Source organism: Photobacterium sp. (assembly GCF_033720175.1).
Taxonomy (GTDB): domain Bacteria; phylum Pseudomonadota; class Gammaproteobacteria; order Enterobacterales; family Vibrionaceae; genus Photobacterium.
The window spans coordinates 1-174,733 of the sequence record NZ_JAWWDA010000009.1; the positions used below are offsets into that span (position 1 = coordinate 1).

Sequence of the window (174,733 nt, forward strand, 5' to 3'; positions counted from 1 at the left end):
AGAGTTTTGAAGCCTTCAGAAGCGATTGCACGGAAGTGTACGAATACGTCTGCGCCGCCGTTGTCTTGAGTGATGAAACCGAAACCTTTCTCTTCGTTAAACCACTTAACGATACCAGTTGTCTTAGACATGATGTCTCCAAAAATTTTTCAATAAAATAATTCGCAATAATGCGGTTATAGCCAGAACAAGAATTATTTACGTGAACGAAACTTATGAGTGGAAATCTTCATAACAACATACTCGGTAAAGCGGTGCAGCGAAGGTTTTCTAAAACATAATTTTGCATATTATAAATAGGTCTGAATTACAGCCGACACGGATAATATCATGTGTCAGTGATTTGTGTATGTTTATTTCCAGTTTTTTGAGCAAAAGTGGGCTTTACCAGCAGACTGCTGATTTCCTATACAATTATTCCCCTCTGGTATTCATTAGACCGAGTCAACGCCCTCTGTCTGATATAGCCGTGGCTTAAGAAAACATGACAGTACCTTGAAAAGGTTCTCAGCCATCACATTAATGGACTCTATGTGAAGCACTAACGTTGGCCATTATTTACAGTGAGAGCTTGTTAAAGCATTTATCTATATGGGGTTCACAAATGAAATGCCTGATGCAAGCCTGGCAGCATAATGAAAGCGATATTAAAGCCTGGCTGATATGCCAAACCCACGATGTTGAGCAAGCAGAAGATCTTATGCAAGAGACCTTCCTTAAAGCGATGAAGCATCAGGAAAGATTCTGCTCTTTAGACAATGCTCGATCCTGGTTATTTAAAATGGTCCGCAACACACTGATAGACCATATAAGAACTTACCATCCGGTTGATGAACTCACTGCTGATGTCAACATTAACGAACAAGAAGAAGCCCCAATCACCGGTCTTTTGTCGTGTTTACCTCGGGTGCTCTCAGAGCTAGATGATGAAGACAGGGATGTCATTGAGTGTTGTGATTTAAACGGAATGACTCAGGCTGATTATGCCCAGTTGAAAGACATCTCAACAGCAGGTGCAAAATCTCGTATTCAGCGCGCACGACAAAAACTCAAACAACATCTGACCTGTGCCTGCCAGGTAAAACTCACGGGGCAAAAAGTATATAGCTATGTTCCACGCCGAAAATCATGAAAAACACCTGAAGATAATTGCATCCTTTTCAGCCTTGCTTCGTGTTAGTTACCATAATACATAGCGAGAAAAGCTTCATGTTATCAATATTTACGCAGCTCGCCTCTTGGCTCAGCTACTCAGTTTTGCAGCTTGAACCGGGGTCCAGGCTGGCAGAAGGGGTTCATTTCTTCATTGAAGACACGTCTAAAATTTATGCGCTATTGTTCGGGCTGATCTATTTCATAGCCCTGGCCCGCGCCTCTCTCAACGTCGAGCGTGTTCGCGATTACCTGCAAGGTAAGAACCGTTTTCTGGGTTATATTCTTGGCGCCGTTTTTGGCTCCGTCACCCCTTTTTGTTCGTGCAGTTCCATCCCGCTGTTTATGGGGTTTGTGTCTGCTCGTATCCCATTGGGGGTAACAATGGCCTTCTTACTGACCTCTCCGCTCATCAATGAAGTTGCTATTGTTTTGTTGGGTAGCCTGCTTGGTTTCAAGTTCATGCTTGCTTACATCTCTGTTGGCCTGCTGCTTGGCGTTACCGGGGGGATCCTCATCGACGCCTTGAAAGCCGAACGCTGGCTGCAGCCCTTTCTTGCCAATCAATATTCCGCTGGAGCCGAGACAGTGTATCAAGATGCTACCGAGCACAAAACATTAACGCTGAAAGACCGCCATCAATTTGCGAAACAAGAAACCATGATGATCATTAGCCGAATATGGCAATGGGTAATTATTGGCGTTGGTATTGGTGCCTTTATACATGGCTTTATCCCGCAAGTTTGGATCAGCGAAAATTTGGGTGCGGGTCAATGGTGGTCTGTACCTGTGGCATCGCTGATCGCTATTCCTATGTACACCAATGCCACTGCGATTATTCCCATCATGGAAACGTTATTAACCAAAGGCGTGCCGCTCGGCACCACCCTGGCATTCTGCATGAGTGCTGTTGCAGCCAGCCTGCCGGAATTCATGATGCTGAAACAGGTGATGACTTACCGCCTTCTCTTTGTCATTTTCAGTTATCTCTTTTTTGCTTTCACGGTAGTGGGATGGCTGTTCAACTACGTTGTATTTTAAGGAGTCAACGATGAAACACATACTGGTCTATGGTTCAGGTTGTAAAAATTGTGCAATAACAGCGGATACTTTCACTCAGGCCGCAGCAGATCTGGGGGTGGAAATCGAACTTGAAAAAGTAACAAATCTGGAATTGATCATGAAGGCTGGCGTCATGAGTACACCTGCAGTCGCGATTGATGGTCAGTTATGTCATTCCGGTTCCGTACCTGGCTATAACAAGGTGATGCGCTTACTTGAGTCAGACACACAAAAATAAGAAAGATCTAGGTACCCTTGATGTGCGAAAGAAGAAACACATAAAAAGTACTGCTTCCAATAGCGATTGTGACAGCAAGTCGCCACGCAAGGTTCAGTTACATGAACTCATTTGATTACGGAACTAAATACAATAACAAGTTCATCAACAATGTTTAGCCCTGTGCAACTTCGCATGGGGCTAAGCTGTTGGCTAGAGAGCGGTTTTGCCGTTAAAATGATTTCTCTTTTTTAACCTCTCAAGGGATTGCTATATGGACGGTAGACAGCGCGACATCACACTCAGATTTTTAGCCGAGCCCGGTGATGTCAACTTTGGCGGCAAGGTTCATGGTGGCGCAGTAATGAAATGGATCGATTTGGCCGCCTATGCCTGCTCGGCAGGTTGGAGTGCAAAATATTGCATTACCGCCTACGCCGGAGGGATCCGTTTTGTCGCACCAATCCATGTGGGGAATCTGGTTGAAGTCAGTGCCAAGGTCATTTATACCGGCAGATCTTCAATGCACATTGCTATTGATGTGCAGGCAAGCGATCCGAAACAACTGGAAAGACGCTTAACCACACATTGCATTGTCATTATGGTTGCCGTTGATGAAGACGGGAAACCCACGCCAATTCCTGAATGGATTCCGCAAACAGCCGAAGATAAGAAATTGCGAGATTCCGCGATTAAGTTGATGAATATGCGTCAAGAAATTGGTGAAGAGATGGAGGCACACGTAGAGTATCTGAAATGATGCCATCGTTCCAAGGGCTGTCACTCTGACAGCTTTTTCTTAGCCTTATTTTGACCAGACCCACTTAAATTAGTGCAATCCCCCCCATTTAATACCGTAACTACAAACTTATTTTTCACTCCAACGTGACGCTGATCACCAACTTCAACGTATTTAATTTCAATTTACATTCATAATACGAACAACTTAATAGGCCGCGTTACTTATTACCAACAGTCAGGATACTAATAATGAAAGAAGTTGCATTCCGTTGGATCGATAAATATCTTGTCGATGTGAAAATACAGGAAAACTTTTTAATTCTCTTTTTTGCCCCGCTTTTTGCCATCATCGTTGTGAGCATGACATTAATGGATGCCTCACAGAACCAGCAAAACCGATTGCTGCAACAAGAGATGGAAACCGTTGCTACTCTGATTGCACAATCGGATCTTAACCAAGGTGACGTCAGCCGTATTCTGACAAACAGTAATATTCAGGTTGGTACCAACGGTGTTGCAACCACTCAGGTTACAAACGCTGGCTACAGCCTGACAACCAAAGAGCAACCGAACCTGCTTTCTGAGATGACGATTACCCATACCGCTATTATTGCTGCCGCCTGCCTGTTTATTATTCTTTGCTTACACTACATTATGACGTTTATGGGCGGCGCTCTGTTTAACATTTACGAAGCCGTTAAGCGTCTCGCCGATGGCGATCTGGCAGCACGTATCAACTATGCCCCTGCCCGTAATGAATTTAATCTGATCGCACAAACTGTAGATCGCGTTTCCGAACGTGAGCATCAGTTTGTCAAAGCGACTCAGGAAGCAATTGCGTTAATTCAGCAAATCAGCTCTGAGCTTCGCCAGCGCAGCAGTGAAAACGAAGGCTTAACCAATCAGCAGCAAGAACGCATTGACTCTCTGGCCAGTGCCACAGAGCAGATGGCCAGCTCTGTTCGTGAAGTTGCCAGCCATGCACAGGACACGTCAACCCAGACCAGCGAAGCCACACAAGTCACGGCGCAGGGCTTAGCACAAGTCACCCAAACCCTTACAGCCATTAATCAACTGGGCACTGAGATCAATTCAGCCGCGGAAGCCGTGGCCGAACTCGATAGCAACGCAGCTCAAATTGATGACGTGGTCACCACGATTAACGCTATTTCAGAACAAACCAACCTACTGGCACTCAATGCAGCAATCGAAGCGGCACGCGCTGGTGAACAGGGCCGTGGTTTTGCGGTTGTGGCCGATGAAGTTCGCACTCTGGCTGGCCGTACACAAAATGCCACCGTTGAAATCCAAAAAATGATTGAAGCGCTGCAAAACAACAGTCAGAGTCTGATGAAAGTGATGCACCAGACGGTGAATAATGCTGAATCCAGTGAACATATGATGAGCTCCGTCAGTCAGGATATTGGTCTTATTTCAGAAAAGAACCAGTATATTGCTGATCGCAGTATCGAAATCGCCGCAGCGGCAGAAGAACAAGGTGCGGTAGCTGATAATATTGCTTCAGACGTTGAGCAGGTACGCATGCAGTCACGTAAAGTTGCTGATATGGTGACTCAGTCTTCCAGTGAAATCCAGCGCCTCAACCAGCAAGCCGATGAACTGGAAAGCTTGATGAAAGATCTGATCGTCTAACTCTCTGCCCCGCACACCTCTTCTTGATAAAGCACTTATTGGGGCAGTATCTTGTCCCAATAAGTCTCTCTATGTTCACATTCCAGCTTCCTGCATAAATAGACATGTTAGAAAAGCACAGAGAAAAAAGGCCAAGCATGGGTGCTTAGCCTATGTTATGTCACCTTCGTAGACTCAGATTTACTTAAAACACAAATTTGTTGAAGGCGGATTCAAGAATACGATCTGCAATGTATTTGTGAGTTGCGGTAGTCGGATGAGTCACACCCCAAAATACGTGCGAATCAGAGCCATAGTACGCACATTCGTTTGTTAGGCGGTGGCTATATAGATAATCCAGGGCTGAGCTACGGTTGATGTCTAAGCAAGGCTCTGAAGCATTTTGAAAGCCGTGTTGCTGAGGATTGCTTGTCATTTGTTTGAACAATGAATACGCATCATACAGTTCCACGTTGATGCCTTTGTTTTGATAGTACTCGGCTTGTTCGCGGATGTATTGATTAAACTCTTCAATCTTCTGTCTGACCACTAACACTTCCTCTTGTGTAGAGTACTTAAACTGAGGCGCTTTGGTTGCATCAGGCAGAGTCAGCAATAAGATGTTTTTCGCCCCCGCATCAGTCAGGCGGATCATCGCGGCGCTGTAGTCGGCTTTTACCTCCGGCACTTCACGCTCATAATTCATGAAGTCGTTCAATCCGAATTCAAGCGTAAACAAGGTATTTTCTGGGTGATAGTTTTTGGCCATCTTCATATAGGTCAGATAAGAGGTTACCTGATCGTATACACCTGTCAGTGCGACATACTGGTTTGTCCCCGCAGCGCCACCCACTGCCCAGTTGTAAAGCGGGATGTTCTTATTTTTAGCCAAGTATTCCGTCCAGACGAAACCGTTAGAAAAGTGCCCTAAGAACCAAGAGTTACTGTTCGGAAAAATCCATTGAGAACCGTTAAACATGTTACCGGTATCCGACAGGCTGTCACCAAACACGACCATTTTATTGATCGCAGCTGGTTGAAATGCATTGTCGTTCGTCCAGATTGAATGGTTGTATGAGAAACGCTTATCAGACGCAAAGTAAGTTATATCTGCAGTTTCATGCGTTACATCCAACGTTTCATCACATCGCTTTTTGATCTTTTCCTGAGGCTCACTGGTATAAAACATGTTTTTGAAGGATACGGAAGAATACCAATAGCCCGGAATACTGTAATAACTGCCATCTTCATTCAATGCCCATTCCCATTCCGTCGCCGAATCATCGTGGGTGGCGGCTGGGCGGTACCAGCACCTGACATAAGTGTATGTTTCTGCAGACTGAACACTGCTGACTTGTGCTGCAGTAATTGCCTCTGGCGTTATTGGTGCGCTATCTGATGCTTGAGAAGCCAATGGAAATAGCAGAGAGAGCAGTAAAATGGATTTTTTCATTATTATCTACTTATTGTTAGTTATTGTGTATTTACTCTAAATTAGAACACTCCAACATTTTCCATTCACCTTTTTTATCCAATTTACTGAACAATTCTCACAATAAATGTACTGAATTTTAGGCTTAACGATGCTGCTAGCGCGCAAAATTGAATTCTCAGGAGACATAAAAGCGTTGATAGCATGACAATGTGCGCATTTTCACTCGCAAATGCATAGCTATCTGGGCATTTTATTGAGGGATCACTTAACATGCTCGCTCAGATATCGACCCTTTGGTTGATCTGCGGCCAGCTTCTAACAAGGGGATAGAGCATGAGAAAAATAGTAAATTCTGTTATTGGCATGAGCTTGGTGATGGCATCAAGCTCAATCTGTTATGCATCAAATGTTGACCAAACAGATCCCATCTCAGACTTGATTCAGACAACGACACCTTACTTCCAGGAAGAATGTCATTTATACGGCTCTGAAGGAATCATTTCACCCAGTTGTAATTATTATATCTTCAATTTCAGTGGTATAAGTTCCGAGGAGCGGAGATCTTTTACATCGAGTCTTTTGGGCCTAGGGGTGGATAGTGAGTATGTATTGGTTACCAAACCAAACGAGCTCAAGAAAAGAGAGATCTACCTTCTTGATACACTTGATCTTGAATATATTGCTTCAAATCTTGTAACTGATTTGAGTAAGTTAAACCGAACCCGCCGATCCGTCTCTCAAGACAACGGCAGTGTGATGGAGTTCATCATACATAGACGCTTCAATGTCGAAAGGCAGGGCAAGGGCAATGTAACGTTAAAATATAAAGTCAGGTATTACAGCAAATCACCTTTCTATGCCCGATCCGGTGATAAAGACAAATTCGTGGAAATTGTGCTCGCCGAGGGCTCAGGTGTTGATATGGGGATGTCAGACAGCTGGTCCGATATTTATCGCCGTTGGTATCATAATAGTCACACAAGCTACGTATACAATGAGTACCTTGATGAAATAGATGTCGGCATTAAGGTAAATGATAACGCTAAATTGTCATCCGGACAGATCTATCTAAATGATCTGTATCCGAGAATGCAAGATCAGGTTGAATCGAAAATAGAAAAGGAAACGAGTACCAGTATAAAAGTAGGACTGGGTTTTTCACCTAAGATTCCGATCAAGGACATTGAGTACAAGTTTACCGACAAATACAGCATTACTAATAAAAAAGAATTTGGCCTGGTCGCTAAAACAAACAAGGACGGCTACAACATCAAATACGTGAACAATAAATATGGTTCATCGGTAGATCCAGAGCATGGTTTCTGCAATTTGGGAACCGCTGATGGCTGGTGCTGGGATTATGATGAGCGCCGGGGCAATCCTTGGAATTTTGATAAATTGAGAGCAAATAATCCGCTGGCGGTTAGTGGTCTGCGGCCGGATTTTGTGGCAAAAATTGCAGCAAAAGAAGGAACGACCGGCTCATCAGAAATAGTGGTTAAGACAACGGTAAATAGCCTTGCCTTGTTTGGTCATAATAACTGGGTAATTGGTCGTCGCTATGCATCAGGTAGCCAACTATGGACAGACAACACAAGTGCTGATCCGGATTGGAAAACATACCGGGATTTTGAGAAGCTGGTTTATTCAGATCAGTTTGCGGTGACGGTTGATTGGAATAGTCCATGGTTTTTAGGTGCCGACGCTGTAACAATCAAATCCACGTTATTGAGTCAAGAATCGCCTCAATGCCTGACCGTCGTAGATGGTTCTGCGTTACAGTTTAAAAACTGTGTCGAGGGAGCCAAGTCACAATCGTTCATCTATGATCAGGAAAAAAGATATAGAAGTGTGGCTAATATTAACCAGTGCTTAGAAACATCCGAAGGCAAGTTAACATTAAGTACTAACTGCTCTGATGATTTTGCCAGAAATACTCAAATTTGGTACTGGCAAGAGCCGAACGGTTTTGCCAATGATGTTCTTTACACAGTGAATAGTGACAGGACTATCAATGCTATTGACGCATCGACTGAGATCCCTGGCATTGTTACGCTAGATGATACGGATGAAATGCCAGAAAACGTACTATATACCAGCCGCTTTACGGATTTTAGTACCATAAGACCATAAGCTCTGATCTCTGTGAAATCTACACTATCACAGTGAAAAACGTCTCTATTGAAAGAATTAACCTCCTCGGTCAAACAAAAAATGCTTCTCGTGGCACTGTTATCTAGTGAATAACAGAGATCGAGAAGCATTTATATCTGCAAGGATCTATGGTGCGAAGTTAATCAGACCGACGCCATAGCACCTTTACCTACACCTTCATACGCGACAACTTCCAGTGACTCGTCATGTAATGACTTATTTACCTCTTTTGCGATGTAATGAGCCAGAAGCTCAACCGTGGTGTCGGTATCAATGACTTCCGTTTCTGATTTGGCAATAGCCAATTCAAACTCGCCTTGCTCAGTGGTATAGCGGAAACCGAAATGGTTATCGTCTGATAAACCTGCTGCGTAGTCGCTCAGGTTCAACTCAGAGACAGCCACCTGATCTTCTGCGGTTGCCAAATAAATGTCTTGCCAACGCTGTGCCCACTGCTGTTCCAGCGCATCGCTTCGTTCGCCGTTAACAAAGAGTTCAACCGGAGAACGGTGACCGTGAGCAATTCGCTGACAGTTACCATCATGCTTTTTCAGGCCATGCGTATAGTGATAAAACGCACCATCAATTTTCTCATGGCGCAGGGTGAGCTCCAGCCCTTGCACATTGGCAGGTAGCTTACCGATTAAGACCTGGTGAAGATGTCTGGTAACCGATCCAATCGTCACTTTCTTGTCATCGATCAGGCAATAAGCCTGTTCCGGGCAATGTAAGTGAATACTTTTATCACCACGCAACAAGTCTACGGTCGCATAGCCATCCTTGCTCTGACTCATTTTCACATTCACATTTTTCGTCGGCACAATTAGGCGATGATCAACATACTGATCCACCAGTTGTTTGATTTGCTTCTTGACTCGGCTAAAATCGAGCACCATGCTCATTTCATTCAGCTCACCCGACATCACCACATCGAGAATCCAACTTTCACCCACCATGCCGCGCTCCTCGCACAGGTATGAGGCATCGATAACGGTAAGATCTCTGACAAATAGCTTCAAACTGAAGTCCTTTCTGATAATGGTTGTCGTTTAACTAAGCCGGGCATTATACCCACCTGAAGTGCGTAGTAAACCGGAGCCAGAAATATCACCCCCGTTACTCCCTCAACCAGGCTAATCCTTTCATCGGCTCTTCAAAATACTTTACCTCACCGGAAATAAACCAACTGCCGGCATGAGACATCATATCCAGCCACCTTTTATTGCCGTAGACAGCAATTTTGCTGAACTTCTTACCATGCTTAAGAGTCAGCTTTAATTCATCCCAGGCAGCCTGCAGTTCCCAGCCTTCAAATTCAGCGCCATCAAAAAATATATTCACCGTCGGCTCGCTGATCCCTTCAAGTACCTGATCCATTTCTGGTGTGATCTTTTCGTAATCAGCATGCGTTAGCTTCCCTTTCGCTTTAAGCTCCATAAGGAAATTATCATCGTCGCGTTCAACCACCATAGTTAAACCGTGTGAATCCGCCATATAGCCTCCTAAGCAATGCACTAGGCACATCAGATACTCATCATGTTCATACCAGTATCAAACAACACTTTAAAGTACAGTGTAGTAGCTGATGTCCTCCTCAGGGGGGAGGCAGCATATTCCGTACGACCCTGGCTCTTAATCCGTCGTCTCTTCAGCTCTTAGCGCTGCAGGCAGCGTTATTTGAAAACAAGTTCCCTTACCGACTTCAGAGTCTAGCTTAATGTGGCCGTTTAATGTTTTCAGCATCACTTTCACCAATGCTAAACCAAGCCCATATCCTGACTTGCTTCGGCTTTGGTCAACTCGATACAAGCGCCTGAAGATGAGTTCATGGTGTTCCTTGGCAATACCAATACCCGTGTCAGAGACTTTGATAACGACCTGACCACCTTTATCGTTGCCGCATTCCAACAAGATCTGATCGCCGGCATGGCTATATTTAAAACTGTTGTCAATCAGGTTAACCAGGATCTGAGTTAAGCGATTGGGCTCGGTGATAAGATGGCATGAATGCAACCCGGTCATTGATACTGGAATACAGGTTTCTTCTGATAGCTCTTCGTACCAAGATCCAATATTTTCAATAAAGGCTTTTAGCTCAATAGGCTGGGGCTGTAACTGATGTTTCCCGATAATCTCGTCGTTTATTTTCATCAGGGTATTGAGCATTTTACTGGCATGCTGTGCTGACTCGGCGCAGTCTGAAAGCGCCGCCTGCATCTGCTGTTTCAGCTCATCACCCTGAGCCTGACTGAGCAATGATTTTTCGGTAGATAATACAATTCTGGATAAAGGGGTTCTTAAATCATGTGCAATGGCATCTAACGTATTTCCCATGCTGGAAATAGTCGCCTTTAACCGTCCGAGTACTTGATTTACGCTTTGGTTGAGGACGCCTAGCTCCCCTTTCGTACTTTCAAGGTCATGGTCGATAAAGTTAGACATTGCATCTAGTGACCAGGTACTGGCCTGATCGATACCTTTCGCTAAGCTATGTAAAGGTGCTAACGTCGATCTAATCAATCGCCAGACAATTAATGAAATTACACTGCATAATGCAGCCAGGGCAATCGCTATCCATACCCATTGCTGATACAACAAATTCAGCCTTGGCTTCAGATTTAGCACCAGCCAGAAATGCTGCTGCTGACCAGGCAGGCTCACCGCATAATAAGCAGGTTCTGTTAATAATTCATACCAGTCGCGCTGTGACAATTGATACTGCGATAGATTAACGCCAGTCAGTGATAGCATTGCTCCACTGACCAATTTGTAGCTTCCATCATCCGTATTACTCACAACACTGATCGCATTTTCAATCAAACGGTACGGGTTATTGACCACAACATGCTGCATTTTATCATCAGATTCAAACTTCAAAATGCGCTGATATTCCGCCCCGAGCGAACGCATCAGTTTTTTTTCTTCTTTATCGAGCTGATAAGCCAGTATCATACCGATGCCAAGCAAGATTATGGCAAAACATAAACTTATCGTCGCCAGAAAACGTCTAAACAACCTGCGTTGCGCATACCTTGTCGACTGTTCAGCGTTCATTTTTAAGGACATAGCCGACCCCGCGAATCGTATGAATTAACGGATGATCGAACTCCCTATCAATCTGGGCACGCAAACGGCAAACCAGGACATCCACGACATTGGTCTGCGGATCAAATTGATAACCCCATATTGTTTCCAGAATCACTGTTTTGGAAAAGACTCTCTCAGGCTGTTGCATAAACAGTTGCATTAGCATGAATTCCCTCTGTTTTAGGGGAATTTCCTTTCCACTACGAAATAGTTTTCGGCTCAGTAGATCAAGAGTTAACTCTCTGTATTTCAACTGATTAGAATTATGACAACTAACCTGACGCCGTAACAAAATCTGACACCGAGCGGCAAGTTCAGCAAATGCGAATGGCTTAACCAAATAATCGTCCGCCCCTGATTGCAGTCCCTGCACTTTTTCTTCCACAGAATGACGAGCACTTAAGATAATAATCGGTACCTGGTGTCCCTCGCCGCGGATATTCCGCAGCACTTCCATACCATCCCAAGTCGGTAGCATTAAATCGAGTACTATCAGATCAAACGATTCCATTGTTGCTAACTGATAGCCCTGCTTGCCGTCAGCGCAACAGGTTACTTGATATTGCAGCTCTTCAAAACCTTGCTTCAAAAAACCACTGATATGGAGATCATCCTCGATCACTAAGATATGCATAAGGTTCTCTCCCACACCTCGATGTAATACCAATCTAATTATTCTATCATTTTGCCAACATTTGATTTGATTACAAAGTTGTAATGTTGAAGCAAGATTCTGGCAATTATGAGCCATTATATTAGTGGCTAACGCAAACACATAATCCTCATGATTAAGGAACTATCTATGAACATAAAATCAAAGCTATTTCTCGCAGCCGTTGTGCTCTCAAGCTCTTCTCCGCTTTTTGCTGCAGAGAAAACCGTCAACCTCACACAGTTATCTTCGGCCAGCGCCTTTGAACTCGCCCAAAACGCTGTCTCTCAATGTGCCAAAGACGGTTACAATGTCACGGCAACCGTGGTTGATCTTTCCGGACGTGTTCAGGCTCAGCTGCGCCATAATAATGCAGGACCACATACTTTAGACAGTTCACGCAAAAAAGCCTTCACAGCAGTTAGCATGAAACAACCCACGGCAAATTTAATGAAAACAATTGCTGATAAACCAATCTTAGTGCCTCTAAAAGATATGGATGACAACTTACTCTTCTTGGCTGGCGGGATCCCGTTAAAATCGAAAGATCAGGTGGTTGGCGCAATTGGTGTGGGTGGAGCACCGGGTGGTCATTTAGATGTGGCTTGCGCAGAAGCGGCGATTAAGGCTGTCATGTAATACAGCCAGTTCCCCCCGGCAGCACTTGTTTAGCCATTACATTAAGCTAGCCCGGCTTTTGCCGGGCCAGTACATCAGATAAACGTAAGATAAGTTCCTGTAAATTAAAAGCACTGAGATCGCTCAGTGCTTTTATATACTGGGTGCATTGACGGCTTACAAAGCCGCTAAAAAACCATTCTTTACAATACAATCCCGGCAAAAATGAAACCGAAGATGATACTGAATACCATGCTTAATAAGCCTGGGATCATAAAGCTGTGGTTGAAGATATATTTACCAATATTGGTGGTTCCCGTGCGGTCAAAGTCGATAGATGCGATGATCGGGCCGTAGTTAGGTATAAAGAAATAACCGTTAACCGCAACGAAAGTCGCAATAATGACTTCAGGTGGTAAACCCAGTGCAATCGCCACCGGTACCAGCACTGCTGTTGTAGCCCCTTGGCTGTTCACCATCACAGACAGACCAAACAATGCAAATGCAAAGGTCCATGGCGCGACTTCTACCAAACCGGCGACCGCTTCTTTCACCATTGCGCCATGCCCGCCAATGAACGTATCGCCCAACCATGCGATACCGAAAATCGCCACGATTGCGCGCATACCGGCATGAAACACAGAGCCTTGCGTAATCGCGTAACCATCAGGTTTGCAGATCAGAATGATCAGTGCCGCAATAGACAGCATCACAATTTCAATGGTGTGTGCCATACCCATCGCCTGGCCATCAAAGCTCGGACGCAATGACGGGAAAGCCCCCATAACAACAACCGAAATCGCACCAAACAGGAACAGAGATACAGCTTTCTTTGCTTCAGGCTTGATCTCAATTTCCGCTACCTTCACCTCTTGTTCCATTTCCTGACGGAAAGCAGGATCTTCCAGACGGCGAAGGTATTCAGGGTCTTCATTCAGCTCTTTACCCAGCTTGTTAACAATCACACATGCAGCCGTCAAGCCGAGGAAAGTGGCCGGAATAGTAACCATCAGCACATCGGCGAGGGTAATACCCTGAGGCTCAAGAAATGCGACTAGCGCCACAACTGCGGCAGCAATCGGGCTGGCCACAATCGCAAACTGAGAGGCGATAACGGCCATGCCCATCGGGCGCTCAGGGCGAATACCGCTACGACGGCTCACCTCAGCAATAACCGGCAATACAGAATAAGCAACGTGACCGGTACCTGCCATCATGGTAAACACATATGTCACAATCGGCGCAATAAAAGTAATTTGACGAGGATTTTTACGCAAAATATTTGACGCAATTTTGATCAGAAAATCAAGACCTCCGGCAGCCTGCATGGAAGCGGCAGCGGCAACGACAGCCATGATCATTAACATGACATCAATCGGCGGACTGGTTGGTTGCAGACCAAACACAAAACTCAATACCGCCAGACCAACACCACCCATCACACCCAGACCGATCCCCCCGATACGGGCACCAATCAAAATACAGATAAGTACAATAAGAAATTCAATTACAAACACATCAATCTCCTTGATGACAACGTTTAAAACAGCATGAAAACTCAAGTTGCACATGGTATTAGTTTTATATCAATAACAATCAAACATTCATCACACAAACTGCTAATAGCATTGTTAATAGAGAGGTTATTTCTGGTTTGTTGATTTTGATGTTAACAATTAAACCGTAAATTGTATGTTATTGTTTAAAAAGATGTTTAATGGATTGATGGCGGTACAACTTATCGCTGACACGATGCTGTTTATTGAACATAGCGGACATGAACAGCTTAGAAATAGCAACATTAACCAACGCCCTTATTCGTGGTAATCCCGCAACACAGCGTCACGAGAAAGCCCAGATAATGATTGGAATTGGTATAACCATCCAGTTCTGTTAGCGTTAGCTATCCAATATCAAGAACGGACTCATATGAAGCTCTCACAACTCAATGCCTTTAAAGCCGTCATTGAATGCCAAACCGTTACAGCGGCAGCCGAACGATTAAATTTAAGCCAGCCAGCCGTGAGTCGTTTATTATCAGGTCTGGAACAGAGGCTGGGGTTCGATCTGTTTCTTCGCAAAGCAAATCGCCTGGTATTAAGTGATGAAGGGCAAGCTTTTTACCTCGAAGTGGCCAAAGTGTTCGACGCCGTCACCGGATTGGATCATGCCGCAGATTCCATTCGCTCACATCGTTTTGGCAGCCTGAACATTGCGGTAATGCCCTTACTGTCAAATGCCTTTCTTCCCCGGATCCTGGCCACGTTTTTAAAAGACTCATCCCGGATGAAGGTAGGCTTTAAGACCTACCGCTCAGAAGATGTTATACGCCGGGTTCAGAGCCAGACCATCGATATCGGCTTTGCTTTTGTCGATGAATATCTTGCCGGCGTCAAAGCACAGAAAGTGGAATGTGAATGCGTCTGCTTGTTACCGGCACAGTCACCGCTGGCCAAAAGAAGCGTGATTGATATCTATGATATTGCCGGCCAGTTATTGATTCGGCATGAGAAAGACGTCACCCAGCGGCGCATTGATACCTTACTTCGGCGCTATGGACTGACCACCATTGAACACATTGAAGTCTCATTTGCCAGTACAGCTGCCGCATTGGTTCGGGAAGGGGTGGGCATTGCGATCACCGATCCGTTTACCGCCCATATGGCCAGCGAGCATAAAGATGTTGTCATGCGCCCGCTGGTATTCTCATTACCATTTGACTTCGACATATTGTATCCCGCCCTTAAGCCTGTTCACCGCCATGCCGAACAGTTCATCGAGCTGTTTCTGTTGCTCGCCGATGAGATGGATATTCAGCTGAAAATTGGTCCGATGCGTGATCTCGTTGAAGACGATATGGGCGCAAGTCACAGATAACCGGTAAGTAACCCTCGATAAAAAATAAAATAAAGACTATTAATAACAATAAATTAAAATGAAGCCTGTCGCCAACTATAACTTTTTTGCATTCTACCTTAGCCGTTCTGCATTGGGCAAAACCGCCCTCTATTCCTTAGTCTGGTTTCACCAGGAAACATAACAAAGGAAGAGCGATGAACGCTAAAGTATCCATCATAGGCTCCGGCAATGCGGGGTTAACCGCGGCGTACCATTTTTCGCTTCATGGCGCACAGGTATGCCTGTTTGGTGCCAAAAGCTTTGACCAGCCACTTAGCGATATCGAGCAACGCGGCGGCATTGCGGCTTTAGCCGAATTTAACGATGTGCCCCTGACCTATTCAGGCTTTCAGGCCATTGACAAAATAAGCCGGGATCTGGCGGAGACGGTTGCCTATTCTGATCTGCTGATTTTACCCGTCCCCTCGTTTGCCCAAGAGCCTTTATTTATCGAGATGCTGCCCCACCTGCGCGACGGGCAAGTCATCATGCTGATGCCGGGTAACTACGGCTCACTGGTACTCAATCGCATTAAAGCCGAACAAGGTTATGCTGAACTCGATATTACATTTGTCGATGCCATTTCGATTCCATGGGCAACCCGTATTGTCGGCCCGGCAGAAATTGCCATATTAGGCATGAAAGAGTTCCTGCCGGTTTCAGCCTTGCCGGCCAGTCAAACCCGCGAGGCCATTGCCCGACTCCAGGCTGTGATGCCTTTACCGCTTCGCGGCTTGGCAAACGTGATCAGTGCCGGTATGGAGAATATTAATTTTGGTGGCCATCCACTACTAACTACCCTCAACATGGGATTGCTTGAAAACTTTGACGGCCAGTTTAATTACTACAAAGACTGCTGCTCGGTTTCAACCGCCAAAGCAGCAGCGGTGATGGAGCATGAACGCCAGTCAGTCGGTAAAGCGCTGGGGCTGGAACTGCTCCCTGAGCTTGAGGCCATGAATGCGCTCTATGCAATGCAATGCGAGACCGTTTATGACGTTAACCGCACCTCAGAAACTCACGGTAAGTTAAACAGTGCCCCGAATTCCGCCAGTAACCGCTACATCACAGAAGATGCCGCGTATCTGCTGGTACCTTGCTATGAGTTGGGCAAACTCGCCGGGGTCGAAACACCATTAGTCACATCCTGCCTGCACATCGATAACGCTTACAACGATACTGATTACTTCAAGGAAGGCCGAACACTGGAAAAAATGGGACTTGCTGGTATGTCCGTTAAAGCAATCATGGACTTCGTAGCATAAAAAAGAAGGTGGAATACCACCCAAATTGTGGGGCGATTTGCCCCACTCAATGAGGATATCCTAATGACGAAAATTAAATTTCCCTCTGCCTACACAATTTTAATGATATTGACCGTTTTAATGGCAGCAATAACGTGGGTGATACCCGCGGGTCAATACCAAATGGAGAAAAACGAAACCCTGGGGCGCATGGTGCCTCAGGTGGGATCGTATCAAACCGTTGAAGCTAACCCACAAGGGATAGTCGAAGTGTTAATGGCGCCCATTCAAGGTTTCTACGATCCATCAAGCTACGCAGCTCGCGCCGTTGATGTCGCTTTATTTGTCCTGGTCATTGGTGGCTTTCTTGCAGTCGTCACTCGCACAGGTGCCATTGATGCTGGTATTGCTGGCACGATGAAACGTTTAGGCGGGCGCGAAAAATGGATGATCCCAATCCTGATGGGATTATTTGCAATGGGCGGCACAGTCTATGGCATGGCAGAAGAAACCATTCCTTTCTATGCCCTGCTAATTCCGGTAATGATTGCGGCCGGATATGACAGTATTGTAGGTGTCGCTATCATCATGGTGGGTGCGGGTATTGGCTGCTTAGGTTCGACCATTAATCCGTTTGCAACGGTTATTGCGTCTAATGCAGCTGAAATCAACTTTATGGAAGGTATCATCTTACGCGCAATTATTCTCGCGTTAGGTTGGATTGTCTGTGTTGTTTATGTCATGCGTTATGCCGATAAGGTGAAGCACGACCCGTCAGCATCGATTGTCGCGCATCAGAAAGATGACAATGAACGTCATTTCCTTCACAGCAAAGAACAGCAAGCGCCAGAGCTAACCGGCACCCGAAAAGCGGTATTAGCAATTTTCGGCCTGACCTTTGCGGTGATGATGTGGGGCGTTTCGGTGGCTGGCTGGTGGATGGCAGAACTATCAGCACTGTTCATCGGATCCAGTATCATTGTTGGTTTTGTCGGCCGGTTATCTGAGGTCGAAATCACCGATAGCTTTGTTGACGGCGCGCGAGATTTATTAGGCGTGGCATTAATCATCGCCATCGCCCGCGGCCTAGTGGTTGTAATGGATAACGGCAATATTACCCACACTATTCTCAACTATGCAGAAGGCCTATTAGGCGGGCTACATGAAATCGCCTTCATCAATGCCATCTATTGGATTGAAGCCGTGCTTTGTTTAGTGGTCCCTTCATCTTCTGGTCTGGCCGTACTTTCTATGCCAGTGCTTGCGCCATTAGCTGACTTTGCCGGTGTCGGTCGTGAGTTAGTTGTCACCGCATTCCAGTCAGCCTCTGGCTTGCCAAACCTTGTGACCCCAACGTCGGGTGTTGTCATGGGGGGGTTAGCCATTGGCCGCGTAGCCTATTCATCATGGCTCAAGTTTATCGGCCCTTTAATTGGCATTCTTAGTGTCATGGTAATGGCTCTGCTAAGTTTAGGGGTTGTATTAGGCTAAATTAGCCTTGTCTCCAGGAGGGCTCCGGCCCTCTTTTTTCTCCAATCTGTTTTCATTGCATTATCTCCCCCGTCACTTCTGAACCTCGCCCCCATCCTCGACGCTCTCCTTACAAATAAAACCACATCAGTTGGCGGTGGCTTCGCCCTGTAGTGATCCTTCAAGTGATAATAATCTTATTTCGATAGTGTTAAGTGATTGAAATTCAAGCGATTGGGAAAAATCAATTTTGGACCAAATCCAACCTGAAGCTTGTAATATGTTAGGATTAGTAGCATATTGATAACTAAGATTTAATGTTATTATTAATATAATTGATCGCAGATAATTAAAATATTCATGCAGGAGCGATACTTTGAAATTACAGCAACTACGATATTTAAAGTCAGTTAAGGATAATAATCTTAATATCTCTGCCGCCTCTAAAATGCTTTTCACTACTCAGCCTGGCATCAGCAAGCAAATCGCCTTGCTAGAAAATGAATTAGGGGTGCGTATCTTTGAACGTCGTGGTAAGAATTTGCATGGTATCACTCCTGTAGGCAAAAAAATATTTACAGAGCTTGATAAAATGCTCGCTTTAGAAGAGAAAATCAAAGCCATTTCCCGCGAGTATTTAGACCCGAGCATAGGTTCTTTGAATATTTACACAACACATACTATCGCACGCTATTTACTGCCTAAAACTGTCTCCTATTTTATCAATAAATATCCGAAAATATCTTTCCATTTGCACCCTACTCTGCCGCCACAAACCAAAGGAAAGATTAGTAAAGGATATTCCGATTTCTCTATTGTGGCGCACGATGTGAGTAATGATAATGACTTAATCATTCTCCCGGCCTATCTCTGGACGCTCTCTCTAGTGGTTCCCAAAGGACACCCTTTAGACAATGGCGAAAAGCCGACGTTAGAGCAGCTTTGCCAGTATCCTATACTCAGCTATGAAATGGGGGCTACAGGGCGGGCAACACAGGAAGAAGCCTTCTCGGCACAGGATCTGAACCCGAATTATTTTATGACGGTAATGGATGCCGATGTGATCAAGCGTTATGTCGAATTAGGTTTTGGTATTGGCATCATTTCCTCGCTGGCTGCGCAAGATGTAGAACATACGGACTTAACCTGTATTAGTCTGGATCATGTTTTTGAGCCGAGTAAAGCATGGATTTGTTTTAGCAAAGATATACTGTTGCAGAATTACATGTATGATTTTATTTCTTCTTTCTCCCCTCACTTAACCAAGCAAGTTATGGAAAAGGTACTGAGTCAAACGACTCGTTCGAAGGTTGAAGATATGTGTACCGATTTTAAACTGCCGGTCTATTAATAAGTTTGAAATAAAACGTCAGAGAAAGAAGCCATTGCGCATTAAAGGTGCAGTGGCTTTTTTCTTACTGGTTATCATTTAAATTATATTGTTGACCTAATAAAGTTTGAATATAAATACGTACTTAGCTTAAATTCACTATTAGGTCATTTCCTTGATGATGAACCGAATATCCCCATGCAACTTCTGATTTCACTTCCGGCTATCATTTAATATCAAGTATGTACTTTAGCCAGGCTGAGATATCCTGGATTTGCTCCAGACAGACGTTGTGTTCCATCGGGTAAGTACGCCAGTTAGGCTTAAACCCTTTATTCTCTAACGCTTTTAGAGCCTCCTGCCCCATTGTTGACAGAACGACAGGATCAAAACGGCCATGCATGATTTCAATCGGTAATGCGCGGTTACATTCCGCAAATTCAATGCTGTCTGCGGTCGGGAAATAGGTCGAAAGTGCCAGTAGTCCGGCTAATTTTTTCGGAAAGCTTAAGGCAGTCTGGTAAGCAACAGCGCCCCCCTGTGAAAAACCGACGATAACAATACGCTCACTGGAAATACCGCGCTCAATCTCTCGTTCAATCAGTGCCGCGACCTGACTGGCAGAATGTAGCAGCTGATCTGTATTAAGTTTTCGGCCAGCCCCCATTTCCAGAATGTCGTACCATGCCGGCATTACGATCCCCCCATTGATGGTCACCGGGGTCGATGGCGAATGAGGAAAGATAAACCGTACCGGCGCATTCTGGGGAAGCTTTAAATCAGGAAGAATGGCTTCGAAATCATGGCCATTGGATCCTAGGCCATGTAACCAGATAATCGTCGCGGTGGCTTCAACATTGGGTTCTACTTCAACACAAGAGAGGTAAGTCATGATCTGCTTTTCTAATAATCTGAGATATCCCCCACCATACACCGAAACAAAGCGAAATGGGTATAGCCCGACTAATAGATGGCCGCAATCTCGTAGCTTTTAATTTGACCGCCAACGTTTATGTCGATTTCATCATCAACAAAACGTCCTAACAGGGCCTGTCCAAGCGGTGCCGAGGGGGTAATAATGATGATTTCTTTGTCGCAGAATGTCAGCTTTAGCCCGCCGGCTGCCGGACCTAAAAACAGATATTTTTCAGAACCGGAACCGTCAATAAGGTAAACCAGGCTGCCTAGCCCAACCGCTTCTTGATCGGAGCAATTCGCCAGTTCCAGCTTTTCAAAGGCGGCTAAATCTGCCTCGCATTCGGCAACACGCTGAGCCTGTCCCTGGGCCAGGTATGCGGCTTCCAGAGCCAATGTATCATATTTATTCTCAGCGACATTCTCATCATCGGTCGCGGTATTATAGGCCCTCATGGCGGCATCCACCGCTCCCTGGTGGATAGCCTCAAGTGCTGCTAATATTTGCTTGAGCAACAAGGATTTATTCATATTTACAGATCTTCAACAAAACGGAGGGACATCATGGCGACATCCTACCCCAAAATAACGGGTTGCAGACAGCCAATTTCCCCGATAACGGCAAATATCCCCAAGCGACCTTAGTATTCGGCTTGGATATCATGCATCGAGAAATAAATCCCGCATCAAATCTTGCGCATGGGGATCAAATTTAAATTGCTCAAAATCAGAGACGCCCCGCTCTCTAAGCAAGGATTCATCAATCAGTGTCTGGCCACTCAGTTGTAAATTTTCAGTGTTGATAATCTCCAACGCGGCTTGTGCCATAATGCGTGGCGTTCTCGAACGCTTCAGTAGCTCTTTATCAAGGGCAAACTCAATCGCAGCTGTGGCAATGGTAGTTTGCGGCCACAATGTGGATGCCGAAATACCGTCGCCCCTGAGCTCTTCGGCCAACCCCAAAGTTAACAGAGTCATACCATATTTTGTCAACGTATAAGGGATATAAGGCTTTAACCAATGAGAGGAGAGATTAATTGGAGGTGACAAGGTAATAATATGGCCGTTCTGGCTCTTTTTAAGATAAGGAATTGCCGCCTTTGAGCAGACCAATGTCCCGCGAACATTGATCGAATGTAACAGATCAAAGCGCTTTACCTCCATATCTTGCAACCGGCTCAACGAAATAGCACTGGCATTATTGACCAATACATCAATACCACCAAACGTTTCGGCAGCATGTTGCATTGCAACCTGTACGGCATCTTCATCACGAATATCCAACTTTATCGCCAATGCCTTACCGCCGGCAGCTTCAACTTCTTGAGCAACACTGTGGATAGTACCCGGAAGCTTAGGGTGCGGCTGATCTGACTTTGCCGCAATAACGACATTCGCCCCATGCTCTGCACAAATCAGCGCAATTTCTCGACCAATACCGCGGCTTGAGCCGGTAATAAAAACCGTTTTTCCTGTTAGGAGTGCCATCATTATTCTGCGTCCATTCCATGACAAACCTAAAGTATAGACGCTTTTTTATCCCTGGGACTCTTACTTTTTTCAGCTTCTTACTTGCCCAAAACCGGACATTCTAGGTCACACAATGAGCCCTTTTTTAATGATTCCTAAATCAATCAGCAGTACTTATCCGGGTTGTTCATTCCGAGAGAATCACCGAACACATTAACGGGATAATCATCTTCGTCAGATGCACCTTCTTGTTTCAACTTTGGTTCAAGTGTTAGCGCCTTGAGATAATCCAGCAGTGCATCTACTTGACCACTCCTGACAATATGTTCTGGCGTCTCCATTGCCATCGCGGGGATTTGTTCGTGTTTATACCAATATTCGGCATATGCTCTGCTGCACAAGCCTTCGGTGACAATGTATGACAGGACTCTTTCTCGATTTTCTGCGCTATTCATACATATCCCTTTTTGGGGTGGCTGATAAGGTAATATTAGGTGCTGTTGGGTGTATCAGCCCCCTTTCGCTGAATGATTAAAGACAAATATTCTCGAGCCACAGGGGAATTCCATTCAGCCCATCTTACATCGCCGCTTTCACCGCACGAGACAGCCTCTGCACAGTCTTCTCAGGATCCGCTGATTCTCGGTTAAAAAAGTTACTGACAACATCGAAGATTGCTCGCTGAGCATAGCTGGTTGTCGACAGGCCCTGTGACATACTCGGCACCAGATCACCGCTTTTTGCCGTGGCTTTAAACGCCGCCATCGAGTCCAGTGCACACTGGTCGAATTTTTTCATGTTCATATCTAAGCGAACCGGAATCGACCCTTTATTAAGATTGAAGATCTCCTGAAATTCCTTGGTCATAATGGTTTTTGCGAGATCTTTCTGAGCTTGCTTATCTTCTTTTGCCCCACTTAGCTTGAAGAAGGCAAAGCTATCAATATTGAAGGTGAACTGATCTGCCGTTCCCGGCGCCGGGGCACAGATATAATCTATACCCGGTACTTTGCCTGCGTCAGCAAATTCACCTTTTGCCCAGTCGCCCATGATCTGCATTGCCGCTTCGCCATTAATGACCATAGCGGTCGCCGTGTTCCATTGGCGTCCACGGGCATTCGTATCGATATAATCATGCATTTTTTTGAACTGCGTGAAGGCTTCAACCATCTTCTTGCCCGATAGCACATCCATATCCAGATCGACAAAGGCCCTGTTGTAATCTTCAGAGCCGAGCACCGCTAATGCGACCGCTTCGAAAAGCGTCACGTCCTGCCATGGCTGTCCGCCATGAGCCAAAGGAATAAAACCCGCGGCTTTTATTTTATCGGCGGCAATAAAGAACTCACCAAGGGTTGTCGGCACTTGGGCGCCGGATTTTCTGAACACGTCCGGATTTGCCCACAACCAGTTAACACGGTGAACATTTACGGGTACCGCAACATACTCACCATTATACTTCATCACGTTCGCAACAACTTCCGGTACGACCTCACCCCATTCCTCGGCGGTAGCAACATCATTCAAATTGGTCAGAAACCCTAACCGACCCCACTCCTGAATATCATGCCCTTTGATCTGAGCTGCTGATGGCGGATTACCTGATACCGCACGTGTTTTTAACACCCTCATCGCACTTTCACCGCCACCACCAGCAACCGCAAAATCTTTCCAGCTGTTGCCTTGTTGCTCCATCATGCTTTTCAGCACCGCAACTGATCTGGCTTCGCCACCGGATGTCCACCAGTGCAGTACTTCCACTTCCCCTGCATGGGCGGTGGTTGCCGTTGCGGCGAAAGTCAGTGCGAATGTTATTGCACGCAGCGTTCGGGTTATTTTCATCATCTCGTTCTTCTGTATTTCAGCGCCGCGTCAGACATTTTCAACCAGGCGCGGAATAAAGACTTTAACTTCTAAGCCACCATGTTTTGAATTATGGATCGTAAGATCGCCGCCATGGGCATGAAGAATATTACGGGCGATCCCCATCCCTAAACCATGACCTTCATCATCCGTTGCTACACGGAAATAGGGTTCAAATACCGCTTCCATTGATTCTTCCGGGATCCCTCTCCCCTGATCCTTAATGATTAATACTAGTGCATCATGCTCATCTGCCACGATAAGCTCGACCTTCTCACCGTATTTCACGCCATTATCAATCAGGTTGGTCAGACAGCGCTTGAGTGCTAAAGGTTTACCCATTAACGGTGCAATCGGCGTGTCAGGAATAGTCACCTTCTTCTGGCCGTTATTATGGCTCTCGGCGATACTGTGCAGCATTTCAGAGAGATCAACCTGCACTAAATTCTCATGCAGATCGGTATCGCGAACCGTTTGCAGCGCCCCTTTGACCATCATCTCCAACTCATCCAGATCCCGGTTGAATTTCTCGATTTTCGCTTCATCGTCTATCAGCTCTGCGCGTAACCTGAGGCGAGTAATGGGGGTTTTCAAATCATGGGAAATAGCCGAGAACAAGTGCTCTCTGTCATCTATATAGCGGCGTAATCGCATCTGCATTCGGTTAAAAGCCTGCGTTGCCGTCACTAACTCGCTGGCCCCCTCTTCTTTCAACGGAGGCTGGTAGATATCCAGGCTTAGCGCATTTGCGGCATTGGCTAATCGCTTGAGAGGCTTGGTCTGGCGGCGAACCATAAAGTAAGTAAAGACCAGCAGCAAAGCGGTAATAAACGCGAGAAAAATCACCTGTTGCCTGGTAATAATCTCGTCATCCAGCATGACATATGGCGCGGGAAGCAGGGCGGCAATATACAACCATTCGTTGGTTGCCAGTTCCAGCTGAACAACCAGAATCGGTGGGTTCAGCGGCTCCAAACTCAGCGTATGATCCGCCCAGGAAGGCGGTAAATCACTGAGCAGAATGTCATTCTTTAACACGTGCAGGGTTTCAGGGCGAGAGAATTCGACCTTGATGACATTAAGCCGGGGTAACTTTTCATTCAGTACGTTTTGAATGGCATCCACCGCCGTATTTTTCAGTTTCGATGCCGGAATAGGGTCAATCAGGATCTCTTCTTCATTGAAAGAAACAAAAAAACGGGTTCCCCCCATATTACGCAGCTGATCGAGAACAATATGCCGGTATTGCAAGGGTAACGACTGGAAAAAATTCACCGTGGAAGCGAACATGGTCGCCATACTGGCAGAAGTCGATTCGAGCCCTTCCAGATCCCGCTGCTTCGATTGGCCGTACCAAATTAAGGTCGCGATCATCTGTGCCAGAAACACCGCAAGTAGCGTCAGCCACAAGGTGCGCGCCACCAGCGATTTAGGCCATAATTTTTTCAAGTTCATTCAATCATTACCCAAACCAGGCTAGTTTTCGTAGGTCACATCTGCGGTAAAAATATAACCATTACCACGCATCGTTTTGATCAGCCTCGGCTGTTTTCCTTTATCACCCAAACGCTGGCGTAAACGGCTCAGCTGTACATCAATCCCACGTTCCAGAGGCAAAGCTTCACGGCCACGAGTCACACAGGAAATAGTATCTCGGTCCAAGATTTCATTAGGACGGGTTAGAAATAGCATTAACAACGAAAAGTCACTACCAGACAGCTCGTAATCTTCATTTTTTTCCAAATCATACAAACGGTGAGACAGGGTTTCTAACCGCCAGTGAGAAAAACGAATCACTTTCGGCACGGCAGCAGGCTGTTGAATTTCTGTCGGACGCACCCTGCGCATCAGCGCTTTAATTCGCGCCATTAGTTGTCTCGGGCTAAATGGCTTGGCGATATAATCATCAGCGCCCAGCTCTAATCCAATGATCTGATCCATCTCATCTGAGACGGCTGTGAGCATAATGATCGGGACATCAGAGGTTTTACGGATATGCTGGCACAGGGTAAAACCATCATCACCGGGCATCATCACATCCAGCAGGATAAGATCAGGATACCCCATCAACAGCCGACGCTTCATTTCCTCGCCTTCAGCGGCTGTGGTAACGTCAAAACCCGCTTTTGTCAAATATTCATCTAAGAGTTCACGAATCTCCTGATCATCATCAACTACGAGGACCTTTTTGTTCGCAATCATCCGGTCTTCCTTTAATACTGGCCATTAAAAACCAGCCTATTTATACTATCAGCACAGTGTTAATCAATGTTTCATTAAATTCACTGTCATCTGGTTGAAAGTTTGAAGCCTGCAGGGTTTTGTGGACATTTTCATGCACCGCAAGACACGTATTATTCACCGCTGCTCATAACCAACAGGCCAATAATATTAATCACAGTACAATTATCGCGGCAATTCAGACTATTATCCCTATTGGGATCACAACGGTAAAGGGTTACCTTCTGCAAACGGGTCTAATGGCTTAGTTAGTATTGATATCTTTGACTATAGTCAGTTCTGCCTATGCCTTTTGCGACGAGAAGCCGGAACGGAGTGCTGGATTACGATCATTGACCTCGGTGAGATGATTAAATTTAGAACGGTGAAAACAGCAAGAATACAACCTCAAAGGAAGATCTGATTCTCGCCTGAAGTGGTTCGGTATAAAAAAGCAGGCATATAGTGGCATGCCTGCTGTCTATTCAATAAGACCTTGTTACCAGTGTTCGACCTCAATGATTTCAGCACGGATAAAATACGCTGAAGCTTCAGGGACAGAGAGTTTCACTGGCTTGCCTTCCTGCTGGGTTTTCGGGCGAAAATAAGTCTCCGGCACGCGCTTGATAGATGACCAGATCGGCACATCTTCACTGGCCAGCTCCCTACCGTTTTCACTCATCAGCTTAACCTTCAGGACTACCGAAACCACCGCTCCGGTCCCCTGATTCGTTAGCATGGTTGGAATGATCAGCCTGCCGTTTTCATACCGTGCTGATTGCAATAACACATCAATACCGCTTGTACTGAGCTGCTGGATGTTTTTGCTCGCACCCAGTTCAACCCGAACTCCTTTTTGCGCGGTTGCCACCGGTATCGCCACCGAGCTGGCGGCAGCTACTGGAATAGCCATAACCGCAGGCTTGGCACTATCGGTACTGACCTTAACATCAGCCTGGGTCTTCGCGACAGCTGTGGGGCTCTCAATAACCGGCGCTGCGTATTGCCAGGTAAAATCATCATGCAGCACAACTTGCCGGCCATCTTGCAGAGTGACGATTTGAGCGGCAGCCCAAGCGTTGCCCGTCGTTGCCAATGCCACCAATACCCCACATAACCGGGCCATTGTTTTCATCTTTCATCCTTATGACTATCTGCCTCCACCCCACTTCAAAAGACTCGTTTCAACGAGCTGGGCTGGCAGGCAACTAAGGTCCCCAGTTAAGTTGCAGCCGTTTATTTTTCTGCTGCAATAACCGAGATCTCAACCAGTAATACGTCGCGCGCCATACTTGCTTCAACGCAAGCACGAGCAGGCGCATGACCTTCCGGCACCCAGTTGTCCCAAACTTCATTCATTTCAGCAAAATCTTTCATATCTTTGATGTAGATTGTTGCTGACAGCATATGCTCTTTATCACTGCCTGCCTGCTCAAGAAGATCTTCAACTTTTTCCAGCATGGTTGCTGTCTGCTCTTTGATCCCCTGAGTTGCGTCTTTACATACCTGGCCACACAAATAAATAGTGCCGTTATGCTTAACAACACGGCTCATGCGTTGCTTGGTTTCCAGACGTTCAATCATTATTATCAGCCTTCTTTATAATTAATAAACCATGCTCTCACCACCATAAATCGGTATCAAAGGGCATAAAACACATAGTGTAACGGTATTATTAAATAGCTAACACAATAAAAAATAGTTACTTTAGACAAAATTTATCCCGCCCCATCGCTTTTTCAGGCACCACGGGGAAAAGAGCGCAGTTAGTCATTTTTATGCTCAGGGGAACTGGTCTTAGAACTGGTTCCGGCCATCCCGGCGGTTAGGCTAAACCGCATCGCTTCTTCAATTTTCATATCAAGAGGACGTACTGCGCTGCGGGGGATTAGCACTGCGTAGCCACCTATCATATAGCTTAAGGGCAGATAGACTAAGACACTGTCCTCATCGCGAAAAGACTTCGGCATTCGCTCTGGGAGCGGCTGGGTAACAAAACCGATTACCTGCATCCCGGTTTCCCCCAAAGTCACGGCAACAACCTGTTCAAATTCCTTGCGGGTAGTAGGTGAGAAATAGTCAAAAAAGTCGCGAATAGCTGGATATAAGGTTCTGGCTACCGGCATATGGTAAAAAACCTGTTCGCTTTTGGCGAACATGCGCTGCACCAGGTAGGCATTCATCATCAATCCCGCGATAAAAAAGACCAGCAGCCCGGCAGCCAGCCCCATGCCAGGCCAATACCATTCGCCAGGGAGGAGTGCTTGAATTAGCCCTCCTAATAGCGACTCTACCGATACCGCAAACCAGTAAAGGAGGTAGAGAGTGAGTACGACAGGCAATATGGTCACAAGCCCGGTAATAATATTTTTGCTGATAAAACCAAACATTGTGACGTTCTCCATGCAAGGGGGCTGATATAAAGCATAGGCTCCCTTCGACGGGTCGACACTTTCAATGTGCTGGTAGCACTCAAATTCAGGTAATTATTGCTAAAGACTCAAATCTGAACCGTTGCCGGTATTTCATGCCTCACTCCCACCACCAAAAAAACACTTAGAACACATAATATAAAGTCACAAAAAACCACCTCCAACCCAGCAAGACACCCTGCACAACCTGTCACAACTTGAGTTTTAATGACATATTTGTTAACATTTCGCCCGCTTTATATTTAGTGGTCTAATTATCTTCATGTGTAGAGATTATTAGGCTTTTACTTTTTCATAATGAAAGGATCAAAAACGAAACGTTCTGGCATCTTTTGTGGCACGTTTCAGCATCATTTATGGATAGCATATTAAAGAAATACAGTATCGAAACAACTGACTATCAGGTCGGTCAAGACAACATTCAAAAGTGGGGTTTTGATATTCATAACTCCGTATTCGGAATCAGTGCAGGTCTTATTTTCTTATTCCTTTCAACCCTGCTAATCGTCGACCCCAATACCGCAAAAGAAGCACTAAACAACCTTAAGAACGGCATCATTGAAAATTTTGACGTCTTCTTCATGTGGTCAACCAACTTTTTCGTGCTCTTCACCTTGGTATTGATGCTTTCACCATTTGGCAAGATCCGTATTGGCGGCAAAGATTGCGCGCCAGAGCACTCTACTCCTTCATGGCTGGCGATGCTTTTTGCTGCAGGTATGGGGATCGGCCTTCTATTTTGGGGCGTGGCTGAACCTACGGCTTACTTTACTGACTGGTGGGGCACGCCTTTTAACGTGGAGCCGTACTCGGCAGAAGCGAAGTCACTCGCCATGGGGGCGACTATCTTCCACTGGGGTATCCACGGCTGGTCTATCTATGCGATTGTCGCACTCGCGCTGGCCTTTTTTGCTTTTAACAAGGGGCTGCCGCTGTCGATGCGCTCTGTGTTCTACCCGATCTTTGGCGACAGAGCCTGGGGCTGGCTTGGTCATGTCGTCGATATTATGGCGGTACTGGCAACTCTGTTTGGTTTGGCAACGTCTCTTGGGTTGGGGGCACAGCAGGCCACCAGCGGAATCAACCACGTATTTGGTACCGATGGCGGCATTGGTATGCAGCTTGTCGTCATTGCGTTCGTGACTTTTATTGCCATTTTATCTGTTGTTCGTGGTATCGATGGCGGTGTTAAGGTACTGAGTAACATCAATATGTTGTTTGCATTAGCGCTGCTGGTGTTTGTTACTTACGTCAGCTTTGATATTGTGGTGAATTCGATTCCAGAAACATTCATGGCTTACGTAGAAAATATCATTGGCCTGAGTAACCCGCATGGCCGTGAAGATACGACATGGATGCACGGCTGGACGGTCTTCTACTGGGCATGGTGGATTTCATGGTCACCATTTGTAGGTATGTTTATTGCCCGCATATCTAAAGGCCGTACCGTGCGCGAATTCCTGTTTGCAGTGACTTTTATTCCGACGCTAATGACCATCATTTGGATGTCGGTTTTCGGCGGTATCGCTCTCGATCAGGTGGCCAATAAGATCGGCGAACTGGGGGCTAATGGTTTGAATGATATTTCACTGACTTTGTTCCACGTATACGACGCCTTACCATTTGGTTCTGCAATTTCTGTCCTTTCTATTGTATTGATACTGATCTTCTTCATCACCTCATCTGATTCAGGCTCACTGGTGATCGACAGTATCACTGCTGGTGGTAAGGTGGATGCGCCGATTCCACAACGAATTTTCTGGGCAACGGTAGAAGGTGCCATCGCAGCTGTCATGCTTTGGATTGGTGGTAAAGAGGCACTTCAGGCATTACAGTCTGGCGTAGTGGCGACAGCTCTGCCCTTTACCTTTGTCCTGCTACTGATGTGCGTCAGTCTGGTTAAGGGCTTAAATACCGAACGTATTTTATACCGATAATGATCAACCGATCCCCCTTCGCTATGTTGATCGTTTGAGCTGGCTCGAATGGGATCATAAAGCGTTCTAATCAGTCTCAACCATTGGGTTGAGGCTGATTTTTTATTCCGCATCAGATTGATTTTGACAATATCCGTGACTGGGTTTGAAAGCCAATGGAGCCGTAGAACTCTTGCGCTTGGTCATTAAATTCCATCACTTCCAGCCGGACTTCATCAACACCTTCGCTGATTGACCACAGTTCGACGGCTTCCATCAATTTTTTACCTATACCCTGACCTTGAAAACCCTCTGACACGACGACCGTTTTTACCCGGCACACTTTCTTTTTTTGTATGAAGCTGACTGTCGTGTTTTCAGTGATCAATGCAAGAATAAAACCGACAACCTTATTGTCAATTTCAGCCACAATGAACACGGCACCTTCGGCATTAAAGTTGTCGCGCCAGTATGACCTGTCTCTGTGGACGCTTTTGGGGGCAGCAAATACCTGTGGTGCGCCATGGTAATGCTGTGTATTGATCTGCTGTGATAGCAGGCAGATTTCGTCTAAATCCTTTTCTGTGGCTAATCGTAAATTCATGATTTTGTTTTCTAATACTTCTGTAGAATATGCTAAAGCCGGCGCCAGCATTCACTGGGCCTGGAAGAGACATTTGTCTCATTGGTATATTCTATTGATTTTATAAACACTTATTTGCATAGCAGATCAAAAAATTAAAATTTTCGAAGCATTGAATGCAATATTGGTCATTGGCTATTGCCCACAGAGCTCGATTATCCGGCGGGTAACTTCCGGTACCGCTGTGGCGACCTTGCCGCTGATAGCTTGATTAAACGCTGTTACATCAGCCACTTCTATCGCAAAAACTGTCATTTTAGGCGGCGTTTCCATCACCGTATTCAATAACTGCCAGATTTGCGGCAACGCCATCATGTGACTGCTGATATGCATTTCTCTGTCGGTGCCAGTCATTGACTGTAAATCGTCCCCGTCAAAGCAGTAAAGCTTGCCCGGATGTCCAAATGACTGGCTCTCAAGCGCATCAACCACAATGGTATGGGTGCAATTGAAAAACAGGGGCAACGCCCGCTGTCCAGAGTTAGCAGCGTAAAATAGCTGAATTCGGGGCTCGTCTGCTGGTCTGGCGGCCAGCTCTGTCTGTAACTGTTCAAATACGGCATAACCCACACCATCGTCACTACAAAGCTGGTTACCAAAGCAAATGATATTGATCATCTTATACCGCGCATGTAATACCCCTCAATCCTGTGGCCGGTGAGCATAACTGAATTTGCTTTGCCTCAGACTCTGTTGACTTTGAGTTGCAGGAAATGAGTCGAGCAGGAAATACAGGGGTCATAGTTGCGGATCACCTGCTCACAGAACAGCTTCAGCTCTTCATCACTGTGTTCAAGTCCGTATACCTGTACCGAGTGTTTCAGATCCTGCTCAATCCGGGCCTGGTTCTGACTTGTTGGCGGTATGATGGTGCAGTTTATTATCCTGCCTTTTTCATCGAGCTTATAACGATGGTAAATCAGGCCCCTGGGCGCTTCGGTTGCATGGCAGCAATCCCCGGCCCTTGGCGTGACGGTCACGCTCGGCTCATCGGGCAAACAGAGACTCTCTAAGAGGCGGCAGATTTCGTTGATGGCGTAGTGAAGTTCCAGTGCCCGGATCACAATACTGTCAAACATATTCAGGCTCGCCCCGTCCAGACCCACCTGTACCGCCAACTGCCGGGTTTCATCGTCTAACTGAGCAAAATTGTTATTAAACCGTGCCAGCGGCCCCACCAGATAATCCTGTCCATGCAACATCGAATAAAGTGCCGTCGAATGAGGCTCCTGATGCTCTTTGAAAAAATCCTGATAATCTTCGACATCAATGAGCAGATCCGAAGCGCTGGCAATCCTGCCCCCATTAATGGGGTAACAACTCTCTGACTTTAAGCTCACATAATCGAAACCGTATGAATAATCGGGACGCTTCAGCGAAGCGCAAAAAATAACCAGATCATGCGCCAGCCGACGGGTATCTTCCGCCTTGGCTTTAAGTGCATTGAGTTCATCATGAGCAAGCAAGCGTTCAAAGCCGCCCACTTTCAACCCGATAGGATGAACACTGCGGCCACCGAGCAGCGCCATAACACCGTTGCCGAGAGCCTGGATCCTGACTCCGCGCTTAAAGACATCGGGATGATGCTTTGCCATCTCAAGCGCATTGTCAAAACCGAGGAAATCCGGCAAGGCGAGAAAGTGAATATGCAGGGCATGGCTTTGAATCCACTCCCCCAGATTCATCACCCGCCTTAGCTGGGCGATAGGTTCAGGGATCTCTACCTGAAATAATTTCTCAAAGGCCAAAATAGACGTCAACTGATAGGCCATGGGGCAGATCCCGCAAATACGAGCGCTCAATTCTGGGGCGTCGATATAATTTTTTCCGATCAGGAATTGTTCAAATAAACGCGGCGGCTCAAAGATCTTCAAATGCAACTGGTCTATCTGATCATCACCGGCATCAAATTCCAGTGACGCTTCCCCCTCGATGCGGGTAATAAAAGGCACCTTGATTCTGATTTTCCGCCGGGTCATATCCGCTCCTTATTATTTTTTGCTGTCCGGTGCCCAGTGCTCGATCTCTTTACGATATTCAGGGGAATGGCAATGAATTTGCGCAAAACGGTTTACCACCTCCCAATCAACCAGCCCAATCCCCTTCAGCCGGTTGGCAAGGCTGCGGCAATTGGGCTGCTCTGAAGGTCCATAACAGCTGTAGCACGCTTTGCCGTAAGCAGGACATAGCGCCCCGCATCCGTTACGTGTGGTGGGACCGAGACAGGGCGCCTGCTTGGTAACCAGCACACAGATGATCTGTTGTCGCTTGCACTGCATGCAGAGCTTTTCTTTCTCCGCTTTGGCTTGTGTGCCGAGCAGCAGCTGAACTAAAAAACGATTAACCTGCGCCGCTGAAACCGGACAGCCCCACAATTCGTAATCGACTTTGACTGCGCTGGCGACAGGTTCAGAATTATCCAGAGTTTCAATAAAATCAGGCCGGGCATAGACCTGCAATTTCATTGAAGGCGTTTTACCGTATAATTGCGAAAAGTTGCGCAGGGCCTGCACCCCGCCAGAAGTCGCACAGGCGCCGATCGTGACCACAAGCTTGCTGTGGGTTCGGATCGCTTTTACCCGCTCCAGATCATGGGGCGTCGATATGCTGCCTTCGACAAAAGCGATGTCGACCGGACACTCCGGGTTATAAATCCCCCCTTCAACGAAATGAAGGATCTCGGCCCGCTCGAGCAAACTTAACAGCCCCTCACCCTGATTAAGAAAGGCCAGCTGGCAGCCGGAGCAGGAAGTCAGTTTATGAATGGCAACCGTCAACTTTGACATATCAAAATCCGTTCAGTCCAAACCAGGGCTTGATGGCCGGGAAATGAAATACCGGCCCGTCCTTACAGACAAAATACGGACCAATCTGACAGTGGCCACAAAATCCCTGACCACATTGAAAGTTACGTTCCATGCTCAAATAGTAAGCATCATCGGCGACGCCGAGTTCGGCAAGTTGTTTGATTGCCGCCTTCATCATAATTTCAGGGCCACACATCATGACGACGCAGTTGTCGATATCAAAATCCGCATTGTTAAGCAGTTCGGTAACCATACCCAGCTGCCAGTGCTGTTGGCGTTTTTTTTCCTCGCTGGCAGCCAGTAGCACCTGGCAATTATGATGATCCCGCCAGGTGTCATATTGTTGTTTCCACAACAAATCCTGGCGATGTTTAACCCCTTGCAGGATCACGATCTTACGATAATTCTGACGATGTGTGATCGCATGGTTTATCGCCGCAACGGCAGGAGCACACCCTAGTCCGGCGGTAATAAACACCAGATCTTTGGCGATGGCTTCCGTCAGCGGCCAGCCATTGCCGAAGGGGCCCCGAAGGCCAATTTGCTGCCCGACCTTAATCGCCGTGAGTGCTTGTGTCACTCGCCCGACGGCACGAACGGTATGCAGCAGCACACCTTCCTTCCACCCCATAATTGAAATGGCCACCTCGCCGACGCCAAACAGATACAGCATATTGAACTGGCCATAATGGCACTCAAACGGGGCATCCGTCTCAATCTTCAGTGACAACGTCACAATTCCGGGGATTTCTTCTGTTAAGCTTATCAGGGTGGCCGGGATGGGCATCGCTTTGGTCATCGGTGTCCTCCGTTATGCGTCTTTTCTCCGGTCCCGTTGACTTCATTAACCAATAACTGCGCTTCTTCGACCAAATCAATGGCAACCGGGCACCAGGTAACACAGCGGCCGCAGCCGACACACCCCGAACGCCCGTATTGCTGTTGCCAGGTCACCAGTTTGTGGATCAGCCACTGCTTATAGCGTGAAGCAATTGTCGGGCGAATCGTTTTACCAAAAATATGACTATGCTCCTCGCTGAAACAGGAATCCCATAGCCTGACTTGCGAAGCACCCGCCAGACTGATGTCGCTTTCTGACTCTTGCTTACTGCAAAAACACGTAGGACAAACCAAGGTACAGTTACCACAAGCCAAACAGCGTTCTGCCACCGCCTGCCAACGACCGCTATCCAGAGCCTTAACCAAACCGGCCAGCTGGGATTTTCGCGGCATCTTTTTTTTCTGGGCCTCCGCCGCTGATTTCACTTGCTGTTTCGCTTTGCTCTGCTGAGCCGGGGTGGCGGATGTCAGCGGAAGTTGCGCCATCACTTGCTGGCCTTTTTCACTGCCGCCATCAAGCAAAAAACCTTCATCTAGCTCATCGAGCACAATGTCATAATAAAAGCTGGCCTCGGGACCGTCTCCGGTCGAAACACAAAAGCACTGATTGCCGCTCCGGCTGCAATTGACTGCCACGATCAGCATCTGTTTTCGTTGCGCCTGGTAGAATTCGTCCTGATAAGGACCTTGCAAAAAGTGTTTGTCCTGGAGGGCCAGTGCTGCCAAATCACAGGCCCTTAGACCAATAAAAGCGAGCTTTTCGACTTTACCGGTAGCTGGGTTAAAAACCAGATTGTGATCATCGACATCACATGTCCATAGTGTCTCGCGAGGCTTGAAAAGAAATGGCTTTAACGCCTGAGGGCCGGTATTCCAGTCAAAATAACGCAGTGAAGAACTTGCTGTCAGCTGATAGCTGCCGGGAGATTGCTCATCAATCAGGCCTGCGACAAGTTGACGGGGAGCAGTGACGTAATCAAAGACGATTGCACCATCTTTGACCACCGGCCCGATAACCTTGTAATCAAGCGCATACAACACATCAAACAGGGCGTGAAAATCATCCCTGCCTAATATTTTTTTATGCGGTTTCGAGATATTTTTCAATCACTAATCCACGGCGTTATTTCTTATCAGTATAGAACATGGGGAGTTGGCCGGACGGCTAAATTGGATTAGGTTGTACTTTACCGACACATTTTGCGGGAATAACTTTCGCAAAGAATTTGACTCATTCTGACTACGCTCGCTTATCTTGTGCAAGAGCATGGCTCATAAACCCTGCATGCCCAGACCAATAAATGCGTCAACGACAGAGGATTATACGGATTTATGTTCAGTCGCCCTGAAGCATTGGGAGATAAGCTTGTTTGTGTCATTGCTTAAGTTGATATTTATCGAATGTAATTTAATTATGGAAAACATCGGAGGGGCAAAGGCACGACCAGGGCTTTTGCTTACTGCGAATTCAAATTAAAAAAGCCAGCAGAAAATTGCCAGCTTCATGAATCTGGTCAGTGGTATGTGCTTAAACTAATTTCATCTCTTGGACGATATCTGAAGCAATCTCTGGTTTCGGGCTGGTTGGCTTTGCGTGAAGATCTGATTTCAGTTGTCCTTTGCGGTTACGTAGGCCTGCCTCCAGTTTTTTCAATGCTGCTGAAATGGCAGGGTACATTACCTCGTTAGTCGATTTTGCTGAAACCCGTACGCCTTCATAGTTGGTAAAAATTTCCACTTCATGCTGTCCGTGCTCTTTTGTGATGATGATGTCACTGCTGATCAGTTGCGGAAAGTGAGCGGATACTTTCTCAAATTTACTTTCAATTTCATTTCGTGAGGCGCCATTAATTGATATGTGATGTGTTTGAATGTTAACTTTCATATAACTCTGCTTCTCCAATCACTGTGTCATTTAAACGTAGCAAACGCAGGGTAAATTTGCACATGTGTTATCGGGAGTGTTGCAAATAATCAAGATAAGGCAGATCTAGCCAGTCATTGGCTTAAAATTACGAGTAAACCACCTCAAAATTGAATAAACAACTCATAAAGACGGATCTCTCCCGCACAAGGGGTTTCACGTTCATCATGACATAACCAAAAATCAAATTGTCCCTTGTTTAACATCCGCAATGATTCAAATCCCTGGATAGTTGACCAGGCGCGTTTTCGTATTTTGAAACCGCCGGTGGCTACAACGAGCTTCTTGATGGGGCGAGATCGGATTCGATACCATTATTGAGATACTTCACTTGCCGCTGCTCGACACCCGCTTGCAGTCGTCCCTCCTTCTTCAAACGGGTAATCGCATTGGCGCATAAGGAATGCTTGTCGGTATTTAACGTTTGAGGCTGATTATCTACGTCGTAATATCTCAGGCAACGCCTAAGAAACTGATAAGCGGCTTCATTACGCTTGTGAGATAAATAGAAATCCAGCGTCTCGCCTTGCTTATTGATGGTGAAGATCACCTAGAGTGCTCAGATCTACTTTTTCGATATTCACTTGGCGTCATTCCCGTAATTCTTGAAAACTCGCGGTTAAAGTTGGACTTGGTCTGAAAGCCGGAGTTCATGAAGATCTGGGTAATGGTGTCTTGTGACGTAATCAAAGAGTATTTGGCGTGCTCAATGCGATACTCATTGATAAGCTTAGAAATGTTCTGTTCATGGACTTGATTGACTGCGATTGAAATCTGTTTCGCCGGTATACCTAACTTACGTGTCAGTTTGGAAAGAGTCAGCTCTGGGTCGAGGTAAAGTGAGTCTTGGCGAATTCTAGCATCTAACATAGAAGTGATTTCTTGAGCGCGCTCCTTCGTCATGATTGAGGGACTGGTTGACTCCTCACGATTGCTGCTCATTTTGTGTGGTTGTGGCTCCTCGGAAACAGGAGTATTGATACCTGCCACGACTACAGCTATCGATAACACGGGTAAAAGAATTAAATGTGCCGCAGTGAGGATATAGAGTGACAGTTCACCTTGGTTGAACGTGAAATCCAAAGACATGAATGTATCCACAAACGCTGAAAAGATCAGCATCCATCCGGCAATACTCTCTGCTTTCTTAACCCCTTCCCAATTCCCTAGCGAGACATTAATCAGCGCAGTTTCTTTGGACGAAAAGCGGATAAGTGCAATTCCGTAGCCGACGTAAACTAAGGTAAGGACTTCATCTAGTGGGGCTGCCAGCCAAGGTTGGGTGACAGAGCTACCAGCGATAAATAGTGGCGCAATAAAATGTTTAATTGGCAAGAAGCCTTGACCGCGACTTGCATGTGCAAACGTATACCACGCAGCGATAGGTATGGTGGAAGCCAGAATAGGTTGTGCGATGCTGAAAGCTTCGAGCTCAAATGTCCAGCGTAAACCGACCATTGCCGTAGTCGCAGCACATAGCCCTAAAAACAGGCTAGCGACTTTAGCTTGCTGTGCGAATCGGACATAAAGTGTTATCGCCAGTAAGCCGAGCAACATAGAGACGACGAACGGAACGGGAATCGCAAGCATAGCAGGTCCTAGATTAAGAAAATGGTACTTTATTGAGTCGCATTAAGGATAACTCGATGAAATATAATTAAAACTTAAATATAGATAAATACCCGTTTAGGGACGACCTAAAACCCGTTTGGGGACGTTTACTCCCTTTATTCGTAGCAAAATGTCATCACTAATCAATTACGGAGGTGACATTTATGCAGTTCTATTTTCTTGCTTGGAAACGAAGCTTAGACTTTTCGGGCCGCTCGTCCCGCGAAGAATTTTGGATCTTTATATTGGTGCATACATTGGTGACTATCGGATGTATTGCGGCAGATATCGCTATGGACATGACGACTTGGTTTGACACAATTTATGGCGTTATAAGTTTCATTCCGATGCTTTCCGCTATTGTTCGTCGACTGCACGATATCGACAAGTCTGGCTATTGGGGACTGGTCTTTTTTATTCCGGTAGTAGGACCGTTTTGGTTGATGTATTTGTTGGTGCAATCGACCAATACTCACAGAGGTGGGAGGCTTTAGCATGAAAAAGGTCATACTTCTGAATATGTTTTTGTCTACTTTTATCTCAGTGTTCAGTTATGCCTCAACTGTATCGCCTTCTGGGGCATTTGGGATTCTAACTGTAGATAATATGACGCAAGGACAGCTCTTTTGGCTTAAAGGTCGAGTCGGAGAAGCGAGCTATACCTTTACTCGTCAAGACGAGAAAACATGTATTGTTAAGGTGCCTGTTGCCGTGGGCAGCATTTCTGAGCCAGATTTAAGCATCAGTGAAACGAAAGGTCTAACTATCATCGTTATGAGCCAGCGGCTCAATGATGCGCTTATGCAAGGGGAACGGATAAATAGTAAAGACTGGAATTTCACAACACAAGAAGATGACGATAACATCGACGGAGTGATTGCTAGTGGAATGAGCCTTAAAGAGGACTTCGTCCTAAACTCCAAAAGAAGATGGATTTCTTGGTTTATGGGGAGCAAACAAAGCCAAGCTTGCCTCTAAGGGGCTAATGTAATAAACCATCCTACCCATAACGACCCGTCAGGCTATGACTATTGTGACAATTAATAAGTAATTAATTAATGACAAGCGGGAGGTAGGGTGATGATCATTAACTTACTGGGTATTAATATTACTAATATATATTTCAACTGCATGGTGTTGATTATAATGGTCGACACATGTCCGCATGGCTAGGTTTGGTACCCAGACAGCATTCTAGCGGAGACAAGCAAACGTTGTTGGGTATCAGCAAGCGAGGTGAATCTATCTTCGAACATTACTCATTCACGGTGTCAGATCTGCCCTATCTAAGTGTAAAAACTTAGATAACGAATATATGACTGCAACTTAGATCTAGAGCAACATCATTAAAAATTAACGTGCAAATAGGAATGGTTCATATATGTTGCAAATAATCTGATGAGGTAGATCTAGTCAGTCATTAACTTAAAATCACTTCCAAAGTGACGCCTATCGTCGGTATTGCTATAGTTGCGGTGATTATTATTGCCTTTGTGCCACAAATTTCACTTTGGCTACCAAGCCTTTTCTACTAGTTTAAGCTTGGCACTGAAGGCGCTGGCAGTTGGCTGATTCAGCGCTTTTTTTATGGTGTTAATTCAAAATTGCCCACGTAGCGGCAGGGAATATTAATGAGTCAATTTTTGGCGATGTTTAATCAATACAATTATCTAAAGTCTGACCGGGCGAAAGGGGTCATGGCGTCAATCTTATGCTCGTTGATGTTTGCTTTAATTCCTGCTTACGTTCAATTACAACCTCATATGCCACAAAGCTTAATCGCCGGTGGAGAAAGCCACTGGCTTGCGGTTCAACGAGTAATTTGGAGCACGTTACTGTTTGTTGTTTTATTGCTGGCGACAAAGCGAATGCATCTACTCAGGAAAGCATTGAGCGACTGGAAAATGTGGCCCAAATACTGCCTGTCTGCCTTACTCGTTGCCCCTCAGTATTGGCTTTTCGTTTGGGCTCCAGCCAATGGCGAAACGCTCAATCTCGCGCTGGGTTATTTCACAATGCCCATTGTCTTAGTGTTAATCGGGCGTTTTTTCTATCGAGAAAGCTTGTCGCATTTACAGAAAGTTGCATGTTATTTTGCATCAGCTGGAACCCTTTACGCCTATGTATTAACCTCTGGTATCTCTTGGGTGGTATTGGTTGTGGCTCTCGGCTATCCGCTCTACTTTATGCATCGAAAAAACATTCCATTGGCAACAGATGTTGGCTTGGCAGTCGACCATATCATCTTGATGCCGTTTGCCTTTATCGCCATGTTCTATCTCTATCCAGCGGAGTATTTCTTACAGCTATCGGTGAGTACTTACATCTATTACATCGTTTTAGCCGTCGTCGCCATTACCCCAATGCAGCTCTATCTTTATGCCTACTCTAAGTTGACGGTTTCCCTGTTTGGCTTACTGGGCTACGTTGAACCCACGTTTATCTTTATTGTTGGTTTACTGATTGGCGATTCCATTGCCACCAATGAAATGCCGACCTACTTGTTTATTATTCTAGCCTTAATTTTGTTGGTACTTGATGGATATAAACGATACCGGACTTCAATTCCCCGAGCCTAGCCCAGCTCTGCGGCTGTTGATGCGACATTTTCTGTCAATAACTCGGGCTTCTGACATATTTATTGGTCACTTGCAGCGGGCTGTGATGTTTAATGGGTCTTCTTCACAGTACATCAATCGTTATTTCGCCAAAGCTATATAGCTTACCTCCGAACTCGTTAATAAAGACTTCGGCATCGGCTTGGTTGCCAAAACTCGCCAGGGTTTTACCCATCGACCCCTTTTGCTCTGAGCCGATCACATACCAGGCCTCTCGGGCATCAATGAAATACTCGTCTTCCGGACGTTGCCAGGGCGTTTTGCTCATATCATGAACATAGATTTCCTTGATCTGACGGATATTTTCCGGTTGCAGGACAAAACTGAATAAATCCCGGGTAGAGCAAAACTTACTGACCGAATTCGATGATTTGTTATAGGTCTCGCCTTTGGGGCCCGGATAGTTGCTGATGATCATGCCGCACAAGTGACATTCATCGGCCTGCTCTATGGCGACGGCCTGACGTACCATGGCTTTTTCTGACGATTCCTGCTCGCTGCAGGCAACACCTAATACCAGCAACAGGGCAACACTGAGGGTTCTTAGTGGGTGTAAACGACGCATATATCATTCCCTTACTAAAAAGTTACAAACTGAGTGAATATTTTTATTATTAAAGCTTGTTGTTTCTACAGTTTCTTATTTTTGAATACGAAAGAGGCTACCGCTAACGGTGCCACAATCCAGCTTCCCATCATCAGCAACAAGGTCGCTGGTGAGCGGCTTTCGTCGATGGCCACAGCCAGCACGCCACTAACATCACCGGTATCTAACGCCGCCAGATTAATCAAACGGAACAAATCGGCCGGATTGAACATCATCAGCTGTACCAGATGCTGCTGCGTCAATCCTTCTTCCACCCCGACCAGAATGGCCAGCAACGCCAAATCAAAAACCAGAACAAAGAAGAACCAGATCATCAATGCAATACCTGCCGCTTTGGACTTCTCTGACACTGACAAGCTGATCACGTAGGCAATCGCGATAAAACAGAGCCCCAGCAGGGTAGCGGTGAGGATAAACAGGCTGAATGCCGGTATGACATTAACGAAATCGGACTGTATCGCCAGCAAGAAAGCGGCACTGCCAAAGCCGAGGCAGGTGGCAAGGGTAATGATCGCGCCTTGTCCTAAAAATTTACCAAATAACAGCTGATTATGACTCAGCGGATAGGTTAGCAGCAGCAGCAAAGTGCCGGATTCCTGCTCTCCGACAAAGCTGTCATAACTTAATAGCAGCGCAATCAACGGGATAAGAAATACCGCGAGACTGGACAGGCTGGCAATCGTCGACGATAAAGATGCCACCCCCAGTTGCCCTGAAGCAACAGAGCCGTAATAGCTCAGCCCCAAAGACAGCACCGCAAAAATAAGGGTAATGGAAATCAGCCAGCGGTTTCTGAGCCCATCCTGAAACTCTTTTATCGCAACAGCAAAAACTGGGTTCATAATCTTAATGCCTCCGATTTATCGAATGCTTCTGGTTTATTTAGCACTTCTGATTTAGTTAATGTTTCTGGTGCATTCGAGAACGGGGCACTCTCATCATTGAGGTAATACTGGTAGAGCTGATCCAGGTTAGCAGATTCAATATGAAGATCACTGATATGGTCGTAACTGAGCAGTTTACGCACCACAGCCAGTTTATCGGTTTCCGGCACCAGTAACTGGTTGTCATTAACCCGCAATGCACTGAGGGCCGGATCACTTCGCAGTTCGCCATTGAGGCCCCTGGTATGAATCGCCACAGGCAAACGGGCCTGTTCGCGTAATTGGGCCAGGGTCCCTATTGCCCGCGACGTTCCCCCCGACAAAATCATCGCCCTGTCGATATGCTGCTCCACGCCCGGCAGAATATGGGAGCACAGTATAATACTGGCACCGTTACTCTTAAGGCGATCAACCGTCTGGTAAAATTCTTTGGTCGCAATGGGATCAAGGCCCACGGTAGGTTCATCAAGCAGCAATAATTTGGGGTCACCCAAAAAAGCCTGGGCTAGACCCAGTCGTTGCCGCATACCTTTTGAATAGGTCTTCACTTTGCGGTGCATGGCTGCCGTCAGTCCGACTTGTTCCAGTAATCCAATTACCTGGCTTTTGTTCACCGATTTTAATCGGGAGAAATAAGTCAGTACTTCCAACCCGGTAAGGTGATCGTAAAAACTGACATTCTCCGGCAAATAGCCGATTTTTCGGCGGCTGTGCCAGGCTTGCTTTGACTGTGGATCAACGCCAAAGATCGTTACATTCCCGTAACTGGCTTCGATAACCCCGAGGATTAATTTCATCATCGTCGTTTTACCGGCTCCATTATGGCCAAACAAGCCAAGCACTTCACCGGCAGCCAGCTGCAAAGTGATATTATTCAGCGCTTCAACCTGCTGATAGTGTTTGCTGGTATTGTGCAACGAAACAACTGGAGAGGTCGCTGTTTCTGAGAAGATCATCGTCATGCTGTTACCCCGCAGCCTGGTTTATCAGTAGCCGCTTTTCAGATAATTTATTTTCCGGCTCTGACGGCAGTGTCATGAGTGGAAAGCTGTCTTTTACCCCTGCAGGTTTAAGTACCGGAAATTGTTTTTGTATCCAACGCAACGTCAGGATTGCCGGACTATCGAGTAATACTTTGGCCTCCGGATATTGCCATACTAATTTATCTATTCCGTCATTGGGCTCAAATGGGGTATCGCCTCTGCCATCGTTGTTCAGATCCCAGCCAAGATAATTACTCCAAAAATTCCCGATGCCGTCATGGCTCCACTCCTGCTCCCGGTTAGAGACATATTTCACCTGCACCGGGTTATTAATAAAACTATTACCGAATACTTTAATATTTTCTGAACCGGCCGTGAGATGAATACCAATTTCAGCAGTATCAATACTGTTATAACTGATGGTGTTGTACCCCGAGTTATAGACAAACAACCCCTTACCGTCTCGCCCCATGACTTTGTTTTCTGGCTTGGTCCAGACATTTTTAATCCGGTTATGGCTGATATCGGAATAGGTAATAAAGTTCATCAAAAAACCGTAGTCTTCACTGTCTCGGCTTTCATTACCGGATACCGTCAGTTTTCGCGAACTCATCAGTGCATATCCCGCCCGCGTGTTATAAGCCAGATTGTTAAGCACCTGATTACTGTGGGAATACATATAATGGATACCATATCGCAGATCGTGCATGGTATTGTTTTTCAAAATATTGTTCTGGCTGGCGATAATATACAAGCCATCTCGGGTCTTGCTGATCGTATTACCGGTAACTTCAACGTCCTCGACTTTTGACAACTGAATACCATTGCCTCTGTCGGCCGAACGCAACGTGGGATTGCCTTCGACCTGATTACCCTCCACTTTGATATGCTTCCCGCCTTGTAACCAGAGACCAAACCCGTCACCCTGCAGTTTATTATTACGAATGGTCAGATTATTAGCTTGCCGGTCGGAGTAGATTCCGGCGTTTTGCGCGGTTAAATCACTGCCCCAATTAATGATGGTCAGATCCTCAATCAGGATATCTGAGCTTGTCAGCTGCAGGGCATGCCCCTTCCCTCCCGCATTGATTATGGCCTCTCCATTGTCCGTCAAGGTGATGGCATTGCGCAGGACAAAGTTGCCCTTATATTCACCGGTCGCGAGCAATACAACATCGCCATCCGATGTCGCATCCAGTACCATTTGCAAGTTGTCGGCAGCCGTCACCCGGTAGGTTTTGGCAAAGACTACAGGCTGCAGACAAAACATAATGAGTAATGTAATTAATGGTTTAATCATCGATTGTTTTTAACTTCCCTGCTACGACTTAAAAAATGAAGGCACAAAGATGATGATACAAAGGGCCAACCATGATGATTTTTTCGTTATGACAAATAGGCGACACAATGGCCAGACAAAATAGGGAAAGGGACAAAGTGCCAGACTGGCTGGCACTTTGTCGGTCAGGTTACCGACTCAGGCTATATCGAAGCAGAACATCAAGCCTCAACCAGCATACGACCCCGCATTTCCATGTGTAACGCATGACAGAACCAGTTACAGTAGTACCACTGAACCCCTGGCTTATTGGCAATAAAGGTAATGGATGATGTCTGCTGAGGACCAATTTCCATCTGCACGCCATGGTTGGTCATACAGAAACCGTGGGTAACATCTTCGACCATATCCAAGTTGGTAACGACCATGGTGACTTCATCGCCTAACTTCACTTTAAACTCAGTCATGCCGAAATTAGGTGCAACCGAGGTCATGTAAACACGCACCTTGTTGCCCTCACGGATCACTTTATTTTGGGTCATTACGTCGACACCGTCTTCTTTCGCCATTGCCAGTGTTTCGGCAAACATCGGATCATCACGTGTCCAGAGTTTCTGCGGCTTCACTTTGCTGCGGTGAACAATGATACAGTCATGGGGTTCTGCATAGGTTGGCCCATCATGGACCAGCTTCATTTCATCACCGGAAATATCAATCAGCTGATCATTTTCAGGGCGTAGCGGCCCGACTGGCAAGAAACGGTCTTTAGAGAACTTACAGAGAGAGACCAGCCATTTACCATCGGCATCACGGGTTTCCCCCTGAGAGGTATGGTTATGACCGGGTTGGTAATGCACATCCAGCTTCTGGCGGATGTAGTTGACCTTTTCGCCATTGTAGGCCTTGATGGCATCTTCTACGTTCCACTTCGCAATCTGGCTATCAAGGAACAACGTCGTATAGGCATTGCCTTTGTTATCAAAGGCGGTATGCAAAGGACCTAAACCCAGCTCAGGCTCTGCAACGATAGTGTCACGTGGCTTTATTTTATCGCTGAACAGATCGTCAAGCTTGTCGATTGCGATAACCGAAACGGTTGGCGATAGCTTACCATTAGCCACAAAATACTTACCGTCTGACGATGTATTCATCCCGTGAGGGGATTTTGGAACAGGGATATAACGAGTGAGTTCAGAACCTTTACGGCCATCAAGAACAGGAACATCATTACCATTGTACGTTTTGAATTCACCCGCTTTCAGCGCCGCTTCACAACGCGCAAGACTGAAAACAACGACGTGGTCTCGTTCAGCCGTGATCATTTCGCCCAGCGTCATCCCCATTTCAGAGTTATAGCAGGTTGAAGCGAAATATTTACCGTCGTAGTCGGCATCGGTATTATCCAGGTTGCCATCAACCATGACCTGAAATGCCACTTCCATCTTCTCGGCATCAATCACGTTAAACAACGAACGGTAGGTGCTGACATCTTCCAATGACGACTTGCCGTCATTGTTCATCGGAATTTCAAATTCCCCGTTACAGATCACATATTTGGTCTCAGGTACTTTTTGTACCCGTAATCCGTGGATAGCCTGGACATTCGGAATGGTGATCATTTTGTCGGTTTTCATGACATTACAACGAATACGAGCAACCCGGCTGTTGGCTTTGTCATTAATAAAAACATATTTACCGTTGTATCGGCCGTCCGTCATACTCATATGAGGGTGGTGTGAGTCTCCCACCAAAATATCTGCACTGTCACCTTTGACCCGCTTACTTTCGTTGGTCAGGCCCCATCCTGTTGCACTATCGGTATTAAACACAGGAATACGCATTAATTCACGCATCGATGGCAACCCCATGATGCGCACTTCGCCGGAATGACCACCACTCCAGAAACCATAATATTCATCTAAATCGCCCGGATGGACAAACGGGCTGTTACCCGCTTCTGCTGCCCGGGCTTGCGCCATTGAGGCAAACATTGCGGCTGACATCGGGGCGACTGCCGCGCCAATACCGATAGCGGCGGTTTTACCGAAAAATTTACGCCTTTCTACATTGGGTAATCCGTCTTCGTTATGTTGTTCTAACTGATCATTGTTCTTATTATCACTCATGGTTGGCTCTCCATACCGTTATTATTTACGCGACCACGATATTTATACTAGTAGGGTTATTTACAGAGACTGCTTTATATTTCCGCTTATTTTCCTTGTTATTCAGTAGTTACTCGGTACTTATTCAGTAATGACCACTGGAATTTCCAGCTCAGTATTCTTACGTTTCTTTCGCGCCAGTTTCTTCAGTGGCGGACATTTTTCTTCGTTGTAATAGGTAACTTGGCAGTCCAGACAGTAATGGCATTCACGCATGTTGATCACACCATCGGGCTGGATTGCCTGGATCTCACACTCTTTCGCACATGTCTTACAGGGTGAGCCGCAGTCAGGGCGACGTTTTAACCAACTAAATAAACGTGCGTTGCTGGTGACCGACAGTGCCGCGCCTAATGGACACAAGTAGCGACAGAAGGTTTTCCGGTTAAACAGATTCAGTACGATCAGGAAGACGGCCCAGGCAATAAACGGCCATTCACGATCAAACTTCAACAGGAAGGTGGTTTTAAACGGTTCGATTTCGGCAAACTGCTCAGCCATTGCTAACGAATCGAGAGAGATCCCGAACAAACCTAATAAGATGAGGTATTTGATTGCCCACAAACGTTCATGCACGGCATACGGCAATTCATATTGAGGCATTTTGAAATATCGGGCAACTTGATTGACCAGCTCTTGCAAGGCACCAAACGGGCACAGCCAGCCACAATAAACTGCACGTCCCCAGAGGATCATCGTAACCGCTGCTGCACACCACAAGATAAAAATAATCGGATCGAGCAAGAAAAGATCCCAGGAAAAGTCACTCATCAGGGCCTGTAAAAAGGTGAAGACATTCACCACCGATAACTGCCCGCCCCATGACCAGCCGATAAACACCACTGTCACTGCCAGGAAGCCATGACGCAAGTTGTGCATAAAGGTGGGGTGACGAACCAGTACATCCTGGAAAAACAGAATTAACAGCAAGACACCCAGTAAAACCAAGAGTATAACCACCTCAAGCTGGCGCTCTTTCCATACCTGCTGGGTCAAGGACAACTCCGGCTCGGGCACAATCGCCGGCGGCGTATCGACATATTTTTCCAACATATCGTAGCTGCCTTTGAAGCTGGTGAACAGACTATCGACCGGGCCAGTCTGGCGTCGCACCAACAGTTCTAACTGCCAGCTCGCTCCCGGATCGAATTCATGGTGCGCCTGAATCCGGAACACCGACATTTCTTTGAACTTCGGAGCCCCTTCAATATACAGATCCGTAATACGGTTGTGGTCGAGATCACGAAATGAAATTGCATTCTCATCTTGATGGATCTGGATACGATCGAAGATCCCGCCCCGCACATACCCCGATCCCTTAAACGAGTAGCCATTACCCAAAACAGCCACCAGGTGCTCACCCGGCTTCAGTGATTTCACTAGCCATTCATAGTCGGCATCGCCGAACAGATTTCGCCCGATAGTAGGTACATCCGCAAGCGCAAAATAGATTTCAGCAAACATATTCTGCTTTTCTTCAGCAGGCGCATTATCAATATACTCAGCCTCTGTGCCGACAAAGGCTTTATCGATTTTTTCATTGGTTAGGTAGAGTTTGCGTATCGAACCGTCACCCGTTAACTGGCGCCAGTCAGCTTTTGTAAATTCGTCTTGATGGATGGTCGATGGCGGCTGGATAACGGCTTGCGGCTTGTTAATAATTCCCAGTGACTGAGCCACTTTTTTTGCCGCTTTGGTTATTGCGACATTCATCACCATGACTGTCACGGTGGCACCTGACAGACCATCAACAGCAACATACCCCTGACTCTTGTTACCGCCAACTTTGATTCGGTCTTTCACCGATAGTCCGTTGTACTGATCAGCAAACGCCCACAGCTTCGGCTCCGGGATACCCGCCAGGATAATCGGTTCATGGTGCTCCAGTACTTTGGCGGTGAGGTAGTTTCCTTGTGGATCAATGGCGACCAGCATATTGACCGGTTCGCCCGAATAGGCGGGAATTTTAGCGATATCATTAGTTTCAAAGGCATAACCTATGATGTCCTGATCTTTATAAATGCTCCAGACGGGGAGCTCCCCCTGCTTATCGGCAATTTTTGTTGCGTCAGGAAATGTTTCTTTGATAAGAGGAATAGGATCCTTTGGCGGACTGACAAACAGCGCACTTGCCTGTGAGATCCCCCCGACAGACAGCGAAACAAACAAGCACACACGAAAAATCATCGCTCTGAAAATGCTGAATTTTTCCACCAATGAACTCCCAAGTAAGGCTTTTACCTAAGTTACCACACCTAATAGTACATATTAAATACATCTTTAGGCGTACTTATGATTGAGATCAATTAGTTTACATATTATTACATTTACTTAATTGAACCGTGATATATGTAACGGTAATGTTATTTGCCTTTGCTTTCATCAGCAGCCATTCTTTGTCTCACTTTTTCAGCCAACTAAAAAACTTTATCGAGATGGTGACACCCCAAACACTTGTACCGTTTCGCCCCCGTCACGTGTGTTATTTATTTCAAGTTCCAGTAACGTCGCATTTCAAGATAGAGAAAAGAAGCCGTCCAGGTGATCAATACCAAACCCGTTAATGATTCAACGCCGGTTAAATACCTCAGATCTCCGGATGGTTCTATATCACCAAAACCTAAGGTCGTGAATGTCGTGAATGAAAAATAGACACAATCCAATAAACTGCCATTGAAATTACCTTCTAAACTTCCCCACTCTTCAGAATGATGCATATAATAATACGCCCATGCAAAGACCCATACCTCAACCGTATGAGCGATCAAAGCACCGAAGACCCCAAAGACAATTCTGAACCGATGCAAAATCTTCATTTTTGGTATAAGTGTCGTAAGATGATACAAAAATTCGTAATGGATCATCACGGCAATCGCAACGACTGCACTATTAACTAAAGATACCGTTATCACATCAAACCTGCTTATGGTTAGATTCTGTCTCTTCCATTATATGCACTGAGTATTAGATAGGTTCAAAACGCTATCAAAAAGGGGCGGGGGCCGCATCCACTCATGGACCACCCTATATATTGATATTGATATTGATATTACTTTTTGTACGATAAACCGTTATGGTAAAACCTAAACCAGATATCCAATAGTCCTGAACCAATAACCGAGCAAGGAAGCTAAGGTGTTTGAGAAAGTCGTCAGTATTCTGTTCCCTGTTTTTGCGATTGTGCTCGTCGGCTATGTGATAAGCAAACGGCTGAAACCCGATTTTAAGCCGATCAACCGCATCAACATGGATGTGTTTGTGCCTGCACTTATCTTCTCGTCGTTAGTGACCATGAAGCTTGACACCTCACAGGTTTCCTTGCTGACCGCCGCTGTTTGTGCGGTGGTTTTGCCCGGGCTGTTGATGATCGCCCTATGTAAAGTCAATAAGATCACCTTTAAAGCCTGGGCGCCGCCGCAGATGTTTCGTAACAGTGGCAATCTCGCTATTCCACTGTTCAGCTATACCTTTGGTGAAACCGCCATGGCCTCAGCCGTGTTGCTGTTTGTGGTCTCGACTATCTTACATATCACCGTCGGCATGGCACTGTTAAGCAACAAAGAATCGCTGTCGATTAAGCAGCTCTTTAAAAACCCGTTGTTGCTGGCAACGCTGGCCGCTCTCTCATTTAACTTACTGGACATTCCGGTCTGGAAACCACTTTACGAGGCCACCCATTTGTTAGGCCAGGCTTCGATCCCGGTAATGTTACTGTCGTTAGGCTCGCAGATGATCAACCTGCGCCTGACAGGCTTACGCACCGGGTTAATGGCCACCTTGTTCAGCCTCGGCACAGGAGCTTTCAGTTTCGCCATGATTTATGTTTTCATTCCGTTGCCTCATCAACAGCTGCAAATGATGGTGCTGTTCACCATGCTACCGCCGGCAGTAATGAACTATCTGTTTTCTGAGCGATTTAATGTCGAGCCGACCAATGTGGCATCAATGGTGTTATTCGGTAATTTTTTCGCCATTATCACCCTGCCGGTTTTATTATGGGGGGCACTGGCAATTTGAATTTAACGGCTAAGAGCGATTGATTGTAATATCAGAAACATAACCGTGCTCGGCGCTGACCAGCGCATGTTTCAGCATTGCAGCCGCTTCCTCTGCGGTCATAAAACCGGAGGTATCAAGATCTTTGCCACTGGTTTGCCAGAAATCAGTCGCCATTCCACCGGGATACACCGCGATCAGCTTCATCGGGCTGCCTTTCAGCTCCAGACGAACAGATTCGATCAACCCCCGCACGGCCCATTTGGCAGCACAGTACGTTGACTCCCCGGCTTTGGCGACCTGCGCCGCCGTTGACATCACCACAACGACATTGACCTTGTCATGACGGTAGCGCTTCACCAACTCACGCAAAAATAAGATCGCCGATGTCACGTTGTTGTGGATCAGTTCGCCAATCAACTCAGGCTGCTGAGCTTCAATAGGACCAAAATAACCGCTGCCAGCGCAGTGGATCACGGTATCCGGTGCGTGCTCCAGCGAATCGAACAAAGCTGAAATAGCCTGCGGATCACACAGGTCAGCCGGTTTTATCTGAACTGCGCCAGAAATCGTTTTCGCCACCTGTGATAGACGTTGCTCACTGCGTCCGGTAAGTAACAGTGCTTGTCCCTCGTTACCATACAAATTTGCCAGCGCGGCACCCAAGCCACTACTGGCACCAGTAATTACAATCATACGTTCCCCTTCATGAAAAAGAATAAGTGCGGAAGTCCGCCTTCAATAGATGGTATTTTATCCCCGTTTGGTATTGTATTTAAATTGCATCTTAATATTCAAAAGCCCTTTCAATATGCAGAGTTAATTGACTTTTAATTGATCAATCCATTTGCATATGCGGTCATAATGGGACCCTCGCCAATAAATTTTTTCACACCCCTCGCACTCCATAAAGCCATCAGAAAATAGCAGGATATCATCAGGTATACGACCTTTGAGCCGCCAGCTTTCAACCGGGTGCAGTTGCTCATTGCAATTTGAGCAGCGGGTAAATGGTCTGAAACGGTTCTCCAGCTGTAAGCGGGTAATCACTTCCCTTAACTGTCTTTTAGGATCATCACTGCGGACCCAGTATCCGTGAGTGACCGCCCTGTATTTAAAAATACCCTTGTCACGGGTCAAAATAATGCGCTTCTCATCCAGAGACCGTTTAACAATTTCGCTGTCGCTGAAATCTTTACGGTACAAGGTATCAAATCCGAGTAACCGCAGCTTTATTGCTAATTTTCCCAAATTAACATCCACGACAAATTTTGTTTCCCGTGGTGGCGGTGAACGAAGGTGAACAAGAGGAATGATACTTACAGATTCAAATTCCGGATAAACAGAGACATACTCTCCGCCCTGCATCTGATACTCGAAACCCACCGACTCGCCATTGACCAATATCACATCGATTTCTGTGTGAGGCACCCCAATCGCTTCAATCGTGTCTTTAACTGATGGATTTCCTGAGAACGCATATGAAAACGTTCTTTTGCGCTGTTTTTGGAGTAAGAAATCATTGAGCTCTTGATAAAAACGAAAGCATGCACTGCGCATGATGGGAGCGTGTTGTTGAGCCTGTGGATCGATTATTTGCATTAGTATTTCTGTGCTGTGATAGACATCTTGAGAGTTATCAGTATTATCTCTCATCAAAATAGCCAACATCATCAGATTTAGCCAGTTCGCTTAAAAGTCGCTATTTAGCATAACAGTAGTGCAAATAATGAAAGTGGCTGACAGATTAGAATACAATTAAGAGACTACGCTTACTTACGTAGGCTCACTTTTGAAGAAGAGACTCGTCCGTGATAAGAGAAAACACATTTGCGCCATCCAATGTATGGACAAAGCCTTTCGTTTCAGAAGTCGCAGAAATTTTAAATTTGTTGCGTGAGTACGGTTACGACTCAGCGACCTTGGTAAAAATTACCGCAATACCAGAGCGTAAGTTCCGCGATTGGAGTGCAAGGTATAAAAAAGAGCCGTTTGAAATCTCGACGATCCCGTATGCTTGCTGGTGCTTCTTAGCGGCTTTAGTCGGCAGACCGAATATTCAGAATCAGGGTCGACCGTTACCGGCTGATATCCGTAAAATTCTGGGCACATTCAATGCCAGTGCTTTTCGCCCTGCCAATAAATTTGTGACGCCTTCCGCCGATCAACTGCGAGAAATTGTCGGTGACAATGCATTTACGGGATTAACAATCAGTGACTTATCAGCATCATTTGATTGGAACAGCACCCATTTCAACGATAATTTAGAAAAAAGTAACATTCCCTTTTTAAATTGGTGTCTTATTTTGATGCTGCTTGGTTTGGATGTTCAGAAAATGATCCTGACTGATCTCGACGGTGAACTAACGATAAATTAAGCGTTTACAGCTCTTTTGGAGAAAGGCGCGATGTGAAAAGCCAGGTTGATGATTTTTAACATTACTTAAATCATCAACCTCGTTGATTCTACTCTACAAGTTATCGTTTCGTTCGGCGATACACTCATATTCTCCCATCTCAAACTCTCGGCAAATCAGCGGTCGATTTTCGTAAATCGAACACATCAATGTATCGCGGTCTACGGCTGCGCACCAGCCATCATCAAGGCGAGCCATGACTCTTCCGCCCCACGCGTCTGTCTCAATATAGCGCTCAGGCACGCCGGTCTCAGTAATGAGCATAACTTCTAACCGGCAACAGCACGCCTTGCAGTTGGCACAGGTTATCTCAGCTTCAGGCAGGGTGGTAATTTCGATTGTCATAAATTACTACTGTAACGTCATTTTGTCGCTAGCATAGCGTAATCAGACCGTTTGTGCGCGATCTCATGATGAAGACGACGTTGACCGACCGCGGCCCCTTACGCCCCTCACCTGAGATCTGACCGGCAAAGCCATTGGCGCGAAGCTGGTTGTTCATGGTACAAAGAGACACTTGTTAGTCTACTTAATCAAGGAAGAAGAGATGAAAGACGAAACGTTATCAATCCATCACGGCTATCAAACCGATCCCACCACCAAATCGGTCGCCACCCCAATTTACCAGACCGTCGCGTATGAGTTTGATAGCGCGCAGCACGGCGCCGATTTATTTAACCTGGAAGTGCCGGGCAATATCTACACCCGTATCATGAACCCGACCAACGATGTACTCGAACAGCGCATGGCGGCACTGGAAGGCGGCATTGCCGGATTGGTAGTGAGTGCAGGCAGCGCGGCAATTAACTATGCCATACTGACGCTGGCTGAAGCCGGCGACAACATTGTTTCGACCCCGCAACTGTATGGCGGTACGTATACGCTGTTTGCCCATATGCTGCCAAAACAGGGCATTGAGGTTCGCTTTGCCAAAGACGATAAACCTGAAAGTCTGGCCGAGCTGATTGATGAAAACACCAAGGCAGTTTATTGCGAAACAATCGGGAACCCGGCGGGTAATATTGTTGATATCGAAACGATAGCCAATCTCGCCCATGCGCAGGGCGTACCTGTGGTGGTTGATAATACCGTGGCAACACCGGTGCTATGCAAGCCCATCGAGTTCGGCGCTGATATTGTGGTGCACTCGCTGACTAAATACGTCGGTGGCCATGGCACCACGCTGGGTGGTGTTGTGATCGATTCCGGTAAATTCCCCTGGGCGCAACATAAAGATCGCTTTCCGGTGTTTAACCAGCCAGAGCCGTCTTATCATGGCGTGGTTTATACCGAAGCCTTCGGTGATGCGGCGTTCATTGGTCGTTGCCGTACCGTACCATTGCGTAATACCGGCGCGGCGTTGTCGCCGATGAATGCGTTCTTATTGCTGCAAGGATTAGAAACTCTGTCTTTACGGATGGAAAGACACACAGAAAACGCGCTTAAAGTCGCAGAATACCTGCAACAGCACGACAAGGTAAGCTGGGTAAACTATGCCGGCCTGAAAGATTCAGTCCATTATGAACTCGCACAGAAATACATGGGCGGCAAGCCTTCTGCGATCCTTTCTTTTGGCCTGAAAGAGGGGTATGACGCGGGGGTTCGCTTCTATGATGCACTGCAACTGTTTAAACGCCTGGTGAACATTGGTGATGCGAAGTCACTGGCTTGCCATCCGGCCTCGACGACTCACCGTCAGATGAATTCGCAAGAGCAGCAAGAAGCCGGTGTCAGCCCTGAAATGATCCGCCTGTCTGTCGGTATCGAGCATATCGACGATATTCTGGCTGATCTTGAGCAAGCGTTAAACGCTTAATTGAACTTGGCTTAATCGGGTTTAGCTAAAATCGATTTGGAGGAGGTCTCTTGGCCTTCTTCCTATCACACCACCGAACAAGCGTTGGCGCATACAGAAAAATATAAGTGATGCTAGACTTCACCACATACTCCGAACAACCAACGATCAAGATACTTACCGAGTCCGATATATTGACTTTAAATCAATTCAAGCCTGATGTGACTTGGATATTATTAATTCGACATTGGCCACCATTATCATTGGTATAAACAGTAACTGTTTTTCCGGACAGTGATAACGCTAATGCACTCGAATATACTCGGTTTCTTTCTTCTGGTGAGCCCTGAAAGTATAACCACCCATATTGACCTCCATCACAGTTGTCGGGAGAAATATTCCCTGTCAACCTAATCGCAGGATCAGTCGCCGATGCAAGAAGCGATGTCATTTTTCCTGTCACCCAGCTTGGACCTGCAAAAGATCCCCCTGAGAACAACAGACAACAAATAATTAAACTTACTCTTTTAATATCCAACTTGCATATCTCCAATTAATAAATTTAAAACCTATAATAAGGAACATACTTAATAAAACATCATGAATCATTAAAACAAACAATCACCTCCCTAACCTAAAGTTAATAATACGTTAGAACCAAATTACTTCCGGCAATTATTAAATTATTGTCAGATTAAAAGTTTATCCATTCTATTCTTCTACCTGCAGCTGTAATAACACCATAATTTACAACCACTCTTAGCTTTCTACCCGCGGTATAAGCTGTTAATGCCATCGATAAAACCCCTTGGTATGCTTCATCATTATTTCCAAGATACGCAAACGTAAAACCTTCACATTGTGGTTTCTTTCCTTCCCCCATAATTATTAGCAGCTTATTGCCATGAAAACTTCCGTCACTACGGTCACCTTGTACATATAAATTCTTGACTGAGAGTGACCGCAATCATTCGTTCCAGCAAAAGAAGTTGAAGCAAATAAAGTGAGTAATAAAGTCACAAATATTTTATTTTTAATTTTTACCCATAATTAAATAACACCATGCGAATACGATGCTTATTATCACGACAGCCTAAATTATCACCATAAATACGTTACTGAATATGAATCCCGCTGGCAAGACATGTACCACTAGAACGAATCGTATAATCAATCCGTATAACTTTGAAGCCTGCTGTTTTGGCAGTTAATACTTGTGAAAATTGAGCTTTACCGCTTTCTGTCGAAAGATCCATATACATAATCCCCCACTTACACTGTGAAATCCCCTCATTAGTATAAAAACCAGCTGATGTTGTTCCTTCTGAAAAAACTCTTTTAACCGTTTTAGGCGTAGTAATTTGCTCAGCCGCTAAAGGTGCAGAAAACAAAAATACAATAGGAAGCATAACTTTCATATTTAACATTTATAACTCTCTAGATATTGTTGGTGAAAAAACTTAGATTCAATCACTTCATTGCTTGAATTGACAAAAAGTTGAATGAAGCTGAAAAATTGACTAATAAATCAATTGATCTTGGATTCAAATAGTAAGTGCCACACCCACAGAAAGAAAAACAGTGAGTTGTGACTATCATTACTTTTTACTCCCACCAAGAAGTGAAAAACTATGAACTATCAACAACTCACTGAGAATGAAAGGTATATGCTCTCTGCGCTCAGAAAGCAAGGCTTGAACACACCTGAAATAGCAATTACACTGGCCGTGACAAAAGCACCATCTATCGCGAAGTACAAAAAAATCCAGGGCAAACCGGCAAAGTACCTATTACCACAGCCTGCTCTCGCCCACTCCAGGGCTGTGACCCGACGAAGTCGTTCAAGGCTCAACAAGCAATTTAGCGCCTTAAGCTTTGTCCTCGTTGACGCACTACTTCCACTTGAATGGAACCCGGAGCAAACTTTTGAATATATAAATTAAAAACAAATACCTACGATTTATCATGAAACCATTTATCAGTATACCTGGACCGATAAACTTCAGGGCGGACACCTGTGGAAGAAACTTAGGCAATCATCGAAAATACGCCGAAAATGCTATAAGTCAAAAGACAGCCGAGGACGCCTTACCGCTAAACGTAATATCTCAGCGCGCCCTGAACAAGCCAATTTGAGACTAGAAGTTGGGCACTGGGAAATTGATACTGTCCACTGTCTCGTCACGCTCGTTGAACGCCTGTCAGGCTATACTCTTATTGGTCAACTTGATGACAGAACAACTCAACCTCTCAATAGACGGGTGATTAAGTTAATAAAGAAAGCTGAACTGCCTTTCAAAACAATTTCGGCTGACAATGGCACTGAATTTTATCAGTACCAACATATTGAAAGAGCAACTAACTGATTGTTTTACTTTGCTAATCCATACCATTCGTGGGAACGAGATATTAATAAAAACACCAGTGGATGAATACGCCAACACCTAATAAAAGGCACCTCAATGGCTTCCTTAATACAGGCTAAATGTAATGCCATTGCCAAGAAATTAAATACTCCTCCAAGAAAGCGATTAGGCTTTAAAACACCAGAGGAATTATTTTTATTATTATCGCTAAATGTTGCACTTCAAACTGATATCAAGATTTCTATTTAGACACACCAATAAAGGTTACACCATCACACGAGTCACTTAAGTAATTATGTAGTCTAACTTTTTTTCCTGATGCTAGCGCCGTTGCAGCCATACTGAACGCAAATTTATATCCTTCAGGGTTATTTCCAAAATTCGCTTCCTTGAAGCGAACCCATTTACCAGCACACGGTCCGCTAGAGCTTGTACTCATAAACACAGCAAAAAGCCTTTCATTACCAATGAGGTTAACGAGTTCATCAATTTCTCCTCTAGCAACTTCTCCTGCATAACTAGTAGAGGAAAGTAATAATCCAATTACTAAAAACATAACTCTAAGCTTCATTTATTTCTCCAAATTTATATCGTCTACAATAAAGTGTGCCACGTTGAACCAACCATACAAAAATAAGGTTCAGTTCTTGCCTTTTGTCACTATTTGACTCACTTGGGAATAGTGAAGAGAAAAATAGTCACCTATTTCTTTTAGTGTGTAACCACCGCTTTCAAAGGCCGCTACTATTGCGTCATTTCTGTTAGCTGTTATTTGCTTATATTCTTCTAATGGTAAAGGTTTTGGTCACCTTCTCTAGAAAAAATGGCCTAAGTGAAACTTAGACCATCATTAGCAAAAGACAAGACCTGACCCCGTTGACTTGGTTCGAGACGAAGCTAGGCCAGAATCAATGACTCTGCCCCTCTTGATTAATGGTTCCTGAAGGGCACCGCCTGCTTGAAATACCTGTAAAGAGGCAGAAACAGCAATATTTACAGGCTATAACATCAAACCAGCTGAATATGAGGTAGTCGCAGGATTAATAATGAAAGACAGTGTTGACGCCTTTTAAATGCGCCTGTCCTTGTTATTTAATTGGCGGATATTAACAAGTCAAGAATTATAAGCTTCAAATTTCCATCGTTAATTCAACACACTGAAGTAATCGAATGTTGGATAAATATTCTGGTGTAAATAGCATTTATCACTAATTGCTAATGACACCTTCTTTCCTGCAAAATAAGCTGCTGTAATTAGAGATAATGAAGCCTTACCATTTGCATCATTTGCATCATTAAATCGAACAGAGTTATTTTGGCATTCTACAGGCCCGACGGCTGGCCCCTTAATTGTAACATAGCATGTATTATCAACTTTATGACACCCTATGGTTTCTATTTCTCTTACACCTGATGGTGTACTGGCCGTGGCAAATGCTGATGTGATTAATAGCACAATAGAGATATATTTTTTCATTATTTTTTCTTCTTAAAATTTCATCAATAAATTAGTAAAAGTTAGCTGGGAAGGTACATCCTATCATCGCATTTTAAAATCGATATTATATATTTAAGGCAGCAGTGACTTCAACCACCCTAGATATATCATTACTTATATACCTTCTGGTTACACTATATTTCACCTCCTATACGTCATAATCATTAAAGGAACATAATTAATTAAATAATATATTATTAATCACTGGTATTAACCATGGGAACTCATAGGGTTCTGGTTTTATAAAACCAGTATATAGCAGCCGATTAGGTGACCCACTCCCTACTTCAGTTAGTCTGTTTTTAGTAGAAGAATCAATCAAAACCTGTTTAATAGCACATGCTGACGTATTAGGGTATTTTTCCAAATATAGAGCTGCAGCACGTACTACATGATGCGCTGCCATCGAAGTTCCTTGCAAGTAATGGTATTACTCCGCGATTCTGTGTGGAATATGGTTTTGTTGCCTAAATCAAAAAATCAGATAGCTCTCTGCAATTAATTAAAACGTTAGCAGGCTGCCTGTGTAACCGACATACCCAGCATCGTTAACTTATTCATTGCTCGAATTGCAGCATACACTGATCCACTTATGCATTATAATCTTGTAATGTTAGTGAGGAATTAATCAACGTTTTTAAACGGAACATCGCCGTTTCTGACAATGACCGTCTATGATATCCAATCACTTTTTCCCAATGCTCGTTACTACCGTGAATATCCTGATTGGCGACACCACGATTACGAGGATATCCATGCTCCCAGTTAAATGCGATGCTTTTTTCTTAGCTATCGCTTCATAACATCGACGATGTATCGTAGCACCATCACCTGATATTGCTCTGATTTTTCGTTGAGTCTGTTGTTGTAATTGAGGAAGTACTTATCCATCAGTGACATTTGATAGCGACAATTCAGCAGCAATAATTTGCTGTGAATCCGCATCAACGGCGAGGTGCAGTTTACGCCAAACACGGCGCTTTTCCTTCCATGCTTTTTCATTTTCCATTCACCTTCACCTTCACCTTCACCTTCACCTTCACCTTCACCAAAAACTTTCAGGCCAGTGGAATCAATAGCAAGATAACGAATTTCACCACGAATAGGCATTTTGATACTGATGTTGACGATCTTCGCTCGTTTACTAATGAATGTATGACCAGGAGAGCGGAGTGTCAGCTTAAAGATACTCTTAAGCATCAGTGCAGTTGTAATCGCAGTATCTGAGTACTGATACCTTCGCCCACGTCGCTCTCTATGTTGAGTACAAAGCCAAGAAGCTATTGCTTCTTCATCAATCCAAAAAGTAATCGAACCACGATTAATAAGCGCTTGGTTGTACTGCTTCCAATTAGAGGTTAGGTATTTAACTTTGGCCATTATGCTTACTCATTCGGTTATGAGTAAGATCTGATCCGTCAGTTTGTAAATGGTTCAAAATGATTTAGGCAACAAAGCCATGTAGCGACCAACTTCAATCAAAAAGTGATAGTGATTGGTCATTAAACAGTAGCTATGCACTACCCAAATAAATAGGCTGGCGCGCATTACCGCGGGAAGTCACATGATACAACGCCCCCGCATACTCAATACGTAATGCTCTGCTCATGAACTTCCCTCCAGAAAAAATGGCCTAAGTGAAACTCAGTCCATCATTGGCAAAAGACAAGACCTGACCCCATTTACTCTGTTCACAGAGAGAATCGCTGGGTACTGGGCTCTCAACTAAGTTACTGAACAGAGCCATCCCTTAACCTGAGTTCAACCAAGATAAAGACATTAAGCTGTTAAATCAATAGGTCAGAATCAATGACTCTGCCCCCTTTGATTACCTTTAATTAATTCACCCTACCCATATCAATCTTTATCCACTCTATAGATTTATTTAACCATAAATTTGGTTTTGCAAGGTTTGATGCCTCATTAACCATAACTTCTAAAATAGTTTCATTAATCACTTCATGTTTTATATTATAATCCGAGCCTAATTGTAATAACTGATAAACCATCTCCCAATTTGTACTATAAAATGCACTAAAAATAGGTGTTGAGCCTTTAAACCCTGCCGGTCCAGTTCGATTTATAAAGTTCAAATTGGCTTTAAAATCGCTCAATATCTTTACTGCCTCATAGTTATTAACGTATATTGCATCAAAAATTGGAGTTTCACCTGTGTCTGGTGACACTAAATTTGGATTCCCACCATTTTTTAGTAATGTTTCAAGAAACCAACTATCCGAGAGCTCAGCAGAACGGTGAATAACAGAACCTCCACTTGAGAATACAACATTAGGATCTGCACCTTTACTTAGAAGGTGTGCAAATCCTTTTTTATTATTTAATGCCCAAAATAAAACTGTCGCATCAGCTGTCCCTTTTTGGTTAACGTTAACTCCTGATGAAATTATTCCATCAATTTCGTCAGTATTTCCACGAGCAGCGGCTTCAGCAAGAACTCTTAACTTCTTATCTGAAAACATCTTATCTACATTCAGAAAATACACATTGTTATTTCTGTTCTTTTGATTAAATTGAGTCTCAGCTTTATCAAGATCATTTGCAGTTGTAAAACTTGATGCAGAAGCTACATAAAAAATAAATACCGTTAAAAACACACAATTAACAAATCGCAAGCTATATCCCTCAACATGAAATTGATACGCTACCACAAACACCACTCATAACATGAATTCCAGCAGAGCCAAGAGAAACCGTTTCTCCCCTTGTACTAGCAGGAGTTATTGCATTAAGTCCCTGTATAACATCAAAAGTACTATTATAATTCGTAACACTCCAGCCTAACCTTTCATAACCAGCTATCGTATTTTCGTGCACTCCCGCAGCATTAAATACTCGAGCACCAGCTCCTGTCACCATAGCAGATGCAGTAGCTAAGCCGCCACCGAGTGAATGGCCTGTGAAAGTAATATTACCACTGGCCATCCTATATTGCTGTTTTGCTATAGAAATAGCTTGCCTGTATTGTGCTGTAGAGAGTCCAAATGCTTGCAATCCATCTGTAGCTAAATCTCCCATGTCTTGAACCTGCGTCCCTGCAAAAGCTACTATAGTATGACCCATAGCGTTCATAAACACCCCATATTGAAGCCCTGATCTTAAAGCGGTTACTGAACCTGTATAACCATCGACACCAGTATAGTTTACATCATAAACACCAGCAGAAAGCTTCATATATGTCGACGTGATATGCTTGATTTGTTGAAAGCCGACATAAGATAAACCAACTGTATAGCGACTCATACTACGCCAATTCGAATAATCTAATTCATCCTCAGATAATTGATATCCTGTAAGCCACCCAAACAAATTATTTGCTAAGATTGTAAAATCTTTTACAAAACTGCCTTCAATTAATGTACGTCCATCATTTCGACTACGCCCATTTCGAGCTCGATTATCACCTCTCCTTGTGTCTTTCTCACCTCCCAAATCAACACTCGTTCTTCCTAAACCATCTCCAGCCCCTGCTCCTTCTACATGTACAAACCCTGTCGGATCTGTAAACTTCAGCGGGTTGTTTGTCACATAACTATACCGATTAAAGCTATTGGTCATATACGGCGACTGAATAATCGGATCGGCGCTAAGGAACCTTCCTAGATCTTGATCATAAACCCGGCCGTTCATGTGAATAAGGCCGACTTCTTTCAGGTGCTCATGCCCAGTGTAACCACGGTTGGTCAGGGTAAACTGCTGCAAGCTGCTCGCATTATTTTTGTCACGCCACAGAAGCTTACGCTGCTTGCCCCACGGGTCGAAGCTGCGGCGCTCTACGATCAGGCCGTAGCCGTCGGTGATTAAATCGACCGATTCCAGCGCATCATAATGCAGGTAGCGGATCTGACGGTCTTTGATTTTTTTGGCACTGTCGTGCTGCTCGATATTGAGCGCTATCAGCTTGCCGTCGGCATAAATAAACTGCTTATGCTCAATTTCGCCGCTGTTGATATCTTTTACCTGCTCATAGAGCTTGTCGAAGTACAGGGTCTCCTTGCCAGAGCTGTCTTTGCGGTAATAACGGCTATGGTTGGCGTCATAGGCAAACTCTACCGTATGGCCGTTTCGGGTGATCTTGGTCGGTTTATTAAAGCTGCTCCATTCCAGCGAGCGTTCAACCACCTTCTTCGTTGTCCCCGTTTCTCCTTTCAGCAGGTTACCGACTTTATCATAGGTAAAGGTAATACCGTTGGCTTTGGAAACCATATGCGGGCCGGGGCCGGTGTATTCGTAGCTACCGATATCGGTTTTGCTTTTCAGGTTACCCAGCGCGTCGTAGTCATAATCGAACCGGCGATTAAAGTCCGGGTTGTTCTGGCCATGACGGTTAGCCCGATCGAGCATTGGAACGGATGCTGCTAGTCTATCCAGCGCATCGTATTCAAAGCTTTCACTGATCCCTAATTCCAGATCATCACGCCGTGTGACGTTGTTGTGCGCATCGTAGTTATATCGCAAGTAACGGATGTTCTGGCCGGCCTTCATGTTCAGGTGGTTACGCTGGCTGACCACAGAGCTGGCGAGATGAGTCGCGATGGCATTAGGCCGTCCCGTTTGCTGATTATGGATATAGCTGTTAACCAGCCCGTTGCCAAGCGTTTCAGCCAGGGTATGATCATAGGCATCGGTACTTTGACGCTGCCAGTAGTAGACATAACGCTGATCGCCAGCAGCCTTACCCAATTCTGTTTGCGTCAGTACGGTTTGCAGGTGATCGACCTGGCTTACCTGCTGACCATTGGCGCAGCTATTACGCTGTGTCAGGTTATCTCCCGCCAACCGGTTGGCATCATCACAGTAAAGCCCGGCAAGATCACCCACCTGCTCGGCCAGCGAGGTGAGCTGATCAGCCAGCTGGTAGTAATACTGATAGCGGGTTGCTGCAATCTGTGCTGCCAGCGTCAGGTCTTCTGAGGTATAGATAAGCGCCTGTTGGGTGGTGCTGTCTACCGATGCGGTATATACATCATCCCTGTTGATTAAGTCCAGGGTACCGTTTCGGTCATAATCTCTCAGCAGCCATTCTTCGCCCTTGGTAAAACCACGGCTGTTAAATTCCTGAGCACTGACTTTGTGCACGGTAGAATCAAACACCATGCGGCCGGGAGCCGCTCCTGTGTGATGGCTTGAAATCTTGAAGTATTGTTTTAAGTCAATATCTAAAGGTATGGTCACATCATCATGCAACAGCACCCAGGTTGCCGCCTGCAGATAACACTCACCATTCGCCGCGCAGTATTTTTTGTAACGGTTGGCATCTTTCAGTAACTGAATCGACTGACTATCGAGATTATGCAGGTCGAGTTCTCGGCTTGCGTAATCTCCGGCCTTTTGCTCAAAGAAAGATTCCTTAACCGCATACTCTTCAGCCTTGTTCAAATAAGACTGGGCCTGTGCCAGCGCGTCATCGATCAGTTTTTGGATATCATCCCTAAAGCTCGGGCTGTTCAGTACATTATCTGCAAAGTCTTTCGGACTGCGTACGGCAGCATGATAACCGTATGGGTTATAGAGATGTTCAAGCTTCAGGCCGTTCGGGCGAACTTCGCTGGCAACCCTTTCCAGCCCGTCGTAGGTGTATCGTGTCGCCAGTCTTTGCCCTTTGGCTGTAATAACAATCTCATCAACCTGGCCCTTACTATTGTAACGGAAGTCACGCTTGTTGCCGTTGCCAGCAAAATAAGACAGCAAACCCTCGACCTTGGTGTCATAAACCCAGGTTGAGGTCTGGTTACTCTGCTTCTCTGCAATCTTACGGCCCAAGTTGTCGTAGTTAATACGGGTAGTAACACCGTTGGCATCTGTCTTTTCCGTCAGCTCGCCAAAGACGTTGTAGTCGTAGCTCCATCCCCCCATATTTGGGTCGTCAAGGTAGGTTCTGTAACCGAGGTTGTCATAGCGAATACGAATGATATTTCCGGCAGAATCTTTGGTTTCCTTCAGCTTGCCGTCTGGGTAGTTAATGTAGGTTTGCGACGCTCCCATTGGCTCTGTCGTTGCCGTAATGTGACCCAGTACGTTGTAGGTGATGGTTTTCTTTTCGCCTTTGGCATCAAACAATGTTGTGGTCAGGCCGTTGTAACGGGTAACAAACGTTGCAGCCTTACCCGTTGCGGCAGGCTCGGTTTTTGATATTTCACGATCCCGTTCATCGTAGGAAAAAGTTACGGTTGGCACCGGGTTTACCCGGGTGTCAGGGCGTTTGAAGCTCGGACGCGTGACGGCAACTTTACGGCCATCACTGTCCCACTGGCTATCGCGGTATACCCAACGGCCGTCAAAAGCCTGATGCATCGCGCGGATTTCCCGCCCGGCATAATCGTAGTGATTAACGGTTTGGTAAACACCTCCGGCACCGTTAGCCGTTTTTGTGATCACACAGCTAACTGTTTTACTTGTACTTTCAGGGCAGGCGCTGCCTAGTCGGTAAACATAAGCCGTATTGTCTTTGCTACCCGGAGGGTTCTCATTAAGCACGCGGCCAAAACCGTCATAGTTCAATAAGGTGGTTCGTCCCTTAACCGGACTGACGATTTCTTTCACCAGGCCGAAACGCGCATCGTAACTGTTGTAACGGGTCTGATGTCCTTTTGCGTTGGTGGTATATAAAGGGAACAAGTCTGCGGCGTCGTACTGAGTGGTAGTAGTACGGGCAGCGACCCCAGTACCGGATACCTGCTCTGTGAGAAGATTACCGTAACGGTCATAGGTATATGATGTGGAAATCTGCTTACTGGTGTTGCCGTAGGTAGTGTCACCCTGCTCATATTGCTCGGGCTTAACAACCTGCGAATCAATCAAACCGTTCGACGTGTAGCCGAAAGTAGTGACAGTGACACGATTAAACCCTTTACTGTTGTCCTTAATTTTCTGGGTTGTTTTGAAAGGTGCACTCACCTTCCAGTAGTTATCGCCAGATTCAGTGATTAACTGAGTAACCGTTTTGCTGACACTGGTCAAATCAAGTTTACCGTCACCATTGTGGTCCATCACCACATAGTTACCACACGAAGTGCTATTGGCTGATTTAAACACCGCTTCAGTAACCGGAACAAAATCGGCTTTGGTTATGACCGACACACCGTTGGAATTGGTGGTGCTGTGAATAACGAGTTTGTAATATTCGTTATAGCGTTTGGTGATCAACGGAATGCTGATATCACCGTGGATCAGCACAAACTGATCCGTTGGCTTGATGTATTTAGTCCCATTGGATGAACACATCAACTGGAAGCTATCGTACTTGTTCAGCACCGAGGCACTGACTGAACCGGTAACATCAATAACGGTGCTGGTTTTGTTAGTACCTGTACTTAAATATTCACTGACAGAGTTTGTAGTAAAATCACCGGCACCCGCTATTCCACTGGTTATCTTTTCTTCCTTGGTTAATACATTACCAAAGGCATCATAGGTTAGCGATGTGACAGTTTTCTTTTCAATACGATTCTTATCATCGTATAAAATCTCTGTTTTACCATCCAGGAACAGCGAGTAATATTTCGCCCCTACGCCGCTGAATTGTTTTTTGCTGTATCGATAGTTTTTCTTTACATACAGCTTTTTATTTCGGTAAGTGAGTCGCTCGCTGACTTTTCCTGCCAGCAACGGATCGACTTGCTCAAATGTCGTTACGGTCTTCTCGGTATTTGTGCCGGAACGGGTACGGTCAATTCTTTCAAAGCCAAGAAAACCCTCTCCCTTCCAGTGTGATTTTGCACCATAATATTCAAACTCGGTTTTCACTTCCGAGTAGCCTTGCGGCTTGGCAACATACTTAGATACAACGTATTTGGTCGGCGTTGAGTTGGCGATGGGGTAATCGTAGTATTTCTTCTGCTGGTGTACATCGCTAGTTAGTGGCGCGTAGGTAATATCATAGCTTAAGCCATGCTCATAGATTGTTTTGATTTTATCCTGCGCAAAAGCCTTGGACCGTTTAATGTCGCCCTCAGACAGATTATCAGGCCAGCCATCTGAGTTTACATCTATAATTTCCACACTTGTCGTTTTATTACCAAGTAAAGAGTAGACGCTATCAATACTACTGTTAAATACTCCGCCCTTGTTGATATAGACTTTGTTGTAATAGACGATATCATTAAATCCGTCGCTATTAGTATCAACGATTTCAACGCCAAAAGGTTTAAAAGAATAATGATAACGAGTGCACGTAGACGAACCACTATTACCAGCACCGCATGTGGTTGATTGAGTTGTTATCTTTTCATTATAATCAACATTAAAATCTGAAATATTTGCTACGAATGAATGGCCGTTAAAATAATAGACCTTAAGTTTACCTTGTTTATTAGCAGGTCTAGAAAAACCCGAATATGATTTATTATTACTACCAGTCAATAAGTCTTGATAACCGTCATTGTTAAAATCTGCAACCTTTAATAGTTGGTATTCTCCCTTATAAACATTTTGAACCACCCTTCCACTTTTATAATAATCAAGTCTGCCATTAGCAATTTTCAGATATTCATTTGTTTGACCATCACCATTAATATCAATGTAACTGCAATTGTCACATAGTGGCTCAAGGGTATATTTACCATCACCGTTTTTATCGGTTGGATATTTGTCTTTTTTCGCCCAACCATATCCATTCACATTTGCGGTATAAAACTCAGAATAACGACCATTACCATTCGGGTACGCTAAAAACGATGCTGATGCGGAGCCCGAACAAAAGGCCCGAAATATAGGCTTATCATTAGCATGCCAGTCTGCAATAGCGAAATCGTGGCAGTCTGCACCCTTTGCGTTGCTATAGACATGATTCCAGCCACTTGCTTTAGTTTTGTAATCACTATTTTGTACAACTGATTTTTTATCTTTTCTCAGCGTGAATATTTCCAGATTGCCGTCACGTTCGAGATCGTAGAATTTGGCATTTTTAATACTCTGATCGAAAATCTTTTTATTAGCTGAAAAACTTGGGCTTGCTTGTGACTGCCAAGCAAATTTTACCGGTTTACTGCATACGCCATTGGCACATTGTTGTATATGTTTTAGCAAGGTTCGGCTGGTACCAGTTGAATAGTAGTATGCTAGCTTGTAACTAGCAACCTCATCACCCTTTGCTGTGTTGCTGACGATAGACTTAATACGGTGATTTTTATTGATCTTACTACCAGCAAGGTAGCTAAACTGAGTGTCATTTCTATTTTCATAGTTAAATTTAACGGTACCACCAGAATACGTTATTAGATCAATTCTGTGGGATCCATTATTTGAGTCTTCTATATAACCAAAGTTAATCGTATTTTTTCTGGTTATGTCGAATATCTTATTAAGCGACCACTTATAAACATCTTTTTTTCCCGGCAGCGCCGCACGTGAATCACCGCTTACTCCATATTCATACACCTGGCCATCTTTTGACCAGGCTTTAAAGTATTGAGGGCCGCTGCCTTGCCTGCCAAATGAAACAATCTTGCGGTAGTCATTGGTACGAGTACGATATTCCGTCGCATTTTCACCAGGTTTGCCTGTAATCGCAATAAGACGTTTGCCATCGATGCAATATTGATCATTGCTATCAAGGTTTACTCCGCCCCAATTACCATCAATTGCTAAATTTTTTCCGCAACGATAAATGGATGACAAACCGTGCAGCTGCCACCCTACTCCGAGGATCCCATTAGGATTATCACTTGAATAAGCCAGTTGCAGCGATGGTGCATGGCCAGCTCGCCCCGGAGCTACCTGGATCGGCAGCTGGTAATCAACCTGACCACCATTTACATCAAATTGGCCTTTCAGATAAGTAGTAGATGCACTGACTGAAACGGGTAGAAAGACTGCTAAGGATAAAATTGATAATATACATCTTAAGTATTTTTTCTTTATTACTTCCACTGTTTAACTCCCCACCTTTCCATCTCGTTTAATCGTCTCGATACGCTCTCTGAGTTGATCAATCTTTACTTTCACTCCGGCTTTTGCTGAAGTTTCTTCATCTGGCTTCAGAAGGTCGTCTGGAAAAAATTCTTCGCCTTCATGAACAGGCGGTTGATAAGATTTCACCAATACCTGTTGTAACTGTTTAACTGGCGCTGGGTACTCATAGTTATCACTGATTTTTTCTTGCGGAACTTGCGCTTGTTCAGTGGTTTCTGTTATTTCTTTACTCGCTTTTTTATTTGTTGAATCTTTGTGCCAAAGCAAGTAATTCGATAATGTGATAATTAATACTGCTATGGCAGCATAAATAATGTATTTATATTTCATTAGCCAATTCCGTTTATTTTTTATTTTCAGTTCATTTCTACTTGGTATATAAGAAAGATAAGTGCAACAATTAAATGAAGACGTAATTACACCCAAGTTTATGTCACTAATTTATGGGTTGTTATTGCAACGCTGAACGATGTGCTGAGTTAAATCTGGTAAGTTTAAATGTGGAAGCAGAAATATACGCACCTGATTCTACAGTTTGACGTCAAAAAAGATAATGACAGTAAGTCGTCAAATCAATAGGACAGAATCAATGATTCTGCCCCCTTTTATTGCCTTTGATTAGTTGTTATTTATTACTGCTGATATGCTTAATTCTTGAAATCCCTTGAACACACCCATCTAAATGAAGGTTAAGCGGTTGCGATGAGATATGAGCAGATAGAATAAGTGAATATATTTCCTTGAAATAAGGATGTTTATCATCGAGTATATAGTAATCGGCACGACCACACCCACCCAAATCAGACATGCCCTCTTGTTTAACTAAGACACCTATATGGCCTTCATACCATAGGATGGTTTTAATTTTACCGCTACTTCCCCCTGACGCAGCCATTGCTACGTTAAAGAATGATGTAATAACACATAAGAAACAAACTATTAAAACACTTTTCATTTTACTACCTATTATAATTTAAGAAGTCAGTAACACCAGCGACAGGCTAATTAATTATTAATTTGTGCGAGAAGGTTCATTATCAAACTGAACATTGGCGAAAAGGCACTTTTAATTTCTAATTTTATGAGATATAAATTAATCCGAACCTAAAAGACATTCTTTAGACAAACCTAAATCAAATAATGATTCTTCGTTTTCTTACCCAATAAATTAGTCGATTGAACCAATGTAAACAGGAGCTGGAGAACTTCCATATGTATTTAACGTTGAGCACGAACCAGTGCCATCATAGTAGAAAATCGCTTTTTTATTATTATTCTGAACATTTTGAAGCATACTTGTCCACATCGCACATGTAACTGTATCTACTCCCTTCCAACCATCATTCAAATTACATATATTTGTGTAATCATTTCTTCCATTATGAAGAATGTTGATTGAACCATCCTTATAAACGAGCACTCGATTCACATCTACTGTACAGTTGAATGCCGCATATGAATGAGTCGACATTAATAAACTCAAAACAACAAATAATTTTCTCATAAATCCTCCAAAGTTAACTAGTATATTTACAGTGCATAGAGTGGAGCATTACTCACCCTCTTAACAGATAAATGCATCAGAGCTATTGTCATCATTTCAGGCCAATAAATTCAATATCTCCTACTATGAACAGATCATAATCCACATCATTCTGTACGATTTTCTGACGTTTTTCCTGCCCTATATCGACCTGGTCAGCGGCACTAATCGCCAACACCCACGAGGAAAATGTGCGAATTTTTTACGACACTTTGAAAAATACGCGCGTCGTTTTTTGAATCGGTTGATTGACATTGTTATATTTAGAGCCAGATATGTGTGATTAATGGACGGGCTCCAATGCAAGACAAGGCCAATTTTACTGGTTTGTCTGCCATTCGAGCAGAAAGAGCAACAGACAGGATCCCACGTCCTTTCTCAGTTGTTAGATCTACAGTGTTGTAAGGCGATTTACATTCCGCAGGTATAAATCTGTCTGGCACTCCCTCATCAATTATTATAAGTGCCTTGCCACTAGTTTCGATACCTTCAACCACGATGCCTGAAATTTTTTTGGCCGTTGGCATCCAGTGACCAGGTTGTGCTGTCACGTGAAAAGAACAGAATGCAAACAATATAAAATAGTACTTTTTTAACACATTCACTCTCTAGATATAAATATACGAGTCATAAGTGACACGAATTTGCACCGCAATTCAATTATAAAAAACCGTCAGAAAAAGCTAAGTACCGAACAGTTGACAACTTTGTATTGCCATCAGTAGCTATAAAACATGCTGTAATTACCAAAATACAATGCTACCGCCGAACAGAATAAGTATCTGCCGTATTATCCGGCCATAATACGACATTGGTTGTACATGATTTTAAGATTTTTTATTTTTGTTATTAATTTTGGAAACACCTGACTTTTTTTTGAAATATTAACTGAAATTTCAACTTGTTTCGTTTTTCGCTTATTATAATAAACGACTTTATCATGACACCTATATATTACTATAAATCATTAATGACACAGATAGATCTCACATATCGAATTTTACTCAATTGCACTTGCCCTACAGAAATTCAGCATTGTCATATCATTTTTTTGATATGACCCGCAAAATTGAATTGATAACTCTAAGTTAATTCATTGATATTTATTCCGGTGAAGAACAACACCACCAAGGACGGACAGAAAGATTATGCCGAAAAAATCGCCGTTATCTGCTTCAGCGGTGGTTTTTACCACACTGCGCGCTGTTTAATACATCGGTTGTGGTGCTTATATTCATTTCAATGTGATCTGCAGGAGGCGTTGATTTTTCTCTCCAGCGATCAGCGACAAAACCAAATGGATAACATATTGCTATCAACCACACCATTCGTTAAAAAAACAGCACGCCTATTGATTTATTGTGCGTTCCGTTTCATTTCCTTTGTTCATTAAGCAACTGAAATGACAAATAAATTACATCCCGTCAAAAGCAGTATATTGATTTAATGTGATTTTGGCTTTGTTACCTAAATCATTTTGAACGATTTACAAACTGACGGATCAGATCTTACTCATAACCGAATGAGTAAGTATAATGGCCAAAGTTAAATACAGAACCTCTAATTGGAAGCAGTACAATCAAACGCTTGTTAATCGTGGTTCGATTACTTTTTGGATTGATGAAGAAGCAATAGCCTCTTGGCTTTGTACTCAACATAGAGAGCGACGTGAGCGAAGGTATCAGTACTCAGATACTGCGATACAACTGCACTGATGCTTAAGAGTATCTTTAAGCTGACACTCCGCTCATCTGAAGGCTTTCTTAACTCTATATTTTTACTGATGAAGTTACCCCTTCGCTCTCCTGGTTTTCGCCCCGCTTAAAGCGAGAAATAATCCTATTTATATACAAATAATTTATCGCTCAATCATATAAAGAAGGCTCACCTTCCGGACGGGTTTTAAAGCGCCGATGTAACCACATATATTGTTCAGGAGCCTGCATAATCGACCGTTCAACCGCTTTATTAATATAAGCCGCGGCGGCATCAGAGTCATTGTGCGGAAAAGCATCTAACGGCGGAAAGATCTTCAATGTATATTGACCCGAATCGGTATTACGCACCATCGAAAATGGCACGGCAGCACAACCTGAGGCATCGACGAGCAGACTGGTTCCTGTTGTTGTACAGGCTTTTTCTACGGCAAATAAAGGGGCAAATGTCGAATTGCGACGACGACCATAATCATGATCCGGCGCATACCAGACCAGTTCACCGGTGCGCAGTGCCCGCAGCATACCTCTAACGTCTTTACGATCAATCATTGCAGAGTTGGAGCGTATACGTCCTTTATACTGGAAGTAGTCAAAACATGGGTTATTGTTAGGTCGATAGACGCCAACACCCGGTGTTTTCATCCCGAAGGCACGGGCACCCAACTCAAGGTTCATTGAGTGAATTGCAATTAGCAGCACCCCTTTACCTTCGTCTTGCAGCTTTTTAATGTGTTGGATACCTTCAATGTCGACATGACGTTCAACACGGAGATCCGGCCAGAACCACGCCATTCCGGTCTCGAACAACGCCAGACCGGTATTATCAATATTCTTTTTAATCAGTACCTCACGATCTTGCTCTGACATCTCAGGAAAACACAACGCCAGATTACGCCTGATCGTGTTTCGTCTTTTCTTCATGAACCGAATCGCTAGCCGGCCAATGCCTTGCCCCATACGAAACTGAATAAAATATGGCAGCCAACTAATAAGATACATTACCGCAACCAGCACCAAGGTTGGCCAGTAGCGCGGGTGTAAAAACGATTTAGTAAACGCCGGGGGGGTAAATTTACTCATAGTATGAAAAATTAATTCCTTACTCGTTATTATTAAAAAATGAGTGGCTTAAACCAACATTCAAATCTTCGTCATTATACGAACTGAGTGATTTTATATTCTACAGCTGAATCAAAGCTGAAGCTATATATGGTAGGGGAGTATAAGTGCAGAGAAAAATTGAGAGATAATGCCCGGTTAACACAAGCCGTTAATCCGGGCTCTATACCCCAGTTAGGGTAAAGACGCTATATCCAGACGTCACCGTCATCGTAAGATCATATTCCAGCCTGGTTTCGACCGTGATCTGAGTGCCGACGCCAGTAAGTTGCCGGACGCCTTTTTCCGTATCCCAGAGGCCCCTGAATCAACATACTGATAGCCGCGCAGAGCCGACTCATCGCAACCAGCAATGATCATTTCGTGTGCGGTTGCTGATCAATGACTGCCCCCAGCGCCCAAGATAATATCTTCCGGGCCATTTTTCATTGATTGACATTAATAACAAATATCTGGCGCGGGTATTACTTGACACCCATTTTAGTTTTATATTTGCTGACCGCCTGATTGAAAAAATCACGATCATCATCGTCTGCAATATTATTACTCTGTTCAATAAACGCCTCATACCCCGCCTTGGCGTTTTTAACTTTCCATACGGTATAAGCGGCTTGCTTATCAAGTTCTATGCGGTTTTTTTCAGCTTGAGATAACAGTGTCAGGTTATACATAACCTACCTCGACAACGAGAACAATGGCGTAAATCTTATAAGATTTTACGACTAAGACCAACGAGAATATCCCCAAAGTTACCTCAAGAGGCAGAATTCAGAGTGATACCAGCCAGCTCACTTCAGGGGAAAGGTACGAAGGAATGACGGCGCCTTTCGAGTACCTTTGAGTAACTAAATCAGCCGCTACAATTGCTAAAATCCTAACTGAATTTTAAAAATAATAAAGAACGCGACTACAATCCCCATAATCAGCATTACACTTACTACCGGGCTCAAGGTTGATACACTGGGATGTTTCACCGCATCCAACAGTTTAGGTTCGTTATCGTCATCCTCATCGGTCAACTTCGCTAAATCTTTAACATGCCCCATCACTGTATCAATCGCTTCTTCCGCAGAATCGATGACCTGAGCCTCAAACCAACGCTCAGAATCAACCAATTGCCCCGCGTCCACATTCTGTGTAAGACCAAAATGGCCGGATCGGCTATCAATGACAGTCACCACCAACTGCTGCTCTTTTCCACATAACACCCAGCATGGAAGGTAATCTCCGTTTAACTTAACTTTGCTCGGATACGGATAAGCATTGTCACTCACCGCATACTGAAGATCAGCGTTGCTGATCGTGAGCGAATGTACCACCTGCAGGCAACTTTCCAGCCAGTAGGCGAAATTTTTGCGGTATGCCGTCTGACGCAGCGGTGCCATTCGCGCCGCACCACGGATAATGTAGTCAACCAGTACGCCATTAACCGGCTGCTTGTCGGGCCACTTCTCAACTTGATCGGCCGAAATTTTAAACCGATGAAATACCGTGGCATCCTCGGCGACAAAATTGACATCCAAACAACCTTTCAAGTTTTGTTCCGGCAATACATCCCGGTATTCGATCCGCCAAGAGGGGGACAGCTTGCGCAGAACTTCCGAATAGACCTGCTCAACCACCGCCAGGTAGTGTTCATAGTTAGTCATGATGTACTCACCCTGTCGCCCAGAATTTTGATCCAATTCCGACTGTGATTAATATTTAGACTGTTTTTTACTTATACGCCCATTCTGTGACTTTTTTCGTGCGCAACCTTTGATTATTCCAGCTAACCGGATACAAGCTTCTGCCGTTTACTGACGGAAACCTCTCTTTTTTCAGATACGGAAAACTCAACGTTCTATCCCGTTTATGTGTATTGCAAAAATGAAATCCATTACAAGATCACGCTTTTGTGAACATCATTTCATACTGTTTACATCGCACAAACATCAACATAAAACCCTATACTTTCAACAACTAAAGTAAGTCGACCATTGTTTGGATTACTTTTCAATCAAAGCCCGATAACTCCCGGGCAAACGATTCCCATCACATTTTCAACATATTTGGTAATCAACACGTTTTTTTTTCTTATTTAGAAACTAAAATGTGATCATGATCGCTAGATGAAGGCCGCCAATTCCATAAACTTCTTCACATCGAACGGCAATAACACAAAGGCACCTTATCTATTTTTGTCTGAAGCGCGAGTGACTTGTGAAGAGTAATTGATTTACAACACACTGTACTTCCAAAAAAGACAGAAAGAGCAAGCCGAAATCAAGCCGTCACACATTGAATATGCAAGACAATCGAGGGTAAACACATGAACGAAATTCTGCTGGCTATTTTTGCAGGCTTAATTGTTGGCTTATTTTTTAGTGCGATTAAGCTGCCACTGCCTGCGCCACCAGTATTACCCGGCATAATGGGCATCGTGGGTGTTTACCTTGGCGGTATGGCATACCAAACAATTGTTGAGCGTTTTTTCTCTTAAATACTTAAACCCTTTTAATAACAAATTCCTAGGAGTGAGCCATGGCTACCCCACATATCAATGCTGAACTTGGTGATTTTGCTGAAACAGTCCTAATGCCAGGTGACCCGTTACGCGCAAAGTTTATTGCTGAAAACTTCCTGGAAGATGTAAAGCAAGTGTGTGACGTACGCAGCATGCTTGGTTTCACCGGTACTTACAAAGGTAAGCGTGTTTCTGTTATGGGCCACGGTATGGGCATCCCTTCATGCTCTATCTATGTACATGAGCTGATCAAAGATTTCGGTGTTAAAAATGTTATCCGTGTTGGTAGCTGTGGCACCGTAAGTGATGACGTGAAACTGATGGATGTCATCATCGGTATGGGTGCATCTACCGATTCTAAAGTTAATCGTATCCGTTTCAACGATCATGATTTCGCAGCGATTGCTGATTTCCACCTGCTGGAAACTGCAGTGGGCCAGGCGCGTGCGCAAAAAGTGCCGGTTCGTGTCGGTAACGTGTTCTCTGCAGATCTATTCTACAGTCCTGAAACTGACTTGTTCGAAAAAATGGAAAAGCTTGGCATTCTGGGTATCGATATGGAAGCTGCTGGTATCTACGGTGTGGCTGCTGAGCTTGGTGCCAAGGCACTGACTATCCTGACCGTATCGGACCACATCACCCGAGGTGAGAAGCTAAGTTCAGAAGACCGGCAGAAGTCTTTCAACGAGATGATGAACGTCGCACTGGAAACCGCGATCAGCATCTAATTCCGTTGAAGTAAAAAAGTATTTAGCGGTCAGGGTTTTCCCCGATTCTCTGGCCGCTACCTCTGTCTCAGACAGAGTTAAGACCTATGCCATTATTCTAGTTGATATCATAGTTATTATGTCATCAGTTCTAATGGTATAGCTCTTAACGGCAACGTTTTTAACGTTACGTAATGAGTAATGTAGAAAAAGGGAATATTAGTGTCCACAGGGAGGCTGTTCTTGAACATAATCGCAGCTCAACATTTTGTAATATGTGGCGTCTTGCATAATTTGAATTGAGAAAAACATTGTCATATATTGATGCTTTTTTCAGGCGATCTATGTGAAATATCAGCTGACTTGTGGGCGGCTAATGCTGTACTGAATAAGAGGGTTACCTTTTATTCAGTCCCCTTCTCCTGGCTTATGCACAAGGATTAGGTAAGGCAACCATGATGAAAAAACTTCACCCAGTATCCTCTGCAACCCTGTTGCCACCCGCTTACGGGCATTTGCAGTTTAATCACTGTAAAACTGTCAGCTGCCGCAATTTTGGTTCAATGGATGAACACGACTACGTTGTGCAACACTCTAATCCGAACAGACCAACAATGATCTGCCGTGAATGTGGAGCGTTTCCCCCGGTTATCAATAACCACGATGTCGTAGCTGAAGTTTCTCGCCTTAAACTCGCACAAAGCAGTGGCCTTCCTGCTTGTACTAATCCTGACTGCAGAAATCTCGGCCTGCCGGTACTGACCCACCGCCATCTTTATCATGCTTTTGGCTACAGCGGCGATCGCCAGCGATACCGTTGCAAATGCTGCCAGGCCACTTTTGTCGACCGCTGGTCAGGCTTTAATGGCAAGCATATGGTGCAGCAAAAACTATTAGCCATGTTATTTACTGGCTACTCGGTACGTGACATTTGCCGTCGCCTGGGAATGAACCCGAAAACCTTTTACGATCAGCTATCGCACATTGCCAGCCGCTGCCGCCGTCAGTTGTCGATGTTTGATGCCCGCTTATTTAAACATGCGCAGGCGTTATCGCTCGCGTCAGATTTAAAGCCATTGCAGCCTAACAGTGACAACGGTGTTTTATGGATTGCCACCGGTGAAGCCACATCAGGTTATATCGTTGGCCAGCATGTTAATTACCACTCCGCCGATGTCGATAACCCCAGCAAAGATCACGACCCTTTCCAGAACAATACCCGTTTTATGGCTGCACCCAACGCGCAATTGGTTGAGGTACCGTTGCCAGCGCCACAAGGTATTCTGGCTCGCGTTGATGCAACTTACCGTAAGGTACTGGCCCGTCCTAATATGGAAGATCCGCTCAGTCACCTGCCGCGTATTAACTATCCGGCCAAGGGGTGCTTAGTGCGCCCACAGTACACGGTTTACGCACACTATCTGCATTTGTCACAAATGCTTGAATATAACGAGTCTCTGTCACTGTTTATGCCTCAGGAAACGTTATTGCGTTCGGCATGTATCTCTGTTTTCCTTAACCGTATTAAAGATAAAAGTATTCATCCGCTTTATGTCATCGAAGATAAAGGCTGGCAACATGGTCAGGCTGCGGGGCGTATTGATATTGTTTTGATGAGCTGGTGGCGTGATCGTTGGGCCTTCACCCGCCATGATGATATCGGCAAAGGTATCTGTCATATAGGCGGTGAGAAAGACAATGAAAAGAAGTGGCTGGAAATCGCGTCTCATCGGGCTATCAGTGAATACCAAACCCGCTTCCACGACCAGTTTTCACAACTAGTTGATGAACCCCGTCGTAAATTGCGCCCCGCAGGGCTATTACCTCTGCTGGATATTTACCGTGCATGGCATAACTTGTGCCGCCAGGATCGGTCGGGCCTGACACCAGCACAGCAAGTCGGGTTAACCGCTGCACCGCTTACCTTAGAGCAGCTATTGAGCTAATCAGGAACATGTTCTGTCAGCAATACCCACCCCACCTTATAATGAGGGCACAAGCGAATCGGGTGCTTGCCCTCATCATGACCTTCATCAAGCAACGTATTTCAGTCCACCAAAACTTTGTCGCTGAGATCAACTTTCTTTACTATTGCAAAGTCTCGGATTGATATTATTGTTATATTTGTTTTTAAGATGTAAAAGAAATAGCGGGCTTTTCGCGACCAACAAGGATGTTAGGGATGGTAATGCGATTATTCCCAAATAAAATCAAACCCATTTTACTGGCCAGTATGCTTTCAGTAGGGATTATTCCTGCGTTTCTCTATAGCTGGATAAGCAGCGATAAATGGTCGACGGTGGCACTTGAACAAATATCCCTGGGTATCTACCACCGTACAGAAATTGCAGCGCAAAACATTGATGATATTTTTGCCAAACGCCTGCTGAGCCTGAAAACACTGGCTAACTCCCCCGTTTTTGAATTAGACCCATCGACCACCCTTGGCGCATCAGCTAATGACAAAAGTTTTATCAGCCATTATCTGGCCGAGCTGAGCGCCGTTGATCAAGCCTTTAATACGATTCACCTGGTTGAAAAACAGGGCAGTCAATTTAAGATCACTGAATCATCCCGTACCGATCAACCAACTCATCTGACAAACGAACTCAAAAAATTTGGCTTAAATGACTTCGCCGACATTATAGGCAAGATAGACTCAACGCCGGATAAGACGTATATCGCAGTGCCAAAAAATGCCACCTCAGTCCCCTGCCTGCTGTTTATCACCGAAATCAGCAACAACTATTCATCTCATTCCCGCCCCACTAAAACACGCTTCTTATTAGTCGAATACCGTCTGAGTGAGATTAATGAACGACTGAACTACTTAGCCGAGCATATTAGTAATGCCGACTATATCTTCCTGATAAATCAGCAAGGTAACGCCATATTATCAGGCAAGTACCAAGGGCGGGACCTGCAGGCTTTCAATGATTTCAAACAGAACTATGATCAAGGGAAATTTCAGACCCACAGTGAACAGGGAGGAGTGACTCACTACACTAACCGCTATAGTGATGAACTCATTACCACCATTTCCAAATTGGACACCCTTGATAATAACCACCAACCCCTGTGGTCGTTAGTCACCATAACGCCGCAGCATACTGCAACGAAAGTAATCGATGACCTGCATCGCTACTTTTTACTGGCGCTATTTTTTACCGCCTGTATGGTGATTGTATTATCGATTACTCTAACCAAGCGTATCACGGTGCCATTAGCTAAACTGTCGCGCTTTGCGGCCCAGTTTAAACTGGGGAGCTATTTCCGTAATGAAACATTTACCGGCCCTCATGAGTTTCAGGTACTTCATGCAGCCTTGAATCAGGGGGCGGATAAAATATCTTCCGATACCCAGCGTCTGAACCAGGCACTGCACAAGGCCGAAGATGCAGACAGAGCCAAGTCCGCCTTTCTGGCTAACTTATCCCATGAAATCCGTACTCCGATGAATGGCATGCTGGGGCTTTCCCAGCTATTGCTGAAAACCGATCTGACAACAGAGCAAAAACATCATTTGTACATATTGCTTGATTCGGGCAAACACATGATGTCGCTGCTGAATGATATTCTGGATTTCTCTAAAATCGAACAAGGCCAGCTAAAGCTTGATAAAACGCACTTTTGTTTTACTGATTTGCTCGGCACAATCGAAAGCGCTTACTACACGCTTGCCAAAGAGAAAGGGATCGGCTTCTACATTGATTGTGACTTTGAACCATCAAGCTGGTTCTATGCTGACAAAGCCCGCATCCGCCAGATATTATTCAATCTCATCAGCAACGCGATTAAATTTACCTTAAAAGGGGAAGTACGTGTCACCCTGAAGCAACAGGCTGGCTCTCAACCCAATGAAAAAGTGCTCACCATCATTATTCAGGATACCGGTATTGGCATCGCACAAGACCGTATTCCAATGATCTTTGAGCCGTTTGTTCAGGCTGAGGTATCAACCTGCCGACGCTTTGGCGGTACAGGTTTAGGCTTAAGTATTGTTAAGCAACTCTCTGATCTAATGGGCGGCGATATTCAGCTTGAGAGCCAGCCCGGAAAAGGTTCAACCTTTACCGTGACCTTAACGGTCAATCCTGGTCACTATGAACAAGAAGAGCAATCTGAAATCGAGTTTGATCAACGTACCTTTATTGATCTCAAAGTGCTCATTGTTGAAGATAATCACCTCAATGTCTTGATCATCGATTCCTTCCTGAGGCAGCACGGTTTTCAAACTCAAGTAGTCGAAAACGGCGAAGAGGCCTTAAGAATACTCGATGCTGAATATTTCGATATCATTCTGATGGACAACCACATGCCGGTCATGGATGGAATTGAAGCTACCAAGCGTATCCGGGCATTGATATCACCGATAAACCAGATCCCGATTTTTGCCTGTACGGCCGATGTATTTGAAGAAGCGCAGAAGAGCATGATAGATGCCGGGGCTGACTGCGTGATCGCAAAGCCTCTGGACGAGCGTAAACTACTTGATGCGCTGCAACGATTTAAAGGCAAAATTACGACCATGGCTGCCCTGCGCAGATCTACGCCTGAATCACTCCCCGAAGTGAATAGCGACATTGCAACATCAGGCTGGGAAAGTCTGACGCCAGAAAGCTTGTCATCTATCAGTATGGCTATCGACGGCCTCAACGATAGCAAGATTGAACAGATTGAAACATCATCACCGGCAAGCGATGTTCAGCTGCACCCCGATCAGTTTCAACAAGTTAACCTCAATGAACTGCTGGAAATGATGGACCACGATCAAGGTCTTGTATTGCAGTTTCTGAGCATGTTTTTCGAAGAGCACTGCAACGATGTCGCAAAGTTTAAGCAAGCACTGAACAAGCAAGACTTTGATGCCGCAACATTGATCAGCCACACCCTAAAAGGGGTATCTGCTAGCATTTGTGCTGTTCAGCTAAGTAAAGCCGCTCAGATAGTCGAAAAACGCGTCAAAGCCAACGAAGTACCGACCGACATCGAAATGACGGCATTAACTTCAGCTTTAGCACTGCTAATCCAGGAAATCCAGCAGCACATTACCGTTACCAGCCAGTAAAGCACAGAGCAAATGATCAACCAAAAGATCATCTGCTCACTTGTGATATATCATATAAAAACAGACCATCGACAAATACAGTAATAGTTTGAGCTTAAAATATATCAAACATCAAAAAATGAGATCTAAACACGATTTAGCATCGCTAACAATTGACAATTTACAGTAAAAAGACAATTATCATCACATCAATTGCTCCCGGCCAACCCATCCGCTCACTCTATGTGTTTATGGTTTGCGCTATTTAAGTTAAGAGCACGTAAATATACTTTTTCTAGCTTCAATTTAAGCTAGCATTGAAACAATGTCCTATCACGTTAAGGGTCGAAAGATATGAGCACAAAACTGGAACAACTGCGCGCGCTAACTACTGTTGTTGCTGACACTGGCGACATCGAAGCAATCAGCAAATATCAGCCTGAAGATGCAACGACCAACCCGTCGTTGATCCTGAAAGCAGCCCAGATTGCTGAATACGCTCCTCTTATCGACGCATCAATTGCTTATGCCAAAGCACAGAGCAATGACAAAGCACAGCAAGTTCAAGATACTTGCGACATGCTTGCCGTTAACATCGGTAAAGAAATTCTGAAAGTCGTACCGGGTCGTATCTCTACAGAAGTTGACGCGCGTCTTTCTTACGACACTGAAGGCAGCATCAAAAAAGCTCGCCAGCTAATTAAAATGTATAACGATGCTGGCATCACTAATGATCGCATTCTGATCAAACTGGCCTCTACCTGGGAAGGCATTCGTGCTGCTGAAGTCCTAGAAAAAGAAGGCATCAACTGTAACCTTACCCTGCTGTTCTCTTTCGCCCAGGCGCGTGCATGTGCAGAAGCTGGCGTATTCCTGATTTCTCCTTTCGTTGGTCGTATCATGGACTGGTACAAAGCGAAAGAAGGCCGTGACTTCGAAGCATCTGAAGATCCAGGCGTAGTATCCGTTACAGGCATCTACAAATACTATAAAGAACATGGCTACAATACAGTCGTAATGGGCGCAAGCTTCCGTAACACTGGCGAAATTCTAGAGCTGGCGGGTTGTGACCGTCTGACTATCAGCCCAGACCTCCTGCAAGCACTAAACGATGCTGAAGGCGAAGTGGTACAGAAACTATCTGCTGACGTTGAGATCAAAGAACGTCCAGCCGCTATGACTCACGCTGAGTTCCTATGGGAACACAACCAAGATCCGATGGCGGTTGAGAAACTGGCTGACGGTATCCGCAACTTCGCGGTTGACCAAGGCAAGCTTGAAGCAATGATTGCTGAGCGCCTGTAAGACTTAATATAATTTCAGAAAGCGGCCTTTAGCCGCTTTCTTACTTTTTTGAATCGATTTAATTTTTGGTGACATAAGTATGGAACGTAAAGTCCTCGCAAACGCAATCCGTGCCCTGAGCATGGACGGTGTACAACAAGCAAATTCTGGCCACCCTGGCGCGCCTATGGGTATGGCTGATATTGCTGAAGTACTGTGGCGCAGCCACATGAACCACAACCCGCAAAACCCAGAGTGGGCAGACCGCGACCGTTTTATCCTATCAAACGGCCATGGTTCAATGCTGATCTACTCTTTGCTTCACCTGACAGGTTACGAGCTGTCTATCGATGATCTGAAAAACTTCCGTCAGCTGCACTCGAAAACACCGGGTCACCCGGAATACGGTTATGCGCCGGGTATCGAAACCACGACAGGCCCGCTAGGCCAAGGTATTACTAACGCGGTAGGTATGGCGATGGCTGAAAAAGCCCTTGCTGCACAGTTCAACCGCGACGGCCACGACATCGTTGATCACTTCACCTACTCGTTCCTAGGTGACGGCTGTATGATGGAAGGGATCTCTCACGAAGCATGTTCACTGGCGGGTACGCTAGGTCTTGGTAAGCTGGTTGCTTTCTGGGATGACAACGGTATCTCTATCGACGGTGAGGTTGAAGGTTGGTTCTCTGACGATACACCTAAGCGTTTCGAAGCATACGGCTGGCACGTAATCCCAGCCGTTGACGGTCACGATGCTGACGCAATCAACGCAGCTATCGAAGCCGCTAAAGCAGAAACAGGTAGACCAACACTTATCTGCTGCAAAACTATCATTGGTTTTGGTTCGCCAAACAAAGCAGGCTCTCACGACTGTCACGGCGCACCACTAGGTGCAGAAGAAATCGCCGCTGCTCGTGAATTCCTTGGCTGGAATCACGGTCCTTTCGAAATCCCGGCAGACGTAGCCGCTGAGTGGAACGCGAAAGAAGCTGGCGCAGCAAAAGAAGCTGCATGGGATGAGAAGTTTGCCGCATACGCAGCTGCACACCCTGAACTGGCAGCAGAATTCAAGCGCCGTACCGCTGGCGACCTTCCTGCACAGTGGGAAGAAAAAGCCAATGCTATCATTGCCGATCTTCAGGCAAACCCGGCAAACATCGCATCACGTAAAGCATCTCAAAACGCACTAGAAGCGTTTGGTGCAATGCTTCCTGAATTCATGGGCGGCTCGGCTGACCTTGCGCCGTCTAACCTGACCATGTGGTCTGGCTCTAAGTCACTAACGGCTGAAGACTTCTCGGGTAACTACATCCACTACGGTGTACGTGAATTCGGTATGACAGCGATCATGAACGGTATTGCCTTGCACGGTGGCTTCGTACCATACGGCGCAACATTCCTGATGTTTATGGAATACGCACGCAACGCAATGCGCATGGCGGCACTGATGAAAGTGCAGAACATCCAGGTTTACACCCACGACTCAATCGGTCTGGGTGAAGATGGTCCGACGCACCAGCCTGTAGAGCAAGTTTCTTCTCTACGTCTGACACCAAACATGAGCACATGGCGTCCATGTGACCAGGTTGAATCGGCAGTTGCTTGGAAATACGCTATCGAGCGCAAAGACGGCCCGACATCACTGATCTTCTCGCGTCAGAACCTTGCACAGCAAGCGCGTACTGAAGCACAAGTTGCTGATATCGCGAAGGGTGGCTACATTCTTAAAGATTGTGAAGGCAAGCCAGAGCTTATCTTTATCGCAACCGGCTCTGAAGTTGAGCTAGCTACAGAAGCATATGCACAGCTAACGGCGGAAGGCCGCAAGGTTCGCGTGGTTTCTATGCCAGCTACAGACCTGTTCGATAAGCAAGATGCCGCTTACCGTGAAGCGGTACTGCCAGCTGACGTAACAGCACGTGTTGCCGTTGAAGCGGGTATTGCTGACTTCTGGTACAAGTACGTTGGTTTCGGCGGCCGTATCATCGGTATGACAACATTCGGTGAGTCTGCTCCTGCAGGCGAGCTATTTAAGATGTTCGGCTTCACGGTTGAAAACGTGGTTAACACTGCAAAAGAATTGCTGAACTAAGCAACTGTTTCACAAAATAATAAGAGAAGAGCACTCTGGCTCTTCTCTTAGCCATTATTGCCAGACTGGGTCATACACAGTTTGGCTTTTTTGATCCTGCAGCTCTCCCCCCCTCCCCTCAACGCCATAACCAGAAGAAATCAACCATCATTAATAGAATCGTTACAAAAACAATGACAAGCGTGCGTTTCGTCACTTTAATAATGTATAAGCAATCTCATAATATTTACTGTATAACTCCAGTAACTCTGAAAAATCAGAGTCGCTCAGTTGACGTCTGGGTGAAAATTGGCTGATATGCCTCTGGAAGCAAATGAATTTTGTCGTATTCCTGCTGTCATATGGAAGTAAATCAAATACTCACTTAATGAGAAAGAAGGTAATATAAATGACATGGAAATTATCAGATCTTCTCCCTGTTCTGACCGAACATGAAGGTTGGCAAGTAGAAGCAAGTGAACAGGCCCTCGTTATCCGCAACGAAGATAATATTGAGGCGTTTCTGGCAGTGTCTGGTGAGCAGATCCTAGTTGAAGTACTGCTTTTCCCTCAGCAACAAGTTAAAGACATTACTGAGCTCAACAACGACATATTACGTACTCATAAGATGTTCCCGCTCTCAACAATTGGTATCAATGAGATTCAGGGACACAGTTACTATGTTGCTTTTGGTTCATTGTCTTCTCAATCCAAAGCTGAAAGTGTCGTCATTGAAGTGGCAACATTATTCCGTAACGTTGAAGCCTTTATCGAACTATACCAAGACCACCTCGCGGAGATTGTATAATGAGCGTCTGGAAAAAATTATTTACCGCCATTAAAGGTGGGGCCAATGAAGCGGCCGAAAACATTGCTGATGGTCAGGCGCTGCGTATTCTTGATCAGGAAATCCGTGATGCCAAACAAGAACTTCGCCGCTCTGATGAAGCATTAGTCAGCATTGTCGCTAAGCGTAAAATGTCACAGCAGAAAGTGGATGCCTTCACCAACGGCATTAATGAGTATGAAGGCCATGCACGTGGCGCCATGGACAATGGTCAGCAAGATCTTGCTCTGGAATGTGCCCAGAAAGTTGCGAACCTGCGCACCGAACAACAGGCTGAGCAAATATACTTAGATCAGTTTGTAAAATCAGAACAAAGTATGCGTACCAATATTGCGCAAGCGAAAGACAAACTACGCCAGCTGGAGCAACAGGTTGACGTTGTTAAGGCTAATGAAGCGGTACAGAGAGCGCAATCAGCGGTATCGGCTACCAACGTCGGCGCCAATGCAAAAATGCACACCGCCGTTGAGTCGCTAGAGCGCATAAAACAGCGTCAGACCGAGAAATCAGCGCAACTTGAAGCTGCAGCTGAAATGGCTGAAGAGCAATCTGGTAGTAGCCTGGATAAGAAACTTGCCGAAGCAGGTATCACCTCGGGTGGAAAATCCTCTGCAGAAGACGAATTAGCCCGTATCTTAGGCAAATAGCAGAATTCGAAAAAATGGAGGTATACATGTCGTTATGGTTGCTAATTCGTCGGTGGGCTCTGCTTCAATTTCGCCAGCTGAATGGACGCAACCTGTTGCTATCGCTGCTTGGATATATAGCGATAAGCTGGGTATTACTGACCATTGCGAGTGAGCATGTACTCACTCGCACTTTTACCGATTTCATTTATTATCTGTTCGTCACAGCATCAACTGTCGGCTACGGAGACATGTCACCGACGACGACAGCAGGTAAGTGGGTCGCCGCCTTATTTGTGATACCGGGCGGATTGGGGCTTTTCGCCATTTGCGTCGGCCGTATCGCTTCCGTATTCATTAACTACTGGAAAAGCGGTCTATTGGGAAAACGGAGTCTTAAAGTGAACAACCATATCCTGGTGTTAGGCTGGAATGAACAGCGCACCCTGCATCTGATCAAGATGTTACAACACGAAGAGAAAGATCAACGCCCTATCGTGCTGTGTGTTCGTCCTGAAATTGAAAACCCCCTGCCGGGAGAAGTCGAATTTGTCCGGGTCACCAGTTTTACCGATAACGATGGCATGGCAAGAGCCAGCGTCGCCAGTGCCAGCTGCATCATTATCGACAACACGGAAGACGATATAACGCTGTCAGCCGCTTTGTATTGCGCCAACAAAAATCCAGATGCACATCTGCTCGCCTATTTCAATGACGATACGCTAAGTCAGCTGTTAAAACAGCATTGCCCGAATGCAGAATGTATTCCATCCGTCGCCGTCGAAATGCTGGCTAAAGCCGCAATCGATCCCGGTTCCAGTGGGCTACACCATGAACTGCTCAGTACCCATCGGGGGATGACTCAATATTCTGTTACCTACCCAGAGCACTGCTCTGCCACCAGCATCGATGCATTGTTCTCCCGTTTCAAGCAACAATATGAAGCTACGCTGATTGCAATTGATACCGGCGCAGGGATCGAACTCAATCCGATACTTAACAGTGAAGTTCCCCCCGGTGCTAAGCTTTTTTATATTGCGGACGAGCGCATTAAGACGTTTACGTGGTAGACATACGCAGTTCTAATCCTTAATTCTCATCGATATCTGATCAGGAATCACAATGTTTGATTGGCTTAAGAAGAAAACAACACCTGAAAAACCCATTCAACAGGCGCCTGAAATACTGGGTTTGAGGCTTGGTGGGGCATTTGAATTAGATGATCTTAAACTACGTCTGATCGAACCCGACCTTGTTATTGAAGGGGCTTCGCGCACTCAGCTCATTAAGGCCGTTGGCGAAGTTCAGCTTGATGAGCAAACTCGCCTGCTCCGCTATTACACCGATGACGATGGTTTTATTCAGGTACTGACTCATGGCCAGACTGAAGCCGATGTCAGCGAAGTAAAACTTTATTATTTCTACGACACGAAGCCAATTGATACCGAATCTGAGTGGAAGCACTTACTTCACAATCAGATTGTGCAGCCCACCTGGGAGCTGGAAGGCCATACTTTTGAAAAAGTCTGGGATAACAGCCGTCCGGTCGCGATGACAGAAAAAACCTGGTTGGAAAATGGTTCTATTAGCGAAACCGATCAATTCGTCATGATTTACGAACGAGAGATCGGGAACGATATCTTCGAATGCCTGCTCGTCGCCGGCGAAGAAAAAATCATTCATAACCGTCCCGAACGCAGTCTGGCTACCAGTACTGGCATCAACCTTGCACCGACAGATTTTAAGCTGATTGGCTAGTTTGTAATACTTTATTAATTAATTAGGAACTCACATGGATGTTTTAGCGAACTCTCTAGCAGGCCTTGGTGCCTTTTTGCTGTATTTCTCACTGTCTCTGGTTTTCTTATTGCTGTTTAAATTCGTCTACGTGCGCTTTACCCCCCACGACGAATGGAAACTGGTGAAAGACGAGAAAAATATCTCCGCAGCCATCGCCCTGTCTGGATCCATCATTGGCTACTCTCTGGCTGTTGCTAGCGCCGCCAGTAACTCAGTCAACTTAATCGACTTTGCCGTTTGGGGTGTCGTGGCACTTATTGCTCAACTTATCGCTTTCATCATCATTCGCTTTGGTTTTATGCCAAAGATTGTAGAGCGCATTGAAGCCGGGGAAGTCCCCGCGGGTATCGTGATGGCAGCCACTTCTGTTTCAGTTGGCCTGCTAAATGCCGCTTGTATGACCTACTAGGAGCCACCGCGATGAAACGAAGTAAGCAGGTTGTACTGGCAAGCATGCGTAAAAATTGGCGTACGTTCTCTGTTACGCCGATCACCGTTGCGTTTGCAGGTGCTGTTCTCTCAGGATGCAGTGACAATAGTAGTGAAGCTTCTATTTATCAGGGCTTAGATGACTGTATTGATGATAACCCAAATTACAGCAGTGAATGTCAAGCCGCCTACCAGAATGCATTACAAGAAGCAGAGCGCACGGCACCGAAATACTCGACGCAGAATGATTGTATCGCCGAATTCGGGGCTAATGCCTGTGTAGAATCGCGCAACAATAACTGGTTTATGCCGGCGATGGCTGGCTTTATGTTTGGTCGGATGCTGGACAATAACCGGGGTTACTATTCCCAGCCTATGTTCCGCTCTAATTATCCGGGTAGTATTTTCTATGACCGCTGGACGACAGCTGACGGTTACGATTACGGTAAAAGCAGCTATAAGAAAACCAAGGTTCGGGTATCTAAAGATCAAATGAAGCCCAAGCCAACGGTAAACCGTACTATTTCTCGGGGGGGATTTGGGTCAACCGTGTCGGCAAAATCGAGCTGGAGCAAATCGTCCAGCGGCAGTAAAAGCTGGGGGGGATAATTTTCAGCGTTACAACTCACGAGATATAAAGCCAGCATTGAAGCTGGCTTTATGCTTTCAAGATTACCGCAATTGTATTGCACCCTAGTGCTTACTCACCCATATTTGAAAAGGCCTTTCATTCCTCTCAGCTCACTTCTACTGACTTATATCGTCTGAGTTGTTAAGGGCTATATCGACTGCCTCCATTACAGAGTCAACACATAGAAATTGTCTGGCAAGCAAGTTTTCATCGCCCTGCTGGTACTTGCCTGTTTTCACCAGGCAAGCTTGTAGCCCGGCATTCAGAGCGCCTTCAACGTCACCGAAAATATCATCACCCACCATCAATATTTCGTCAGCAGCAGCCGTTGTCGTCGCCACTATCTGGTTAAAAAATTCAGCGGACGGCTTACCGACAATAAGTGCTTCGGTGGTGGCAGCGTATTCAATGGCGTGGATAAAAGGGCCGGCATCCAGATGCAGCTGACCACCGAGCTTGAAATACCGGTTACGGCCAATGCCGATCAGCGTTGCGCCGTTTTGGCAGAGCTGAAACGCATGATCCAGTGTCTCATAGCAAAAACCATCTTCAGCATCGCCAATAACCACCGCATTCGGACGGCTTTGCTCAAGATCGGCAAATTCAGACCGGATATTTTTGTGGATCAGACAGTAGGGACGCCAGTTGCGTTGCTGTAGCAGTGCCTTGACGGCGGCGGGAGCGGTGTAGATCTGTCGCAGATCGATGTCAAATCCCAGGGCAATGAGATCGTCATAGATCTGGATGCAGGTCTTACGGGAGGTGTTGGTGACAAAACGGACCTCAAGATCACTGGCTTGGGCGCGCTTTATTGCTTCTACGGCACCGGGTACTGCTTGGGTGCCAACATACAATACCCCGCTGAGATCAAAAAACAGTGCTTTGTACATCCTGATTCCCCCATCGTTTTTGTTGAGTATAGAGTGTGGGGAGATGGAATGGCGCTCGGCAGCCACAAGTTCGTAATCTTCTCAGTCTCCTTTTGGGAGTCTCTCGTTTCAACACTAGGGAAAGAACTGTGTCGTTATTACAGCATAACAGCGAACAACACAATCGACAGGCCGCTATCTTGCGGCCTCTTGAGTATTTGACGATCAGCCGATAACAGCAACACCAAACAGGGTCTGATGACCACGAAGCACCAGGCCAAAGAGGATCAACCCGACCACCACTGCGATGACGTCAAACCACGCCTTTGGTTTGCCCTTTGGCACCAGACTACTTCTCGGCTTAGCCAGAAAGATATCAATCAGGGCATAGATAAAGAAACCGCTAAATAGCAGGGTGGAAGCCAGATCACCATTGGCCAGAAAATGAACGAAGGCCCAAATGCAGGTGGCGATTAACATCGGGTGTTTTAGCTTAGCGCGTATATGGGTATCTAAATAGGCAGCAGTTAATAAAATAAAAACAACAGGCATCAGAGCGTGGGCAAGCGGCCGGGAAAAAGACAGCGGCACCCACAGCTGATCTTTGGGAGCCAGAGCAAAGCCATGAAAGATCAGCAGTAAAGCAATCACCGAAATAGCGGAAAATAACGCCAAGTAGGGCATTCTTCCCAACCGGTCAATCAGTAGCTGCCTAGGACCTGTCATCGTGGGCAAAAGATGGATGGCGATAAACAGAAGCAGTCCCAGTAATAAAAATGCCATTATTCTTTCCTTATAAATTATATTGTTAAATATTCATCCACCGTTCTCCCAACTGAACTAAGGGGAGTCGTATGGTGCTTCTGAGTGGGAATACACAGCTTCCTGTCCATATAATATTGTTTGTAGATCAATGAATGTATTAATGCTAATTATTCTTGTTAAATCGCAAACAATCCCAGTACATACAGTATATTCAGGATGAAACCTGTCAGGATGGCCGCAGCGACCGGAGCTGCGATTTTGAGTACAGGCCGGCCCATCGCCTCATTGAAATAATAAAGGATAGCGAAGATGGTGAATCCGGTTGTGGAGCCCATTTTCATTACTGCCAGTACGCCGCCAATCAATAATGCAAACTCCATTAAAGTATTCATTGAGTTACGGATGTTGTCTGAGGAATTGCGGATGGACGGAAACTGCTCGAGGAAGCCGCTGATCTTCCGCAACAGCAGGACTTCAACACAAATAATAACGCCACCCAATGCCGCTGCAACGGGGACACTCGGAGCAAGGTAGCCGGCAACAAACACAAAAGACATTCCGACCACACCGTAAATCCCTGTCGTAAGCGCCGTGGTCGCGATCAGCGGGAGAAATGCGAGACCACGCATAAACTCCGACAGTGCTACCCGCTCCATCGCGGCGTCATAAGCAATAGGATCTGTCTGTTTGTACACTTCGCCCAGTGAGTAAATGGATACTTCCGAGCCGGCAAAAATACCGGCGTTCGCCACTGCAGCAATCAGAGCACCGGCAACGGCAAGGAGAGGCAGGTTTTTGACGATTGCCCTTTTACGCTCGTCAAACAGGCTGTGCATACCTGACATATCGGGCGGTGAAATACCCTTTTTCCTATCAGTCAGATCTTTGCGGATAGCACTCGCCACTAACATGACCATACCAATCAAGATCTGGATCGGTTCAGGGTATATCGCGGTGAATTTGATGACCAGTAGGCGGGAAATGATAACAACAGCGGCTGCCGCCACCCCGGCTCGCCAGCCAAACTGATAGAAAATCGCGAGCAACGGGAACAGAGCAAACGCCGACATCACCGGCGTACCCAGCTCGGCCAAGGCACCCAAGACATCAATCGGCAACCCGGCCAATACGCTATTGACTACCGTGAGCGATGTGACCACCAAGATCCCCCACAAGCCACCAGCCACTCCGGCAAGTACCCGGTTACCGATCATCACGCCCAGAACATCTGTCGGTAAAAAGAGTAACCAAGGGTTAAGTAAGCCGGTCGAAAGGGTGAATGTAATTCCCACCGACACAACAAAACCAATAGACAAGCCAAATGCGGTAGAGCCCGCATCACGCCTTGTCATATTACCATCCGCAACTTGAGGTAGCATGGGGCGGATCCCGTCGTGGAATACTGCTGCACTCATGTTGGCGATAACGGCAGTCATGGCACAGAGCAGTGCGACTAAACCTATGTGCATAACATCCATGTTATGTCCTTACTTCTTGGAGAGGATAGAAATGAGCATGGGAATCGCGTGTTCAATATGCTCAATGGAAAGTCCGAAAGCCACCTTGCCCTCATCGACAAAGCGCTCGATTTCGTCTTGTTTAGCCTGAATAGATGGCTTGGCTATGGTGCAGCTCTGCGGGTAACCAATGATAGCGATTGCCATCGACAATGCTGCACCTGCTCCTGTGTTACAGCAACCGATGTAATAATCCAGCAGGCCCGATTTCACCTGCATGGCTGCATCCATGTCGTTCAGGATATGACAATTAAAAACACCGGGTGCGACAGCATCAATTTGCTCTTTTATCTGTTCACGCTGCAGACCCGCAATACCGATTCGTTTCATATCCTAACCTCTTGATTTAGCCAAATAGCTTACTTGGATTGTGTTTTAGCATGGTGTCTATCCCTTGCTGACTAATGCCACGCTCGCGTAGCGTGGGAACAAATTCATCCATCAGATAGCAAAAGCCAAGGCCGCCATTTTCTTTCAAGTGAGAACGACGAGTGATGTCCATGGAAAGCATGACCCGCTCTAAATAACCGCGCTCAGACAACACTTCCAGCATGTCTAACCGTTTGGTATCTGGGTAATAGCTGTTTTTTCCGATCGTGTCGAACTGCACGTAACAGCCCTGATCGATGAGCCAGACAATGTCATCAAGGTTGTCTTTCAGATCGCAGTGACCAATCGTCACGTTATTCATGTTGACGCCATATTGCTTTAGCCACATTACCTGCTGGCGGCCCATTGAACTCATCGACTGGTGAGTGGAAATTGGGCAGCCGGTTTTCAGGTGGGCATAGGCGGCGGCTTCAAAGACTTTTTTCTCTATATCGGTAAACGTGTTCTCACTGCTGCCGATTTCACCGATCAAGCTGGCTTTCATGCCGCTTCCGGCAATACCGTTTTCGATTTCATCCACCATCTCGCGGCCGATCTCCCGTGCCGACTTGGTGTATAGCTCGGGAGGGAAAAAGCCTTCAATGTAATAGCCGGTAGAGAGCAAGATATTCATTCCGGTATCATTTGCTAAATCTTCAATAAAACGAGGGTTACGCCCCATAAAGCGATTAGTCACTTCAACGATATTAAATACACCGCGTGACTTGAGTTGCAACAGCTCTTTTTTGATCAGATCGTACTGATCCAGCCTGCAGTCGCTATCGCCTTTTTGCGGTGATAAATCAATATGCAAATGTTCGTGAACATAGGTGTAACCGCTGTCGTCAATCATGTTGATCTCTCTTTACACCACTGTATATTTCGCTAATAGCTCGGCGTTATCTCGCCTGCCACGACTTTTTTCTGGTGAGTGATCAGCGCATCCCTGTCAATTAGGTTTCTCAAGAGTGTTTTAATGTACACAGCCTCATTTCGGACCAGTAGTACCGCCTCAGAGGCCATTTCACACTCGGGGAGATGGCTAAGTGACTTTTCTTCCAGACCGAACTTATCCATGTCTATGGCTTCCGTCAGCCAAATTACTGCATCTATATCCCTACTGGCCAAATGGGCCAAACTATCACCGTAATTAATTTCAATAATTTCAATATCTTGGTCTGGGAAAGCCTGCTTGGTCAGGATCTGCTGATCTGGAGAATCCGGATCAACACCAATACGACGGATGGCACCATATTCACCCTTACGGTAAATCATCCGGTGATCATTCGAATAGGAGTTCTTTCCCAAATTAACGGCAACCGTCAAACCGTCGCTGTAATTCTGCGCTGCAAGCTTCGACATAATCGCGATATCATGCACGCCGGAACTTAACAATTTTGCTCTGACCCCGGCACCTCGCATGTGAGCGAAGTACAACGGTAAACGGCCCATCTGGACTTTTAATCCACTGGCCAGTCCCTCGTAATGCTTGGTGTAAGGCAGCGGCATGGCACATACAACGTTACCCAGCCCTGCCAGACGAACTATCTCTTCGCTGTCTAAGCGAGAAATATAAGTACCATTACGACCTTGTCTCGAAAGCGCTATCACACCATCAGCTTCAATTTTTTTCAGCGCTTTTTGAACTAAGCCAACCGACAGCCCGAACTCTTCTGCTAACGAATCAATAGTACGTAAACGAGCACCTTCTTTTAGAGACATCAGATATCGGGCGATATTAATGACTGCGGTACCTTCTTTTTTTATATATATTTTAGGCATGCCTAAACCTTCATCTTTCTGAAAGTTTTAATAATACGCCTATCGCAGATTGAATCCATTAGCGCCGAACACAAATGAGACACCTATCAATAAGATAGCATCATGTAGCTTGCGAATAAAAAAGTAGTCATACCAGCTTACTTATCAATTTACCACGAAGAAGTGATAACCATTTCATTTAATGAGACCGATACTTTAATGGCGGATGTAACTGATAATCCACATATTAAAGTTACCGTGTACTGAAAAATATCTCTCCTTCATTTAAGGCAGCTTAGCTTGTGACTGCGCTAATACCAAAAGCATTGAAAAAAGGCCGCCAAAGAAAAGTGACGAACTTCATATCTCTTCATCTCTGCTTGCACCAGGCGCATTGATAATTCTAATTGCGTCGCAAATAAATGTCTTTTTTGTCATCAAAAAAATGAATATTTAAAAGATGTGAGTTTGCACAATATATTTCATCCAAATGAATACTATTATCGGGATCTAAATTTTCGGGGTGAAATAAGTTTAAAGGGTAAAAATATGAAGATTTTTCTATGCTGTGCTGCTGGGATGTCAACCAGCATGCTTGTAAAAAAAATGCGTGAATCTGCTGATAAACAGAACATTGATTGCTCTATTAATGCTTATTCAGTGTCTGAATTTGAAGCATCACTGGCAGAAAACGATGTTTGTTTGGTAGCACCGCAAGTTAAGTTCCAATTTGAAGAATTCAAGAAACGCGCTGAAGAAAACGGTAAAGCTTGTGGCCTTATCGACATGATGACCTACGGCATGATGAAAGGTGATGTAGTTCTTGACCAAGCAGTTAATCTTTATAAATCTATGAATAACAAGTGATTAGGAGTTAATTCATGTCTGTACTAAATGGAATTATGGGCTTCGTTGAAAATGTCGTCGCACCTGTTGCGGCGAAAGTTTCAACCCAGCGGCATATTAATGCAATAAAAGATGGTTTCGTGGCAACAATGCCGTTTTTGATTGTGGGTTCTTTGCTTTTGGTATTAGCTTTCCCGCCGCCGGGAGATAACTTTTTCCTCAATGGCTGGCACTCCCTTATGGAGATGATTGGTCGAGATAATATACTGACACCGTTCCAAGTCAGTATGGGTATATTTGCTCTATATGCCGCATTTGGTATCGGCTTTAGTTTGGCAGAATCGTATGGGCTGCGCGCGCAAAACTCTGGTTTACTCTCATTATTCACCTTCCTTTTGGCGGCAGCTCCCCTGCAATCCGTTGAGGGTGTGGGTGGCGTGATACCAGCGGCTTACCTAGGTGGTACTGGTGCATTCACCGCAATCATGGCTGGTTTGTTTGTGCCCGAGCTACAGCGCTTCTTGCGTGATAAAAAGATCAGTCTTAAGCTTCCTGAAGCGGTGCCTGAAAAAATCGCCGCATCATTTGACCTGCTAATTCCAATCGTCATTCTCTCAGTGTTGATCCCAAGTCTTAATGCAGTGCTTGGTAGTTACGACCTGACGATTCCATCTGCGGTTATGGAGTTATTCAAACCATTAGTCTCAGCATCAGACTCGTTCTTGGCATGTCTACTTGCCGTTGTTATGATTCAGCTACTTTGGTTCGCCGGTATTCACGGTTCAGCCGTTGTGGTTAGTGGTATCTTGGGTCCAATCTTACTGGTCAACCTTGGTATGAACCAAGATGCGCTTGCCGCTGGTCTTGAGATACCGAAGATTTTCGTTAACCCGTTACTTGATTTCTTTGTCTTTGTTGGTGGTGCCGGTGGTACTTGGGGCCTCGTTGTACTAATGATGCGCTCAAAGGCGACACACCTGAACGTAATCGGAAAGATGTCAATCATTCCTGGCAGCTTCAATATCAACGAGCCGGTTATTTTTGGTACGCCTATTGTAATGAACCCGAACTATTTCATCCCTTGGATGCTTTCGCCAATGATTAATACCTGTATTGTGTGGCTGGCCTTTAAGACTGAGATTGTATCTAAAATTGTTGCACTTCCACCATGGACTATGCCTGCGCCTATCGGTGCGGTTATCGCGACAAACTCCGGTACAGCGGCGATTTTGGTTGGGGTTTGTGTACTTGTGAGCATGGTTGTTTTCTATCCGTTCTTCAAAGTGCATGAAAAGCAATTGCTTCTCGAAGAGAAGGCAAATGCTGAAGAAGAACAACAACCAACAGCTGAACCAGTAAAGGCTTAATCATGACTTTCGAAATTAATACTCAAGAAGATATTACTGAAGAGTTTCTGATGACATTACTTTGCAAAGCAGGTGAAGCACGTTCAGCTGTGATGCAAGCGATGGGAGAGGCCCGAGGCGGTAACTTTGAGCGTTCTGAGGCGATGCTGGTCGCAGCGGAAGAAGCGCTTACCGAAGTACATAAGACGCAAACAGGCTTAATTGGTTTCGATGAAGGTGAAGGTAAGGTCACAATGACTCTTATCCTTACTCACATTCAAGACCACATTATGACTGCAATGCTATGCCGCGATATGGCGAATGAGATCATTGCTATTCACCGTCGGCTAGAAAACGTATAAGGCAACTGAAATGAAAAAGCGTATTTTTGATTTAACGAGTCATGATGTAAACAGCATGACTCGCACCGAAATTGTTGAGTGTATCAAGCTCTCTGAAGGTCGCACCATGATGGTTGAGAACGTTGTATCTGTGGCTCCCCCCCTAGATCTCGTCTCAGGTGCTGAAATTGCGGCCGCATTCGGTGCTGATATGATCACCCTTAACTGCCTGGATATCTTTCACCCTCGAGCAGAAGTGTCCGGGGCCGGTAGCCATGGCGTTAAGGACCATTTCACTATTGAAGAATTACGTGATTTAACCGGCCGCCTAATCGGGTGTAACCTAGAGCCGGTACCGGCCGGGTTTACCGATATTGCGGTCGGCCGTTCAGTGACTCGTGAAACGGTAGAGCAAGCTGTTGAGTTAGGCATGAACTACATTATGTTAACGGGTAACCCGGGAATGAATGTGTCACAAGAAACCATTCTAGATGCAATTCGCTTATGTCGCGAAGTGTCGCAGAACATCGTCATCATCGCAGGCAAAATGCACGGTGGTGGAGTTGGTAACGACTATAACTTAGACATTGTTAGCGATTTTGCTGAGGCTGGTGCTGACATCATGATGTTCCCTGCGCCTTATACAACACCTAGTGTTTCACCTGAAATAGCCCATCAGATGATGGATGCTGTTCACAATGCTGGAATGCTTGGTCTATTAGCAATTGGTACATCTCAAGAAGGTGCATCAGAAAGCTATATAGAACAAGTCGCGATGGCATCGAAAGGAGCGGGAGCTGACATTATTCATATCGGTGATGGTGGATATGGTGGTATCGCTGTGCCAGAAAATATCATCCGTATGGGCATGACAATTCGCGGCCGGCGCCATCAATTCAAACGCATGGCCAACCGGCGATAACGCTGGATAAATAACTCAAACTAACTATTAAGGAGGTCTGTTTAACAGGCCTCCTTTTTTATGTACTCGTTGCTCATCAAATGGTGGGCGGCTTCTGTAGAGGCTATAAATATCCGCCATCAATGACAGAAAAGTTAATCATCGTTAGGCGACCCGTTTTCATGACTCATGCTTAATCTAAAATTTCTTTTACCCGACCGACGTCACCGCTTTCTAACCTAACCTTAATACCATGGGGATGTGTTGATGACTTGGTTAGAATATCTTTCACGACTCCCTTGGTGAGACTTCCTGTACGTTGATCTTTTTTCAATACAATTTGAACCTCTAATCCTGCTTGTATATCTGAGCGGTTGGTACCATTCATAAGTTTGTCTCTGCTTAATCGAGTTATTTAATATCTGCTAGTTGTAATATCTCTCACTTGCAATACTTTAGCTAGCTTTATACCAAACCACTTCAAAATCCTGAGTTAAAAAAGAACCTCTCCTCTATTCATCGCTACCTCGAGCTTAACTTCGGTGCAATACTGAATCACTCGATATTTAACGGGTTCGCAAATACTACCAGTAGGCAGATGGAGTTCGAGTTGAGAACAACTTATAAATATTAATATGATGCTGAAACAAAAAAATCCTCAACCTTTCGGCTGAGGACTTCTATTCAGAGGCAGCATCTCTGCTGCCATTTTTGTCAATTATAGATTAGCTGCAAGCTTTAACAAGCGCCCATGGACCACCCGCATCAGGCTGGTTATTATCCGTCCACCATTTAGCCTGATAGATATTACCCTGATAGCTCACCTGATCGCCGCCATTATAGACAGTACCTTTAACCCATGGTGCAGGGCATGTTGACAACTGCCCAGCTTCAAAGCTGACCACCAGTACAGATGACGCACTGACTGCCGTGAAGGTATAGCTGTTAGCGACTGGCTGTGTAACACCGTCTACCACAATAGATTTCACTTTAAATCCACTGTCGGCAATGAAGTTGACAGTAAAATCTGTTCCGCCTTTGGCTTGTAGCAGACCGTTTGCATCTGGTGTCGGAGAAATAATACCACCAGCACCGTTGACCGTGGCACTGATTTCAAACATCACAGAGATATCAGTGGTAACTTCAGTGAAATCACCGCTAAAACCTGCAAAGTTTGATGCACTCAGGGTTTTAACATCAGTATTTTTCAGTACGATTCTTTTCTTATCACCCTTTGCATACGGTTCGGTCAACGTGAGCACCGTGTCAGCCCCTTCTTGGGTCAATTTGACTGCAGAAAATGGTACTGGCTGATTGCTTGGTACTGTCAAAACAGTCTTGGCCGTGTCGAAAGTATTTACGACCAATTCCATGTTCCAACCCCAGTTAATGTGGTTGAGTGGAACAATGTAGCCGAGACGATCATAGCCACCCGTGACGTTAGTAAACATCTCTGCATTAATGTCGGCAAGAGTCAGGCCAACTAATTCGTAAGACGCATATATGCCGCCATCTTCTGCTTGTGGGCCAATGATGATTGATGTTGCTGTCTCGTAGGCCTTGAGGTGTTTGAATCCGATACCGGCACTGCCTTCGATTTTATCAACGGCCGGGTCAAAGTCCTGCACCACTTGCTTTCCGGTATTCCATGCCAGAACATAAGTATCCGACTTAGCGATAACGGCTGCTGGATTTGCAGTAACTGCCGCGGCTGATAAACCTTTTAGCACCACACTCTGCCCGGAAAATTGCAGCTCGGTATCACCTGCCATGTCTGAAATTGTCAGTGATGCCAGCGGATCAGCAGCCTGCCATCCTCGAAGTACAATCAGATCATCACCGACAGTAAAGTCAGCAACCGTTGTGACAGAGCCTGTTTCTTCATTCAGTAGAATCTGGTCTTTGCCGCCGCCGGTGATCACAGTGTCACTGCCCCACCCTGCGGTCAACACTTCATTATATGTGGAACCATGCGTTGTGCTGTTTCCAGGGACATCGAACAAGGTGTCGTAGCCGCCGAACTTGTGCACGTATTTGGTAATGCAGGTACCCAGTTCATCACAGGTAATTTGGTCTTTGGTTAACAAAGCGGCAGTTCCCCACGCCCCACGAAGGTGGGAGGCTGCCAGAAGCCCTGACATAGTCGCTTGCACTTGGATTGGCTGGCCGTTTTCGTCTTTATCAGGCCAACTTTTTGCCAGCGCCTGCGCCCATGTCATGTTGGCATCAGCAAGCAGCTTGCTCATCACTTTGTAGTTAAAATGCATCGCATCACGTATTACCAGCTCCTGCTTAGCCTGCGAACGCAAGTCATCAAGCGAATTCACACCGTTTTTACCAACAAAGGTTCCTTCCCATAAGTTGGTATCCGTGACATAGACTTGATTGCCACCAGATCCCTCGATTTCAGCTAGCGCTTCTGTTTTACAGCCGATCCAGGTCGAATCAGGAACGAACATGTAGAAGCTGTCATAGTTTTTGCCTTCGATGGTAACTTCTTTCGGACTATAGTAACCCGCATCGATCAGCACGGCCTCACCGAGTTGATACCCGATAAATCCCCATGCATTCATTGAGTTGTATTGCATAGAACGGAACATGGCGCTGTCGTTGGGAGTCAGCGGGTTATAAATGGTGTCAATCCCCAGCTTAGTGAAAAAGCCGTTGATGGTTGTTGGCTCCGAGATCATCGTTCCGGTAGAACAATCTCGCACCAGGCGACCAGGCTTAGTTACTTTGGAGTAGGTGTAGACTGGGTTATCTAAATTATCCAGGTAGAAGCCAGCGAGCGCCGGATTAATACCAGACTCAAAGTCACGCAGCGAATCAAGAAAAGCTTGCATCCCGCCCTCTGCGGCAAACGCGGGGGAAGACAACCCTAAAATGACGGCAGCTGATACTGCTTTAATATGTGTTTTCAATGTTCTATCCTTGTCATTGGTGTTGCATTAAATTAGGGCCTAGAGACCCAGGTGTTATTCCCAATAAAAATCATTAGGAACTAAATTTTTAGCTTGGCAAAGACGTTGCAGCCGATAGCATTTATGTGGCTAATAAACGTTCTCTGACATTTTCCTGTTATAGACTTCTATTTAATAAGAGATAAGAACGAGCTACCGCTCACGGGCAACTCCGCACCAAAAAATGCCGTGACACTGGCTCCCACATCGGCAAGTGTGGTTCTTGTCCCCAGTTCAACGCCGTGAGTCTGGTTGTGGTATACCAGTAAGGGCACCTGTTCCCGGGTATGCCGGGTATGACCGATGAATGGGTCATTGCCGTGATCAGCCATTACCACTAATACATCATCGCTTCCCATAAGCCCGATGACCCGCTCTAATCCCTTGTCTGATTTCTCAAGTATTTTCCAGTACTGACGCGGGTCCTGCAGATGTCCGGATAAATCTGTCTCTTGGATATTGGCGCAGAAAAAGCCTGTTGTACGTTGCTGTAAATCCTGATGCAGTAGCTCAAACACCTTCTCAGTGTCGACCACAGAAAGGTAAGAGGTTCCGGCTTCATTCTGGACAATATCGGCAACCTTGCCGTACAAGTAAGTGTGGATACCCACTTCGCTCAGTTTTTGCGGAACCTGTGTCGCGGCATCTACGCCATAGCCCAAATGGACCACCTGAAATCCGTTGTCATAAGTACCGGAATCTGGCGCGTTAACGCCGATGTATGTAACTTCCCCGTTGGGATCAGCCTTGGTTTCGATGGCATCAACGATTTGCTGCATTGAATTCACAAAACCACCGAAGGCAATATTGCGGCCGACACCATTGGCCGAGCGCACCACCTGACCAATCTGCCTGACCTGATCGAAACTGATCTGAGAGAAGTTTGCTGTCAGGTTGTACACCTGGCCTAAATCGGCTTCGAGGTTATCACCCACCACGACGCAATCATTTATTATCAGCGCCTGCAAACCATTTTTTACCAACCGCTTAACCTGATAGTTTTTCGCCAATAATGCCTGTTCGATAGCATCAATCGACTGCTGAAACGGCATGACAACAGGCGGTTTGGGAAGGGTGCCCATGATTTCCTGGTGCCCCATAAAAGTGTCTCCACCTTCATGAGCAAGCCAGGCATGGCCCCAGTTCGCATCAGGATTTGCCTTCATGACCGATTTAGTCGCGCCCACAACATTGACCAGCCCCAGTTTTTCAAGCGTCGGTAACATTTTAAGCGGAAAGTGATTGAGCAATTTCTCGGCCGTATTTGCACCGGTATCCTGAGGACGCACCTCGGTAACATCCGGCATTTCGCCGACACCGAAACCATCTAAAACCACCACGATAAATCTAGCCACACGACACCTCATTACCTAAAGAGTTATAAATACCCACTAATCGCGGGGTACCCTGCGAGATTCCGGAAATCAATGCAACATCACTGCGGGTAACGAAAATCTGAGTACGAAACGCCATGACTACCGGTGAGCCAATAGCAAATTTCCCTTCTAGCTTCAGGTGATAATCGATACTTGAATCGTCGTCATTGCTAACGGCCACCATCACCTCCTGCTCGGGTTGGTCTTCTTGAGATTGCCAAACCAATGCCGAAGTAAGATTTCCCCGGCGGTAATAACCACCACCGTAGCAGTAACTATTCTCTTCGTAGTGATGTGAAACCTCACTAAGATAGAGCATCGCAATCTTTTCAGGCTGGCTGCCATCATGATTGGCAGGTGTCGTACCGGTCAGTGCATGCCCGGGTTCACCGTGCGTCCCCCCGAACTCCGCCAGCATGGGAAGCGTCTCACAGCTTGTCGACGATGGGCCGTTTAATTGTTCAACGTCATATCCCAATGATTCAGCCTTATTCGCCGCTAACCTCAAAGTGATCAGATTTACCGTGGGCTGAGTGGTGTTAGTTTCAGTGTTGTATAAGAAGCAAGGGAAATGCGTTAAACCAACGAGCTTGAGGTTTGGTAAAGCGGTTATCGCTGCCAGAACCTGTTCCAGCAGTTCGAAAGGAAAACCTGATTCTTGATTTACATATAAGTGATCATCCAACCGGTAAAACTTAAGCAAAATTCCTTGTGTTCTGTTTGCATTGACTGCCGCTGCAGATATTTCCCGCGCCTTTTCCAGCGAGTAGACGGTGATCACCTCAGGCCTGATATCTGCAACCATTTCAGGAACCATATTGCTTGGCGGCTGCACGAGATGTCCGGTATGGGCCACCTTGATTCCGGCGAGGGCAAGTTGTCGAGCTTCCTTAAAATCTACGCAGACGATACCTTGATACTGGCACTCTTCCACCAAGATCCTGGCAAGCTCTGGGTTGCGCCCGATCTGCTTGGTCATGGCATAAAGCTTAATACCCAACTCGTCCGCTCTGGCCTTGATGAGGTTAGCATTAGCCGTGAACTGATCAACGTCAATGACATAGGTATCAGGTAGTAGCAAGCCTTGATTTAAATAGTCGGTAGCCGTATCTATAAGTGCCTGGTTCTGCTTTTTTAAGGCATTCAGAAACATAAAGAAAACCTTCTTAAGAGGATAAGAGTCCGCCCGTTGTTGCTTAGGGGGGAGGTGAGCGAACTCTTATTTTGGATTAAATTGCAAAGATCCCCAGTACATACAGTACGTTGAGAATGAAACCTGTCAGGATAGCCGCAACTGCAGGCGCTGCTATTTTGAGTATTGGTCGGCCCATAACTTCGTTGAGGTAGTAGAGGATGGCGAAGATGGTGAATCCGGTTGTAGAACCCATTTTCATCACAGCCAGTACGCCACCGATCAACAATGCAAACTCCATTAAGGTATTCATTGAATTACGGATGTTATCTGAAGAGTTACGGATAGAAGGGAATTGCTCCAGGAAGCCACCGATCCCCCGCAACAGGAAGACTTCAACACAAATAATAACGCCACCCAATGCCGCTGCAACGGGAACACTTGGAGCAAGGTAGCCAGCAACGAAGACAAAGGTCATTCCGACGACACCGTAAACCCCTGTCGTAAGCGCCGTGGTCGCAATCAGCGGGACAAAGCCAAGACCGCGCATAAACTCAGACAGTGCTACCTGCTTCATCGCCGCATCTTGAGCAACCGGATCAGTCAGCTTGTATGCTTCGGCCAGTGAGTAGATCGACACTTCCGAGCCTGCAAAAATACCTGCGTTCGCCACTGCGGCAATCAGGGCACCGGTAACGGCAAGGAAAGGCAGGTTTTTGACGATGCGCTTGGTACGCTCATCAAACAGGCTGTGCATACCTGACATATCGGGGGGTGATATCCCGTTTTTCCTGTCAGCCAGATCTTTGCGGATTGCGGTAGCGACCAACATGACCATACCAATGAAAATCTGGATGGATTCAGGATATATCGCCGTATATTTCATGACCAACAAGCGGGAAATAATAATGACGACTGCTGCCACAGCCCCGGCGCGCCAGCCAAATTGATAAAAAATGGCAAGCAACGGGAACAGAGCAAACGCCGACATTACCGGTGTACCCAGCTCGGCCAGTGCACCTAAGGCATCGACCGGCAATCCGGTTAATACGGTATTGACTGCCGTAAGCGATGTGACCACCAATATCCCCCACAAACCACCGGCCAGTCCGGCCAGTACCCGGCTGCCGATCATCACGCCCAGAATATCTGTCGGTAAAAAGAGTAACCAAGGGTTGAGTAAACCGGTCGAAAGGGTGAATGAAATTCCCACCGAGGCAACAAAGCCGATAGACAAGCCGAATGCAACAGAACCCGCATCTCGCCTTGTCATGTTACCCTCAACAAGCTGAGGAAGAATGGGGCGGATACCATCGTGGAATACTGCTGCGCTCATGTTGGCAATTATTGCTGTCATGGCACAGAGCGATGCAACTAACGCTAAATGTGCAACATCCATGTTATGTCCTTACTTCTTAGATAGGATAGAAATGAGCATGGGAATGGCGTGTTCGACATGCTCAATGGAAAGTCCGAAAGCCACCTTACCCTCATCGACAAAGCGCTCGATCTCGTCTGACTTGGCCTGAATGGATGGCTTAGCTATGGTGCAGCTCTGCGGATAACCAATGATGGCGATAGCCATTGATAGTGCCGCGCCTGCCCCCGTGTTACAGCAACCGATGTAATAATCCAGCTGGCCGGATTTCACTTGCATCGCTGCATCCATGTCGTTCAGGATGTGACAGTTAAAAACACCGGGGGCGGCGGCGTCAATTTGCTCTTTTATCTGCTCACGCTGCAGACCCGCAATACCGATTCGTTTCATACGCTAACCTCTTTATTTAGCCAAATAGCTGACTGGGATTGTGTTTTAGCATGGTGTCTATTTCTTGCTGGCTAATGCCCCGCTCGCGTAACATCGGGATGAATGCATCCACCAGATAGCAAAATCCAAGACCGCCATTTTCTTTAAGGTGGGACCGCCGGGTTATGTCCATGGAAAGCATGACCCGCTCTAAATAACCGCGTTCAGACAGCACTTGCAACATGTCTAACCGTCTGGTGTCTGGGTAATAGTCATTTTTTCCGATCGTGTCGAACTGCACGTAACAGCCCTGATCGATGAGCCAGACAATGTCATCAAGGTTGTCTTTCAGATCGCAGTGACCAATCGTCACGTTATTCATGTTGACGCCATATTGCTTTAGCCACATAACCTGCTGGCGGCCCATTGAACTCATCGACTGGTGAGTGGAGATTGGGCGCCCGGTCTCCAGATGGGCATAGGCGGCGGCTTCAAAGACTTTTTTCTCTATATCGGTAAACGTGTTTTCACTGCTGCCGATTTCACCGATCAAGCTGGCTTTCATGCCGCTTCCGGCAATACCGTTTTCGATTTCACCCACCATCTCGCTGCTGATCTCCCGCGCCGACCGAGAGTGCAATTCGGGTGGGAAAAAACCATCAATGTAGTAGCCGGTAGAGAGCAGAATATTCATTCCGGTATCAACCGCTAAATCTTCAATAAAATGATGATTTCTGCCCATAAAACGATTAGTCACTTCTACGATATTAAATACACCGCGTAACTTGAGTTGCAACAGCTCTTCTTTGATCAGATCGTACTGATCTAGCCTGCAATCGATGTCACCTTTTTGCGGTGATAAATCAATATGCAGATGTTCGTGAACATAGGTGTAACCGCTGTCGTCAATCATATTGGCCTCTTTTCCCGTTACGGTTTATTTCGCACAGTAGAGCGAGAACAGGTTGCAAAGAAAGAATGAGTTTTCCGTATCCGGGGCCAGCTCTATCCCAAAGCCGTCAAGGATTGCGCTGTTCGTCGCCTCGATCAGCGGGAAGTCATCATCACCGGTAATTTCTGCAAGAAGCTCCTCGTCCAGCCCGTGTTCGATTGGTTCGCCGGAAAGAATACGATCCGTCGCCCGAGCGAGGTGGGTCATGGCTAGCTGTAATTGCTCTGCTGATGTGTCCAGCTGCCATTCAGAAACCAGCAACTCGACGGCTTTTACCGTTCCGTCATGAGCAACTTGGGATATCACCCCAGCCTCCTTAAGTAACGCTAACCTTTGCTGCATTCTTCCTCCGCATCTTTGCTAATAGCTCGGCGTTATCTCGCCTGCCACGACTTTTTTCTGGTGAGTGTTCAGAGCATCCTTGTCGATCAGATTTCTCAAGAGCGCTTTAATATGCAGTGCCTCATTCCGAACCAGTAGTACCGCTTCAGAGGCCATTTCACAGTGGGAGATATGGTTTAGTGACTTTTCAGCAAGTCCGAATTTATCCATATCGATGGCTTCCGTCAGCCAAATCACCGCATCTATTTCCCCACAGGCTAAATGGGCCAGACTGTCACCGTAATTGATTTCGACAATTTCAATGTCTTGATCCTGCAAAGCCTGCCTGGTCAGGATCTGCTGGTCAGGTGAATCCGGATCGACACCGACACGCCGGATGGCATCATATTCACCCTTACGGTAAATCACCCTGTGATCATGTGAATAGGAATTTTCTCCCAAATCAACGGCAATGGTTAAACCGTCGCAGTAATTCTGTGCAGCAAGCTTCGACATAATGGCAATGTCATGCACGCCGGAGCTTAACAATTTCGCTCTGACCCCGGCACCTCGCATGTGGGCGAAATACAACGGCAAACCGCCTATCTGAGTCTTTAATCCGCTGGCTAATCCCTCGGTATGCTTGGTATAAGGTAACGGCATAGCACATACGACATTACCAAGCCCCGCCAGGCGAACAATTTTTTCACTGTCCAAATGAGAGATATAAGTACCATTTCGGCCTTGTCTCGAAAGCGCTATCACGCCTTCCGCTTCAATTTTTTTCAGGGCTTTTTGGACTAAGCCAACCGACAGTTCAAATTCTTCAGCCAACGAGTCAATAGTACGTAAACGAGCACCTTCTTTTTGAGACATCAGATATCGGGCAATATTAATGACTGCGGCCCCTTCTTTTTTGATGTACTTCTCGGTCACACTTAAATCTTCATTTTTTTGAATGTTTAAATAATACGCCTATCGTTAACTAAGTAAATTAGTGTTGGGCATAAATGAGATATAGGTCAAAAAAGAAATTTCACGAAGCTTACTAACATCAGGTTAGCTTGTTAGAAGGTCCAGTTTACGGCACAAACGTATCCATTCTTTTGCCTTGCTAGCCACTTCGCATACAGGACTCGCTGTCATTTAAGGATGCTCAGCCTGTTCTCATTGCCTTGAACACCTTCACTACCTTACCCATAATCAAGTTCCATTGTTGTTTTGTTAACCGAATACCAACCATACGCTCACACCCATCATGAGGCTTCCCGCAATCCTATTCATCAGCATGACATTGCCTCTTTGTTGGAGCAGGCCGCGCAGGGTGCGACCGCCAGTGGCGTAAAGCAGCATACAGATCAATTCAAAACACAAGATCACACTAATCAGAATGGTGGCCTGCGGACGCAGCGGCAGACTCGCATCGATAAACGGAGGCAGCAGTGAAATCATAAACGCCCACGCTTTCGGATTGGCAATAGCGGTAACAAATCCCTGAGTGATCAACGCAATCGGCGTAACGTTGACCTGATTATCCAAGTCGGCCGGAATAGCCATTTTTCCGCGTGAACGCCACATCTGAATCCCCAGGAAAAGCAAGTAGGCTCCGCCTAGGTATTTCAACGCCAGAAAGATGTTAGGACGGGCCAGCAAAATCGTTGCGACGCCGATCAATGCTGATATGGAAACTAAGGCAACACCAACTAGCTCACCCGCCATCATCCACAAGCTCCGACGAACGCCAATAGTCATACCCAAGGTCATCGCCAGGGTCATACAAAGTCCCGGCGTGGCTGACACCGCAAAGAAGGTCGGTATAAATATGATTAAAACAGAAGGATCCATAGCACTCTCAATGTTAAATAGACAAATAATTTATATTCCCTGAAAGCCATGACCAGAGCAATAATTAGCTGCCGGCTATCAATAGACTAAGCCATTGTGACTGGGATATTCCAACGACCGACGATCAAGCACAGACATCTTGATACAGCTGATCGGCCAATTGTTGTAACACTTCGCCTTGCGGATGGGTATAAGCAAATGTTCTCAGGCCATATATTCCCATCACAAAATAGCGTGCTAAATCAGCGCTTTCTCTCTGCGTCGTCAGTTCACCAGTTGATTTTGCTTGCTCAAACTTATCGGTTAAGGCTTGCTGCCAATTCGCTAAGCTTTCAGAGATCATGTCTTGAACTTCCGCATCTTGCTCGCCCACTTCATTGAGTGCTTTCGTGAGAAGACAAGCTTGGGCAGCGTCGCAGCTCTGGCACTTTTTAACGATACTATTCAGGTAGTTTTTCAGCTCGACTAATACCGGTTGTGAGCCTGAAAAAAAACCTTGAAATTCAGTATTCCTATCTTGTCTATATTGTTCTAAAGCTGCCAGTAACAGGCCACGTTTATTGTCAAAAGCACAATAGATTGAGCCCGGATGTAATCCCGTCGCCTTAGTCAAATCCTGCATACTGGTTTTGCCGTAACCTTTATGCATAAAAGCGATCATGGCAGATCGCAGTACTTTTTCTCGATCAAACTCTGCATTTCTCATCGCTTTTTCCACACTTTTAGCCTTATCTGATTTGATTGTACTTAAAATTGAATGTGTGTTCAAAATAACACTTGAATGATCGCTCAAGAAAAGGCATCTTGAATGAACATTCAAGAAAGAGAGGTCGCTATGACTGATAACCTATTCCAACCTTATGCTTTAAATAGCACTATTAGCCTAAATAATCGGATCTTAATGGCGCCACTAACCCGGTGCATGGCCGACGGCGAGCTAGTACCAACACAAGCTATGGCTGAATATTATGGTCGTCGAGCCGAAGCAGGTTTAATTATTTCAGAAGCGGTGATTATTCGCCCCGATGGTCAAGGTTATCCAAACATCCCCGGTCTATTTACGGCAGCTCAAATCAATGGCTGGCGCAAAGTAACGGATACCGTGCATCACAACGGCGGTAAGATTTTTGCCCAGTTGTGGCATACCGGCCGTGTTGCCCACCCTCACTTTTTTGGTGACGGTGAAGTCATGGCACCTTCCGCTGTCGCTGTTGAAGGCAGTGTACCGAGAATGCGCGAATTGACATATCAAGTGCCTAAAGCTGTCACCCATGATGATATTGCGCAACTTGTGCAGGATTATGCTCAGGCTGCCAGCAATGCTATCGATGCGGGATTTGATGGTGTCGAGATCCATGGCGCAAATGGCTATCTTATCGATCAGTTCTTGCACCATGACAGCAACCGACGCACCGATAAATACGGCGGCAACGCTGAAAATATGTCTCGATTTTCCTTAGCTGTGGTTGATGCTGTTGCTGAGCGTATCGGAAATGAAAGAACGGCACTTCGGTTAAGTCCTGGCGCCTATTTTAATATGGCTGGCGATAACCGTGACCGTGACGTATTTGATTATCTGTTGGCAGAGCTTGAACGCCGAGACTTAGCATTCCTGCATATCGGTATTTTTGACGACAGCATGGAGTTTGATTATCTCGGTGGCCGAGCATCAAGTTACGTGCGGGCTAATTACCGTAAAACGTTAGTGGGCGTCGGAAGCTATACGGCTGAAGCCGCTAGCACCGCAATTGCCGATGATAAGTTTGATTTGATTGCGATAGGTCGCCCTTTCATCGCAAACCCGGATTATGTCGCCAGAGTACGTGAAGGTATTGAATTGGTGAACTATTCAGATGAAATGCTGACCAGTTTGATCTAGCAGAACCAAAGGGTAAAAAGATGGTCGTCTGATCACGACGGTTTCATAGTATTACCACAACCTGGCTAGATTATTTTATGTCTTAAAAACAGCCGTTGAACTAACCCGGTATGGGTAAATGCCCGGTCTTAACCAGAATAACCGTTTCTTGGGTTACGAAAGGATCATGTTCACTCATATGCGGGCTTCGTATCCAGGTATTCGCGGGATAGCGGCCATGTTCATCTTGAAATTCGCCCGATAAAACCAAGATTTCTTCGCCTCCAAAGTGTCGGTGTGGTTGAAACGTCTCGTTGGCCGGCCACTTAACCAGCGCGACATGTTCGTGCTCAAATTCGTGGAGCGGCATGACTTGCAGTCCACCGATCCCAGGCAACCAGGGCATTGTGGAGGTATCAATGCGTACCTGTTTATTGTCACCGACTCTAAATTGATTGAGTTTTACAAAGATGATGCAGCCTAGTTTGCTAAAAGGCGTATGATGGCTTCCTGGCGGATTACGGATATAGGTGCCTTTTTTATAATCGCCCGTTTCATCAGAAAATACGCCATCCAAGACAAAGATTTCTTCACCCTTTGGATGCTTGTGGACGCTAAAACTGGCTCCTTTACCATATTGCACAATGCTCGTTACATGACCGGCCTCCTCATCGGTACGAGCAAGTGGTTTACGAAGCACCCCCGCAGAAGGGCTGGAAACCCAGTCTATCTGATTCGTATCAATAACAACGCGTTTGCTGAAATCTAAATTAAGCATAATTAAAGCCTGTTTGATTAAAATTCACCGTACCATTACAACCCGACATGCAACAGAGCTTCGCAAACAGGCCGTATCGGAAAGTATCTACCCTGTTATAGCGTAAGATATAATCAATTGAAATTACTCATCAGGCCATTAAAACGGCAGCCACTCAGTTTCGCATTACTTATTTGAAATAATACAATATTATCATCCTCACACAATGCTCAATCTTTTACCCTAACAGGCGTAAAAAATGTCATATTTCCTCTTTGATAGCAGCACGATAAGGACAGAAAACCATGCTCAGAATTGATTGTAAGGAACGCAAACATTGGCGTGAGGTTGCGGCAGAATTTGGATTCGGCTTTCATTCCATGTACGACGATCCTTACTGGGATGAAACGGCCTATTATCAATTCACTTTAGAGCAAATCGAGCGGGATCTCGAAGATCCGACCGAAGAAATCCACCAGATGTGTCTGGATGTGGTCGATACGGTTGTACGCGATGAATACTGGCTACAGAAATTTCAGATCCCGGAAATGATGTGGCAAAACGTACTTGATTCCTGGCAGCGCAAAGAACCATCACTCTATTCCCGGTTAGATTTTGCCTACGACGGCACAGGCCACGCCAAACTGTATGAAAACAATGCTGATACACCGACGTCTTTGTATGAAACTGGCTTCTGGCAATGGCTGTGGCTAGAAGATCAGGTTAAAAGCGGCACGCTCAGACGTGATGCCGATCAATTTAACCTGTTGCAAGAACTGCTGATCAACCGCTTTAAGGAACTGTCAAACGTACAACCGGGACAGACATTGCACTTTTCCTGTTGCAAAGACACCGAAGAAGACCGTGGTACCGTGCAATATCTGGAAGATTGCGCCAAAGAGGCCGGGCTCTCGACCGCCTTTGTCCATGTTGAAGATATCGGCCTGAATGGTAAAAATGAGTTTACCGACATCAAAGATCGTCCGATCCGCTGGATGTTCAAGCTCTACCCGTGGGAGTTTATGTTCCGTGAGGAGTACGCAAACAACCTGACAGACGCCAAAGTGAACTGGCTTGAACCAATGTGGAAATCAATCCTGAGCAACAAAGCCCTGTTACCATTGCTGTGGCAAAAGTTCGAAGGCCACCCCAACCTTCTACCTACCTACTTCCCCGATGATCGGAAGCTCAGCAACCTGAAGGACTATGTCATCAAGCCGATTTTTGCCCGTGAAGGAGCCAATATAGAGATCGTTCAAAACGGGCGGCAGACACTGAGAACCGAGGGACCTTATGGCGACGAAGGGGTCATTTATCAGGCCTATCACCCACTGCCTAAATTCGGCGATTACTACACCCTGATCGGCAGTTGGCTGGTCGATGATAAACCGGGCGGCATTTCCATTCGTGAAGATATATCCAAAGTGACACAGGACATGTCACGCTATCTGCCGCATATTATTTTATAAGCTCTCTACAGGCCACGCTGCCACTCCTGACGCAACGATATCGCATCAGGGTGGCTGATCGCCAGATTCACCAGCTGCAATAACGTCTCTTTATCTCGACCGAGGATCCCTTTCAACACGAGGTAATTCGACGCATGATCGGAGCGGAAAAGAGATTGTTGTCAGCTACGACTACGAGTTTGAAAGCCTGGGTATTTTCTACAACACAACAGGTGAAACGATCACTGAAATCGACTTTTACGGTCAGACCCCATACGGGAAGCTACCACGGGTAGAAACAGTTAAGGCTGCCGCGTACTGGATCATCTGGGCTAACTTCTTCCCAGAAACGGATATCAACCGCGTTTAATCATTTTTCTTTCACCCTCAAAGCAGTGGCCGATTCCGGCCACTGCTTTTTTTATCAAAAATCTTCTTTCACCTACAAACCCATTCGCACCAATTCACGCTTAAACTTATACAGAGATCCATTTATAGGTTAATTTTATGCGCATATTGGCTCTGTTTGTCACCAGCATTCTGCTGTTTTCCTGCTCTAGCCTTCCGGAACCTGTTCCGGAATCGATTCCAGAACAAGCCCAGTACTATCCGGCACCGTTGCAGGAGTGCGTCGTTAAATTGACTGATTTCAAGCGAACGGTACAACAGCAAGGCGTGCAAGATGCACAGCTTCTATGGCTTCCCCAATACCCACATCTGGCTTTTGACCGCTTTAGCCTATCTATGCTCCCCGAATTGAACTCATCACAGGATAAAAAGCAGTGGCTTCGCTATGTCGCCGGACAGGCCGCCATTCAACGCCAAGTGGAATACCAGAATTTAACAAATAAGAAAGCGATAGCATTTGCATACCAGGAAAACTGTGCCCGGCTGCTTGTAGATGCATCTCTCTACAATATGAACTTCTGGTTCGGACTGCAGCAATCGCCACCGGTTATTCCTTCTGACTACCAAACCTGGCAACGGGTTGTCGGCCTGTACCCCATTAGCAAGCTATTTGCAGGCCCCTCTATCCAGTCTGAGAAGATGCGGATACTCGGTGGGTTCCACCAGCCATTGCACGACTATAGCATCGCGTATGCTGTGGCTGACAAACCGAAACTGACTCAGCAAGAAATACAAATCTGGTTCAAACAGGCAAGGGAGAAATCCAACCTGGACTGGCCTTTACTGACAGATAATCAAATGGCCAGTTTATCGGATTTTCATACACCGGAATTTCTCATTGAGTCGGCCTCGCTAGACGATAAGCCGGGGCAGGTAGAGTACCAAAAAAGTGGCCAGCCACGTGTAGATACAAACAAACCGATTCTCTATGTTGGTCAGAGTTTCACCCGGTTTCATGGCAATATTTTACTTCAATTAAATTACAGCCTCTGGTTTGCAAACCGAACAGCCAAATCAGCTTGGGATCCCTATGCCGGACGATTCGATGGCATTTTATTCCGGCTCACTTTAGACCATCAGGGGCAGCCTTACATTCTCGACAGTATTCATCACTGCGGCTGCTACCATATGGTTTTTGCCCTGGATCCGCAGTTGAAGTTTGCGGCCAGAAAAACTGACATTGAAGCGCCCATCACACTACAGGTGAGTCCGAAAAGAAATGCAAATACCCTGAACATCACGTTATCCCATGGGGACCATATGATTAAAGGGGTGCGCTGGATTCAGAACAACTCTCGGGTTCGCCACTTAGCTCCGCTCAATTATCAGCGGTTGCGTAGCTTACCGACTCAGACCGAACAGAACAGAAACCTGTTTGACGAACAAGGTATGTTGATGGCCAGTAAACGGTTAGAACGTCTTTATTTGTGGCCATTTGGTGTGAAGTCACCTGGCACGACACGTCAAATCGGTCACCATGCCGTTGCTTTTATTGGCGAAAGGCATTTTGATGACGCTTCTATGTTAGTGGCTCTGTTCCTGAACCCTTATAACAATCTTAGTCATCCCATAAAAAACAGCCATGAGCCGGAAAATAGCAATCACCGGCTCTCGATATCTCCGATTATCAGCTTCCAGTAACAATACTCAGTGAGTCTTTAAATTCATCCACAGCACGAAATCTAAGTCGTGCATCTTCGCATTTATTTCTATACTGACAATATACTTTTTTGTAAGGCCTTGTTGTATATATCCGGCTAGCACCCGGTTGCTATATCAATCTCATTCAGACTTCAGAAAGCTTGCATGCGCTATAAACTCCATCTCAAATGCATACCCAAAATTTATACGGCAGCGCATAAAACAACCATATCGGTGGCCTCATCATATACAAACAAAAGATGAGTACATCGCTATCTAATCAAACGGGATGAAGTGACATCGGGATGACAACCAGCACAGTAAATACAGTAGTCACAGCCAGTTTACTCGCCGCTTTGGTAACAACTGCTGCAGATGCGGATACCAGCTTTGACGATTATGGTCCGCTGAAAACCTATGCTCAGTCCCCCCTGCAGTCAAATAGCCTAACCCCTCTTTTACGGTCCGGGTTCAGTAACAGACCGGGGGCCGTCGAGCTATATGCAACTGGCACTATGGCCAGTATTTGGGCTGAGACTGAAGATTACACTGCCGACTATTATCAGAATGCCCTGACAGTCGGCGGCCAATGGCAGGTGGACGAAAGGTGGACGATCGATCTCGATTACACCTGGCATTTTGCCGCAAATAACCATCTGGATAACTTAACCACGATATTCCATGACACGTTTGGTCTCAGCCAAAACGGCAGAGAGAATGTTGACGATCATTCGTTTGACATTTCAGATCCGGAACATGGCATTGAAATTCATGATTTCAGAGGAGAAACCCTCAGTAACGCCATCACGTTATATAGCGGCTATCAGCTAATTGAGACTGATCGTCACGGTCTGTCGGTGGGGGGCGCACTGTATTATAACTACGTATCCAGCGGACCATTTAAAAACAACAGCTTTGAGCAATCACTGCAAGCTAACTATGGTTACCGCACCGGCAGGCATCGCATTTATACAACATTGGGGGTGTCACACCGCCGTGGTGACAAAGCTCTCGCTGATCTTCCCTATAAGAAATACGCCTTTATGGCGTCAGTAGGCTATCAGTTTGTCCTAACCGAGCGTCACCGAATTTTACTGGAATACCACCTTTATGAAGGCGCCAGCGAGACGAGTTCAGATCTGTCGCAGCCCTCAAATGAAGTGCTGCTAGGCTACCGCTATCACCTCAATAACGGTGCGGTGGAAGTTTCTATGATTGAAAATGTCTTTAATATGGATAACAGTGCAGATATCGCCTTTACTTTAGGCTACCGTCATCGTTTTTAGATAATGCCAATCGGGATAATTTACAATGTAAAGTGACCTTGAAGATTTGCCAGTGACCATGGATTAAGCCGTTGCCAGATTCTGCTGGCGTACTTTGATTTTCATCTGCGCCAGAGCCACACCGCCCAGTACCATCACACCGCCGACATAGTGGTAAGACGCTAACTGCTCATTTAAGATCACACTGGCAATCGCAGCCGTCATCACCGGCATTAAGTTCATAAACATCGCCGTACGATCTGCACCTAAACGCTGAATACCCTGTAACCAGCACCAAGGTGCAATGACTGAAGCAGGGATCGCAGCATACATAATTAGCGGCAAAGCCTCAGACGTGATAGCAATACGTTCGCTGCTGAACAGCATTGGCGTTAACATCATTACCGCAAAAACACCTTGCACATACACCGACTGCCAGTTAGTTAATGGCATCTGCCAGCGTTTAAGCAACACACAATACAGCGCATATACAAATGCAGCAATCAACAGCAGACCATCCCCCTGAGTAATACCCTGTGCTGCCAATATGTGGACATCACCATGGCTCAACATCAGCACTAACCCGCCTAGAGACATTACCGCTCCCACAATGGCAAGGGGAGATAAGCGCTGCCCTAACAGGGGCACGCTCAGGAACATACTGATCAACGGAACCAGCGAAATAATTAACGCCATATTGGTCGCTGTCGTTGTCACGGCGGCAAAATAGCCCAACGACTGGTTCAGTACCATGCCAAGCAAAGCCAGAAATACCAGCTTAGACAAGTGAGGCTGAATGGTTTTTCTGTGGCACCAGACGGATTTTGCAACAAAAGGAGTGAGCACCAACATGGCAAAAAACCAGCGATAGAATGAGATCGCACCCGGATCAATCACGCTAGACGAAAGTTTGTTGACGATGGCATTCCCTGCCCAGATAGAAACGGTTAATAAGGGAAATAAGTAGAACATTGTTTTCCTTGTAGCTGAATTGATAGGAATCGGCTGTTTGTCTTTTAAGTATTCTGGCAGGTCATTTAAGATATAAATATCTCTAATCAGACATAGTGGCTCTATTGTCAGACATTTGGTTTTTTATTCACTTAAGCAAAACAATTTATCGCCTGACGGAAGAGGAACAATGCAATCAATATATTGATTTATAAGAAATAAATCCAAACCCTAAAATTATAACCATAATCTTTCCTGCCAAGAAACAGTGTAAAGTCATTAAGGAATGAACATCTTTTGTGATTGATTTATCGTCGAACAAAATGTAGCGTGGTCTGACCAGATTGCAATTGAAAAAGGAATTTCCAATGCGTAAGAATCTCAAAACCTATCACCGTTTAATAAAGTTACCTTTCGGTCATAAATTATTTTCCCTGATAGTCTGTCGTGTTGCTCCTTACTTTTCTTCCATTAACCCCCTTATCACCGAACTGAAGCCCGGTTATGCCGAAGTCAGCATTAAGAAGCGACGCAGGGTCTATAACCACATCAACACCGTTCATGCTATCGCTATGTGCAATATGGCAGAGCTGGCAGCAGGTATGATGACAGACGTGTCAGTGCCGGAAAAAAGCAAATGGTTACCAACCGGCATGACGGTACGATACTTAAAAAAAGCAAAAACCGATTTAGTCGCCGTCGCAACTGGAGATAATATTGAATGGGGCACCGAGGGGGATAAGATAGTCCCGGTCGAAGTCACCGATACCGAAGGCAATGTGGTGTTTTCGGCCGAAATCACCATAAATGTACGGCTGAGCTGATTGATACCATGCGGAAAAAAGCCGCATGTGCGGCCATTTCCCCGACAGGGATCGTTATTCCAGTTCCATCAATTATCTAACCATTCCGATAATTCATGAATTTGGTCTTATTTAGAGTCGTCCTTAGCATCACAAAATAACGTCGTGGCCAAGCGAGCCAGATTATATGCATCGACATAACCCGAATGCTGTCGCCCTTCCCACTCGATCCCGGCCATTCCCATCGCCGCTCTCTGCCCACAACGCTTCTTGGTAACATGGCGTTGCAGCCTGAATATGGTTGCCAGATTAAGATATTCGTTAAACGGTACTTTTAAGCCTTTCGCTTTGCATTCTGCTCGTAAAATCAGATCATCGCGGCCCCAGGCTGCATAGATTTTATGGCGACCACCGAATTTCTGCTCAATCGATTTCAGAATAGTTGCCAGCGGCTTACCGTTTTTCTCAATGACTTCCGGCCTGATGCCTGTCAGCTCGGTGCAAAACGGGGAAACCTCATCATGCTCAGGCTTGACATAATGCTGGGCGCGGCGAATGATCTCACCGGTATCCAAATCAAGCTCTGCCAATCCTATTTCTATTATTTCGCCGGTATTCGGTTCCCGGCCATCATTCCAACAACACATTTCGAGGTCAAAACAGACTATTCGATTAAAATTCATCACCTTTCCGGGCACGACGCAAAAACAGCGTGGCATCATAGCATTTAGGGCTCTGTTCGCCAAAGCGGGAAAGGTGGAAAAGCATTCTCAGGCTACTGATAACGAGGTAACTCGCTGTTCCGAAGGGAGCTGCAACCATGATTCGGCAAAATGAACATAAACCTCTTCTTCATCACACAGCTATGCAGAGAAATGCCCTTTTAGCATCGGAGGTCATACAAAAGGTCAATCAAGGAGGCTCGAGCATATTGAGACCTTTGCATTGACTTGAAGAATACAAAAGCCCCACTCTCCTTACCTTGGCTGGATTGCCCGTATCGCTGCGATAACGGGCTGTCGCATTGCAGAGCTTACCCAGCTACGAAAAGCAGATGTAAAATAAACAGAAGCTGGAAACTGGTACATTTCAATCCATGAGGACTACGACGGTAACTCGGTAAAAAATTCAAACTCTATACGTGATGTTCCGCTTGTGGACGGCGCGTTCGGATTCGACCTGAAGGCATTTATCTCCGAGGTAGTTGAGACGCTTGACGATGGTATGGATCATTTGTTCCGAACCAAAGGGAAAGCAAGGAACACGATCAGTAACTGGTTTAGCCTGGCTATGAAGCACTTTAAGGGCAAACTGACTAACTCAATATCTTTCCATTCGTTCAGACACTCACTCAGTACCTTGTGCCTTAACAGAGGTATGCCTGAAGCGTTTACCTAGCTTGTTCTGGGTCATGATGGGGGGACGATTACTTATGGGTTATATGGAGCTGCGGGGGTTAGCATCGATGTACTGCATGATGAGATGGTCAATAAAGTGTTCGCAACCTAATTATCATATGTACTAATGGGCACTAAAGACGCGATGCAATCTGACAGTCAGTTAAGTATAAGTAAGGTGTTTTCAGTGATAACGCTGCGCTTTGCGTCGACAATCTGATTACTCTCCTTTTCTATAATTACTTTCTATACTTAGGAAACTCTAATGGATTTTTGATATAGGGAAATTGGGGATGAAAAAGTCTCAAAAGATACTGGCTTCAATTCTGATTATGCTAATAAGCATGGTACAGATTCCTATGGTGCAGGCGGCAATAATCACCACCGATGAAGCAATTCAGGTTCAGCAGAATGATATAAATCGGGAATATATACTCTCTATGCTACAAAAGGATGAACTGCAACAACATCTGGCTGATTATGGATTGGATGCACAATTAGCCGCAGAAAGAGTCAGCCATATGAGTGATGCAGAGATAGCATTGCTCAATGAAAGATTAAATGAAATGCCTGCCGGAGAGGGGGTTGTAGGTACAATAGTACTGATCTTTATAGTCTTTATCATCACAGATGCTTTAGGTGCTACAGACATTTTTCCTTTTGTTAAGCCAATCAATCGATGAAGTTATCAGTTCTACTGACTTATCGTTATGCCAATGTATGGGTGATTGTCGTAACCTTTTTGCTCTCCGGATGCAGTTACCAAGGATTATCGCGCGAGCAAATCGATAAAGAACCACCACTTCCTATGAGTGTTGATCTGGATGGAACACCTTTCTTCCCACAGGAACGTTATCAGTGTGGACCCGCTGCACTTGCGACAGTATTGAATGAATCGGGTATTGACACAAATCCCGAGGAACTCACACCCTACGTATACCTTCCCGGGCGGAAGGGTAGCTTACGTGTTGATATTGTTGCGACAGCCCGTCGTTTCAAGCGTCTACCCTATGAATTAGAAGGTAGCCTAACTGCGGTCTTTACTGAATTAGCGAGTGGGAGGCCTGTTCTGGTGATGCAGAACCTAGGATTTAGCTGGTTTCCACAGTGGCACTATGCGGTGATTATTGGCTATGACCTGAACCAAAATACAGTCACCCTTCGTTCGGGGAAGGAACGTCGCCATGTTATCCCTATTTATACATTTGATAAAACCTGGGAGCGAGCGGGACGTTGGGCATTAATTACAGCAAAGCCCGATCAGATCCCCATAACGGCAGAAGCCACCAGCTATGCTCGTGTTGTACATGATATTGGAAAACTGTATCCAGACGTGGCTATCTCCGCCTATCAAAAGGCGGTTAATCAGTGGCAACATGAACCGCTTTTATGGCTTGCATTGGGAAATATGTTTTACCAGCAGAAGGAGTTTCAAAAATCGGTAAACATGTTCAGTGAAGGGCTGGCATACCATCCATATAATGTTCAGCTTTGGAATAACTATGCCTATGGACTTAGTGCTCAGGGGTGCCAAGCAGCGTCACTGGCTGCGATTAACTGTGCAGTTCAGATAAAACCGAGGAACCTTGATCTCAAACAAAGCCTCTTGGAATTGCGTGAAACCAAGGTTAGCGCACTTCAACACTGTGAGGTTTTGTCTTGCCCAGAAATAAACACCGCCAATCAGACTGACAGCTAAGACTTAGTTTGAACCTTTACGATCGTCTGACTATGATTTAGCGGATAACAATCAGAGGCCACCTACTAACCGATGTTGTCCATATATGCATCTCTTTTTATTGAGAGGCTTGGAATCAGGTTATGTGAAGAGAAGCGGGGGATTTACGTCTGGGGCAGTTCCCTCCCCTGTTCAACAGCCTATAAAGAATCCATACCCTTTTTGATCGTTCCACTCAACAATTTTACCATTCATACTCAAAATTACCTTTTATGGACTAGCCCTGTTAAGGTGTGAAGCACGCAATACCGAAGTTTCTGCATTGCGCCTTAAACACCGGAAACACCGCATACTAAAAATGCCACGCGTGCTGAATCACTCTTAAACAGTTTGTTAGCTTTTAATACCGCCCCATTCCATGGAACATTCCACCAAACAAGGCCATTAAAAGACCAAAAATAATACTCAGGATTATAAAGGCGGGGATCGAAGCAATTGCCAATTTAACCATAAAAATAACCATCGACATAAAGGGCATTTTTACATCTACAACAGTAACCTCTTGTTTATCATTTTCTACAGGCATAACCATTTCCTTGTAGTTAGTAATACGCAATTAGTTTAGAACAATTGGCAATGTAATTCTTTGAAGTGTCTATTGTTTATCTTGAAAGCTAACATTTCATTCAATGAACTCGGTTCGTAAATCTCCTGTTTATAAGTAAATATACGAATAAAATATGCGATCTGAATCCCTGTAGCTCACCATTTCTTTTTGTAGGGAGCTAGATTGATGATAATGCGAAAACGCCACGCTACCACCCTTAAACAAAAGTCCACCACTGTCTTTTAAAGTAGGCAATTCTATCACTGCATGCATGGTTTTTGGGGGGGCTCAATATTATGTGAACGTAGGTGTAATAAGTAGAATAAATCCAAGTTTACGACTCTGAAGTAAGAGGACGCGTTCTGTCAGAGACACGATCCATGCCTATGAACCCTACAAATTGAAATGACCGATAAGTTTCTAGGGTTTGTAGGGTGTTCAAGTAGGAGGCGAGATTGATGCTCACAAGCAACGCGCGCAACTGAAGTGCCTTCTCGAATCGATCAGCAGCCTTGCTGGCTAAACCATGCTCAAGATACGAAAGGCTTTGCGTGGTGAGTTCGGAGCGATATTCTTCTGGAATTTACAGTAGCGCTATCTGGGTATTCGCCTTCTTCTGATGTGTGCCGATGGCCTTGAAGATACGATCCGTCTGCCATATGCATAACACTACCTGGGATGTTCAGAAAGTTCATCTATACGATAAGCGTTGGCAGAAATGATGAGATTGCGATGTGAAGCGGCGGATCCCGCCGAACTTATATGTAGCATCATAAAAAGTCAGCTCACGGAACAGGGTGCAAACCTGATACATTGACAAAGCCTCTGGCGATAAGACGGTGTCTCGATAGAATGCCGAGCACCCTTAAAATGCTTGTACCACCTCTGAACAGATAGTTTCCACCTTGGTACTTGATGGCTTCAGGTTTTATATTTAATACCATCTCCGCATATTGATATTAGATTGGCGTTGATGAGTTGATTCAGATGATTTTAAAGAGCCACCTCGTTACCCTTTATGTCCATCTTAGATGCAAAGTGATTTCTCAGACTAGTGACTTTTTCGGGACATTTTTCCTTTGACCGAGATTTTAGGCTGTTAATCAGCTTTTTGTTTCATTTGAAACACAAGCTAGCTTGTTTACAGATGCGACCATTGGACGTTATGTGAGCAATAGGTGGAATGAAGCCGTTATCGTTAGATATTATGTCAAAATCGGTCTGCACGCTGTATCAACTCGTGTTCAGTTGTTCACAACAGAGTGAACATTGACTTTAGGTTCGCTGATCAAAAACGGCCCAGAGCTGATGCCCTGGGCCGTTTCTAATGCAATCATAACCCCGCAGGGTAAGAATCGATTAAGCGTGCAGCAGCGCCATAGATTCTTTGGCAATAACCCACTCTTCGTTGGTTGGGATTACCATCGCAACGGGCGTGTTTGGCTTGGTGATGATGCCACGGTTACCAAAACGTGCCGCGGCGTTTGCTTCTTCGTCTTCACGGTAACCGAAAATCTTCAGGTTCTCTAAGATCTTGCTACGGATCGGCTGCGAGTTTTCACCGATACCGGCAGTAAAGATGATGCCGTCCAGCTTATCCAGAGCCACCATGTAAGAACCGATGTATTTAGCAACACGGTAAGTGAAGATATCAAATGCCAGAGTGGCGCCTTCGTGGCCATTTTCCATCGCTTCGATAATGCCGCGGCAATCGCTGGTCAGGCCAGACACTCCCAACAGGCCCGACTTAGAGTTAAGCTCTTTGAAAACGTCTTCCGGAGACCAGCCTTTTTTCAGCATAAACTCGATGATGCTTGGATCAAGATCACCACAACGCGTACCCATCATAAGGCCAGATAACGGCGTAAAGCCCATGCTGGTATCAACACTTTTCCCGTTCTTAATCGCACAAACAGAGGCACCGTTGCCTAGGTGAACAGAGATAAAGCTGCTCTCATCGATAGGCTTATTGATCATCTTGGCAGCTTCACGGCTGACGTAGTAGTGGCTTGTGCCGTGGAAACCATAGCGGCGGATACCGTATTCTTTATAAAGCTTCTGAGATATCGCCCCCATGTAAGCCTTCGCAGGCATCGTCTGGTGGAAAGCAGTATCGAATACCGCGTATTGTGCCAATGTCGGGAACGCCTTCATCGCCACACGCATGCCTATCGCATGGGCAGGGTTATGCAGTGGAGCCAGATCGCTCAGGTTCTCAATTTCCTGCACAACAGATTCGTCAATTTTAACCGTTTTGGTAAACTTCTCACCACCGTGCACAACGCGGTGGCCAACAGCGACAATATCCTGCTTAATGCCTAAATCTTCAAGCAGGCCTACAATACGGTTTATGGCCTGCTGGTGGTGATTACCAGAATCATCAAGTTTGTATTGCTGTTTTTCGCCGTTGATCTTCCAGCTAACGTTAGCTTCAGGTAGGCCAAAGCACTCACCAAGACCACTCAGTGTTGCCTCACCGCTCACAGTATCGATTAGTGCAAATTTAAGTGAAGAACTACCAGAATTGATTACAAGAACTAGAGAATTGCTCATGGTTATCTCATCAGAATATTAAGGGCAAAAGTAAGGACAAAATGTTTGTCCTGTTACACGTCATTTTACATCAGCCGAGGAAAATGTGTGGAGCAGCATTTTCTCAGCATTATTTATCCTGACCATACTACTCAATTTTTTTTGAAAGTCTCAACTTTTGTTTCCAAAAAGCATGCTTTTCTAAAAAATTACTACTTCAGATCAACTTTCAGGTATAGATAACGATTACATACGTACAAAATCCAACCATAAACTTAAAATTAGTTTGGCTTTTTTCTTATTCGCAGTCTGTCACCCAACATGGGGATAACGGACGATGCCATAAACAACAAATAAATGTCTGGCATTGCGCCTAATAGGGGACGGCTTGCCCTTCTGACTGAAACCACTGCCGCAGAAAAGTCATCAAACACCGAATTCTTGGATTGACATGCACATCGCGGTGACAAACCAGCCACCATTCAACTGGTTCGATATTCGTCTTAAAAAATAGCTGTACCAGTTCAGGGTACTGCTTAGCAATATCGACAAATGTAACAGTGACGCCGGCTTTAGCCCGCACTAAGCTAAGCTGCATCTGATAACTGTCGGTACGCAAAATAAAATTCATTTTATCCAGGGTTACTCCCGTATTTTCAGCACCGTTGATATACCGCTTATTATTATCAAATCCGATGATACGGTGAGGTTGACTATGTAACACCTTCAGCGACTCTGGCGTACCAAACTCAGTCAGGTAGTCTTGGTGCGCGAAAAAACCTAGTGCTTTATCCGCTAGATGGGTGACAACCAGATCCGGCTGTTCGGGTTTATTCTGGCAAATTGAAATGTCCGCATCGCGCTTATTCAGGTTCACCTTGTCGTTCGAGACTAAAATTTCGACTTCTATGGATGGATATTCCCGTTGGAACGCTGAAATCGCTTCGGGTAGAAAGTAATAGCCCATCAATTCACTCACCGCGAGCCGGACATGTCCACCAAGATCCGCAGCGTTCGCATTCACCTGACGCGCAAATCGCTCAGCACCAGAGGCCGTATCCCTCGCCGATTCCAATAGCCGGATCCCCACCTCTGTAACTTTCAAGCCACTGGTAGAACGCTCAAAAAGATTGAGCCCGGTTTTCTCTTCCAGTGCCTGAATATGTCGACTAACCGTCGGTTGGGACATCCCCAATATTTGTGCCGCTGCTGACATACTGCCTTGTTCAGCAACAGCAAGAAATATCCGAATACTATCCCATTCCATACTATTCATATCCGTATACCTGCCATACCTCCGTGTCTCTTTACTATATCGTTAATACGGGACATTCTGATAAAAGAAACAATGATATAAGTCGCATGAATGGATTAGACGAATGAGAAAAGCCTTGGTGTTCGGAGTCTGTCAGGAAATGGGTTCTAACCTTTGCCACGCTTTGGTACAACATGGCTGGGAAGTGGTTGGCATAGTAAAAAATAGTGACGATAATGCCCCCATTATCGGTAATCTCACATTAGTTGAGTTAGAAGCTAACGATCTCGATTTTCTTTATCAGCTTGCTCCGGACGTTGATACGATTTTTTTTCACCAAGAAGAAACTAATAGTAACAATCGCGACCTCACCTTTAAGTTAGAACAGATCATAACGTTAGCCGAGCTATTTCATTTGCAGCTAATCATTACGACCAATAAATATCACATTAAACAAAAATCATCACCTGCTCTTACTTTTTGCGATAACAAACACCCGGTCAGGGTGGGTTTATCACCCAGGTTCACCAACCGGTTGCGCCAGGCCGAAAAAGCTGGGGCAAAGATTTTAGTATTATGTTTCGGTCACACTTTAAGTTTCAGCCATAACACCTGTTATCTAGGGATGTTAATCAAAGAAACCGAACACAAGCTTATAATTCAATCACCTAGTTCGGAAATGTTGGCACACTACTGGACCTACCTGCCAGATCTGGCCGCAAACCTGGTGCAGTTGGTTACCCTCCGGCAGCTAGATTTTTCCGCTTTTAATGTCATCTACTACCCAGGCCATAAAGCGAGTATGAATGATATTGCCCGCTGTCTGGCATTGAGCACGGGAAAAACCGTCGCCATAACCCCTTTATATTGGTCTGTGATGAAACTGATTGCGCTATTTTCTCCACTGTTCCGGGGCTTTTTAAGAATTCGAAGTCTTTGGCAGCAAGGCGTGAATCTTCCGATCAATGCAATTGGAGGGATATCAACCAGCAAGTTCATTCACACCCCACTGGAACTGGCGCTCCAGCGTTGCTGGAACAATAAATAAATTATCGTTATAACGGCCTGGCGATAGTTAGGAAGGGCCTCGTAAATCGACGGAATAATAGAGCGGTGTCGGTCTGGGTCTTATCTGATGGTCAAGCCGTCGCCCCTTTTCCAATGATAACGCAGATACAAGCAAGGCCGCCATCGGCGACCTCTTTCCGTGTCAGTGACGTAAGCCGCTAGTCTTTAAAAATCGAAATTTACGCCTGCAAACAGACCATCCGTCTTAGCATCTAAATCAGTGCTCAAGTCATCAAATCCGACTAAATCAAGTTGATGAACTCGGTATCCCGCTTGCAGTTCAAGATCAAAAGCATAAAGGCCAATCTCATACTGAATACCGACTGACGCATCAATCATATGGTTGTCGCTATAAGCGATACCATTACCTTTTGCAAACACAAACAACGGCGTTCCAGGAATACCGACTTCAGCCCCTGCGTATAAATGCGGAACAAATCCACTGAATTTCTCAAGTGAAATGCCAATGATTTTACCATCAGAAAATTCAGAGATGCCAACACCTGCATCCAGTGATACTAAATCATTGTCCAAAAACTCATAATACAGCGTGTAATCACGCTTAGTGTAGGCATAGTCATCGTTATCAACTTCAGACTGACCTATTTTAAAATTTGGAATAAGCGGTATAAAATGCTCTAGAGAAGCTTCAAAAGTGTAACTATAGTCATCCCCATCAACTTCCGAACCTGCAAAATTATGTGTTTGTTGCCACATATTTACTTCAACATCCGCACCCAGCATCACGTCAGCAGAAGCCATAAACGGAGCGGCTGATAACATCGCGGCTAACATTGTTTTTTTCACTTTTATTGTCCTTGATAATGTCTAAATGTAATTTGCAGTCACGCCAGATAATAGTGACAAATTCACATTGTCACTATCATGCTCTCGCGGTCGCCATATTATCATCATTATCAATAGTAATACTGGTCTTATCTCTAGAATGAATGGCTGCTCAAATTCCCATTGCCGCCATTTATCTTCCCAGCCGCTTGATCAACGTTGCCTAACTGGATCCGAGTCATATTTTGAACAAAATTCTTTTTCCGGAGGCTGGGAAAGCATCGACATGGCCACCAAGGCAGCCATGTTGATGCTTTATCGTGAGAGATTACGAACGTCGGTTCTGACACCGTTATAAATTCATCAGACTTTCCAACATTTCTTCTTGACTAGTAAACTTGAACTCCGCCTCCTGAGATTGAGTTCGTACTACAATTTCGCCCCTAAAGAAAATCTCCTCCTCGAGAATTTTCTCAACAAACCCAATAGCATTATCCGCAGAGTGAAAATGCGTCGAAATATTATCAGACAAAATAGTACAACGTAAAAGATCCATCTTTTCTCTCCATAAAGTTTGATAATCAAGGCTAAAATACCCCTCAATGAAATCGATTACACTGATCTGAGTCAATATTCCCCATCCGCATAGAACGCTGCCAGATAATTCAGAGTATGCTCCTTGGGCTAATTTCGGTATCTACCGATAGGTCTTTTTTATTGTGCAAAGTGCCGGTAACGTTCAAACAATCCTTCAATATCAGAACTGCAGATTAAATCCATATTCTCTTGCAACGTCTCCAGCGGCCAAGACCACCATTTCATATCAAGCAACATCGCGATTTGCTGCTCAGTAAAACGCTTCTTAACTGCCATTCCCGGATTTCCGACAACAACGGTATAAGGCTCGACGTCTTTGGTGACGACCGCACGGGCACCAATGACGGCACCATCGCCAATGGTGACACCGGGCATAACGACGCATTCACTGCCAATCCAGACATCGTTACCGATAATAGTGTCACCTGTGCGTTCAAAACCGGATTTTACCTTTTCACCAAACACTTCATAGTCAAAAGGAAAGGAGGATATCCAATCGTGCCGGTGACCCTGGTTGCCAGCCAGCATAAAGACAGCGCCCGAAGCGATGGAGCAATACTTGCCTATGATCAATTTATCAACTTCGCCGAAGACCCCTGATTCCCACACCTTCTGGCTTGAAGCATCACCCAGCAGATAATGAACACACTGATCTTCAAAATGTTTCTCGTGGTAATAGCCTGAATAGTAAGTGTAATCACCCACCTGGATATTCGGGTTGGTAATGTGTTTTTTCACTTCATATCCGCCAAGCCAGCTCGGAAAAATTGATGATGACATAATTATCCCTTTTCAATTATCGTAATGCTTTCCAATCAGATCTGATCGGCAATGATCTACAGCGCGAGCCTTATAGTACTGCGTGTTGATTCTACTTTTTCCCAAAAGTATATACCCAACCCCGTTCAAGGTGCGGAATAAGCACTTATTCTGCGAATTCAATTCAAGCACATTTTACGAAGACGTCGTTTGGGTATCGCGCTGTTAGCCCTATCGACAAGTGACAGGCTCTGGCTCTCACTTTTCCACACAGTCTCAGCCGTTAAGCCGATTAAGCTAACAAATACATAATACGCATATTGTAGAAACACTCGCGCTGTATTAACCGTATAAGAATGTAATAGAACTTGGGATCGTCCGCGATGAACAGAGAGTGTAATATCCGGTGTGTCATCTTTGATTGCGATGGCACTTTGGTTGACAGTGAAAAGCTGTGTAATCAGGCATTAGTCACTATTTTTGCCCAATTTGGTGTGACTCTCAGTCTTGATGACTGCTTACGGCATTTTCAGGGCGGAAAAATGGCTGATATTCTCGCTGATACCTGCAAAAGAGTCGGCTTATTGATTTCTATTGATATTCTCGAGCCCCTTTATCGCCAGGAGTGCGAACGGTTATTTGAGCAAGGTTTGAATCCGGTTCAGGGAGTACCAGAACTGCTCAAAACACTTGTCGCTAATGATTATGAAATGTGCATCGCTTCTAATGCCCCGGTCAGCAAAATTGAGCATACTTTGCGCCTGACCGGACTGCTACCCTATTTTGAAGGCAAGCTATTTAGTGCATTCGAAGCCAACAGCTGGAAACCGGAACCGGATATATTGCACTTTGCCGCCATGAATATGGGAGTATCGCTCAAACAATGTGCTTATGTTGATGACACGGTGAAAGGCGTTCAGGCTGGTATCAACGCCGAGATCCGAACATTTCATTTTCTGACCACTCCGGAGTCAGTACGGATTGATCATCCTAATGTCACAACACTTACCGCGATGCCTCAACTGCTTGAGTATGTTTAGTGGCGGTTATGCAACCATATTAGTCAAGACTTATCTGACTGAGCCTGAGTCTCCGTATCAGCAATCAATGTATCCCAAGATGTTACCCAATTCTGCTGCTGGTATTGCTGCGTTGCTGTTGTCTTGTTCTCAACCGCACGGCTTAATCCACCCTCTGACTGACAACCGTTAGCATCCCGCTCTGGGTGCTCAGCTAACGAGAGTTCTGCAGAATAACGATCCGTCAGTGCGGTACTATCTGGCTCAGCATCAATGTCATTCTTTCCGTCAATCAGCGCATCCAATTGTTCATCGGTGGGGTAGTAACCACCGCGGCCATACCTTTTATCCAACAAGTGGATAACCAAATGCGCCGCAACCGGTTTTTCCTGCAATATTTTATAGACCGACTTTGCCACGCTCTGGACACTAAGAATTGATTCAATACCAATAATTTGCGCCACACGGTCACGATCCTTTTTGGCTTCTTTATTACCGGAAGCATACGCGATAGAAAACCAGATATAAGCAACCGCAGCATCATTAACATCGGAGCCAAGATGCATTTTAGCCACTACATATTGCGCTTCGGTCTTACCTTGCTCGGCAGCGCGCTCTAACCAATAGGTGGCACACTGCTTATCTTTATTAACGCCCATCCCTGTCTGATAGCAATAAGCAGTTTTCATAAAACCTGTGACATCATTATTTCTTGCCGCCCTTAAACGCCAGCAAAATGCGAGATGCGGATTTTTTTCAGGGTTGGGATCTGCAACAAACCAATCACCCAAGAAAAGCTGTGCCGGGATATACTCCATTTCCGCTGCTGCAGTCATATTTTCGAGTCCGGCATCAAAGTCAGCATCAACACCGTGGCCTTGAAGTAAACAGTGGCCAAGGTTAAACAGCGCTTCTGGCTCTTTTTGTTTAGATCTAACCACCGCATCCCAATATTGAGATTTCGCTTCACCCTGCGGGTCATCAATATCCTCACGACACAGGCGGGCTAACGCATGCTGGCCGATTTCATTGCCTAAATCTGCAGCTTTCTGATACCAGTTAATTGCCTCGCGTATGTTCGTCAGCTCATACTCCTTCGCGATAGAAAGTTGGCTTGGAATATGGCCGGTTTGTCCTTTAAAAACCTTTTCTTCGCGCTCGGATATTCTTGCTTTTTCCAACACGAGTCTATATTTTTTATCTTGCAAAGCCTGCAGTCTTTCGGCTTCCTGCTGTTTTTGGGACACCATAGAATATCGTATCACTAACCAAATCAGTGGGATCCCAAGCAGGCCTAACCCCATCATAATGTCTGACATAACGCTCCAGGCAAACAGAATTACTCCCTCTTTATAACGGCCGATCACGGTACTTCTATAGCCATTAAATCTCAAAGAAGGCACTTTTAATAAAATACCCTGTAAATATTTATAAGCAATGGATGAAAAGAGATGTATCAATACTATTTAATACCAAGCGAGATAAGTACAGCGGCCTCTTTCACTATTGCAGACCTGGCAAATATCGCACTCGAATTGCCTCTCCTTGATCATTGCTCCTGAGCGCGCCTTAGCCCTGCTATGTATTCAGGATACAGCGAAATATCATTATGACCAGCTCTGACGATAACGATAGTATTGGTATTAAATCGCGGGTAAAAAAATGCCGGCCCCTGTGGGCCGGCATTGTTATAACAAAAACCTTTTAACTCAAACCGCCTGCTTTAAGTAAGCTTAATCCAGCTCAACAAGGTTCTTTTCAAATTCATCGAATTGCTTTTGTACCTTGATAGAAGGCTCTCCGCTCATCAGGCTAACTACCACGACTGACAGTGTCGCAAAAATGAATCCCGGTACAATTTCATACAGGTCGAAAATACCGCCGGTGATCTGTTTCCAGATAACCACCGTCAGCGCGCCCACAACAATACCGGTCAACGCGCCATTACGGTTCATACGCTTCCAGAACAGGCTTAGCAATAATACCGGACCAAATGCTGCACCAAAGCCCGCCCAGGCATAAGAAACCAAACCCAGCACCGTGCTGTCAGGGTTCATTGCAAGCATCAGAGCCACAATCGACAGAATAATCACCGCTACACGGCCCACCATCACGATCTCTTCAGTAGAAGCCTGAGGGCGGAAGACTTGCTTATAGAAGTCCTCTGCGAGGGCAGACGATGATACCAGCAGCTGTGAGTCAGCCGTACTCATGATGGCCGCCAAAATTGCCGCCAGTAGAATACCTGCGACAACAGGATGGAAAATTGAGTTGACCAGCAGCATGAATATTTTCTCGCCATCAGCCAGCTCGCCGGCTAATTGGTTATCGACATACAAAATACCAACTAAGCCAACCAAAATTGCACCCGCCATTGAAATGGCAGTCCATGCGACGGCAATGCGACGTGCTGTCGTAATATCACGATTAGAACGTGTTGCTTTAAAACGCGCCAGAATGTGCGGCTGACCAAAGTAACCAAGGCCCCATGCTGCCAGAGAGATGATCGCAATCGCAGACAACGGCTGACCTTTGGCATCATTAAACAGCGTCATCAGTTCTGGGTTTTTCATTTCAAGCGCAGCAGTCAGATCGCCAACACCGCCTTGCATTGCGGCGATGGGAACGATAACCAGTGCCGCAGACATCAGCAAGCCCTGAACCAGGTCCGTCCAGGATACTGCCAAGAATCCACCAAATAAGGTATATGAGACAACACAAACAGTACCGACAATCACCGCAATGCTGTAATCAAGGCCGAATACCGTTTCAAATAATTTACCGCCGGCAACTAAACCTGAACTGGTGTAGAAAAGGAAAAACAGCAAAATAAAGAATGCTGAAATGGTTTGGATCAGTTTAGATTTATCGTCAAAGCGGCGTGATAAAAACTCTGGCAGCGTCAGCGAGTTATCAGCTGTAATACTATAAGTACGCAGGCGCTTGGCACAAATCAACCAGTTCAGCCAAGTTCCCAATAGCAGGCCCCCTGCCAGCCAGAGCGATTCAATACCCGCCGCATAGGCATAACCCGGCAGACCAAGCAGCAACCACCCACTCATATCAGATGCGCCCGCAGAAAGCGCAGCAGGCCATGGCCCCAGCGAGCGGCCACCCAAGAAATAATCTGACGAGTTTGACGTACGCTTATACGCTACATATCCAATCACCATCATGGCAATCAAATAGACAATAAACGTTCCTGTAATAGCAAAGCTATTTTCTATCATTGTTGAGTTCCCTCAGTTTTTAGAGCCCCTGTTCATTGCAAGGGCTCAGTTTATCTACTGAACGTACAGTCCAGCATATTTACGTCGCAGCTCGGCTCACTGCACGTTCATTCCATCGCGAATCGGACGAGTGAAATAACAATGAGCCAGACAGTGACTTAGAAATTAGTGTTCGCCACTCCCCAGCTCCAGCAGAGTGGCATTACCGCCAACGGCAGTAATATTGATCGTTCGCGTCCTTTCGGTCACAAACCTCAATGTGTAGGTCGGGCTGCCAATTACGGGTAACGACTCACAATCGGTTTCACAGATCAATTGGGCCAGTAATCCGTCACGCGCAGCCAATTGACGCGCCAGCGCCTGTGATGTCGATAACTGGCCAGCATAAGCCACACCCGCAACCGCGGTATGGCTGACACAATCAGTAAGCTGAATATCACCAATGGCCGTGATCACCCCGCGAGCACAACCCGCTTTCTCCAGTTGTGCGACTAATTCGCCGGCCGACAGCGCAAACGCTGACGGCAAGCTCACTAACACGGTGTTACCGGTCACTAATGCAGCGGTGATCTGGCCTATAACGGCGGTAATCGATACCTCAGCATCTGCTGTAACAATAAAGACACCGCGACCAGCACTGTAAAGCTCATTGGTCTCACCCGTCGGGCCCGGCATCAGCAAGGTTTCACCAACATGTTCTAATGCATTACGGCACTGGAAAGACACCATCGCCTGAGCAGATTGATCCAGTTGCTCTGTCCACCGGTTTAGGATCTGAATGCGTTTTTCATAACCAAGCCCGTTCCAGCCTTCCCATGCGGCTAGACTGTTACCCACGATCGCTTGAATACCTATTGTCATGACTGATTCCTTTTTCAACTTAGATTAACTGCCATTACACATTGAACATGTCTTGGGTAAATCGGTACAAATAATGCGGACCACCCGCTTTCGGTCCGGTACCAGACAGCCCCTGGCCGCCAAACGGCTGAACCCCGACGACGGCACCAACCTGATCACGGTTGATATAACAGTTCCCCACACGTGCACGTTGCTCAATGTGACAATAGGTACGTTCGTTACGGCTATGCACGCCTAACGTCAGGCCAAAGCCGGTGTTATTGATTTGGTCAATCACCTGATCAATTTCATTCGCTTTAAAACGCACAATGTGAAGGATCGGGCCAAAGTTTTCATTTTTCAGCATATCAATACTGCTGATCTCAAATGCAGTCGGCGCAACAAAATCACCCGCCTTGCACTCATCGCCAAGCGCTGCTTGTGCGACTAGCGTGGCCGTATTTTTCAATGCCTCTATATGCGTCAGCAGCTTTCTTTTCGCATCAAGATCAATCACCGGACCGACATCGGTACTGTGCAGTTCAGGACGGCCAACCGACAATTCGGCCATCGCCCCTTTGATCAGTGCAACAATACGATCGGCAATGTCAGCCTGCACAAACAATACCCGTAATGCAGAACAACGCTGGCCCGCCGAGGCAAATGCCGACCGGACAACATCACGCACCACCTGCTCAGGTAGCGCTGTACTGTCAACGATCATTGCATTCTGCCCACCGGTTTCCGCGATAAACGGCACCGGTTCACAATCACGTGCAGCCAACGCGCGGTTGATCCGTTGCGCGGTTTCGGTCGAACCGGTAAACACAACCCCGGAAATACGCGTGTCAGACGTCAGCGGCGTACCCACTTCGGCACCACGACCCGGCAGAAATTGGATCGCGCCGGCAGGTACACCGGCCTCCAGCATCAGTTCAATGGCACGGAAGGCAATCAAGGATGTTTGTTCTGCCGGTTTCGCCACCACGGTATTACCCGCAGCAAGCGCGGCAGAAACCTGACCCAAGAAAATCGCTAACGGGAAGTTCCACGGGCTGATACAGGCAAAGACACCGCGCCCCTGATAGCTGAGCTGTCTGGTTGACCCATCAAAACAAGACACCGTTTGTGGCGCAGCAAACTCTGTTGCCGCCTGAACCGCGTAGAAACGACAGAAATCGACCGCTTCACGAATTTCATCAATACTGTCTTGGATGGTTTTACCTGCCTCGCGGTGACAGAGCGCAACGAGCTCGCCGGTGTGTTGTTCAAGCAGATCGGCCAGACGCTGCAAGCACTGCGCACGCTCTGCCGGCGGCGTTTGCGACCAGCTGGGATAACAGGCTGCCGCCACTTCTACCGCCTGCGCCACCTGGTTCTGGCTGGCAAACGCAACCTGACCGACGGTTTCACTGCGGTCGTACGGGGCCGTTACCGCCTTTAGCTCGCCCGTCAGGGTTACGCCGTTGACAATTGGACCCGCTTGCCATTGATGCTCGCTAAAAGCCTGGATGGCTTCATTTAACGGACGCCACTGTGATTCAATATCAATGTTGATGCCCGCCGAGTTCTTACGCTCGTCAGCAAAAATTTGCGGGGGCAGCGGAATTAAACCGTTATGCAATGTGGGGCGTGAACGTAACATATCGACCGGGTGCTCGGTCAGCGTCTCAATCGGGCAGTTGGCATCGACCAGACGGTGAACAAACGAGCTGTTGGCACCATTTTCCAGCAGCCGGCGTACCAGATAAGGTAATAAATCTTTATGACTGCCCACAGGTGCGTATATACGAACGTTAGTCTGATACATTTCCATCGCATGGTTATACAGTGCATCACCCATGCCATGCAGACGCTGGAATTCAAAGTCACGATGACTCGTCATCGCCACAATCGCCGATACGGTATGCGCGTTATGGCTGGCAAACTGAGGGTAGATAACCCCGCGCAGGTGTTCAGATAACAGGAAGCGGGAGCAGGCCAGATAAGAGCAGTCAGTTGCCTCTTTGCGGGTAAAGACCGGATAAGCGGCATAACCGCCTTGCTGTGCTAATTTCAGCTCGCTATCCCAGTAAGCCCCTTTGACCAGACGCACAGGGATCACATCACCCTGATCTTTGCTAAGCGCCGCTAGCCAGGCCAATACCGGCAGTGCGCACTTAGAATAAGACTGAACCACCAGACCAAACCGTCCCCAGCCTCGTACCACGGTCGATCGATACAATTTTTCAAACAGTTTCAGCGACAGCTCGAGCCGGTCTGCTTCTTCGGCATCAATGGTAATGCCGATATTCAGTTCACGGGCGCGTTCTAGCAATGCCAGTACCGAGTGATACATTTCATCCAGGACACGCGCCTCATTGGCCACGTCATAACGCGGGTGCAACGCAGATAGCTTGATCGATACCGTCGGATCCGGTGATTTCCGATTGCTCTGCTTTTGACTATGATAAGTATCACGACCAACCGCTTCGATCGCCATAATGTAGTCTTTAAAATACTTCTGAGCGTCATGGGCAGTCAGCGCCGATTCACCCAACATATCAAAAGTGTATGTAAAACCTTGATCTCGTTTGTCCTTTGCATTTTTCATCGCTTCCACAATGGTCCTGCCTAACACAAACTGATGGCCCATGATCTTCATGGCCTGATGCATCGCCTGACGGATCACCGGCTCAGACATTTTATTGACCAGGCGATTGATCACATGCGAAGGGGTACCATCGGCTTTGGCGTCCATACTGACCACTTTTCCGGTCAGCATCAGCCCCCAGGTTGAGGCATTGACAAACAGGGAGTCAGAATTTTTGAGGTGAGATTTCCAATCGGCAACACTGAGTTTATCGCGGATCAGTGCATCTGCGGTTGCGGCATCAGGAATACGCATTAAGGCTTCAGCCAGACACATCAGTAAAATACCTTCTCTGGTATCTAGGCTGTACTCCAGCAGCAGTGCATCAATCATTTGGATTGCATCTTGATCTGCGCGCACGCGCTTGATCAGCTCGGTCGCTTTTTCTGTCGCCTGTTTACGTTCGAGCTCCGAAGGCTCTGCAAGAGGAAGCAGTTGTTCGAGCCACTGTGACTCATCTGCAGAATAAAGCGGTGAAATCAGTTGCCAGATTTCATCCAATGGCCGCTCAATAAACGATGGCTGAAGTACATCTGCCGCATTGAACATAATCGTGTCCTCAATAATATATTCTGAATTTCCATCCAGTCTAAATGTTACATTAGTGTTGCTATTGAGGGGGATTCTATTTTCCACAGCTCTGATAGTCTTGCCATATTCTCCGATAATTTTTAGAAAAAGTCCGTTTTTTAACAAAATAAGACACAACCCCTCAGCAAAATATCTGCCACGAGGTTTAATTCGGCCATAATTCCGTCAACAACAAATTAATTGGGTAAAAAAGATCGCTGGGATATTTATGCGCGAAAGCAATAAAGTAAGCGAGTTTTCAACGACGCTGTAAGAAAATCAATCAAGCGCGGCCTAAACCGCTTCCAGCGATTACAAAAGCCGTCAAACCTTCATAAAACTATGAATTAAAAACAAAAATATGGGGAGAGGGATTATAAATTATCTTTTTTGAAACGCGCCGGCGGCATACCGTACAGACGGGAGAACGATTGAGTAAAGCTGCTCTGGCTGGCAAATCCGCAGCTTTGTGCCACCTGTGCCAGACTCAGTTGAGACTCGTCCATAAGCTGCTTCGCCATTTCCAATCGTTTTTTCAAAACATACTGATACGGGGTGACCCCTGTCTGTTCTTTAAACAATAAATGAAACTGGCTTTCGCCGAGAAACACCAGGCCAGCTAATTGTGTTACTGATATTTTACGAATTAGATGCTGAATTATGTACTGATCGATAACATCCATATTAAGCCGAGAGACATGGCGATCTGATCCCAGTGGCTTAAAATGACGCTGTAAGATACACATCAAAGTATCGGTACAGGCTTTGCTCAGCAGCAAATCATCCGGGTGGGCCATCATTTCAGCGGTCAGTGCCTTGATCAAGTTTTGCGCCTGAATATCAAGGTGAAAATAGCCTGACTGCTCAAACAGGCGTTCCATCCGTTCATTCGCATAAGAGGGCAATATTTGATCAAGAGAGACGCTCTCCACTGGCAAATTCATTACCAGGATCTCATTTTTCCCTATGCCGGAAAACGCGTGCTCAGAGTCCGCTGTCACCAGACAGCCATGACCCGGATACACTAAATTACCATAGCCTTCAATATCAAATTCGGTCTGTCCCGACAGACCAATTACGACCTGATTGTAACCGTGGTTATGATGTTCCATTAGTTCAGGTAACACGACAATCTCTGAGGGTTTAAACTTATCGTTCATGTAAGGTAATACAATCCAAATGGAGACAGCTTATTGTCTCAATAACAGCAGCAAGACACCAGTGCGGGCTTACTCTAAACATAGTAGATAGATAAACAGAAAGTCCCGGAAAAGTGATCAAGCCATCATTTTTTACGGAATCTGTCATTTCAATTAATAAAATAACGCTGAAGGCCCTACTCCATACGGCTTCTGCGGGATAAATCCGATTTCCCGGATCTTTACCTTTTAATACCAGAAATCTGACCTAAATCAGGTTAAACTATAATTAACAATAACTTAAAAATAAATACTACTTGATCATGCTTCCGCATTAAACGGCTCATTGCAGGCACAACACATTTACACATTTCGCCAAACATGATCCTGCCTTGATCACGCTTCCATATTTTCCTGGATCATCATTCAGGATCCCGCTTGATCATCGTTCCAGTTGAAATGACATGGCCCGTTATTTATCTCTACTTGATCATCGTTCCGGCAGAGTGGCCGCCCCCACGCGTCCAGATCTACCATGTAACAATGAGATATCGTCATAACTCCCAGTACTCTATATCTGTACAGCGTGCTAACTTCCTTATGATCTATTGAGATCCTGCGGTTTGACTAAAGTCGGGCCATTTTTTAGCAATAAAACGCGCCTCAGGTGCTACGATTTACCGTGCTCGCCAGGATCACAAGCTATTTTATTATTCCAACAGCAGATACTTGATCATCGCTCTACCCTTGATCATGTTTTCGGGAATATAACGGGATTATTGCTATGTTTTTAATTTTGAATTGACGGTTTACTGGGCAGGCGTCGAGCTGTCGGCGCCTTTATCATATTCGCTGATTCTCCTTCTATTGAAGAAAAATGTGTCGGTCGATACCATATTACTTATTCGTCACCAGCTTCAATATCTCGGGGCTTTTCCTCTGTATTCATAACTAGGCAACATCTACAATAATAGTGGTGGCAGGCTGTTTCCTCAATTGACCAAGCTGTTTTTAAGATACTCTATGTGTCAGTTGCCACTCTGTTTGGCGCTCATGGCTACCGTTTTCTATTCGAATAACCAATCGGATAGTCCGCATAAAAAACCGGGTGTTTTAATTCATCCCTTTGTTTTTAATTCCCATAGGACAAGATGAATAGTATTGATGTATAAGATAAACATAATACATAAGCCAAGCGTATCTCATGATCAGTAAGACTCACAATAATAAGATTCTGTCAATAGGTGATTTCCCCCCTTCTTTGTTAGCGCGCGATTGGCTATAGTTATCTCGTAGACAGGGAATGTACTTCACTGTGAACTGTCTGCAGTATCCAGCATTGGATACATGCCAATGAAGTTGCTTTGATATAAACCCTCATATCAAAGCATCAAACTTAATTGGATACCTCTTCTACACGTCGTACAGGATTGTGCTCTTCGGAGTCAAACTCTTGTCTTTGCCGGTCTTATAGACCGGCTTTTTTTTTATCAATACAGACCATTATGCCTAATAATCCGGCACATGAATTGTGTTACATTTACCCTGCCTACTAATTTACCTACAATCAGATTTATCTGAGCGATAGCGTTAGGCGAGAGCAGTGAAAGACAAAGTCGATCCATCCCTTCTACATATTTTTAATCAACTCCCTGGTTGCTGGGGCTGTAAAGATAAAGACTCTGTATTTGTTTATGCAAATGAAGAGTATGGAAAGATTATTGGTCTCGACCATCATTTAGAATGTATTGGCAGAACAGATTTTGATATGCCAAGCCCGACAATAGAATGTGCCGACTCTTTCCGGGAACAAGACTTCCAAGTGGTCTCATCAGGACAACGCATGCGGGTACTCGATATTCACCCCTATTCGGATGGCAGCTGGCGTGCGCATTTATTCACTAAAACACCTTGGAAGAGTGACGAAGGTAATATATTAGGCACTATTTTTTCTGGGGTTGAACTAAAAGACACGGCCATTTTAGAAGTGGGGCATTGGATTTGCCGGGCTGCCGGGCTGAATAAAAAAGACCAAGCGTCTTTTAGCTTAGATCTGCATAATCAAAAAGTCGCGATAAACACCCGCGAATCTGAAGTCCTGTTTCTATTGCTGTATGGAAAAAAGCCGCAATATATTGCCAAGGTACTGAATGTTTCGGTTAAAACCGTTGAGAACTATGTACTTCGCCTACGCGAAAAGTTTAATGCTAATTCGAAGGGAGAGCTCATCGATCTGGCGTTAGATCTCGGCTTTGGCTCGCATATCCCTGAAAGCATGCTAAAAAGCCAACTGTCGGTCATTCTAAAAGAATAGATCACCTCACAATGCAGGTTCGACGAGAATCTCGCGTTATGAGGTTGGTCTAGCGTCAACAATAACCAGCAGTGTCTCTTTTCTGCAGAATGAGTTTTACTTTTTGAAACCATTTGTTCAGAAAATCATTTTTCAGATCAAATTTTAGCTCGTTGTTTATTTATACAATCGCTGCGAATGTATTTAGCCATGATGAAACATGGCTGTCAGTCGTAACCAGTCAGGTTATGTACCAGAACCACTTTGGCAGAAGATATGAAACAATTCACTATCACTTACGTTGTACATCCACACTTTAATATTCCGTTTAAATACGAAATAATGGCAAGTAATGAGATTAACTCCATTCGAGATGCAGAAAAAGCGCTGACGGTACGCCATCCAGAGGGAGTAAGCATTGTTACTTCCAATGAAGCCGTCTTATAAAAGATGTCCGTATAATAAAATCACAGCGATACGATAATTGCATAAAAAAAGTGTAGCGACATAACAGCTACACTTTTTATTTAGAACCAAACCACTAAGGCGCTAATCGTTCAATTGTCCATTCTGATGCATCTTTAGAATATAAGAAACGGTCATGAAGGCGGTGCTCTCCCCCCTGCCAGAACTCTATCGAATTGATTTTCACACGATATCCGCCCCAGAATGTCGGAACAGGCACATCACCCTTAGCAAATTTTTGTTTCAGCTCCATAAACTTCCCTTCCAGGGCCTGACGCGCTGAAATTCGGCTGCTCTGCTTGCTTGCCCATGCCGCAATCTGGCTTTCTTTCGGACGTGATGAAAAGTACTTCATTACTTCAAGTGTCGACAGCTTTTGTGCTTCTCCGGTCACATGCACCTGACGCTCAATAGGATGCCACGGGAAATGCAGACTGATCTTAGCATTGTGGCTCAGATGCAGGGCTTTGCGGCTACCCAAATTGGTATAAAACACAAAACCGTCTTGATCAAAGTGTTTCAGTAAAACAATACGCTGAAAAGGTTGTCCGTTTTCATCCACTGTCGCGACAGTCATCGCGGTAGGATCAGTAATTTTCGCATCAATTGCTTGTTTTAACCATTTTGCAAATAAAGACAGTGGCTCATCTGGTAAATCATGGCGACGTAATCCACCTTTCGTGTACTCACGACGAATATCAGACAATTCCATTGTTATCTCCGCTTATTAAACTTGAGCCGATATGGCATTTTAAGAAATTGTGCGCTTTGCCAATAGGAAAAACAAGCACATTAAAGTTGTTTGGGTATAACACATACTCAGTAACGCCACTTATATCTTTCTGAGCCATTTTTTGCTTCCGGAGGTCGAAAACATCAAAGCTCTGCAAGCCAGTTCGTGTTTTGGCATCGCGAAATTTGCTATTTTGCACTACTAAAAATGATCGGAATGATCCTGTGCAAAAAAACAAATTTTCCAGCCTTATTATTTTTCTCGGCCTGATCCTGGCCGCGCTCATCGCCAATATTACCTACCAGCAAGTTAAACAGCATTTATCAGAAAGAATTACTAACGATGTCAGTCAACTCGGTGAGAAGCTCGATGCCCAGCTATCACGATATAGCAAATTACCGGAAGTTTTAGCCAATGACCCACGTCTGATTTCGCCACTCATGGCTGATAATCCCCCCCATGCTGCTGTTGTTGCCCACGACCAGCAAATCAGTTTGCTGTTGCAGGAATGGGCAAATAAATTGAATGCCGATACGATTTATTTAATCAACCGCAGCGGTGATACGCTGGCGGCCAGTAACTGGCAAAATAAAAGCAGCTTTGTCGGGCAGAATTATGCTTATCGTCCTTATTTTCAAGATGCAATGCGTGGCAAACTCGGCCAGTACTTTGCTTTGGGTGTCCGCTCAGATAAGCGCGGTTATTACTTTTCCGCCCCGATCTACCAACAACAGCAGATCATTGGGGTTCTGGTGATAAAAGTTGATCTGTCTTTGGTTGAAGATATCTGGCAATACGATCAAATCGAATATGCCATTACCGATCACCTCGGCGTGATTTTCTACAGCTCAGAAGACAGTTGGCTATACCGATCTCTGGTTGTGCTTACCGATGAACAAAAGCAACAGGTATTCTCTTCGCGTCAATACGGCCAGACAAGGCTGGAGCCGTTAAGTAATTTACCTCTCCTGACTGAATTTAATCAGCAGGAAATCAGCAATATCACCATTCCCGGAGTCAATCAAAGCGAAGCCTTTCTGTTAGCCAGCCACAATATGGAACAAGCGGGATGGACTATTTATGGCTTTAACCCGATTAACGCCGCGTATCGATATGTGGTTCAGGCACTGTTCGCCTTCACAGTCTTTTACATGCTGCTTTGTCTAGCTGTTATGTCCTGGTTTCAGACTTTCACAACCAAAAAAGAACTGGCCCAGCTCAATGATAAGCTTGAACAGCTGGTGACTGAACGTACCCATAATTTGATGGAAACCAACCAGCAGTTGCGCGATACCATTGAGCAATACGAACACAGCCAGGCGGAATTGAAACAGACACAGAGCGAACTGGTCCAAGCGGCCAAACTTGCATTGCTCGGAGAGCTGTCAGCAAGCATTAATCATGAGATTAATCAGCCTCTTGCAGCGATGCGGACTTACGCGGAAAATACCCGGAAACTGTTGCAAAAAAATCGTTATGAAGCTGTCGCCGGTAATATTGACGAGATCATCAATCTGAATCTGATGGTGTCGGACATTATCTCGCGGTTCAAAGTCTTTGCCCGGAAGACAACCGAGAACAACAACCGTACGGTGGCCGCCGACTCTATTCGCTCTGCTGTCAGCCTGCTACGTAATAAATTAATTAAGCAAGGCGTGATCTTACGCCTTGGTGAGCTGCCTCCCGATCTGCTGGTTCGCGCCGATGCGGTTCAATTTGAACAGGTACTGGTCAATGTGCTGCACAACGCCATTCAGGCTCTTGGCGGTACAAGCTCTCCCCAAATTGGTGTCCAGTTAAAACCGTTCGCGGAGGTGGTCGAAATACGGATCTGGGATAATGGCCCGGGCTTGGATGATGATCAGAAAAAACGTATTTTCACCCCTTTCTTTACGACTAAAAAAGAGGGGCTAGGGCTAGGGCTAACCATTTCAAGAAGGATCATAGATTCCTTCTCCGGTAACCTGACTATTGAGGATCATTATAGTGGTGGCGCAGAATTTGTTATTACTCTGCCCCGCTGTACCGAGGATGTGTAATGAACAAGCAAGTAATTTTTATTGACGATGAGAAGCCAATCCGCGATGCATTGGGGCAAACATTAGAACTTGAAGACTACGACGTAACACTCTTTGCCAGTGCCAAACCGGCTTTAGAGATGCTGGAGAGCCACTTTGGCGGTGTTATCATCTCCGATATCAATATGCCCGGTATTGATGGGATCAGCTTTTTAAAGCGTGCGCTGGCTATCGATCCCGAACTGTCGGTCATTTTACTGACCGGTCATGGGGATATTTCGACGGCTGTTGATGCTATGCGAAACGGTGCCTATGATTTTCTGGAAAAACCATTCTCGACAGATAACTTACTTGATGTTGTTAAACGAGCAGGCGATAAGCGTGAATTGGTACTTGAAAATCGCGAATTAAGACGCGAACTGGAAGCGCAAAGTGGACCCGGTCCTCGTATTCTTGGTAATAACCCTAAAATAAAACAATTAAGACGGATCCTGACGCACATTAAAGACACGCCTGCTGACGTGATGATCCATGGTGAAACGGGAACCGGTAAAGAGCTCGTCGCACGCTTCTTGCACGATCACAGTATTCGCCAGAATAAACCTTTTGTTGCCATTAACTGTGGCGCTATTCCTGAAACCATGATTGAAAGCGAGTTATTTGGTTATGAATCAGGGGCATTTACCGGCGCTCAGAAAAAGCGGGTCGGTAAAATAGCTTATGCCAATGGCGGAACGCTGTTTTTGGACGAAATAGAATCAATGCCAATGCTGTTGCAAATAAAACTCTTGCGAGTACTGGAAGAGCGTAAGGTTGAACCCCTAGGCACCAACCAGGCTATCGATCTCGATATTCGAATTATCGCGGCAACAAAACAGGACCTAAGACTGATGGGCGAGCGCGGTGAGTTTCGCCAAGATCTTTACTATCGCCTGAATGTTGTCAGTGTTGACATTCCGCCATTACGGGATCGCAAAGATGACATCCCGATGCTGTTTCAGAACTTTAGTCGTTCAGCCACAACTCGCTATGGCATCGAGCCGCCTACGATTAGTTTGGAACAACAACAAAAATTACTTGAACACGATTGGCCTGGAAATGTAAGAGAGTTACGCAACTTGGCTGAACGCCTGGTCTTGATGGGCGAGACTTCTGGCTTAAATGATGATGGTCAAATCAGTGATGATCCGCTTACCCTAACGCTGACAGATCGACTCCATCAATTTGAGTTTACGTTACTCTGTGATGCACTAAAGCGTCATAATGGCCGTTTAAAAGAAGTTCAGGAAGAGCTTGGACTCGCGCGTAAGACCCTGTACGACAAAATGAAAAAGCACGGTATTGATAAAGACGATTTCAAGATAACTCTCTAACGGCTAGTGCCTGTTAATGGCCTTCATGTTAACGGGACTGGTGCAATCAAAGCGCAAAGCTTGTCGGCAAGGCCGCCATGCCTTATAGACGAAAATATCTAAATGAAGTGTTCCGCCAACATGCAGCGATTTAGTTAATCAAATCAAAAAATGCCAGCAAGAAGGCTATTTACAGTGTAAATCTAACATCAACAATGGAGCATGCCTCACCTTATTTACACTGTAAATCCTGCGAGGCTGGTTATAAAGGCGATAACTCAAGGAGCTGTTCTTTGTAGATGATCTTACACGGACCATGCTCCTGACTCACATTCATGACTAATTTTTCAAGTCGACAGTTCACACCCGTATACAGATGGTTAAACGCTGTAATTGATACAGCCCTGCGCAATTCATCATATTCACTCTTTAAGCAAGTATAATGCGCTTTTAGCGATTTAATTTTCTCTATATGTCGGGTACGCGTATCAATCACTTTCTGCACTAATTCTGCCGGGCGCTTAGATTGTGGGATTTTCAACAGTTTCTGCTGAGCGACATGAATTTTTTCCATTTTTTCTCGGTGATGCTCAAGAGACTTATATGTATCAGCCAACTGCCGACGCAAGACATGGTAATTATTGAAAGCCGTAATTTCAGTTTGTGTTCCGGCCGTAGCGCCGATATTAACGGCTTTAACACTGTAACCAGCATGAATAGTACCGCCGCTTAATGTACCGTGCCGTTTTGACGAATCGCAAACAATCACTTCACCTTGTGTCCGGATCTGACAATGAAGTGCATGGAGCGAAAAGGCCACATCTTGTCCCGCATCTATCTCAACATACTGAGCAAACTTGGCGGAAACTTTTCCACCCGACTTAATATAACAGGTTAGGTCCTTATCTTTCTGCTGTTGCCTGCCGATCAGCCCGTCAGCAACCACAATGTCACCGCCAGCCCTGAGTTCTGCTAACTCAACCACGCCGGTGATCGTAATACTGCCTGTCGCGATTACCTTCATGCCAGGCATAACGTCGCCATTAATCACCACACAACCATCAAAATTAACATGGCCAGTATTGACATTGACACCTTTGAGGATCAATGCATCATCAACTTGCATCCCATTACCTTTGATGATCGGCATACCGGCTTTTGACGCGACCAGTAGATTTTCATTAGTGTCACTGATTTCAGTACCTTCACCGACATCAAAAGTGATCTCTTTACCCGGTACAGCCGCAAGTTCGTTGCCAATAACATTAAAGCCGGACACCCCTTGCGTTGCGGGAATACGGCGCATAATGGCCTCGCTCGCTTTCACTGTTACCATCTCACCCAAATTCCGCATATCTACGCGGCCATCATCTGTTGCCTGCGGCTGTAACACACGATGACTGGCATCTTCAACTAAAGGCTCAAACTGACTATCAAGACCGTTCTCCGGAAGTCGGCCAAAAGCAACAGGTAAGGTAAACTTCTCGCCAGGCTCCAACTCGTGAGCTGTAGATAAAAGTTCCTGTAATTGATTCTTTCGAATACCTTTAATGATGTGATGTTCTTTCAGTGCCTTCACAAGAGTATTACCGGCCACAGGTTCACCGCCATAAGCACCGACAACGGTAATTGAGGCCGTCATTAAATCCGCTTCGGTTTTTACCAAAAGCATCGCATCTCTTTTTTCAGCAATAAGCAGACTTGTCGGCTCAATGGTTGTGTCATCTGATACCGGTGAATTTAAGATCTCCAACGCAGATTCAATCGCATTCTCAAACAAAAAGAAATGACTTGCCTGATGATCAGCAATAGCAGCATAAATATCGACGCGTTTGATTTCCATCTCTGAGCCTTGCTGTGGTCGGACAAGGATAGAAATACTGTGACCATCTTGAGACAGCTGCAGAAGCTGTTGCGACATAGAGAAACTCCTTCACTCTAGTGCGAATTTTAACCATCAGGGCGGTAATGTAAGGCAATGATATTTGGTGAAATATACCATCATTTTAACCTATAGTTGAGCACTTGATGTAGAAGTGAGTTCACACTTCAGATAGAGACGGGATGATTTAATTAACGATATTCTCAATATCGTCGTACAGGCATGGATAAAGACTTGATGGCATATGATTATTCTAAAAATTGACAGCAAACACAACAAAAACGGGTGGAAATCCCCCCTAATGATTTTAACGTTGGGTGACTATCTACTCGTTTATTTTTATATCATAGTTGTATCTGAATTATGAAGCTACGTAATCCATTGAAATACATAATATAAATAATCAAATAGGTTAGCTGTTACTCTTGGCACAATAATCGCTATACAAAAGTTAACAATCTAGGACCTCTGAATAAAGCTTGCTGTTCTTCCCCCCGATTTTAACAGCAGGTCAGTCCTTTTTAATGCCCCGACACTCGGGGCATTTTTTTTAAATGATGTCAGAGACCAAAAACATCAGTTCTTTGTCTGTCAACCAATTATTTTGATGGAACTCGTAGCGAAACAAACCACCGCTAGCAGTACTCGAGCTCCGCTCGGTGAGGTAACCATCAAGAAGCGGGATCCCTTGCAGGCTCAATTCATAAGAAGCATTGGTATCCATCGCAGTTGCAGACTCTAGAATCATACTGTTTTTACTTAACCGAACAACAGAGATCCTGGCTCCGACATCATGGAGATTAGAGTCGGTATAGATTTCATGCTTACGAATACGTGCGGCCAGACCACCGTTATTCAGTGTATAAGTCAGGTTGGTACGAAAAGAATGAACTGGTTCAAACAACCGCTTTAGCGCTTGGCTTTGGACTTTTACTAAGCTCATAACCCCCCCTCATGACGTTCATTTATTTTTTGCCTCAATAACACCGATCAAGCAAGAATGATATTGTTCGGTCAAACTGCCGCTAACATGACAATTCAGATTAAATCCGAATAAAATGAACACCATAAAATAGATAATGCCTAAGACTTTTAACTCTAGACTAAAATCTCAAAATAGGTGAAATCCAGTGTTGATAATTCCGCTCGCTTTAAATTGTCGTATTTTGTTATAACCACTCGACGAAACAAGTGTCTTTACGAGAAAAGAAGGATTTACAGTGTAAACCAAACAGTAGGATTCCTGATTTACACTGTAAATAAGAGAGGAAAGGAGGAAGACATTACAAATCAAAAAACTCAGCAATGGCGTGTTGGCCACGCTCTTGAAGGAAGTCTAGAAAACACTTGGGATGATGCGTCACTACACGTTCCAACGGAAAGTTCACTTTTTTAAGCAAATGGCGTACATGGGTGAAGTTACCAACATCATCAGCAAAATGTGCATCCGAGCCCGTGGTAATTCTGCCTCCCATCTCTTTGACAAAAGCGGCAATATCTTCACAACGCAGCTCGCTTCCTTGACGAGAACCACAAAGTGACGAGTTATTTATCTCAATCAACACATTATGTTTTGCCGCTGAAGTGATGACAGCTTCAAAATCAAAATCAAAATTGGGATTGCCAAGATGACCAATCGCATCAACTCGCCCTGACGCAATCATCTTGAGCAAAGCCTGAGTGTGGGTATGTTTATCAGCCGGACGAAAAACGGGCTCATGTAAGCTGCCAATCACCCAATCGAGCTGATCGGTAATTCGCGGGTCAAGATCGATCTCACCATCAACATTGATAAGATTCGCCTCAACACCGCGCAAGATTCCGACGCCATGAAGAAAGCGAGGTAATACTCGCTGATTGGCAAAATGCCAAAAATGCGGTGCGCCGGGCATGGTTGGCGCGTGGTCTGTCACGCAAAACAACGCCAGACCTTTCTGTGAAGCGGCCTGTGCATTTTCTAAAACCGTACTATAAGCATGACCGCTTGAAATAGTATGGGTATGTGTATCAACCAAAAACTGCATAATATCTTATTCCCACGATTAACACTGATATGATTGAGCAACGAGATCCCGTAATGCTTGCTCCGCACTTTTGCGGCTCGCAAAGCCAAAACGCTGTACGATCAATTCCCAACTTTGCTTTTGCAACACTTTTGCCACAGCCATTTCGGTGGCTGCATTTAACTGCAATGAAGGCTGGCAAAGAAACTCGCTAAGCCATGCTTCCAGGCTCGCAACTGCCAGATCGTAGCCCAAACCTCCGCGTATATAACTTACTAACTGTAACCTTACCATAGGGGATAAGACAACATCCCCACGCGGTTCATTATGGCAGCAAGCAACTGCGCGCAGGTCGGTGACACTGTGGCAAAGAGAGTATTGATAGAGAGGAACAAAAATGGATGCATCTAGCATCCGAAATTGTTCGACGCGCTGAACTAAAAAATTGGCAGCAAATAAAGCAACAGCGGTATCGAACCAAGACAATGAATCTTCAGATAAGGGTAATACAGCTAACAGCGAATGTGCACCACTGGCGGCATCTTTCATGACCCCTAACCGAACCGGCGAATAACCCGCTTGCTGCCAGAAAGAAAGCAGCTCACCAGCAACGCCAAAACTGGTTCCTAAGTAATCCAAAGACTGAACGTCTGCCCATTGTCTGACATGCGCTAACAAAGCCGTACCGATGCCATATTGCTGGCAGTCAGGATGAACGGCTATTCTGAGTATACGCGCGCACCGTTGACGGGCTGCTTGAGCTAACCCAATATGTGCTGCAATAGATTGCGCCAATAAATGGCCTTTCGGACGACGTTTTCCCAACATGATCTGTTCAGCAAACTGGGTATCAAATCCACCTTCAAAAGAAAGCAAACAGCAACCGACAATATTACTTATAATCAAATCTTCTTCGGTCTCGGAATGATGTCCAGAGCCTGGCTCACTGATTGGCTCCACGGACTCAGCAACAACAAGGTGCATGGCAGGATCGTCAAGTAGCTGGCTAATATCAGACGGTGTCGTCTGATAATGGGCATTAACCAGCAGCCCAAACAACTGACTCAATCGCCGCTGGTCAGCAATCAACGACGCCGTCGATAACACCCGATATCGTATCTGGCTAGATCCCATCACAACAGAAACTTCGGCGGGCTCGGCTTCTAACATCAATGCCTGAAACACCCATTTTTCAAGTGGGTCATGTCTGGCCCAGCGGATAGGCTGGGATAAACTGTACTGACGCCATTGCGGTGCATGCTGGTCTAGCTGTTGACGAAACTTAATCGCAAATCCGCGGCCAGTGCCTTCATAGCCATGAATAGTCGTTGCAAAGGTAACCCGGTTATATCGAGTCAGTATCTGATTCAGCAGAGGAGCAGGAATCGCCGCGGCTTCATCGACAATTAAAAAATCAATTTCTGGCTTGTCAGCCGCAGAATTCTTCGATAGTAGGGCATCAGGCGCAATAAACGTCAGCTCACTGTGTTGATATATGAGATTTTTCTGCTGATGAAAAGGAATATTCAGCGAGCGGGCAGCTTGAGCAAACAACGTATTGGCATTGGCAAATGCCGGGGACGTGACGGCAATTTTGATGTTTCGCTCGCGCATCAAACTGGCGGCAGCAATACCGAGTGCCGATGATTTTCCACGGCCGCGATCAGCCGTAAGCACCAATGGTCGTTTGCGATGTCCGGTCACAACCCGCCGGATCGCCTCGACTGCATTTTTTTGCTCCAGGGTCAGACACCCAAACGTCTCATCAAAATAGTCCTCATCTACAATACCTGGCATTGGCAGCAGTGGTAGCGAACAATTTAACTGATCATCAGCAAAGAAAGGGGACTGTCGGAGATGCAAGACGTCAGGTTGTGCGCATAAATGCGCTAACCGCTGAATGAATGGGAGCTGTGCCTGTGTTTCATCAAACCAAGCGTGCGGAACCATTAACAACAACAGGCCACCGCCGGTCACCGTGCCGGATAACGCCCCAAACGCATCCGCATCAAAACCAGGATGCGCGTTATACACCAGACAATCCGTTTCCTGTCCCAGCACCTTTTTTGCTTTTTTCAATGGCAGTGAGGCTATGTGCTCAGGGGCATTATCGCCAGCCCAGAACGTCCGGTGATAGTGAGAGAAAAAAATCTGACTAGCCTTAGTCGCCCAGTTAAGATCGCCATCTAACACCACTAAATAACGGCAATTGGCCTCTTTTGCCTGAGCTGCTAACCGAGAAGCAAACTGATAAAGTTCCGACATGATGATACTCATTATTTAATGGATTTGGTATTTAACTACAACACCGCGATCATATACCCAAATCCCTTCAAGATGCAGCCAATAAAAAAACCACGCTAAAAAGCGTGGTTTAATGATTAAGCTCGATTCATTGAACTACTTCAGGAAATCACTCAGATAAGCAAGGATCTCATCAACTTGCTTTTCAGTCATCTTCTTCAGTTTCAATTGTAACTTGTCACCGTCACGGGTATACGTCGCTTTCCCTTTAACCAGCTCCTGTGCTTTTAGCTTTTCAACCACTACTTTTGGCTGAAGAGCGTCGCCCATTTGCTCAAGTTTCATCGTTACTTCACGGGTAATCCGGGTAATACCCTGCACGTTGATCTGTTGCCATAAAGGACTGTCAACCGATGTCAGCTGCTCAATCAATTGCTGCTGATCTGTCTTTTGCAATCCAAAATAAATACGATGCAGCTTCACAATCGTCGGACGGCCTAATTCACCGACACTCGGATAAGCCATCAACAATTCCATTGGCAAAGTGGCCGCTTTCAATGCCCCGCTTACCAGCGCTTCACTGCACTGGCAATATTTGGCTAATTCTTTTTGATCGGCAACCTTGCCATTGGCCAGCAATTCTTGCATCTCTTTACCACGTTCATATAAAGACAGTGGTTTATGAGCATTCGCAACATCAGACAGGAACTTGGCATGTTCACTATTAATGCCCTTCGCGACATAAACTAAGAAGTCCTTGCTTGCCAGAATACATGACATACGACGGCGGCTGCCGTCCAGAACTTCAATTCGGCCATCATCAAGCCAGCGTCCCACTGCAGGATATTGCTGACCACGATCTTTCAACGTCGTCAGAATATCAGCGAGCGCATGCTCGTTTAAAAAAGCTTGCTCACGGGCATTTTCAGCGAAAACCTGAGTTTTTTCTTTAACCTCAGCCGCATTAATTTTAACTAATTCAAACGCGACGGTACCTTCGCCGGCAACCGCAAGCTCAATAACAGCGGCTTTATCACGTACTGCCGTTTGTGCTTCCGCGGCATTGGTAGCACGACGCTTATCCGCTTTGCCAAACAGACGAGCATTGAGATCTTTGGTTTTAATTGTCATCTGTCCTTTTACTCCTGATTTAAGTTGGCCCAGTGACTATGCATCACTCGCTCTAATTCCAGCCCAACTCGTTGAATGGCATCCTGCGCAGTAGACAAGGTTTTCTTGCCTCCTTCAAAATCAGCAGCAGTCAGATCAAAGACAGTACTGTAAGTGTCGGCACAGGTTTCAAAAGCCCTGCTGCGTGGAACGGTTGCCATCATGACCTGTTCTTGCAGCAAGTAATTCATTTCTGTTAGTACAGAAACTTGCTTCTTATTATCATCTTCGAACATGGTTGGCATCAGACGAATAAATTCGAGTCCGTGCCATTCTTCCGGAAACATTTCATAAACAGTCGGTAAATGCTGGAAAAAGTTGACCGTTGAAGCCCAGTCAAGACGCTTCGCAGCACAGGGAATCAGCAGCGCATTTGAAGCATACATCGCGTTCCAGACCAGCGGATCTATATGCGGACCCGTATCGATCATGATGACATCAAACTCGTCGGCAATGGGGTCAATCATCCGCTCTTTAAGCAGACGGACGATATCCAGATCTTGGTTAACAGCTAAATCTTGCCATGCATCAGCATTAAACATCGCGTCTTCAGGGAAAGCAGCAATGGTTTTCAAATTAGGATACTGGGTTGGCATCACAACGTTATTCATCAGGAAATCTTTATTCATTTCCTCACCTTCCGGCACATTTCCCAGCATGACATCGACAGCTGAATAAATGGTGTCTTGCTCACCCACACTGATCAGCGGGTTAAGGAATAAACGCAGAGAGCCTTGTGGATCGAGGTCAATGAGGCAGATACGATAACGTTTATCGAGATCAAGCGCCAAACATGCCGCCAGATGTACCGCCGTCATAGATTTCCCGGTGCCGCCTTTTTGGTTCTGGACATTAACAATCCATGGCTTACGGCCAGCGCCTTCACGCTCAAAAAAGGCTGGCTTTTTCGCCGCCTTCATCAATTTATGTGCTTCATCTAGCGTAATAGAATAATGGTTGGCATTATTTTTTGTAAATTGATGGCCCGTTGCTTCCATACGAGAAATAGCATCATCCAATTTACGACGCGTCAAACCTGAACGAGTTTCCATCAATGCTTTTGACATTGGTGGGAAATGTTCATCACGACGCTCTTCTAATACGATTTCGATACGGTCAGCTTGTACTTGTTTAGTCTGCTCTGCAATGTTGAGCAAATTTTGAATTGTCTGTTCCCTATTCATTATTATTGTTCGCCATGATTATTGATGGCCCTATTGTACAACAAAATCAACAATTAACAATAAAAAGCTGAACATCTTGATGTGATGTTAACCGCAAGTAAAAAACAGGACAATGACGCAAAACATACTTATTCTCGTGACGTTCCGTTTTACTTTGTGTTCAATTGAGCCACGCAAACTGCAACACATTTAAACTGTTACGGCGTCACTGTTTTACAATGTAAATTGAACTGAGCTACTGAAATACACCAGATCACTCCGGAAGCGTGAAAAAAGCACGATAAGTTACGGCTGTTGTCATTTGAATCAGAAAACACTTAATACTGAGGATCACAACTGGCTGATCCTCATTAAAGTCGAGCACTAAGAAAGAAATCAGGCTGAAATCAGTTCATTACACTTAAACCAGTGACGTCAGATCCTGATGGGAGTCACCTGAACAAAATTCATCCAAACCAACTTGATCATTGTTCCGTAATTTACTCCGTTGTCTGAAACTATGATCAAGAGAGCAATGACCCAGTCTACGAATAGAATAACCGTCGACAGACGCCAGAAAAGATCGGAAAAATGATCAAGAAGGAGGGCATCACTTTGTCGATCCTATGATCTTGTTCGGAAGCATGTTAAATAGCCGCTAGTTTACGGCGAATGTAGATTGTATCTGGCTTAATCAGACCAATTAACACCACACATCACGACGAGAACCGACAAAGGCAGAGCCCTTCATCATATTGAAATACGCAATATGGGCCATGATCATCGCTCCGGCAACGGACACATGAATAAAAAACACTTAGCTACGGTTGATGTCATTTCAATTTTGCTTAAAAATACAGCACGCCGAGAAAAAAACGTAAAAGATAATGAAAAGACCCGTCTATGATCATTCTTCCGGGCCAAAAACATCCGCTGGGTAGCTGAATTCAAAAAATAGCACCCGGAGATGTGGATAACTCAGTGGATAAGCTGTAAACGTTTCTTGATCATCGTTACAGACTGTTATTGATCATTGTTTCGGAGAGTTAATGATCATGTTTCCAGACCCTGTATGATCATGCTTTCACGTTGATGTTGATCAGCGTTCCGAACGCACTATGATCATCGTTCCCTTTGGGGTAAAATAAAGAGTCTTTAAAATCATAATCTTACACTCATATTTCCGCCCGGATCATTAGATCACTACATCATATAGATCACTAATAATCATAAAGATCAGTATTTAAATCTTTAAATAAAAAGATCTTTATTTATTGATCTTTTTCGATTAATCTTTCGGAAAGATGATGCTTCTACGGCTAATGGCAAATGAAATCGGCTCGACCTAGCAATAAAAACAATATCGAGAAAATCCTCATTCCAGCACCAAGATCCCACAAAGACGGGCACTTGTTTGCGATCCCACCAACACTCGTGGACTGGTTACCTCAGTACCAGCACTTCAAAGGCGTAACCAGAAGTGTTATTGAATTGCTGAATCTGATCTCACTACGGGGATTATCGACTCAGGATGGCATCGTATCAACCACAGAGCTGGTCGAAGCGACAGAAGGTCAACTTACCCGTGCTGCTATCCAACAACGGCTGAGAGCGGCTGTGACAGTCGGTTTATTTAGTCAGCAGCCAGTCCGGTTTGAAGAAGGCCTGGCGGGTAAGACCATGCTGCATCATTTTATCAATCCTGCGTTACTCGTTTCTCAGCTAGGTACGGGTAGCCTGCTTTCAGAGCAGAGCAAGGAAAAAGACAAGCAGAAACGTTCGAAGGCTTTGGCACAAAATCATGTTAATCGCCGCCTGCTTAACGAATATGGCTTGGGTACTCCCCCGAGCATGCCAGATGAGGCTGATCAGATTGTGGTGTCGCCAACCAGTTGGGCCGGGATCATTGATCAGGCATTGGCGCCGCCACGGACGAAAAAAAGCTATCAGAAGGCAATGGTTGCGATCAGTGGTTCTAAAGCGATCATCGAAACACGATCGTCGAAATCGATCATGACCGTTGATGATCTGATGACCCTGTTTGCCCTGTTTACCCTCACTGTTCAGTATCACGATCATCATCTGTCGGATTATGAGATCCAGTCGCGCACGATGGGCAACAAAACCCCGGTTTATATCACGGATATTCTGGCTTTGCGTGGTAAAAAAGACAGCGGCCCGGCTCGTGATTCGATCCGTGAGAGTATTGACCGAATCGAATTTACTGATTTTCAGCTGCACGAATTAACCGGTCGCTGGTTAAGTGAAAATATGCCGGAAGGTTTTAAAAGTGATCGTTTCCGTTTTCTGGCCCGGACCATTACCGCCTCCGAAGAAGCCCCTCAGGAAGGGGATGACGGAGAGATCCGGATCAAACCAAACTTGTATATTCTGGTTTGGGAACCGTCATTCTTCGATGAACTGTTAACCCGTGATTATTTCTTCCTGTTTCCGCCTGAGATCCTGCGTCAGCATTCGTTAGTGTTCCAGCTCTACACTTTCTTCCGGACTCGTATGTCGCGGCGGGTAAACGATTCGATGTTGTTGAGCGAGCTGAATCAGAAACTCGGGCGAAATATTGAATGGCGCCGTTTTTCATCTGATTTAATTCGCGAGCTGCGTAAGTTGGCGGAAGATAAGATCACCGATGATATTTTTGCCGTTAATCTTTGGGGTTACCATCTGACGATCACGCCGGAAGATATCAATAAGCGTTACTGCGATTATCAAATCGACATCAAATGCGATGCTGATGAAGTGATCCGATACTCCCGGGCAAAAACCACTAACGAAGGTAAGCGGAACATGGCCCCGACCATGCCAAACCCGTTACGTAACGAGATCATGCCTAAACAGCAGCTTGATCAGCTTTCCGCAATCATTGATGGTGAGTTTGAGCCTATTCAGCGAAAGGAAGGCCGCCCTAAGGGACGTTTAGGCCGGCGGGTCAAGTTGAGAAAACACTTAGTTGAGATTAATGCCGATGAGTTGACGATTGTCTTATCTAAATATACATCGTCAGAAGCGCTGCAACGCAGTATAACGGCCTTATCGGCTATGACCGGGCACTCAGTCACCGCAATCACAGAAGAGTGCCACTGCTTCTTAGAGAAGCTTGATTGGCTCCATGTCGCCGGTGAAGTTGTCCCCTATGAAACACTGAGTAAAACCGTTGAGTTATACAACAGCAAACAAGATGATCGTCATTTGTCGATCGAGCGTCTGATCTCCGGGCTTGCCGTACGGCGTAAGGTATGCAAACTGGTCCACGAAGGTCACATCAATGAACAGGTCTTATCTGCGCTGGATGATGTGGCACGGGGTATCTAAACAGCACCTGAGTGTGAATCATTGGGTGCTGTTTACAGTGTAAATTTATTGGCTATTACGTGTAACAAATAAAAGAAAGGAGAAAACGATCTGTTTCTCCTTTTTTATCTACCTTCTGATTAACTATTCTCAATGTCCCTCAAATCATTTTAATTACCGCTGAAAGCTTCCTTCTTTAGTACAATCGCATGTAACGTTCATTGTCATCATAGACGGTATATGTTCGGAAAGTATCTGTGGGTGTATTAGGGAGCTTTATGTCATCGTTTGAACGGTATCGAATGGGATCATGCCTGTTGCTAATGGCTGTTCTGGGTCAGAGCGCATGGGCGCAACCGGCACCTGAGGTAAAAGTGCAACCGGAGCGAAAAAAAATAGCATTGGTTCTCAGCGGGGGAGGGGCCAAAGGGGCAGCCCATATCGGGGTACTTGAGGTACTTGAATCCAATCGGATCCCGATTGATATGGTTACCGGTACCAGTATGGGCGCTTATGTCGGCGGTATGTACGCCTTGGGCTTATCGGTTAAAGAAGTCAAACACCGAACGCTCGCGGCTGACTGGCAAAGCGGTTATGAAGACCGTGTCGGGCGCAATGATCTGATGCTGCGCCGCAAACAGCAGGGGGATGATTATACGCTACATACCGATTTAGGGGTCTCGCTCGATGGTGAGTTTCGTGTCAGGCCGGGTGCCTTTCAGGGGCAGGGGATGGCAGTGTTACTCCGCTCCTTGACAGAGAACCTGCCCGCGTTATCTTCCTTTGATAAGCTGGCTATCCCATACCGAAGTGTCGCAACCGATATCGCCCAGGTTGAACCGGTTGTGATTGATTCTGGTCATCTGGCAACGGCCATGCAAGCTTCCATGACGGTTCCCGGCGCGCTGAAACCGGTTCGCTGGCATGACAAGCTTCTGGTTGATGGTGGGGTGGTGAATAACATGCCGGTAGATGTGGCGCATAGCTTGGGGGCTAACGTAATTATTGCGGTCGACTTGCGAGATGGTTTGCTCAGTGAAGATGAGCTAAACAGCGCTCTGAATATTGTCTCTCAGCTGACCACCTACATGACCAATTCCAGCGCTGATAGCCAAAAGGCACTGATGCGTCCCGGGGATGTGTATTTGCAGCCCGATGTCTCTTTTATGATGGCGCCGGATTTCGATCAGATGGAACGGGCCTACCATGCCGGACGTGATACCGCCTTAAAGGCCTTACCTACGCTGCTGCAATATCAGTTATCGGAGCCTGCCTATGATGCTTATGTCAAAGAAAAGCTGAACCGCCGCAGTCAGCTCTCAGCCAGTCAGGCTTATTACATCGATGCCATTGAAATTGAAAACCGGACCTTATCGTCGGATCAGGCTTTAGTCGCGTTGCTTGATCTGGACGTTGGCCGAGTGGTTTCAAATGAAGAATTGGAACAAGCCGTAAATCGTCTGCATGCTCAGGATATTTTTTCCCGCATCACGTATGTGATTGAGCAGCAGGAGGGGGCCAATATTTTACACCTCGATGTCAGTGAAAAATCCTGGGGGCCGGGTTACCTGAATTTTAAGTTTGCTTTTGAAGATGATTTTGCCAACCGCTCAGACTTTTCCTTCGGGGCTCAATATATCTATACCGATTTGACGGATCGAGGCGGAGAGTGGAAGTTTGAATGGCAAATCGGCAGCTGGAAAGAGGTGAAAACCGAGTTATATTTTCCATTAGACTACCAGCAAAAATATTTCACCGCTTTGGGCCTTGGATGGAATAGCGAAATTCGCACCTTTAATATCATTGATGATCCGCGTTTAGTCGCTGAGAGCGGTATCAGCGCATTGAATATAGATGTCGAATATAAGCGGGCGAATGTATTTGCTGAAACGGGCTGGAATGTTAAACCGTGGAGTGTGATGAAATTGGGATTCCGTGGGCAGTCAGGGGATGCTTCTTTATTGCTTGATGATGCCCAAGAAGACTATGAAGCGTATGGACCTTACCTGGCTTATACCCATGATAATTTAGACAACTTCTATTTCCCTAGCTCTGGCTGGGGATTTGATATGGAGCTGGGTTACAACCGTACGCGCAGTACATTCATTGATGATAGTGTTGATGATGAAACCTATTATTACAGCGCCCGCGTCATGAAGCCATTTTCTTATCAGCGCCATACCGTGGTTGCACTGGCCAAAACGGCAGGCTCCGATTCTGATGAATTAATTCCAGTCTATATCCAGGATTTGGGCGGGTTATTCAATCTTTCTGGCTATCACCGCTTCGAGCTTAATGGCCGTTACAGTGCATTCGGCGCGATGGTTTACCGCTATCGGCTGCTTGATAACGACTTTGGTGTTTTTTCGTCGCCGGTATTCATCGGTGGTTCGTTAGAGCGGGGAGGGGTCTGGAATACCGATTCAGAAGTGAGCTGGGACAGTTCTATCAGTGCCGCCAGTGTTTATATCGGGATCGATTCGCTATTAGGGCCGCTTTATTTGGGTTACGGCCAGGCCGAAGGCGGTAAGAGCTCATTCTATCTGTCACTGGGCAGCAGTGGGTTTGATTAACGAATTAATTAACTCAGGTAAAGATTTGTGCGAGCCATTGCGGCTCGCTTTTTATTACCTGTTATACCTATGGGCATTGCTCTTCGCTCGACCTTGCTGGATCAGGACTATAATTGTTCCATACCGGTTATTTGGTTCGGTATACATCCGGGCTTGAAAGCCTGAACGTTTGTGATCACCGAGAATTCATCGCAAAGGCGGCAGGTAAGGAGGGGGGATGACAAGGCGTACCAAACCGATAGATGGGTTTGTTAATGAAGAATATCCTCATGGTTTTGTAACTGACATTGACGAGGAAAGCTTACCGCCAGGCTTGAATGAAGGTGTTATCCGTTATATTTCTGCCAAGAAAAATGAGCCGGACTTTATGCTGGAGTGGCGCTTAAAGGCCTACCGGCACTGGCTGACGATGAAGGTGCCGACCTGGTCTAAGTTGCATTATCCCCCGATAGATCCCAATACGATCAGCTATTTTTCTGCACCAAAATCATTTGCTGCCGGGCCGAAAAGCCTCGCGGATGTTGATCCGAAACTTCTGGAAACCTATGAGAAGCTGGGTATTCCGCTGCATGAAAGAGCGATCCTCGCCGGGGTAAAAGGGGCGGTTGATGCAGTTTTTGATAGCGTCTCTGTGGCGACGACCTATAAGGATCAACTGGCCGACGTCGGGGTGATCTTCTGTTCTATTTCCGACGCCATCCAGAACCATCCTGATCTGATCAGGAAATACCTGGGCACGGTGGTTCCTTATACCGATAATTTTTATGCGGCACTGAATGCGGCGGTGTTTAGTGACGGCTCTTTCTGCTATATCCCCAAAGGCGTGCGTTGTCCGATCGAGTTGTCGACCTATTTCCGGATCAATGCCGCCAAGACCGGGCAGTTTGAGCGGACCTTGATCATCGCTGAAGATGACAGCTATGTGAGTTATCTTGAGGGGTGCACCGCGCCGATGCGGGATGAACACCAGTTACATGCCGCCGTTGTTGAACTCATCGCGCTCGACCGTGCCGAAATCAAATATTCCACCGTACAAAACTGGTATCCGGGCGATAAAGAAGGCAAGGGAGGGATCTATAATTTTGTCACCAAACGGGGGTTATGTCGGGGTCAGCATTCGAAAATATCCTGGACCCAGGTGGAAACCGGATCGGCAATAACCTGGAAATACCCCAGTGTGATATTGCTGGGGGATGGCTCGCAGGGTGAATTTTCTTCGGTTGCCTTAACCAATCATTATCAGCAGGCCGATACCGGAACCAAAATGATCCATTTAGGTAAAAACACCTCAAGTACCATTCTCTCCAAGGGGATCTCCGCCGGTCAGGGCTCCAATGCGTATCGCGGCTTAGTCAAGGTTGGCCCGAACGCGTGCAATGCGCGCAATTACAGTCAGTGTGATTCGTTATTGCTAGGGGATCGCTGTAGCGCGCATACTTTTCCCTACATGGAAGTGAAGCACCCGTCTGCGGTGGTGGAACATGAGGCGACGACATCAAAAATCAATGAGGAGCAACTGTTTTACTGTATGCAGCGGGGGATTTCCTCTGAAGCCGCCGTGTCGATGATCATCAATGGTTTTTGTAAAGACGTGTTCAGAAAATTGCCGATGGAATTTGCAGTAGAGGCACAGGCACTGATGGAAGTGAGCCTGGAAGGTGCGGTAGGTTAAATAAAGTGTGGGTAAATAAACGGGGCTAGCGGGTTGCCGGTAGCAAGCGGTCAGGAGGTATGAAGGCATGTTACATATTAGCAATCTGCATGTCAGCGTCGATGATAATCCTATTCTCAAAGGCTTGAATCTGGAGGTTAAGGCCGGTGAAGTTCATGCCATTATGGGACCCAACGGTTCAGGTAAAAGTACCCTGGCAAATGTGTTAGCGGGTAACGATTCTTACATAGTTACGGCTGGCGAGGTGCAATTTATGCAACAGGATTTACTCTCGCTGACCGTAGACGAACGAGCGTGTGAAGGGCTGTTCCTGGCTTTTCAGTATCCGATTGAAATCCCCGGCGTGAGCAACATTCAATTTCTTAAAACGGCGGTTAACAGCCAGCGTAAATACCACCAGCTTGATGAGCTCGATGCCATCGACTTTTTACAGCAGGTCAAAGCGAAGCTCGCCCAGGTTGGCATGGATGAAAGTCTGCTCTATCGGGCCGTGAATGAAGGATTTTCCGGTGGAGAGAAGAAACATAATGAGATTTTACAGCTGCTGGTGTTAGAGCCATCGCTGGCTATTTTGGATGAAACCGACTCCGGGTTAGATATCGACGCCCTGAAGGTTGTTGCCGAAGGGGTGAATTCATTTCGTAACCAAGAGCGGGCGATCATTGTAGTAACCCATTACCAACGATTACTCAATTTTATTCAGCCAGATTTTGTTCATATCATGATGGGCGGTAAGCTGGTTCGAACCGGCGGTCCGGAGCTGGCGTTAATGCTGGAAGAGAAAGGTTACGGTGAGTGGGTGGCAGGAAGATCTGTCTGATGAAATTAGCAGCGAGCAGAGGGCGCTAGTTGTGCTACCGGAGGCGATAATGAATGCAACGGAGCGATTTTGTAAAGCCTATCACCAGAGGTGGTTAGCCTCGGGCGAAACCGACGGTGCGAACTGGCTAAAGCAATTGCGCGATGATGCCTTTGCAAGCTTTACCGAACAAGGGCTACCGGGCTCGCGGGAAGAAAACTGGAAATATACCCGGTTAAATAAGATTGAAGAGCCAGAGTTTGGTTTTTGGGGACAATCGGGCTTTTCTGGTCAATTAACACCACCACTTGCGGCGATTCAGCCCGGCGGGCTGGCATTGCTTTCTGGTGCTCACCGGCTGGTGTTTGTTAACGGCAAGTATCAGCACGCGCTGTCTGAATGGGGCCCGCGGCCAGAAGGCCTTATCCTGTGCCCCCTGTCTGAGGCGATGAACACCTATCCTGATTTTCTGCGCCCATATTTAGGTCGCATTGCGGATGGTTCTGCTCATCCTTTTGCGGCGCTCAATACCATGTTCATGGATGATGGCATCTTTTTAAAGGTGCCGGAAAACAGCCGCATGTCCACACCGATCTATTGTCTGTTTATCTCTGTCGGCACCGAGCGCCCGATGATCTGTTTTCCCCGTTTGCTGCTGGTTCTGGAGCAACAGTCAGAAGTCAGCCTGATTGAACATTATCTGAATATGGAAAGCCGGGCTGGCAAGCAAAACCACAACCATGATTTTACTAATGCGGTGACCGAAATAGAACTGGGTCCCGATTCCCGACTCCAGCACTATACACTGCAGACAGCTGCCACCTGCGAGAGCCACTTTCATGGCTTGCATGTGAATCAGCGGCGCGCCAGCCAGTTCAACTCCCATCACGTCACGCTGGGCGGAGCGCTGGCAAGAAATGATATTCAGGTTCGACTACTCGATGAGCTAGCTGAGTGCCGTCTCAATGGGGCTTATTGTATTGACGGCGCTCAGCATGTGGATTATCACACCCGGATAGATCATCTGGTCCCCAACTGCTGCAGCCGGGAGTTATATAAAGGTGTCGTGCAGGGCAAGTCCCGGGCCGTCTTTCATGGTGATATTGTTGTCCATCGGGATGCGCAACATTCTGACGCCCAGATGGTTAATAAAAACCTGCTGCTGTCGCAAGAGGCGGAAGTGGATACCAAGCCTGAACTGCAGATTTATGCCGACGATGTGAAATGCAGCCACGGTGCGGCGGTCGGACAACTGGATCCGATGGCATTGTTCTATTTACGCTCACGAGGGATCCCACCAGGACTGGCGAAAACGCTGCTGGTAACGGCTTTTATTGATGAAATACAGCAAACAATGGCAACGAAGGCGGCCCGACAGTTATTCCTGCCATGGATGCAGGCTAAATTAAATGTCTTGATGGAAGCATCGTGAAAAGGAGAAGCACTTATGTCACATCGCGACAGGCTGTCATTGCAAGGTCCAGCGTCCGGGCAAGAGAAAAGTGCGGCCGCCGCCGATATTGACTGGCAAGCCGTGCGTGATGATTTTCCACTGTTATGCCAGATGTTTTACGGTAAAGATCTGGTCTATCTGGATAATGCCGCAACGACTCAAAAGCCGAATACCGTCATCAATGCCATTGAGCACTATTATCGTTGTGAAAACGCCAATGTTCACCGGGGTCTTTATGCACTCAGTGAGCAGGCAACCCGGGCTTATGAAGCCTGCCGCGACAAAATCCAGCATTTTATTCATGCCGCTAACCGGGAAGAGATTATCTTTGTTCGCGGCACCACCGAAGCGATCAATCTTGTCGCCCAAAGTTATTTAAGACCGAGGCTGAAGGCGGGAGAAGAAATTCTGATCAGCACCATGGAGCATCACTCAAATATTGTTCCCTGGCAGATCCTGGCGGAGCAAACCGGTGCAAAATTAGCTGTTATTCCAATCACCGATTCGGGTGAAATCAGGCTGGGTGACTACCAGAAAATGTTGAATCAGCGTACACGGCTGGTGGCGGTAACCCATGTATCGAATGTCCTGGGTACGATCAATCCTGTGCAGCAAATGATTGCAATGGCTCACGCAAAGGGTATTCCGTTTTTGGTTGATGGCGCTCAGGCCGCCGCAAAATTGTCTGTCGATGTACAGGCACTGGATTGCGATTTCTACGCGTTTTCATCACATAAACTCTACGGTCCGACAGGAGCTGGGGTGTTGTATGGCAAACAGTTACTGCTGGAATCAATGCCGCCCTATCAAGGGGGAGGTGAAATGATCAGCCAGGTCACTTTTGAAAAAACCGAATATAAAGCACCACCTTACAAGTTTGAGGCAGGCACCCCCAATATTGCTGGTGTGATCGGTATGGGCGCCGCAATCGATTATGTCTTGGAGCTCGGCCTGGCGAATATTATCCGGCGAGATCAGCAGTTGCTGAACTATGCCAGACAGGCCCTGCAGCCCGTAAAAGGGTTGCACATTATCGGTAACGCGCCGAACAAGACGAGCATTATCTCCTTCGTGCTGGATGATGTGCATCCCCATGATATCAGCACGATTCTGGATGTCGAAGCGGTGGCCATCCGGGCCGGACATCATTGCGCCATGCCGCTGATGCAACGTTTTCATCTCCCAGCGACAGCCAGAGCCTCTTTTGCTTTTTATAACAATGAACAGGACATTGATCGCCTGGTGTTAGCGGTACAGAAAGTCAGGGACATGTGGGGATGACAGGCTATGGATGAGATATTACGGGAGTTATATCAGGCATTGATCCTCGATCATGGTCGGCACCCGAGAAACTGTAAAAAAATCGAACATTACACCCATTGTCAGGAAGGCTATAACCCGGTATGCGGTGATCGCCTGATGCTGTATCTCAGGGTGGAAGGTAACAGGGTTGTCGATGCCGGCTTCGAAGGAGAGGGCTGTGCGATCTCGATGGCCTCTGCTTCACTGATGACCGAGCAGATTAAGGGTAAAACGCTTGATCAGACGCTACAGATCTTTGACGCCTTTCATCATCAGGTAATCGATAAGGATCTTGATGAAGATATGTCAGGCCGCTTAGGTAAGTTAACCGTGTTTGGCGGGGTCAGAGAATTTCCCGGTCGGATCAAGTGCGCCACTTTAGCCTGGCATACCCTGAAAGGCTGTCTTAAGGATCCGGATAACCGGCAAACGATCACAACGGAGTGATCAGGGCCCTAATTATGCAAAAAGATTTTGAAGTGGCCACAGTGCTGCGTGATTGCGACGCCATTGTCATTCCCTCTGGCACGCCGGTAACCTTGCCAGCACATTGCCGAGTGGTGATCATTCAGGAGCTGGGCGGGAGTTTTACCGTTAATGAAAACGGGCGGCTGTTACGGATAGCGGACAAAGATGCCGATGCGTTGGGAAAGAAAGCGACGGCTTCAGTTGCGCTTAATCGTGAAACAGACACCTCTTCTGAAGTGGATCTCAGCCTGGTTATGGACCAGCTTAAGACCTGCTATGACCCTGAAATTCCAGTTAATATTGTCGACCTTGGCTTAATTTACACTCTTGATCACAGCCTGCTAATTGACGGGCGTCAGATGGTAAGCATCACCATGACCCTGACCGCTTTCGGCTGCGGGATGGGGCCGGTTCTTGTCGAAGATATCCGGGAAAAAGTACTGCGCGTGCCGGGGGTCGATCTGGTTGATGTCAGAATCGTTTATGATCCTCCCTGGAGTGTCGACATGATGTCAGATGCGGCTAAATTAGCGTTAGGATTGCTGTAACGGCATCAGAATTTTGGTGAGATTTCGTCATGCTGATACCAAAGCGGAGAGAAAATAATGACAACGTGGATGGATGCCATTGCGGTGAACGAGCTTCCTGCCGGAGAGAGTACAGCCGTCGAACTGGGTAATACCGAGCTTCTTCTGGTGAACGCCGATGGTCATTTCTATGCGGTAGAAAATGTCTGCAGTCATGATGGTGAAGCGTTAGCCGGAGGAGAAATCGACGGTGAGGAAATTATCTGTCCCAGGCATGGGGCCCGTTTCTGTCTGAAAACCGGGCAAGTGCTGTGCGCGCCGGCGTATGAAGATATTAAAACATACCCGGTCAGGATCACGGGAAATAGAGTACAGGTTTCAGTTGAATGTGAGCGGGACTGAAACCCTGCTGTTGCAAGCACTATTTCACAAGATCTTGAGCGGGATCTTGGTCATGCTGGATTCAAGCAATAAGTGCAACAAACCCGTCAGCCCCTCTTTCACCTAACCATTGCCAACATTTTTTGTGAGCCAAGTTTCAAATTTGCTAATAAATACACTGAAATTAGCGCCTTTTTTCTTGATTCCCCACGATCTCTCAGTCAGAGAACAAGCCAAAAAGCATGCTTAAACTCAAGCATCTTCAGCTTTATCTTAATTTATGTTTCATTACGGAACGCAATGTGAATTGCAGTAGTTCCATTTTGAAACAAAATGACCTGAGTAACCCCTCTTATCTTGCTGGCATACCATCAGTTTCGACTTTACAGACAAATATATAAATACATATTAATCGAAACACATGAGGTGTAACTGATGAACGTTTTTGTTGCTGAACTCTTTGGAACGTTTTTGCTCGTGCTACTAGGTTGTGGTGTGGTGGCAAACGTCGTGCTAAAGGGCAGTAAGGCGGAAAATTCCGGCTGGATAGTAATCTCTCTAGGTTGGGGGTTTGGTGTCGGTATCGCAGTTTATGCTGCCGGTTGGGTAAGTGGTGCACACTTAAATCCTGCGGTGACATTAGGTTTTTGGGCGATTGGTGGCATAAGTGCCAAAATGGCCATGGTATATATAATCGCACAGTGTATCGGTGCATTTTTAGGTGCAATAGTTCTATGGCTGGCGTACAAACAACACTTCGACGAGACAGACGATCCCGGTATGGTTCTGGCCGCATTTTCAACCGGTGCTGCTATTCGAAATACCAAATGGAACATCATCTCAGAAGCTATTAGCACCGCAGTATTGATGATCGGTATCCTGGCGATTTTCACCGCTAATAACGGAATTGGTGCCGGATTTGGTCCATATGCTGTCGCTATTTTGGTATGTACTATCGGTTTGTGTTTGGGGGGAAATACAGGTTACGCCGTCAATCCGGCTCGCGATTTGATGCCACGTATCGCCCACGCATTATTACCCATTAAAAACAAAGGCAACTCTGACTGGGGCTACGCTCTCGTGCCTGTGGTTGGACCGATAATAGGGGCAGTACTTGGCGCACTGCTCTGGAATAATTTGCTGTTACCCGTTTTCACCCAACAAATAAGCTGACTCTACGCATAAGGATAAGGATAGAACGATGAAAAAGATGATTAATAAAGTCGATAACGTAGTTAAAGAGCAACTTCAAGGTGTTGCCAAGGCTCACCCTGAACTCGACGTAAGCTTAGATCCTATGTATATCGTGCGACGAGAGCATCAAAAGACCAAGGTAGCCCTTATCTCGGGCGGCGGTAGCGGCCATGAGCCGATGCACGGCGGTTTTGTGGGTAATGGTATGTTAGATGGTGCATGCCCGGGTGAGATGTTCACCTCACCAACCCCCGATCAAATGTACGAATGTGGTCAAAAGGTCGATTCTGGTGAAGGGGTGCTGTTTCTGATCAAAAATTACACCGGTGACGTACTGAACTTTGAAACCGCGGTTGAGCTCCTTCACGGTGACGGAATCAAAGTACAGGCAACCCTGATTGATGATGATGTCGCAGTAAAAGACAGCTTGTATACGGCAGGACGTCGCGGTGTTGCAACCACCGTGCTGGCTGAGAAAATTCTCGGAGCAGCGGCCGAAGAAGGCTACAACCTGGATAAAATCAGCGGGCTGGCTAAACGTATTGCCAACCGCGGACGTTCGTTTGGTGTTGCACTTTCCGCTTGTACCGTTCCGGCGGCGGGTAAACCAAGTTTTGATCTGAATGACAGCGAAATTGAGTTTGGTGTTGGGATCCACGGTGAACCGGGTATTGAGCGCCGGGCCTTTACGGATGGCGACACGATCACCAGCGATATGATGAACGAGATCTTAGATAATACGCCATATGAACGTATTGTTCGCCGTTGGGACAATGATGCCGGTGAATGGCAAGACGAATCCTGGGTCACCGAATCGCTCCAGTCTGGCGACAAAGTTATTGTGTTAGTGAACAACCTCGGGGCAACGCCGCAATCTGAGCTTTATATGGTATATCGCAAAGTCGCAGAACTACTGGAGCTGCAAGATATTAAAATCGAGCGCAACCTTATTGGCAGCTATTGCACGTCATTAGACATGCAGGGCGTTTCTATCACAGTGCTAAAAGTCGATGATGAGATGCTGTCCCTGTACGACATGCCCGTTAACACACCGGCAATGCGCTGGGGCTGCTAAGCATTAAGGAATAGATAATGACAATTACGAAGCAACAAATCGTTCAGTGGCTCGAAACATCAGCCGACGTCTTTAAAGACGAACAAGGTTTTCTGACTGAATTAGACAGAGAAATTGGCGATGCTGATCATGGTCTAAATATGAACCGCGGCTTTCAAAAAGTGAAAGAGAAATTACCGAGTGTTGCCGATAAGGACATTGGTACCATTTTAAAAACCACGGGAATGACCCTGCTTTCGAGCATCGGTGGGGCCAGTGGCCCGTTGTACGGTACTTTCTTTATTCGTAATGCAGCCAGCGTGATGGCGAAAGAAGAGCTAAGCCTTGCTGAACTCACCAAGATGCTTCAAGACGGCATGGACGGGATTGTTCAGCGTGGAAAAGCGGAAGTGGGTGATAAAACCATGATCGACACCTGGAACGGTATCATGGAAAGCCTGAAGAAAAACCAAGATGCCAGTGTTTACGATGCCTTGAGTATCGCTGTGGCAGAAGCTGAAAGCGCAATGAAAAACACCATTCCAATGCAAGCGAGAAAAGGACGAGCAAGCTATTTAGGTGAGCGTTCTATTGGCCATCAAGACCCAGGTGCAACATCCTCGTACCTACTTTTCACAGAACTGCGCAACGCTTCAGCGCTATAAGTACATCCCATCCTCTTTGTTGTTCGAGGTGGCATCGCGCCACCTCAGTTTAAGGTTTGATTATGGTCAGTATTGTAATTGTTTCCCACAGTCCGGATTTAGCCAAAGGCGTCCATGCGTTGGCAGCCCAGATGACCCAGGGAAAAGTAAAAATAGCCGTCGCAGCCGGTGTTGATGATCCTGAGAACCCAATTGGTACCGATGCCGTTGCCGTGATGATGGCAATCGAAGAGGTGTATTCTCCGCAAGGCGTCCTGGTTCTGGTAGATATGGGCAGTGCAATTCTAAGTACGGATATGGCATTAGAACTCATTAGTAGTGAGCAGGCCGCCAATGTACACGTCTGTGCTGCGCCGCTAATTGAAGGCGCCATGTCGGCAAGTGTTGCAGCTGCGGCAGGCATGCCACTGGATGAAGTGATCAATGAAGCACACAGTGCATTATTAGCAAAATACCAGCTGTTAGACCAAAGCGCCAAGCTTCCTGGTGGTATACAGGCAAATTCTCAACCTGATCCTGTAGAGAGTGAAAACGAAATTGAATTTGAGTGGCGGGTGAAAAATCCTCACGGCATTCACGCCAGACCTGCCTCTGCGATTGTGGGCGCCATCAGTCCATTTGATGCCCAAGTCTGGCTGAACTGCCATGACACGCGAGTCAGTGCCAAGAGTATCAACAGTATTGCGTTATTGGGCGTAAAACAGGGCGACAGCCTAACCTGTATTACCAGCGGGAAAGAGGCGCAACAGGCGTTGCAGGCTTTCGCCTTACTCGCAGAGAGCCATTTTAATGAATCTATTGATGAGAGAAGTGATGAGGTGGTGGTTGCCGCTCCCCATCAGGTACACCGCGTTGCCGAAGAAGACGGACGCTTGAGTGCTATTGGCGCATCCGAGGGGATTGCCATTGCACCAATTTGGCACTACCGGATCACCATGCCCGAAGCACGCAAGCGTGACTATTTAGATTATGAGCAGGAATGGCAGCTGTTTGACCAGGCGTGTGATATCGCCCGGCGAGATCTGGCCGAGTTGGCAAACCAAACTGCAACCGCAGGCTCAAAATCAGAAAGTGAAATTTTTACCGCGCACAGCCAAATGCTGGCAGATCCAGAGCTTGGCAATCAAATCAAGCAAATGCTAAAGGATGCGGTCAATGTGGACAGTGCCTGGTTGCAAGTCATCGAGCAGACGGCGCAGGCATACAAAGACTCATCAAGTGAATATATGCAGGCACGGGCCAACGATGTTTACGATGTGGGCCGCCGGGTGATGGGGCTACTTATTGGTGAAACGGAACCTCAAATTGTGCTTACTGAGCCGGTCATTTTAGTTGCCACGGATCTTTCACCATCAGATACTGCGCAGCTTGATCCGCATATGGTCCAAGGCATTATCCTGGAGCAGGGAGGGAGTACATCACACTCAGCCATTCTTGCCCGTGCGCTGGGGATCCCGGCCGTCGTTGGGCTCAACGACATCATGTCGCGAAGCCAGGAGGGCGACGTCGCGATTATTAACGGTAGCAGCGGCGATGTCTGGCTGGCACCGATGGCGCAACAGCTTGCAACCGCGCAGCAAGAACTTGAAGGTATTCATCGCCAAAGAGAGCAAGACCAGGCGCTGGCGATGGAAAAAGCCAAAACACAAGACGGCAAGCTGGTGGATGTCTTTGCCAACCTTGCCAGCGTGGAAGATGCTGAGCAGGCGCTTGCCTGCGGAGCCGAAGGGGTCGGACTGGTGCGAAGCGAATTCCTGTTTATGGATAGCGAGCAAGCACCGTCCGAGCAGAGCCAGTATGAATTCTATTCTCGCATTGCCGGAGTCTTCGGTGAAAAGCCGGTGATCATCCGGACTCTCGACATTGGTGGCGACAAGCCTTTAGCTTATTTGCAGCAAGGGGCAGAAGAGAACCCGTTCCTGGGATGCCGGGGCCTGCGTTTATGTTTACAAAATGTGGATATATTCAAACTGCAGCTGAACGCCTTGCTTCGGGCCCGGGCAGAACATCCTAACCTGCAAGTGATGTTCCCAATGGTTTCAACCCCTGATGAGTTGCGCCAGGCGAAATCTCTGCTCGAGTCTTGCTATCAGGCACTGCAACATGATGGCGTGTCAGCCGCGATACCAGAGATCGGTATTATGATTGAAGTGCCTGCGGCGGTAGCTAATGCCAAACAGTTAGCCAAAGAGGTAAGCTTCTTCAGTATTGGAACTAACGATCTTACCCAGTATGTGATGGCAGCCGACAGAGGTAACGATGCGGTCTCCTACTTAGTATCTGCGGCTCAGCCTGCAGTGTTGCGGATGATTGAAATGGCGGCGCAAGCGGCTCACGATGCCGGGATCACCATTGGGATCTGCGGTGAGATGGCCGGCGATCCCAAGCTAACAGCGACTCTCATCGGCTTGGGTATTGATGAATTGAGTATGAGCCCTATCCGTATTGCTGGCGTTAAGCAGGCGGTGCGTACCACCCAGAGCAAGCATGCAGCGTTAAAAGCAAAAGAGCTCCTAAATGCCGAGACCTTAGGGCAGGTACTGGCCATGCTTTAAGGAGCCACTTTCAACCTAATAACAAAGCCGCACGCAAGAGTGCGGCTTTTCACTGCCGTTCATCTCCCTTTTATACTCAAACCACTTCATCTCTGTTTATTTATAATCTGCCATATCAATACCGTAGCCCTTTAGCTTGCGCCATAGCGTGGTGCGACCCACCTGCAAATCGTCACACATTGTGCTGATCTTGCCTCGACAATGCACCGCAGAGCGAATGATGGTGTTCTTTTCAGCATCGGCCAGAGAGTTTGACTGTAACTGTTTATCCCCAAACGCTTCTTGTTCTGTCGCTGAAAGAATGCTATCGGGTAGATCTTTGACCCGGATCACACTCTCATGGGCGAAATTGGCAGCGCGCTCGATAACATTACGCAGTTCTCTATGGTTGCCAGGCCAGCGATACTGCATCAAAAGTGACATTGCCTCTTGGCTAATGGTAAGGGGAGTTTTCTTTTCAGCTTCCAAATAAGTGAGTTTACGTTCAACTAAGGTAGGTACATCCTCAATGCGTTCGCGAAGCGGCGGTACTTGGATATCAAACGTTTGCAACTCTAAAAGTAGTTGCCGGCGAAAATGATTTTCCACCACATACTGATCGAAATCGATATTAGACGTTGCAACGATACGAACATCCAGTGAGACAATATTGCCGTTCATGCGGTTTAACAGCCCTGTTTTTAGCAGGTGGAGTAAGGCTGCTTGTACTTCGGAAGACAGACACTCCACTTGATCAAGAAACAAGGTGCCCCCGTTAGCCAGTTCAAATTTCGACACAGAGGCTTGATCACCGTCCAGTGCCGAGCCTAAAAATTCGGTCGCCATTAGCTCTTTGGGAATGGCCTGGCAGTTAATGGCAATAAAGGGCTGGCCATGTCTTTCACTGGCGTTGTGGATCGCTTGGGCAAGGTGGCTTTTTCCTATTCCATCCTCCCCATGGAGCAGAATAGGTCCGCGCCCTTTTGCGGCGTGGTGCGCTTGGCGGATCACGCGCTGCATGGCATCTGACCCCCCAGTAATGTCATCAAACGTTAATCTTGCTCGGTTTCCGGCATGCTGATGCACTAAATCGCGAATATGCTTGAGCGGATAGAGTAGGGCGATATAGCAGTGGGTATCGTTTTGAGCGTTTCTCACAATCTTTAGTGACATCACCAAGGAAATCAGCCGGCCTTTACTCTCTATTGTGGTTTCGACCATATCCAGCCCTTTTCCACGCTTGATGGCCTGGCGTACACGCTGAGGCATCGTGAGAACTGAACTGATTTCTTGGCCCAATTCACTGGGTGTTAAGCCCAGGAGTTCACAGCCTTTTTGATTCAAATAATGAATCTTTCCATTGGGGTACCACGCCAGTACACCTTCATCAACACCTTCCAGCAGGACATGTACCTCAGATAAGTGCTGATTAGACTCTGTTAGCATGCTTTCAGCTTGCATTTGACTGGCAATATCGCGTGAAGCGGAATGAATTAAGCCCAACGCAGAGACGCTGGCTTTTTCGACTGGCAGCACCAATGCGACGCAGCCATGTGCTGAGCCGGTACCATCAAATATTGGGGCGGCGTATACCGCAAAATCGTGTAGCGCCTGTTTAAAGTGTTCAAAGCCAGCCGTTCTGGTCGCTTTCGCTAAATGCATGGCACTTGAAATCGCGTTGTTACCTATTATGCCTTCCCGCCAATAAACACCTTCCTGAATACCGAGTGCACCAAGTTTCTCTTGCATAACACTGTCTGCGTAGAAATAAAGGGTACAGCCGGTTTCATCGCAAACTAAAAAAGCACAGCTGTCGTTTTCCAGATACTCATAAATATCTTCGATAGCCGGTACGGCAATATTTAAAAACTGTGCTTTGCTTTTTTGTATTGAGGCAAAAGTTACCCCTTTAGCTCTGTGTGGTATCGACCAGTGATCGTGGCGCTGTTGTCGACGACAGCGAGACCAAACTTGCTGTAGGTGCGGATCAATATCGGGGAGTTCAGCCTCCACAGAGGACTGAGAAACAAAGGCGTGCCAAATATCTTTGGTTAATGTGCGACGAGATTGCATAGGAAACATTACTGCTTATTTGATTCAGCCGTCATCTTAGCGTTTTGGGTCAGAAAAAAATAATGCCCAGATTGGAATATCGATTTTTAGCAAAGCCCATTTTCATTAACAACAGAACGAAGGAAACCAGGAGAAGGCTGAATTATATTCTATATTGTAGCTATAGGTGCATTGGGTCAGTCCGTCGTTATCACGAATGAAGCCTAACAATATAATGTATAGAGGGCCGCCATGCTTACATACTTTTATCTAGATATAGAAGGCATTGACAGTTTATATTCACAGATTGCCGATATCGGTATCGCTGGATTGACTGCAGACTCAGAGCAACCAACACTGAAAGCAACGAGCTACCTTACCACAGAGCAAAAATTGGCCACAGTCCTCAAAGTTCTGCGGTTAAAAGGAAAACTGTTCGCCTCTTTGGACGACGCTCTCGAGCAGGCAAAGCAGGCGGAGGGAGAACCTGAGCCTTTATATTTTGAGTTCGTAGAAAATTGCCTAATCCCCGGAAGGAAAGAATTTGAGTCAGCCGACGAATTCTTCACATATATTCATTACAAGCAAATTATTGGATTTACATTTGAGCGACACCCTGATGTAGCCATGACGGGGGATCTCTACAAGTTCGAGCACGCTAACAGAGAAGAAACGAGAGGTATACTCAGTCCCCACCTCCAATTAATTATGAGCAGTGGAGAGGTTAAAATGAAAGGCTTTGGCGTTCTTCATTCAATGCCTTGCTACGTTAAACCCTTTTATTTGAGTGGTATATGATCGTTTTGGAAACTAAAGGCAGTATGTCGGAATACACCTCGATGACAATAAAGATGCACAACCATTAGGCTTTGACGGGCAAAATAATATGGCGTTCTGACGACTGAACTAAGAGGGAATGAAGTGGAGCGTGCAGCGGGAATCGAACCCGCATCATCAGCTTGGAAGGCTGAGGTAATAGCCATTATACGATGCACGCAAAATAATGGTGCCGACTACCGGAGTCGAACTGGTGACCTACTGATTACAAGTCAGTTGCTCTACCTACTGAGCTAAGTCGGCACACTTTATCTTGTTGTATTCATGCTTACGCTCAAATACGAATTTGGCGGAGAGATAGGGATTTGAACCCTAGATACGCTATAAACGTATGCCGGTTTTCAAGACCGGTGCTTTCAACCACTCAGCCATCTCTCCAAGGCGGTAGATAGTAGGGAATACCGAGGACAATGTAAAGGTTAACTGTGTTAACTGCTTAATATGTAACCTATAGACGTGATAAGCATTGTTCGCGCCGAATGTTGAGAGTGGGATCATCAATTGTTGGGGGGTGGTGTGAGGCATATTGTAACCACAAATGACAGCATCATTTTTTCCTTTTAACCCCGCCAAACAGGCGGGGTTAATGGTTGTTAGATTGCACGAGCCAATCAGAAAATTTAAGCTATAGCGGCTTCTTTTTTCGCTTTAGCGGGTTTTTCAGCTTCAGACTTGTTGTTAACACTTGTATCTTCGAACGTTTCACCTTCAATATATGCATTTCCATAGTAGGATGCTGTCAGTATTTTTTGCAGCTCGCTGATTAGAGGGTAACGTGGGTTTGCACCAGTACACTGATCATCAAACGCTTCAACTGATAGCTCGTCTAGTTTCGCCAGGAAGTCAGACTCTGGAACACCAGCTGCCTGGATAGATAATGGAATATCCAAATCACCCTTAAGCTCTTCTAACCAAGTTAGCAGACGCTCAATTTTCTGAGCGGTACGGTCGCCCGCTTGAGACAGACCCAGGTGGTCAGCCACTTCTGCATAACGACGACGCGCTTGTGGGCGGTCATACTGAGAGAATGCCGTTTGCTTGGTTGGGTTATCGTTCGCGTTGTAACGGACAACGTTAGAGATAAGCAGTGCGTTAGCTAG

At 45.9% G+C, this 174,733-nt stretch carries 150 protein-coding genes, 3 tRNA genes and 5 pseudogenes; 64 read left to right on the plus strand and 94 right to left on the minus strand.

Annotated features, from left to right (window positions below; genetic code table 11):
- Nucleotides 1-131: cold-shock protein (locus R3289_RS11655; protein ID WP_318925888.1), on the minus strand; the 131-nt coding region annotated here is incomplete at its 3' end.
- A 473-nt stretch (nt 132-604) separates the two neighbouring features.
- Between R3289_RS11655 and R3289_RS11660 the strand changes: the two genes are divergently transcribed.
- From R3289_RS11660 to R3289_RS11680, 5 genes are all read left to right on the plus strand, one after another.
- Nucleotides 605-1,132 (plus strand): sigma-70 family RNA polymerase sigma factor, encoded by a 528-nt coding sequence (locus R3289_RS11660; protein WP_318925680.1) that lies wholly within the window; start codon nt 605-607, stop codon nt 1,130-1,132.
- A gap of 77 nt (nt 1,133-1,209) precedes the next feature.
- Nucleotides 1,210-2,193 (plus strand): permease, encoded by a 984-nt coding sequence (locus R3289_RS11665; RefSeq protein WP_318925681.1) that lies wholly within the window; start codon nt 1,210-1,212, stop codon nt 2,191-2,193.
- Between the two features lie 10 nt (nt 2,194-2,203).
- Nucleotides 2,204-2,452, plus strand: a complete 249-nt coding sequence (locus R3289_RS11670) for a thioredoxin family protein (protein WP_318925682.1) — start codon at nt 2,204-2,206, stop codon at nt 2,450-2,452.
- Between the two features lie 253 nt (nt 2,453-2,705).
- Entirely contained in the window at nt 2,706-3,191 is a 486-nt protein-coding gene (locus tag R3289_RS11675; RefSeq protein WP_318925684.1) for an acyl-CoA thioesterase, read from the plus strand.
- 230 nt (nt 3,192-3,421) lie between these two features.
- On the plus strand, nt 3,422-4,825 hold the full coding sequence (locus R3289_RS11680) for a methyl-accepting chemotaxis protein (RefSeq protein WP_318925686.1): 1,404 nt from the start codon (nt 3,422-3,424) through the stop codon (nt 4,823-4,825).
- Nucleotides 4,826-5,009: 184 nt separating this feature from the next.
- Here R3289_RS11680 and R3289_RS11685 read toward each other — a convergent pair whose 3' ends face one another.
- The gene (locus tag R3289_RS11685; RefSeq protein ID WP_318925687.1) at nt 5,010-6,257 is read right to left on the minus strand and encodes an SGNH/GDSL hydrolase family protein; all 1,248 of its coding nucleotides are present in this window, start codon (nt 6,255-6,257) and stop codon (nt 5,010-5,012) included.
- A gap of 315 nt (nt 6,258-6,572) precedes the next feature.
- On the opposite strand from R3289_RS11685, the gene R3289_RS11690 reads away from it, so the two are divergent.
- Entirely contained in the window at nt 6,573-8,372 is a 1,800-nt protein-coding gene (locus R3289_RS11690; protein WP_318925688.1) for an RICIN domain-containing protein, read from the plus strand.
- A gap of 164 nt (nt 8,373-8,536) precedes the next feature.
- Here the strand turns inward: R3289_RS11690 and R3289_RS11695 are convergent, their stop codons facing one another.
- From R3289_RS11695 to R3289_RS11710, 4 genes are all read right to left on the minus strand, one after another.
- On the minus strand, nt 8,537-9,412 hold the full coding sequence (locus R3289_RS11695; RefSeq protein ID WP_318925690.1) for a 6-carboxytetrahydropterin synthase: 876 nt from the start codon (nt 9,410-9,412) through the stop codon (nt 8,537-8,539).
- A gap of 97 nt (nt 9,413-9,509) precedes the next feature.
- Entirely contained in the window at nt 9,510-9,887 is a 378-nt protein-coding gene (locus R3289_RS11700; RefSeq protein ID WP_318925691.1) for an STAS/SEC14 domain-containing protein, read from the minus strand.
- Between the two features lie 138 nt (nt 9,888-10,025).
- Nucleotides 10,026-11,459 carry a HAMP domain-containing sensor histidine kinase gene (locus R3289_RS11705; RefSeq protein ID WP_318925693.1) on the minus strand — a complete coding sequence of 478 codons (1,434 nt, stop codon included), beginning with the start codon at nt 11,457-11,459 and terminating at the stop codon, nt 10,026-10,028.
- Nucleotides 11,437-12,114: a response regulator transcription factor gene (locus R3289_RS11710; protein ID WP_318925695.1), complete on the minus strand. Its 678-nt coding sequence runs from the start codon at nt 12,112-12,114 to the stop codon at nt 11,437-11,439. Before R3289_RS11710 ends, R3289_RS11705 begins: the two co-directional genes overlap by 23 nt.
- A 168-nt stretch (nt 12,115-12,282) precedes the next feature.
- Here R3289_RS11710 and R3289_RS11715 point away from each other — a divergent pair, with 168 nt between their 5' ends.
- Nucleotides 12,283-12,771, plus strand: a complete 489-nt coding sequence (locus R3289_RS11715) for a heme-binding protein (RefSeq protein ID WP_318925696.1) — start codon at nt 12,283-12,285, stop codon at nt 12,769-12,771.
- A 182-nt stretch (nt 12,772-12,953) separates the two neighbouring features.
- Here R3289_RS11715 and R3289_RS11720 read toward each other — a convergent pair whose 3' ends face one another.
- The gene (locus R3289_RS11720; protein WP_318925698.1) at nt 12,954-14,267 is read right to left on the minus strand and encodes an anaerobic C4-dicarboxylate transporter; all 1,314 of its coding nucleotides are present in this window, start codon (nt 14,265-14,267) and stop codon (nt 12,954-12,956) included.
- 412 nt (nt 14,268-14,679) lie between these two features.
- Between R3289_RS11720 and R3289_RS11725 the strand changes: the two genes are divergently transcribed.
- The 4 genes from R3289_RS11725 to R3289_RS11740 all read left to right on the plus strand — a co-directional run bounded on the left by R3289_RS11725 (nt 14,680) and on the right by R3289_RS11740 (nt 19,713).
- Nucleotides 14,680-15,627, plus strand: a complete 948-nt coding sequence (locus tag R3289_RS11725) for a LysR family transcriptional regulator (protein WP_318925699.1) — start codon at nt 14,680-14,682, stop codon at nt 15,625-15,627.
- Nucleotides 15,628-15,803: 176 nt separating this feature from the next.
- Nucleotides 15,804-16,913 (plus strand): NAD/NADP octopine/nopaline dehydrogenase family protein, encoded by a 1,110-nt coding sequence (locus tag R3289_RS11730; protein WP_318925700.1) that lies wholly within the window; start codon nt 15,804-15,806, stop codon nt 16,911-16,913.
- A gap of 63 nt (nt 16,914-16,976) precedes the next feature.
- Complete coding sequence (locus R3289_RS11735; RefSeq protein ID WP_318925701.1) at nt 16,977-18,383, plus strand: YfcC family protein; 1,407 nt, start codon at nt 16,977-16,979, stop codon at nt 18,381-18,383.
- A gap of 355 nt (nt 18,384-18,738) precedes the next feature.
- The gene (locus R3289_RS11740; protein ID WP_318925702.1) at nt 18,739-19,713 is read left to right on the plus strand and encodes a LysR substrate-binding domain-containing protein; all 975 of its coding nucleotides are present in this window, start codon (nt 18,739-18,741) and stop codon (nt 19,711-19,713) included.
- Between the two features lie 205 nt (nt 19,714-19,918).
- Here R3289_RS11740 and R3289_RS11745 read toward each other — a convergent pair whose 3' ends face one another.
- From R3289_RS11745 to R3289_RS11790, 10 genes are all read right to left on the minus strand, one after another.
- On the minus strand, nt 19,919-20,584 hold the full coding sequence (locus R3289_RS11745; RefSeq protein WP_318925703.1) for an alpha/beta hydrolase: 666 nt from the start codon (nt 20,582-20,584) through the stop codon (nt 19,919-19,921).
- A 71-nt stretch (nt 20,585-20,655) separates the two neighbouring features.
- On the minus strand, nt 20,656-21,138 hold the full coding sequence (locus R3289_RS11750) for a GreA/GreB family elongation factor (RefSeq protein WP_318925704.1): 483 nt from the start codon (nt 21,136-21,138) through the stop codon (nt 20,656-20,658).
- A gap of 129 nt (nt 21,139-21,267) precedes the next feature.
- Nucleotides 21,268-22,098, minus strand: coding sequence for an NAD(P)-dependent oxidoreductase (locus R3289_RS11755; protein WP_318925705.1), 831 nt, complete (start codon nt 22,096-22,098; stop codon nt 21,268-21,270).
- Between the two features lie 143 nt (nt 22,099-22,241).
- A complete protein-coding gene (locus R3289_RS11760) occupies nt 22,242-22,532 on the minus strand; it encodes a hypothetical protein (protein WP_318925706.1) in 291 nt (96 codons plus the stop codon).
- A gap of 124 nt (nt 22,533-22,656) precedes the next feature.
- On the minus strand, nt 22,657-23,919 hold the full coding sequence (locus tag R3289_RS11765) for an ABC transporter substrate-binding protein (RefSeq protein ID WP_318925890.1): 1,263 nt from the start codon (nt 23,917-23,919) through the stop codon (nt 22,657-22,659).
- A 30-nt stretch (nt 23,920-23,949) separates the two neighbouring features.
- Nucleotides 23,950-25,395, minus strand: coding sequence for an ATP-binding protein (locus tag R3289_RS11770; protein WP_318925707.1), 1,446 nt, complete (start codon nt 25,393-25,395; stop codon nt 23,950-23,952).
- A 21-nt stretch (nt 25,396-25,416) separates the two neighbouring features.
- On the minus strand, nt 25,417-26,142 hold the full coding sequence (locus R3289_RS11775; protein ID WP_318925708.1) for a response regulator: 726 nt from the start codon (nt 26,140-26,142) through the stop codon (nt 25,417-25,419).
- A 517-nt stretch (nt 26,143-26,659) separates the two neighbouring features.
- A complete protein-coding gene (locus R3289_RS11780) occupies nt 26,660-27,295 on the minus strand; it encodes a DUF3157 family protein (RefSeq protein WP_318925710.1) in 636 nt (211 codons plus the stop codon).
- Nucleotides 27,296-27,396: 101 nt separating this feature from the next.
- Nucleotides 27,397-27,744 (minus strand): RidA family protein, encoded by a 348-nt coding sequence (locus tag R3289_RS11785; RefSeq protein ID WP_318925711.1) that lies wholly within the window; start codon nt 27,742-27,744, stop codon nt 27,397-27,399.
- A 182-nt stretch (nt 27,745-27,926) separates the two neighbouring features.
- Nucleotides 27,927-28,550 (minus strand): DUF502 domain-containing protein, encoded by a 624-nt coding sequence (locus R3289_RS11790; protein ID WP_318925712.1) that lies wholly within the window; start codon nt 28,548-28,550, stop codon nt 27,927-27,929.
- Between the two features lie 398 nt (nt 28,551-28,948).
- On the opposite strand from R3289_RS11790, the gene R3289_RS11795 reads away from it, so the two are divergent.
- Nucleotides 28,949-30,529, plus strand: a complete 1,581-nt coding sequence (locus R3289_RS11795) for a BCCT family transporter (RefSeq protein WP_318925713.1) — start codon at nt 28,949-28,951, stop codon at nt 30,527-30,529.
- A gap of 112 nt (nt 30,530-30,641) precedes the next feature.
- On the opposite strand, the gene R3289_RS11800 is transcribed toward R3289_RS11795, so the two are convergent.
- The 9 genes and pseudogenes from R3289_RS11800 to R3289_RS11840 form a co-directional block, all read right to left on the minus strand.
- Nucleotides 30,642-31,112: a GNAT family N-acetyltransferase gene (locus R3289_RS11800; protein ID WP_318925714.1), complete on the minus strand. Its 471-nt coding sequence runs from the start codon at nt 31,110-31,112 to the stop codon at nt 30,642-30,644.
- A 174-nt stretch (nt 31,113-31,286) separates the two neighbouring features.
- The gene (locus tag R3289_RS11805) at nt 31,287-31,769 is read right to left on the minus strand and encodes a hydrogenase maturation protease (RefSeq protein ID WP_318925715.1); all 483 of its coding nucleotides are present in this window, start codon (nt 31,767-31,769) and stop codon (nt 31,287-31,289) included.
- Nucleotides 31,770-31,834: 65 nt separating this feature from the next.
- Nucleotides 31,835-33,130, minus strand: coding sequence for a Ni/Fe hydrogenase subunit alpha (locus R3289_RS11810; RefSeq protein WP_318925716.1), 1,296 nt, complete (start codon nt 33,128-33,130; stop codon nt 31,835-31,837).
- Nucleotides 33,131-33,142: 12 nt separating this feature from the next.
- Nucleotides 33,143-33,937: a sulfhydrogenase subunit delta gene (locus tag R3289_RS11815; RefSeq protein WP_318925717.1), complete on the minus strand. Its 795-nt coding sequence runs from the start codon at nt 33,935-33,937 to the stop codon at nt 33,143-33,145.
- Between the two features lies 1 nt (nt 33,938).
- Entirely contained in the window at nt 33,939-34,757 is an 819-nt protein-coding gene (locus R3289_RS11820) for an FAD/NAD(P)-binding protein (protein ID WP_318925719.1), read from the minus strand.
- Nucleotides 34,754-35,905, minus strand: coding sequence for a 4Fe-4S dicluster domain-containing protein (locus tag R3289_RS11825; RefSeq protein ID WP_318925721.1), 1,152 nt, complete (start codon nt 35,903-35,905; stop codon nt 34,754-34,756). Before R3289_RS11825 ends, R3289_RS11820 begins: the two co-directional genes overlap by 4 nt.
- Nucleotides 35,906-36,326: 421 nt before the next feature.
- Nucleotides 36,327-36,683 (minus strand): ribosome hibernation-promoting factor, HPF/YfiA family, encoded by a 357-nt coding sequence (hpf, locus tag R3289_RS11830; protein ID WP_318925722.1) that lies wholly within the window; start codon nt 36,681-36,683, stop codon nt 36,327-36,329.
- 127 nt (nt 36,684-36,810) lie between these two features.
- Nucleotides 36,811-37,260: pseudogene (locus tag R3289_RS11835) on the minus strand (DDE-type integrase/transposase/recombinase); the annotation flags it as partial.
- An 8-nt stretch (nt 37,261-37,268) separates the two neighbouring features.
- Complete coding sequence (locus tag R3289_RS11840) at nt 37,269-38,312, minus strand: AraC family transcriptional regulator (protein ID WP_318925724.1); 1,044 nt, start codon at nt 38,310-38,312, stop codon at nt 37,269-37,271.
- A gap of 185 nt (nt 38,313-38,497) precedes the next feature.
- On the opposite strand from R3289_RS11840, the gene R3289_RS11845 reads away from it, so the two are divergent.
- The 4 genes and pseudogenes from R3289_RS11845 to rarD all read left to right on the plus strand — a co-directional run bounded on the left by R3289_RS11845 (nt 38,498) and on the right by rarD (nt 40,912).
- A complete protein-coding gene (locus tag R3289_RS11845; RefSeq protein WP_318925726.1) occupies nt 38,498-38,827 on the plus strand; it encodes a DUF805 domain-containing protein in 330 nt (109 codons plus the stop codon).
- 1 nt (nt 38,828) lies between these two features.
- On the plus strand, nt 38,829-39,311 hold the full coding sequence (locus tag R3289_RS11850) for a hypothetical protein (protein WP_318925728.1): 483 nt from the start codon (nt 38,829-38,831) through the stop codon (nt 39,309-39,311).
- A 167-nt stretch (nt 39,312-39,478) separates the two neighbouring features.
- Nucleotides 39,479-39,618, plus strand: a pseudogene (locus R3289_RS11855) (transposase); the annotation flags it as partial.
- Nucleotides 39,619-39,964: 346 nt separating this feature from the next.
- Nucleotides 39,965-40,912 (plus strand): EamA family transporter RarD, encoded by a 948-nt coding sequence (gene rarD, locus R3289_RS11860; RefSeq protein ID WP_318925730.1) that lies wholly within the window; start codon nt 39,965-39,967, stop codon nt 40,910-40,912.
- Between the two features lie 103 nt (nt 40,913-41,015).
- Here rarD and R3289_RS11865 read toward each other — a convergent pair whose 3' ends face one another.
- The 7 genes from R3289_RS11865 to R3289_RS11895 all read right to left on the minus strand — a co-directional run bounded on the left by R3289_RS11865 (nt 41,016) and on the right by R3289_RS11895 (nt 49,781).
- On the minus strand, nt 41,016-41,516 hold the full coding sequence (locus R3289_RS11865) for a nitrous oxide reductase accessory protein NosL (protein WP_318925732.1): 501 nt from the start codon (nt 41,514-41,516) through the stop codon (nt 41,016-41,018).
- A 65-nt stretch (nt 41,517-41,581) separates the two neighbouring features.
- Nucleotides 41,582-42,400 carry an ABC transporter permease gene (locus R3289_RS11870; RefSeq protein ID WP_318925733.1) on the minus strand — a complete coding sequence of 273 codons (819 nt, stop codon included), beginning with the start codon at nt 42,398-42,400 and terminating at the stop codon, nt 41,582-41,584.
- Complete coding sequence (locus tag R3289_RS11875) at nt 42,397-43,404, minus strand: ABC transporter ATP-binding protein (protein WP_318925734.1); 1,008 nt, start codon at nt 43,402-43,404, stop codon at nt 42,397-42,399. Before R3289_RS11875 ends, R3289_RS11870 begins: the two co-directional genes overlap by 4 nt.
- 4 nt (nt 43,405-43,408) lie before the next feature.
- Nucleotides 43,409-44,725 (minus strand): nitrous oxide reductase family maturation protein NosD, encoded by a 1,317-nt coding sequence (locus R3289_RS11880; RefSeq protein ID WP_318925736.1) that lies wholly within the window; start codon nt 44,723-44,725, stop codon nt 43,409-43,411.
- 200 nt (nt 44,726-44,925) lie between these two features.
- Nucleotides 44,926-46,830, minus strand: coding sequence for a TAT-dependent nitrous-oxide reductase (gene nosZ / locus R3289_RS11885; protein ID WP_318925737.1), 1,905 nt, complete (start codon nt 46,828-46,830; stop codon nt 44,926-44,928).
- Nucleotides 46,831-46,950: 120 nt separating this feature from the next.
- On the minus strand, nt 46,951-49,083 hold the full coding sequence (nosR, locus tag R3289_RS11890) for a transcriptional regulator NosR (protein WP_318925738.1): 2,133 nt from the start codon (nt 49,081-49,083) through the stop codon (nt 46,951-46,953).
- A gap of 272 nt (nt 49,084-49,355) precedes the next feature.
- Complete coding sequence (locus R3289_RS11895; protein WP_318925739.1) at nt 49,356-49,781, minus strand: potassium channel family protein; 426 nt, start codon at nt 49,779-49,781, stop codon at nt 49,356-49,358.
- A 223-nt stretch (nt 49,782-50,004) separates the two neighbouring features.
- On the opposite strand from R3289_RS11895, the gene R3289_RS11900 reads away from it, so the two are divergent.
- Nucleotides 50,005-50,886: an AEC family transporter gene (locus tag R3289_RS11900; RefSeq protein WP_318925740.1), complete on the plus strand. Its 882-nt coding sequence runs from the start codon at nt 50,005-50,007 to the stop codon at nt 50,884-50,886.
- Nucleotides 50,887-50,895: 9 nt separating this feature from the next.
- Here R3289_RS11900 and R3289_RS11905 read toward each other — a convergent pair whose 3' ends face one another.
- Nucleotides 50,896-51,561: an SDR family NAD(P)-dependent oxidoreductase gene (locus R3289_RS11905; protein ID WP_318925742.1), complete on the minus strand. Its 666-nt coding sequence runs from the start codon at nt 51,559-51,561 to the stop codon at nt 50,896-50,898.
- Nucleotides 51,562-51,684: 123 nt separating this feature from the next.
- On the minus strand, nt 51,685-52,539 hold the full coding sequence (locus R3289_RS11910; RefSeq protein ID WP_318925744.1) for a Mut7-C RNAse domain-containing protein: 855 nt from the start codon (nt 52,537-52,539) through the stop codon (nt 51,685-51,687).
- Between the two features lie 137 nt (nt 52,540-52,676).
- On the opposite strand from R3289_RS11910, the gene R3289_RS11915 reads away from it, so the two are divergent.
- Nucleotides 52,677-53,243, plus strand: coding sequence for a hypothetical protein (locus tag R3289_RS11915; RefSeq protein ID WP_318925746.1), 567 nt, complete (start codon nt 52,677-52,679; stop codon nt 53,241-53,243).
- A 93-nt stretch (nt 53,244-53,336) separates the two neighbouring features.
- Here R3289_RS11915 and R3289_RS11920 read toward each other — a convergent pair whose 3' ends face one another.
- Complete coding sequence (locus R3289_RS11920; protein ID WP_318925747.1) at nt 53,337-53,627, minus strand: YkgJ family cysteine cluster protein; 291 nt, start codon at nt 53,625-53,627, stop codon at nt 53,337-53,339.
- 202 nt (nt 53,628-53,829) lie between these two features.
- On the opposite strand from R3289_RS11920, the gene R3289_RS11925 reads away from it, so the two are divergent.
- Nucleotides 53,830-55,098 (plus strand): O-acetylhomoserine aminocarboxypropyltransferase/cysteine synthase, encoded by a 1,269-nt coding sequence (locus tag R3289_RS11925; RefSeq protein ID WP_318925749.1) that lies wholly within the window; start codon nt 53,830-53,832, stop codon nt 55,096-55,098.
- A 673-nt stretch (nt 55,099-55,771) separates the two neighbouring features.
- On the opposite strand, the gene R3289_RS11930 is transcribed toward R3289_RS11925, so the two are convergent.
- Together R3289_RS11930 and R3289_RS11935 are read right to left on the minus strand one after the other, a co-directional pair.
- On the minus strand, nt 55,772-55,960 hold the full coding sequence (locus R3289_RS11930) for a hypothetical protein (RefSeq protein WP_318925751.1): 189 nt from the start codon (nt 55,958-55,960) through the stop codon (nt 55,772-55,774).
- A 232-nt stretch (nt 55,961-56,192) separates the two neighbouring features.
- Nucleotides 56,193-56,504 carry a hypothetical protein gene (locus R3289_RS11935; protein ID WP_318925752.1) on the minus strand — a complete coding sequence of 104 codons (312 nt, stop codon included), beginning with the start codon at nt 56,502-56,504 and terminating at the stop codon, nt 56,193-56,195.
- A 204-nt stretch (nt 56,505-56,708) separates the two neighbouring features.
- On the opposite strand from R3289_RS11935, the pseudogene R3289_RS11940 reads away from it, so the two are divergent.
- Nucleotides 56,709-57,692 (plus strand): annotated as a pseudogene (locus R3289_RS11940) (IS30 family transposase).
- On the opposite strand, the gene R3289_RS11945 reads toward R3289_RS11940, so the two are convergent.
- The 10 genes and pseudogenes from R3289_RS11945 to R3289_RS11990 all read right to left on the minus strand — a co-directional run bounded on the left by R3289_RS11945 (nt 57,685) and on the right by R3289_RS11990 (nt 71,013).
- Nucleotides 57,685-58,014 carry a DUF5992 family protein gene (locus tag R3289_RS11945; RefSeq protein WP_318925754.1) on the minus strand — a complete coding sequence of 110 codons (330 nt, stop codon included), beginning with the start codon at nt 58,012-58,014 and terminating at the stop codon, nt 57,685-57,687. The pseudogene R3289_RS11940 and the gene R3289_RS11945 overlap by 8 nt on opposite strands.
- Before the next feature lie 573 nt (nt 58,015-58,587).
- Nucleotides 58,588-58,920: a hypothetical protein gene (locus R3289_RS11950; protein WP_318925755.1), complete on the minus strand. Its 333-nt coding sequence runs from the start codon at nt 58,918-58,920 to the stop codon at nt 58,588-58,590.
- Between the two features lie 199 nt (nt 58,921-59,119).
- Nucleotides 59,120-59,362 (minus strand): S8 family serine peptidase, encoded by a 243-nt coding sequence (locus tag R3289_RS11955; protein ID WP_318925756.1) that lies wholly within the window; start codon nt 59,360-59,362, stop codon nt 59,120-59,122.
- A gap of 89 nt (nt 59,363-59,451) precedes the next feature.
- Nucleotides 59,452-60,321, minus strand: a pseudogene (locus R3289_RS11960) (IS5 family transposase).
- A 458-nt stretch (nt 60,322-60,779) separates the two neighbouring features.
- Nucleotides 60,780-61,574 carry an ankyrin repeat domain-containing protein gene (locus tag R3289_RS11965; protein WP_318925758.1) on the minus strand — a complete coding sequence of 265 codons (795 nt, stop codon included), beginning with the start codon at nt 61,572-61,574 and terminating at the stop codon, nt 60,780-60,782.
- 10 nt (nt 61,575-61,584) lie between these two features.
- On the minus strand, nt 61,585-68,829 hold the full coding sequence (locus R3289_RS11970) for an RHS repeat-associated core domain-containing protein (RefSeq protein ID WP_318925760.1): 7,245 nt from the start codon (nt 68,827-68,829) through the stop codon (nt 61,585-61,587).
- A gap of 3 nt (nt 68,830-68,832) precedes the next feature.
- Nucleotides 68,833-69,201, minus strand: a complete 369-nt coding sequence (locus tag R3289_RS11975) for a hypothetical protein (protein ID WP_318925761.1) — start codon at nt 69,199-69,201, stop codon at nt 68,833-68,835.
- Between the two features lie 295 nt (nt 69,202-69,496).
- Complete coding sequence (locus R3289_RS11980; RefSeq protein ID WP_318925763.1) at nt 69,497-69,826, minus strand: hypothetical protein; 330 nt, start codon at nt 69,824-69,826, stop codon at nt 69,497-69,499.
- Nucleotides 69,827-70,039: 213 nt separating this feature from the next.
- Nucleotides 70,040-70,375, minus strand: a complete 336-nt coding sequence (locus R3289_RS11985; RefSeq protein ID WP_318925764.1) for a hypothetical protein — start codon at nt 70,373-70,375, stop codon at nt 70,040-70,042.
- A 302-nt stretch (nt 70,376-70,677) separates the two neighbouring features.
- The gene (locus R3289_RS11990) at nt 70,678-71,013 is read right to left on the minus strand and encodes a hypothetical protein (RefSeq protein ID WP_318925765.1); all 336 of its coding nucleotides are present in this window, start codon (nt 71,011-71,013) and stop codon (nt 70,678-70,680) included.
- A 936-nt stretch (nt 71,014-71,949) separates the two neighbouring features.
- On the opposite strand from R3289_RS11990, the pseudogene R3289_RS11995 reads away from it, so the two are divergent.
- Nucleotides 71,950-72,227: pseudogene (locus R3289_RS11995) on the plus strand (transposase); the annotation flags it as partial.
- A 52-nt stretch (nt 72,228-72,279) separates the two neighbouring features.
- On the opposite strand, the gene lpxL reads toward R3289_RS11995, so the two are convergent.
- The 3 genes from lpxL to R3289_RS12010 form a co-directional block, all read right to left on the minus strand.
- Nucleotides 72,280-73,212, minus strand: a complete 933-nt coding sequence (lpxL, locus tag R3289_RS12000) for an LpxL/LpxP family Kdo(2)-lipid IV(A) lauroyl/palmitoleoyl acyltransferase (RefSeq protein ID WP_318925767.1) — start codon at nt 73,210-73,212, stop codon at nt 72,280-72,282.
- A gap of 503 nt (nt 73,213-73,715) precedes the next feature.
- Entirely contained in the window at nt 73,716-73,922 is a 207-nt protein-coding gene (locus tag R3289_RS12005; RefSeq protein WP_318925768.1) for a DUF3283 family protein, read from the minus strand.
- A 195-nt stretch (nt 73,923-74,117) separates the two neighbouring features.
- Nucleotides 74,118-74,900: a hypothetical protein gene (locus tag R3289_RS12010; protein WP_318925771.1), complete on the minus strand. Its 783-nt coding sequence runs from the start codon at nt 74,898-74,900 to the stop codon at nt 74,118-74,120.
- A 662-nt stretch (nt 74,901-75,562) separates the two neighbouring features.
- On the opposite strand from R3289_RS12010, the gene R3289_RS12015 reads away from it, so the two are divergent.
- From R3289_RS12015 to R3289_RS12070, 12 genes are all read left to right on the plus strand, one after another.
- Nucleotides 75,563-75,733 (plus strand): XapX domain-containing protein, encoded by a 171-nt coding sequence (locus tag R3289_RS12015; protein WP_318925772.1) that lies wholly within the window; start codon nt 75,563-75,565, stop codon nt 75,731-75,733.
- A gap of 41 nt (nt 75,734-75,774) precedes the next feature.
- Nucleotides 75,775-76,485, plus strand: a complete 711-nt coding sequence (gene deoD / locus R3289_RS12020; protein WP_318925774.1) for a purine-nucleoside phosphorylase — start codon at nt 75,775-75,777, stop codon at nt 76,483-76,485.
- Between the two features lie 434 nt (nt 76,486-76,919).
- Nucleotides 76,920-78,410, plus strand: a complete 1,491-nt coding sequence (locus R3289_RS12025) for a transposase (protein ID WP_413466695.1) — start codon at nt 76,920-76,922, stop codon at nt 78,408-78,410.
- Between the two features lie 242 nt (nt 78,411-78,652).
- Complete coding sequence (locus R3289_RS12030; protein WP_318925775.1) at nt 78,653-81,532, plus strand: ATP-binding protein; 2,880 nt, start codon at nt 78,653-78,655, stop codon at nt 81,530-81,532.
- A 333-nt stretch (nt 81,533-81,865) separates the two neighbouring features.
- The gene (gene tal / locus R3289_RS12035) at nt 81,866-82,816 is read left to right on the plus strand and encodes a transaldolase (RefSeq protein ID WP_318925777.1); all 951 of its coding nucleotides are present in this window, start codon (nt 81,866-81,868) and stop codon (nt 82,814-82,816) included.
- Between the two features lie 79 nt (nt 82,817-82,895).
- Nucleotides 82,896-84,890, plus strand: coding sequence for a transketolase (gene tkt, locus R3289_RS12040; RefSeq protein WP_318925778.1), 1,995 nt, complete (start codon nt 82,896-82,898; stop codon nt 84,888-84,890).
- A 388-nt stretch (nt 84,891-85,278) separates the two neighbouring features.
- Nucleotides 85,279-85,677 (plus strand): DUF2170 family protein, encoded by a 399-nt coding sequence (locus R3289_RS12045; RefSeq protein WP_318925779.1) that lies wholly within the window; start codon nt 85,279-85,281, stop codon nt 85,675-85,677.
- Nucleotides 85,677-86,363: a PspA/IM30 family protein gene (locus R3289_RS12050; protein WP_318925780.1), complete on the plus strand. Its 687-nt coding sequence runs from the start codon at nt 85,677-85,679 to the stop codon at nt 86,361-86,363. Before R3289_RS12045 ends, R3289_RS12050 begins: the two co-directional genes overlap by 1 nt.
- A gap of 26 nt (nt 86,364-86,389) precedes the next feature.
- Entirely contained in the window at nt 86,390-87,412 is a 1,023-nt protein-coding gene (locus R3289_RS12055; RefSeq protein ID WP_318925782.1) for a potassium channel family protein, read from the plus strand.
- A 52-nt stretch (nt 87,413-87,464) separates the two neighbouring features.
- On the plus strand, nt 87,465-88,100 hold the full coding sequence (locus R3289_RS12060; RefSeq protein ID WP_318925784.1) for a YjfK family protein: 636 nt from the start codon (nt 87,465-87,467) through the stop codon (nt 88,098-88,100).
- Nucleotides 88,101-88,134: 34 nt separating this feature from the next.
- On the plus strand, nt 88,135-88,551 hold the full coding sequence (locus R3289_RS12065; protein ID WP_318925785.1) for a DUF350 domain-containing protein: 417 nt from the start codon (nt 88,135-88,137) through the stop codon (nt 88,549-88,551).
- Nucleotides 88,552-88,562: 11 nt separating this feature from the next.
- Entirely contained in the window at nt 88,563-89,180 is a 618-nt protein-coding gene (locus tag R3289_RS12070; protein WP_318925786.1) for a DUF1190 family protein, read from the plus strand.
- Nucleotides 89,181-89,318: 138 nt separating this feature from the next.
- Here the strand turns inward: R3289_RS12070 and R3289_RS12075 are convergent, their stop codons facing one another.
- The 6 genes from R3289_RS12075 to yhfZ (R3289_RS12100) form a co-directional block, all read right to left on the minus strand.
- Nucleotides 89,319-90,092 carry a TIGR01458 family HAD-type hydrolase gene (locus tag R3289_RS12075; RefSeq protein ID WP_318925788.1) on the minus strand — a complete coding sequence of 258 codons (774 nt, stop codon included), beginning with the start codon at nt 90,090-90,092 and terminating at the stop codon, nt 89,319-89,321.
- A gap of 204 nt (nt 90,093-90,296) precedes the next feature.
- On the minus strand, nt 90,297-90,854 hold the full coding sequence (locus R3289_RS12080) for an NnrU family protein (protein WP_318925789.1): 558 nt from the start codon (nt 90,852-90,854) through the stop codon (nt 90,297-90,299).
- Nucleotides 90,855-91,012: 158 nt separating this feature from the next.
- Nucleotides 91,013-92,314 carry a YhfT family protein gene (locus tag R3289_RS12085; protein ID WP_318925790.1) on the minus strand — a complete coding sequence of 434 codons (1,302 nt, stop codon included), beginning with the start codon at nt 92,312-92,314 and terminating at the stop codon, nt 91,013-91,015.
- Between the two features lie 9 nt (nt 92,315-92,323).
- Complete coding sequence (locus tag R3289_RS12090; RefSeq protein ID WP_318925791.1) at nt 92,324-92,683, minus strand: DUF2620 domain-containing protein; 360 nt, start codon at nt 92,681-92,683, stop codon at nt 92,324-92,326.
- 16 nt (nt 92,684-92,699) lie between these two features.
- Entirely contained in the window at nt 92,700-93,575 is an 876-nt protein-coding gene (locus R3289_RS12095; protein WP_318925792.1) for a phosphotriesterase-related protein, read from the minus strand.
- 32 nt (nt 93,576-93,607) lie between these two features.
- Nucleotides 93,608-94,504, minus strand: coding sequence for a GntR family transcriptional regulator YhfZ (gene yhfZ, locus R3289_RS12100; protein ID WP_318925793.1), 897 nt, complete (start codon nt 94,502-94,504; stop codon nt 93,608-93,610).
- Nucleotides 94,505-95,032: 528 nt separating this feature from the next.
- Between yhfZ (R3289_RS12100) and R3289_RS12105 the strand changes: the two genes are divergently transcribed.
- From R3289_RS12105 to R3289_RS12120, 4 genes are read left to right on the plus strand one after another with little or no spacing between them, the layout of a single operon-like run.
- On the plus strand, nt 95,033-95,350 hold the full coding sequence (locus R3289_RS12105; protein ID WP_318925794.1) for a PTS sugar transporter subunit IIB: 318 nt from the start codon (nt 95,033-95,035) through the stop codon (nt 95,348-95,350).
- Between the two features lie 14 nt (nt 95,351-95,364).
- Nucleotides 95,365-96,696, plus strand: coding sequence for a PTS sugar transporter subunit IIC (locus tag R3289_RS12110; RefSeq protein WP_318925795.1), 1,332 nt, complete (start codon nt 95,365-95,367; stop codon nt 96,694-96,696).
- Nucleotides 96,697-96,698: 2 nt separating this feature from the next.
- On the plus strand, nt 96,699-97,037 hold the full coding sequence (locus R3289_RS12115; RefSeq protein WP_318925796.1) for a PTS lactose/cellobiose transporter subunit IIA: 339 nt from the start codon (nt 96,699-96,701) through the stop codon (nt 97,035-97,037).
- Nucleotides 97,038-97,047: 10 nt separating this feature from the next.
- Nucleotides 97,048-97,938 (plus strand): dihydrodipicolinate synthase, encoded by an 891-nt coding sequence (locus R3289_RS12120; protein ID WP_318925798.1) that lies wholly within the window; start codon nt 97,048-97,050, stop codon nt 97,936-97,938.
- A gap of 172 nt (nt 97,939-98,110) precedes the next feature.
- On the opposite strand, the gene R3289_RS12125 is transcribed toward R3289_RS12120, so the two are convergent.
- The 11 genes from R3289_RS12125 to R3289_RS12175 all read right to left on the minus strand — a co-directional run bounded on the left by R3289_RS12125 (nt 98,111) and on the right by R3289_RS12175 (nt 108,956).
- Nucleotides 98,111-98,305: a YwbE family protein gene (locus R3289_RS12125; RefSeq protein ID WP_318925800.1), complete on the minus strand. Its 195-nt coding sequence runs from the start codon at nt 98,303-98,305 to the stop codon at nt 98,111-98,113.
- Between the two features lie 337 nt (nt 98,306-98,642).
- On the minus strand, nt 98,643-100,838 hold the full coding sequence (locus tag R3289_RS12130; RefSeq protein ID WP_413466696.1) for a carbohydrate-binding protein: 2,196 nt from the start codon (nt 100,836-100,838) through the stop codon (nt 98,643-98,645).
- Between the two features lie 167 nt (nt 100,839-101,005).
- Nucleotides 101,006-102,232 (minus strand): phosphopentomutase, encoded by a 1,227-nt coding sequence (locus R3289_RS12135; RefSeq protein WP_318925802.1) that lies wholly within the window; start codon nt 102,230-102,232, stop codon nt 101,006-101,008.
- On the minus strand, nt 102,225-103,406 hold the full coding sequence (locus R3289_RS12140; RefSeq protein WP_318925804.1) for a YhfX family PLP-dependent enzyme: 1,182 nt from the start codon (nt 103,404-103,406) through the stop codon (nt 102,225-102,227). The genes R3289_RS12135 and R3289_RS12140 overlap by 8 nt, the downstream gene beginning before the upstream one ends.
- A gap of 76 nt (nt 103,407-103,482) precedes the next feature.
- Nucleotides 103,483-104,784 (minus strand): YhfT family protein, encoded by a 1,302-nt coding sequence (locus R3289_RS12145; RefSeq protein ID WP_318925806.1) that lies wholly within the window; start codon nt 104,782-104,784, stop codon nt 103,483-103,485.
- 9 nt (nt 104,785-104,793) lie between these two features.
- Nucleotides 104,794-105,153, minus strand: coding sequence for a DUF2620 domain-containing protein (locus R3289_RS12150; protein WP_318925808.1), 360 nt, complete (start codon nt 105,151-105,153; stop codon nt 104,794-104,796).
- A gap of 16 nt (nt 105,154-105,169) precedes the next feature.
- Nucleotides 105,170-106,045, minus strand: coding sequence for a phosphotriesterase-related protein (locus tag R3289_RS12155; RefSeq protein ID WP_318925809.1), 876 nt, complete (start codon nt 106,043-106,045; stop codon nt 105,170-105,172).
- Between the two features lie 24 nt (nt 106,046-106,069).
- Entirely contained in the window at nt 106,070-106,426 is a 357-nt protein-coding gene (locus R3289_RS12160) for a hypothetical protein (RefSeq protein WP_318925810.1), read from the minus strand.
- Nucleotides 106,427-106,444: 18 nt separating this feature from the next.
- A complete protein-coding gene (gene yhfZ / locus R3289_RS12165; RefSeq protein WP_318925811.1) occupies nt 106,445-107,341 on the minus strand; it encodes a GntR family transcriptional regulator YhfZ in 897 nt (298 codons plus the stop codon).
- Nucleotides 107,342-107,629: 288 nt separating this feature from the next.
- A complete protein-coding gene (locus R3289_RS12170; RefSeq protein WP_318925812.1) occupies nt 107,630-108,250 on the minus strand; it encodes a LysE family translocator in 621 nt (206 codons plus the stop codon).
- A gap of 124 nt (nt 108,251-108,374) precedes the next feature.
- Nucleotides 108,375-108,956 carry a TetR/AcrR family transcriptional regulator gene (locus R3289_RS12175; protein ID WP_318925813.1) on the minus strand — a complete coding sequence of 194 codons (582 nt, stop codon included), beginning with the start codon at nt 108,954-108,956 and terminating at the stop codon, nt 108,375-108,377.
- 129 nt (nt 108,957-109,085) lie between these two features.
- Here R3289_RS12175 and R3289_RS12180 point away from each other — a divergent pair, with 129 nt between their 5' ends.
- On the plus strand, nt 109,086-110,129 hold the full coding sequence (locus tag R3289_RS12180) for an alkene reductase (protein ID WP_318925815.1): 1,044 nt from the start codon (nt 109,086-109,088) through the stop codon (nt 110,127-110,129).
- A gap of 100 nt (nt 110,130-110,229) precedes the next feature.
- On the opposite strand, the gene R3289_RS12185 is transcribed toward R3289_RS12180, so the two are convergent.
- Nucleotides 110,230-110,886: a cupin domain-containing protein gene (locus tag R3289_RS12185; protein WP_318925816.1), complete on the minus strand. Its 657-nt coding sequence runs from the start codon at nt 110,884-110,886 to the stop codon at nt 110,230-110,232.
- Nucleotides 110,887-111,170: 284 nt separating this feature from the next.
- On the opposite strand from R3289_RS12185, the gene R3289_RS12190 reads away from it, so the two are divergent.
- From R3289_RS12190 to R3289_RS12200, 3 genes are all read left to right on the plus strand, one after another.
- Nucleotides 111,171-112,334 (plus strand): glutathionylspermidine synthase family protein, encoded by a 1,164-nt coding sequence (locus tag R3289_RS12190; RefSeq protein WP_318925817.1) that lies wholly within the window; start codon nt 111,171-111,173, stop codon nt 112,332-112,334.
- A 486-nt stretch (nt 112,335-112,820) separates the two neighbouring features.
- Nucleotides 112,821-114,362: a hypothetical protein gene (locus R3289_RS12195; RefSeq protein WP_318925819.1), complete on the plus strand. Its 1,542-nt coding sequence runs from the start codon at nt 112,821-112,823 to the stop codon at nt 114,360-114,362.
- Nucleotides 114,363-114,667: 305 nt separating this feature from the next.
- Nucleotides 114,668-115,648 carry a DUF3187 family protein gene (locus tag R3289_RS12200; protein ID WP_318925821.1) on the plus strand — a complete coding sequence of 327 codons (981 nt, stop codon included), beginning with the start codon at nt 114,668-114,670 and terminating at the stop codon, nt 115,646-115,648.
- A 63-nt stretch (nt 115,649-115,711) separates the two neighbouring features.
- On the opposite strand, the gene R3289_RS12205 is transcribed toward R3289_RS12200, so the two are convergent.
- Nucleotides 115,712-116,599: a DMT family transporter gene (locus R3289_RS12205; protein WP_318925822.1), complete on the minus strand. Its 888-nt coding sequence runs from the start codon at nt 116,597-116,599 to the stop codon at nt 115,712-115,714.
- Between the two features lie 347 nt (nt 116,600-116,946).
- On the opposite strand from R3289_RS12205, the gene R3289_RS12210 reads away from it, so the two are divergent.
- Nucleotides 116,947-117,402, plus strand: a complete 456-nt coding sequence (locus tag R3289_RS12210; RefSeq protein ID WP_318925824.1) for a hotdog fold domain-containing protein — start codon at nt 116,947-116,949, stop codon at nt 117,400-117,402.
- Nucleotides 117,403-117,509: 107 nt separating this feature from the next.
- On the opposite strand, the gene R3289_RS12215 is transcribed toward R3289_RS12210, so the two are convergent.
- Nucleotides 117,510-118,064, minus strand: coding sequence for a 3'-5' exonuclease (locus R3289_RS12215; RefSeq protein ID WP_318925826.1), 555 nt, complete (start codon nt 118,062-118,064; stop codon nt 117,510-117,512).
- Nucleotides 118,065-119,071: 1,007 nt separating this feature from the next.
- On the opposite strand from R3289_RS12215, the gene R3289_RS12220 reads away from it, so the two are divergent.
- Complete coding sequence (locus R3289_RS12220) at nt 119,072-119,461, plus strand: DUF6627 family protein (protein ID WP_318925827.1); 390 nt, start codon at nt 119,072-119,074, stop codon at nt 119,459-119,461.
- A complete protein-coding gene (locus R3289_RS12225; RefSeq protein ID WP_318925829.1) occupies nt 119,458-120,477 on the plus strand; it encodes a PA2778 family cysteine peptidase in 1,020 nt (339 codons plus the stop codon). Before R3289_RS12220 ends, R3289_RS12225 begins: the two co-directional genes overlap by 4 nt.
- Before the next feature lie 379 nt (nt 120,478-120,856).
- Here R3289_RS12225 and R3289_RS12230 read toward each other — a convergent pair whose 3' ends face one another.
- The 3 genes from R3289_RS12230 to R3289_RS12240 form a co-directional block, all read right to left on the minus strand.
- Nucleotides 120,857-121,042 carry a hypothetical protein gene (locus tag R3289_RS12230; protein WP_318925830.1) on the minus strand — a complete coding sequence of 62 codons (186 nt, stop codon included), beginning with the start codon at nt 121,040-121,042 and terminating at the stop codon, nt 120,857-120,859.
- Between the two features lie 1,380 nt (nt 121,043-122,422).
- Nucleotides 122,423-123,616 (minus strand): acetate/propionate family kinase, encoded by a 1,194-nt coding sequence (locus R3289_RS12235; RefSeq protein ID WP_318925832.1) that lies wholly within the window; start codon nt 123,614-123,616, stop codon nt 122,423-122,425.
- A gap of 352 nt (nt 123,617-123,968) precedes the next feature.
- A complete protein-coding gene (locus R3289_RS12240; protein WP_318925833.1) occupies nt 123,969-124,871 on the minus strand; it encodes a LysR family transcriptional regulator in 903 nt (300 codons plus the stop codon).
- A 103-nt stretch (nt 124,872-124,974) separates the two neighbouring features.
- Between R3289_RS12240 and R3289_RS12245 the strand changes: the two genes are divergently transcribed.
- The gene (locus R3289_RS12245; protein ID WP_318925834.1) at nt 124,975-125,898 is read left to right on the plus strand and encodes a hypothetical protein; all 924 of its coding nucleotides are present in this window, start codon (nt 124,975-124,977) and stop codon (nt 125,896-125,898) included.
- A gap of 185 nt (nt 125,899-126,083) precedes the next feature.
- Here R3289_RS12245 and R3289_RS12250 read toward each other — a convergent pair whose 3' ends face one another.
- The 3 genes from R3289_RS12250 to R3289_RS12260 all read right to left on the minus strand — a co-directional run bounded on the left by R3289_RS12250 (nt 126,084) and on the right by R3289_RS12260 (nt 128,081).
- Nucleotides 126,084-126,725 carry a TIGR04219 family outer membrane beta-barrel protein gene (locus R3289_RS12250; RefSeq protein WP_318925835.1) on the minus strand — a complete coding sequence of 214 codons (642 nt, stop codon included), beginning with the start codon at nt 126,723-126,725 and terminating at the stop codon, nt 126,084-126,086.
- Nucleotides 126,726-127,056: 331 nt separating this feature from the next.
- Nucleotides 127,057-127,260, minus strand: a complete 204-nt coding sequence (locus R3289_RS12255) for a hypothetical protein (protein WP_318925836.1) — start codon at nt 127,258-127,260, stop codon at nt 127,057-127,059.
- Nucleotides 127,261-127,418: 158 nt separating this feature from the next.
- Nucleotides 127,419-128,081, minus strand: a complete 663-nt coding sequence (locus tag R3289_RS12260) for a CatB-related O-acetyltransferase (protein WP_318925838.1) — start codon at nt 128,079-128,081, stop codon at nt 127,419-127,421.
- Between the two features lie 362 nt (nt 128,082-128,443).
- Between R3289_RS12260 and yieH the strand changes: the two genes are divergently transcribed.
- Nucleotides 128,444-129,100 (plus strand): 6-phosphogluconate phosphatase, encoded by a 657-nt coding sequence (yieH, locus tag R3289_RS12265; RefSeq protein ID WP_318925839.1) that lies wholly within the window; start codon nt 128,444-128,446, stop codon nt 129,098-129,100.
- A 23-nt stretch (nt 129,101-129,123) separates the two neighbouring features.
- Here yieH and R3289_RS12270 read toward each other — a convergent pair whose 3' ends face one another.
- The 5 genes from R3289_RS12270 to R3289_RS12290 all read right to left on the minus strand — a co-directional run bounded on the left by R3289_RS12270 (nt 129,124) and on the right by R3289_RS12290 (nt 137,511).
- Entirely contained in the window at nt 129,124-130,398 is a 1,275-nt protein-coding gene (locus tag R3289_RS12270) for a tetratricopeptide repeat protein (protein ID WP_318925841.1), read from the minus strand.
- A gap of 414 nt (nt 130,399-130,812) precedes the next feature.
- A complete protein-coding gene (gene putP / locus R3289_RS12275) occupies nt 130,813-132,309 on the minus strand; it encodes a sodium/proline symporter PutP (RefSeq protein ID WP_318925843.1) in 1,497 nt (498 codons plus the stop codon).
- A 165-nt stretch (nt 132,310-132,474) separates the two neighbouring features.
- The gene (locus R3289_RS12280) at nt 132,475-133,170 is read right to left on the minus strand and encodes an aldehyde dehydrogenase family protein (RefSeq protein ID WP_318925845.1); all 696 of its coding nucleotides are present in this window, start codon (nt 133,168-133,170) and stop codon (nt 132,475-132,477) included.
- 34 nt (nt 133,171-133,204) lie between these two features.
- Nucleotides 133,205-136,330: a bifunctional proline dehydrogenase/L-glutamate gamma-semialdehyde dehydrogenase PutA gene (putA, locus tag R3289_RS12285; RefSeq protein WP_318925847.1), complete on the minus strand. Its 3,126-nt coding sequence runs from the start codon at nt 136,328-136,330 to the stop codon at nt 133,205-133,207.
- A gap of 395 nt (nt 136,331-136,725) precedes the next feature.
- On the minus strand, nt 136,726-137,511 hold the full coding sequence (locus R3289_RS12290) for an AraC family transcriptional regulator (protein ID WP_318925849.1): 786 nt from the start codon (nt 137,509-137,511) through the stop codon (nt 136,726-136,728).
- A 1,582-nt stretch (nt 137,512-139,093) separates the two neighbouring features.
- Between R3289_RS12290 and R3289_RS12295 the strand changes: the two genes are divergently transcribed.
- Nucleotides 139,094-139,804, plus strand: a complete 711-nt coding sequence (locus tag R3289_RS12295; RefSeq protein WP_318925850.1) for a helix-turn-helix transcriptional regulator — start codon at nt 139,094-139,096, stop codon at nt 139,802-139,804.
- Between the two features lie 255 nt (nt 139,805-140,059).
- Nucleotides 140,060-140,230 carry an addiction module component gene (locus R3289_RS12300; RefSeq protein ID WP_318925851.1) on the plus strand — a complete coding sequence of 57 codons (171 nt, stop codon included), beginning with the start codon at nt 140,060-140,062 and terminating at the stop codon, nt 140,228-140,230.
- A 94-nt stretch (nt 140,231-140,324) separates the two neighbouring features.
- On the opposite strand, the gene pdxH is transcribed toward R3289_RS12300, so the two are convergent.
- Complete coding sequence (pdxH, locus tag R3289_RS12305) at nt 140,325-140,960, minus strand: pyridoxamine 5'-phosphate oxidase (protein WP_318925852.1); 636 nt, start codon at nt 140,958-140,960, stop codon at nt 140,325-140,327.
- 245 nt (nt 140,961-141,205) lie between these two features.
- Between pdxH and R3289_RS12310 the strand changes: the two genes are divergently transcribed.
- Both R3289_RS12310 and R3289_RS12315 read left to right on the plus strand, forming a co-directional pair.
- On the plus strand, nt 141,206-143,020 hold the full coding sequence (locus R3289_RS12310; protein ID WP_318925854.1) for an ATP-binding protein: 1,815 nt from the start codon (nt 141,206-141,208) through the stop codon (nt 143,018-143,020).
- Nucleotides 143,020-144,372 (plus strand): sigma-54 dependent transcriptional regulator, encoded by a 1,353-nt coding sequence (locus R3289_RS12315; RefSeq protein WP_318925856.1) that lies wholly within the window; start codon nt 143,020-143,022, stop codon nt 144,370-144,372. Before R3289_RS12310 ends, R3289_RS12315 begins: the two co-directional genes overlap by 1 nt.
- A gap of 241 nt (nt 144,373-144,613) precedes the next feature.
- On the opposite strand, the gene R3289_RS12320 is transcribed toward R3289_RS12315, so the two are convergent.
- The 6 genes from R3289_RS12320 to R3289_RS12345 all read right to left on the minus strand — a co-directional run bounded on the left by R3289_RS12320 (nt 144,614) and on the right by R3289_RS12345 (nt 152,834).
- Nucleotides 144,614-146,272: a FapA family protein gene (locus R3289_RS12320; RefSeq protein ID WP_318925858.1), complete on the minus strand. Its 1,659-nt coding sequence runs from the start codon at nt 146,270-146,272 to the stop codon at nt 144,614-144,616.
- Between the two features lie 511 nt (nt 146,273-146,783).
- Nucleotides 146,784-147,176, minus strand: a complete 393-nt coding sequence (locus tag R3289_RS12325) for a hypothetical protein (protein ID WP_318925859.1) — start codon at nt 147,174-147,176, stop codon at nt 146,784-146,786.
- Between the two features lie 340 nt (nt 147,177-147,516).
- Complete coding sequence (locus R3289_RS12330) at nt 147,517-148,257, minus strand: phosphatase (protein WP_318925861.1); 741 nt, start codon at nt 148,255-148,257, stop codon at nt 147,517-147,519.
- Nucleotides 148,258-148,275: 18 nt separating this feature from the next.
- Nucleotides 148,276-150,501 carry a tRNA(Met) cytidine acetyltransferase TmcA gene (locus R3289_RS12335; protein ID WP_318925863.1) on the minus strand — a complete coding sequence of 742 codons (2,226 nt, stop codon included), beginning with the start codon at nt 150,499-150,501 and terminating at the stop codon, nt 148,276-148,278.
- A 135-nt stretch (nt 150,502-150,636) separates the two neighbouring features.
- Nucleotides 150,637-151,611 carry a ParB/RepB/Spo0J family partition protein gene (locus R3289_RS12340; protein WP_318925864.1) on the minus strand — a complete coding sequence of 325 codons (975 nt, stop codon included), beginning with the start codon at nt 151,609-151,611 and terminating at the stop codon, nt 150,637-150,639.
- An 8-nt stretch (nt 151,612-151,619) separates the two neighbouring features.
- Nucleotides 151,620-152,834: an AAA family ATPase gene (locus R3289_RS12345; RefSeq protein ID WP_318925865.1), complete on the minus strand. Its 1,215-nt coding sequence runs from the start codon at nt 152,832-152,834 to the stop codon at nt 151,620-151,622.
- Nucleotides 152,835-154,142: 1,308 nt separating this feature from the next.
- Here R3289_RS12345 and R3289_RS12350 point away from each other — a divergent pair.
- From R3289_RS12350 to ptsP, 13 genes are all read left to right on the plus strand, one after another.
- Nucleotides 154,143-156,143: a replication initiator protein RctB domain-containing protein gene (locus R3289_RS12350; protein WP_318925866.1), complete on the plus strand. Its 2,001-nt coding sequence runs from the start codon at nt 154,143-154,145 to the stop codon at nt 156,141-156,143.
- Nucleotides 156,144-156,400: 257 nt separating this feature from the next.
- On the plus strand, nt 156,401-158,695 hold the full coding sequence (locus tag R3289_RS12355) for a patatin-like phospholipase family protein (protein WP_318925867.1): 2,295 nt from the start codon (nt 156,401-156,403) through the stop codon (nt 158,693-158,695).
- Between the two features lie 217 nt (nt 158,696-158,912).
- The gene (gene sufB, locus R3289_RS12360; RefSeq protein ID WP_318925868.1) at nt 158,913-160,367 is read left to right on the plus strand and encodes a Fe-S cluster assembly protein SufB; all 1,455 of its coding nucleotides are present in this window, start codon (nt 158,913-158,915) and stop codon (nt 160,365-160,367) included.
- 67 nt (nt 160,368-160,434) lie between these two features.
- Nucleotides 160,435-161,187 (plus strand): Fe-S cluster assembly ATPase SufC, encoded by a 753-nt coding sequence (gene sufC, locus R3289_RS12365; RefSeq protein WP_318925869.1) that lies wholly within the window; start codon nt 160,435-160,437, stop codon nt 161,185-161,187.
- Complete coding sequence (gene sufD / locus R3289_RS12370) at nt 161,159-162,598, plus strand: Fe-S cluster assembly protein SufD (protein WP_318925870.1); 1,440 nt, start codon at nt 161,159-161,161, stop codon at nt 162,596-162,598. The genes sufC and sufD overlap by 29 nt, the downstream gene beginning before the upstream one ends.
- A gap of 15 nt (nt 162,599-162,613) precedes the next feature.
- On the plus strand, nt 162,614-163,900 hold the full coding sequence (locus tag R3289_RS12375) for a cysteine desulfurase (protein ID WP_318925871.1): 1,287 nt from the start codon (nt 162,614-162,616) through the stop codon (nt 163,898-163,900).
- 6 nt (nt 163,901-163,906) lie between these two features.
- Nucleotides 163,907-164,368, plus strand: coding sequence for a Fe-S cluster assembly sulfur transfer protein SufU (sufU, locus tag R3289_RS12380; RefSeq protein ID WP_318925872.1), 462 nt, complete (start codon nt 163,907-163,909; stop codon nt 164,366-164,368).
- Nucleotides 164,369-164,382: 14 nt separating this feature from the next.
- Nucleotides 164,383-164,937 (plus strand): putative Fe-S cluster assembly protein SufT, encoded by a 555-nt coding sequence (gene sufT, locus R3289_RS12385; RefSeq protein WP_318925873.1) that lies wholly within the window; start codon nt 164,383-164,385, stop codon nt 164,935-164,937.
- 57 nt (nt 164,938-164,994) lie between these two features.
- Nucleotides 164,995-165,318, plus strand: coding sequence for a non-heme iron oxygenase ferredoxin subunit (locus R3289_RS12390; protein WP_318925875.1), 324 nt, complete (start codon nt 164,995-164,997; stop codon nt 165,316-165,318).
- A 414-nt stretch (nt 165,319-165,732) separates the two neighbouring features.
- Complete coding sequence (locus R3289_RS12395; RefSeq protein ID WP_318925877.1) at nt 165,733-166,470, plus strand: MIP/aquaporin family protein; 738 nt, start codon at nt 165,733-165,735, stop codon at nt 166,468-166,470.
- Between the two features lie 28 nt (nt 166,471-166,498).
- The gene (gene dhaK / locus R3289_RS12400; RefSeq protein ID WP_318925879.1) at nt 166,499-167,566 is read left to right on the plus strand and encodes a dihydroxyacetone kinase subunit DhaK; all 1,068 of its coding nucleotides are present in this window, start codon (nt 166,499-166,501) and stop codon (nt 167,564-167,566) included.
- A 17-nt stretch (nt 167,567-167,583) separates the two neighbouring features.
- Nucleotides 167,584-168,210: a dihydroxyacetone kinase subunit DhaL gene (dhaL, locus tag R3289_RS12405; RefSeq protein ID WP_318925880.1), complete on the plus strand. Its 627-nt coding sequence runs from the start codon at nt 167,584-167,586 to the stop codon at nt 168,208-168,210.
- 62 nt (nt 168,211-168,272) lie between these two features.
- A complete protein-coding gene (gene ptsP, locus R3289_RS12410) occupies nt 168,273-170,765 on the plus strand; it encodes a phosphoenolpyruvate--protein phosphotransferase (protein WP_318925882.1) in 2,493 nt (830 codons plus the stop codon).
- 96 nt (nt 170,766-170,861) lie between these two features.
- Here ptsP and dhaR read toward each other — a convergent pair whose 3' ends face one another.
- Nucleotides 170,862-172,817, minus strand: coding sequence for a dihydroxyacetone kinase operon transcriptional regulator DhaR (gene dhaR / locus R3289_RS12415; RefSeq protein WP_318925883.1), 1,956 nt, complete (start codon nt 172,815-172,817; stop codon nt 170,862-170,864).
- Between the two features lie 231 nt (nt 172,818-173,048).
- Here dhaR and R3289_RS12420 point away from each other — a divergent pair, with 231 nt between their 5' ends.
- The gene (locus R3289_RS12420; protein ID WP_318925885.1) at nt 173,049-173,594 is read left to right on the plus strand and encodes a hypothetical protein; all 546 of its coding nucleotides are present in this window, start codon (nt 173,049-173,051) and stop codon (nt 173,592-173,594) included.
- Nucleotides 173,595-173,718: 124 nt separating this feature from the next.
- Here the strand turns inward: R3289_RS12420 and R3289_RS12425 are convergent.
- The 4 genes from R3289_RS12425 to R3289_RS12440 form a co-directional block, all read right to left on the minus strand.
- Nucleotides 173,719-173,793: transfer RNA gene (locus R3289_RS12425), tRNA-Gly, on the minus strand.
- A gap of 7 nt (nt 173,794-173,800) precedes the next feature.
- Nucleotides 173,801-173,876: transfer RNA gene (locus R3289_RS12430), tRNA-Thr, on the minus strand.
- A 44-nt stretch (nt 173,877-173,920) separates the two neighbouring features.
- Nucleotides 173,921-174,011 (minus strand) — tRNA-Ser (locus tag R3289_RS12435).
- Nucleotides 174,012-174,253: 242 nt separating this feature from the next.
- Nucleotides 174,254-174,733 (minus strand): iron-containing alcohol dehydrogenase (locus R3289_RS12440; protein ID WP_318925886.1); only part of this gene is annotated, 480 nt, incomplete at its 5' end.

Coding starts and splice junctions, on each gene's coding strand:
- R3289_RS11660 (WP_318925680.1), top strand. CDS start 605: ATGAAATGCCTGATGCAAGCCTGGCAGCATAATGAAAGCGATATTAAA.
- R3289_RS11665 (WP_318925681.1), top strand. CDS start 1,210: ATGTTATCAATATTTACGCAGCTCGCCTCTTGGCTCAGCTACTCAGTT.
- R3289_RS11670 (WP_318925682.1), top strand. CDS start 2,204: ATGAAACACATACTGGTCTATGGTTCAGGTTGTAAAAATTGTGCAATA.
- R3289_RS11675 (WP_318925684.1), top strand. CDS start 2,706: ATGGACGGTAGACAGCGCGACATCACACTCAGATTTTTAGCCGAGCCC.
- R3289_RS11680 (WP_318925686.1), top strand. CDS start 3,422: ATGAAAGAAGTTGCATTCCGTTGGATCGATAAATATCTTGTCGATGTG.
- R3289_RS11685 (WP_318925687.1), bottom strand. CDS start 6,257: ATGAAAAAATCCATTTTACTGCTCTCTCTGCTATTTCCATTGGCTTCT.
- R3289_RS11690 (WP_318925688.1), top strand. CDS start 6,573: ATGAGAAAAATAGTAAATTCTGTTATTGGCATGAGCTTGGTGATGGCA.
- R3289_RS11700 (WP_318925691.1), bottom strand. CDS start 9,887: ATGGCGGATTCACACGGTTTAACTATGGTGGTTGAACGCGACGATGAT.
- R3289_RS11705 (WP_318925693.1), bottom strand. CDS start 11,459: ATGTCCTTAAAAATGAACGCTGAACAGTCGACAAGGTATGCGCAACGC.
- R3289_RS11710 (WP_318925695.1), bottom strand. CDS start 12,114: ATGCATATCTTAGTGATCGAGGATGATCTCCATATCAGTGGTTTTTTG.
- R3289_RS11715 (WP_318925696.1), top strand. CDS start 12,283: ATGAACATAAAATCAAAGCTATTTCTCGCAGCCGTTGTGCTCTCAAGC.
- R3289_RS11725 (WP_318925699.1), top strand. CDS start 14,680: ATGAAGCTCTCACAACTCAATGCCTTTAAAGCCGTCATTGAATGCCAA.
- R3289_RS11730 (WP_318925700.1), top strand. CDS start 15,804: ATGAACGCTAAAGTATCCATCATAGGCTCCGGCAATGCGGGGTTAACC.
- R3289_RS11735 (WP_318925701.1), top strand. CDS start 16,977: ATGACGAAAATTAAATTTCCCTCTGCCTACACAATTTTAATGATATTG.
- R3289_RS11745 (WP_318925703.1), bottom strand. CDS start 20,584: ATGACTTACCTCTCTTGTGTTGAAGTAGAACCCAATGTTGAAGCCACC.
- R3289_RS11750 (WP_318925704.1), bottom strand. CDS start 21,138: ATGAATAAATCCTTGTTGCTCAAGCAAATATTAGCAGCACTTGAGGCT.
- R3289_RS11755 (WP_318925705.1), bottom strand. CDS start 22,098: ATGATGGCACTCCTAACAGGAAAAACGGTTTTTATTACCGGCTCAAGC.
- R3289_RS11760 (WP_318925706.1), bottom strand. CDS start 22,532: ATGAATAGCGCAGAAAATCGAGAAAGAGTCCTGTCATACATTGTCACC.
- R3289_RS11765 (WP_318925890.1), bottom strand. CDS start 23,919: ATGAAAATAACCCGAACGCTGCGTGCAATAACATTCGCACTGACTTTC.
- R3289_RS11770 (WP_318925707.1), bottom strand. CDS start 25,395: ATGAACTTGAAAAAATTATGGCCTAAATCGCTGGTGGCGCGCACCTTG.
- R3289_RS11775 (WP_318925708.1), bottom strand. CDS start 26,142: ATGATTGCGAACAAAAAGGTCCTCGTAGTTGATGATGATCAGGAGATT.
- R3289_RS11780 (WP_318925710.1), bottom strand. CDS start 27,295: ATGAAAACAATGGCCCGGTTATGTGGGGTATTGGTGGCATTGGCAACG.
- R3289_RS11785 (WP_318925711.1), bottom strand. CDS start 27,744: ATGATTGAACGTCTGGAAACCAAGCAACGCATGAGCCGTGTTGTTAAG.
- R3289_RS11790 (WP_318925712.1), bottom strand. CDS start 28,550: ATGTTTGGTTTTATCAGCAAAAATATTATTACCGGGCTTGTGACCATA.
- R3289_RS11795 (WP_318925713.1), top strand. CDS start 28,949: ATGGATAGCATATTAAAGAAATACAGTATCGAAACAACTGACTATCAG.
- R3289_RS11800 (WP_318925714.1), bottom strand. CDS start 31,112: ATGAATTTACGATTAGCCACAGAAAAGGATTTAGACGAAATCTGCCTG.
- R3289_RS11805 (WP_318925715.1), bottom strand. CDS start 31,769: ATGATCAATATCATTTGCTTTGGTAACCAGCTTTGTAGTGACGATGGT.
- R3289_RS11810 (WP_318925716.1), bottom strand. CDS start 33,130: ATGACCCGGCGGAAAATCAGAATCAAGGTGCCTTTTATTACCCGCATC.
- R3289_RS11815 (WP_318925717.1), bottom strand. CDS start 33,937: ATGTCAAAGTTGACGGTTGCCATTCATAAACTGACTTCCTGCTCCGGC.
- R3289_RS11820 (WP_318925719.1), bottom strand. CDS start 34,757: ATGACCAAAGCGATGCCCATCCCGGCCACCCTGATAAGCTTAACAGAA.
- hpf (WP_318925722.1), bottom strand. CDS start 36,683: ATGAAAGTTAACATTCAAACACATCACATATCAATTAATGGCGCCTCA.
- R3289_RS11840 (WP_318925724.1), bottom strand. CDS start 38,312: ATGCTTGCGATTCCCGTTCCGTTCGTCGTCTCTATGTTGCTCGGCTTA.
- R3289_RS11845 (WP_318925726.1), top strand. CDS start 38,498: ATGCAGTTCTATTTTCTTGCTTGGAAACGAAGCTTAGACTTTTCGGGC.
- R3289_RS11850 (WP_318925728.1), top strand. CDS start 38,829: ATGAAAAAGGTCATACTTCTGAATATGTTTTTGTCTACTTTTATCTCA.
- rarD (WP_318925730.1), top strand. CDS start 39,965: ATGAGTCAATTTTTGGCGATGTTTAATCAATACAATTATCTAAAGTCT.
- R3289_RS11865 (WP_318925732.1), bottom strand. CDS start 41,516: ATGCGTCGTTTACACCCACTAAGAACCCTCAGTGTTGCCCTGTTGCTG.
- R3289_RS11870 (WP_318925733.1), bottom strand. CDS start 42,400: ATGAACCCAGTTTTTGCTGTTGCGATAAAAGAGTTTCAGGATGGGCTC.
- R3289_RS11875 (WP_318925734.1), bottom strand. CDS start 43,404: ATGACGATGATCTTCTCAGAAACAGCGACCTCTCCAGTTGTTTCGTTG.
- R3289_RS11880 (WP_318925736.1), bottom strand. CDS start 44,725: ATGATTAAACCATTAATTACATTACTCATTATGTTTTGTCTGCAGCCT.
- nosZ (WP_318925737.1), bottom strand. CDS start 46,830: ATGAGTGATAATAAGAACAATGATCAGTTAGAACAACATAACGAAGAC.
- R3289_RS11905 (WP_318925742.1), bottom strand. CDS start 51,561: ATGATTGTAATTACTGGTGCCAGTAGTGGCTTGGGTGCCGCGCTGGCA.
- R3289_RS11910 (WP_318925744.1), bottom strand. CDS start 52,539: ATGATGTTGGCTATTTTGATGAGAGATAATACTGATAACTCTCAAGAT.
- R3289_RS11920 (WP_318925747.1), bottom strand. CDS start 53,627: ATGACAATCGAAATTACCACCCTGCCTGAAGCTGAGATAACCTGTGCC.
- R3289_RS11925 (WP_318925749.1), top strand. CDS start 53,830: ATGAAAGACGAAACGTTATCAATCCATCACGGCTATCAAACCGATCCC.
- R3289_RS11930 (WP_318925751.1), bottom strand. CDS start 55,960: ATGGGGGAAGGAAAGAAACCACAATGTGAAGGTTTTACGTTTGCGTAT.
- R3289_RS11935 (WP_318925752.1), bottom strand. CDS start 56,504: ATGTTAAATATGAAAGTTATGCTTCCTATTGTATTTTTGTTTTCTGCA.
- R3289_RS11945 (WP_318925754.1), bottom strand. CDS start 58,014: ATGAAGCTTAGAGTTATGTTTTTAGTAATTGGATTATTACTTTCCTCT.
- R3289_RS11950 (WP_318925755.1), bottom strand. CDS start 58,920: ATGAAAAAATATATCTCTATTGTGCTATTAATCACATCAGCATTTGCC.
- R3289_RS11975 (WP_318925761.1), bottom strand. CDS start 69,201: ATGAAATATAAATACATTATTTATGCTGCCATAGCAGTATTAATTATC.
- R3289_RS11980 (WP_318925763.1), bottom strand. CDS start 69,826: ATGAAAAGTGTTTTAATAGTTTGTTTCTTATGTGTTATTACATCATTC.
- R3289_RS11985 (WP_318925764.1), bottom strand. CDS start 70,375: ATGAGAAAATTATTTGTTGTTTTGAGTTTATTAATGTCGACTCATTCA.
- lpxL (WP_318925767.1), bottom strand. CDS start 73,212: ATGAGTAAATTTACCCCCCCGGCGTTTACTAAATCGTTTTTACACCCG.
- R3289_RS12005 (WP_318925768.1), bottom strand. CDS start 73,922: ATGTATAACCTGACACTGTTATCTCAAGCTGAAAAAAACCGCATAGAA.
- R3289_RS12010 (WP_318925771.1), bottom strand. CDS start 74,900: ATGACTAACTATGAACACTACCTGGCGGTGGTTGAGCAGGTCTATTCG.
- R3289_RS12015 (WP_318925772.1), top strand. CDS start 75,563: ATGAACGAAATTCTGCTGGCTATTTTTGCAGGCTTAATTGTTGGCTTA.
- deoD (WP_318925774.1), top strand. CDS start 75,775: ATGGCTACCCCACATATCAATGCTGAACTTGGTGATTTTGCTGAAACA.
- R3289_RS12025 (WP_413466695.1), top strand. CDS start 76,920: ATGATGAAAAAACTTCACCCAGTATCCTCTGCAACCCTGTTGCCACCC.
- R3289_RS12030 (WP_318925775.1), top strand. CDS start 78,653: ATGCGATTATTCCCAAATAAAATCAAACCCATTTTACTGGCCAGTATG.
- tal (WP_318925777.1), top strand. CDS start 81,866: ATGAGCACAAAACTGGAACAACTGCGCGCGCTAACTACTGTTGTTGCT.
- tkt (WP_318925778.1), top strand. CDS start 82,896: ATGGAACGTAAAGTCCTCGCAAACGCAATCCGTGCCCTGAGCATGGAC.
- R3289_RS12045 (WP_318925779.1), top strand. CDS start 85,279: ATGACATGGAAATTATCAGATCTTCTCCCTGTTCTGACCGAACATGAA.
- R3289_RS12050 (WP_318925780.1), top strand. CDS start 85,677: ATGAGCGTCTGGAAAAAATTATTTACCGCCATTAAAGGTGGGGCCAAT.
- R3289_RS12055 (WP_318925782.1), top strand. CDS start 86,390: ATGTCGTTATGGTTGCTAATTCGTCGGTGGGCTCTGCTTCAATTTCGC.
- R3289_RS12060 (WP_318925784.1), top strand. CDS start 87,465: ATGTTTGATTGGCTTAAGAAGAAAACAACACCTGAAAAACCCATTCAA.
- R3289_RS12065 (WP_318925785.1), top strand. CDS start 88,135: ATGGATGTTTTAGCGAACTCTCTAGCAGGCCTTGGTGCCTTTTTGCTG.
- R3289_RS12070 (WP_318925786.1), top strand. CDS start 88,563: ATGAAACGAAGTAAGCAGGTTGTACTGGCAAGCATGCGTAAAAATTGG.
- R3289_RS12075 (WP_318925788.1), bottom strand. CDS start 90,092: ATGTACAAAGCACTGTTTTTTGATCTCAGCGGGGTATTGTATGTTGGC.
- R3289_RS12080 (WP_318925789.1), bottom strand. CDS start 90,854: ATGGCATTTTTATTACTGGGACTGCTTCTGTTTATCGCCATCCATCTT.
- R3289_RS12085 (WP_318925790.1), bottom strand. CDS start 92,314: ATGGATGTTATGCACATAGGTTTAGTCGCACTGCTCTGTGCCATGACT.
- R3289_RS12090 (WP_318925791.1), bottom strand. CDS start 92,683: ATGAAACGAATCGGTATTGCGGGTCTGCAGCGTGAACAGATAAAAGAG.
- R3289_RS12095 (WP_318925792.1), bottom strand. CDS start 93,575: ATGATTGACGACAGCGGTTACACCTATGTTCACGAACATTTGCATATT.
- yhfZ (WP_318925793.1), bottom strand. CDS start 94,504: ATGCCTAAAATATATATAAAAAAAGAAGGTACCGCAGTCATTAATATC.
- R3289_RS12105 (WP_318925794.1), top strand. CDS start 95,033: ATGAAGATTTTTCTATGCTGTGCTGCTGGGATGTCAACCAGCATGCTT.
- R3289_RS12110 (WP_318925795.1), top strand. CDS start 95,365: ATGTCTGTACTAAATGGAATTATGGGCTTCGTTGAAAATGTCGTCGCA.
- R3289_RS12115 (WP_318925796.1), top strand. CDS start 96,699: ATGACTTTCGAAATTAATACTCAAGAAGATATTACTGAAGAGTTTCTG.
- R3289_RS12120 (WP_318925798.1), top strand. CDS start 97,048: ATGAAAAAGCGTATTTTTGATTTAACGAGTCATGATGTAAACAGCATG.
- R3289_RS12125 (WP_318925800.1), bottom strand. CDS start 98,305: ATGAATGGTACCAACCGCTCAGATATACAAGCAGGATTAGAGGTTCAA.
- R3289_RS12140 (WP_318925804.1), bottom strand. CDS start 103,406: ATGTTTCTGAATGCCTTAAAAAAGCAGAACCAGGCACTTATAGATACG.
- R3289_RS12145 (WP_318925806.1), bottom strand. CDS start 104,784: ATGGATGTTGCACATTTAGCGTTAGTTGCATCGCTCTGTGCCATGACA.
- R3289_RS12150 (WP_318925808.1), bottom strand. CDS start 105,153: ATGAAACGAATCGGTATTGCGGGTCTGCAGCGTGAGCAGATAAAAGAG.
- R3289_RS12155 (WP_318925809.1), bottom strand. CDS start 106,045: ATGATTGACGACAGCGGTTACACCTATGTTCACGAACATCTGCATATT.
- R3289_RS12160 (WP_318925810.1), bottom strand. CDS start 106,426: ATGCAGCAAAGGTTAGCGTTACTTAAGGAGGCTGGGGTGATATCCCAA.
- R3289_RS12170 (WP_318925812.1), bottom strand. CDS start 108,250: ATGGATCCTTCTGTTTTAATCATATTTATACCGACCTTCTTTGCGGTG.
- R3289_RS12175 (WP_318925813.1), bottom strand. CDS start 108,956: ATGAGAAATGCAGAGTTTGATCGAGAAAAAGTACTGCGATCTGCCATG.
- R3289_RS12180 (WP_318925815.1), top strand. CDS start 109,086: ATGACTGATAACCTATTCCAACCTTATGCTTTAAATAGCACTATTAGC.
- R3289_RS12185 (WP_318925816.1), bottom strand. CDS start 110,886: ATGCTTAATTTAGATTTCAGCAAACGCGTTGTTATTGATACGAATCAG.
- R3289_RS12190 (WP_318925817.1), top strand. CDS start 111,171: ATGCTCAGAATTGATTGTAAGGAACGCAAACATTGGCGTGAGGTTGCG.
- R3289_RS12195 (WP_318925819.1), top strand. CDS start 112,821: ATGCGCATATTGGCTCTGTTTGTCACCAGCATTCTGCTGTTTTCCTGC.
- R3289_RS12200 (WP_318925821.1), top strand. CDS start 114,668: ATGACAACCAGCACAGTAAATACAGTAGTCACAGCCAGTTTACTCGCC.
- R3289_RS12205 (WP_318925822.1), bottom strand. CDS start 116,599: ATGTTCTACTTATTTCCCTTATTAACCGTTTCTATCTGGGCAGGGAAT.
- R3289_RS12210 (WP_318925824.1), top strand. CDS start 116,947: ATGCGTAAGAATCTCAAAACCTATCACCGTTTAATAAAGTTACCTTTC.
- R3289_RS12215 (WP_318925826.1), bottom strand. CDS start 118,064: ATGAATTTTAATCGAATAGTCTGTTTTGACCTCGAAATGTGTTGTTGG.
- R3289_RS12220 (WP_318925827.1), top strand. CDS start 119,072: ATGAAAAAGTCTCAAAAGATACTGGCTTCAATTCTGATTATGCTAATA.
- R3289_RS12225 (WP_318925829.1), top strand. CDS start 119,458: ATGAAGTTATCAGTTCTACTGACTTATCGTTATGCCAATGTATGGGTG.
- R3289_RS12230 (WP_318925830.1), bottom strand. CDS start 121,042: ATGCCTGTAGAAAATGATAAACAAGAGGTTACTGTTGTAGATGTAAAA.
- R3289_RS12235 (WP_318925832.1), bottom strand. CDS start 123,616: ATGAGCAATTCTCTAGTTCTTGTAATCAATTCTGGTAGTTCTTCACTT.
- R3289_RS12240 (WP_318925833.1), bottom strand. CDS start 124,871: ATGAATAGTATGGAATGGGATAGTATTCGGATATTTCTTGCTGTTGCT.
- R3289_RS12245 (WP_318925834.1), top strand. CDS start 124,975: ATGAGAAAAGCCTTGGTGTTCGGAGTCTGTCAGGAAATGGGTTCTAAC.
- R3289_RS12255 (WP_318925836.1), bottom strand. CDS start 127,260: ATGGATCTTTTACGTTGTACTATTTTGTCTGATAATATTTCGACGCAT.
- R3289_RS12260 (WP_318925838.1), bottom strand. CDS start 128,081: ATGTCATCATCAATTTTTCCGAGCTGGCTTGGCGGATATGAAGTGAAA.
- yieH (WP_318925839.1), top strand. CDS start 128,444: ATGAACAGAGAGTGTAATATCCGGTGTGTCATCTTTGATTGCGATGGC.
- R3289_RS12270 (WP_318925841.1), bottom strand. CDS start 130,398: ATGTCAGACATTATGATGGGGTTAGGCCTGCTTGGGATCCCACTGATT.
- putP (WP_318925843.1), bottom strand. CDS start 132,309: ATGATAGAAAATAGCTTTGCTATTACAGGAACGTTTATTGTCTATTTG.
- R3289_RS12280 (WP_318925845.1), bottom strand. CDS start 133,170: ATGACAATAGGTATTCAAGCGATCGTGGGTAACAGTCTAGCCGCATGG.
- putA (WP_318925847.1), bottom strand. CDS start 136,330: ATGTTCAATGCGGCAGATGTACTTCAGCCATCGTTTATTGAGCGGCCA.
- R3289_RS12290 (WP_318925849.1), bottom strand. CDS start 137,511: ATGAACGATAAGTTTAAACCCTCAGAGATTGTCGTGTTACCTGAACTA.
- R3289_RS12300 (WP_318925851.1), top strand. CDS start 140,060: ATGAAACAATTCACTATCACTTACGTTGTACATCCACACTTTAATATT.
- pdxH (WP_318925852.1), bottom strand. CDS start 140,960: ATGGAATTGTCTGATATTCGTCGTGAGTACACGAAAGGTGGATTACGT.
- R3289_RS12315 (WP_318925856.1), top strand. CDS start 143,020: ATGAACAAGCAAGTAATTTTTATTGACGATGAGAAGCCAATCCGCGAT.
- R3289_RS12320 (WP_318925858.1), bottom strand. CDS start 146,272: ATGTCGCAACAGCTTCTGCAGCTGTCTCAAGATGGTCACAGTATTTCT.
- R3289_RS12325 (WP_318925859.1), bottom strand. CDS start 147,176: ATGAGCTTAGTAAAAGTCCAAAGCCAAGCGCTAAAGCGGTTGTTTGAA.
- R3289_RS12330 (WP_318925861.1), bottom strand. CDS start 148,257: ATGCAGTTTTTGGTTGATACACATACCCATACTATTTCAAGCGGTCAT.
- R3289_RS12335 (WP_318925863.1), bottom strand. CDS start 150,501: ATGTCGGAACTTTATCAGTTTGCTTCTCGGTTAGCAGCTCAGGCAAAA.
- R3289_RS12340 (WP_318925864.1), bottom strand. CDS start 151,611: ATGACAATTAAAACCAAAGATCTCAATGCTCGTCTGTTTGGCAAAGCG.
- R3289_RS12345 (WP_318925865.1), bottom strand. CDS start 152,834: ATGAATAGGGAACAGACAATTCAAAATTTGCTCAACATTGCAGAGCAG.
- R3289_RS12350 (WP_318925866.1), top strand. CDS start 154,143: ATGAAATCGGCTCGACCTAGCAATAAAAACAATATCGAGAAAATCCTC.
- R3289_RS12355 (WP_318925867.1), top strand. CDS start 156,401: ATGTCATCGTTTGAACGGTATCGAATGGGATCATGCCTGTTGCTAATG.
- sufB (WP_318925868.1), top strand. CDS start 158,913: ATGACAAGGCGTACCAAACCGATAGATGGGTTTGTTAATGAAGAATAT.
- sufC (WP_318925869.1), top strand. CDS start 160,435: ATGTTACATATTAGCAATCTGCATGTCAGCGTCGATGATAATCCTATT.
- R3289_RS12375 (WP_318925871.1), top strand. CDS start 162,614: ATGTCACATCGCGACAGGCTGTCATTGCAAGGTCCAGCGTCCGGGCAA.
- sufU (WP_318925872.1), top strand. CDS start 163,907: ATGGATGAGATATTACGGGAGTTATATCAGGCATTGATCCTCGATCAT.
- sufT (WP_318925873.1), top strand. CDS start 164,383: ATGCAAAAAGATTTTGAAGTGGCCACAGTGCTGCGTGATTGCGACGCC.
- R3289_RS12390 (WP_318925875.1), top strand. CDS start 164,995: ATGACAACGTGGATGGATGCCATTGCGGTGAACGAGCTTCCTGCCGGA.
- R3289_RS12395 (WP_318925877.1), top strand. CDS start 165,733: ATGAACGTTTTTGTTGCTGAACTCTTTGGAACGTTTTTGCTCGTGCTA.
- dhaK (WP_318925879.1), top strand. CDS start 166,499: ATGAAAAAGATGATTAATAAAGTCGATAACGTAGTTAAAGAGCAACTT.
- dhaL (WP_318925880.1), top strand. CDS start 167,584: ATGACAATTACGAAGCAACAAATCGTTCAGTGGCTCGAAACATCAGCC.
- ptsP (WP_318925882.1), top strand. CDS start 168,273: ATGGTCAGTATTGTAATTGTTTCCCACAGTCCGGATTTAGCCAAAGGC.
- dhaR (WP_318925883.1), bottom strand. CDS start 172,817: ATGCAATCTCGTCGCACATTAACCAAAGATATTTGGCACGCCTTTGTT.
- R3289_RS12420 (WP_318925885.1), top strand. CDS start 173,049: ATGCTTACATACTTTTATCTAGATATAGAAGGCATTGACAGTTTATAT.